Below are 230,686 nucleotides of genomic sequence, written 5' to 3' on the forward strand. Positions count from 1 at the left end.
ACCTCCGCCGGGCTCGAGGGCGTGAACTACGCCATGGAGTTCTTCACCGGCGCGGGCATCACGCTGTTCGTGGTGCTGTTCCTGCTGTACGACGGCGCCGGCGTGTGGCAGTGGTTCCTGCGGCTGGTGCCGCGGGCGGCGCGCGAGGGCGTGGCGGGCGCGGGCCCGCGGGCGTGGATCACGCTGACCGGCTACGTGCGCGGCACGGTGATCGTGGCGCTGATCGACGCGATCGGCATCGGCATCGGGCTGCTGGTCATCGACGTGCCGATGGCGGTGCCGCTGGCCGTGATCGTCTTCGTGTCCTCCTTCGTGCCGCTGGTGGGCGCGATCGTGTCCGGGGCGCTCGCGGTCGTGGTCGCGCTGGTCACCAACGGCGTGGTGCCCGCCCTGCTGGTACTGGGCGTGGTGCTGCTGGTGCAGCAGATCGAGGGCCACATCCTGCAGCCGTTCATCCTGGGCCGGATGGTGCGGGTGCACCCGCTGGCCGTGGTGCTCGGCGTGGCGGCGGGTTCGATGCTGGCCGGCATCCCCGGGGCGATCGTGGCGGTGCCGCTGATCGCGGTGACCAACACCGTGGTGAGCTACCTGCGCGCGTACCAGGAGGAGGCGGACCACCGCGCCGGTCGCGACGTGCAGGGCGGCGCGACCGTCGCGGAGCTGACGCCCACCGAGCCGCCGGGCAGCACGGAGCCCCCGCTCACGCCGGGCGCGACCGACCGCTGAGGCGCCGGGGCCCGCTCCCTTCCGCAGGGAGCGGGCCCTTCTCGTGCGCCCGGTGCGTGCGCCCTTCCCGGGCGCGGGGCCGCTTGCCTTCGCGCCGGGGGGATGGGCCTGGCGCGGGGGATGCCTCCCGCGCGCCGGGAGCGGGCCGCGCGCGCCGGTGGGACCGCCGTGGGGCGCGCCGCCCCGGGCGGGCGGCCGGCGTCCCGGGGCGGCCGTCGGCTGCGCCCCGGCGGGCCGGACCGTGGCCGGGCGGCCGGGGCCGGTCAGCCGGCCCAGCCGTGCTGCGGCGGGTGGCGGATTTCGAGCAGCCAGCTCAGCCGCTCGGTGTCCTCGTCGCTCCAGTCGGCGGGCGGGGCGATGGCGGCCCAGGCCGCGACCGGGTTCGCGCCGTAGCGGTGCCCGTGCGGGGCGGTGACGCCGTAGGAGACGGCCATGTCGACGGTGGTCTGCCAGAAGCTGACGAAGGGGAACCAGTCGACGGCCGAGGTGACGTCGGGGCCCAGCGGCTCGTTCAGCCACTCGGGCCGCTGGAACAGCAGGTCGGGCGACCACCACACCACGGGGTCCGAGGCGTTCTGCAGGTAGACCACGCGGGGCTCAAGCCAGGGGGCGCCCTCGGGCAGGCGCAGGTCCCGGTCGGGGAACTGGGCGAACCGCACGTGCTCCCCGTCCTCGTACACCGGCCGCCAGATCGGGCTGTCCGGGTCGCGCCGCTCGGTCAGCTCGCTGTGGATGGGGCTGAAGTCGGGCGGCCCGATCAGCAGGGCGCCGTCGGTGCGCGCCAGCATGTCGTCCAGGTCGTCGAACGCCGACTCCACCGCGGAGACCGACAGGCTCTCGCCCAGTACGAGCAGCTTGGGCCGGTGGCCGGCCGGCTCCTGCTGCCAGCGCGCGTACACCGCGTCGAACAGGGCCTTGGTGGCCTCGCCCGCCTCGTCCCTGTCCACCATGAAGGAGGCCCAGCTCGGCAGGTAGGAGTACTGCATGGTGACGACGGCCGTGTCCCCGCCGTGCATGTACTCCAGCGCCTCCACGGGGGTGGGGTCGACCCAGCCGGTGCCCGTGGTGCCGGTCACGGCGAGGACCGCGCGGTCGAAGGCGCCGGTGCGCTCCAGCTCGCGGACGGCCAGTTCGGCGCCGTCCGCGAAGTCGTCGTAGGCCGCGCGGCCCACGTAGGCCCGTATCGGGTCCAGGGCGGGCCGGCCGGTGAAGTCGGATATCTCCTCGCCGGAGAGCGCGGTGCCGGTGAAGGTGCGGCCCTTGTTGCCCAGGTCGTCCCAGGCGATCAGCGAGTCGGGGCTGCCGGAGAGCAGCGGGGAGTAGGGCCTGACCACGCCGGGGTCGGTGCTGTGGTCCTTGGCGGCGGCGATCCGGTCGGCTATCTCCAGCACCCCGCGGTCCCACACCACGTCCCTGGTGCCGATGACCACGAAGGTGGTGCTGAGCACGAGGCCGAGCGCGACCGCGACCGGCCAGGGCACGAAGCGGTTGAGCAGCCGGGTCAGGGTCCTGGTGCCCAGGCGGATGGCGCGGGCCACCAGCAGCAGCAGCGCGAGCACCGCCAGGGAGATCAGCGCGATCATCAGCGAGTGCCAGGTGAGGGTCGGCGGCAGCTCCTGGAGGCGGCGCAGCTCGCGCTGCATGTCGGCGCTGCGGCCGAGCATGAAGGCCACGGCGAACGGCAGGGCCACCAGGTAGGCCAGCCAGCAGCGGGCCCGCGCCCGCTCGCTCGGCTGCCAGGGCGACAGCAGCCGGTACAGCCAGCTGAGCAGCGCGCCGATGCCGTAGCCGATGGCGGCGGTGATCCCGCCCACCGCGCCCTGGTAGTACCAGGGGCGGGGGACCAGCGAGGGGGTCAGCGAGAGCCAGAAGAAGAAGGTGGCCACGAGGGAGGCGGTCAGGTCGGGCCAGCGCCTGATCAGCCACTCGGAGTCGGGGCGTTCCCAGTACGGCTTGCGGGCGAGCGCCACGGCCCGCCGTCCGGCCCTCCGGCCCGCCGACCTGAGCCGTCCCCCGGGGGCGTCCCCGGCCGGGCTCTCGCCGGTGGGCGATGCGGTGGTGTCCCGGTCGGTGTCGTCCACGAAGACTCCCGTCCACCTCAGCCCTTGGCTTGCGCGCGCCGTATTCACTTCCGGTGTGCTCCCACGCTAAATGATCAGACGCGGGGGCGGTATGCCGCGTTGCCTGTCCGCCGCCTATCCGTGCCGTGGAGGTGATCCGGCGGCCTGCCCCGCGGGGCGCGCCCTCCACCGTACAAGAACGCGCAGCTCAGCGGCCTATGCACGCCGACTATGCACGCGGTGTATACGCGGCGTGTATAGTCCTCGCCATGTCCATCAGCCACACGCTCCTCGGCCTTCTCCAGGCGGGACCGAGACACGGGTACGACCTCAAACGCGCCTTCGACGCACACTTCGGCCAGGACCGCCCGCTGCACTACGGCCAGGTCTACTCGACGATGTCGAGGCTGCTGAAGAACGGCCTGGTCGAGGTCGAGGGCAGAGAGCCGGGGGGCGGCCCCGAGCGCAAGCGGTACGCCATCACCGACGCCGGGGTCACGGACCTGGACGACTGGCTCGGCCGGCCGGAGAAGCCCGAGCCCTACCTGCAGAGCGTCCTGTACGCCAAGGTCGTCATCTCGCTGCTCACCGGCCGCGACGCCAGCGCCCTCCTCGACACCCAGCGGGCCGAGCACCTGCGGCTGATGCGCGAGCTGACCCGCCGCAAGATCGGCGGCGACCTCGCCGACCAGCTCGTCTGCGACCACGCCCTCTTCCACCTCGAGGCAGACCTGCGCTGGCTCGAACTCACCACCGCCCGCCTGGACCGGCTCGCATCGGAGATCCACACATGAACGAGGAACCCGGCGCGGACGCGCCCGCCCTGCTCGCCGCCACGGAACTGCACAAGAGCTACGGCGCCACGCCCGCCCTGGCCGGCGCCGACTTCGCCATCCGGGCCGGCGAGGTGGTCGCGGTCATGGGCCCCTCGGGCTCGGGCAAGTCGACCCTGCTGCACTGCCTGGCCGGCATCGTCCCGCCCGACTCGGGCTCCGTCCGCTACCAGGGCCGCGAGCTGTCCTCGCTCCCGGACGCGGAGCGCAGCGCCCTGCGGCGGGCCGACTTCGGCTTCGTCTTCCAGTTCGGGCAGCTGGTGCCCGAGCTGACCTGCGTGGAGAACGTCGCCCTGCCGCTGCGGCTGACCGGCATCGCGCGCCGCGCCGCCGAGGCCAGGGCCGCCGAGTGGCTGGAACGCCTCGAGGTGGCCGACGTGCGCCACCACCGCCCCGGGCAGATCTCCGGCGGGCAGGGGCAGCGCGTCGCCGTCGCCCGCGCCCTGGTCAACAACCCGCGGGTGCTGTTCGCCGACGAGCCCACCGGGGCGCTTGACTCCCTCAACGGCGAACGCGTCATGCAACTGCTGGTCGCCGCCGCCCGCGACACCGGGGCCGCGGTCGTGCTCGTCACCCACGAGTCCCGCGTCGCCGCGTACTCCGACCGGGAGGTCGTCGTCCGCGACGGGCGGGCCAGGGACATGGCGGGGGTCGCATGAGCGCGCTCGGCGCCTGGCGGCGCGAGCTGGCGATGGGCGTCCGCTTCGCCTGCGCGGGCCGCGCGGGCTGGACCCGCACCGCCCTGACCGCCCTCGGCGTCGGCCTCGGCGTCGTCGTGCTGCTGCTGGCCGCCTCCGTGCCGCACCTGCTGGCGGCCAGGGACACACGGGAAGCCGCGCGCGCCGTCATGATGAGCGAGGACGGGCAGGTGCGGATCGGCTTCGCCCCGACCGAGTACCACGGCAGGCCGATCGGGGGCCTGCTGCTGCAGCCCGAGGCCGGTGCGGACACCGCCGTGCCCCCGCCGGCCGGCCTGGACTCCTACCCCGGCCCGGGCGAGATGGTCGTCTCCCCGGCGCTCGGCAGGCTGCTCGACTCGCCCGAAGGCGCCCTCCTGGCCGAGCGGCTGGACGCGGAGCAGGTCGGCACCATCGGCGAGGAGGGACTGGTCGGCTCGGGGGAGCTCTACTACTACGCCGGGACGGACCGGCTGGGCGAGGATGCCAATCGGGCCGTCGGCTTCGGCACCGACCCCTGGGGCGGCGACGCGATGGACGCGGCCCTCGTCCTCCTCGTGCTGGTCGTGTGCGTGGTGCTGCTGATGCCCGTGGCGGTGTTCATCGCCACCGCCGTCAGGCTGGGCGGAGAGCGGCGCGACCGCCGCCTGGCCGCGCTGCGCCTGGTCGGCGCCGACGTCAGGATGACCAGGCGGGTCGCGGCGGGCGAGGCCCTGGCCGGGGCGCTGCTGGGGCTGCTGGTCGGCGGCGCGGGCTTCCTCGCGCTGCGGCAGTACCTCGGCAGGATCACCGTCTGGGGCGCGAGCACCTTCCCCTCCGACATCGTCCCGAGCGCGCCGCTCGCCGTGCTCGTCCTGCTCGCGGTGCCGGTATCCGCGGTGTGCGTGACGCTGTTCGCGCTGCGCGGCGTCGCGATCGAGCCGCTGGGCGTGGTCCGCCAGGCGCGGATCAGGCGGCGGCGCCTGGCCTGGCGCCTCACCCCCATCCTGACCGGGCTCGTGCTGCTGCTGCCCCTCGCCCGCTCCTTCCGCGACGCGGACGACGGCACGCTCATCCTCGCCGGCATCGGCATCGTCCTGCTGCTCGCCGGGACCACCGTCGTCCTGCCCTGGCTGGTCGAGCGGGTGGTCGGGGCGATGCGCGGCGGGCCGGTGTCCTGGCAGCTGGCCACCAGGCGGCTCCAGCTCAGCAGCGGGCCGGCGGCCCGCGCGGTCAGCGGCATCACCGTCGCGGTCGCCGGCGCCACCGCCCTGTACATGCTGTTCGCCGGGGTGAACAGCCAGGAGACCGAGGAGACCGGGCAGGACCCGGACCGGGCCCAGGTCGAGGTCGACGCCTACGAGCTGGACGGCACGGAGGCCCAGGGCCTGTTCGGGAAGATCGACGCCCAGCAGGGCGTCGCCGCCACCTTCGGCCTCGTCTCCGGCTACGCGGCCCCCGTCGGGGCCGACCCCGGCGCCGCGGACCTGGCGGAGTCGAGCGCCGTGGTCGTCGTCGCGGACTGCGCGACGCTGCGCGAGCTGGCCCGCGTCGGCACGTGCGCCGACGGCGACGTGTTCCTCTCCCGGTCGGCCGCCGGCGGCGAGGTGACCCCGCAGCCGGGCGACCGGCTGAACCTGGCCCTGGACTACACGGGCGTCCCCAGGCCCGGGGCCGAGGACCTGTGGACGGTGCCGGCCGCGGCCCGCGAGGTGACCGCACGGCCCGACCCCTCGGGCATGGAGTACGGGGGCGTCCTCGCCACCCCCGCCGCCCTCGACCCCGCCCGCCTCCCCGAGCCCAGCACGCGGGCGTTGCTCCGCCTCGACCCCGGCGACCCCGACGCCCTCGAACGGGTCCGCAACGCCGTCTGGGACGGGCCGGCGGAGGGCACCGACGCCTCCGTGTGGGAGCTGACCACGGAGCAGGCCTCCGACGACATCCGGAAGGTCAGGCGCGGCCTGCTGATCGGCGCCACCGGCGTGATGCTGCTGATCGGGGCCAGCATGATCGTCACCACGCTGGAGCAACTGCGGGAGCGCAGGCGGCTGTTGTCGGTGCTGGTGGCCTTCGGCACCCGCCGCGCCACCCTGGGCGTCTCCGTGCTCTGGCAGACGGCCGTGCCCGTCGTCCTCGGGCTCGCCGTCGCCGCCGCGGTGGGCACCGGCCTGGGCGCCCTGCTGATGGCCATGGTGGACTTGCCGGTGGGCAACTGGCTGGCCTGCTGGCCCGTGGTGGCCGTGGGCGGGGGGCTGATCGCCCTGGTCACCCTCGTCAGCCTGCCCCCGCTGTGGTACCTGATGCGGCCGGACGGGCTGCGCACCGAGTGAGGCCGGGCCCCGCGCGCGGGCTCCCCGCCCCGGCCGGGGCGGGGAGCCCGCCGCCCGGGCCCCGGCCCCGGCCCGGCCCGGGCCGCCGGGCCGCGCAGGGCCGCTCCCGCCCGGCCGGAATGCCGCTCACCGCCCGGGGGAGGGCCGCAACGCTGGGATAGATTCGACCCCATGAGTGGTACGAACGAGGCAGCCAACGAAGACGCCAGGGCCTACCGCGTCGAGCACGACTCGATGGGCGAGGTGCGGGTTCCCGCGAAGGCGAAGTGGCGGGCGCAGACCCAGCGCGCCGTGGAGAACTTCCCGATCTCCGGCCGGGGCCTGGAACGGGCGCACATCGCCGCCCTCGCCAGGATCAAGGCCGCGGCGGCCACGGTCAACGCCGAGCTCGGCGTCATCGACAAGGACATGGCGGAGGCCATCGCGCAGGCCGCCGAGGAGGTGGCGGAGGGACGCTGGGACGCGGAGTTCCCCATCGACGTCTTCCAGACCGGCTCGGGCACCTCATCGAACATGAACACCAACGAGGTCCTCGCCACCCTGGCGAGCGAGCGCCTCGGCCGCCCGGTGCACCCCAACGACCACGTCAACGCGAGCCAGTCCTCCAACGACGTCTTCCCCTCCTCCATCCACATCGCCGCCACCGGCGCCGTCACCGGGGAGCTGATCCCGGCGCTCACGCACCTGGCCGGCGCACTGGAGCGCAAGGGCGCGGAGTTCGCCGACGTGGTGAAGTCCGGGCGCACGCACCTGATGGACGCCACCCCGGTCACCCTCGGCCAGGAGTTCAACGGCTACGCGGCGCAGATCCGTTACGGCGTGGAGCGCCTCACCGCCTCGCTGCCGCGGCTGGCCGAGCTGCCGCTCGGCGGCACCGCCGTCGGCACCGGGATCAACACCCCGCCCGGCTTCTCGGCGGCCGTCATCGCCGAGGTGGCCCGCGTCACCGGCCTGCCGCTGACCGAGGCCCGCGACCACTTCGAGGCCCAGGGCGCCCGCGACGGCCTGGTGGAGACCTCGGGGCAGCTGCGGACCATCGCCGTCTCGCTCACCAAGATCTGCAACGACCTGCGCTGGATGTCCTCCGGGCCGCGCACCGGGCTGGCCGAGATCGCCCTGCCCGACCTCCAGCCCGGCTCCTCGATCATGCCGGGCAAGGTCAACCCGGTGATCCCCGAGGCCGTCCTGATGGTCGCCGCCCAGGTCGTCGGCAACGACGCGACGGTCGCCACCGCCGGGGCCGCGGGCAACTTCGAGCTGAACGTCATGCTCCCGGTGATCGCCAAGAACCTGCTGGAGTCCATCCGGCTGCTCGCCAACGTCTCGCGCCTGCTCGCCGACCGCACCGTGGACGGCATCACCGCGAACGTGGAACGCGCCCGCGAGTACGCCGAGTCCTCCCCCTCCGTCGTCACCCCGCTCAACCGCTACCTCGGCTACGAGGAGGCCGCGAAGATCGCCAAGCGGGCGCTCGCGGAGCGGAAGACGATCCGCGAGGCGGTGCTCGACGGCGGGTACGTCGACCGGGGCGAACTGACCCTGGAGCAGCTGGACGAGGCCCTGGACGTGCTGCGCATGACCCATCCTTGACCGGGGACTGGCCCGGATGCGCCCCGCCGCCCGCGGCGTCCCCCATACCATGTGTAGATGACAACGGGCACGGATCGGACCGGCGGCGCGCATCCCTGGCAGCCGGGTGACCAGGTTTTATGGCGCTACCGGGCCAATCGGCCCGCTCGGCCGGGCGGCCCCGGGGGCCGGGCCTCCACCGGCCCCGAGTTCCACATCTGCCGCCCGGTCACCGTCGTCGCCGACACCGAGGAGCTGCTCGCCGTCTGGCTCGCTCCCGGCACCGAGTGCGTGAAGCCCGCGTTCGCCGACGGCAGCGCCGTCCACGCCGAGCCGCTCGCCACCCGCTACACCAGGCCGCGGGTCGCCGTCCGCACCAGGTGGTTCGGCGCCGGCGTGCTCAAGCTGGCCCGCCCCGGCGCGCCGTGGTCGGTGTGGCTTTTCTGGGATCGGGGCTGGCGCTTCAAGAACTGGTACGTCAATCTTGAAGAGCCCCGGAGCCGGTGGGCGGGCGGGGTCGATTCCGAGGATCACTTTCTCGACATCGCGGTCTATCCGGACCGCAGCTGGGAGTGGCTGGACGAGGACGAGTTCGCCCAAGCACAGCGATCCGGCCTGCTGGACGAGGGGCAGGCGCGGCGGATTCGCGAGGCCGGGCGGGAGGCGGCCGGGCTGGTCCGCGCGTGGGGCCCGCCCTTCTCGGAGAACTGGGCCTCCTGGCGGCCGGACCCGCGCTGGCGGACCCCGCAGCTGCCGGAGGACTGGGACCGGGCGGCAGCCGCTCCGGCCCACCACAGGGAGGCATTTCGCGTGTCCGATCAGCCGAGAGCCTCTTGATACGCCGGGGGGCGTCAAACGTAGGATCGCCAGCAGCCCCACAACCGCACACTGCAAAGCCCCCGCACATCCGTTCAACAAGCCCCGCATACGTGCCAGTTCCCCGCAGTTCCCGCCTGGATGGACACCCCTCGTGACGGACCCGACCCCACCACAGCCCGTGGCTCGTACGGCGGACGTGCCCTCGTTCGCCGAGGGTCAGGCGCTGCCGCACGCCCGTTCCGCGCCGAGCGCCCCCGAGCACCCGCCCGTGCGCCCGGACGCGGGCGAGGGCCTGGGCGGCGGCATGCGGGAGACCGACCGGCTGCGGTTCGTGGGCTCGGCCACCCGCAGGATCGCCAGGGGCCTCGACCTGGACGAGATCGTGCTCGGCCTGTGCCGGGCCTCGGTGCCCACCTTCTCCGACGCGATCCTCGTCTATCTCAGGCACCCGCTGCCGATCGGCGACGAGCAGCCGGTCAACCCCTGGGTGCTGAAGCTGCGCCGCACCGACCGCATCCCCGAGGAACTCGCCTTCGGCAACGCCAGGGGAGCCGTCGACCACTCGGGGCCCGTGCTCCCGCTGCTCGCCAGCGCCGTCCCCCTGGTCGAGGTGCGGGGCAACGGGCCGCTGGCCGAGGTGCTGCGCGGGGTGCGGCCGATATTCGCCGAGTCCCAGGTGTCCAAGGCCGCCCTGCGCGAGCTGACCAGCGCCGCCGCCCTGCCCGAGGGCAGGCGCGCCATCCTCGCCCCGCTGCGCGGGCGGCGGCGGGTGATCGGCGCGGCCGTCTTCCTGCGCCGCCCGGACCGGGCCTCCTTCGACCAGGAGGACCTCCAGGTCGCCGCCCAGCTGGCCACGCACTCGGCGCTCGGGGTGGACAAGGCGGTGCTGTACGGCCGCGAGGCCTCCATCGCCGACGAGCTCCAGCGCACCATGCTCCCCGACGACCTGCCGCAGCCCACGGGCGTGCGGCTGGCCAGCCGCTACCTCCCGGCGGCCCAGTCGGCGCGCGTCGGCGGCGACTGGTACGACGCGATCCCGCTGCCGGGCAGCCGGGTGGCGCTCGTGGTGGGCGACGTGATGGGCCACTCCACCACCTCGGCGGCGATCATGGGCCAGCTGCGGACGACGGTGCAGACCCTGGCCGGACTCGACCTGCCGCCGCAGGAGGTGCTGCACCACCTCGACGAGCAGGCGCAGCGGCTGGGCACCGACCGGATGGCGACCTGCGTGTACGCGGTCTACGACCCGGTGGCGCACCGGATCACGGCGGCCAACGCGGGTCACCCGCCGCCGGTCCTGCTGCACTCGGACGGCTCCACGGAGCTGGTCGACCTGCCGCCGAACGCGCCGATCGGCGTGGGCGGGGTCGACTTCGAGACGGTGGAGCTGGACGCGCCGGCCGGGGCCACCCTCGTGCTGTACACGGACGGGCTGGTCGAGTCCCGCAGCCGGGACGTGTGGACGGGCGTGGAGCACCTGCGCGAGAAGCTGGCCACCATCTCGCAGCTGACGCGGCCGGACGCCGCGCTGCCGCTTGAGCCGATGTGTGACGAGATCCTCGACATCGTCGGCCCGGGCGACCGCGACGACGACATCGCGCTGCTCGCGGCCAGGTTCGAGGGGATCGCGCCCGAGGCGGTGGCGTTCCGGCGCCTCGACCCGCGGGCGGAGTCGGTCCGCGAGGCGCGGCGCATGGTCCGCGAGAGCCTGGAGCGCTGGGAGCTCGAAGAGATCGAGGACGCGGTCGAGTTGCTGATCAGCGAGGTGGTGACCAACGCCGTCAGGTACGCGGAACGGCCGGTCACCGTCCGGCTGTTGCGCACCGACGTGCTGCGCTGCGAGGTCGGCGACGACGTGCCGCAGCTGCCGCGGCTGCGGCAGGCGGGCCCGGCCGACGAGGGCGGTCGCGGGCTCTACCTGGTGCAGCGGCTGGCCAGGCAGTGGGGCGCCACCCGGCTGAGCACCGGCAAGCTCGTCTGGTTCGAGGTGGCCCCGGGGCTGCCGGAGAAGGCGTAGCGCCTGCCGGGGAGGGCGCGGCGGGGGCCGGCGGGCACCGCGCGGCCCTCCGCCTCCAGGCGGGCCCCGCACCCCCCGGGCGGGCCCTCTCACTTCAGGCGGCCTGCCGGGTCAGGCCCCGGCGAGCAGCGCCGCGGCGTCCAGGGTCTCCTCGCCTGGCGACCAGTTGCAGGGGCACAGCTCGTCGGTCCTGGCCGCGTCGAGGACGCGCAGCACCTCGCGCGGGTTCCGGCCGACGTTGCCCGGGGTGACCATGGCGAACTGGATCTCGTTGCGCGGGTCCACCAGGAAGGCGGCCCGCATCGCGAGGCCGTCCTCGCCCAGGATGCCGAGCGCGGCGGACAGTTCGCGCCTGACGTCCGCCATCATCGGGAAGGGCAGCTCCCGCAGGTGCGGGTGCGAGCGGCGCCAGGCGTGGTGAACGTACTCGGAGTCCACCGAGAAGCCCAGGACCCGGGCCTCCCGCTCGGCGAACTCGGGCTGCATCCGCCCGAACTCGGCGATCTCCGTGGGACAGACGAAGGTGAAGTCCGCGGGCCAGGCGAAGTACACCTTCCAGACGCCCTCGTAGGACTTGTGGTTGATCTTCCGGAACTCCTGCCCGCTCTCCAGCGAGACGCAGGCGGTGAGTTCGAACTCGGGGAAGGGGTCGCCGACGGTCAGCACGGTGTTCTCCTCGGAGGATTCTGGCGGGTCGAAGGTCGAATGGCGGACGCCGAATGTCGCTTACCGTGCCACAGTGATCACGGTACGTGGAAATCGACAGTCCGGTGCGCCGGAAAGCCGCGGACCCGGCCGCGAGGGCGCGCGGGGGACTGGTCGCGATGTATCGCGTGTCGGTAGTCTGAAGGGGTGACTGCCGAGAACCCGCCCGCCGTGCCGCTGGACAAGCAGCCGGCGCCGCCCGTGCGCGCCTCCGACGCCGACCGCGACCGGATAGCCGACATCCTGCGCGAGGCCCTCGCCCAGGGCAGGATCGACGCGGACGAGCACTCCGAGCGGGTGGAGGCGGTCTACCGCGCGAAGACCCTCGGCGAGCTGGAGCCGCTCATCGGCGACCTGCCCGAGGGGCAGCGGCGCGCGGCGGCCCCGGCCCCCGGCGCGCCGGAGGCCGTCCACGCGCCGCAGCCGGCCGGCCGCGGCCACGGGCTGCAGGTGGCCAATGCCAAGAACGTCGTCGCGGTCCTCAGCGGCGCCAGCCGCCAGGGCAGGTGGCGCGTCGGCCCGAAGGTCAACGCGGTGGCCGTCTGCGGCGGCGTCGAACTGGACTTCACCGAGGCGATCTTCGAGTACCAGCAGGTGGTCGTCAACGCCACCGCGATCTGCGGGGGCATCGAGATCAAGGTGCCGGAGAACGTGAGCCTGCGCAGCGCGGGCAGCGGCATCATGGGCGGCTTCGAGGTCAAGGAGCAGGAGTCGACGCAGCCGGACGCGCCCGTCGTGGTCGTCCAGGGCGTGGCCGTCTGGGGCGGCGTCGACGCCAAGCCCGTGGCGGGCAAGCGGGTGCGGGACCTCTCCGACGACTGAACCACGGGCGCCGTGGCGCCCGTTCCGGCCGGCGGCCCGTGGGCGGAAGGCCGGTGACGGGGGGATTTTGCGGTACTCCAGGGTTCCCGGGGGCGGAAGTGGGGGACTGATCCGGGTGGCGACGTTGTCGCTCCGTGCATAAGCGTGCGCACAGCGGGTAGGGCTCGGGGGACCGTCACTCGTATGGCCGCATGGTGGGAAAGGCGAGGCGAACCGCGGCGTCCGCCGGGACGAGTGAGGGTCCATCAGCCAGGAGCGACCCCCGTAGCCGTCGTCAGGAGTTGACCGTGCTGCAATCGTCACCGCCACAAGAGCCACAGTGGTCCCCAGCCGTCACTGCACAGCGGAGTCCGAGAGACCTGGCGGGTCCCTGGCACTCCGAGGCCGCCTGCCGGCGCGACGAGGCAGGGCTGTTCTTCGCGCCCTCCCAGGAGCCCACCGCGGCACGGCTCTCCAGGGAGCAGGCGGCCAAGTCGGTGTGCGCCCGTTGCCCGGTGCTGCTCGAATGCCGTGAGCACGCGCTGGTGCAGCCCGAGCCGTACGGCGTCTGGGGTGGGCTGACGGCGGCCGAGCGCCGGGTGGTGCTCAGCCGCCGGCGTCGCCGCGAGGCCGCGGCCTCGGGCGGCCGCAGCCCCGACATCAGCCGGATCGCCTGACCCGCCGCCTCCCCGAGCCTCCTCCGCAGCGCCGGCCCCGCCGCGCCGAACCCCGCCGCATCGGCTCCCCCCACCGGCCCGTGTCCGCCGCCCCAGGGGCGCACCCACCACGCCCGGGCGGCCCGGGCCGTGCCGTATCCGGGGTCACCTGCCGCGGTCGAAGTCGATCGCGCTGTAGGCGCGCAGCTTGGAGAGGCGGTGGGTCGACTCGATCTGCCGGATCGTGCCGGAGCGCGAGCGCATCACCAGCGACTGCGTGGTCGCCGTCTCCGCCCGGTACCGCACCCCGCGCAGCAGTTCGCCGTCGGTGATGCCGGTGGCCACGAAGAAGACGTTCTCGCCGCGGACCAGGTCGTCCGTGTGCAGGACCCGGTCGAGGTCGTGGCCGGCGTCGAGCGCGGCCCGCCGCTCCGCCTCGTCCTTCGGCCAGAGCTTGCCCTGGATCGTCCCGCCGAGGCACTTGATCGCGCAGGCCGCGATGATCCCCTCCGGAGTGCCTCCCACCCCCAGGAGCAGGTCGGCGCCGGTGCCCTCGCGGACGCTCATGATCGCGCCGGCCACGTCCCCGTCCTGGATGAACTTGATCCGGGCCCCGCACTCCCGCACGTCGCGCACCAGCTCCCCGTGGCGCGGCCGGTCCAGGATGACCACGGTCATGTCCTCGACCGCGGCGCCCTTGGCCTTCGCCACGCGGCGGACGTTGACCGCGGGGGGCGCGTCGATGTCGACGTACTCGGCGGCCTCGGGGCCGGTGGCCAGCTTGTTCATGTAGAAGACGGCGCTCGGGTCGAACATCGTGCCGCGCTCGGCCACCGCGAGCACGGAGACGGCGTTGCCCATGCCCTTGGCGGTCAGCGTCGTCCCGTCCACCGGGTCGACCGCCACGTCGCACTCGGGGCCGTGGCCGTCGCCCACCCGCTCGCCGTTGAACAGCATCGGCGCCTCGTCCTTCTCGCCCTCGCCGATGACGACCACGCCGTTCATCGAGACGGTGGAGACCAGGGTGCGCATGGCGCGCACGGCGGCGCCGTCCGCGCCGTTCTTGTCGCCCCGGCCGACCCAGCGGCCGGAGGCCATCGCCCCCGCCTCGGTCACCCTGACCAATTCGAGGGCCAGGTTGCGGTCGGGGGCCTGGGGGGCGACGTCCAGCGGGGGAGGGAGGTGGTCGGGCATCGGGAACACACCTTTCTGCTCCGGCTTTTCCGCACCGGGTTTCCGCGCCGGTGCGCCGGGCCGGGGCGGGCCGAGGGCACCTACGACTGTATCTCGCGGCGGCACACATGAGCAGACCGAGGTTCGGATGAGCGAAGGTGGGGGGTGCTTTCCCCGCCCGCCGCGGCGTGCGCGACGATGGCAGGGTGCCAACCGACGTGCCCCAGGACTCCGCCCCCGCGCCCGCCGCGGCCGACGACCGCGCCCTCGCCGAGGGGGAGCCCGCCGCTCCCCCCGCGGACCAGGCCACGGGCGGCCCCGCCACGGCCGGATCGGCGCACGGGGCGGCGGAGGACGCCCCCCGGGCCGGGACACGGGAGCCGGCGGAGCCCCAGGGTGCCGGGGCGGGCGAACCGGAGCGGCCCGAGGCCGGGCGGCCGGAGGCGGGCGCGGCCACGGCGGCCCGCAGGCGCGGCTTCGAGAGCGTGTGGAACATGGTGATCTCCACGGCCCTCATCTGCGCCGCGGCCTTCGTCCTCTACTTCGTCGTCGTCCCGCACGACGACTCCGACGCCCAGGTGCAGACCGTCGACTTCCAGGTGCCCGCCCTCACCGCGGCCCGCGTCGCCCCCTACCCGCTGCTGGTCCCCGAGGGACTCGACGAGGGCTGGAACGCCACCTCGGTCAGCTACGACCCGCAGGGCGAGTACGGGGCCACCTGGCGCGTGGGCTTCCTCGCCCCCGACGAGGAGTACGTCGCGCTGGCCCAGGCCCCCACCGGCACCGACCCCGCCGCGTTCATCTCCTCGATCACCCACGATGCGCAGGACGCCGGCGCCGCCGAGACCGTCCGCGGCCAGGACTGGGCGCGCTACGAGGGCCCCAAGTACGACGCGCTGGTGCTGCGGCAGGACGAGGCCACCACCATCGTCTTCGGCACCGCAGGATTCGGCGAGCTGGCCGGCTTCGCCGAAACCCTCGCCCCCGGCGAGGGCTGAGCCCGCCTACTCGCCCGGCGCGGCCTCCTCCGCCCCCGCCGCGTCCTCGCCCGCCTCGCCTGCCTCCGAGGCAAGCACCGCGTCCAGCCTGGCCCGCGCCCCCTCCAGCCAGCGGGAACAGATGCGAGCCAGCTCCTCGCCGCGCTCCCACAGCGCGAGCGACTCCTCAAGCGTCGCCCCGCCGGCCTCCAACCGCCGCACGACGTCGATCAGTTCGTCCCGCGCCGCCTCGTAGCCGAGGGACGCGCCCGGCTCCGCGCCCGTTTCCGCGCCCGCTTCGTTCATGACCGCCACCCTATGCCCGCCTCGGCGGGCCCCTCGCCGACCGTGACCTTGAAGGCGCCGTCCGCCACCCTGGCGTGCAGCGCCTCGCCCTCCGCGACCTCGTCCGCCGCCCGCACCGCCGTGCCGTCCGCCCGCTGGAGCACCGCGTACCCGCGGCGCAGCGTGGCGGCGGGGGAGAGGGCCACCACCCGCGCCCTGGTGTGCTCCAGCTCGGAGGCGGCGCGGTCGAGCAGGTGGCCGAGCGTGCGCCGGGAGCGCTCCGTGAGCGCCGCGAGCTCGGCCGCGCGCTCGTCCACCATCCGGTAGGGATTGGCCAGGGAGGGCCGGCTGCGCGCCGCGGCAAGGCCGCGCTCCTCCCGGTCGAGGCGCACCTGGAGCGTGCGCCTGGCCCGGTCCCGCAACTGCCCCACCCGGTCGAGCTCCTCGCGCACGTCGGGCACCGTGCGCTTGGCCGCGTCCGTCGGCGTCGAGGCCCGGAGGTCGGCGACCAGGTCGAGCAGCGGGGAGTCGGGCTCGTGGCCGATCGCGGAGACCACCGGCGTGCGGCAGTCGGCCACCGCCCGCACCAGGCGCTCGTCGGAGAACGGCAGCAGGTCCTCCACGCTGCCCCCGCCCCTGGCCACGATGATGACGTCCACCTCGGGATCGGCGTCCAGCTCCCGCACCGCGTCGATCACCTGCGTCACCGCGTGCACGCCCTGGACCGCCACGTTCCGCACCGCGAACCGCACCGCGGGCCAGCGCAGCCGCGCATTCTCCAGCACGTCGCGCTCGGCGGCCGAGGCGCGGCCGGTCACCAGGCCGACGCAGCCGGGCAGGAACGGCAGCCTGCGCTTGCGCGCGTCGGCGAAGAGGCCCTCGGCGGTCAGCGTCCGCTTCAGCCGCTCCAGCCGCAGCAGCAGCTCGCCCACCCCCACGGCGCGGATCTCGGCGGCGCGCAGGGACAGCTCGCCGCGCGGCGCGTACCACTCCGGCTTGCCCAGCACCACCACCCGGGCGCCCTCGTGTATCACGTCGGCCACCTTGTCGAACACCGCGCGATAGCAGGTGACTTTGAGCGAGACGTCCTGCGAGGGGTCCCGCAGGGTGAGGAAGACCACCCCGAAGCCGGGGCGGCGGGAGAGCTGCGTGATCTGCCCCTCCACCCAGACCGAGCCGAGCCGGTCGATCCACCCGCCGATGAGCCGGGAGACCTCGCCGACCGGGATCGGCTCCTGCGGGGACGCGTGAGCTGCCATGCCCCACACGCTAGCGCCGGGGTCTGACAGCGAACCCCGGCCGCGGGCAGGGGAGCCGGGCAACCGGCGGCCGCGACCGGCCGTCCTGCGGGCACCCGTACGATGGTGCGCATGGCCGACTCGTCCGACACCAGCCGCCGGGTCCTGCTCGCCGCCCCCAGGGGGTACTGCGCGGGGGTGGACCGGGCCGTCATCGCCGTGGAGCGCGCGCTCGAGCAGTACGGGCCCCCGGTCTACGTCCGGCACGAGATCGTGCACAACAAGTACGTCGTGGCGACCCTGGAGCGGAAGGGCGCCGTCTTCGTCGACGAGACGGCCGAGGTCCCGCCCGGCCAGATCGTCGTCTTCTCCGCCCACGGCGTGGCCCCCGAGGTGCACCGCGAGGCCGAGCGCGGCAGGCTGGCCACCATCGACGCCACCTGCCCGCTGGTCACCAAGGTCCACAAGGAGGCGGCCCGCTTCGCCGGGGAGGACTACGACATCCTCCTGATCGGCCACGAGGGCCACGAGGAGGTCATCGGCACCAGCGGCGAGGCCCCCGAGCACATCACGCTCGTCGACGGCCCGGAGGACGCGGACCGGGTCGAGGTCCGCGACCCCTCGAAGGTCGTGTGGCTTTCCCAGACCACGCTGTCCGTCGACGAGACGATGGAGACCGTCGGCGCCCTCAGGCGCCGGTTCCCGCTGCTCGTCGACCCCCCGAGCGACGACATCTGCTACGCCACCCAAAACCGCCAGTCGGCCATCAAACAGGTCGCCGCGCAGGCCGAGTTGGTGCTGGTCGTGGGGTCGAAGAACTCCTCGAACTCGGCCCGCATGGTCGAGGTCGCCCGCGGCGCGGGCGCCGCGGCCGCCCACCTCGTGGACGACGCCTCGGAGATCGACGAGACCTGGCTGGAGGGCGTGCGGACCGTGGGCCTGTCCTCGGGGGCCTCGGTGCCCGAGGTGCTGGTGGACGGCGTCCTCGCCTGGCTGGCCGACCGCGGCTTCGGCGAGGTGGAGGTCGTGCAGCCGATGCGGGAGCACATCCAGTTCTCGCTGCCGAAGGAGCTGCGCCGCGACCTGCGGGCCGAGGCGGCGGCCAGGCTCGCCGGGAAGCCGGACGAGGCCGAGGGGGCCGGCGAGGCCGTGGCCGGGGTCGCGCCGGGGCGCGCGGACTGAACGGCGCCGCGGCTCAGCGGGCCCCGAGGTCGCCGCGGGTCTGCCGCAGCCGGTCGCCGAGCAGCAGCAGCGCCTTGCGCGCCAGCGTCACCGCCCCCGCCACGAACGTGCCCGCGAACACCCAGGGCGCCCGAAGCGCCAGCTCCGTCACGGTCGCCAGCGGGCCCGCGGTGGTCATCAGCCCCGCGGCGAACGCCAGGGGCGCGGCCACCGGGGCGCAGATCAGGTCGGCGGGCCTGACCCACACCGCCGCGGCCGTGGAGGCCAGCACGAACAGCACCCCGTAGAGGGTGGGCACGCCGCCGAGGAGTTCGCAGAACCACGCCGCGGCCACCATCGCCACCAGGGCGAGCACGCCGCAGCCCAGACCGGTCAGCCGGGGCCTCGGCAGCCGCCGCCGCGGGCGTGGCCGCCCGGCGGGCACCCGCACACGCCCGGCGGGCCTTGGCACCGTCGCCCGCACCGCCGCAGGCGCATGGTGCCGGGGGTACTGAGGGGTACGCATGCGCGTTGTGTGTTCCACGTCACCAAGGTAAGCCGCATATGGTGAGGAAAAGGGCAATGGACACGCGTGCTGTCGATATGACTGTCCGCTGACCGCTGCGGCCGGCTCACTCCACGGGCGGAACGACGCGGCGGCCGCGCCCGTAGACTGGTGCTTCGGCCCACCGTTCACGCACCTTCGCCCGGGAAGTCTCACGTGTCGCTCACGATCGGAATCGTCGGCCTGCCGAACGTCGGCAAGTCCACGTTGTTCAACGCCCTGACAAAGAACGACGTCCTGGCGGCCAATTACCCCTTCGCCACGATCGAGCCGAACATCGGGGTCGTCGGCGTGCCCGACCCGCGGCTGGCCAGGCTGGCCGAGCTCTTCGACTCGCAGCGGGTCGTGCCGGCCACCGTGGACTTCGTGGACATCGCGGGCATCGTCCGCGGCGCGAGCGAGGGCGAGGGCCTCGGCAACAAGTTCCTCCACCACATCCGGGAGTCGGACGCCATCTGCCAGGTGATCCGCGCCTTCCGCGACGAGAACGTCGTGCACGTGGACGGCAAGGTCTCGCCCAAGAGCGACATCGAGACGATCGACACCGAGCTGATCCTCGCCGACCTGCAGACCATCGAGAAGGTGCTGCCCCGCCTCCAGAAGGAGGCCAGGGTGAAGAAGGACCGGCAGCCGACCGTGCGGGCCATCGAGGAGGCCAAGGCGATCCTCGAGGAGGGCCGCACCCTCTTCTCCGCCGGCATCGCCCAGGGCACCGAGCGCGCCGAGCCGCTGCACGAGCTGCACCTGCTGACGGTGAAGCCCTTCCTCTACGTCTTCAACGTGGACGAGGAGGAGCTGACCGACGAGACCTTCCGCGCGGAGCAGGCGGCCCTCGTCGCCCCCGCCGAGGCGATCTTCCTGAACGCCAAGCTCGAGTCCGACCTCGCCGAGCTGGACGAGGCCGAGGCCCTGGAGCTGCTGGAGACGGTCGGCCAGCACGAGCCCGGGCTCGCCACCCTCGCCAGGGTGGGCTTCCAGACCCTCGGCCTGCAGACGTACCTCACGGCCGGCCCCAAGGAGGCCCGCGCCTGGACCATCAAGCGCGGCGCCACCGCCCCCGAGGCGGCGGGCGTCATCCACACCGACTTCCAGCGCGGCTTCATCAAGGCCGAGATCGTCTCCTACGAGGACCTGCTCGAGGCCGGCTCCGTCGCCGAGGCCCGCGCCCGCGGCAAGGCCCGCGTGGAGGGCAAGGAGTACGTCATGCAGGACGGCGACGTGGTGGAGTTCCGGTTCAACGTGTGACCGTTCAAGCACCTTGAGCCGGATTGATCTGTCACATGCGCAGGTCGAACGGGGCTCGCCTCTCCTGAGGCGAGCCCCGTTCTCCTTTCCGTGCTGACCTGGTGCTGACTTTTCGCCCCGCGCGCCTCTACTCGGTGGTACGTTATGTGGTACCACTCCTGGAGGGGGCTCTGTCGATGTCGATCACTGCCAGCGAGGCGCGCAAGGCACTCTTCCCGTTGATCAAGAAGGTCAACGACGATCACGAGGCCATCGAGATCGTCTCCAAGCACGGGAACGCCGTACTCGTCTCGGCTGAGGACTACGCCGCCCTGCGGGAAGGCTCCTACCTGCTGCGCTCGCCGGCCAACGCCCGCCGGTTGCTCAAGGCGTACGAGAACGCGCTTGGTGACACAGGGCTCTCCGAGCGGGAGCTCATCGACCCTGATGCGTCGGGTGCCGATAAGGGCACCGCGTGAGGCTCGTCTTCGAAGAGGGCGGCTGGGAGGACTACACATCCTGGGTCAAGAACGACCGCAAGATGCTCGCCCGGATCAACAAGCTCATCGAGGACGTCCTGCGGGACCCGTTTACCGGGATCGGCAAGCCCGAGCCGCTGAAATACCACCTGCCCGGGGCCTGGTCGCGGCGGATCGATGACGAACATCGCCTCGTCTATCTCGTCATGGACCGGGGGATCATCATCCTGGCGGCCCGCTACCACTACTGATTCCGGTTGGGTGCGTGCTCGTGCTGGTTCTGTGTGACTTCATTCGCCGAGTAGAACGCTTTTTGTAGGTCGCAGCCGTGTGGAGGCAACCCAGCTCCAATGCCTAGCGGGTGGCCTGTCGCCACAGCGTCAATTTTGCGGACATGCAGCCTTGGGCGGCGGCGCCGATCAGGCCTCCGGCCCGAAGACGCGGGCCGAGGCGCTGCGGCGTCTGCGGTGGGCGGACCGCAACGGCCGCTGAGCGACCCGCTGGCGCTGCGGGCCCGGATGATGCTCATCTTCGTGCGCGCTCCCTGGCCCTGCCCCGTGCCGACGGCACTCCCACCGCCCTCCTCGACGCGCTGCTTCTCGCCGGCGACGAACGGGTGCTGACCGAGTCGACGCGCTGCGACCTCGGGGAGACGCCGGCCGGCTCACCGTCGCCGGCATTCTCGACGCCGCCGGTCACCCTCCGGCGGACCGCCCGGGCCCGCTCGTCGTGCTCAGCGCCTGCGAGACCGACCTGAGCACCCGCGACCACGACGAGGCGCTGACCCTGGCCACCGCGCTGGTCGGGGGCGGCGCGGCCGACGTGGTGGGCTCCCGTTGGGCGGTCCAGGACGGCACCGCGGCGGTCATGATGGTCGTCTTCCACCACTACCTCGCGTCGGGCGGTCTCGCTCCGCCCGACGCGTTGCGGGCCGCCCAGCTGTGGATGCTCGATCCGCACCGCGAGGCCATGCCCGCGCTGAGCGGCCCGCTCCGCATCGAGGCCACCCGCCCCGACCTCCACCACATCCGGCACTGGGCCGCCTTCACCCACCAGGGCAACCCGACGGCCACGGCCGCTCACTGACGGGCCCGCGGCGCACGGGAGTCACTGCCGTGGCAAGAGGCCGGCGGGGTGGTCCGGGGACGATGCCGCGGAGGCGCCGTGCTCGGAGCCGCGCGGTGATCGCTGCGGAGGATCGAGGGGTCAGGCTCGGTGCGGGTGTCTCGTACGGCGAAAGGGCCAGCGGGGACGAGTGGTTCGAGCCGCACGCCGTGGTCGCGCCGGGCGGGGCGGACTGCACTGTGTTGCTCACGGCCTGAGCCCGGGCTCGCTCTTCCCCGCGGAGTGGCAAGCGGGGTGCTCGCCGGCGGCCGATCCGCCGTGGTCGAGGGATGCGTGCAGGCTTCGGGCGGGTTCGCTGGTGAGTGCAGGCGCGAGGCCGGGCTCTTTAGTACGTGCTTGGGAACTCACCGCTCCACCGAATTGGCGCGCTCAGTGTGGGGTGCGCCCACGCTTGGCAAGTCTGGAGGGCTGGTTCGGGAGACCGCTGCAAGCTGAGTGGACGACGTACGAGCGCGCCCCCCGCCCAGGTACCTGCCGGTGCCGGGCCAACGGAGCCGGCAGAGCGTCGGGCGATCGACTTTCCTGGGCAGGGGGCAGATTGGAGAGAATCAGGACGCCATCGAGGGCTGCTCAGCGTCTTGATCCTGGGGGCGGCTGGCGGCGACGGTAGCCGAGGGCTTGCGCCCGCCCATCAGGATGCCGACGGCGAGGGCTCCGAACAGGGAGAGGGCCGCGACGGCCCACAGGGCGACGTGCAGGGCGTCGGTGTATCCGGCCCCGGCGATCTCCGTGAAGCCCGCGCGGTCGGCGCCCGGGACGAGGGAGGTCGCGGCGCCCATGTCGCCCTGCAGCAGGCGGGCGGTGGCTCCGGCGGCCGTTTCGGTGTCGACGCCGTCGCTCAGCCGGGACTCGGTGACGCCCGCGAGGATGGCGCTCAGCACGGCGATGGATATCGTCTCTCCGGCCAGGCGCATGGTGTTGAACATGCCCGCGGCCATACCGGCACGGGACGGCTCGACCGAGTTGACCGCGGCGCCGTCCAGGATCGCCAGCGAGATGCCGAAGCCGATGCCGATGCACAGCAGCGGCCCGGCGAGCGAGAGCGTGGCCGAGCCCGGGTGGACGACGGTAAGCCAGGCGCTGCCGCCGGCGACGAACAACATGGTCAGGACCAGCAGGAGCCGGTGGGAGACATTGCGGGCCAGCGAGCTCACCAGGGCGGGCATGACCAGGGTGGGGCCGGTCAACAGGACCAGCAGCAGGCCCGCGGACTGAGCGCTGATGCCGTCCACGGCCATGAAGTAGGGCGGCAGCACGATCAGCAGGGCGACGAAGCCGAAGGCCAGGAGGATCGGCATGGCGCACAGGGCCACGAACCGCGGCTGCGTGAACAGAGAGATGTCGAACATCGGGTGTTCCCTGCGGCGCTCGACCGCGGCGAAGACGCCCATCAGGACCACGAAGGCAACCAGGGAGGCGAGCACGACCGGGTGCGTCCAGCCCAGGTCGGGGCCCTCGACCAGGCCGAGGACAAACAGGATCAGACCAACGGTGAAGGTGACGGCGCCGGCCCAGTCCACGTCGGCCGCGCTCGTGTCACGCGACTCCTGCAGAAGCGGGCTCAGCAGCAGCACCGGGAGCACCACGACGGCCGCCACCAGGTAGAACATGCGCCAGCCGCCCAGCGAGGTGACCAGAAAGCCGGCCACCAGCGGGCCGACGGCGAGCCCCAGCCCGATGGCGGTTCCGAACGCGCCGAAGGCCTTGGCCCTGGCCGGGCCCTCAAAGGTCTGGGCGAGTACCGCACTGCCGCCGGTGGTTGCGGCCGCGGCGCCGATGCCGGCCGCGGCGCGTGCGGCGATCAGGATCCCGATGTTCGGGGCGAGGCAGGCCACCACCATGGCTGCGCAGAACAGCGCGACGCCCCCGACGAACATCCGCCGCCGCCCGGTGAGGTCCGCGAGGGACCCCGTAATCGCCATGAACCCGCCGAAGGTCAGGAAGAACGCGTTCACGACCCACTGGGCGGCGGCCAGGCCGGTGCTGAGGTCCTGGCTGATGCCCGGAAGGGCGACGGAGGAGCCGGTGGCCGTGACCGGGACAAGAACGATCGCGGCGCCGAACTGGCCCAGTTGCGCGAACTCCTCGAGCGCGGCGCCCAAGCCCTTGAAGGATCCTGAGCCTGTTCCTCAGCGAGTATTCGAGGGCCGAGGTCGACGCTCTTTCAGAGCGCCTTCGACCAGTTGGTGTGGGTGGTGTTGCTGCGGGTGAACCTGTGCGTCATCAGTGTGGTGAGTGCCCACGTATGCGGGGATGGTCCGTGTTTGTGTTTGACCGCAGGCCCGGATCACAGTTGGCCCCCACTGCGGGGATGAGCCCCACCGCTGCGCGGTGGGGCTTTCGCTTTGTCAGACCGCGGTGGCGGGCGCCGGTTTTCTCGGCCGGCTGGGGGTGGCGCCGTTGCGGGCGAGGCGTCTGGTCATGAGGGTGATGGCCGCCCAGGTGATCAGGGTTTCGGAGTGCTGGATGAGCCGTTCGTAGTCTCTTGCGTGGCGGCGGGCGTGCATCATCCACGCGAGCGACCTCTCGACGACCCAACGACGCGGCAGCACGATGAAGCCGGTCGCGTCCTGGGGGCGGCTGACCGGCTTGATCGTGAGGTTGAGGTGTTGTTTCGCCCAGGTCACGAGCTTGCCGGCGTATGCGGAGTCGGCCCACACGATCGTGATCTCCGGGTGCATGAGGCGCAGGCGGAAGAGGACTTCCTTCGCGGCTGCGGAGTCGTGCAGGTCGGCGGGGGTGACCATGACCATGAGCGGCAGGCCGCGGGTGTCGACGACGAGGTGCCGCTTGCGGCCGTTGGTCTTCTTGCCCGCGTCGTAGCCGCGAGTGGCTCTGGAGACGGTCTCGGCGGCCTTCACGCTCTGGGAGTCGATCACGGTGGCCACCGCCCGGGGGCCCTTGCCCATGTCGCGGCGGATCCGTCCGGCCAGGTGGTCACGGATCTGACCAACGATCCCGGCCGCGGCCCAACGCGCCATGAAACCCCAGACCGTGCGCCAGGGCGGGAAATCCGCAGGCAAGGCCCGCCATTTGCAGCCCGTATCGACGACGTGGCGGATCGCGTCGACGATCTCGCGGCGAGGATGCTTCTCCGGCCGGCCGCCGCGGCGGGTCTCGCAGGCCGGGGTGGGAAGCAACGGTTCGATCAGAGCCCGTTCAGCGTCGGTGGTGTCCGAGGGGTAGCGGCGACGGCGCATGGTGGCAGGTCTTCGGGAAGGCGGCGGGGCCGCCGAGGAGGCGGTCCCGCCGCGGGTCAGGGGCTGGCGATGAGGTGCACCAGTAGTGCGGGATGCCGGCCTCCGCGTGCGTGCGCAGCGCGACCGTGTGGTTGCGGTGTGCGGACTCGGGGGAGACGACCTCGACGACGAGCCGGACGTCCTCGGGTGCGAACGGTCCGGGTCGTAGGGCGCGGTCGTCACCAGGAGGTCCGGTTCCGGCCGGTTGCGTTCGTCGAGGCGGATGGTCATGTCCCGCTCGACTTCGAAGCCGGTCGGCGCGGCGGCCATGAGTGAGGTGGTCAGGCCGGTGACGAGGCGGCCGTGCCAGGGCCGCTGCGGCGACCTCATGAAGACGAGGGCTTCCGCCGATCAGTTCGGTGTGGCGGGGCGCATCCGAGAGGCGAACCAGCCTTCCGCGCGCGGCGGGCGCATCCAGCCGGGCAGTGCCGTCATGGGTCAACCGTAGGGAGTGCGGGAGGGGTGGGCGACGAGAGCGCCGGTGTGCCTCGGCGGGCCGTGCGGAGCCCGTCGACGGGCAGGCGGGGTGGCGCCCGGCTGCGGTTCAGGGGAGGAGGCGGGGCGAAGAGGGTGTCGGGGTGAGGAGGGGGACGGTATGCTCGCCGGGATGATGAATCACCCTCTTGGCAGAGGGGAGGTCCCGTTCGGGAAGGGTGAGCGCTGATGCTCACTCAGGCCGCGTACGGGAATTCCCGCCTTCTTCTGTGGCTGCGCGTGCGCGAGTTCGCCGTGCCGCCTTCCATGATCGAGACCGCGACCGCTCGTCGCCTGGCCGGGGACTGGGCCGGGGCGTGTGCCGCCGCGGGTTTCGACGTCGATCTCGATGTGCGTTTCCTGGCGCGGGTGCGCGGCCGGGAGTTCGCCGGCCGGGTCCGGGATGATCTCCGGTACCTGGCACCCGACTTGCTGCGCTGGCACCTGCCGCGGATCGCTCCGGACGGGCTGCTGCGGCCCGGGCTCACCGTCGGCCTGGCCCGGTACGAGGACCCCGGGGGCGAGGGCGGAAGCCCGGTGCACCTCGTCGCGCGGACGCCACCCGCCTGGGCCGATGCCGGACAGCGGGTCAGCCTCGCGCTCTGGGACGGCCGGTCCGGGGCCGGGGCGCGCCGCCATCCCCATCCGCGTCCCAGCCGGCGGTTCCGGCTGGACCTGCACCGTCACCTGTGGGATGCGCGCCGGGCCGGGGAGCTGCGGGCCAGGGCGGGGGCAGAGGAGCCGCCCGCGGTGGCGGAAGAGCTGCTCAACGCCCTTCCACAGCCGGGCCGTTGTGCCGTGTGGCGGTGGGCGGACGAGGCCGGCATGGTGCTCGGGGCCGAGGGGCGGACCGCGGGAGCGGTAGCCGTGCGGCTCGGGCGGCGCAGGCGGCTCGTCCTGGAACGGCGCCCGGACGGGGACGGCAACGGGCCGCCGCCGCTGCGGCTGTCGGCCGCCTCCGCCGAGCGGGACGTCGCCGCGCTGCCGGTCCTGCCCGATGCGGCGACCTGGGTGCTGCCCGATCTGGCGCTGCTCCGGGCCGGGCTGATCGAGCCGGAGCGGCTGCACCCGCTGGTGGCCGCCGCGCTGGCGCCGGATCGCCCGCCGTCCGCCGCGCCCGGGGACCCGGACCCGGCCGGGCTGCCGCGCCTCGTCGAGTGCCGGGGCGCCAGGCACCGGATCGGCCTGGTCAACGGCGTACTCGCGCCGCTCGACCACTCTCCGGCCGAGATCAGGCGGGAGGAGCTGCTGGCCGAGCTGACCGGCACGCCCCTGCCCTGCCTGCAGGTGATCGACCAGGCCCACCGTGATCCCGGCTGCCTCCCCGCCGTTCGGGAACGTCTCGGCCACGGCGACATCGCCGGCGCCCTGGCCGTCGTCGAGGGTCTCCTCGGCCCCGAGGCCGTGTTGCGCGGTGGGGCGTTGCGGGACGAGCTGGCGGCGGCCGCGCGGCGCCGGATCGACCACGGACTGTTCCGGGCCGGCCTGGCCGGGCCCGCGCCCGGCCGCGGCGAGCCGGGGCGGCAACGGCCCCGCGACCACCGCGCGCGCCCGCGGCACGCCTTCGCGCGCTGACCCGCGCCCCGGTTCCCCGCGCACGCCCAGCACAGCCAGGACATCCAGCTCGGCCCAGCACGGCCCGGCCCAGTACGACCCACCACGTTCCGCACAGCCCGGTACGGCCAGCACGGCCCAGCACGTCCAAGTCGTCCTGCACGACCCACCACGCCTGCCACCTACACCCATGAGGTCATCACACATGCCTGTAGACACCCAGCCGCCCGCCACCGACGGCCCCGCGCCCGCCGCCGACGGCCCCGCGCCCGCTGCCGCACTCGACGTCGCCGGCGAGTTGCTGGCCCTGCTGCGCGAGTCGCGGACGGAGCCGCGGCCCGACACCCAGCTGGCGGCCCTGGCCCTGGCCGTCGCCGCCGACCTGCCCGTTCTGCTGTGGGGCGAGCCGGGGATCGGCAAGACCGCGGCCCTGACCCAGCTCGCCGCGGCGCTCGACCTGCCGCTGACCACGGTGATCGCCAGCGTTCACGAGCCCTCCGACTTCTCGGGCCTGCCCATCGTCGGGGACGATCCCGCCGAACGGGGCGTCCCGATGGCCCCGCCCGACTGGGCGGTCCGCCTCGCCCGGGCCGGCCGGGGGCTGCTCTTCCTCGACGAGCTGTCCACCGCGCCCCCGGCCGTGCAGGCCGCCCTGCTCCGCCTCGTGCTCGAACGGCGGGTCGGCGCCCTGCGGTTGCCGCCGGGCATCCGGATCGTCGCCGCCGCCAACCCGCGGGCCTCCGCGGCCGACGGCTGGGAGCTGAGCCCGCCGCTGGCCAACCGGTTCGTGCACCTGACGTGGACCCACGACAACGAGGTGGTGGTCCGCGGCCTCGGCGGGACCTGGCCGGTGGCGACCCTGCCGCGCCTGGAGCGTCAACGGCTGCCGCAGGCCGTGGACTTCGCGCGCCGCGCGGTGTGCGGCTTCCTCGCCGCCCGCCCCGGACTCGTGCACCGGCTGCCCGGCAACGAGGCCCGCAGGGGCGGCCCCTGGCCCTCGCCGCGCAGCTGGGAGATGACGCTGCGCCTCCTCGCCTTCGCGACCGCGGCCGACACCTCGCGCGAGGTGCTTTCCCTGCTGGTCAGAGGCGCCGTCGGGGATGGGCCAGGGCTGGAGCTGCTGGCCGCGCTCGACCGGATGGACCTCCCCGACCCCGAGGTGCTGCTGGCCGATCCGGCGGGGGCCCAGCTGCCGGAACGCGGGGATCTGCGGCAGGCCGTGCTGGACGCCGTGGTGGCGGCGGTCCGCAGGCGCCCCGACAGGTCCCGTTGGGACGCGGCCTGGGCGCTGCTGGTGCGGGCGGTGGAGACGGGGGCCCCCGACCTGGTGGTGGTGCCCGCCACCACGCTGGCCTCGCTGCGCCGCGAGGACTGGGACGTGCCGGCCTCCATCGAGCGGCTGGCCGGGGTGGTGTCCCTGTCCCGGCGGGCGGACCGCGCGGCGGCCCGGGCCGCCGCGCGGTCCGCGGGGGTGGCCGGACGATGAGCGGCGGGGCGCCGGGGGCGCTCGACCTGGACAAGCTGTTCACCGCCCGGCTGCACGCCGCCCGGGTCCGGCCCTACCTGGCGACGGCGCTGTTCGCCCTGCACGTCGTGGAGTCGCGGCGGGTGCCGACGATGGCCGTGGACCGGCACTGGCGCTGCTACGTGTCCCCGGCCTTCGTGGACCGCATGCCGGTGGAGGAACTGGCCGGGGTGTGGGTGCACGAGGTCGCGCACCTGCTGCGCGACCACCACGGCCGCAGCGACCGGTACGCGCGCCGGCACGGGCTGAGCGGCCCGGCGGAACGGCTGCGCATGAACATCGCCGCCGACTGCGAAATCAACGACGACGTGTACGGCGAGGGGCTCCTCCGGCCGGAGGACGCGGTGCGGCCACAGGCCCTGGCGTTGCGCGAGGGCGAGCTGATGGAGGACTACCTGCGCCAGTTCCGGCTCGGGCCGCTCACCCAGGCCATGGCCTGGCTGGACTGCGGCAGCGGCGCCGACGGCCTGGAACGGGAGTGGGACCTGGGGCCCGAGGGGGCGCACGGGCTCACCGCGCAGGAACGGGACGCGGTGCGTTTCCGGGTCGCGCAGGGCATCACCGGCCGACCGGGGACCGTGCCCGCGGGCTGGCGGCGGTGGGCGGAAGAGGCGTTCCAGCCGCCGCAGCGCTGGCGGGAGTTGCTGGGCGCGGCGGTCCGCGCGGCCGTCTCGGGTTCCGGCGCGGGTGAGGACTACAGCCACGGGCGGCCCGCGCGGCGCGCGGCCGGGGTGCCGGGCGCCGTGCTGCCGAGTCTGCGGCGCAGGCCGCCCCGGGTCTCCGTCGTCATCGACACCTCGCGGTCGGTGAGCGACGCCGAGCTGGGCAGCGCGCTGCGCGAGGTGGCCGCCCTCTCCCGCGACCTGGGCGGCCGCCGGGACCTGGTCAGCGTGCTGCCCTGCGACGCCGCGGCGCGGGTCGTGCATCCGCTGTGCCGCGCCGAGGGGATACCGCTGGTGGGCGGCGGGGGAACGGACCTGCGCGCGGGATTCGAGCGGGCGCTGCGGGCGCGGCCCGGTCCCGACGTCATCGTGGCCCTGACCGACGGGCAGACCCCGTGGCCGTCCGCCCGGCCGTCCTGCCGCACGGTGGTGGGCCTGTTCGCCCGGGAGCGCCGGGCCGGCAGCTGGCACGAGGACCATCCGTACGCCGTGGCGGGCGCCCCACCCGAGTGGGCCCGGGTGGTCACCATCGGCGCGGGCGGCGGGGCCCGGTGAGACGGGTGGGGGCGGGGACACCCCCACCCCCCACCGGCCGCGGGAGCCGGGGCGGTTCCCGCGGGGAGGGCCGACCGGCCGTCACGCCGGTGCGGCCGCCGCGGTGAGCGCGGCGAACCGGCGCCGCCCGGGCGTGGCGGCGGGCACGTTCACGCCGGCGGCGGGCAGGTTCACGCCGGCGGCGGGCTCGCTTACGCCGACGGCCGGCACGCTCATGCCGGCGCCAGGACGCTCACGCCGGGGTCAGGACGCTCCAGCGGACGCCGTGCGGCTCCAGGGCCGTGAGGAAGTCCGCGGGGTCGAAGGCCTGGGCGGGGGCCAGCACGCCGGGCGGCACCTCGCCGGTCACCAGCCGAAGGGCCCCTTCCACGGCGATGACCGCGGTCAGTCCGTACCCGTCGGTGCCCGTCACCGAGCCCTGCGCGCGCCGCCCGTCCGCGGCGGTCGCGTAGGCGGCCATGAGCCAGCGGGCCGCCGCCCGCGTCCCGGCGTCCGGCCCCTCGGGCAGGGCGGCGACGACCTCCTCGGTCAGGGCGCCGAACAGCGGGGCGACCTCTGCCCGCATCACGGCCTCCACCCGCCGTGCCCGGACGTGGCGCGGCACGGTGACGATGCCGGGCAGGGCGAACGCCGTCACCTTCAGCTCGCCCGCCTCCGGCTCGGCCCCGGCCCCGGGCGCCGGAACGGTCTCCGTCCGCGCCACCGTGCCCGCGCGCCAGGCGCCGTCCGCCCAGTGCAGGCCGCCGTCCCCGCCCCACAGGCGCCGGTTGGCCAGCGCCGTGCGCGCCGTCCCCCGCGAGACCCCGCCGGGCCGCCGCAGGTCGGCGACGGTCAGCACCGCCAGGTCCGCGCCGGGGCCCAGCGCCTCGGCGGTGAGGTGCGCGATCAGGTCCCCCGGCCCGCCGTCGTCGGCAAGCGCCGGGACGACCGTGACCCCGCGGCGGCGGGCCGGCTCCCCGAAGGTGTCGAACACCCGCTTCAGGTAGGTCTGTTCGCCGGTGGTGTCGACATAGTGACATCCGACCGAGACGGCCGCCCGCAGCACCGGCTCGCCGAACTCCTCGAACGGCGCGACGCAGTTGATCACCGCGGCGCAGCCGTCGAACGCCGCCGCAAGCGCCGCCGGGTCCCCGGCCCCGGCCACCCGCACCTCCGCGCCGGGACGGCCACCCGCCGCCTGCCGCAGCCGTTCCCCGTCACGCCCGGCCGCCACCAGGGGCACGCCCCGGCGCAGCAACTCGGCGACCACCAGCCGCCCCGTGAACCCACTCGCCCCATACACCGCGATCTTGTCCATGGCGCTCACGCTAGGGACCGGGCGCGGGACGCTGAATGCCCGAGCGTCCCGCTTCCCTGTCCCCTCGTCTCCTCGTTCTCCGCCCCTTTGCCCCTCCGTGTCCTGAGGGCAGGGCCGGGGGAGGCGGTGATCGATGCGGGGACCATGGCGGCGCCACGCCGCGGGTCAGGTGGCCTTCGGGGCGTGGCGCAGGAAGGGGGCGGCGGCCAGGGTGCCGAGCAGCATCAGCGCGCCCGCCGCGGTGATCGCGTGCCCGGGGGTTCCGGTGCCGGCCAGGACGCCGCCCAGGAGCGCGCCCAACGGGACGGAGCCGAGGCTGAGCAGGCGGTAGATCGCGGTGGTGCGGCCGGCGTACCGCGCGGGCGTGATCGACTGCCGGAACGACCTGGCCACCACCGAGAACAGGACCCCGCAGCACGCGGCCACCGCCTGCGCCGCGAACACGGCCGCGAAGTCCCGCGCCACGCCGAGGGCGAGCGTGCACAGGGAGGCGAGCGAGGAGGTCGTGACCATCAGCACGCTCCGTGGCGCCACCCGGGAGACCGCCCCGGCCACCGCCGCGCCCAGCACGCCGCCGATGCCGCCGGCGGTCAGGAGCAGGCCGTAGGCCGCGCCGCCCAGGTGCAGTTCCTCCAGCGCGAAGAGCACGAAGACCGCGGAGACCATGCCGTTCCCGGCGTTCATCACGCTCGTCCACAGCGCCTGGGCCAGCAGCGGCCGGCTGCGCACCACGACGGCCAGCCCCCGTCCGGCCTCGCCCGCGATGCCGGAGAGGATGCCCCGCCGGCTCCCGCCGCCCGCCGTGCCCTCCGCCCCACCCTCCGCGGTGCCGCCCGCCGTGCCCTCCGCCCCGCCCTCCACGGTGCCGCCCGCGTGTGCCGTGGCCGGGCCGGCGGCCGTTTCGGTGGCCGTGCCGGTGCCGGGGGGCGTCGCGCCGGCCGTGGCCGCGGGCTGCGGGGCGGGCTCCGGGGTGCCGCGGTCCGCGCCGCCCGCCCCGGCCCGGGTCCGCCCGCCGAGGAGCAGCGAGGAGAGGGCGTAGGTCAGGCTCGCGCCGACGAAGGCAGGCCACCGGCCGAGGCCGAACAGCCAGCCGCCGGCCGGCGGCCCGAGGAACTCCTCGCCCAGCATCTGCCCCGCCACCACCCGGGCGTTGGTGTGCTCCAGCCGCTCGTCGGCGATCAGCAGTTGCACGGCGACCTGGGCGGCGACGTCGCCGAACGCCTCCACCGAGGCCAGCAGCGCGGCCAGCACGTACACGGCGGCCAGCGCCGGACGGCCGGAGGCCGCGGGCCCGAGGGAGGCCACCGCGCCCGCGAGGAGCAGCATGAGGGCCACCCGCAGCCGCTGGCACACCACGAGCGTCCGGTAGGCGTCCACCCGGTCGAGGACCACCCCGGCAGGCAGGGCGAGCAGCAGGGCGGGCACGCGCTGGGCCACGGTCAGGCCGGCGACCTGCAGCGGGTCCCGGGTGAGTGCGGCGACCGCCAGCGGCAGGGCGGCCAGCCGCAGGCCGTCGCCCACACTGGCGCTGCCCGCCGAGAGCCAGATCCTGGCCTCGGGCGAGAGCCGCGGGCGCCGGCCCGCGCGGGCGCCGGGGCCGCCCGTCACCCGAGGCTTCCCGGCGCCTGCCACCACACCGGGGAGGGCGCGTACCCGCTGCGCGGGTTGATGTTCACGGTGCCGCCCGGGTGCACCGCGTAACGCCGCAGCACCGCCGTGGGCCGCGAGTCGAGGACGAACACGCCGTCCACGCTCCTGGTGGTCACCGAGGTGACCACGCCGTCCGCGTCGGAGAACCGGACCGGTGAGGTGTCGGGCTCGTGGACCTCCTGCACCACCGCCAGCGCCTGCTCGGAGCCGGCGGCGAGTGCGGCCTTGAGCGCGGCGGCCCACTCCTCCTCCCCGACCTCCGCGCCCACGGTGATGCCGAGACCCGCGTGCCCGCGTACCGGCTTGATCAGCAGCCGCCTCCGGTGCGCCAGGGCGAAGTCAGGCAGGGAGATCCGCTCCCCGAAGTACGTGGTGCCGCCCGGCTCGACCACCCGCGTCCAGGGCACGTGCGCGCGCAGCCGGCCGGCCAGATCCGGCGGCAGCTCGGCCAGCAGCGCGTCGTCGGACAGCAGGGCCAGCGAGAGCTTGGAGGCGAGGATCTCGCCGCAGTAGCCGGTGACCACCCGGACAAGGCCCTCGCGTGCCCGGTCGAACACCGTGCGCAGCAACCGGAGTTCGTCCTCGCGGCCCTCGTCGGGCGACTCGAAGTACCGGTAGACCACGGTGACCGGGTCGCCGTGGTGGTGCAGTCCGCGGCGGTCGATGTCCAGGTCTTCCAGGGGGCAGTGGAAGGCGTCGATCCCGTGCTCGTTGAGGGCCTTGACGAAGGAGCCGTAGGACCAGGCGGGCGGGGCGTCGAGGATCTCGTGCCGCCAGTAGCACACGGCGACCCGGTCCACGCCCGGGGTCAGCGGCAGCGTCTCGATCAGCGCCCGCATCGCCCGGGGCGGTTCGGCCTCCACGTGGATGCCCAGCTCGGCCAGCAGGTCGGCCTGGGTGGCGGCCAGCGCGTCGTGCAGGCTGAAGAGGCCGGCCGGCGAGTCGCCGTTGATCTCCACCACGACCGGCCTGCCGCCGCTGGTCACCACGTCGGGGCGCGCGATGGTCGACCAGTCCTGCCAGGGCTGGAGGGCGACGAGGTCGTACTCGCTCGGCGCGGCCCGGCACAGCCGGGACATCTCCCGGAGGTCGCCGCCGCAGATGCGGTCGCGGAGGGCGTTCAGCCCCTCCATCGCGGCGCTGGTCGCCGCGCCCAGCCGGTCCAGCGTTTCGGCCGGCTCCAGCGGCGGGGTGATCACGAACCGTTCGCGGATCTTGGCGGGCGCGGAGGGGCCGAGCCGGTCCAGCGCGCGCAGCACCTGCTCGGGCGTGGGGGACATGCGCAGTGACAGTGCGGTCATCGGCCAATCCTTCGGTGCGGAAGGGGCGGGGGAGGGGAGGGGGTTCGGCGGGCGGGGACGAGGGCGGTCGGCGGAAACGGGGGCGTGGGCGGTCGGCGAAGCGGGGCGTCGGCGGGGCGGGGCGTGGTCGGACGTGGGCGGGGCGGGGCGTGGGGCGCCGGGTCACCCGGGGTGGGCGGGCAGGCCCAGGGAACGCGCGAAGGCACGCAGCAGCCCATCCGCCTCCTCGGGCCGGTCCCACAGGACCTGGTGGCTGGCCCCCTCGACCAGGTGGAAGGTCACCGCGGCGCCGGAGTGCCGGCCGATCTCGGCGGCCACCCCGGGCGGGGTCAGCGGGTCCCTGGCTCCGGCCAGCACCAGGATCGGCTCGCGGACGGCGGCCAGGTCGGCGCGCAGGTCCAGGTCGTCGAAGGTGGCCATGAAGTGCGCGTTGACCTCCGGGGTTTCGACCCGTTCCCGCACGATGCGGCCCAGCGCCTCGTCGGGCGGGCGCAGCCGGGAGAACGGCGCGCAGACCCGCGCCCACTCCGCCTCGTTCCGCGGCGAGGGGTCGGACAGCACGCGCGCCATGACGCGGGCCGGCTCCTCGCCGCCGAGGTCGCGATAGCGCGCGACGATCTCCCCGGGGGTGGCCCGCCGCGGCGAGGAGCCGACGACGACGCCGCCGCGCACCACGCCGGGATGGTCGGCCAGGAAGCGCTGGACCACGAACCCGCCGAACGAGGTGCCCAGCAGGATGACGTCCTCCAGGCCGAGGGCGTCGACGAACTCCCGGACGTCCTCGGCCCACCGGGTCAGCGTCCAGTGGGCGGGGGTGGAGCGGCTGCTGCGGCCGTGGCCGCGCTGGTCGGGGACGATCACGGTGGCCCACTCCTGCTGCGGGGCGAGGAAGTGGCGCAACTGCCCGCCGTCGATGCCGGGACCGCCGTGCAGGCCCAGGAGGACGGGGCGGGGTTGCTCCCACGGCCGCCGGGTGGCGGCGGTGAAGTGGATGTCGGCATCGGCGAGTCTGACGCGCACGATCCGCCCCCTTCAGGCCCGGGACAGCCGGTCGGCGAACCCCAGCCGCAGGTCGGCGGGGAAGAGCGTGCTCGTCGTCGAGACCGAGCGGGGGAAGGAGCCGGTCAGCCGGGTGCCCTCGCGGGTGACCTGGCGCACCAGTTCCGTGAGGCGCCGCAGCGCCGGCTCGGCCGCCACGCAGCGCCTGGCCCCGGCCCCGAAGGGGAAGTACTCCGCGAAGCCCGGCTGCCCGCCCGCCCAGCGTTCGGGGCGGAACTCCCCGGGATCGGGGAAGACGTTCGGGTCGCGGTGGCTGACGTAGGGGGAGATGACCAGCTCGTCGCCGGCCCGCAGCCGCCAGCCGGCCCAGACGCCGTCCCTGGCCACGGTCCGGCTGATCAGCCAGGTCGGCGGGTAGAGGCGGAGCGCCTCGTTGACCACCCAGGCCGTCGCGCCGGCATCGCCGCGCACCCGGTCCTGCCAGTCCGGGTGCGCCGCCAGCAGGGCGAGCACCCAGGAACCCGCCGCGGCCGGCACCAGCGTGCCGGCCAGCAGCAGGGCCACCGCCAGGTTCGCGATCGTGGCCCGGTCGAGTCCCGCCCCGGCGAGTTCGCCGAGGACGCCCCGGGGGCCGGACTCCGGCGCCGCGGCCATCATGGCCTCCAGCCGGCGCAGCAGCGCGTCGTCGAGGCGGCGCGCCCGCCGGTGCCGCCGGGACAGCAGCGCCAGCGGCCCGGGCAGCCGGGTGCCCTTGTCGACGACCGCCACCAGGCTGGGCAGCAACGCCCGGGTGCCGGCCTCAAGACCGGCGTCGGACCGCCCGGCCACCAGGCGGACCGAGGCGCGCAGGTTCAGCCGGGTCAGGTCCTCGACCACGCCGGTGGCCTCCCCTGCCGCCGCCCAGCCGCGGACCTGCTCGCGTAACTCGGCCTCCTCCGCGGGGTCGCCGCCTTCGGCCGCGGTGCGGCGCAGCGAGGTGGCCGCCCGGCGGCGGGCGTTCATCCACGCTTCGAGCGCGGCCTCGCCCCGGCCGGCGTCGACGGGTTCGAGCCGGCGGTTGAGGGGCAGCAGAAAGTCGGTGTTCGTCGCCCGGAACACCGTCTCGATCAGCGCGGGATCGGACACGAAGACCAGGTTGGCGGTCATCCGCACCACGGGCCCCGTGGCCGGCAGGGCGCTCAGGAAGCCCACGCGGTCGGCGTTGTAGGCCCGGGTGAACGCGTGCCAGCCGTAGCCGGCGTCGATCGGCGTCCGTTCGGCGTTCATCGGCTCTCTCCTTCGCCCGTCGACCACCTGTCGCCCGGCTGTCGCGCAGCTGTCGACCACCTGCCGCCCGGCTGTGGCGTACCTGCCGCCCGGCTGTGTCCCCGCGTCCCCGCGTCCCCGCGTCCGGGCGTGCCCTTGTCCCTGTGCTCCCGTGTCCCGGCCGCCGCCGCGTCCCCGGGCGGCGGCCGGGAGCAGGCGGGGCCGCCGCGTGGCGGCCCCGCCTTCCTCGTGCACTTCTCAGTGCCAGGGGTACCGTCCCGGCATCGACTTGCGCGTCAGGCGCGAGAAGAACTTCATGTGGTCCACCTCCTTCACGTTGGCATGGGTGGTGCCGCCCACCTGCCGGCTTCGGCCGGCAGGAGGTCCTCGGCGCGGCCTTGCGACCGCAGCAGGCCGGGGGTGAGGGCCGCCAGGTCGGGCACCCCCAGCAGGGCAAGCATCTGTTCCAGTTCGCCGCGAAGCGCCGCCAGCAGGCCGAGCACGGCGTCCTCGCCGCCGGCCGCGAGCGCCCACAGCACGGGCCGTCCGATCAGCACCATCGAGGCGCCCAGGGCCAGGGCGGCGGCGGCGTCCACCCCGCTGCGTATCCCGCCGTCCACCAGCACCGGCGCCCGGCCGCCGACCGCGGCCGCCACGGCGGGCAGCGCCTCGGCCGTGGACACCGCCCGGCCGCACTGGCGGCCCCCGTGGTTGGAGACGATCACCCCGGCCGCGCCCGCGTCCAGGACGCGCAGCGCGTCGTCGGGCCGCAGCACGCCCTTGACCAGCACCGGCAGCCCACAGGCGGCGCGCAGCCTGCGGATGTACGCGACGGTGGCGGCCGGGCTCTCCTCCAGGGGCGGGAAGTCCCGCTGGTCCGCGCCGGGGCCCGCCGGCACGTTCGAGAAGAACTGCTCGTCCGGCACCCGGATGCGGCGGCCGGCCACCCGGTACTTCGGCCCGACGACGGGGGTGTCACCGGTCAGCACCACCGCCGTCGCCCCCAGGTCGCGGGCCTGGGCCACGAGGTCGAGCGCCGGTCCCGGGTCGCGCATGGCGAAGGTCTGGTACCACCAGTCGCCCGCGCCGGCCTCCGCTATCCGGGCCAGCGGCAGGGAGCTGCGCACGGAGGCGATGAACAGCGACCCGTCCTTGCCGAACGCCGCCCGGGACGCCGCCTCGCCCCGCGGGTGCGCCAGCGCGTGGAAGGCGGAAGGTGCGGCCGCGATCGGCGAGGCGAACGTCGAACCCAGCAGGCGCACCGAGGTGTCGACGCGCCTGACGTCCCGTAACGCGTGCGGCAGGAACCGGTACCGCGCCCAGGCGCCGGCGGCCTCGCGGGCCGACTCCTCGCCGAACGAGCCGGACTCGATGTAGGCGAAGACCTCCGCGGGCAGAGTCTCCCTGGCCCGGCGCAACTGATCGGACACAACCGGATTTCCGGTGCCGTTCATGGGGCCGCCTCCGTGAACCGCGCCCGTTCCCGGGCGAGTGCCGCCTGTTCCCGGCGAATGTCGCCTGTTGCCCGGCGCATGCCGGTCGTTCCTCCTTCTCTTCGCCGAACCGCCTGTCTTCGCCGAACCGCCTGGCTTTGCGGAACCGCCTGGCTTTGCGGAACGCTGCCCGTCCGCCCCCCGTCCGCCGCGCGCCGTGGCGCGGACCCGGGCGAAGGAGCCGCGGCCGCCGGTGGGGAGCGGCGCCGTGTCGGCAGGCCGCTCCGCTCCGGGCCCGGCCGGCCTCGCCGTTCCGCGTCCGGCGCGGGCCGGCCCGGGAGCGGCCCGGCGAACCGGGCGTGGATTGCGGGCGCAGGCGCAGGCGCAGGCGCAGGCGCGGGCGCCGGGCCGGCCCCGGCGCACGCATGCGGGAGCGTCCGGCCCGGGCCTCATGCGCGGGCCGCGGAATGCCTCCGGAAACCGGTGCGGGAGGTCACCGTTCGCCCGCGGAAATCCAATAGCGGGTCAGATGGCGGCGGCCGTCGGCATAGGGGGTTCGGGCGTGCGCCATGCGCTGGTTGTCCCATACCAGCACGGCATTCTCGGGAATGCGGATTTTCTCGGCCGATTGCCGGAAGTACTCGTGCACCCGATGGGCGAGGTCGCGTCCGAACCGGCCCCAGGGCAGCCGTTCCTCGGGTACCTCGCCGTCCAGTGGCGGGTCGTAGTCGCCGCTGGTGAGCAAGTTGTAGCTGAAGCGGAGAATTTCCCCGCCGGATTCGGTGCGGGCGAGAATGGGGGCGAGGGTGCCGGCGCTGCCGGTGCCGCTGGTATTGGTGCCGCTCCACTGAATGTCCCGGGAGCGCAGCCTTTCGACCAGGGACGGGTCGAGGTTCGTCACATACCGCTTGACGTCGGCCAGGCAGGTCTCCCCGCCGGCGCCGCGCGCCTGGGTGTGGCACCACAGCGCCAGGTAGCTCGGTGGGGGCTGCCAGCCGGGGGCCTCGGTGTGGGCCCGGATCTCGTTCTGGCTCTTCGAGTAGGCGCGTCCCTCGAAGCCGGGCTCGGCCCGCACCTCGTAGGCCAGGCTGCCGTCGTACTGGGGAATCGCGTGGCCGAAGGCTGCGATTACCGAGTCGAGATCCTCCTGGTCCTCGACTCCCTCGATCACGGTGAATCCGGTCTTACGGACCTCGTCGACCGCGGCGCCGCGGTCATTGCGTAACCGCTCTGTGATGCCGGTGTGCGTCATCCCGGTGGTCATTCCACTTTGTTCCCGCATGGGAGCCCTTCGGCGCAGTGATAATGCCGTGATATCGCAAATTCATCGTCGTCCGGCGTTCGCGGCGTGTCAACCCCCGGGTCACGCGCCCGGGATTTTTCCCGAATGCCCGGCTTCCCGTTGCCTGATTCGCGTTGCTTTCGTTTATGGTTTCCCTTCACGTCATGGATCGCGGCTGTTGTTGTACTTCGCGGGTCCGGACGGAGCTGCGCCCGTGAATCCCGATGCCTCTCGTGAATCCCGTGAGCCTCGTGAGCCCCGTGAATGCTGCGCGTGCCGTGCGTTTTCGTGTCTCGTGCGGCCGTGGGGGCGGTGGGTGCGGGTGATTCGGCGGCGGGGGGAAGGGGCTCGTGCCGTGGCCGGGGCCCGGAGGGGAGCGAAGCCGCCGCGCTGCCCCCGCCCGCCGCACCCGCCCCCGGCCCGTGGTGGGGCTGAGGGCGTGGGTTTGGTGACCGTTTTCCGGGTGGGGTGCCGGGCGGCGGGGCGGGGCGGCCGGGGGCCCGGGATTCGAGTGATTCCCCGAGCGCCGTCGGCCCGTGGCCGTGCTCTACTGGTCGCGCTCGCCCCGCCGTGCCCGCCGCGTCACGCCCGCCCCGCCTGCCCCGCGACGCCCGTCTCTCCCTCCCCACCGGTCCGCCGGGCGACCGGCGTTGACCGTTCTCTTACGGGAGTGACCGAATTTAGGTCGAAGGGGGCGTCGTGATGACGGATCAATGGCCCCGCGGTGGACAAACCCTTCACTCTGGAAAAGACATCACCGCTCGGGCCGGCGGCCCGGCGGGAGAGGGGCGCAGGCGAACAACCTCCGTGTGACCGGGTCGCGGAAGGAGGAAACGGGGGAGAACGGCCCGCAGGGACCGGGTGCGGGCCGCGAAGAGGCAGGGACGTCGGATCGGGTGGCGGCGTGTGCCACCGCGGACGGGCCAGGGGCGCCGTTCGCTCCTGCCTTTCCAGGTCCCGGGGGTCGGCCTGCGCGGTTGCGGCCGGCGAGCAGCGTCCACGAACCCCCCGCGGGGAGGTGTTCGGGGCATGCGGGAGGCGCGACGCGGCGTGGTGAGCGCCGTGACGCGCGCCGTGGGGCGCGTGCCGGCGGCCGGATACCGGCGCACCCGCGCCGGCGAGGTCCGCGCGATGGCGGGCGGACGATTCGCCGCCGGGACGGGACGGTTCCGGGAGGAAACGGTTCGGTGAGCGCCGCCGCCCGCGCGGAGCCGTCCGGGGCCGCCCGGACCTGCCCCGGGCCGGCGGCCCCGCCCGGCCGCGGGCGGCGCCCCTCGTCCCCGGCCCGCCGGCGGCCCTCGGCGGTCCGCCCCGGCGCAGCCCCTGCCCGCCGCGCCGCGGCGGGCACGCGAAACGACCATTCACCCTTCGACGAAGCACGGCGTCGCATGCGCACCGCGGCCACCCGTTGGCGTCCGCGCGCCCTCGCCGTTTCCCAGCCCATGCGCCCGCCCACGCGGGGCGCCTGAACGGCAGACAACCGAAAGGCGATTGGCAATGACTCGGTCTGTGCACCTCGACGTGCAAAAACCCCGCCCCACCCCCGCCCAGGGGGACCGGCTCGGCTCCCACCAGCCGATGCGGCTGTGCCTGCTCGACGGCTTCAGCATCGACGCCTGGGCCCCCTACCCCTCGCCCGCAAGCCCCTGGCGCATCGTCGCCTACCTCGCCCTCCACGGCCCCACGGCCCGCCAGCGGCTGGCCGGCATCCTCTGGCCCGAGGCCACCCAGGAGAACGCCCAGGGCTCGCTGCGCAGCGGCCTGTGGCGGCTCCAGCTCAAGCGGCCCGGCATCATCGACGCCCAGCGCGGCACCCTCGCGCTGCCCAGGAACGTCACCACCGACGTGGGCGACCTGAGCCGGACGGCCCACGGGGTGCTGGAGACCGGCTCCTTCGGAAACGAGGACCTGGCGCGGCTGCTGCGCACCAACCTGCTGCTGCCCGAGTGGCAGGACGAGTGGATCACCCCCGAGCGGGAACGGCTGCGCCAGCTGCACCTGCACGCACTGGAGAGCCTCGCCGACCGCCTCGTCGACGCCGGCGAACTCGCCCTGGCCCACCAGGTCAGCCTGGCCGAACTCAGCGCCGACCCGCTGTGCGAGGCGCCGCACCGCCACCTCATCCGGCTGCACCTGCTGCAGGGCAACCTCGCCGCGGCCAGGCAGCAGTACCGCAGCTACGCCGAACTGCTCACGCGCGAACTCGGCGTCGCCCCGAACCCGTCCGTCCGCGCGCTGTTCGGCGCCGCGGGCAGCGACCACACCCAGTCCACACCCAGAGGGAAAGCCCGGTAACACGCATGGATGGCATACGAGGAACGCAGACCGCCGCCCCCGGACGCGGCACCTCCCCGGCCGGGGGCCGGGACCCGGGCGCGCAGGGGGACCAGGCGCCGACGGTGGGCCAGGAGGACCCGAGGTACTGGTATCTGAACACCAGGGGGCTCAACCGCAGGCTGAGCGGCGCCCCCGCCACGATCGCCCAGCCCTACAGCACGGAACAGCTGCGCCGGGCCGTCCAGGACGCCGTGACGGCCGGCCGGCGGATCGCCGTGCGCAGCGGCGGCCACTGCCTGGCGGCGCTGGTCGACAACCCCGAGGTGCAGGCGCTGATCGACGTCTCGCAGCTCAACGCGGTGGCCTACGACCCCGCGCACCGGGCGTTCTCGGTGGAGTCGGGGGCGATGCTCGGCGAGGTGTACAAGCGGCTCTACGGCCGCTACGGCGTCGTCGTTCCCGGCGGGACCTGCCCGACGGTCGGGATCGGCGGCTACGTCCTCGGCGGCGGCTTCGGCGCGATGTGCCGCAGGCACGGCCTGGTCGTGGACCACCTGTACGGCGTGGAGACCGTGGTGGTGGACGCCTCGGGGCAGGCGCGGACCGTGCTCGCCACCAGGGACCCCGAAGACCCCCACCACGACCTGTGGTGGGCGCACACCGGCGCGGGCGGCGGGAACTTCGGGGTGGTGGCGCGGTTCCTGTTCCGCTCGCCCGGGGCGGAGGGCGCCGATCCGGCCCGGCTGCTCCCGGCGCCGCCCGCGGCCTGCCGGATCGCCCAGGTGGACTGGTCCTGGGAGGAGGTGACCGAGCGGGACTTCGCCCGGCTGCTCGGCAACCACGGCCGCTGGCACGCCGAGAACAGCGGGGTGGACACCGAGCACGACACCCTCTACAGCAGCCTCACCCTCACGTCGAGGGCGGGCGGGCGGCTGTCCCTCGCGGCCCAGCTGGACGGCTCGCTGCCCGATGCCGAGGAGCGGATGCGGTCCTACCTGGCGGCGCTCACCGCGGGGATGCGCGCCGCCGGGAAGGTCACCGAACGCACCACGCCGTGGATGGCCGGCGTCCTCGCCTCCCTCTACGCGGCGCTCCCGGCCGGGGCGAACCGTTACACCGGCACCGGCGCCTACCTGCGCCGCCCCTTCACGCCCGAGCAGGTCGCCACCCTCTACCGCCACCTGTCCGACCCGGACTACGACGGGATCGGGACCGTGGACATCCTCTCCTGCGGCGGCCGGGTCAACGCCGTCGATCCGGCCGCCACCGTCTGCGCCCAGCGCGACTCGATCCTCAAGGTGTTCCTCGGCTGCGCCTGGGGCGACGCCGCCGCCGACGCGCGCCACGCCCGGTGGGTGCGGGAGTTCTACCGGGACCTGTACGCGCACACCGGCGGGGTGCCGGTGCCGGACGGCGCCACCGACGGCTCGTACATCAACTACCCGGACGCCGGCCTCGCCGACCCGGAGTGGAACACCTCGGGGGTGCCCTGGCACACGCTGTACTTCAAGGGCAACTACGCCAGGCTCCAGCAGGTCAAGCGGCGTTACGACCCGGGTGACCGCTTCCGGCACGCCCTGTCGGTGCGGCTGCCCGACTGAGCGGACCGCGCCCGCAGCGCACGGCGGCCGGCCTCGCAACCGAGGCCGGCCGCCGTGTGCCACCCGCAGGATTCCCCGCCCACCCGTCAGCGGGGGGCGGCGGGCCGCACCGCGTGGCGCCGCCGCTGCCAGGGGTAGTGCGGGAGGCCCAGGACCCGCCGCGGCAGCGTCACCTCGACGCCGGGGGCGCCCTCGAAGGGGACGACGTCGGGCGAGGCGGCGCCCTCGGCGAGCAGCCGCAGCGCCGCGCGGGCCCGGGCAGGACCCGGGGCCGCGACGTAGGCGCCGATCTTGTGCCGGGTGCGGCCCTGGGAGGCGGTGTAGGCGAAGGCCGGATAGTCGGCCTCGGGCAGATCGTCGAGGAACTCCCCGTAACGCGCCGCGAGTTGCCGCAACGCCTCGGGGGTGCGCGCGGTGAGGACGAAGCCGGTGGCGCCCTCGGGGCCGCCGGGCGCCTCCTGCCCGGGCGCCTCCTGCCCGGGCTCCGCGGCAGGCGGCGGGCCGACGATGACGTGGGCGTTGGTGCCGCTGAGCCCGAAGGAGCTGACCCCGGCGAACGCCCCGCTGCGCTCGGTCACCCACGGCTCGGCCCGCGTCGGCAGCACGATCGGCGCCCCGGCGAGGTCGATCCGCGGGTTCAGGGTGCGGAAGTTGACCAGCGGCGGCACCACCCGGTGCTTCACGCAGAGCACCGCCTTCAGCAGCCCCGCGATGCCGGCCGCCGCCTCCATGTGCCCGAGGTTCGACTTCACCGAGCCCAGGTACAGCGTGCGGTTCGCCGGGCGCCGGCCGAGGGAGGCCAGGACGGCCTCCATCTCGATCGGGTCGCCCAGGGCGGTGCCCGTGCCGTGCGCCTCCAGCAGCCCGATGTCCTCCGCGGTCAGCCCGGCGTCCGCCAGCGCCGCCTTGATGAGGGCGATCTGGGCGAGCACGCTGGGGGCGCTGATGCTGGTGGAGCGGCCGTCCTGGTTGACGGCCGAGCCCTGGATCACCGCGTGCACCCGGTCGTTGTCGCGCAGCGCGTCCCGGTACCGCTTCAGGACGACGATGCCGCTGCCCTCGGCCCTGGCGTAGCCGTTGGCCCGCGCGTCGAAGGACTTGCAGAGCCCGTCGGGGGCCAGCAGCCCGGAACGGGTCATCACCCGCATCATCCGGGCCGAGGCGATGACGTTGGCGCCGCCGGCGAGCGCGAGGTCGCACTCGCCGCGCAGCAGGGCCTGGCGGGCCAGGTGCACCGTCACCAGCGAGGAGGAGCAGGCGGTGTCCACGGTCATGGCCGGGCCGGTGAGGCCCAGGGTGTAGGCCAGGCGGCCGGCCGCGAAGGACATCGCGTTGCCCATCGCCCAGGAGAACTCCGGCTCCTCGGTCTGCCACTCCTTGTAGTCGAGGTGGGACAGGCCGACGTAGGCGCCCACGCGGGCGTCCTGGAGCCGCTCGGGGACCAGCGCGGCGTCCTCCAGGGCCTCCCAGGCGACTTCGAGGAGCAGCCGGTGCTGGGGGTCGAGGTTGCGGGCCTCGCGGGCGCTGATGCCGAAGAAGTCGGCGTCGAAGTCCATCACCTCGTCGAGGAAGCCGCCGCGGGCCGGCACCTCGGCCCACTCCTCCTCGAAGGGCGTCTTGCGGGCCTCGGGCAGCGGCCTGATGAGGTCGCGCCCGGCTTCGAGGGCCGCCCGGAACCCGGCCTCGTCCTCGATGCCGCCGGGGATGCGCATGCCGAGGCCGATGACGGCGATGGGCTCCTGGCCGCGCTGCGCGGCCAGTTCGGCCCGCAGCCGTTTGATGGTGTCGAGGGCGCGGCTCAGCGGGGTGGCCGTCCCTCCGGTCGTGCGGGTGTCTTGCACGGCAGCTCAGTCCTTCCCCTGGGCGGCGGACGGTTCTTCGAAGAGGCGGTCGAGCAGGACGCCGGCCAGCGCCCGGACGTTGCCGTAGGTCCACAGCAGGGTCGGGGACAGCTTCAGGCCGAAGGCGGATTCGAGCCGGTTGCGGAATTCCAGGCTGAGCAGCGAGTCGAGCCCGACCTCCTTGAAGGGCCGCTCCGGCTCGATCATCGCCGCGTCCAGGCGCAGCACCCGCCCGGCGAGCTCCCGCACCTGCTCCTGCAGCAGCGCCGGCCGTTCCGCCGCCGCGGCGGACCGCAGCCGGTTCAGGGCCTGGCCGGCGCCGGCCGCGCGGGACGGGCCCTGTGCCGCGGCCTCGCGCAGCTCGCTCCAGGAGGGCAGGGCGGCGGTCTCCGGGTAGGACTCCATCCACTGCCGGACGTCGAGCCGCATGTAGGAGACGACCTCCCCGGCCTCGCCGCCGAGGTAGCGGTCGAGCGCCGGCCAGGCCTCCGCCGTGGTGAGGGCGCCCATGCCGCGTTCGGCGAGCCTGGCGCCGCGGTTGGCGTCCACGGCGGCCAGGCCCACGTCGGTGAAGGGGCCCCACTGGACGCTCAGCGCGGGCAGGCCGCGCCGCCTGCGGGCCAGGGCGAGGGCGTCCATGGCGGCGTTGCCCGCCGCGTAGGCCGCCTGCCCCGCGGTGCCGACCAGGCCGGCCGCCGAGGAGAACAGCACGAAGAAGTCCAGCGGATCGCCGGCCGTGGCCGCGTCCAGGTGCAGCGCGCCGTGCAGCTTCGGGGCGAGCACCCGGCGCAGCGCGCCGGGGCCGAGGTTGGCGATCATGGCGTCGTCGAGCACGCCGGCGGAGTGCACGACCCCGCGCAGCGGCGGCATCGTCTCCCGCAGCCGGCCGAGGGCCGCCGCAAGCGCCGCCGGGTCCGAGACGTCGGCCCGGAAGGTCTCCACGGTCACGCCCTTGGCGCGCAGCGCGGCGAGGCGCCGCGCGGTGTCCTCGCCGGGCGCGGACCGGCCGAGGAGGGCCAGGGCGCCGGCGCCCGCGGCGGCGAAGTGCTCGGCCACCGAGAGGCCGAGGCCGGTGAGGCCGCCGGTCACCAGGTAGGTGGCGTCCTCCCTGAGCCGCCCGCCGGGCAGCGGCTCGGGCGCCACCGGCGGCGCCTGCCGGGCCGGGTCGCCCTCGGGCGCCGCGAGCAGCACGAACTTGCCGATGTGCGCGCCGCGGGACATCTCCCGCATCGCCTCGGCGGCCTGCGCCACGGGGTGGCAGGAGGTGGGCAGCGGGGTGAACTCGCCGGCGGCCACCAGGTCCCACACCTCGGCGAAGACCTCAGCGAAGTGGTCCGGCCTGCGGTCCATGAGGGCGGCGACGTCCACGGAGGCCAGCGCGATGCCCTTCCTGAAGGCGGTGAGGCCGATGGCGCGGTCGCCGTAGATGTCCTTCTTGCCGACCTCGACGAACCGGCCGCCGTCGGCCAGCGCGTCCAGGCCGACCGGGATGGCGGCGCCGGCCAGGGAGTTGAGGATGACGTCCACGCCGCGGCCGCCGGTCGCCTCCCGCACCCGCTCGGCCCAGGACAGGTCGCGGGAGTCGAAGACGTGGGCGATGCCGAGGCCGCGCAGGTGGCGGCGTTTCTCCTCGGTGCCCGCGGTGGCGATGATCTCCGCGCCAAGCCGCCTGGCCACCTGGACGGCGGCGAGGCCGAGGCCGCCGGCCGCCGAGTGGATGAGCACCGTCTCGCCCGCGGCGAGGCGGGCGGTGGCCTGAAGGGCGTACCAGGCGGTGACCAGGGCCACCGGCAGCGAGACCGCCTCGGTGTCGCTCATCCCGGCGGGCACCGGCCTGGCGTGGCCGGCCCGCAGCGTGACGTGGGAGGCGATGCTCGGCAGGGCGAGGCCCACCACCCGGTCGCCCACGGCGTGTTCGGTGACGCCGGCGCCGACGCGGACCACCCGGCCGGCGCACTCGATGCCGAGCAGGTGGGCGTGGCCGGGGTCGGGGAAGGTGCCGAGGGCCTTCATCAGGTCGAGGAAGTTCAGCGCGGAGGCGGTGACCTCGATCTCGATCTCGCCCGCGGCCGGCTCCCGCCGCCGCAGCGGCCGGAACTCCAGGCCCTCCCACAGGCCCGGCCGGTGAGGCACCAGGCGATAGGCCCGCTCGGGGCGCCGCCAGGGCGGGGCGGGCCGCTCGGGCCCGGCCTCGCCGCGGGCCAGGCGGCCGGCGTACCTGCGGCCGCCGCGCAGCGCCAGCTGCTCCTCCGCCTCGTCGGCGGCGAGCAGTTCGGCGGCGCAGGCGGCGGGCCAGTCCGCGTCGGCGGCCGGGAGGTCGAGCAGCAGCGACCGCAGCTCGGGGTGCTCGTGGCGCAGCACCCGGCCGAAGCCCCAGTAGGCGGCGCCCGCCGGGTCCGGCACGTCCTCCGCGGCGACGGCCTGGGCGCCTGCGGTGACGACGCAAAGACGCGGCGGCACCGGCAGGCTCAGGCAGCCGCGCACCAGGCGGGCGAGGCTCAGCAGGCCCTCGGCCGGGTCGGCGGCCTCGCCCGGCGGCGGGGCGAGGAAGACCACCTGGGCCCCTTCCGGCGCGGACCGCAGCCGCTCGGCCGGGTCGGCGGCGTCGAGTTCGAGGACGGTGGCGGTGCCGCCGCCCCGCAGCACGGCCTCGGCGAGCGCCTTGGGGCGGTGCCCGCCGTCGGCCGTGCCGCAGATCAGCAGCGGCCCGGGCGCGGCGGCTTCCGCGCCGCGCGGCTGCTCGTGGAACAGCAGCCGGTAGCTGTGGCGCTCCACGGCCTCCGCGGTGGCGTCGGGCCCGTCGATGGCCTGGAGCAGCAGGCCCTCGACGGCCGCGAGCGGGCGGCGTTCGGCGTCGAAGAGGAAGACGTCGTACCGGTCCTGGGCCCCGGCGCCGCACGGGGTGGCGTAGGACCACACCTCGGTGACCGGCTCCCCGGGGTCCCGCAGCAGGTGCAGCCGGCGCACGGCCCTGGGCACGACCGTCACCCCGGGCGGGGCGAGCGCCAGGGACACCTGAAGGGCGCTGTCGAGCAGCACCGGGTGCAGGCCGTGCGGGCGGGCCTGGGCGTGGCACCGCTGGGGGAGCAGCACGTGGCCGAGGGCGCCGGCCTCGTCCCGGTGCAGGGCCACGACGCCCTGCAGCAGGGGGCCGTAGGCGATGCCGGTGGCGGCGCGGGCGGCGTAGAACTCGCCGGCGTCCTGGGGTTTCCCGTCGAGCAGCGGGCCGGGGAAGGCGGGGAAGCCGTCGGGGGCCTTTGCCCGCGGGCTCGACCAGGGGACGCGGACGGTGGCGTGCACGGCCCAGTCCGCCGCGCCCTCGGGCAGGGAGGACAGCGAGAAGGCGCCGCCGTCCTGGACGTCCTCGCGCCAGCGCACGGCCAGCGGCAGGGCGGCCTCGCCGAGGGTGACGTCGCTGGTGAACTCGACGTCGGCGAGCGTGGCCGGCAGGGAGCCCGTTCTGGCGCGCGCCGTGTCCAGGGCGATGGTCAGCATCGCGGCCCCCGGCAGGACGACGGCCTCGCCGACCCGGTGGTCCCCGAGCCACAGGGCGTCGTCCCGGCCGAGGTCGAGCCTGCCCTCCCAGGCGCCGCGTTCGGCGAGCGAGGGGCCGAGCGCGAAGGCGAGTTCGCCCTGCCTGGCGTGGCGCCTGCGCCCCGGGTCGATCCAGTACGGGCGCCGCTGCCAGGGGTAGGGCGGCAGGGGCGCGTGGGCGTGGCGCGGCAGGTGGCCGAAGGGCGCGAGGCCGCCGGTGTACGCCCGCGCGAACGCCAGGGCCAGGTCGCGGAGGCCGCCGTGGCCGCGGCGCAGGGTGTGCAGCACCCGGGCCGGTTCGGCGCCCCGGGCGGCCAGCTCCTCCATGGCGGTGGACAGGATGGGGTGCGCGCTGATCTCGATCAGGTGGGTGACGCCCTCGTCGAGGAGCCGGGAGACGGCGTCGGCGAACAGCACCGGCTGCCTGAGGTTGTCCATCCAGTACGCGGGGCCGAGGGCGGTGCCTGGCACCACCTCGGTGCGCACGGTGGACATCAGCGGCACCGAGCCCTCCCGCGGCCGGATGCCGGCGAGCGCGGACAGCACCTCGGGGCGCAGCTCCTCCATCTGCGGGCTGTGCGAGGCGTAGGCGGCGTCCAGGAGCCGGCAGTAGACGCCGTCGGCCTCAAGCAGCTCCTTCAGCACCAGCACGGCGTCGGCGTCGCCGGAGAACACGCAGGAGCGCGGCCCGTTGTTCACCGCCACGGAGACGGACTCCTCGAATCCGGCGAGGGCGGCCGTGGCGGCCTGCAGGTCCAGGTCGACGGCCAGCATGCGGCCCCGGCCCAGGGTCCTGCCGCCGAGCCTGCTGCGTTCGACGACGGTCAGCGCGGCGTCCTCGTAGGAGAGGATGCCGGCCACCGTGGCGGCGGAGACCTCGCCCTGGCTGTGGCCGATGACGACGTCGGGCTCGACGCCGGCGGAGCGCCAGACCTCGGCGAGGCCGACGCACACCGCCCACAGCACGGGCTGGAGCACCTCCACCTGCGACAGCCACGCCTCGCCCGCCTCCCCGGCGAGCACGGCCTCCAGGTCCCAGTCGACCAGGGGGGCGAGCGCCTTGGCGCAGCGGCGGATGGTGGCGGCGAACCGCGGCTCGCCGGCGAGGAGTTCGCGGCCCATCTCCAGCCACTGGGAGCCCTGCCCCGGGAAGACGAAGGCGATGCGGCCCACCTCGGCCGGCGTTCCGGTGACCACCTCGGCCTGCTCGTCCTCGGGGTCGTCGAGGAACCTCGCCAGCCGCTCGGCGGCCTCGGCGGGCCCGGCCGCCACCAGGGCGGCCCTGGCGGCGAAGTGGTCCCGCTGCCAGGCCAGGGTGCCGGCGGCGTGCGGCAGGGACACCCCGCCCGCGGCGAAGAGCGCGCCGAGGTCCCTGGCACGCTGCCGCAGCGCCTCCTGGTTCTGCGCGGAGAACGGCACCGGCACCGGCGGCGCGCCCGCCCCGGCCGCCGCTTCCGCCCCGGTGCCGCTGCCGGTCCCGGTGCCGCTGCCGATCCCGGTGCCGGTCCTGGTGCCGGTGACGCTCCCGGCGCCGGGCGCGGCCGTGGCCGTGGCGGGCGGCGGGCTGGTGACCACGGCGTGGCCGTTGGTGCCGCCCCAGCCGAAGGAGTTGACGCCCATCACGAGGCGGCCCTCGCCTGGCAGTTCCACGGGCTCGCGCACCACCCGGACGTTGAGCTCCTCGAAGGGGATGGCCGGGTTCAGCTCCTCGGCGTGCAGGCTGGGCGGGATGACGCGGTGCCGCAGCGAGAGCAGCACCTTGAACAGGCCCGCCATGCCGGCGGCCGGCTCCAGGTGCCCGATGTTGCTCTTGACCGAGCCGATGAGCAGGGGGCCGCTGTCCTTGCCGCGGCGCTGCCCGAGGGCCCGGCCGATCGCGCCGGCCTCGATGGGGTCGCCGCGGCCGGTGCCGGTGCCGTGTGCCTCCACGTAGGCCAGCTCGTCCAGCGGGATGCCCGACTGGTCGTAGACCAGCCGCAGCAGGTCCTCCTGCCCCTCGGGGCTCGGCGTGACCAGGCTCTCGCCGCCGCCGTCGTTGTTGACCGCGGTGCGGGCGATGACGCCGTGGATGCGGTCGCCGTCCCGCAGGGCGCGCTCCAGGGTCTTGACGAAGACGGCGGCCACGCCCTCGCTGCGGACGAAGCCGTCGGCGGCGGCCGAGAACGGCCGGCACGTGCCGGTGGCGGACAGGCCGCCGAAGTGCTGGAGGCCGATGGACAGGTCGGGGGCGAGGATGAGGTTGACGCCGCCGACGAGCGCCGCGTCCACCTCCCCGCCGATCAGCGCCCGCGCGGCCTGGTGCAGGGCGACCAGGGAGGAGGAGCACCCGGTCTCCACCGTCATGCTGGGGCCCTTGAGCTTCAGGAAGTAGGAGACGCGGGCCGCGGTCATGTCCAGCGCGTTGCCGAAGGTGCTGTGCTGGGTGGCGCGCGCGCCGCGTTCCTTGCGGAGCGTCTCGTAGTCGTGCCAGGCGGCGCCGACCCAGACGCCGGTGCGGGTGCCGGCCAGGGTGGCGGCGGGGACGCCCGCGTCCTCCAGGGCGGTCCAGCAGGTCTCCAGCATCAGCCGGTGCTGCGGGTCCACGTCGGCGGCCTCGCGGGGGGAGATGCCGAAGAACGTGGCGTCGAACTCCCGCACGTCGTCGAGGAATCCGCCCACCGCCTGGATGGGCAGCTCCGGGTCGAGGAAGGCGGTGGCGTCCCAGCGGTCCTTGGGGACGGGGCGGATCGGGTCGCCGCGGTCGACGAGCAGCTGCCAGAACCGCTCGGTGTCGGCCGCGCCGGGAAAGCGCCCGGCCATGCCCACCACGGCCAGCTGCTGGGCGGGATCAGGACTCACTTCGATCTCCTACCAGGTGTTGAGGGAACGCGTCGGCGCTCGGGGCGGTTGCGGAGGCGGTGGCGGGTGGGGCGGCGTGGCCGGTTTCCCCGGTGCCCGGGGCCGAAGAGGCGGGGCCGGCCGGGGCCTGGAGGATGCGGCGCAGCATGCCGGTGAGGGTGGTGCCCGGGCCCAGCTCGGTGAAGTCCAGCTCGCCCTGCGCCCGCAGCCCGTTGATGCTGTCGACCCACCGCACGGGGCTGGTCAGCTGCGCGACCAGGTCCCGGGCGATCCGGCCGGGCCGGTGCGGGCGCGCGGTGGCGTTGGCGATGACCGGGACCCGGGGCGAGCCGAAGGTGACGGTGCGCAGGAAGCCGGCGTACCGCTCGGCGGCCTGGCGCAGGTAGCGGGAGTGGAACGGGCCGCTGACGTTGAGCCGGACGCAGCGCACGCCTTCCTCCGCGGTCACCGCGAGCAGCCGCTCCACCTCGGGCTCGGGGCCGGCGAGGGCGACCTGGCCCGGCGCGTTGTGCAGCGCGAGGTCGAGCCCCGTCAGCCCGGCGCGCGACAGCAGCTCGCGGACCCCGGGGGGTTCGAGCCCGAGCACGGCGGCCATCGTGCCCGCCGTGGCGCGGCTCATCAGCTCGCCGCGGCGCTTGACCAGCCGCAGCCCGGTGACGAAGTCGAAGACGCCGGCGGCGAACAGGGCGGCGTACTCGCCCACGCTGTGGCCGAGCAGCCGGTCGGCCTCCCCGGGCCGCAGCGAGCAGTGCCGCAGGTAGGCCAGGGCCTCGACGACGTACAGCGCGGGCTGGGCGAACTCGGTGCGCCGCAGCGCCCCGTCCGGGTCCTCCACGCACAGCTGCTCGACCGAGTAGCCGAGCACCTCCTCGGCGCGGGCGGTGAGCTGGGGAAAGAGGGCGAAGAGGTCCTCGCCCATGCCCTTCTTCTGGGCGCCCTGCCCGGGGAAGCCGAGCACCCGCAGCGGGCGTGCGGGGGCCGTCATCGGTCGACCGTCGCCTGCATCGGGGCGTGGAACCGGTCGCCCACGAAGGAACCGGCCGGCGCGAGGGACTCCAGCTCGGCGAGCGCGGCCGCGTCCAGGCGGACCGCGGCGGCCCCGGCGTTCTCGGCGAACTGCGCGCGGTTCATCGCGCCCTGGACGGGCACCACGCCGTGGGCCATCAGCCAGGCCAGGCTGAGCTGGGCCGTGGTGCAGCCGAGCCGGGCCGCGAACTCGCCGATGCGGCCGACGACTTCCAGATTGGCCCGCAGGGCCTCCGCGGAGAAGCGGGGCAGGATGCTGCGCATGTCGTCCTTGCCGAAGGCCGCGCCCGCGAGCGTGCCGGTGAGCAGGCCGCGGCCCAGGGGACCCCAGGCGACGAAGCCGATGCCGAGCTCCCGGCACACCGGCAGCACCGTCTCCTCGGGGCCGCGGGTGCACAGCGAGTACTCGGACTGCAGGGCCGCCATCGGGTGGGTGGCGTGGGCCCGGCGGAGGGTGTCGGCCGCCGCCTCCGAGATCCCGAGGTGGCGCACCTTGCCGGCCTTGACGTGCTCGGCCATCGCCCCGATGGACTCCTCGACGGGCACCTCGGGGTCGACGCGGTGCAGGTAGTAGAGGTCGATGTGGTCGGTGCCGAGGCGGGCGAGGCTCTCGTCGACGGCTTTGCGGATGTGCTCGGGGCGCCCGTCGATCCGCACCCCGGTCGCGGTGCGGAGCAGCCCGCACTTGGTGGCCAGGACGAGCCGGTCCCGCTCGGCCGGGCTCAGCCCGGCCAGGGCCTCGCCGACCAGCTCCTCGCTGCGCCCGCCGCCGTACATGTAGGCGGTGTCGACGAAGTCCACCCCGCTGCGCACCGCCTGCCTGATGGTGGCCACGGCCTCGCGGGCGTCGGCGGGCCCGTAGCCCTCGGCCATGCCCATGCAGCCCAGGCCGAGCGCGGAAACCTCCAGGCCCTGCCCGAGCGTGACCCGGCCCGGCGTGCCCTGCGGGCCGGTGGTCCTTGCGGTCGTCGTGCCGGTCATGGCGTCTCGTCCTCCCACGCGTCGTTGTTCGCCGAAGTCCCGGAGGCCGCCGCCGGTGCGGCGGTGCGGGTGCCGCGCACCCGGGCGAGCGCGGCGTTCACGGCCCGTACGCCGGCCGGGTCGCCGAGCGCGGCCGCGGCGGCGATCACCGTGTCCGGCCGGACCAGGCAGACCGTTCCCTGGCGGGCGCCCAGGGCGCGCCGCAGCCGGCCGCCCGGGTCGTCGAGGGCGGTGCCTGCGGCGCCGTGGCCCGCCGGTCCCCGGCCGACGCGCACCACGTGCAGCAGAGAAGGGTCGGCGGGCGAGGGCAGGTCGAGGGCGGCCGTTCCCGGGCCGCTGTGCGGGCCGAACGCGAGCAGCAGGTGGCCGCCAGGGGCCAGCAGGTCGTGCAGCCGCCGCCCGTCGCCGAGCGGGACGTCGGCGATCCGCAGCCCGGGGCGCAGCCCGCGCCGCGCCGGGCCCTGGACCGGGAGCCGCAGGTCAAGCTGGGCGATGCGGCGCGGCAGTACGCGTTCCAGCAGGCCGGTGCGCAGGCCGAGGTCGATCAGCACGTCCCGCCTGACCCGCCGCCAGCCCTTGAGCATCCACATCCGGGTCTGCTGGTCGGTCTCGGCGATGACCTGCCCGGCGACGAAGAGCCGCTCGGCCTCCCACTGGTCGAGCACCGTCTCCGGCACGCCGCGGCGCAGCACGCCTGCCAGCCGCCAGGACAGCGAACCCGCGTCCTGCACACCGGTGTTGAGGCCGAGGCCCCCGGCGGGGCTGTGGATGTGCGCGGCGTCGCCCGCGAGCAGGACCCGGCCGATCCGCATCCTGGCCGCCTGCTTGCGGTGGATCTGGAAGCTGCCGCTGCCGGACGCCTGCCCCGGCGTGATGGGCAGCGGCGAGTTCTTCTCCAGCAGCCGGCCGACCAGCCCCACCGGGTCCTCGGGGCTCTCGCCGGGGGGCACGCTGGCGAAGACCCGGTAGAGCCCGCCGGGGAGGCCGACCACGACGATGACGCCGGTGGGGCCCATCAGGTAGTAGGACTCGTCGTGCGCGTACTCGGTGTCGTAGTGCCCGTCGACGATGACGAACGTCTGCGGGTAGGTGGCGCCCTCGAAGGCGACGCCGCTGTGCTCGCGGACCGTGCTGTAGGCGCCGTCGCAGCCCACCACCCAGGGGACCCGCAGCGTGGAGCCGTCGGAGAGGCGGGCCAGGGCGTGGCCCTCCTCCTGGCTCAGCGACTCCAGGGCGAGGCCGAACTCGATGCTGCCGCCGGCCTTGACGACCGCCTCCCGCAGCAGTTCCTCGGTCGTGGTCTGCGGCAGGGAGATCGGCACCTGGAACCTGGTGCCGGCCAGCGGCCGCATGCGGATGCGGCCGATGCGCCGGTTCCCGGTGTAGTAGCTGGTGGCCACCAGCTTCACGCCCCGGTCGTACATCTCCTGGCCGATGCCCATGGTCTCGAAGATCTCCAGGGCGCGCGGCCAGAGGGTGATGGCCTTGGAGTGCGGGCTCGCCCGTTCCGCCCGGTCGATGACGCGCACCCGCACGCCGCGCCGCAGCAGCCCGGCGGCCAGGGTGAGGCCGGTGGGGCCCGCGCCGACGACGAGTACCTCGGTGTCCGCCTCCGGGGCGTCCGCGGTGTCCGCGGTGTCTGCGTCCTGTGCCATCTCGTGTGCTCCTCGCTGTTCGTGGATTGCTGCGGTGCCGTGGGGCCGGCCGGGGCGCGGCCGGCCGGGGATGCGGTGGGGCGGCGTGCGGTGGGGCGGCGTGCGGTGGGGCGGGTGGTGCGGGGTGGTGCCGGCGGGGGGGCTCAGGCGCCCATGCCGAAGCCGCCGCTGACCGGGAGCACGGCGCCGGTGATGTAGTGGGCCTCCTCGCCGGTCAGGAAGCGCACGGCGGAGGCGACGTCCCCGGGGCGGCCCATGCGGCCCAGCGGGGTGGTCTGCATCGCCCAGTCGCGGCGTGCCTCGCTCACCGCGGCGCTCATGTCCGTCTCGATCGGCCCGGGGGCCACGACGTTGGCCGTGATGCCGCGGCGGCCGAGCTCCCAGGCCAGCGACCTGGCGAAGCCGGTGAGCGCCGCCTTGGAGGCCGCGTAACTCGCCTGCCCGGGGCCGCCGACCGCCGCGATGGCGGAGGAGACGAACACCAGGCGTCCCCAGCGGGCGCGCAGCATGCCGGGCAGGGCGCGGCGGGCCATGCGGAAGGCGCCCACCAGATTGGTCTCCAGGACCTCGTGGAAGTCCTTGTCCTCCATTTCGAGGACGAGCATGTCCCGGGTGATCCCGGCGTTGGAGACGAGGATCTCCACCGGGCCGAACTCCCTCTCCACCTCGGCGAACGCGGACTCCACGGTGGCGGGTTCCGTGACGTCGCAGCGGACCGCGAGGAGGCCCTCGGGGGGCGGGCCGCCGCGGTGGGTGACCGCCACCCGGTGGCCCTCGTCGGCCAGGGCGCGGGCGATGGCGAGCCCGATGCCGCGGTTCCCGCCCGTGACCATGACTGAACGCTGCACGTGGGCCTCCTTGTGCTGGCTTGTCCGTGGAATCTGCCGGTATCGGTGGGGAGTTCGGCTTCAGGGCCGTACGAAGGCGAGGACCGCGTTCTGGCCGCCGAAGCCGAAGGAGTGGGTGGTGGCGGCCCGGATCGCGGCCTCGCGCGGCTTGCCCGCCACGACGTCGACGGTGATCCGCGGGTCCTGCCGGCTCAGGTTGGCCGTCGGCGGGACCAGGCCGTGCTCCAGGGCCAGGACGGTGTAGACCGCTTCGAGCGCCCCGGCCGCGCCCAGGGCGTGCCCGACGACGCCCTTGGTCGAGGTGACCGCGGGCGCGGCGTAGAGCCGTTCGATGACGGCGGCCTCGGTGACGTCGTTCAGCGGGGTCGAGGAGCCGTGGGCGTTGACGTGGTCGATGTCCGCGCCGGTCAGGCCGGCCTCCGCCAGGGCCTGCCGGATGGCGCGTTCCGCGCCCAGGCCCTCGGGGTCGGGGGCCGACAGGTGGTAGCCGTCGGCCGAGGCGCCGTAGCCGGCGACCAGGGCCCGCCGCCTGGCGCCCCGGGCGGCGGCGTCGCGGGCGCGTTCCAGCACCAGCACGCCGGCGCCCTCGGCGGCCACCATGCCGTCGCGGTCCGCGTCGAAGGGGCGGCTGGCGCCGGCCGGGTCGTGCACCCGGCGGGACACCGCGCCCATCTGGACCAGGCTGCTCATCAGCATCCCGGTCAGCGGGGCCTCGGCGCCCCCGGCCAGGACGACGTCGCACATGTCGGCCTGGAGGAGGTGCCGCGCGGTGCCGATCGCCGTGGGCCCGGCGGCGCAGGCCGTGGTCACCACCATGTTCGGGCCGAACGCCCGCAGGGCGATGGCGAGGAAGCCGGCCAGCAGGTTCATCGGGCCGGTGATCCCGAACAACGGCGAGACCCACTCCGGGCCCTCCTCGACGTACCGCACGTACTCGGTCTCGTAGGAGGTGGCCGCCCCGCCCGAGGTGCCCATGACGATGCCCACCCGGGCGCCGTCCCAGGTGCCGGGGGACAGGCCGGCGTCCGCGATGGCCTCGCGGGCGGCCAGCAGGCCAAGCTGCGTGGTGCGGTCGCTGCGCTTCCTGCCCTGGGAGCCGACGAGCGCGGTGACGTCGAACGCGGGGACCCGGCAGGAGATGTTGGCCCCGAACCGGTCGAGCGCGGGGTCGAGGGCCGCGGCCGAGACCCCCTCGCACACCCGCTGCCAGTTGGCCTCCACGCCGATCCCGGCCGCGGAGACGGCGCCGAGGCCGGTGACCGCGACCTCGGGCCCGGGGCGCCCCACCCGCGTCATGAGCCCACCGCTCCCAGCTCGCGCTGCTTGCTGCGGACGAGCTCCGCGATGTCGGTGACGCTGAAGTCGACCTGTATCTCGCCGGCGACGAAGGAGACGCCGTACTCCTTCTTGAGGGCGAGGCTGAGTTCCACGCCGCCGAGGGAGTCGATGGACAGCTGGCGGAGGGTGGTGTCCACGCCGAGGCCGTCCTCCTCGGCGTCGAAGGCGTCCACCAGCACGCGGGTGATGAACTGCTCGATTTCTCCGGCATCTGCGCTCATGACTGCCGCCTTTCCAGGGGAGTTGCCGTGGGACTTCGGGATACGAAAGGACGAAGGGGACGAAAGGGGTGGTGAGGGAGCGGGAGAGGGAGGGTGGGTGAGGGTGACCGGGGGCGAGTCGGGGCACCTCGGGGGAAAATCAGGGAGAAATCAGGGGAATTCAGTAGGGGTCGGTGGGGGTCGGGGCGGGGATCGGTGGGGGTGGGGGCGGGGGTTCCGGGGGGTGGGCCGGGGGCGTGGCTCAGCGGGGGGCGGCCCGGGTGACCCCGGTCCAGGCCGCGAGCCGGGCGATGGCCTCTTCGGTGTCGGTGAAGTGGACGGCGCGCCAGCCCGCCTCGCGCGCCCCGGCGCAGTTGGCGGGCAGGTCGTCGACCAGGACGCAGGACCCGGCGGGCACGCCGGCCACGGCCGCCGCGTGCCGGAAGATCTCCGGCATCGGCTTGCGCAGGCCGACCCGGTAGGACAGCACCTCGGCGTCGAAGGCGTCCCTGGGGCCGAGCATCGCCCGCCAGCGGGCGTCCCAGGTGGGCACCATGTTGGAGAGCAGCCCGACGAAGACGCCCTCCGCGCGCAGCGCCCGCAGCCAGGACAGCCAGGGCGCGTTCGCCGGGCGGTCGTCGAACCAGATGCCGCCCGGGTCGCCCAGGTCCGCCCGCACGGAGAACTCCTCCGCCAGCACCCGCTCGACCTGCCTGGCCCACGCCTCCTCGGTGACCAGCGGCGTGTCCAGGGGCGCCATCGGGTCGCTCACCCCGTAGGAGGCGGTGACCCGCCCGATCGCGGCGCGCAGGGTGCGCTCCTCGACCCCGACCCGCTCGCAGAAGGCGCGGGTGGTGCCCGCGAGCGGCATCGTGACCACGCCGCCGAAGTCCGTCCACACCGCGCGGACGGGCGTCTGCCCGCTCATCGGACGGCCACCTCCTCCGCCTCCCGCCCGCCGGCCGGGCCCCGGGGCGCGTCCTCCTCGGCGAGCGCCGCCTGCAGGGTGAGGCCGGCGAGTTCCCGGCCGTCCTGCTCGGCGGTCACCAGGGCCGTGACCGTCCCGGCCGGGCCCGGCCGGCCGCGCCCGGTGAGGCGGGCGGTGAGGGTGACGTCGGAGTCCAGCTCGGCGAAGCTGCCGAAGGCGGCGCGCAGCGTGCGCACCCGCAGGGCCGTGGCGCCGCCGCGGTCGAGGCCGACGGCGAGCGTCGCGGTCTGCACGGCGGCGTCCAGCAGGGCCATCCCGGGGTGGTGGTCCAGGGGGTGCTCGAAGATGGTGGGGTGCCGGCCCGGGACCGCGAGCGTGACCCGCACGCCGTCCTCGGTGCGGCTGCGGTCCGCGACGAGGACGTTGCGCGGGTCGCGGCGCCCGGCCCAGGCGGCGGGCACCCGCTGCCGCGCGGCGGCCCCTGGCAGGGTGTCAAGAACGGGGGACAGCGGGGCGGGCGAGGTCCGCGAACCCTTTCTGAGCAGCTCGTACTCCTCGCGGCTGAGGTAGCGGCCCTCGCTTGAGGTCCCGCCGACGCGGGCCCCGCCGAGGTGGAGATCGACGGTCATCCGGGCCGCGCGCAGCCGGCCGCTGCGGCGTTCCGGCTCGGTGCGGACGCTCATCGTCAGCTCCGCGGGCCCCTCCCCGAGCCGCAGTTCGGGAACGTCGAGGAGGTCGAGGGAGGTGCCGGCGGAGAGGCTGACCCAGTCCCGGGGGAGGCCGTAGGCGGTGTGGGCGACGTAGGTGCAGGCCTGGCGGCAGCACTCGGTCAGCAACAGGGCGCCGTAGTGCGGCAGCGGGTCCGTGGTGTCCAGGAAGTAGGCGTGCGACCGCGGCAGTTGGGCGGCCACCAGGACGGTGTCCCCGGCCGTGCGGAGCGAGTCGGTGAGGAAGACCTCGCTCACGGCGCGGCGGTGGACGAGCTCGCGGTCGAGCGTACGGCTGAAGCTGAGCTGGGGCGCAGGCACCGCGTTCGACTCCTCGGGTGGTGCGACCACGGCGCGCGCGGGCGGCGGTGCCGCCGGCCCCCGGGCCCGGGCCGCGGGCGGCGGCCGTCGGCCCGCGCGGCCCTTCGCGCAGTGGTGCGTGACGGGACGGGCGTTGACGGGCCTCAGTGTGTCCCGGCGGGCGTTACGCCGCCGTCACCGCACCGTCACCCCCCGCGGCCCCGCCGGGCCCCGGGCGCTCAGCCCCGCTCGACGAGCTCGGCGAGCTGGCGGGCCAGCTCGGAGCCCTTGGGGGCGAGGTAGGCGACGAGGGTCTGCTCGTTGTCCGCGGCGTGCATCTTGATGTACTCGAAGGTCACCCGGCCCAGCTTCGGGTGGTGCATCTTGCGGCTCTCCGAGGTGAAGGCGGCCAGGTCCTTCAGGTGCCACAGCCGCTTGAAGTCCTCGCTCTCCGCTTCGAGTTCGGCGATCAGCGCGGCGATGTCCGGGTGCAGCACGCCCTCGCCGATCTGCGCGCGGAAGAGGGCCACCGACTGGGCGGCGTCCCGCTCCCAGTCGTCGGAGGTGCTGCGGACCTCCTCGGAGGCGAAGGCGAGCCACAGGATGTTGCGCCTGGCGGGCGGGAAGCGGGTGAGGTCGCTGTAGAGCAACTCGCAGCCCCGGTTCCAGGCGATGACGTCGAAGCGGCGGTTCAGGATGAACGCCGGGTTCGGGTCGAGCTGGTCGAGCAGCACCTGGTAGTGGGCGGACACCTCGGCCGAGGCGGTGGTGGTCTCGCTCGGCGGCACCTCGCCGGCCAGCCGGAACAGGTGCGCGGTCTCCACCGCGTCCAGGCCGAGCACGTCGACCAGACTGCGCAGCACCTGCCTGGAGCCGCGGATCTCCCGGCCCTGTTCGAGCCACGTGTACCAGGTGACGCTGAGCCCGGCCAGGGCGGCGACCTCCTCGCGGCGCAGTCCCGGGGTGCGGCGCCGGCCCCCCGGGGCGAGCCCGACGTCCTCGGGCCTGCGTCGTTCCCGGCGGCTGCGGAGGAACTCCGCAAGCTCCCGGCGCCGATTCGTGGAGGACCCCACCTTGCACCCCGATCACTACTCGCGTGTCCGCTCCCGCCCCAGGGGCGGCCACGTTTCCCGTTGCACCGATCAGTGTGCCCGGCCCACCGGCCGGGAGGCGACGAGCCATCGGGAACGCCGGGCCGTCGCCTGCCGCGGCTGCCCCCTGCCCGCCGAACCTGGTGGTTTTCGTAACAGTACAAAGCCCATCTGGAAGCCCACAAGGCCGGTTGACACGATCGACGTGCCTGCTGAGCGGCGCCGTCAGGCCGCGCGGGCCGGCCTGCCCCGCCCCGCGCGCGAGTCGGAGGACACCGGCCCGGAGGAGCGCACGGGAACCCGGGGGCTCGGAACGGTTCGGAAAGTCCGGGAAAGTCCCGGGAAGTCCTGGGAAGTTCCGGCAAGTTCGACGGAGTCCGGGGACGTTCGGCAAGTTCAGGCAAGACCAGGCAAGACCAGGCAAGACCAGGCAAGACCAGGGAAATCCAGGGAAGTTCGCGAAAGAGGAGAGTGGGATGCGCGTCGTCGTCATGGGTGGCACGTCCGGCATCGGCCTGGAGACCGCGAGGCGGCAGGCGGCCGCGGGGGCCGAGGTGATCGTCACCGGGCGGGACCCCGAGCGGCTCGCCGCGGCGAAAGACGTGGTCGCCGCCGCGGAGCAGGTGGACGGCACCGTCGAGGCCGAGGTGAGCGCCTTCTTCGAGCGGGTCGGCGAGTTCGACCACCTCGTGCTCGCGTTCAGCCCGGGAGCGCTGGGCCTCGGCCCGGTCAAGAGCGTGGAACTGGCCCAGATCAGGGCGGCCTTCGAGGGCAAGCTCTTCCCCTACCTCCAGGCCGTCCAGCAGGCCAGGGTCACCGGGTCGATCACCATGGTCTCCGCCGCGAGCGCCCGGGCCAACGTGCCGGGCACCGTGACCTTCGCCGCGGTGAACGGCGCCATCGACCGCATCGTCTCCCCGCTGGCCGCCGAGCTTGCGCCGGTGCGGGTGAACGCGGTGGCCCCCGGAGCGGTGGACACCAACTGGTGGTCCTTCCTGCCCGAGGAGCAGCGCACGGCGCAGTTCGCGGCGGCCGCGGAGACCGTGCCGGCCAAGCGGATCGGGCACGCCGAGGACATCGCGGAGGCCATCGGCTACCTGATCGGCGCGACCTACGTGACCGGCAAGGTCCTCGTCGTCGACGGCGGGTTCACCGCCGCCTGAGCGGCGGCGGGCAGCGCGTCCTTTGCCCATCCATTGCCGGGGCGCTCCGCGCCGTCGGCCTCGGATATGGCCCCTGCGGGTAAGATGACCCCTTGTGTCTGCGCCGGGTCACCTGCGTGACCTGGTGCCTTTCCGCCCGCCGCCGCCACCGCGGCGGGCGAGTCGTGGACGCGGGGACGGGGGTCCGGGCGTGCGGGTGAGGGGGTTTGCCGAGTCGGCCGGCGCCCGGCTGCCCGGCCATCGCCCCGGCGCCCTGCGCCGCGCGGGCGCCGCGCGCCGTTCCCGGGGGTCCCGCGCCGCACGCGCCGGGGCCCGGCCGAGGGCCGCCCCGTCGACACGGCCTTGTGATGCTTCGGACCCATGACTTCCCGGGAGGATTCCATGCGTTTCTCCGTGCTCGGTCCGCTGGAGATCACAGAGGGGTCGAAGGCCGTCGACGTGGTCGGCCTGCGCCAGCAGCACATCCTCGCCACGCTGCTCCTCAACGCCGGGCACACCGTCTCCATCGGCCGCCTCACCGAGGCCACCTGGGACTCGGCGCCCCCCGCGACGGCCAAGGAGCAGGTGCAGAACTGCCTGTCGATGCTGCGGCGGGCGCTGACCGCGGCGGGCGGCCCGCCGGGCCTGATCGTGAAGCGCCCCTCCGGCTACCTGCTCGACGTCCGCGACCGCGACCTGGACCTGAAGTGCTTTCAGGACCGGGTGACGGCGGCCAGGCAGGCGGCCGCCCAGGGGAAGACGGAACAGGCCGGCCGCGGCCTGCGCACGGCCCTGGCGATGTGGCGCGGGCCCGCACTGGAGAACCTGACGAGCCGGCTGGTCCGGGCGGGCGCCGCCCGGCTGAACGAGCAGCGGCAGACGGTGCTCGAGGAGTGCATCTCCCTTGAGCTCGCCCTCGGCCGGCACCGCGAACTCGTCGGCGAGCTCTCGGCGTTGATCACCGAGTACCCGCTGCGGGAGGAGCTGGCGGCGCTGCTGATGCTCGCCCTGTACCGCTCGGGCAGGCAGGCCGAGGCGCTCGACGTCTACCGCCGCACCCGGCGGGCGATGATCGAGGACCTCGGGCTCGAACCCGGCCTGCCCTTACGCCAGGTCGAGCAGTCCATCCTCACCGGCGACGCCGACCTGGGCGTGCCCGCGGAGGCCGTCGGACTGCTCGACCCGCCGGAGGCGCCGCGCCGCACGATCCCCAGGCAACTGCCGCCGCCCCGCGGGGACCTGGTCGGCGTGGAGGAGGCGATGTGCCGGGTGCCCGAGCAGCGGGAGCCCACCGCGCGGCCCCTCCCCGAGGCGTACCTTTTCACCGGCGGGATCGGGGTGGGCAAGACGACGCTGGCCGTGCAGCTCGCCCACCGCCTCAAGGAGCGCTACCGGGACGGGCAGCTGTTCGCCGACCTGCGCGGCAGCCGGGCGGAGCCCACGCCGCTCGGCGCGGTGGTCGCGATGTTCCTGCAGGCGATGGGCATTCCGGTGCCCGACCGGGTGGACGAGCGCATCGCCGAGTACCGCAGCGCCCTGGCCGAGCGGCAGATGCTGGTGGTGCTCGACGACGTGCCAAGGGAGGACGTGCTGCGGGAGCTGATGCCGCCCACCCCGGGCTCCGCGCTGATCGCCACCAGCCGCGCCCGGGTGTTCGGCAAGGACCTGGGGCACACGGTGCAGCTGGGCACGCTCGGCGACCGGGCCGCGCTCGACCTGCTGGCCGCCACGGTCGGCGACGGCAGGGTCGAGCGGAACATCCCCGGGGCCATGCGGGTGGCGGCGCTGTGCGGGAACCTGCCGATCGCCCTGCGCGGGGCCGCGATCCGGCTGGCGGGCAAGCCGCACTGGAGCGTGGACCAGTTCGCCGAGCTGCTCGACTCGGACGAGCGCCGCTTCGCCGAGCTGGAACGCGGCGGCCCCCGCATCCGCGCCCTGTTCGAGGTCCCCTACGGCAGGCTCAGCGCGCAGGCACGCCTGGTGTTCCGCGGCATGAGCGAGCCGGACAGCTGCCCGGTCACGGCGGCCCAGGCCGCGGCGCTCCTCGGACTGCCGCTCGACCTCGCCGAGGAGGCTCTCGAAGAGGCCGTGGACGCCAGGCTGATCGAGGCCGCCCGCTTCCCCGGCGGCGAGGTCGCCTACTGGCTGGCCGAGCTCCAGCGGGTGTTCGCCCGCCAGTGCGCCGCCGAGGCGGGCGGCGGCGACGCCGGCGCCGCCCGCCTTTCCCCCGTCCCTTCCCTGAGCGCGAAGTACCTGGCCGGCTAGGCACACCGCGCCGGCCGCCATGGAAATGCCATACGCCCCGCGGGAGTTCGCCGCGCCCGCGGGGCCGGGACGCGGCACCCTCCCGAGCCGCCGGCCCTCGCCGGCCCGGTGCGGGCGTCCCACGCAACGCCCCGCGCGGCGCCTCGCCGGCGCGGCCACCCGGCCGCGCGGCGAGTTCCCGGGAGACGCCCGGGAGATCCCCGGGGGGTTCCCGGGAGACGCCCGGGATTCCCGGGAGAACGGCCGCCGGGCCCCGGCAGGGTGCCGCGGCGGCCGCGAGCCGGAGCCCGCCCCGGCGGGCTCCTCGTCAAGGAGGGCTGTGCACCATGGAACACACGACGCCGACCTCGGGCACCGCGACCCACGTGCCGACCGTGCGCGGTCCGGTGGACGCCGAGGACCTCGGCCCGGTGCTCACACACGAGCACGTCTTCGTCCGCGATCTCGAATTCGGCCTGAACTACCCCCGGTTGTGGGACGGCAACACAGGCGTCACCGAGGCCGCCCGGCGCCTGGAGAACGCCTGGGAGCACGGGGTGCGCACCCTCGTCGACATGACGGTGATCGGCCAGGGCCGGGACCTCGGCCTGATCCGCCGGGTCGCCGAGCTGACCCGGGTGAACATCGTCCTGGCCACCGGCCTGTACGCGCTGGACGGCCTGCCGCAGCTGCTGCGGCTGCGCGGCCCTGGCACCCCGCTCGGCGGCCCCGACCCGCTGGTGGACCTGCTGGAGGCCGACGTCCGCACCGGCATCGCCGGCTCCGGCGTCAGGGCGGCGCTGGTGAAGTTCGTCTGCGAGAAGACCGAGGACGACGCCACGGTCCGCAGGCTGGCCGCCGCGGCGGCCGAGGTGCACCGGCGCACCGGCGTGCCCGTCGTGGTGCACACCGAGCCGGCCAACACCAGCGCCATGAAGGCCCTGACCCTGCTGGGCGACCTCGGCGTGGACCCGCACGACGTCGTCCTCGCCCACGCCGGCGACATCGCCGACCCCGGCTACCTGCGGGAGCTGGCCGCCAGCGGCGCCTACCTGGGCTGCGACCGCTTCGGCATGGCCGCGCTCGGGCCCGACGACCAGCGGATCGCCACGGTGGCGGCCCTGCTGGTGGAGGGCCACATCGACCAGGTGCTGCTCTCCCAGGACTGCCCGGCGTTCATCGACCACGTCACCGAGGAGCAGCGCGCCCAGCTCAACCCGGACTGGGACTACGCGCACCTGCACAGCCGCGTGGTGCCCCGGCTGCTGGCCGAGGGCGTCAGCGAGAAGGAGATCGACGCCCTGTTCGTCGCCAACCCGCGCCGCCTGCTGACCGCCGCTGCCCGCCGCGCCGGGGCCGCGTGATGGCCGGCGCCGAGCCCAGGCCGGTGGTGGAGAGCGACCCGGAACTTCCGCCCTGGGAGGCGCTGCGGGCGCCGCTGCTCGTCGACCGGCCCGGCATCAGGTGCTGGGTCGAGACCGTCGAGCCGGGCGAGACCAGGCCCCTGCACACCCACCGCCATCCCTGGGTGACCGTCGTCGTCCAGGGCGCCCACGGCGAGAACCTCTCGCCCCAGGGCGAGGTGCTCGCGGCCGGCGAGCTGGTCACCGGGCACGTCGGCTACAACGGCCCCGAGCGGCTGCCGTTGCGGCACTGCGTCCGGAACACCTCCGACCGGACGCTCGTCATGGTCGCCATCGAGCTGCGCGCCGAGGAAGGCCCGCAGGCCCCGCACACTCCCTGAGAAAGGCGCGCCCTCATGGTTCCCCCGAAGATCGCCCTCGTCACGGGCGCCACCTCCGGCCTCGGCCGGGTCCTCGCCAGGGCCCTGGCCGAACGCGGCTTCCACCTGCTGATCCACGGCCGCGACGCCGCCCGCGCCGCCGCCGCGGCCAAGGACGTGGAGGCGGCGGGCGGCACCGCGGAGGTCTTCCTCGCCGACCTCGCGGACCTGGCCGAGGTCCGCCGGCTGGCCGGGCTGGTCGCCGCGGCGCACCCCCGGCTCGACGTCCTGGTCAACAACGCGGGCCTGGGCGGCGGGCCGCCCCCGCACCTGACCCGGGAGGCCAGCGCCGACGGCTTCGAACTCCGGCTGGCCGTCAACTACCTGGCCCCGGTGCTGCTGACCCGGCTGCTGCTGCCGGCGCTGCGGGCCGCCGCCCCGGCCAGGATCGTCAACGTGGGCTCGGTCGGCCAGTCCGCGCCCGACTTCGACGACCTGCACCTGGAACGTGGCTACGACGGCGCGACGGCCTACTGCCAGAGCAAATTCGCCCTGGCCGCCTTCACCTTCGACCTGGCCGGGGAACTCGAAGGGAGCGGGGTGAGCGTCAACTGCGTGCACCCGGCGAACTTCATGGACACCTTCCAGGTGCGCGAGGCGGGCGTGCGGCCCTGGACCACGGCCGCCGCGGGCGTGCCGCCGGTGCTGAACCTGGCCGTCGGGAAGGCGGGCGAGCACAGCGGCCAGTACTTCAACGGCCTCTCCCGCTCCCGCGCGCACGGCGAGACGTACGACCCGGCCGTGCGGCAGCGGCTGCGCGAGGTCACCGGCCGGCTGCTCGCCCCCTTCCTCGCCGGCCCCCGCCCCGAGGAGGGCTGACCGTGCCGGGGCAGCCGTCCGCGGCGCGGCCGGGGCCCGCGGCGCGGCCCGCGGCGCGGCCCGCCCCGGGGGCGTGGTGGTCGCCGCTGTACGCCCCCGCGCGGCCGCGCGGGCGCGTGCTGCTCTTCCCACACTCGGGCGGCGGCCCCCACGCCCTGCTGCCGCTTGCGGCGGCGCTCGGCGAGGAGGCCGAGGTCCTGGGCCTGACCCTGCCGGGCCGCGACCACCGTTTCGCCGAGCCACCCGCAAGCCGGGTGGCCGGGGTGCTCGGCTCGGTGGAGCGCGAGGTGCTGCCGCTGCCGCCGCTGCCGACGGCGTTCTTCGGGTGCAGCCTTGGCGCGTTGCTCGCCGTGCACGTGGCGGCGCGCTTCCCCGGGCTGCCGGCCGGTCTTGTGCTCGCCGCCCAGTCGCCGGGAAGCCGCCGCAGGTGGGTGGACGAGGCGGAGACCGAGGAGGAGCTGCTGCGGGTCTTCGACCTGGCGGGCGGGCTGCCGCCGGCGGTCCTCGGCGACCCGGAGACCCGGGCGGGGCTGCTGGCCCGCCTGCGCGCCGACCTGCGGCTGGGGGCCGAGGCCGGGCGGGACTTCGGCCGGCTGCGCGCCGCCTGCCCGCTGACCGTCTTCGGCGGCCGCCTCGACCCGCTGGTGCCCGTGGACTGCCTGCCTGGCTGGGCCGCGCAGACCGGCGCCGAGTGCCGCGTCGTCCCGCTGGAAGGCGGCCACTTCGCCTTCCTCGCTCCGGAGAACCGCCCGCGGGTGGCGGCCGCCCTCCTGGCGGCGCTGCGCGCGGGCGATTGAGCCGGGCGACCCCCGCGCCCGGCCGGACGTGCCGTGACAGCTCCCGGTCGCGGCACGTCCACCTTTTCGCCGCCGCGGTGCCCCTTCGCGCCGCGTGCGGGCGCCTCCGCTTCGGCCCTTCCCGGGGTCACCCCCGGTTCCGCCCGCGCCTCCCCGGCGTTTTCGGGGCGCCGCCCTCCCCGCTTCCCGCGCCGCGCCGGCGTGTGCCGGGCGCCCTCGCGCGCTCCCTGCCGCCGCCACGGCGCCGCCTGCTGCCTCCCGCGCGCCACCCCGGCGCCCCCCGTCGTGCTCCCCGTCGTGCTCCCGGTGCCCCGGTGCTCCCGGTGCCCCCGGTGCGCCGGTGCGCGGGCGCGCGGGCGCCCGCGCGCGGTGTGCCACGGTGCCGCCGCAGCGCGTGACGGCAGGGTGACGCCGGTGTAACGGCCTCCGGGACACACTGACCGCGCGATGTGCGGCCGGGCCGAAGGACGTCCGCCGCCGGGCGCTCCGCCGCAGGACCGCCCCCATCGCGCCGGCCGCCGGGCCGGCTCTCGCAGCCACGCACGGCAAGGGGCCAGGGAGGCCGCATGGATGCTCTTGGTGAAGCAGTGCTCAGCGGAGAGGCGCCCGAGCGGTGGCAGAGTCTGCCGCCGCCCACGGAGTACCTGGCCGCCCACACCCTGGCGGAGGAGGTGGACGCCTTCCGCGGCGTCGCCGACAAGGACGTGCGCAAGACCCTGCACGTGGGCCTGGTCCCGATGCCCGAGATCGCGCCCGACGAGGTGCTGCTCGCCGTGATGGCCAGCTCCATCAACTACAACACGGTCTGGTCGGCGACGTTCGAGCCGGTGCCCACCTTCGCGTTCCTGGAACGGCTCGGCAGGCAGGGCGGCTGGGCGGCCCGCCACGCCAGGCCGCACCACGTCCTCGGCTCGGACGCCTCCGGCGTCGTCGTGCGGGTGGGCGCGGGCGTGCGGCGCTGGAAGGCCGGGGACCGGGTGGTGGTCAGCTGCGTGCAGGCCGACGACCAGGAGCCCGCCACCCACGCCGACGGCATGCTCGGCGGCGAGCAGCGGATCTGGGGCTACGAGACCAACTTCGGCGGGCTCGCCCACTACACGGTGGTCAGGGCCAGCCAGCTGCTCCCCAAGCCGGCCCACCTGACCTGGGAGGAGGCGGCCAGCATCCCGCTGACGGCCGCCACCGCCTACCGGATGCTGATCAGCGACCGCGGCGCCCGGATCAAGCAGGGCGACATCGTCCTGATCTGGGGCGCGACCGGCGGCCTCGGCGGCTACGCCGTCCAGCTCGTCAAGAACGCCGGCGGCATCCCGGTCGGCGTGGTCTCCTCCCACGCCAAGGCGGAGTTGCTGCGCGGCCTCGGCTGCGACGTCGTCATCCACCGTGGGGAGATCGGCATCGGCGCCGCCCCCGAGTCGCCCGCGCAGACCATCGAGTACGGCAAGCGGCTCGGCCGGGCCATCCGCAAGGCCGTCGGCGAGGACCCGCACGTCGTCTTCGACTTCATCGGCCGGGCCACCTTCGGCATCTCCGTGTTCGTGGTCCGGCGCGGCGGCGCGGTGGTGACCTGCGGTTCCAGCACCGGCTACGTGCACCAGTTCGACAACAGGTACCTGTGGATGAACCTGAAGCGGATCATCGGCAGCCACGCGGCCAACCTCCAGGAGCAGGCGGAGTGCATCCGCCTGGTGAGCCTCGGCATGCTCTCCCCGATCCTCTCCGAGGTCCACCCGCTGGAGGACGTGGGGGAGGCCGCCCGCCGCGTCCAGCGGAACCTGCACGTCGGCAAGGTCGGAGTGCTCGCCATGGCCCCGGCGCCAGGTCTCGGCGTCACCGACCCGGAGCTTCGGGCCCGCATCGGCGAACAACGGCTCAATCCGCTGCGCCCCGCCGCCACGCGGGAAACCGCGGCCGCCTGACCTCCGCCAGCCCAAGGGAGCAGTCACATGTCCAAGCACGCAATCGGCATCCTCGGCACCGGCTCCTACCTGCCCAAGGAACTGGTCGGCAACGAGGAGGTCGCCCGGCAGGCGGGCGTGACCGCCGAGTGGATCGAGCGCAAGACCCACATCAGCACCCGCAGACACGCCGCCCCCGACGAGGCCAGCTCCGACCTCGCGGTCAAGGCGGCGGAGCGGGCGCTGAGTTCGGCCGGCCTTTCCGTGGCGGAGATCGACTACCTGATCCTGGCCACCTCCACCCCCGACTTCCCGCAGCCGCCCACCTCCTACCTGGTCCAGCACCGGCTCGGCGCGGAGAACGCGGCCTGCCTCGACGTGAACGTCGTGTGCAGCGGCTTCGTCTACGCGCTGGAGCTGGCGCGCGGCCTGGTGACGCTGCACCCCGGCGCCCGCGCCCTGGTGGTGGCGGCCGACGTGTACTCGCGGATCGTCGACGTCACCGACCGCCGCACCGCCGTCCTCTTCGCCGACGGGGCCGGGGCGGCCGTGGTGGGCGCGGTGCCCGAGGGCTACGGCTTCCTCGACACCGAACTCACCAGCCGCGGCGACGCCCACGCGCTGATCCGGATCGAGGCCGGCGGCAGCCGCACCCCCGCCTCGCACGAGACGGTGGCGCAGGGCGGGCACTTCTTCCGGATGAACGGGCGCGCCGTCCGGGAGTTCGTCGCCGGGAACGTGCCCGCGGCGCTGCGGCGCCTCCTGGCCAGGGCGGGCCTGCGCACCGAGGACGTCGACCACTTCGTGCCGCACCAGGCGAACGGCGTCATGATCGCCGACCTGGTGGAGAGCAGCGGCCTGACCAAGGCGCACACCCACCGCACGCTGGAGCGTTACGGCAACGTCGGGGCCGCCTCCATCCCGGTGACCCTGGACGAGGCCAACCACGACGGGTACCTGAAGAAGGGCGACCTGGTCCTGCTCGCCGGCTTCGGCGGCGGCATGGCCCTGGGCACCTCGCTGCTGCGCTGGGGGGCGGCCGCATGACGGAGCAACAGACGGCAAACGCACGGCACGAGTTCACCCGGCTCGGCCTCATCGGCTGCGGCACCATGGGCGCCGGGGTCGCCGAGCTGGCGGCCCGCGCGGGCTGCGAGGTCCTGGTCCGGGTCGGCTCGGCGGCCTCCGAGGCGGCCGGCCGGGGCCGGATCACGGCCTCGATGGACCGGGCCGTGGCCAAGGGGAAGATCACCAAGCCGGAGCGGGACGAACAGCTCGAACGGATCTCGTTCACCACCAGGATCGAGGACCTGGCCGACCGCCCGCTGGTCATCGAGGCGGTCAGGGAGGAGGAGCCGCTCAAGGCCGAGGTGCTCTCCCGGGTGGCCGAGGTCCTGGCGGACGAGCGGGCGGTGCTTGCCACCAACACCTCCTCGCTGCCCATCTCCCGGCTGGCCGGGTGCACCCGGCGCCCCGAGCAGGTGATCGGCATCCACTTCTTCAACCCCGCTCACGTGATGCCGCTGGTGGAACTCGTCCCCTCGCTCCTCACCGGCGCGGACACCGTCGCCCGCGCCGAGTCCTTCGTGCGGGACGTGCTGGGCAAGACCGTGATCCAGGCGCAGGACCGGGCCGGCTTCCTCGTCAACTCCCTGCTCTTTCCCTACCTGTTGTCGGCGATCCGGCTGGTGGAGGCGGGCACCGCGGCCGAGACGGTCGACGCCGGAATGACGCTGGGCTGCTCCCACCCCCTGGGCCCGTTGCGCCTGGCGGACCTCATCGGCCTCGACGTGACGGCCTCGATCGCCCGCGCCATGCACGAGGAGACCGGCGAGCCGCTGCACGCGCCGCCCCCGCTGCTGCTGCGCATGGTCGACTGCGGCCTGCTCGGCAGGAAGTCGGGCCGCGGCTTCTACAGCTACGCCTGAGCCGGGAGGGAGCCGCCGGGCGGGGCGCACGCCGGGCCGCCGCCCCGCCCGGCGTGCGCCCCGGCTCGGCGAGCGCCCCCGCCCGGCGCCCCTCGCCCGGCTCCCCTGCCGGTGCCCGGCGCCCGGGGCTCCGGCGGCGGGGAACGGTGAACTCCCGGGCGCCTGGCGCCAGTCGCCGCGACATCCCCGGCCGGTGCGGCCGGCCGACCGACCGGTCCCGCGTCATTCGGGGTAGGTAAGGTGCGTGGGGGCCCGAAAGGGCTGAGCTGGCGTCAAGTCTCAGGGGTGGGAGGCTGCATGTCCGGAACCGGAGCCGACGGCACGACCGGGTACGGCGGGGGATTCGGGGGCGTGCTTCCGCCGTCCCCGCCGCTTCCCCCCGGCGCCCCGCTGCCACCGGACCGGCCGCCGACGGCGGGGCTGCCGCGGGACCCGATCACCGCGGCGACCGCGGCCCTGGGGAACCTCACCGGCCTGGGCGCCGGCTACCTGTTCCTGCGGCGGTGGCCGCGCGCCGCCCTCGCCTGGCTGGTGACGGCCGCCTTCCTGTTCGCCGTGCTGCCGGTGACCGCCGAGGGCGTGGCCGGGGGCTGGGTGGCGGCCTACCTGCTGTGCCTGGCCGCCCTCGCCGCCGATGCCTGGCGGCTGGCGCGGCCGCCCGCCCCCCGGCGGCCCGGCGTATGGGTCCCGGCCGCCGCCGTGGTGGCCGTGGCCGCCCTGGCGGCCGGCAGCGTCGTGTGGTGCGGCGACGCACAGGAACGTGCGCTGGAACGCGACCTGCGGCAGGAGCTCGCCGCCGCGGACGCGCAGGTCGCCGCGGTCCGTTCCGACCCCTTCGACCAGGCCCGTGACGGGTACGACAGCGCGCTCGCCACCTACCTCGGCGTGCGGGCTCACCACCCGTCCACCGACGCGGCGGCCGAGGTGCCGGCCCGTATCGACGCCCTGTACGAGGCGGCGACGGCGCCCCGCGGCGGGCAGGACGGGTGCGCCGGACTCGAGCCGCTGCGCTACCTCGCTGACCTGCCGGAGGACTGGGACGACGCCGAGGCGGAGCGCCTGGCCGAGCGGGCCGTGGCCGAACTGCCCGAGCCGCTGCACGCCTGTGGCATGCAGCACCTCGACACGGACCCCGTGGCGGCGGCGGAGCCGTTCACCGAGTTGCTGTCCGAGCACGGCGACAGCGAGTACGCCACCGGTCTCGCGGAGGAGCTCGGGGCCCGCCAGGGACAGGCCGTCGGCGCCCTCGAAGGCGACACCGCCTGCGAGGCCCTCGACGAGATCCGCGGGCTGGCCGGGCTGTTCGGCCGGCTGCCGGGAGCCGACTTCTCCCGGCTGGCCGAGGAGGGTGCCGCGGCCGAGCCCGACGGGCTCTACGAGTGCGGCGTCAGCCGCTTCCTGGCCGGCGCGTTCGAGGACGCGAGGAGCACCCTGGAGGAGCTGATCCAGGACCACCCGGAGGACGGGCGGGTGGACCGGGCGCGCGACATCGTGATCGCCGCCAGGATCGCGGCCGAGGTGCCGGCCGCCGGGGAGGAGCTGCCCCCCGAGTCGGGCGGCGGCGGGGCCACCGTGCGGGTCGAGGTCTACAACGACTCGCCCTACGAGCTCGAAGTGCTCTACACCGGGCCCCGCACCGGCCGCGACACGGTCGAGCCCTGCGGCGACTGTTCCGTCTACCCGGCCGGCACCGGCGAGGACGAGTTCTGCCCGCGCGGCACCGACTACCCCCACACCGTGCTGAACCTGCCCGCGGGCGAGTACCAGCTGCTGTTCGGGACCGCCGACGAGGAGATCCGCCCGAACGGCGCGTCCGACTCCTTCGACTCCGCGTACATCTACACGTACTGCAACTACGTCACCGAGGACAGCCTGCTGCCGGGCACCGACGTCTGACCGCGGGGCCGGGGGGACCGGTCAGGCCCCGGGCGGGGTCACAGGCGGTCGGGCTGCGGGGTGCCCGCGCCGCGGAGCAGGGTGTCCACGACGAGCGTCGCGAGGGCGCCGGTGTCCAGCTCCTCCCTGCGCTGCGCGGCCTGGTGGATGAGGGCGTAGTAGACGCGGCGCGTCCACGGGATGTCGACGTCGGCGCGCAGGACGCCGGCGTCCCTGGCGCGGCGGAACAGCCGTTCGCAGGTCTCCCGGACCTCGGCGTGGATGCGGGCCACCTCCGGATCGACCGAGGACGCCTGGCTCATCGCGAACCCCCAGCCGACCTTGACGTCGAGGACGTTCGCGGTGGTCTGGTAGAGGGCGACCAGCGGCGGGGCCGTGTCCGGACGGGCGGCATCGACCGCCGCGGCGAACCGCCGGGTGGCCCACTCCGCCAGGGCGTCGACGAGCGCCTCCCGGGTGGCGAACCGCCGGTGCACGGTGGTGCGGGCGACGCCCGCGGCCTCGGCAATCTGCTCCATCGTGGCCGCGGGATCGCGGCTGAGCGTGCGTTCCGCCGCCTCCAGGATCGCCGTCATCGTCCGCTCGGCGTCCGCGCGCAGCGGCCGGCCGCCGCCCGCCTTCGGCCGCCTCTCCGTCTTCATGGACGAAAGCATACGGCAGCGTCGCCGCTCCTCGGCAACTTGCATCATTGATGTTGCAAGTCGTAGCTTGTCCGCGTCCCGCTTGACGCGAGTGGGGATTCCTTCCCGAAAGGTTGGCGCAGTGGAGTACACCCGCCTCGGCCGCAGCGGCCTCACGGTGTCCCGGCTCGTCCTCGGCACCATGAACTTCGGATCGCGCACGCCGGAAGAGGACAGTCACGCGATCATGGACCGGGCCCACGAGCACGGCATCACCTTCTTCGACACCGCCGACTCGTACGGCGGGCCGCCGGGAGAGGGCCGCACCGAGCGGATCATCGGCCGGTGGCTGGCCCGGGGTGGCGGCCGTCGCGAGCGGACCGTCCTGGCCACCAAGGTCTACCAGCCGACGGGGGAGTGGCCCCACGAGCGCGGGCTGTCCGCGCTGCACATCCGGCGCGCGGTGGAGGCCTCGCTGACGCGCCTGCAGACCGACTACCTCGACCTGTACCAGATGCACCACGTCGACCGGGACACGCCCTGGGAGGAGATCTGGGAGGCGTTCGACGTCCTCCGCCGGCAGGGCAAGGTGCTGTACTTCGGCTCCTCCAACTTCGCCGGCTGGCACCTCGCGCTGGCCCAGGAGGCCGCGCGTGCGCGGCACTTCCTCGGGCTGGTCAGCGAGCAGTCGATCTACAACCTCATGAGCCGCTGGGCCGAGCTTGAGGTGCTGCCCGCCGCGCGGCACTACGGCCTGGGCGTGATCCCCTGGTCGCCGCTGCACGGCGGCGTGCTCAGCGGCGTGCTCCGCAAGCAGCGGGAGGGGCTGGCCGAACGCAGCGGCTCGGGCCTGTGGGCGGCCGCACTGGCCGAGCGCCGGGAGGCGGTCGAGGACTACGAGACGCTGTGCGCCGAACTCGGCGAGGACCCGGCCCATGTCGGGCTGGCGTGGCTGCTGGCGCAGGAGGGAGTGACCGGGCCGGTCGTCGGGCCGCGCACGGCCGGGCAACTCGACGGCGCCCTGCGCGCGTTGGAGATCACCCTCGACCCGGACACCCTCGGCAGGCTGAACGCGCTCTTCCCGCCCCCGGCACCCAACGGGGCCAAGCCCGCGCCCGAGGCGTACGCCTGGTGAACCCACCGCCCCACCCCCCGAGCCCGGCCCGCCGGCGGGAACCCGGCCCGAGCCCGGCCCGCCGGCGGGAACCCCGCCCGCGAACGGCCGCCGGCGGGAACCCGGCCGCGAACGGCCCGCCCGGCCGGCGTATGGAGGGCATATGGACCGGCCATCGGCCGCCGAGCGCGCTCCCCGGATAGAAGTGCGGGGGCAGTGCACCAGCGAGAGACAGGTGAGGTCCATGACGACGACTCGGCGAACGATGCTCGGCCTCCTGGGAGCGTCCGCCGCCTCCGGGGCCGCCCTGGCCGCCGCGGCGGCCCCGGCCTCGGCGGCCACCGCGGGGGCCGCGGGGGCCACGGCCCGGCACGGCGCCCGCGGGGGAGCCGACGGCGGGATACCGGAAGAGCTGCGCCCCGGGGGCGAGTTCGACCGGTTCGTACGGGAGCAGGCGGAGGCGGGGGAGTTCTCCGGCAGCGTGCTGCTGACGTATCACGGGCGGCCGGTGCTCGCCCGCTCCTACGGCATGGCGGATCAGGCCCGCGGCATCGAGAACGGCCCTGGCACCCGCTTCGCGCTCGCCTCGGTGACGAAGCTCTTCACGGCCGTGGCCATCGCGCAGCTCGCCGAGGCGGGCGAGATCGACTACGCCCGCACCGTGGGCACGTACCTCGACGGCTTCCCGGAGGAGGTCGCGGGGAAGGTGACGGTGCACCACCTCCTCACCCACACCTCGGGGCTCGGCGACCTGTTCCAGATCCCGGGCTTCGAGCAGACGGCCGCGGGGTGGACGACCCTCCAGCAGGCGATGGACGGGGCAACGGACCTGATCCGCGGCACCGGAACGGACTTCACGCCGGGAGCCGGCTGGCAGTACAGCAACTCCGGCTACCACGTGCTGGGCGCGATCGTCCAGGAGGTGTCGGGCCGGTCCTACTTCGACTACATCCGCGAGCACGTCTTCCGCGCGGCCGGAATGACCGACTCGGACTTCTTCACCGCGGAGCAGTGGCGCACCGACCCGAGCCTCGCCCACCCGTACGCCCTCCAGCCCTCGGGAGAGCGGGAGGACGTCGTCGACCGCAAGAACTTCGTGGGCAGCCCCTCCGGGGACGCGTTCGCCACCAGCGGGGACATGGCCCGCTTCGCGGACGCGCTGCTGGGGGAGCGACTGGCGGGCCCGGCGTTCACCGAGATCACGCTCGGCGGGAAACTCCCGAACGTCGGCTCGATGCAGGGCCCGGGACAACCCGCCCCCGCCGCCGCCTCGAACGGCGCGGCACCCGCGGCGGCCGGCCCCGCGCGCGCCATGTTCCAGTGCTACGGGCCGATGCGGGTGCTGCTGAACGGGCAGTGGGGCATCGGGCACAGCGGCGGGTCCCAGGGCGAGTCGACCGACGTGCAGATGTACCCGGCCGGCGGCTGGGTGTCCGTGGTCCTCTCCAACATCGACTACCCGCAGGGGACCTTCCCGCCCGTGGTCGAGAAGGCCCGCGTGCTCATCACCGGCACCGGGGAGTGACCCCGGCACCGGCCCTGAGGCACCGACCCCGGTGACCGGCCCGGGCCCGAGCCGCCGGACCAGGGCGGCCCGTGGCCCCGGCTCCCGAGCCGCCGCCGCCCCGGGCTCTGGCCGCCGCCGGATTGGGCCGCCCGCGGCCCCGGGAGAGGGAGCGCCCGGGGCCGCCTCAGGAGTCCAGGTAGCGCAGGACGGCCAGCACCCGGCGGCTGTAGCCGGTGGCGTGCGCGAGGCCGAGCTTGTCGAAGATCGCGTTGGCGTTCTTCTCCACCGCGCTGACGGACACGTGCAGCTTCTCCGCGATGGCCGCGTTGGTGTGGCCCTGGGCCATCTCGGCGAGCACGGTCCGCTCCCGCGGGGTGAGGCGGCTGAGCGGGTCGGCGTGCGTGGTGCGGGCGAGCAGCTTGCGGACCACCTCGGAGTCGATCGCGGCCCCGCCCGCCCGCACGCGCTCCAGCGAGTCGAGGAACTCCTCCACCTGCGCGACGCGGTCCTTCAGCAGATAGCCCACCCCGGCCGCGTCCGAGGACAGCAACTGGGCGGCGTAGTGCCGCTCGATGTGCTGGGAGAGCACGAGCACCCCGAGGCCGGGCCACCGCTCGCGGATCGCCAGGGCCGCGCGCAGGCCCTCGTCGGTGTGCGTGGGCGGCATCCGGACGTCGACGACGATGACGTCGGGCGGCTCGCGTTCGACCGCGGCGACCAGCGACTCCCCGTCCCCGACCGCGGCGAGCACCTCGTGGCCCTCCTCCACCAGCAGCCGGACGAGGCCCTCGCGCAGCAGGGTCGAGTCCTCGGCGAGAATCAGGCGCACGGCAACTCCGCGGTGATCGTGGTGGGCCCGCCGGGCGGGCTGCTGACGGTCAGCCGGCCCTCCAGGCCGGCGACCCGGTCGCGCAGGCCGGCCAGGCCGCCCCCCGCCGGGTCGGCGCCACCCACGCCGTCGTCGGTGACCCCGACGAGGACGGCGCCGCCCACCCGCTCGACCCGCACCCGTATGCCGCGGGCCCCGGAGTGCTTGGCGGCATTGGTGACGCACTCGGAGACGACGAAGTAGGCCGCGGTCTCCACGGGCTCGGGCAGCCGTCCGGTGAGGCGGTAGTCGAGGCTGACCGGGAGGGCGCACCGGTCGGCCGCGCCCGCGAGCGCCTCCTCGAGCCCGAGGCTGTCCAGCGCCGTCGGATAGGCCCGCCACGCCACCTCCCGCAGCTCGCCGATCACCTCCTGGGCCTCGGCGTGCGCCTGGGTGAGCAGGGCCAGCGTCCGCTCCGGCGTGTGGTGGCGCCGGGCGCGGCCGAGCAGCATCGCCAGCGCCACCAGCCGCTGCTGGAGCCCGTCGTGCAGATCGCGCTCGATGCGCCTGCGTTCGGCGTCGACGGCCCTGATGACGGCGGCGCGGCTCGCGGCCAGCTCGGAGATGCGGCGTTCCAGCAGCTCCCGCTCCGAGGGGCCGAAGCACTCCTGGGCCAGCCGGCGCTCCAGCGTGGCCAGGCTGACCAGGCCCTGCAGGTCGAGAAAGAGCAGGGCGCCGCCCAGGAGGGCCTGGCCGAGCAGCTCGGCCCAGCCGATGTCGCCGCGGGCGACCGCGAGCACCACGAGCACGGCCAGCAGGGCGCCGAAGCCGAGCAGGCCGGCGACGATGCCCGTCAGCACGCCCGCGTACATCCGCCCCGCCAGGTAGTGCAGCGCCTTGCGCTCGTCCCAGCCGGCCGGGTACCGGTCGCGGAAGAACCGGCGCCGGCGCCTCCGCTCCAGCTCGGCCAGCACGCGGGCGCCCGCGGTCAGCACCCTTCGCGCCCGCGGCCGGGTGCGCGGCCACAGCAGGAGCGGGCCCAGGGCGGCGCCGACGAGGAGGAAGTAGGCCAGGTCGATCAGCGCGGTGCCCAGGCCGAGCAGCGCGCCGAGGACACGGCGGACCGCCGGGGCCCGCGCCTCCCCGGGGACGGGAGGCGCCTCGCGGCCGGGGCCGGCCGCGTCCGGGGCGAGGGGAAAGGCGGCGGGCGGACCGCCGCGGACGACGTTCGGCCGCACGCGGGCCGAGCCTAGCGAGCCGGCCACGGGCGGACAAGGCCGTCCGGATGCGCCGGTATCGGGCACGGGCGCTCCTTTCGCTGGTGGGCCGCCGCACGCAGGGCGGCGACAGGAACGGACGACAGGGAACGGACGACAGGGAACGGGCGACAGGAAACGGACGGCAGGGAACGGACGACAGGAAACGGTGACGGTGCAGGGCGGCAGGGAACGGGCGGACGGGGTGCGCGGGCGGGACGGGAGGGAGCCGGGAGGGGGCCGGGGAGGGGACCGGCCGCGGGGCAGGGCGCGGCGTGCGGGTGGGGGCCCGGAGGGGGATTGGGGGTCAGGGGCGGCGGTGGGCGCCGGTGGGCCCGCGTCCGCGCAGTCTGACGACGACGAAGGCGGCCACCGCGAGCGCGGCCAGGACGAGCACCGCCTTGGTGAGCAGGCCGACGTACGACTCGACGCGGTCCCACTGGTCGCCCAGCCAGTAACCGGCGAGCACCAGCACGGTGTTCCACAGCAGGCTGCCCAGCGTGGTCAGGGCGAGGAAGCGGGGCAGCGGCATCCGCTCCACGCCCGCGGGAACGGATATCAGGCTGCGGAAGACGGGCACCATCCGGCCCAGCAGGACCGCCTTCGTCCCGTGCCGCGCGAACCACTCCTCGGTGCGCCGCAGGTCGGCGACCTTGACCAGCGGCAGCCTGGCCCATATCGCGTACATCCGCTGCCTGCCGAGCAGGGCGCCGAGGCCGTAGAGCGCGAGGGCGCCGACCGCGGAGCCGAGCGTCGTCCACCACAGGGCGGAGACCAGGCTGAGCACGCCGCGCGCCGCCGCGAAGCCCGTCAGGGGCAGGATCACCTCGCTCGGGATGGGCGGGAACAGATTCTCCAGGGCGATCGCGAGGCCGGCGCCCGGGCCGCCCAGCGTGTCGACGAGGTCAGCGGCCCAGCCCGCGAAGCCGCCGGTGGGCTGGTCGGGGAGGGACTGATTCACGAGCGGCATGGGGCACCTCGAAATCCGGGAAGCGCAAGGGGCGAACGAGACAAGCGGGAGACAAGCGGGGGACGAGCGAGAGACGGCGAGGGGCGGGAGAGGGACGAGAAGAGGGACGGGAAGAGGGGCGGAAGAGGGACGGGCAAAGGACGAACGACGGATACACGAAAAGCACGTCAGAAATTCACGAGAAGAACACGCGGGTGGCTCGGGATCGACTCGGGGCCGATGCGGGAAGGGGCTCCGAGAGCCGACGCGGCTCGCCGGCCCCCGTCTGGGAAGAAGCCTAGGAATCCCAGCTCACCGCCGGTATGAGGGTGGCCGCCGACCTTTTCTCCGCTACTCCGCAGTGCCGTACTGCGGTTTTCCGCAGGGTGCGCCCCGGAGGCAGGAAGGCGCGGTCCGCCGCGCGGAAGCGGCGGCTTGGCGGCGGGGGAATGTCCCACCGTGACCGCTGTGCTTCACCGACATGTCGTTCATGTGACTCGCCGGTAGCGACTCTTGTCAATTCCTGGACGGGCTTGGAAGATTCGAGAGGTGATCGCGTGACCATGGATTGTCATGTGCACGTCCATCACACATCAGCGCACCACCGATGAGGAGGAGAACCCTCGATGGCAGTGATGCGAACGCCGGGTCGAGTCGGGACCGGTGCGGCCGTGGCGGCCGCCACCCTGCTCGGCCTGGGACTCGGCGCGGCGGTTCCCGCCGTCGCCCAGGCGGACGACGGCGCACGCGGCGTGATCGCCGGGGCCGGCTCCGCCGACGCGATCGACGGCAGCTACATCGTCATTCTCAAGGACAGCGCCTTTTCCGCGACGTCCCAGCGCGCCGAGACACTGGCCGACAGCCACGACGCGAAGGTGACCACCGTCTACCGCCACGCGCTCAACGGCTTCGCGGCCGAGATGAGCGAGGCGGACGCCCTGGAACTCGCCGCCGACCCGGCGGTCCAGGAGGTCGTGCAGAACGAGACGGTGCACGTGGCCGAGACCCAGACCGACCCGCCCTCGTGGGGTGAGGACCGGATCGATCAGCCGGACCTGCCGCTCGACGACAGCTTCACCTACCCCGACTCGGCGGGCGCCGGCGTGACCGCGTACGTCGTGGACACCGGAGTCCGTTACACCCACGAGGAGTTCGGCGGCCGGGCCGTCTTCGGCTTCGACGCGTTCGGCGGCGACGGCAGCGACGGCTACGGCCACGGCACGCACGTCGCCGCCACCCTCGCCGGCGAGACCTACGGCCTGGCCAAGGAAGCCGACATCGTCTCCGTCCGCGTGCTCGACGAGACCGGCTCGGGCACCATCGACGAGGTCGTCGCCGGCGTGGACTTCGTCGCCGGCGACGTACACGGCCCGGCCGTGGCGAACCTGAGCCTGGGCGGCGGCGCCAACGACGCGCTCGACGAGGCGGTGCGCAACGCCATCGACGCGGGGGTCGTGTTCGCGGTCGCCGCGGGCAACGACTACGGCGACGACGCGGCCGGTACCTCGCCCGCCCGCGTCGAGGAGGCCATCACCGTCGGGGCGAGCGACGAGACCGACGCCAGGTCCTACTTCTCCAACGTCGGCTCCGTCGTCGACCTCTTCGCGCCCGGCAGCGAGATCACCTCCGCCTGGAACACCAGCGACACCGCGAGCGACACCATCTCGGGCACCTCGATGGCCACCCCGCACGTCGCCGGCGCCGCCGCCCTCTACCTGGCCGACCACCCCGACGCCACCCCGGCCGAGGTGCAGGACCACCTGGTGGACTCCGCGGTGTACTACCGGCTCACCGACATCCCGGCCGACACCGTCAACGCGCTGCTGCACATCGGCGGCGAGGGCGGCGCGCCCGAACTCCCCGACGGGCCGCGTTTCACCAGCTCGGGCACGGTGCCGATCAACGACTACGAGACCTCGGAGTCCACGATCGACGTCAGCGACGTGGGCGTCCTCGACGGGCTGTTCCAGGTCGAGGTCGACATCACCCACACCTACATCGGCGACCTGACCGTCGAGCTCCGGGCGCCCGACGGCACCACCCGGGTCCTCCAGGACCAGAGCGGCGGCTCCACCGACGACCTGAACGCGGTCTACACGCTGAACGGCTCCGGACTGGACGCGGATGGCACCTGGACGCTCTCGGTGACGGACAACGCCGGGGCGGACGAGGGCCGTCTCAACTCCTGGGCGCTGCAGTTCTGATCGGGAACGAGCGGATTCGGGCGGTATGCCGAACGATGCGAACGATGCCGAACTATGCCGAACGAGGCCGAACGAGGCCGAACGGCGCGGGCGGGCCGGCCGGGCCCGCCCGCGCCACGGCCGGCGGCCTTCGGGAGGGCGCGCCGGGGGCCCCGGCTGATCCCCGCGGTGCCCCGCCGGCAGCCGCCGCTCGTCTTCCGCCGGCCGTCCGATCGTTTCCCGGCCGTCCGGGCCCGTTCCTTCGGCCGCAGGTGACAGGAAGCGACCGGAAGTGACCGTCCCGGCCCCCGAGGCGGCCGGAGGCGCACACGAAGGGGCCGGTGCCCCGCGGCGCGACGCGCGCCGTGGGGCACCGGCCCCGCCGCCTTCGCGGGGCGGGCCCGGCGCTACGCCTTCCCCGGGTCGGCCTCGGCCGCGGCCGGCGCGGCGGAGTCCCGGTAGATGTCGGGCTCCAGATAGATGACGCGGGCGATGGGCACCGCCTCGCGGATGCGGCTCTCCGCCGCGTCGATCGCGCGCGCCACCTCGCCCGCGTCGTCTCCGCTCTGCACGCCGATCTTCGCCGCGACCAGCAGCTCCTCGGGGCCGAGGTGCAGGGTGCGCATGTGAATGACGCGGGTGACCCGCTCGCCGTCGACGATCGCCCGCCGGATCGCCGCCACCGACTCGGGGCCTGCCGCCTCGCCGATCAGCAGCGACTTGGTCTCCACCGCAAGCACCAGCGCGATGATCACCAGCAGCGCGCCGATGCACATCGTGCCCACGCCGTCCCAGACGCCGTCGCCGGTGATCAGCGCGACGACCACGCCGACCAGCGCGAGCGCGAGGCCGAGCAGCGCGCCGAAGTCCTCCAGCAGCACCACCGGCAGCTCCGGGGCCTTGGCGGTGCGGACGAACTGCCGCCAGGACTGCCGCCCGCGCAGCTCGTTCGACTCCTTTATCGCGGTGCGGAAGGAGAAGCCCTCGGCGCAGATCGCGAAGATCAGCACGCCCACCGGCCAGTACCAGTGCTCGACCTCGTGGGGGTGCCTGATCTTCTCGACCCCCTCGTAGAGGGCGAAGACGCCGCCGACCGAGAACAGCACGATGGAGACCAGGAAGGCGTAGACGTAGCGCTCCCTGCCGTAGCCGAAGGGGTGCTCCTCGCTCTCCGCCCGCTTCGCCCGCTTCCCGCCGACGAGCAGCAGGGCCTGGTTGCCCGAGTCGGCGACCGAGTGCACGCCCTCGGCCAGCATCGACGAGGAACCGCTGAATCCTGCCGCCACGAACTTGGCCGTCGCGATGGCCAGGTTGGCCCCCAACGCGGCGACGATCGCCCTGGTTCCGCCTGACGCGCTCATTGCTGCGGGTCCCCCTTCGAGTCTTCCGTGCCTTCGGCCGCACATTCTTGCAGGGGCACCGGGCGTCACATGGAGCGGCGCATGCAGACGCGCGGCCAGCGCCCGAGTCCGGCCGCGCGCTCCCGGCGCACGATGGCGCGCAATCCGGGGGTGAGCTCCTCCTCGGCGAGCGCCGTGAAGCCGCAACGCGCGTAGTAGGGGGCGTTCCACGGCACGTCGGCGAACGTCGTCAGCGTCAGCGCGGCGTACCCGCCGGCGGCGGCGTGCCCGGCGAGGTGCTCGATCAGCGAGCGGCCGAGGCCGCGGCGGGCGCGGGAGGGGTGGACCGAGACCTGCTCGATGTGGAGGCCGCCGTCCACGGGCGCCGCCACCAGGTAGGCCACCGGGCGATCCCGGTCGTCGGCCGCGACCCACGCGAGCCCGGCGCGCTGGTGGACGGCGAGCTCCGCCAGGGTGGGCGGCTCGTCCTCGGCGATCTCCGTCATGCCCAGCTCGCGGAACGGCGCGCCCGCGGCCCGCTCTATCTCCTGCAGCAGCGGCAGTTCCCTCAGGCGCGCGGTTCTGGTGTGCACGGGGTCATTGTGGCGGCCGCGGCGGGAGGGGCCGACGCCGCCCCGGCGGGTGCGGCGGGCGCCCGGCCGGCCGACGGGAAGCCGGGAGGGGGCCGCGGGAAGCCGGGAGAGGCCGCGGGGAGGCCCATGGGGAGGCTCATGGGGAGGCCGCGGGGGCCGTGGGGCAGGGCGGCGGAGGGGCGGGGCGGCGCGGCGGCGGAGGCGCGCGGAGCCCCGGGTCATCACTTCGGGTGAATCTTTGGCCGCCCCTTGCGGGCGGACACGTTCTGTTGTCACTCTGTTGCTGGTTGTCAACGAATCCCCATGTCGTCGACGCCCGAGCCGGCTTCCGGGCCGGTCCCGCCGCTTCCGTCCCTCCGGTCCCCGTCCCCCTCGTCTCTCTTCCTTCCCCTTCGTCACCCTTCATCCCCCTTCGTCCCTCTTTCGTCCGTCTTCGTTCCCCTTCATCTCTCCTCGTCCCTCCTCATCCACCCCGTCCTCTGAAACCCGACCCGTCCCCCACGCAGCTTCTCGCCACCTGTGGGAGCACCCCTGGGAGGGCCACGTGCCGTTCGGTGAACAGCCCGCATATCTCCGAGTAGCGGAAGACCTTCGACAGCAGATCGCCGACGGGAGCCTGCCGCCGCACACCAGACTCCCCTCGCAGGCCAGCATCCGCGCCAAGTACGGCGTGTCCGACACCGTGGCCCTGGAGGCCAGGAAGGTCCTCATGGCCGAGGGCCTGGTGGAGGGCAGGTCGGGCTCCGGCACCTACGTCCGGGAGCGCCCCGTGCCCCGCACGATCTGCCGCAGCGGGTACCGCACGCTCGGCGAGTGCTCGCCCTTCCGCCAGGAGCAGACCGACGAGCGGGTGCGCGGCACCTGGGAGGGCCGCAGCGAGCAGGCCGAGGCCGGGCCCGCCGTGGCCGAGCGGCTGCGGATCGAGCCGGGCGACCCGGTGATGTGCACCCGGTACGTCTTCCGCGCCGAGGGGGAGCCGGTGATGCTGTCGACCTCCTGGGAGCCGCTGCGGCTCACCGGCCGCACGCCCGTGATGCTGCCCGAGCAGGGGCCGCTGGCCGGGCGGGGCGTGGTGGAGCGGATGGCCGCGATCGACGTGGTCGTGGACAACGTCGCCGAGGGCGTGGGCGCGCGTCCCGCGCTCGCCGACGAGGCCAGGCTGCTCGGCGGGCTGCCGGGCCACGTGGTGCTGGTCATCGAGCGGACCTACCAGGCAGGTGGCCTGCCCGTGGAGACCGCGGACGTGGTGATCCCCGCCGACCGCTTCCGCGTCGCCTACCACCTGCCGGTCCGATGAGCGCCCCGCCGCCCCTCCCGCGGGCGCTCAGGGCAGGTCGAGTTCGCACCACACGGTCTTGCCGACCGGGCGGTTCCGCGTGCCCCAGCGCCGGGACTGCCGGGCGACCAGGTGCAGCCCGCGCCCGCCCTCGTCCTCCGCCGTGACCCGCCGCTCCCGGGGCGGTTCCGGCACGGGGTCGGTCACCTCGACGAGCAGCGAGCGGCCGCGCACCAGCCGCACCTCGATGGGGCCGCGGGCGTGCCGCACCGCGTTGGTGACCAGCTCGCTCACCAGCAGTTCGGCGCGGTCCACGAGCTCCGGCAGGTCCCAGGCGCGCAGCGTCTCGCGCACCCCGCGCCTGGCCCGGCGCACGATCTGCCGCTCCGCCGTGAAGGTCCAGCTCGCGACCCGGTCGCCCGGCAGGCCGCCGAGCCGGGCCACCAGCAGGGCCAGGTCGTCCGAAAGCCGCTCCTCGGTGCGCGGGCGCACCTCCCCGACCACCCGGTCGCAGACCTCCTCCAGCGGGGCGCCCGAGCCGACGGCCCGCGGCAGCAGTGCGCACAGCCGGTCCAGGCCCTCGGTGATGTCCTCGCCCCGGGTCTCGATCAGCCCGTCCGTGAAGAGGACGAGCAGCGAGCCCTCCGCGAGTTCGATCCGCAGCTCCTCGAAGGGGGCGTCGTCCACCCCGAGGGGCGCGCCCTGGGGGAGTTCGAGCGGCGCGGCGCGCCACGCGTCCCCCTCCCGGGTGACGAGCACCGGCGGCACGTGCCCGGCCTTGGCGAAGGTGCAGACGCCGCCGGCCGGGTCGTAGACGGCGTAGATGCAGGTGGCGAGCAGGGGGTCGTCGGAGTGCTGGGCGATGTCCCGGCCGATGCTGTTGAGCCGCCGCAGCAGCTCGGCGGGCGCGAGGTCGAGCCCGGCCAGGGTGCGGACCGCCGTCCGCAGCTGGCCCATGGTGGCGGCGGCCCGCAGCCCGTGCCCCGTCGCGTCGCCGATCACGAAGGCCACCCGGCCCCCGGCCAGCGCGATGACGTCGAACCAGTCCCCGCCGACCTCGGCCCCGCTGCTGCTCGGCACGTAGCGGTGGCCGGTCTCGACGCCGGGCAGCCGCGGCAGCGACTGGGGGAGCATGCTGCGCTGGAGCATCAGCGCGCCCTCCCGCTCGCGGGCGTACAGCCTGGCGTTGTCCAGGAGGATGCCGGCCCGGGTGGCCACCTCCATGGCCAGCGCCAGGTCCTCGCGGTCGAAGGGGACCCGCCCGCCGGTCCTGCCGATCACCAGCAGGCCGAGCACGGTGCCGCGGGCGCGCAGCGGCAGGGCCATCAGCGACTGGACCCCGAGGTCCTCGTAGATGACGGACCTGGGGTCGGGGCCGACGGCCGCCATCAGCTCCTCCCTGGTCTCCGACAGGTGCGGGGTGCCGGTGGCGAGGATGGCGCCGAAGAGCGGCCCCGGCTGGAAGGCGCATCGCTGGTTGGGCCGCAGGCGGTGCCGGGCCGCCGCGTTCCCCTCCTGGGTGCCGATGCCGAGCTGGACCAGCCACTCCGAGCGCCGCTCGGCGGCGCTCGGCGGGTCCCCGCCCCCGGCGACCCGTTCCAGGAGCGCGACGGTGACGTAGTCGCCCAGCCGGGGCGCGAGGGCGCCGGCGAGCGCCCCGCAGATGCGCCGCATGTCGAGCAGGTCGCCCAGGGCGCTGCCGACGTCGTCGAGCAGGGCGAGGCGCTGCCGGGCGCGTTCGATCTTCTCCAGCGCCTCGCGCCGCTCGGAGACGTCCATCACGGTGCACCCGACGCCGATGACCTCGCCCCCCAGGTCGGTGAGGCGGCCGAGCGAGAGGGAGTGGGCCCCGGTCCCGTCGGGGGAGGGGACGATCAGGTCGGTCACGGACTCGCCGGTGCGCATCACCTCCCGCTGGATGCGGGAGATCTCCCGGGACATCGGGGCGGGCAGCACGTCGGGCACGGCCTTGCCGACCAGCTCGGTGCCGTGCCTGCCGTACAGCCGGGCGAGGGCCTCGTTGACCCGGGTGGCGCGCAGCTCGGTGTCGAAGACGGCGATGCCCAGGGGGGAGGAGGTGAACAGCCCGTCGAGGGTGGCCAGGTCCTGCTCCACGGCGGTCGCCTTGCCGCGCTCGATGACGCTGGCGAGCACGGCCGGCTTGCCCTCGGCGTCCCGCAGCAGCCAGGCCCTGGCCGCCAGCTCGACGACATGGCCGTCCCGGTGGCGCAGCGGGACGGGGACCGCGCTGCGCCAGTGGCCTTCCCGGAGCAGGGTGCGGTGGGCGTGGCGGGCGCGCTCCGCGTACACGAAGGGGTGCGCCACGGCGACGAAGTCGGTGAGCGGCCTGCCGACGGCCTGCCGCTCGCTCCAGCCGAGGATCGCCGCGGTGGCCGGCGCCCACAGCCGCACCCGGCCGCGGGTGTCGAGGATGGCGGTGCCGATCCGCAGCAGGTCGAGCAGCGAGCGCCGCGCCCGGCCGCCGGTGGAGGCGTCTTCCGGGCCTCGCGGATCGGAAGGTTCTGTCGTCACGCCATGCCCCCGTCGGGTCTGGGATAAATGTCCCTTTTACCCGATTGTGCATGGTGTGCCGAGGGTCAGCGCTGTGCGGGTGTCACCGGTTCCACCCGCTCCACGACGTAGTGGGCGGCGCGGGACGCGCCCACCCGGCCGTCGGTGCTCAGCTGCAGCCGCTGAATCAGCCGCTGGGCCTCGGCGCGCGTGGCGCACTGCCCGATCCGGTAGCGGCCGCCGTCCTCCTCCTGACGGATCACCTGCCAGGGCCGCAGGTTGGTGCCCTTCATTCATCACCCCCCATCTGCATATGCCAGACCTTACGCCAGTGCCTTACTCCCCGAACAGGGCGTCAGGAACTCCCCGAACAGGGCATTTTCGTACGCCTTTGCCCCGCGCCAAGGGGGAGCAGGCCCGGCTCCCCGTCCCCCTGGCCGAGGGCGCGGCCCCGCGCTGAGCCGAAGGACACGCCCTACCCGCCCGCCCCGGCGTCCCCGGCCGCCGCCGCCCGCCCCTCGCGGGCCAGCGCGTCCGCCCGCCAGGCCATCGGGAGGGCGAGCGCCGCGTCCTCCTCCCCGGCCTGGCGCGCCCGCCACAGGTGGTGGGCGGCCTCGGCCAGCCGGGCGCGGGCCGCCGTGCCGATCCGGTCCCGGTGGGCGGCCAGGAAGTCCTGGGCCGCGGCCAGCTCGCTGCCCGCGACGAGCAGGGCGTGGCCGAGCAGGGTGCGCGCCCGGCCCGCCCGCTCGCTCCCCTCGCGCTCCGGCCCCACCGCCTCGGCCAGCCGCCCGTCCACCTCCGCCAGGTCCCGCAGCGCGCCGAACGGGTCCTGCCTGGCCTCCCAGGCCCGGGCGAGCACCGGCTCCGCCCTGGCCACCAGGCCGTGTAGCGCGTGCTCCTCGCGCGCCTTGGCCAGGTCCGCCTCGGCCAGGGGCAGCTCCTCGGCCAGCCGGGCGCGGGCCTCGTCCAATTCGCGCGCCCGCCTGGGCACGCCCTCGGCGAGCGCCTCCGCCTGGACGACCGCCACCTGGGCGGCCCGCACCGCCCTGCGGCTCTCCTCGTCGGCGCGGCCCAGCTCCTCGACGACCCGGGCCAGCCGTTCCCTGGCGGCCTGCGGGTGCGCGCGGACCGGGTCGTCCGGCGGGAGCAGCCCGGCCGCCTGCTCCGCCCTGGCGATGTGCCCGGGGAGTGCGTCGGCCCTGGGGCGCAGGGCCCGCAGCGCCTCGCCGGGCTCCTGGGCCGGGCGCACGGCCTCCAGCCGGTGCCCTGCCGTCTCGCACCTGGCCAGGATCTCCTCGAGCAGCCGCCGCCGCTCCTGCCCGTCCCGCCGCACCGCGGGGTCGTCGAGGTGGTGGCGGGTACGCAGCGCCGCCGCCGTCTCCTCGGCCGCCGCGCCGAGTTCGCGCGGCGGGTCGCCCGTCGCGAAGGACAGCTCGGCGGCACGGTCGCGCACCGCGTCGTCCAGGTCGATCAGCCGGCCGCGCGCCCTGCTGTTCAGCCGTTCGAGTGAGTCCTCCCCGGTCCCGCCCGGCGGCTCGGCGGCCTCGGAGGACCAGCGCCGCGGCACCAGCCGGCGCCGGCTGGGCACGCCGTGCCTGGCGAGGTACCAGATCAGCAGCGCGGCCACCACCAGCCCCGCGAGCGGCAGCACCAGGGACACGACGTGCTTGCCCCCGTTGCCGGGAGCGGTGTCGCGGGCGAGCCGGCCGGTGGACGGCGTGCCGACCGAGCCGACGGGGCCGGCGGAGTAGCCGTGGGCGGCGCCGAGCGCGGCGCCCGCCCAGTCGTGCGCCCGCAGCGCGGGGGAGATCTCGTGCCGGTCGACCTCCCTGAGCCGGGCCGCCGTCAGGCCGGAGGCGACGTCGGCGGAGACGGCGTGGCGGCCCTCGCCGGTGGCCACGGCCAGCAGCAGATCCCGGGAGCCGAGGCGATTGCGCACCGCGGCGAAGTCGGCCCAGGACTGTGGCTCGTGGCCGGAGAAGTCGTGCACGTACGCGACGAACAGCTGCAGGCCGGCGTCCGCCTCCAGCCGCCACAGGGCCCGTTGCACCTCGCCCTCCCGCCTGCCCAGCGCCCCGGCGCGGTCGGTGACCTGCCCGGCGGGGTCGAGGCGCACGGTGTCCGCGGCGGGGGAGGGGGCGGCCGGGGCGAGGGCCGCCGCCGGGGCGGGGGTGGGGCCCAGGACGGGGCCGAGGGCGCACGCCGCGACGGCCGCGGCCCGCGCGGCCGCGCGTGCTGCTCGCATTGGCCCAGCCCACCTCTCACCCCGAGTGACCCCGAGCCGCCTCACCCACGACGGTAGGCCCGCGCCGCGCCGCCCGCGACCGCGCCGCCCACCATCACGGCGCCCACGATCACGCCGCCCGCCCGCGGCCGGTCCGGTCCCGCGGCCGGGCACCCGCCCGGGCCCGCCGCCTCGCCTCGCGCCGCCGCGACCGCGGGCAGGGGTGCCCGGCCCGGGGGCTCAGTCGGAACGGCGGCGGCGGATCTTGCTGCCCAGCCACACCAGGGGGTCGTACTTGCGATCCACCGCGCGCTCCTTCATCGGGATCAGCGCGTTGTCCGTGATCTTGATCGACTCCGGGCAGACCTCGGTGCAGCACTTGGTGATGTTGCAGAAGCCGAGCCCGTGCTCCTCCTGGACGGCCCGCTGCCGGTCCAGGCCCTCGCGGGACGCCTCGTCGAGGGGGTGCATGTCGAGCTCGGCCATCCGCATCAGGAAACGCGGCCCGGCGAACGCCTGCTTGTTCTCCTCGTGGTCGCGCACCACGTGGCACACGTCCTGGCACAGGAAGCACTCGATGCACTTGCGGAACTCCTGCGAGCGCCCCACGTCCTCCTGCCGCATCCGGTACTCGCCGGGGGCGAGGCCGGCCGGCGGGACGAAGGCCGGGATCTCCCGCGCCTTCCGGTAGTTGAACTCGACGTCCGTGACCAGGTCCCTGATCACCGGGAACGTCCGCAGGGGCGTGACGGTGATCGTGTCCTCCGGCGCGAAGAGCGACATGCGGGTCATGCACATCAGCCGGGGCCTGCCGTTGATCTCCGCGCTGCACGAGCCGCACTTGCCCGCCTTGCAGTTCCACCTGACCGCGAGATCCGGGGCCTGGGTGGCCTGCAGGCGGTGGATGATGTCGAGGACCACCTCGCCCTCGTTGACCTCGATCGTGAAGTCCCTGAGCTCGCCGGAGTCGGCGTCGCCGCGCCACACCCGGAACTTCGCCTCGTAGCTGGTGCTGGTGCTCACCGGGCAGTCAGCTCCTCGTCCGTCAGGTATTTGGCCAGCTCTTCCTTCTCGAAGAGGCCGAGCAGGTCGCCGCGCATCGGCGGCAGTTCGCGGCGGGTCAGCCCGACCCTGCCGCCCCCGGGACGCAGCGAGCACAGCAGGTTGACCCGCCGCCACTCGCGGTCCATCCGCGGGAAGTCGTCCCTGGTGTGCCCGCCCCTGGACTCGGTGCGTTCCTTCGCGGCCAGCGCCACGCACTCGCTGACCAGCAGCATGTTGCGCAGGTCCATCGCCAGGTGCCAGCCGGGGTTGTACTGCCGGTGCCCCTCGACGGCCACCCGCAAGGCCCGGTCGCGCAGCTCGGCCAGCCGCCGCAGGGCCTCGGCCATCTCGGACTCGCGCCTGATGATGCCCACCAGGTCGTTCATCGTCTGCTGCAGGGCCTGGTGCACCGCGTAGGGGTTCTCGCTCCCCCCGGTGTCCTCGCCGCCCCCGCCGCCCTCGCGCGCGGCGGCCTCGAAGGGGGCGAGCGCCTCGGCCACCGCCGCCTCGACCTGCGCCTCGGGCGCGGCCGGCCGCGCCGCGGTGGCCCCCACCCCCTCCCCGCCGGTGAAGGCGGCGGCGTAACGGGCCGCGTACAGCCCGGCGCGCCGGCCGAACACCAGCAGGTCGGACAGGGAGTTGCCGCCGAGCCGGTTGGAGCCGTGCATGCCGCCCGCCACCTCGCCGGCCGCGAAGAGCCCGGCGACGCCGGTGGCCGCCGCCGTGTCGGGGTCGACGTCGACCCCGCCCATCACGTAGTGGCAGGTGGGTCCCACCTCCATCGGCTCCCGGGTGATGTCCACGTCCGCCAGCTGCTTGAACTGGTGGTGCATGGAGGGCAGCCTGCGGGTGATCTCCTCGGCCGGCAGCCTGCTCGACACGTCGAGGAAGACCCCGCCGTGCGGGGAGCCGCGGCCCGCCTTCACCTCCGCGTTGATGGCGCGGGCCACCTCGTCGCGCGGCAGCAGCTCGGGCGGGCGGCGGTTGTGGTCCGGGTCCTGGTACCAGCGGTCGCCCTCGGCCTCGTCCTGCGCGTACTGGCTCCGGAACACGTCGGGGATGTAGTCGAACATGAACCGGCGGCCCTCGCTGTTGCGCAGCACGCCGCCGTCCCCGCGCACCGACTCGGTGACCAGGATGCCCTTCACCGAGGGCGGCCAGACCATGCCCGTCGGGTGGAACTGGACGAACTCCATGTTGACCAGCGAGGCGCCCGCGAGCAGGGCGAGGGCGTGCCCGTCGCCGGTGTACTCCCAGGAGTTGGAGGTCACCTTGAAGGACTTGCCGATGCCGCCGGTGGCCAGCACGACGGCGGGGGCCTCGACGACGAAGAACGTCCCCGACTCGCGCGCGTAGCCGAAGACCCCGGCCACCCGCGGCTCCCCCGCCCCGTCGCCCGGCGGCTCCTCCGTCAGAATCCGGGTGACGGTGCACTCCTGGAAGACCTTCAGGCGCGCCTCGTAGTCGCCGGTCTCACGGAAGTCCTGCTGCTGGAGGGCCACCACCCGCTGCTGGAGGGTGCGGATCAGCTCCAGGCCGGTGCGGTCCCCGACGTGCGCCAGCCTGGGGTACTCGTGGCCGCCGAAGTTGCGCTGCGAGATCCGCCCGTCGGGCGTCCGGTCGAACAGGGCGCCCCAGGTCTCCAGCTCCCACACCCGGTCGGGCGCCTCCTTGGCGTGCAACTCGGCCATGCGCCAGTGGTTGAGGAACTTCCCGCCGCGCATCGTGTCGCGGAAGTGGACCTGCCAGTTGTCCCCGGCGTTGACGTTGCCCATGCTGGCGGCGATGCCGCCCTCGGCCATCACCGTGTGGGCCTTGCCGAAGAGGGACTTGCAGATCACCGCCGTCCGCAGGCCCTGCTCGCGGGCCTCGATGGCCGCCCGCAGCCCGGCCCCGCCGGCGCCGACGACCACCACGTCCCACGACTGCCGTTCCACTGTGCTCACTTCGTCTTCTTCCTTCTCCGGCTTCCTATGGACGGTGCTTCCCGCTCCGCGGCGCCCTCGTCCGCCGCCGGCCGCGCCGCGCGGCCACCCGCGGCTAGAACAGCCGGGGGTCGGAGAACACGTCGGTGGCGAGCAGGTACACGTACAGGTCCGTCAGCGCCAGGCTGGTCAGCGAGGCCCAGGCGAGCGCCATGTGACGGCCGTTCAGCCGGCTGACGAAGGTCCACATGCGGTAGCGCACCGGGTGGGTGGAGAAGCTCTTGAGGCGCCCGCCCATGATGTGGCGGCAGGAGTGGCAGGAGAGGGTGTAGGCCCACACCAGCGCGATGTTGACCAGCTGGATCAGGGTGCCGAGTCCGGCGTGGCCCCAGGAGTAGTCCTCGTCGCGGAAGCCGAGCACCGCATCCCAGGTGAGGATCAGGGCGATCGCGGCCGAGGCGTAGAAGAAGTACCGGTGGCTGTTGTTGAGGATCAGCGGGAAGCGGCGCTCGCCCGAGTAGGAGGAGTGCGGCTCGGCGACGGCGCAGGCGGGCGGGGAGGCCCAGAAGCTGCGGTAGTACGCCTTGCGGTAGTAGTAGCAGGTCAGGCGGAAGCCCAGGGGCAGCCCGAGGAAGATCAGCGCGGGCGAGAGGCCCCACCAGTCGCCGAACAGCGCCCAGTTGGCGCCGCCGCGCATCTCCTCGCAGTTGTCGGCGAGGCAGGGGGAGTAGAACGGCGAGACGTAGGGGGCCGCGTAGTAGTCGGCGTTGGCGAACGCCCGCCAGGTCGCGTACACGACGAAGGCGAGCAGCGCCACCACGGTGATCGCCGGGGAGAGCCACCAGCGGTCGACCCGCAGGTGGCGCTCTGCGATGGCGGCTCGCCTGCCGGCCTGACTGGTGCGCGAGGGGGTCTGGGTGGCCACGACGGGTCCTTAGGGGAGACGGAACGGGCGGGCTCTGGCGCGGTCAGGCCGGCCCCGGCCCGTGCCGCGCGCCCAGCCCCTCGTCGTCCGCGTCGGCCCACAGGCGCGGGTCGTAGGGCGCGTCGGGGACCGCGATCATCTCGCCCGCCGCGAGGTCGGCCGCCGTCACCGGCCGCGCCGTCGGCGGCTGCCCGGCGCGGCCGCCGGTGGGGTCTGGCCCCGCGGCGGCGAGCGCGGCGAGCAGGTCGAGGCTCTCGCGCAGGTGGTCCGTGCCGCTGCGCAGTCTGCGGATGTCGAGGCCGGTGCCGAGCTCCTGTTCGAGGCGGGAGACGCAGCGGGTGAGGTCGTCCAGGCACCGCCTGGCGGACCGCAGCTCCTCGGACACGGACATCCCTTGCCACCTCCGTTGGTGGGGCATCGCCGGACGATGCGAGTGTGACGCGAAGCACACCCTGTTGGGAAGAGGGCCGTCAGTCGCCGGACGTCAGTGCGGCGAGCAACTCCCCGACGAGGTCTTCGTCGAGCGGCCCGCCCGTGATGAGGACCCGGTACCACAGGACGCCGAAGACGAGGTCGAGCACGGTGCCCGGGGCCGGGCGCGGGGGCAGGTCGCCGCGCTCGCGGGCCCGCAGGACCACGGTGCTCAGCGCCTCGCGCCTGGTGGCGAGGAAGGTCTCGCGGAAGCGCCCGGCGAACTCCGGGTCGGCCAGCGCCTGGGCCACCATCGCCCGCAGCACCTCGGTCACCTGCGGGAGGCGCCCGAGGCGGAAGCTGTCGGCGAGGAACGCGCGCAGGTCGGCCGCGTACGAGCCGTGGTCGGCGATCGTCACGTGCGTCTCGGCCTTGAGGGCCAGCGCGTCGAGGAGCACGTCGCCCTTCGTGGGCCACCAGCGGTAGATCGTCTGCTTGCCGCAGCCCGCCCTGGCGGCGATGCCCTCGATCGTCAGCCCGGCGTAGCCGACCTCGGAGAGGAGGGCGAGGGCCGCGGTCAGGATCGCCAGGCGGGTCTCCTCGCTGCGCTTGCGGCCCCGCCTGCGGGGGGCAGCGGCGGGCGTCTCGGCTCGGCGTTCCTGGTTCGTGGGCACCCGCCAAGCTTAATAGCGAGACGTTCCGGCTCGAATATCCCCGCGCCCGGCGCGGGGGAGGGAAGGCGGGCAGGGCCCGGCTGCTCCGCGCGGGTGGCCTGGGGCGCGGGGCCCGCCGTGTCGCCGCCGCACCCGGCAGGCGCTCACCTTCAGTGGGCGCATACGTGTGATCAACGCACCGGTGGAGCCGGAGGTAACAGCATGGCAGGCGGGCCAGCGAGATCGGCGAAACGGCCAGGGGGCGCGGCCCTCGGCCACCTGGCGGCGCTCGTCGCGGGAGCACTCCTCGTGCCCGCGCTGGCCGGGTGCGGCGGGGACGAGGACCGGGACGAGGCGACGACGAAGGCGGCCCAGTCCGTGAGCACCTCGGAGCGCAGCGAGCTCCGCAAGGGCGGCACGGTCCGCTGGGCGATCGACGCGCTGCCGGCCACCCTCAACGCCTTCCAGTTCGACGCGGACCCGGTCACCGACCGGGTGGCAGGGGCCGTGCTGCCCTCGCTCTTCACCGTGGACGGCGAGGGCCGCCCCCAGCTGAACCCCGACTATCTGCGCTCCGCCGAGATCACCGACCGGGAGCCGAAGCAGAAGGTCGTCTACACCCTCAACCCCAAGGCGAAGTGGAGCGACGGCCGGGCCATCGGCGCCGCGGACTTCACCGCGCAGTGGAAGGCGCTCAACGGCGAGGACCACGCGTTCTGGTCCGCGCGCAACGCCGGCTACGAACGCATCCACTCCATCCGCAAGGGGCCGGGCGCCCACCAGGTGGAGGTCACCTTCGACCGGCCCTACGCCGACTGGAAGTCCCTGTTCACCCCGCTCTACCCGCGCTCGGTCACCGGGGACGCCGACCGCTTCAACGACGGCACCCGCACCGAACTCCCCGCCGCCGCCGGCCCCTTCGAGGTCGAGGAGGTGGACGAGGAGGGCCAGACGGTCACCCTGCGGCGCAACGATGCCTGGTGGGGCGACGAGGCCCTGCTGGACGAGCTGGTCTTCACCGTGGTCCCGGCGGACGAGCGGCGGGCCGCGCTGAGCGCGGGGGAACTCGACGTCGCCGAGGTGCAGCCCGCCGTCGCCGACCGCATCACCGCCGCCCAGGGGCCGCAGCGCCGCGGCGGGAAGGCCGGGGCGGAAGGCCGGCGGGGCGAGGACCCGGAGGGCACCGGGGCGGGCAAGGGCTCGGGGGCCGGGGCGGACGCCTCAGGGACGGCGGAGGACCCGGAGGCGTCCGGGCCGGGAGAGCAGGGGGAGCAGGGGTCGCAGGGAGAGCAGGGGGCTCAGGAGGGGAGTGAAGGGCGCGAGGAGCACGGCGGGGGCGCGCAGGCGGGCGAGGGTTCGGGCGAGGGCAGGGGCGCGCCCGGCCGGCCGGGGCCCGACGCGAGCCTGCGCGGCTACACCGTGCACCGCGCCTACGCCGCCTCCGCCACCCAGCTTGCGCTGAACGGCGCCTCCGACGAGCTCAGCGACGAGCGCGTGCGCTGGGCGATCGCCCGCGCCCTCGACCGCGAGCGGCTCGCCGCCGCGGCACACGACCCCGCCGGGCTCCCGGCCAAGCCGCTCGGCAGCCACCTGCGTCTGCTGGGGCAGGCCGGCTACCGGGACAACAGCGACGCGCTCGGCTCCCCGGGCGCCGAGGCCGCGGAGGACCTGCTGGAGAAGGCGGGCTGGCACCGGCAGGCGGGCGGGCCGCCCAGGGACGGCAAGCCGGGGGCGGGCTCGCCGGTCCGCGCCAAGGAGGGCAAGCCGCTCCAGCTGGACTTCGTCCTCCCCGAGGGGCCGGGCACCGCCCCGCTGCGCCGGGTCGGCGAGCGGATCGTCTCGATGCTCGCGCAGATCGGGATCGCCGCGAAGATCAAGCAGGTCGACGAGGAGACCTACTTCTCGGAGCACATCGCCGCGGGCAACTACGACCTGGCGCTCTTCGCCTGGCCCGCCACGGCCTACCCGGCCACGGACTTCCTGCCGCTCTTCGCCAAGCCGCAGGCCATCCCGGGCGGCGAGATGCTCATCCAGCAGAACTACAGCCGGGTCGGCACCGACTACATCGACCAGCTCCTCGGGCAGGCCGCGGGCGAACTCGACGAGAAGGCGCACAACGAGCTGCTGAACAAGGCGGACGCCCGGATCTGGGCCGCGGCCGGCTCCATCCCGCTCTACCAGCGGCCCCAGCTGGTCGCGGCCAGGGCGCAGCTGTCCGGGGTCGGCGCGTTCGGGATGCAGACCCCGCGCTACCAGGACATCGGCTACCGGCGCTGAACCCGCGCCACCCCCGGCTCCCGGCGCCCGGGCGGCCCCCTTCCCGCAGGGCCCCCGGGCGCCGGGCCGCGCGGACCCGCCCGCCCCGCCGCCGTGCCCGCGCCCCGCTCCGCCTCGGCCGCGGGCCCGCGGGGCAACGTACGATGGCGGGTGCGGCCGGTGCCGCGGCCTTTCGCGGGCGCACCCACGGTGCCCCAGGCGGACAGGCGCTTTCTGCCGAGCCGTCTCCGTCACGATCTCGGGAGAAGCGCCCAGCCATGCCTACGCGCCAGGACATCCGCAACGTCGCCATCGTCGCCCACGTCGACCACGGCAAGACCACGCTGGTCGACGCCATGCTCAAGCAGGCCGGCGCCTTCGCCGCCCACCAGCACGTCGACGACCGCGTCATGGATTCCAACGACCTGGAGCGCGAGAAGGGCATCACCATCCTCGCGAAGAACACCGCGGTCAGGTACCACCCCAAGGGGGGCGGCGCCCCGGTCGTCATCAACATCATCGACACCCCGGGGCACGCCGACTTCGGCGGCGAGGTGGAGCGCGGCCTGTCCATGGTGGACGCGGTCGTCCTGCTGGTGGACGCCTCCGAGGGCCCCCTGCCGCAGACCCGTTTCGTGCTGCGCAAGGCGCTTCAGGCCCGGCTGCCGGTCATCCTGTGCGTGAACAAGACCGACCGGGCGGACGCCAGGATCTCCGCGGTGCTGAACGAGACCTACGACCTCTTCCTCGACCTGGACGCCGACGAGGAGCAGATCGAGTTCCCCATCGTCTACGCCTGCGCCAGGGACGGCATCGCCTCGCTCACCCAGCCCGCCGACGGCACGGTCCCGGCCGACAGCGACAGCCTGGAGCCCTTCTTCACCACCCTGCTGGAGACCGTCCCCGCCCCGGTCTACGAGGAGGACGCCCCGCTGCAGGCGCACGTGACCAACCTCGACGCGGACAACTTCCTCGGCCGGATCGCGCTGTGCCGCATCCGGCAGGGCAGCCTGCGCAAGGGCCAGACCGTCGCCTGGCTGCGCCGCGACGGCAGCGCCCGCAACGTGCGGATCACCGAGCTGCTGATGACCGAGGCGCTCACCCGCAAGCCGGCCGAGGTGGCGGGCCCGGGCGACATCTGCGCGGTGGCCGGCATCCCGGAGATCATGATCGGCGAGACCCTGGCCGACCCGGACAACCCGGTGGCGCTGCCGCTGATCACGGTCGACGAGCCGGCGATCTCCATGACCATCGGCACCAACACCTCGCCGCTGGTCGGCCGCGGCGGCAAGAACCACAAGGTGACCGCCCGCCTGGTCAAGGACCGGCTGGACCGCGAGCTGGTGGGCAACGTCTCGCTGCGGGTGCTGCCCACCGAGCGGCCCGACGCCTGGGAGGTGCAGGGCCGTGGCGAGCTGGCGCTGGCCATCCTGGTCGAGACGATGCGCCGCGAGGGCTTCGAGCTGACCGTCGGCAAGCCCGAGGTGGTCACCAGGGAGATCGACGGCGCGGTGCACGAGCCCGTGGAGCGGATGACCATCGACGCGCCCGAGGAGTACCTGGGGGCCATCACCCAGCTGCTCGCCTCCCGCAAGGGCCGGATGGAGACGATGACGAACCACGGCTCCGGCTGGGTGCGGATGGAGTTCCTGGTGCCCTCCCGCGGGCTCATCGGCTTCCGCACCGAGTTCCTCACCGAGACCCGCGGCACCGGCATCGCGCACAGCATCTTCGAGCGCCACGAGCCGTGGGCCGGCGAGCTGCGCACCCGCAAGAGCGGCTCGCTGGTCGCCGACAGGACCGGGGTCGCCACCCCGTATGCGATGCTCAACCTCCAGGAGCGGGGCACGATCTTCGTCGAGCCTGGCACCGAGGTGTACGAGGGCATGATCGTCGGCGAGAACTCCCGCTCGGACGACATGGATGTGAACATCACCAAGGAGAAGAAGCTCACCAACATGCGGGCCGCCGCCGCGGACACCACGGAGAACCTGGTGCCGCCGCGCAAGCTCTCGCTGGAGCAGTCGCTGGAGTTCTGCCGCGAGGACGAGTGCGTGGAGGTGACCCCGACGGAGGTGCGCCTGCGCAAGGTCGTGCTCGACCAGCGGGAGCGCGCCCGGGCGGCCGCGCGGGCCAAGCGCCAGTGACCGCCGACTTGACAACACCGGCCCGGCCGCGGAGATGATGGCGACGCGCACCCCAACGGCGTGTGTCGCTTCGATGTCGCGGCCGTGGCGGGGCCGGTATCTACGCGCGTCGCCTTGCCGTCGCCGCGTGGGCGCCCCGGCCTGGGTGGCGCCCCTCGGCGTTCCGCCGGATGTCAAGTGATTTTCCCGGCACGCCCCCCTCGACTGTCCGATATCCGGTGCTCACGGGTGCATGTATGCCCTTTGAGTCCGGATACCGGTGAGTCCAGGCGTGCGCAATGTCCGGTTTTGGGGGTTTGTGTCTTGGCATCTTCACCAAAATGAAATGGGCGACTGGTGGTTAGCCCGGAAATTGTGCGCAACAGTTGTGGGCATTGCGAACCGGACGCGGGTAGATCCCCGCGGTCCGGGGTTCTCTATGCAGTGAATGGACTCCGAGGAGGCAACCCATGCGTGGTGCGCGCAGCGCCAAATGGGTCGTGGGCGCTTTGGTCGTGGCGATGGCCGCGAGCGCCTGCGGTAGCGACGATGACGATGGCAGCGGCAGCGCGTCCGGTGGGGGAAACCCGGATGGCATAGTCAAGGTCGACGGCGGCGAGCCGCAGAACCCGCTGCTCCCGACGAACACCAACGAGCAGTACGGCGCGCTGGTGATTCAGAATGTCTGGTCGAAGCTGCTCGACTTCGACGACGACGGCAAGATCTTCATGGTGCAGGCCGAATCGGTGGAGCCCAACGAGGACAACTCGGTCTGGACGGTCACGCTGAAGGACGGCTGGACCTTCCACGACGGCACCCCGGTGACCGCCGAGAGCTACGTCAACGCGTGGAACTGGGCCGCGAACATCGACAACAACCAGAACAACAGCTTCTGGTTCCAGGACATCCAGGGCTACGAGGACGTCCACCCCGAGGAGGGCGAGCCCACCGCGGACGCGATGTCGGGCTTGGAGGTCGTCGACGACCTGACCTTCACGATCACGCTGACCACCCCGCTGTCGTACTACGACTACAAGCTGGGCTACGACGCGTTCACCCCGCTGCCGGAGAGCTTCTTCGACGACCCCGAGGCCTTCGGCGAGCACCCGATCGGCGACGGCCCCTACGAGTTCACCTCCTGGGAGCACAACTCGTCGATCGAGCTGACCCGCTACGACGACTACGCGGGTGAGGACAAGGCCCAGAACGGCGGCATCGAGATCGTGGCCTACACCGGCCTCGACGCGGCCTACCAGGACCTGCTCTCCGACAACCTGGACGTCATCCGGCAGATCGACCCCAAGGACCTGCCGAACTACCACGACGACCTCGGCGGCCGGGCCATCCAGCAGCCCTACAACGGCATCCAGACGATCGTTCCCGTCTGGTACAACTGGGGCGAGACCGACCCGAAGGTCCTCCAGGGCGTCTCGATGGCGATCGACCGCGAGACCATCACGCAGACGGTGCTCGACGGCGCCTACAGCCCCGCCGACAGCTTCGTGGCCCCCGGCGTCTACGGCTACCAGGAGGGCGCCAGCCACGGGATCACCGACTACGACCCGGACCGCGCCCGCCAGCTGGTCGAGGAGGGCGGCGGCGTCCCCGGCAACAAGATCACCATCCAGTACAACGCGGACGGCGGTCACCGGGAGTGGGTCGAGGCGGTCTGCAACAACCTCATCGAGAACCTCGGCGTCGAGTGCGTCGGCGACGCGAAGCCGGACTTCGACACCGACCTTGAGGCCCGCGAGGCCAACGAGGTGCAGAGCATGTACCGCGGCGGCTGGTTCCAGGACTACCCGCTGAACGTGAACTTCCTCAAGGAGCTGTACGCCTCCTACGCCCAGAGCAACTACGGCCGCTTCGACAACGAGCAGGTCGACCAGCTCTTCGAGCAGGGGGACACGGCGGCGACGCTGGACGAGACGGTGCAGGCCTACCAGGAGGCCGAGCAGGTCCTCTGGGACGAGATGCCCGCCATCCCGCTCTGGTACCAGAACGTCAACGGCGGCTGGTCGAACAACGTCAGCAACGTCCGCTTCGACATGGCGGGCCAGCCGGTGCTGACCGAGATCACGGTCAACTGACGCCGCCTGGCGAGCCAAGATCAGGGTAAGGGGGGCCGGTGCGCGGTTCCGGGACACCGGACGGCGCACCGGCCCCGCCGAATGACATGGAGGAAACGTGGGGCGTTATGTCGTACGACGACTGCTCCAGATGATCCCGGTGTTCATCGGGGCCACGTTCATCGTCTTCATGATGATGTACGCGCTGCCCGGCGACCCGGTTCGGGCCCTGTGGGGCGAACGCGCCCCCGACGAGGCCCAGATGGCGGCCCTGAAGGCGGACCTCGGGCTGGACGACCCGATTCTGCTGCAGTACTGGCACTACCTGACCGGGCTGCTCCAGGGTGACTTCGGCACCCAGATCTCCAGCAGACGCGAGGTCATCGACGTGATCGGCGACGCGCTGCCGGCCACGATCAGGCTCACCGTCCTGGCCTTCACCATCACCGTCGTCGTCGGCATCGGCCTGGGCCTGATCGCCGGGCTGCGGGCGGGCGGCAAGACGGACGGCCTGATCCTCTTCGTGACGCTGCTGCTGATCTCCGTCCCGGTGTTCGTGATCGGCTACCTGTACCAGACCTACCTGGGCGTCAAGTGGGACCTGATCAAACCCACGGTCCAGGACTCGGAGGACTGGGGGCAATTGCTCTTGCCTGCCCTGGTGCTCGCCTCGCTCTCCCTGGCCTACGTGGCCCGCCTGACCCGCACCTCGATCGTGGAGAACCGCCGCGCCGACTACATGCGCACGGCCAAGGCCAAGGGCCTCAGCGCGCGCCGTGCCGTCACGGTGCACCTGCTGCGCAACTCGCTGATCCCGGTGGTGACCTTCCTCGGGGTCGACCTGGGCAACCTGGCCACCGGCGCCATCGTGACGGAGGGCATCTTCAACATCCACGGGATCGGCAACACCGTCTTCCACGCGCTGAACAGCCGTGAGGGCTCCACCGTCGTCGGAATCGTCACCTTCATCATTCTCGTGTACCTCGTCGTCACCCTCATCGTCGACCTGCTCTACGCGGTCCTGGACCCGAGGATCCGCTATGCCTGAACCACAAGAGCCGCAGGCCGCGGCCACCGCACCGAACTCGCCGGACGCCGGCCCGGCCGCCGGGGCCGCCGTGCCCTCCCAGGGGGCGCCCGTCGCGGTGGCGGTCGCCGAGGCGGGCCCTGCCCCCGGCCGGCCGCGCAGCCTGTGGTCGGACGCCTGGCACGACCTGCGGCGCCGGCCGAGCTTCGTGATACCCGCGCTGATCATCCTGCTGCTGCTGGTGATCGCCGTGTTCCCCGGCTGGTTCACCTCGGCCAGCCCGCGGGCGGCCGACCTGACCAACCACTACCTGCAGAAGCCGCAGCTGACGCACTTCTTCTCGCCCGAGTGGCTGGGCTACAACCAGCAGGGGCAGAGCGTCTACGCCCGCATCATCTACGGCACCCGCGCCTCGATCGTCATCGGCCTCTCGGTGACGGTGCTGGTGATGATCTTCGGCTCGCTGGTGGGCATGCTGGCCGGGTACTTCGGCGGCTGGGTGGACACCGTCCTCTCCCGGCTCACCGACATCTTCCTCGGCATTCCCTTCCTGCTGGGCACGATGGTCATCCTGGTCTCCTTCGACACCAGGTCCGAGTGGACGGTGACGCTCGCACTCGCCTTCCTCGGCTGGACCACCATCGCCCGCGTGATGCGCGGCTCGGTGATCGCCGTCAAGCAGGCGGACTACGTGGCCGCGGCCCGCTCACTGGGGGCCGGCACCTGGCGCATCCTCATGCGGCACATCCTGCCCAACGCGGTGGCGCCGGTGATCGTGGTCGGCATGGTCGCGCTGGGCGGCTACATCACGGCCGAGGCGGTGCTCTCCTTCCTCGGCATCGGGCTCTCGGACCCGGCGATCTCCTGGGGGGCGGACATCAACCGCGCCCAGGAGCGGATCAGGAACGCGCCACACATCCTGCTCTACCCGTCGATCCTGCTGAGCATCACCATCCTGTCCTTCCTGATGCTGGGTGACGCCGTGCGTGACGCCCTCGACCCCAAGCTGCGCTGAGGGAGAACCGCAGTGTCGATAGAAATGACCAAGGCGGAGGTCCCCGGAGTGCCGCTCCTCGAAGTGCGGGACCTGCATGTCGAGTTCCACACCAGGGACGGCGCGGCCAAGGCCGTCAACGGCGTCAGCTACACCGTGGACGCCGGGGAGACCCTTGCGGTGCTCGGCGAGTCGGGCTCGGGCAAGTCGGTGACCGCCCAGACCATCATGGGCATCCTCGACACCCCGCCCGGCAAGGTGACCGGCGGCCAGGTGCTGTTCCGCGGCGAGGACCTGCTGACGATGTCGGAGCAGGAGCGACGCCGGGTGCGCGGCGACAAGATCGCCATGATCTTCCAGGATGCGCTGTCGGCGTTGAATCCGGTGTTGTCGGTGGGGTATCAGCTGGGTGAGCTGTTCCGGGTGCATCGGGGGATGTCGCGTCGTGAGGCGCGGGCGAAGGCCGTCGAGTTGATGGATCGGGTGCGTATTCCGGCGGCGAAGGAGCGGGTGAACGATTATCCGCATCAGTTTTCCGGTGGTATGCGTCAGCGGATCATGATTGCGATGGCGCTGGCCTTGGAGCCGGATGTGATCATCGCGGACGAGCCGACGACGGCGCTGGATGTGACGGTGCAGGCGCAGGTGATGGATCTGCTTGCGGAGTTGCAGCGTGACTTTCACATGGGGCTGATTCTGATCACGCACGATCTGGGTGTGGTGGCGGATGTGGCGGACAAGATCGCGGTGATGTATGCGGGGCGGATCGTGGAGAACGCCCCGGTGCACGAGTTGTACAAGCGGCCGGCGCATCCTTACACCCGCGGGCTGCTGGACTCCATCCCCCGCCTCGACCACAAGGGCAAGGAGCTCTACGCGATCAAGGGCCTGCCGCCCAGCCTGACCGCGATCCCCAGCGGCTGCGCGTTCAACCCGCGCTGCACGCAGGCCCGCGACGTCTGCCGGAGCGAGATCCCGCCGCTGCTGGACGTCACCGAGCCCGACGGCACGCCGATCGGCGGCCGGACGAGCGCCTGCCACTTCTGGAAGGAGACGATCCATGGCTGAGGCGAGCGGCGCCGCCAAGCGGGGCGAGCCGATCCTCGAAGTCCGCGACCTGGTCAAGCACTTCCCGCTGACCCAGGGCGTCCTGTTCAAGCGGCAGGTCGGCGCGGTCAAGGCCGTGGACGGCATCTCCTTCGAGCTGCGGCAGGGCGAGACCCTCGGCATCGTGGGCGAGTCCGGCTGCGGCAAGTCGACGGTGGCGAAGCTGCTGATGCGGCTGGAGCAGCCGACCTCGGGGCAGATCCTCTACAAGGGCGAGGACATCGCGAGGCTGTCGGGCCGGGCGCTGAAGGCGGTCAGGCGCAACATCCAGATGGTGTTCCAGGACCCGTACACCTCGCTGAACCCGCGGATGACGGTCGGCGACATCGTCGGCGAGCCCTTCGACATCCACCCCGAGGTGGCGCCGAAGGGCGACCGGCGCAAGAGGGTGCGCGAACTGCTCGACGTGGTCGGGCTCAACCCCGAGTACATCAACCGGTACCCGCACCAGTTCTCCGGCGGCCAGCGGCAGCGCATCGGCATCGCCCGGGGCCTTGCCCTGCACCCGGAGATCATCATCTGCGACGAGCCGGTCTCCGCGCTGGACGTCTCGGTGCAGGCGCAGGTGATCAACCTGATGGAGCGGCTGCAGGACGAGTTCGACCTCTCGTACCTGTTCATCGCCCACGACCTGTCCATCGTGCGGCACATCTCCGACCGGGTCGGCGTGATGTACCTGGGCAGGCTGGCCGAGGTCGGCACCGACGCGCAGATCTACGACCACCCCACCCACCCGTACACCCAGGCCCTGCTGTCGGCGGTGCCGCAGCCGGACCCGGACGGCCGGGAGAGCAGGGAGCGCATCATCCTGACCGGGGACGTGCCCTCGCCGGCGAACCCGCCCTCGGGCTGCCGGTTCCGCACCCGGTGCTGGAAGGCGCAGGAGAAGTGCGCGCAGGAGGTGCCGCTGCTGGCGGTGCCCGAGCGGTTCAAGGACGGCTCCACCCCCGCGAGCCACCCCTCGGCCTGCCACTTCGCGGACGAGAAGGACGTGGTGCACGCCTGAGGCGTGCGCCGGGGCGCGCGGTCCCCGCGAGGGCCGCGCGCCGGTGCTCACGAGGGCCGCGCGCCGGTGCCCGTGCCGGCGTGTCCCGGGCGCGGGCCGTCCCGGGCGCGGGCCGTCGCCGGGGCTGCCTCAGCGCTGGTTGCTGCCCAGGACGACGGTGCGCCAGGTGAAGCCGTCGGCGGAGATCCGGTAGTGGCCCGGGTGGCCCAGGTCGGTCAGCAGGTAGCCGGCCGGGGTGAGCGAGGGCAGCTCGGGCGGCGGGCCCTCGCGCTCCACCGCGAAGGTGAGGCCGCCGTCGGCACTGGCGTAGATGGCGTCGTCCGCGTAGACGATGAGCCTGCCCTCCGCGGTGACGAAGGGCTCGCCCACCAGCGAGCCCGGGCTGCCCTCCGCCCCGCTCGACCACATCAGCCGCCAGGTCGCGCCCTCGTCCGTGCTCCGGTACAGGTGCAGCAGCGGGCTGCCGACGCTGCCGTCGAGGGGATCGGCGGTCAGCCCCCCGCACTCGAAGACGTACAGCGCGCCGGGCCCGGCCACCAGGCGGGCCTCGCCGGCCCCCCACGCCACCGCGCCGCCGCTCCCGCCGTCCGCGGCCCCGCCGCCCCCGCCGCCCCCGCCGCCCCCGTCGCCACCATCGCCCCCGTCGCCCCCGTCGTCTTCGTCGCCGTCCGCTGTCCCCGGCATCCGGGGCAGCAGCCGCCAGCTGTGGCCCAGGTCCCGGCTGACGGCGATGCGCCGCGCCCCGGTGCCGGGGACCAGGCCCTGCACCCAGGGCGTGCCGTCGGGCAGCAGTTCGGGCGGGGCGAGGTGGTCGAGCGGCGGCTGGGCTTCCAGCTCCCGGTACGCGCCGCTGTCGGGCATCAGCACCATGACGTGGTCGTCGGCCACCGTCAGCGAGGCGCCCTCGGGGATCTCCGGCGCCGTGCCGCCGTCGAGCCCTTCGGTGACCTGCTGCCAGCTGCGTGCGGCGTCGGTGGTCACCCAGGCGAGGTCCGTGCCGTCGGGCAGCACGGCGGACAGCCGGGCCACGCCGGGGCCGGCCGCGGCCACGGAGCGTCCGCCGGCGTCCGCCGGCATCCGGGGCGCCGCCCGCAGCTGCCAGTCCGCGCCGTCGAGGAGCACCGCGACCCGGTAGGCGCAGGCGCCTGAGCCGCTTCCGCAGTCGGTGAGCAGGGCGAATCCGTTGCGTTCGTCGCTGAACCCGAGGGAGAAGTCCTCGCCGGGCAGCCAGGTCCCGGAGGGAATCTCGGGCGGGGAGGCGGAGGGGGCGGGCCGGGAGACGGTCGGCGGAGCGGCCGGGGCCTCGTCCGGGTGTTCCACCGAGGAGGTGCACGCGGCCAGGGCGGCCACGGCGAGGAGGGCTATCGGAAGGAGGGGCGACCCGCTTCGCATGCAGGGAAGATACCCAGCGCCGACCTCCGCGAATACGGACCGGAGCGCTGCTGCGAACGGGTGCATGCGGGCGGCAAGCCACCCGGCGGGCCCCGTTGTCCCGCGCATCTCGGGCAGATCCATGGCTATCGTATCTAAATGTGACTTTCCGTACGCCGGGCAGGCCCCGTGATGCCGAAGCTCAGCGGCGCGGACGCGCTCCCCGCCGGCTTACGGCCGCGGCCGGCGCCGCCGTCCTCGCCCTGGCCACCACGGCCTGTGCCGGGGGCAACGGCGGCTACCTCGGAGGCGGCGGGGACGGCGGCCTGATCCGCGCCTCCTGGGGCGACCCGCAGCACCCGCTGGAACCCGCGAACACCAACGAGGTGCAGGGCGGCAAGGTCCTCGACATGATTTTCCGGGGGCTCGTGCACTACAACCCCGAGACCGGCCGGGCGGAGAACGCCGTGGCCCAGTCGATCGACACCGAGGACCAGCGGAACTTCACCATCAGGCTGAAGGACGGCTGGACGTTCAGCGACGGCACCCCGGTCACCGCGAAGTCCTTCACCGACGCCTGGAACTACGGCGCGGCCGGCGAGAACGCCCAGGTCGCCAGCTACTTCTTCCAGTTCATCGAGGGATACGACGAGGTCCACCCCGCCGAGAGCGGCGCCAGGCCGACCGCCCGCACCCTCCGCGGCCTGCACGTGGTGGACGACCACACCTTCACCGTGCGGCTCACCCGGCCCTTCTCGCTGTGGCCGCAGACCCTCGGCTACACCGCCTACGCTCCCCTGCCCCGGTCCTTCTTCGAGGACCACGACGCCTGGCTCGCCAAGCCCGTCGGCAACGGCCCCTACCGGATCGACTCCTACCAGCCGGGCCAGCGGATGACCCTGGTCGCCAACGAGGACTACGCGGGGGAGGACAAGCCGCGGAACGACGGCGTCGAACTCCGCGTCTACACCGACAACAACACCGCGTACACCGACCTCCAGGCCGGCAACCTCGACCTCATCGACGACGTGCCCGCCGCCCGGCTCGGGAACGTCGAGAACGACCTCGGCGACCGCTACGTCAACCAGCCGGCCGGCATCCTGCAGACCGTCTCCTTCCCGCTCTACGACCGGGACTGGAGCGGCCGGAGCGCGGCCAAGGTGCGCCAGGGCCTATCCATGGCGATCAACCGGGAGGAGATCACCTCCCGGCTCTACCACGGCACCCGCACCCCGGCCGGCGACTTCACCTCCCCCGTGCTCGGCGACGCGGGCGGCTACCGGGCGGACCTGTGCGGCGACGTGTGCGCGTACCGCCCCCGGCGCGCCAGGGAGCTGATCGAGGAGGGCGGCGGCCTGCCCGGCGGCCACGTCACCCTCACCTCCAACGTGGACACGGGCTCGCACCGGCAGTGGATGGACGCCGTCTGCCACAGCATCAACAACGTCCTGGACGACTCGGACGCCTGCACCGTCAACCCGGTGCCCACCTTCGCCGACTTCCGCAACCGGATCTCCCAGCGCCGGATGACCGGCATGTTCCGCACCGGCTGGCAGATGGACTACCCGCTGATCCAGAACTTCCTCCAGCCGCTCTATTACACGAACGGCTCCTCCAACGACTCCGGCTACCACAACGAGGAGTTCGACCAGCGCATCGACCAGGCCAACGCCAGGCCGACGCAACGCGAAGCGGTACGCGACTTCCAGGAGGCGGAACGCATGCTCGTCGACGACCTGCCGGCCATCCCCCTGTGGTACCAGAACGGAACCGCGGGCTACTCGGAGCGGCTGAGCAATGTGCGGCTCAACCCCTTCTCCGTGCCCGTCTTCACCGACATCGAGGTGAGCTGAGCCGGTGGGCCGCTACCTCCTCAGGCGTCTGGTGCAGATGGTGCCGGTCTTCACCGGCGCCACCTTCCTCATCTTCCTCATGGTCTACGCGCTCGGCGACCCGGTGACCGCCCTCTTCGGCGACCGCGGCCCCGACCCGGCCACCGCCCGGGCGCTGCGCGCGGAGTTCAACCTCGACAAGCCCCTGTGGGAGCAGTACCTGCGGTACATGGGCAAGATCTTCACCGGCGACTTCGGCACCGCGTTCAACGGCCGCCCCGTCACCGAGCTGATGGCCAACGCCTTCCCGATCAGTTTCCGGCTGATGCTGGTCGCGCTCGGCCTGGAAATGGTCCTCGGCGTCGCCCTCGGCGTCCTCACCGGGCTGCGCCGCGGCCGGGCCCTCGACACCTCCGTGCTGCTGGCCACCCTCGTGGTGATCGCCGTGCCGACCTTCGTCCTCGGCACCACGGCCCAGTACCTGCTCGGCGTCGAACTCGGCTGGATCCAGCCCGCGGTGAGCCCGGACGCCCGCCTCGACGAACTGCTGCTGCCCGGCCTGATCCTCTGCCTGGTGTCCCTGGCCTACGTCACCAGACTCACCAGGACCTCCGTGGCGGAGAACGCCCGGGCCGACTACGTGCGCACCGCCGTCGCCAAGGGCCTGCCGGCGCGCCGGGTCACCGTCCGGCACCTGCTGCGCAACTCGCTGATCCCGGTGGTCACCTACCTCGGCGCCGACATCGGCACGCTGATGGCGGGCGCGATCGTCACCGAGCGGATCTTCAACATCCAGGGCGTCGGCTACCAGCTCTTCCAGGGGATCGTGCGGCAGAACTCGCCCACCGTCGTCGGCTTCGTCGTCGTCCTCGTACTGATCTTCCTGCTCGCCAACCTGTTCGTCGACCTCCTCTACGCCGTGCTCGACCCGAGGATTCGCTATGCCTGACCAGGGACGGCTCCCGCTCCCCGCCGAGGACGACCCGGTGGGCGGCGGGAGCGGGCCGCCGGAGCCGGCCGGCGCGCCCACCCCCACCCTCGCCCCCGCGCCCGGGCGGCCCGCCGGGCCGGGCGCCTCCCCGGAGCCGGACGAGGCCCGCGGGCTGTGGCGCGACGCCTGGCTCGACCTGCGCCGCAACCCGGTGTTCCTCGTCTCGGCGCTGCTGATCTGCTTCCTCGTCCTCATCGCGCTGTGGCCCGGCCTGATCGCCACCGGCGACCCGCTGCGGTGCAGCCTCGGCCGCTCCCTCGAAGGCCCCTCGCCCGGCCACTGGTTCGGCTTCGACACCCAGGGCTGCGACGTCTACACCCGCACCGTCTACGGCGCCCGCGCCTCCATCGCCGTCGGGGTCTGCGCGGCGCTCGGGGTCGCCGTGCTCGGCGCGGCCGTCGGCGGGCTCGCCGGCTACTTCGGCGGCCCGTGGGACACCGCGCTCTCCCGGCTCACCGACGTGTTCTTCGGCATCCCGATGGTGCTGGGCGCGATCGTGTTCCTCAGCATGATCACGCTGTCCGGGATCTGGCCCGTGGTCCTCATCATCTCGGCGCTCGGCTGGCCGCAGATCGCCCGCATCGCCCGTGGCGCGGTCATCACGGCCAAGCAGCACGACTACGTCCAGGCGGCGCGGGCCCTCGGCGCCGGGCACACCAGGCTGCTGCTGCGCCACATCCTGCCCAACGCCGTCGCCCCGGTCATCGTGATGGCGACCGTCATGCTGGGGACGTTCATCGCCCTGGAGGCCACCCTCAGCTACCTGGGGGTGGGCCTGCGCCCGCCGACCGTCTCCTGGGGCGTGGACATCTCGGCGGCCTCCGACGGCATGCAGTTCCGCAACGCCCCCCACATCCTGCTCTACCCGGCCGCCGCGCTCAGTCTCACGGTGCTGGCCTTCATCATGCTCGGCGACGCCGTGCGCGACGCCCTCGACCCCAAGCTCAGGTGAGCCCGGCGCCCGGGCCCGGCCGCCGCGCCACCGGGCGCCCGGCCGGCCGGGGGAGGGCCGGGACCCGGCGCGAAACGGAGGAAGGACCGCGGATGCTGCTGGAGGTACGGGACCTGCGGGTGGAGTTCCACACCAGGGACGGGGTGGTCAGGGCGGTCGACGGCGTCAGCTATGCCGTGGACGCCGGGGAGACCCTGGCGGTGCTCGGCGAGTCGGGCTCGGGCAAGTCGGTGGCCGCCCAGGCGGTGATGGGCATCCTGGAGTGCCCGCCCGCCAGGGTGACCGGCGGCCGGGTGCTCTTCCAGGGCCGCGACCTGCTGACCCTCGGCCGCGAGGAGCGGCGCCGGGTGCGGGGGGAGCGCATGGCGATGATCTTTCAGGATGCGCTGTCGGCGTTGAATCCGGTGTTGTCGGTGGGGTATCAGCTGGGTGAGCTGTTCCGGGTGCATCGGGGGATGTCGCGTCGTGAGGCGCGGGCGAAGGCCGTCGAGTTGATGGATCGGGTGCGTATTCCGGCGGCGAAGGAGCGGGTGAACGATTATCCGCATCAGTTTTCCGGTGGTATGCGTCAGCGGATCATGATTGCGATGGCGCTGGCCTTGGAGCCGGATGTGATCATCGCGGACGAGCCGACGACGGCGCTGGATGTGACGGTGCAGGCGCAGGTGATGGATCTGCTTGCGGAGTTGCAGCGTGACTTCCACATGGGGCTGATTCTGATCACGCACGATCTGGGTGTGGTGGCGGATGTGGCGGACAAGATCGCGGTGATGTATGCGGGGCGGATCGTGGAGAACGCCCCGGTGCACGAGTTGTACAAGCGGCCGGCGCATCCCTACACCCGCGGGCTGCTGGACTCCATCCCCCGCCTCGACCACAAGGGCGGGGAACTGCGCGCCATCCGGGGCCTGCCGCCCAACCTGCTGCGCGTGCCGGCGGGATGCCCCTTCCACCCGCGCTGCCCGCTGGCCCGCGAGGACTGCCGCACCGGCGCCCACCCCCCGTTGTTCGAGGTCGCGAGCCGGCGGGCGAGCGCCTGCCACCACTGGAGGGAGACGGTCAGTGAGTGAGACGGTGGCAGGGCCGGCGGACGCGGCGGCGCAGCAGGGGGGCGAGGCCCTCCTCGAAGTCCGCGACCTGATCAAGCACTTCCCGCAGGGCGGCGGCCCCCTCGGCGGGCGGCGGCGCGGGGCGGTGCGCGCGGTGGACGGGGTCTCCTTCACGCTGCGGCGCGGGGAGACCCTGGGCGTCGTGGGGGAGTCGGGCTGCGGGAAATCCACCCTGGCGAAGCTGCTGATGAGCCTGGAGCGGCCCACCTCGGGGCGCATCCTGTACCGCGGGGAGGACGTCACCCGGCTCGGCGGGCGGGCGCTGAAGGCGGTGCGGCGCAATATCCAGATGGTGTTCCAGGACCCCTATACCTCGCTGAACCCGCGGATGACGGTCGGCGACATCGTCGGCGAGCCCTTCGAGATCCACCCCCAGGTCGCGCCAAGGGGGGACCGGCGCCGCCGGGTGCGGGAACTGCTCGACGTGGTCGGCCTGAACCCGGAATACGTGAACCGATATCCCCACCAGTTCTCCGGGGGACAGCGGCAGCGCATCGGCATCGCCCGGGGCCTTGCCCTGAACCCGGAGATCATCATCTGCGACGAGCCGGTCTCCGCCCTCGACGTGTCCATCCAGGCGCAGGTGGTGAACCTGCTGCGGCGGCTGCAGCGGGAGTTCGGCCTTTCCTACCTGTTCATCGCGCACGACCTTTCCGTCGTGCGGCACATCTCCGACCGCATCGCGGTGATGTACCTGGGGAAATTCGTGGAGACCGGCTCGGAGCGCGAGATCTACGAGCACCCCACGCACCCCTATACGCAGGCCCTGCTGTCGGCGGTGCCGGTGCCCGACCCGGGGCTGCGCGACCGCCGCCGGCGCATCATTCTCTCCGGGGACGTGCCCTCGCCCACCGCCCCGCCGGCCGGCTGCCGGTTCCGCGGGCGGTGCTGGAAGGCGGCGGAGACCTGCGCGCGAAGCGAGCCCGTCCTCGGCATTCCGGCCCGCCTCGCCGAACTCCCCGGTCCCGGGCGGCACCCCAGCGCCTGCCATTTCGCCGAGGAGCGGCAGCGGGCCGCGGACTGAGCCGCACCGGGGCGGGGGGCTCGCGCCGCCCCGCCCCGGCCTACGGCACCCGCACGGCCGTACCCCCGCAGTCTGGGCGGTTCGGATATCGGTGTAGCGTCAGGGATGTTGCCTCCCGGTTAACGCCCTCCGGTCCCGGCTTGTCGCCACATTTCCGAAATCCCCGGCCGACGTCAAGCACGTTTCGGTGTCAATCCGCATAACCTTGGCTCACCAATTGGGTGCCATAGGTTTACACCATTGCTATCCCTTGACGCCAAAGAGTGGGCCTTGCCACAGTCGCGATCAACTCGCTACACAGGCACGACCATGTCGGGGGCGACATCGTGGCAAGCGCAACCCAGGCCGTCGAGGCCGAAGTCGGGGCGGAACTGGTCGGCCGCTCTCCCGGGCAGCTGATGTGGCGGCGTTTCCGCCGCGACCGGGTCGGCGTCATATCCGGCTGCGTCGTGCTCCTCTTCTTCCTCCTCGGCCTGTTCGCCCCGCTGATAGCGAAGCTGTACGGGAAGGACCCGTATACCCGTTACGGTCAGGTCCGCCCGGGGCTGCTCAACGAGTTCGGCTATCCCATCAAGCCCAACGGGGGAATCGACGGCGAGTTCTGGTTCGGGCTCGAACCCGGCACCGGACGCGACGTTTTCACCGAACTTCTCTACGGAATACGCACCTCCCTCCTCATCGCCCTCGCGGTCACCGTGCTGGCCACCCTCACCGCGATCGTGCTCGGCGTCGCCGCCGGTTTTCTCGGCGGCCGGTGGGACTTCTTCATCAGCCGCCTCATCGACCTGCTGATGGCGTTTCCGCAGCAGCTGTTCTTCGTGGCGTTCCTGCCGATCATCGCCACCCTCTTCGTCGACCCGCGCGAGGAGACGCCGACCTGGGTGAAGGTGGTCTCCATCGTGGTCGTGCTGTGGGCGCTCGGCTGGATGACGCTGGGGCGCATCCTGCGCGGCACCGCACTCTCGCTGCGGGAACGGGAGTTCGTCGAGGCCGCCCGGGTCAGCGGCGCCTCCTCCTGGCGGATCATCCGCAAGGAACTGCTGCCGAACGTCGTCTCCCCGATGCTGGTGCAGTCCACGTACATGCTGCCCAACTTCGTGACCACCGCGGCGGCCCTGTCGTTCCTCGGCGTCGGCATCACGGAACCCACCCCCGACTGGGGCCGGATGTTCTCCACCGCGGCCGAGGTCTACCACAGCGACATCACCTACATGTTCTTCCCCGGCGTCTCGATGGTGATCTTCGTGGTCGCCTTCAACCTCCTCGGGGATGCGGTCAGGGACGCCTTCGACCCGAAGACCGTCGGCTGACCCCGCCGGGCGGCCCCTTGCCTGGCCGCCCCCGGCACTTCCGGATCTCCCCGCTCCTTCCCGGTTCCCCGGGCGGAACGGCGGCCTCCCCGCACGACCCGCACGACCCCACGACCCTTCCGGCTCCACGGGATTCACCGACTGCACGACCTGCGCGACCGAGCAGACCGAACACGACCGAACACGACCGACACGACCGACACGACCGATGACGGGCAGGTGCCAAGGAACCAATGAGCATCAGGACACTGCGCGGGGGACGCACCACCTTGGCGTCCCTCGCCCTCGCGGGGGCGCTGGTTCTCAGCGCCTGTAGCAGCGGAGGCGGCGGCGGGGACGGCGGCGCCTCCGGCGGCTCGGGCTCGGGCGACTCAGGCGGCCCCGAGACCGTCGAGGCCTTCACCTTCGGCGACGCCGCGGCCTCCACCGGGCCGGCCGAGGCCGTCCCCGACGCCCAGCAGGGCGGCACCGTCCGCGTCTTCCAGCAGACCGCGCCCGACCACCTGGACCCGGCCCAGATCTACGTCGCCCACGAGTCGAACATCGCCCGCCTGATCCACCGCGGCCTCACCGCCACCCGCCAGGACAACGACGGGCACTACTCGGTGCTCGGCGACCTGGCGACGGACTCGGGCACGCCCTCGGACGGCGGGAAGACCTGGACGTACACGCTGAAGGACGACATCTTCTTCAACGACGGCACGCCCATCACCTCGGCCGACGTCCGCCACACCTTCGAGCGGCAGTTCGCGCCGTTCATCACCCAGGGCCCCACCTACATCCAGCAGTGGCTGGCGGGCACCAACGGCGCCGACTACCGCGACCTGCTCCCCGAGGGCCCCTACAACGGGGACCACCTGCCGGACTCCGTCCTGGAGACCCCCGACGAGAAGACGATCGTCTTCCACTTCAGCGAGCCGCAGAACGACCTGCCGTACGCCCTGTCGATACCGGGCTACGCCATCGTCTCCGAGGCAGGCGACACCCAGGAGGACTACGACCACGACCCGCTGACCTCGGGCCCGTACCAGATCGAGGAGTTCCGCCCCGGACGCTCCATGACGCTGGTGCGCAACGAGTACTGGAAGCCGGAGACCGACCCGGCGCGCAACGCCTACCCGGACAGCTTCGAGATCACCTTCGGGCACACCCTGGAGGACTCCACCTCGCGGCTGATGGCGGACAACGGCGAGAACCAGTACGCCACCAGCTTCGACAACGGCCTCGACCCGGGCAACGGCCCCACCGTGATGCAGGACCCGCAGTATCAGGACCGGCTCGTGGACGGCTACCAGACCTACGTCTGGGCCCTGATGATCAACACCGACCGGGTCACCGACATCAGGGTCAGGCAGGCCATCGCCTACGCCCTGCCCCTCAACGGCATCCTCAACGCCTACGGCGGCTCCATCGGCGGCACGTACGCGGGCGGCATCATCAGCCCCCTGGTCCCCGGCTACGACCCGGACTACGACCCCTTCGGCAAGCTCGCGCACCCCGAGGGCGACATCGAGAAGGCCCGTGAGCTCCTGGAGGAGGCGGACGCGGTCGGCTACGAGCTGAACTACGTCAACCACACCGCCCCCGAGGACGAGGACGCCTCCATCGCGGTGGAGAACGCCCTGGAGGACGCGGGCTTCGAGGTCAACCGCAGCGAGGTCCCGCCGGAGACCTGGTACGACACCATCGGCGTGGTGGACAGCGGCTACGACATCTACCGCAGCAGCTGGGGCCACGACTGGCCCTCGGCCTCCACCGTGATCCCGCCGCAGTTCGACGGCCGCCAGATCGCGGACGGCGCCTCCAACTACAGCCACCTCAGGGACGACCACGTCGACCAGGAGATCGACCGCATCCGGCAGATCGAGGACCCGGCCGAGGCGGCCGCGGCCTGGACCGAGCTGAGCCACTACATCTACGAGGAGGACGTGCCCTTCGTCCCGGCGTTCTACTACCGGCAGACGGTCCTGCACGGCTCCCACATCGGCGGCGCGGTCTTCAACGACGACTACGGAACCATCGACATGAACCGGCTCTTCGTCATCCAGGACGACGCAGGCTGAGTCCCGCGGCGGGTCCAGGCCGACCATCCCCCGAAGGCTGCTACCGATGCTCAGATTCCTCCTCAGGCGTTCGCTCGGCGCCGTCGTCATCCTGCTGGTCATCAGCGCCGTCACGTTCTTCCTCTTCTACGCGATCCCGCGCAACCCCGCGCTGCTCGCCTGCGGCAAGGGCGTCTGCACCGACGATCAACTCGCCGTCGTCGAGCACAATCTGGGCATCGACGAGCCGATTCCCGTCCAGTACTGGCACTACATGGTCGGCATCTTCGCCGGCCGCGACTTCCCCGCGGGCCACTGCCCCGCCCCCTGCCTGGGCTTCTCCTTCCGGGACAACCGGCCGGTGCTCGACACCATCCTCGACCGGCTGCCCACCACCGTCTCCCTGACCATCGGCGGCGCCCTGGTCTTCCTGGTCCTCGGGCTCGGCTTCGGCATGCTCGCCGCCTGGCGCCGGGGCTCCCTGCTCGACCGCGTGGTGAGCTCCGCCTCGCTGGTGCTCAGCTCGATGCAGATCTACTTCCTCGGCCCGCTCGCCCTCGCGGTCCTCGTCTACGGCGACCACCAGATCTTCCCGCAGCCGGAGTACGTGCCCTTCACCGAGCAGCCCCTGGACTGGCTCAAGGGGCTGCTGCTGCCCTGGCTGGTGCTCGCCACGATCTTCACCGCCAACTACACGAGGATGGCCAGGGCCACGCTCATCGAGCAGCTCCACGAGGACCACGTCCGCACCGCACGCGCCAAGGGCATGTCCCGGGCCACGGTCTTCTTCCGCTACGCCTGGCGCGGCTCGCTGATCCCCATCGTCACCATCTTCGGCGTGGACCTGGGCTCCCTGTTCGGCGGCGCGATGATCACCGAGTTCACCTTCACCCTGCCCGGCCTCGGCCGGCTCGCGGTGGAGTCGGTGACCCAGTCCAACCTCCCCATGCTGATGGGCGTGATGCTCTTCGCCGCGCTCATGATCGTCCTGTTCAACATCATCGTCGACGCCTGCTACGCGCTGATCGACCCGCGCGTGCGGCTGGCCTAGGAGCGGATCGACGTGACCAGCAAAGACGGCGCCGCGACCGGCGGCGCCTCCACGGACGCCGCCCCGGCGGACGGGGCCCGGGCGACCGAGGACTCCGCGACCGGGGCCCGGGCGACCGGGGCCCCGGCGGACGGGGCCGCGGCGGACGGGGCCCCCTTCCTCTCCGTGCGGGACCTGCGGGTCCGCTTCCGGACCGAGGACGGGATCGTGAAGGCCGTCGACGGGCTGTCCTTCGACGTCCGCCGCGGCAGCACGCTCGGCATCGTCGGCGAGTCGGGCTCGGGCAAGTCGGTCGCCAACCAGGCGATCCTCGGCCTGCACAACCCGGCGGTCACCGACATCTCCGGCGAGATCCTGCTGGAGGGCGAGGACCTGACGACCGCGGGCGAGCGCCGGATGCAGTGGCTGCGCGGCAACAAGGTGGCGATGATCTTCCAGGACCCGCTCACCGCCCTCTCGCCCTACCACACCGTCGGCCGGCAGATCGGCGAGCCGTTCCGCAAGCACCGCGGCGCCTCGCGCCGCGAGGCCAGGGACCGCGCCATCGAGATGCTCGGCAAGGTGGGCATTCCGAACCCCAGGCTGCGCGTGGACGACTACCCGCACCAGTTCTCCGGCGGCATGCGGCAGCGGGCCATGATCGCGATGGCCCTGGTCTGCGACCCCGACCTGCTGATCGCGGACGAGCCGACCACCGCCCTCGACGTCACCGTGCAGGCCCAGATCCTCGACCTGCTCAAGGAGCTCCAGCAGGAGTTCGGCTCCGCCATCATCATGATCACCCACGACCTCGGGGTGGTCTCCCGGGTCTCCGACGAGGTCCTGGTGATGTACGCGGGGCGCGCGGTGGAGCGCGGCAGCGTCCGCGAGGTGCTCAGCCGGCCCCAGCACCCCTACACCTGGGGGCTGCTGTCCTCCATGCCGCGCATCACCGGGGACGTCGGGCGGCCGCTGGTGCCCATCGCCGGCACCCCGCCCAGCCTGCTGAACCCGCCGCCCGGCTGCCCCTTCGCGCCGCGCTGCGCCTTCCGCGAGGAGGTGGCGGGACCCGAGTCCTGCGACACCGACCGGCCCGCCCTGCCGCAGGGACGCGGCTGCGCCTGCCACCTGACCGCGGCGCAGCAGCAGACCCTCTTCCTCGAACGCGTCCTTCCCCGACTCGCCTGAGGCGCCCGGCCCAAAGGAATGTGATGAGCTGTGACGAGCACCGTGCCCACTGAGACCCCGGACGGCGGCGCCGAGGCGCCCGCGCAGGGCCCCGCCCTGATGACCGTCTCCGGCCTCGTCAAACACTTCCCCGTCAGGGGCGGCTTCCCCGTCAAGCGCACCGTCGGCGCCGTGAAGGCGGTGGACGGCATCGACCTCACGGTGCACGCCGGGGAGAGCTTCGGCCTGGTCGGCGAGTCGGGCTGCGGCAAGTCCACCACGGGCCGGCTCCTCGCGAGGCTCCTGGAGCCGACCGCGGGCACCGTGACGTACCGGGACCGGGACATCACCCACGCCGGGCGCCGCCAACTGGCGCCCATCCGCTCCGAGATCCAGATGATCTTCCAGGACCCCTACTCCTCGCTGAACCCGCGGCAGACGGTGGGCGCGATCATCAGGGGGCCGATGGAGATCAACCACATCGACCCGCCCGGCGGCCGGGAGGCGCGGGTGCGCGAGCTGCTGGAGACGGTGGGGCTCAACCCGGAGCACTACAACCGCTTTCCGCACGAGTTCTCCGGCGGGCAGCGCCAGCGGATCGGGGTGGCCAGGGCGCTGGCCCTCGAACCGAAGCTGATCATCGCGGACGAGCCGGTGTCCGCGCTGGACGTCTCCATCCAGGCCCAGGTCGTCAACCTGCTCCAGCGGGTGCAGCGCGAGCGGGGCATCGCCTTCCTCTTCATCGCCCACGACCTGGCCGTGGTGAGGCATTTCTCACAGCGGATCGCCGTGATGTACCTCGGCAAGATCGTCGAGGTCGGGGACCGGGAGGCGATCTACACCCGCCCGCGGCACCCGTACACGCACGCGCTGCTCTCGGCCGTGCCCGAGGTGGAGCACGCCGCCGCCCCCGGCGAGGCGCCCGCCGCGCCGCGCGAGCGGATCAGGCTCCAGGGGGACGTGCCCTCGCCGACCGACCCGCCCTCCGGCTGCCGCTTCCGCACCCGCTGCTGGAAGGCGCAGGAGAAGTGCGCCGCCGAGGAACCGCCGCTGATCCGGATCGAGGGCAACGCCCCGGGGCACCTGAGCGCCTGCCACTTCCCCGAGGAGGGCAGCACCCTGGCGCGGTGACGCGGGGCGCCGGACGGACATGTCCCGTTGCGCGTGTGGTGGCGCGAACCCGGGCATGCACCTTCGCGCCGGGCGTGCGCCCCTTTTCTGCTCCCGTGCACCGAGCCATGCCTACGCCCTTGATCGTTATGATCCCGTGCGCGTCATGGGTATGACTTCCCCTAGCAGGGAACGGAAGCGATCGTCGGCCTGCCCTCAGCCGGGCAAGACTTCATGGAGGTGATCCTGGGTGGCGCTCTCCGTCTCCGCGGTGCTGATGCTCGCGGTCATTGTCGTTCTGCTCGTCCGGAGGTCCGGGCTGAACGTCATGCACGCCATCGTCTGTATGCTCTTCGGCTTCTATCTGGCCGGCTCGAACATGGCGCCGACGATCGACAACTTCTCGGAGAGCGTGGCGGAGATGATCAGCGATCTGAGCTTCTGAGCGGCTTGGCGCCGCCCCGGTAGGCTCGCCGCATGAGCTCAGGGCAGGCCGGGGCGCTCTTCGTACACGCCCATCCCGACGACGAGTCGATCACCAACGGCGTGACCATGGCGGCGTGCGCCGAGGCGGGCGTACCGGTGACGCTCGTCACCTGCACGCTGGGCGAGGAGGGCGAGGTCATCCCGCCCGCCCTGCGCCACCTCGCCGCCGACCGTCAGGACGCCCTCGGGCCCCACCGCGCGGGCGAGCTGGCCGCGGCGATGCGGGCCCTCGGCGTCGGCGACCACCGCCTGCTCGGCGGCCCTGGCCGCTGGCGCGACTCCGGCATGCTCGGCTCCCCGCCCAACGACCGGCCCGCGGCGTTCCTGCGGGCCGGCCTCGACGAGGCGGGCGGCCTGCTCGCCGAGGTGATCGCCGAGACCAGGCCGAGCGTGCTGATCACCTACGACCCGAACGGGGGCTACGGCCACCCCGACCACGTCCAGGCCCACCGGGTGGCGATGCGCGGCGCGGAACTCGCCGCCGCACGGCACGGGTGGCGGGTGCCGCGCATCCTGTGGAACTGCGTCCCGAAGTCCGAGGCGAACCGGCGCCTGGCGCGGCTGCGGGCCCGGGGCCCCGAGCCCTTCGCCGCCGTCGCGGCCCTGGACGACATCCCCGGCGTGACGGCCGACGAGGAGGTGGCCCTCGCCGTGCGCGGCAGCGCCGCCCAGGTGGCCGCGAAGGCCGCCGCGATGGCCGCGCACGCCACCCAGATCGAGGTCGCGGGCGAGGGGGCGGACGCCCGGGTCTTCGCCCTGTCCAACGGCCTGGCCCAGCCGCTGTGGGAGACCGAGTACTACCGGACGGCACCGGGGGCGGCGCCCTTCCCGCCCGGCGCCCGCGATATCTTCGCGGGACTGAGGCGGGAGGTGTGATGAGGATCGCGGCGTACTGCGCGCTCGGGCTGCTGGGCCTGCTGGCAGGGACCGCGGGCTCGCTGGTGCAGGGCGGCTGGTTCCCGCTGGGCCTGCTGCTCGGGCTCGGCGGCGCGGTGGGGCTCTTCTGGGGCGGCGCGCTGCTCACCAGGACCAGGCTCGGGGCGGCGGCCCCGGCGGGCGGCTGGGCGCTGGCGGTGCTGCTGCTGACCGCCACCAGGCCGCAGGGGGACTTCATCTTCGCCGCGGGGGCGGGCAGTTACCTCTTCCTGCTCGGCGGCATGGGGCTGGCCGTGGCCTGCGCCGCGCTGGCCCCGGCCGAGCGCCCGCTGTTCGCGGTGCCGGAGCCCCGCGCCCGGCGTTAGGCGCCGCCCCCGCCCCCGCCCCCGCCTCCCGGGGCTCGTGCGTCCGACGCGCGTCCGGTTTGCGGCAGTTCGGTCCCGGGCGCGTTGCACGGATGTGCCAATCCTGTGGGGGCGACGTTCCACCCCGCGGTCACCAGTATCGTGGGGCACGCCGCCCGGCGCCGGGGTGTCCCGGGCCGGCCGGCGAAGGCCAACCGGGAGATCCTGCCTTGAGTCGTGACAATGACAGCCCGCCCCCCAATCCGCTTGAGGGTTGGGGGGACCCCAAGCGCGGCGAAGCGGATGGTGACGCCCGCCCGGCGGCTGGGAAGCCGGCGGAGAAGAAGACCGAGACCACGATGACGACCAGGGCCCGGATCAACATTCCAGGCTCCAGGCCGATTCCGCCCATCGTGGTGCGGGAGACGGTGAACGAGCCGGAGCCGCGCGAGGCGCCCGCGCCCCGCGGCCAGGCCCCCACGACGGAGGCGGCGGCCGCCCCCTCGGGCAACGGCCCGGGCAAGAAGACCAGTTCGTGGTTCGAGCCGCGCAAGCCGCCCGCCCCGCGCGCCGAGGCGCCGCGGGAGCAGCGGCCGAAGCCCGCGGCCCCCCAGGCCGAGCGGCCCGCCTTCGGCTCCTCGTCCGACACCGCCCCGTTCGGCACCTCCTCCTTCGAGGCGCCCCCCGCGGAACGGCACTTCGGCGCCGGAGCCCCCGGCGGCGAGGCGCGTTTCGACGCTTTCACGGGGGCGGCGGGCGAGGCCGGGTTCGGCGCGGCCGGGACCGGGTTCGGTGAGGCGCGGCCGGCCGCAACTCCGCCTGGCCCCGCGCGCACCGACACGCCCCCCGGCGGCCACCCCGCGGTCACCGAGACCCCCGCCGGGGGCGTGCCCGCCGCCGGCTCCCCGCTCTCCGGGCCGGGAAGCGGGCCGGGGACCGGGCCCATCCCGGGAATCCCCGGGCCGATGACCACGCCCGACGCCCCGGGCGCGGACGCGGTGCCGCGGTCCGCCGACTGGTTCTCCCAGCACCCCGAGGGCACTCCCTCGCAGGGCCTGCCGCACCTGCCGCGGCGCCCGGTGGGTCCCACCGCGGGCCCCGCCACCGGCGAGATGGCGTTGCCGGTGCGCGAGCCTTCGGCCGAGCCGGCCGGTGCCGGGCGACCCGGACCCGTCCCGGGGATGACCCCCGAAGAGGCGTTCGGCTCCACCATGGACCTGGGCGGCCCGTTCCCGCCCGCGCCGCCGGCGGACGTGACCGCCACCGGGCCGATGCCCGCGCTCGCCGACCCGCCCTCCGGGGGCTTCCGCGCCGCGACGGCCCCGGGCCCGGGCGCCGCGGAGGTGCCGCCGCCCGGGCCGCGGCCCCCGGCGCCCGAGCCGGAGGAGGCCGGGCCGCCGCCGGCCGCGCCCAAGAAGCAGGCGCCCGCCAAGGGCGGGGGACGCTCCCGGCTGCGTCTTGCGGCCCTGGCCGTGGTGGGCCTGGCCGTGGTCGCGTACGGGGCCGGCCTCTACCTGAGCCCGGAGGACGTGCCCACCGGCACCACCGTGCTCGGCGTGGACATCGGCGGCCTCAGCTCCCAGGAGGCGGTCAACCGGCTGGACAGCGAGTTCGAGCAGGCCAACAACGCGCCGCTGACGCTCAGGATCGGGGAGCAGGAGGTCGAGCTCAAGCCCAGCGTGGCCGGCCTCTCCGTGGACACCGAGGCGACGGTGCGTTCCCTGTCGGGGCAGGACTACAACCCCGTCTCCGTCTACGGCTCCCTGATCGGCGCGGAGCACGCGCGGCAGGCCACGTTCGTGGTGGACCGGGACAAGCTGACCGTCGCCCTCGAGGACGCCGCGGAGGGGATGGGCAGCGGCCCGGTGGAGGGCAGCGTGACCTTCGAGCCGACGGGCGCGATCGCCCACGTCGGCGAGCCGGGCATGGCCGTCGACGTGGACGCGGCGGCGGACGCGGTGGAGGCCGCGTTCCGCGAGCGCGCCGCCACCGGGCGCAACGAGCCGATAGAGATTCCGCTGACCGAGCAGGAGCCGGAGATCGACGAGGCCGAAGTCCGGCGCGCCATGGAGGAGTTCGCGGAGCCCGCGATGTCGGCCAGCGTCTTCGTGCAGGCGGGGGGCGTGCAGATCGAGTTCAGCCCGCAGAACTCGCTGTGGCAGTTCCTCGGCATGGAGGCGGTCGACGGCAAGCTCGTGGACACCTACGACCTCGACACGCTCCAGGAGTTGTACGGCCACACCTTCGACGGGGTGCTGGTCACCAGGGGGGACGGCAGCTCCACGCCGGTCACCCCGGAGGACGTCGTGGGCGCCCTGCGCCCGGCGCTGCGGGAGACCGACCCGGCGCAGCGGGTCGGGGTCATCGACCTCGACCCGAGCTGAGCCCGCGCGCCCTCAGCGCGCGCGCCGGTAGTGATAGCGGTGGTGTTCGTGGAAGCCCAGGCGCTCGTAGAGGGCGCGCGCCGGGGCGTTCTCCCGCTCGACGTGCAGGCAGGCGGCGCTCGCTCCCTCGGCGAGCGCCGCCCGGGCCAGCTCCGCCATGACCGCCGTGGCCAGGCCGCGCCTGCGGTGGGCGGGGTCCACCTCTATCGCGGAGAAGACGGCCCAGCGCCCGTCCACCACGCACCGCCCGATCGCCGCGGGCCCCGCCTCCGCCGCCTCCGCCTCCGGCACAGCCCCCGCCTCCGCCGCCTCCGCCGCCGGGGCGTCCTCCCGGCCGCCGTCCCCTCCCGGCACGGTGGCCAGCCAGACCGAGGGCCCGCCGCCGAGCACCAGGCGGGCCGTCTCGGGCGCCGCCGCGGCCCGGCGGTAGCGGCGCAGCCAGTCCGCGGTGAGCGTGCGCCCGAGCCGCACCCGCGGGTCGGCCGGGCGGTCGGCCAGCGGCGCCAGCTCCCCGGCCAGGGTGAGCGTGTGCCCGCCGGCCTCCCAGCCGAGCCGGTCGAGCTCGGCGGCCAGCGGGCCGCCCGAGGCCGAGCCGTCCTCCACGACGTGCAGCACGAGGGGCAGCCCGCGCGCCGCGTACCAGGCGCCGAGCCGCTCCAGGTCGGGCCGCCCCTCGCCCACGGGCAGCGCCGAGTTGGCCCGGCGGGTCCAGCCGCCGGCCGCCCTGGCCCGCCAGTCCCCGATCCGCTCCGACTCGGCGGCCGGCCACGTCCTGGCGCCGACTTGGACCAGCTCCGCGACGGTGGCGGCCGGGAGCCCGCGGCGCCGCGGCGGGGCCTGCGGCACCACCTTGCCCGCGACGAGGGAGGACTCGGCGAGGCGGACCAGCCGGCCGTCCCGGCGGGTGACGCTGAGGGTGCCGCCCTGCCAGGCGGTCAACGTGCCGACGGTGTCGGTGAACCTCGCCTCCTGCTCGCCGGCCCCGGTCAACGTCCGTACCGAGACCCGTTTACCCACGTCAGCGGGGGTGATGCGGACGGTAAGGTAAGCGCTCATGGGGGACTCCCTCGTCTTGCCAGGCCCCTCTTGGTCAGCCTTTAGGCCCGACCGGAGATACTAGGGCCGAGCACCGACGACGCCGCGCTCCCGCGCGCCATCACGGCGGACCCGCCGCCCCAACGAGGAGGACTGACAGCGTGACCTATGTCATCGCGGAGCCTTGTGTCGACCTGAAGGACAAGGCATGCATCGAGGAGTGCCCCGTCGACTGCATCTACGAGGGGCAGCGTGCGCTCTACATCCACCCCGACGAGTGCGTGGACTGCGGTGCTTGTGAACCGGTGTGCCCGGTGGAGGCGATCTTCTACGAGGACGACACCCCCGAGGAGTGGAAGGACTACTACAAGGCGAACGTGGAGTTCTTCGACGAGCTCGGCTCGCCCGGCGGCGCGAGCAAGCTCGGGCTGATCGAGCGCGACCACCCGATGATCGCCGCGCTGCCGCCGCAGAGCCACGACGAGTGACGAGTGACGCCGGGACGGCCGTGAACGCGCGCCGGCCGCCCGGCGAGTCGCCGGTCCCGTGCGGCACCTGCCGTACGGGATCTTCTCTTTGAACCGCAGGAAAGTGAGCCACCCCGTGCCGTCCGTCTCCTCCCGCCTGCCCGTCTTCCCCTGGGACCGTCTCGAACCGTACAAGGCCACCGCCCAGGCGCACGGCGGCGGCATCGTGGACCTGTCCGTCGGCACCCCCGTCGACCCGGTCCCCCCGGTGGTGCGCGCGGCGCTCGCCGCGGCGAGCGACAGCCCCGGCTATCCGACGGTGTGGGGGACGGCCGCGTTGCGCGCCTCGATCCTCGGCTGGCTGGCGCGCCGCACCGGGGCCCGCGGCCTCGACGAGCACGGGGTGCTTCCGGTGATCGGCTCCAAGGAGCTGGTGGCCGCGCTGCCCGCGCAGCTGGGCCTCGGCCCGGGCGACCGGGTGGCCTTCCCCGAACCCGCCTACCCGACCTACGAGGTCGGGGCGCGGCTCGCGGGCGCCGAGCCGGCGCCGTACCGGGGCCGGGCCACGGAGCTGGACCCGGCGGGCCTGCGCCTGCTGTGGCTGAACTCGCCCGCCAACCCGACCGGCCGGGTGCTGGGCGCGGCCGAGCTGCGCGAGGTGGTGACCTGGGCCAGGGAGCACGGGGTGCTGGTCTTCAGCGACGAGTGCTACCTGGAGCTCGGCTGGGAGGCCGAGCCGGTCTCGGTGCTGCACCCGGAGGTCTGCGGGGGCAGCCACGAGGGCCTGGTCGCCGTGCACTCGCTCTCCAAGCGCTCCAACCTCGCGGGCTACCGGGCGGCGTTCCTCGCGGGGGACGCGGCCCTGCTCGGCGAGCTGCTGAGCATCCGCAAGCACGCCGGGATGATGGTGCCCGCGCCCGTGCAGGCGGCCATGGCGGCGGCGCTGGACGACGAGGGGCACGTCGCGGAGCAGCGCGCCAGGTACGCGCGGCGGCGCGCGGCGCTGCGGGAGGCGCTGACCGCGCGCGGCTTCCGGATCGCACACAGCGAGGCCTCGCTTTACCTGTGGGCCACCCGGGACGAGCCGTGCTGGGAGACGGTCGCGGAGCTGAGCAAGCTGGGCATCCTGGTGGCCCCCGGGGAGTTCTACGGGCCGGCGGGCGAGCGTTTCGTCCGGGTCGCGTTCACGGCCACCGACGAGCGGGTGGCGGAGGCGGTCGCGCGTCTCACGGCGTGAGGCGGCCCCCGCAGGGGGCGCGCGGACCGGCGTGCGAAGGCCCCGGGGAGCGGGCTCGCGCGCCGCTCCCCGGGGCCTGTGCCGCGCCTGCGGCCCGCCCTGGGGCCGGTTGCGGGCCGTCGCGCGCGGCGTTCGGCGGACGGCCGGGGGGTCAGCCGAGGGTCAGGCCGGCCATGTCGGGGTTGTCCAGGGAGGGCGCCGAGGCGGCGAGTTCCTGCGGGGTGGGGGCGCTCTCCGCGAGGGTCCGGCCGGCGTCGGTCAGCAGGTGGACGGTGTCCCGGCCCGCCGGGTGCACGATGCGCTCGGCGGCCGGTTCGAGGAGGGGCGAGACGTCCCGCAGGGCGTCGCCGCCCGTCTGCTCCAGCACGCCCCCTGCGGCCTGCACCGTGTCCTGCGTGGTGTCCCCGGTCAGGGCGTTGTCGGGGGCGGTCAGCCCGCCGAGCCCGGGGGCCAGGGCCGGGCCGGCCGCCGCGGCCTCGCCCGCCGCGCCGACGACGGGCGCGGCGCCCGCGGCGAAGAGGAGGGCGACCCTGGCGATGCTGCGCCCGAGCGGGCCGGACGAACGCGGCGCGGCGTGCGACGGCCGACGCGACGGCGAGTGCGACATGGGGCTCCTTTTCCGGTTTCCCTGGGTGTATCCGGGGCGTGCCCGGGTTCCTGCTTTCCGGTGTCGGGCAGCCGGCCGTCCGGTTTCCCGGTTTCCCGGTCCGGCCGGTCGGCTTTGGCGGCTTCGGGCCCGCGCTTCCCGGCGTTTTCCGGTGCGTTGCGGGCCTTTCCCGCCGCGGGCGTTCCCGGCGGATGGGCACCCGCCGGGTGGGTGGTGCCCGGCCCTTGGCGCCCGCTCGGCTCTCCGCGGCTTTCCGCGGTCATTCCGTGCGGGGGGCCACCCTTCGGGATGACGCCTGCCGACGCCGTGCCTATCGCTTGCGGGCGCGCCGAGGTTGCGGTTCTCCCGGGTAAAGAAATGGCAATGTGTCGCATTATCGAGCCCGCCGAAATCGGGCAATCCTCCTGGCGGTTCAGCTGCTTGACGTCTCGTCATGCCGCAGGAGGCGCGGCCTTTCTTCGATGCGCCGCGGCCGTTCCGTTCCCGCCTGCCGGGCGCATTGCCGCACGCCTGTGCCCGAACGTGCCGCGGCCCCGCGCCGCCCTGCCGCCTCGCCCGTGCGCCCCGCCGCCCGCCGTCCCCGGAACCCGGGATCTCCCGGCCGGCGGGGGCCCGGCCACGGGCGGGGGCCGGGCTACTCGCCCGCCGCGAGGGAGAGTTGCACCGCGTCCGCCGCCCCGGCGACGGTCTCCTCGCCCGAGCCGTCCCCGCCCCCGTCCCCGGCCGTCAGCTCGCGCCAGCCGTCGGAGGAGCGCGCCGCCTCCCAGACGCGGTCGCCGTAGGTGATCCGCTCGATGCCCAGCTCGGCGGAGTGCGCGACGGACCAGTGCGCCAGCTCCCAGCCCTGCCTGGCGTCGGCCTCCGTGGGGACGGGAACGGTGAGCCGCGCGCCCTCGCCGCTCGGCTGCACCCCGTCCCCGAACTCCCGCACCATCCGCGCGTGCACCTCGTCGGGCGTGCTGGTCACCGGGGTCCGGCCGTCCCCCGAACCCGGGGCGGGCAGCGCGCAGCTGAGCGCGGCCGGGGCCCGGCCGGTGAGCGCGGCGGCCAGCAGGGCGGCCTCCGGCTCGTGCTTGGCGTACTCGTCGGGGAACGCGCTGCGCTGCACCGCCTGCGCGGCCTCGGTCAGCGGCATCGTCAGGTAGTCGGGGAGTTCGACCAGCCGGTCGTAGAACGCGCCCGCGGCGTAGACCGGATCGAGGATCTCCTCCTTGCTGCCCCAGCCCTGGGAGGGGCGCTGCTGGAAGAGGCCGAGCGAGTCGCGGTCGCCGTAGTCGATGTTGCGCAGTTCCGACTCCTGCATGGCGGTGGCGATCGCGATCGTCACCGCGCGCTCCGGCAGGCCGCGGGCCGAGGCGACGGCCTCGATGGTGGAGGCGTTGGCGGCCTGCTCGGGCTCCAGCGTGAGGGAGGTGCCGTCCTCCCCGGACACCGTGCAGCGCGGCGGCTCCTCACCGCCCAGATAGTGCACGTACGCGTAACAGCCGAACCCCAGCACGACGAGCGTGGCCGTCGCGCCACTCGCCGCCCTGAGGCGGCGCTTCGCGGTTGTCCGTTCGGGCATTGGACGAGGGTAGCCGGAAAATCGGCCCCGGAGCCGTCGCGGGTACCGTGACTCCATGGAACCACCCCTCCTCGACCTCGACCTCGGCCTCGACGCAGCCGAACTCACCGCGCGCCTCGTCGACATCCCCTCCGTCAGCGGCTCGGAGAAGCCGCTCGCCGACGCCGTCGAGTCCGCACTGCGGGCGCTGCCCTGGCTGCGCGTGGACCGGCACGGCAACAACGTCGTCGCGCGCACCGCCCTCGGCAGGCCCGAGCGCGTGGTCCTGGCCGGGCACCTGGACACCGTGCCGATCGCGGGCAACGTGCCCTCGCGCCGTGACGCGGACGGCGTGCTGTGGGGCTGCGGGAGCGGGGACATGAAGGCGGGGGTCGCCGTGCAGCTGCGGATCGCCGCCACCGTGCACCGGCCCGACCGGGACGTGACCTTCGTCTTCTACGACAACGAGGAGGTCGAGGCGGAGCGCAACGGCCTCGGGCACCTGGCCGCCGCGCACCCGGACTGGCTGGCGGGGGACTTCGCGGTGCTGCTCGAACCCACCGGGGGCGAGGTGGAGGGCGGCTGCCAGGGGACGCTGCGGATGCTGCTGCGGCTGCCGGGGCAGCGGGCCCACTCGGCGCGTTCCTGGATGGGCGGCAACGCCATCCACGCCGCCGCGCCCGTCCTGGCCAGGCTGGCCGGGTACCGGCCGCGGCGCCCGGTGATCGACGGCCTGGAGTACCGGGAGGGGCTCAACGCCGTCCGGATCGAGGGCGGGGTGGCCGGGAACGTCATCCCCGACGAGTGCACCGTGACCGTCAACTACCGGTACGCGCCCGACCGGAGCGCCGAGGAGGCGGTGGCGCACGTCCGGGAGGTGTTCGACGGCTGCGGCGTCGCCGCGTTCGTGGTGGACGACCACTCGCCTGGCGCCCTGCCCGGCCTGTCTCACCCGGCCGCCCGCGCCTTCATGGCGGCGGTCGGCGGGCTGCCGCGGCCGAAGTTCGGCTGGACGGACGTCTCCCGCTTCAGCGCCCTCGGCGTGCCCGCGGTCAACTACGGCCCCGGTGACCCGGACCTGGCCCACCGGCGCGACGAGCGGGTGGACACCGCGGTGATCCTGCGCTGCGAGGAGCGGCTGCGTGGGTGGCTGACCGGGGCGGAGCCGCCGGAGGGGGCGGCCGGCTGAGGGCCCCGCCGGGGTCCGGCCGCCGGGTTCCGCGTCGGGGCGGCGGCGCCCCGCGGCGCGCGGTTTCCCGCCCGTTGGCGCAGTCGCTTCGCCGAGTTCGCCGAGTGCGGGGCGCGCGCGGCGTGGCCGGCGTTCACTGTTGATGACGCCGCACGAACGCCGAACGAACGCCGGACGGCGCGGAAGGGCGCTGATGGCGCCGAATGACTCTGAATGACGCCGAATGACATGGACGACGTCGATGACGTTGCCGACGTCGACGACGTGTATCGCTTGACGACCTTTTGCCGGTGAGTGACGAGGAGCAGAGCATGAGCGACAGCGCGGAGCTGACCGCGCCGGGCCCGGACGAGGGCAGCGGCGGGGCGCCGGAGGCGCACGCGGCCAAAGGCCGCAAGGAACAGCGCCTGGGGCCCGTGGTGCGGCGCGGCGGGCAGGTGGTGCCCGGCACGGCCGACCAGCGGCTGCTCGACACCAGGGGCCCGTCCGACTGGGTGCACGGCGACCCCTGGCGGGTGCTGCGCATCCAGTCCGAGTTCGTGGAGGGCTTCGGGGCCCTGGCCGAACTGGGCCCCGCCGTCAGCGTCTTCGGCTCGGCCCGCACGCCCGTCGGCTCCCCCGAGTACGAGATGGGCCGCCGCATCGGCCGCGGCCTGGCCCAGGCCGGCTTCGCCGTCATCACCGGCGGCGGCCCCGGCGCCATGGAGGCGGCGAACCGCGGCGCGAACGAGGCGGGCGGCGTCTCCGTCGGCCTCGGCATCGAGCTGCCCTTCGAGCAGGGGCTGAACGAGTTCGTCGACATCGGGGTCAACTTCCGCTACTTCTTCGTCCGCAAGACGATGTTCGTCAAGTACGCCCAGGGCTTCCTGGTGCTGCCGGGCGGACTCGGCACCCTCGACGAGCTGTTCGAGGCGCTGACCCTGGTCCAGACGCACAAGGTGACGCGATTCCCGATCGTGCTGGTGGGCGTCGACTACTGGCAGGGGCTGGTGCGCTGGCTGACCGACACCGTCATCGCCCAGGGCAAGGCGGCGGAGAAGGACCGCGGCCTGTTCCGGCTGACCGACGACGTGGAGGAGGCCATCGACCTGGTCACCAAGCCCTGAGGGCTCCCGCCTCCGCCCGCCGGCCTCAGGCCAGGCCCCTGCGGGCCACCGCCGGCGGGCGGTGGCCCGCGATGGAGGCCACCATGTCGAGGACCTGCCTGGTCTCCGCCACCTCGTGCACGCGGTAGACGCGGGCCCCGAGCCAGGCCGAGATCGCGGTGGTGGCCAGCGTGCCGAGCAGCCGCTGCCTGACCGGGAGATCGAGGGTCTCGCCGACGAAGTCCTTGTTGGACAGCGACACCAGGACCGGCCAGCCGGTCGCGGTCATCTCCCCGAGCCTGCGGGTCGCCTCCAGCGAGTGCCGGGTGGACTTGCCGAAGTCGTGGCCGGGGTCGATGAGCACGCCGTCGCGGCGCACGCCGAGGGACACGGCGCGTTCCGCCAGGCCCACCGTGACCCGGAGGATGTCCGCCATCACGTCCGCGTACGCGACCCGGTGCGGCCTGGTGCGGGGCCGGGCGCCGCCGGCGTGGGTGCACACCAGGCCCACGCCGTGCTTCGCGGCGACCTCGGCGAGCCGTGGATCGACCCCGCCCCAGGCGTCGTTGAGCAGGTCGGCGCCGGCCGCACAGACCTCCTCGGCGACCTCGTGCCGCCAGGTGTCCACGCTGATCACCACCGAGGGGTGGCGTTCGCGGACCCGGGCGACGAAGCCCGCGGTGCGCCGGATCTCCTCGGCCGCGTCCACCTCCTCGCCCGGGCCCGCCTTCACCCCGCCGACGTCGATGATCGCCGCCCCCTCCGCGACGGCCTGTTCCACCCGGTCGAGCGCCGCCTCCTCCCGGTAGGTGGCGCCCTGGTCGTAGAACGAGTCGGGCGTGCGGTTGACGATCGCCATGATCACCGGCTCGTCCGGCGCGAACTCCCGCGTGCCGAGGCGCAGCATCGGGTCGGCTCTCCCTTCTGGCCTTGCGGCCTGGCCCTTCCGGCTCCCGGTCCGCGACGGCCGGGGCCCACGCGCGGCCGGGCGTGCCCGGCCTGCGTCACCGCCCGGCGCCGCGGCCCGGCCGGCGGCCGGGCCCCGCGCGCCGGGAAACCTACCCGCGAACCTACCCGGCCGCCGCCGGGGCGGGACATGCGACCATCGGGCGGGCACCGGCACGGGCGGTGAGAGGCTGGGGGCGGCACACTGGGCGGTACCGAGCGGCGAACCCGGGGCGAAGTCCGGCGAAAACCAGTGGAAAGCCAGTGAAAAACCGGCGGAAGCAAGTGGAAGCAAGCGGAAGCCGGTGAAAAACGATGAAAAGCGGTGGAAACCGGCGAAACCCGCGGAAGCCGCGCCGTTCGTGCGGAACGCGGCGGAGTCCGGGAGAACCCGGGAGACGCCGCGGCAGGCCGTGCCGTACCGCGTCCGGCGCGGCGAGCAGGGACGAGCAGGGACGAGCAGGGAATCGAGTAGGCAGGGGAGACGGGCGTGTTCTGGTTCCTGATGGCCGCGATGGTCGTCGTGATCGCCGCCGTCACGATGGCGGTCCTCGGCAGCGGTGACGGCTCCGGCGGCCCGGTCACCGGCGGCCTCGCCGACGCCCAGCCCGACCGGCTGAGCGACCCGCTGCCGCGGGAGCGGCCGGTGGCCCCGGCCGACGTGGTGCGGGTGCGCCTGCCGCTGGCGCCGCGCGGCTACCGGATGGCGGAGGTGGACGACGTGCTGGACCGGCTGGCGGCCGAGCTCGCCGAGCGCGACGCCAGGATCGCCGACCTGGAGACGGCGCTGGCCGGGGCGAGGACCCTGGCCCTGCGCGCGGAGCCGCCGGAGGGGGAACCGGAGCGGAACCCGGAGTGGAACCCGGAGCGGACGGAGGAGCCCGAGGCCGGCTGAGGGGCCGCGGGCGCGGCCTACCTGCCCTCGAAGCGCGGCCGTTCCTTGCGCACGAACGCGGCCACCGCCGCCCGGTGGTCGGCGGAGGCCCCGGCCGCGGCCTGGAGCCTGCCCTCAAGCCGGAGGGTCTGTGCCAGCGAGTGCCCGGCCGCGTAGGCCAGCGACTCCTTGATCGCCGCATAGGCCGGCGTGGGCCCCTCGGCCAGCCGCCGGGCGATCTCGCGCGCGGCGCCCGGCAGCTCGGCGTCCGGCACCACCCGCTGCGCGATCCCGAGCCGCTCGGCCTCGGCCGCGTCCACCTTCCTGGGGAACATCAGCAGGTCGGCCGCCCGCCCCGCGCCCACCACCCGCGGCAGGGTCCAGGAGAGCCCGGAGTCCGCGGTGAGCGCGATGCCGGCGAAGGCCGTATTGAACGAGGCGCTCTCGGCCACCACGCGGTAGTCGGCGGCCAGCGCGAAGCCGAAACCGGCCCCGGCCGCCACCCCGTTGACGGCGGCGACCACCGGCTTGGGCATGGTCGCCAGCGTGTGCGCGATCGGGCTGTAGTGCACGTCGACCGTGCGCATCAGCCCGTCGTCTTCCCCCGTCCCCCCGGCGGCCCCCTCGCCTTCCGCGGCCGCCTCCAACGCCGCCACCCGCGCCAGGTGTTCCTTGAGGTCCTGCCCGACGCAGAACGCCCGGCCCGCCCCGGTCAGCAGAACCGCTCGCACGCGGGAATCCTCCGCCGCCCTCCGCAGCGTGTCCCGCAGCGCCTCCTTGGCCTCGTCATTGAGGGCATTCATCGCCTCCGGACGATTCAGCGTGACAGTGGCGAGACTCTCGGTCACTTCGTAGAGCACGGTGTCGGCCATGTCGCTCAGCATGGCGCAGCGCCGGGGGTATCGCGGGTCAATCGCCGAATTGAGTGGTTTTGCGCGTGCGCGTTGCCGAAGGGATACCGCCCGATGTTGGTCATCCGGACGCCCGATGCGGGATAATGGCCGGAAGCAATGTGTTCGACGCCGGTGGCTCCGGGATGTCGGGGGTCCCGGCGGAGACGAGCTGGTTCAGGAAGGGGAACGAGCATGGCGGCCATGAAGCCGCGGACGGGCGATGGTCCGCTTGAGGTGACCAAGGAGGGGCGGGGCATCATCATGCGCGTTCCGCTCGAAGGCGGTGGCCGACTCGTTGTCGAGCTGACTCCGGACGAAGCGGTCGCTCTCGACGAAGAGCTGAAAAAGGTGACCGGCTGAGCGGCCGCGCCACACGCCGCCTCTTTCCGGCGTTGCCTCTTTCCGGGTCTTCCGGTGTTTGGCGCCGCCTCGGGGAAGCCCCCGGGGCGGCGCCGACTTATGTGCGGCGCGCGCTAATCGCCCGCGCCGGCGCCATCCGCGTCATCCGGTTCGGCCCCGTCATCCGCCGCGTCATCGGGTGACGTTATCCCGTACGGGAATTCACTGAGCGCGCGCGGCGCACAGCAGTCCGTCGCCGACCGGCAGCAGCGCGGGCAGCAAATCCTTGCTCTCGCGCACCGCGCGCAGCAGTTCCCGCAGCCGCCTGACCTCGGTGGGCTGGGCCGCGGAGTCCACCGTGCGCCCCCCGGCGAACACCCCGGAGAAGCAGACGAGGCCGCCGGGCCGCAGCAGGCGCCGCGCCTCGTCCAGGCACTCCAGGCACTCCAGGCGGTCCCCGTCGCAGAAGACCAGGTCGTAGCCGCCGTCGGTCAGGCGGGGCAGCACGTCGAGCGCGTGCCCCGGGATGAACCTGGCGCGGTTGGCGGCGAAGCCCGCCATCCGGAAGGCCTGCCGGGCGAACTGCTGCCGCTCCGGCTCGGTGTCCACGGTGGTGAGCACCCCGTCGGGCCGCATCCCCTGGAGCAGGTGGAGCCCCGAGACGCCGGTGCCGGTGCCGATCTCGACCACGGCCCGGGCGCCCGAGGTCGCGGCGAGCAGCCGCAGCGCGTCGCCGGTGCCTGGCGACACCGGGCGCACCCCGGCCTCCCGCGCCCGGCCCCGGGCCCAGCGCAGCGCCGCCCCCACGGGGCTCTCGGCGTCCGGTGCGCCATACGCCTCGGCGAACGCCCAGCTCGTCAGCCGGTTGCCGGTAATGGCCCTCTCCTGTCCCCGTCTTTCACGCGCTTTGACTGTATCGACTCCCGCGGGGAACAGGACGCCGGGATCGTACGTTGGAACAACTGAACCGCCCCCGGACGGCGTCTTACCCGGCGAGGGTCCCCCCGGCCGCCAGGCCCGGTGGCGAATAACGGTAAAGATTGCTTATCCGGAGCTAACGGGCGAGGTGGCTATGGTAGGGACCCGACTGGACACCACCAGAGCCGACAGGGGAGGTGCGGCCGCGTCCACTGGCCGGGGGGTGTTGAAGCGCCTTCCGTGGTCTTCCGGCGCGCCGAATTCCGTGACAGACAACGCCGACGCCGACCAAGTGCAGGCAGCCCCCGACTCCGTCGACGGCCCCACCACGGCCGTCGCCTCCTTCAGCACGCGCGAGAGCCCCGGCTGGACTCCGCCCAGCTGGGAGGAGATCGTCAGCACCCACAGCGCCCGGGTCTACCGGCTCGCCTACCGGCTCACCGGGAACCAGCACGACGCCGAGGACCTCACCCAGGAGGTCTTCGTCCGCGTCTTCCGGTCGCTTTCCACGTACACCCCCGGCACGTTCGAGGGATGGCTGCACCGCATCACGACCAACCTCTTCCTGGACTCGGTGCGCCGCAAGCAGCGCATCAGGTTCGACGCCCTCGGCGAGGACGCGGCCGACCGGCTGCCGAGCCGGGAGCCCACCCCGCAGCAGGCGTTCCACGACATGCACTTCGACGCCGACGTCCAGCACGCGCTCGACACCCTGGCGCCCGACTTCCGGGCCGCGGTGGTGCTGTGCGACATCGAGGGCCTGAGCTACGAGGAGATCGCCACCACGCTCGGCGTGAAGCTGGGCACCGTCCGCAGCCGCATCCACCGCGGCCGCTCCCACCTGCGCAAGGCCCTGCGGCACCGCTCGCCGCGCGGCCGTGGCGCCGCGGCGCCCGCCCCGGCCGTCCTGGCCGCGGTCCCGGCGGCGCGCGCAGGGGAAAGCGGGGCGGTGTGACCAGTGCCGCGGAAGGTGGCCCGGCCGACCACCACCTCGGCGAGAACCTCGCCGCCCTCGTCGACGGCGAGCTGTCGCACGACTCGCGGGACCGGGTCCTGGCCCACCTCGCCACCTGTCCCAGCTGCAAGGCCGAGGCCGACGCCCAGCGCGAGCTGAAGAACGTCTTCGCGAGCAGCCCGCTCCCCGCCCTCTCCGAAGGGCTCCTGGCCAGGCTCCAGGCCCTCCCCGCCACCAACGGCCTGCCCACCTCGTCCCCCTCCTCGCCCGCTCCGCCGTCCCCGCCCCCCTCCCCGCCCGCCGCCCCCCCCGCCTCTGGGGCTTCCGCGGCGCTTCCGCGGCCGGGCCGCTCGGCCTCCTCCCCCCTTCCGTCCCCCGTGGCCCCCGCGGGGGACGAGTCCGGTGCGCTCGCGGTCGGCCTGCTCCCCGGTCGCTCCGGGCGCGGCTCGCTGCTCGGCCCGCCCGCCCTCGCCGGCGAGCGCGGCTTCCGCATCCACCAGGGGCAGGGCCGCGCCTCCCGGGGCCACCGGCTGGCCTTCGCCGCCGCCGGGGCCGTCTCCCTGGCGGCCTTCGCCATCGGCGGCGCCGTGACCAGCACCGGCGTCAGCGCCGCCCCCGCCCACTCGGGGAGCGCGGTCACCTCGGGCGGCCTCTCCGGCTTCGGCGGCTACGCCACGGCCAGGCCCGTCGGCTCCCGGGTGCAGGAGGAGGGCGCGCCGCCGGTCGTGCTCTCCGGGCGCATCGCCCCGCTCGCCGGCCAGGCCGGCGGCGGCGGGGACCTGCTGCCGCTGCTGGCCGCCGCCCCCACCGTGGGGCCCGTCCTGGCCACCGACGTCTCCACCACGCTGCTCGGCCCCTCGGGCGAGGCGCCCCTCGGCTCCCAGCGCCCCGGCACCACCGCGCCCGGCTGGCGGGGAGCCGTGAGCCCCCGCTGAATTCGACCGGGGCACCTGGTTGAATGCAGTGCCGGAAAATCACGGCGAGGACACGATGGGGACAGCTGCCATGGACAAGGGGAACAGCGTCGACCGGCCGGCCGCCTCCCATGCGGCGTGGGAGTCCCCGGCCGGGGCGGAGGGCGGCGAGGAGGAGCAGAAGGCCGGCCGGGCCGCGGGAGCCGGGGAGGCCGGCGAGCGGCCAGGCCACGACCCGTACGGCACCCCGCCCTACGGCCAGCCCGGCCCCTGGGCCCCGGCGCCGCCCGTGCAGCGGCCGAACCCGACCCCGCCCGCCGGCACGCACCTCCCGCCCCCGGCGGCCCCGCCCCAGGCGGCCCCCGCGGTCACGCCCCCGGCCGGCACCGCCCTGCCCCCCGAGCCGCCCCGGCGCTACGACCCCTGGCTGGCGAACGGCGCCGCGGCACCCGCCCCGGCCCCGGCGGACCGGGGCGGCCCGCGCGGGCTCAGGCTGGTGGCCGCCGCCGCCCTGCTCGCCCTGCTGGCCGGCGTGGTCGGCGGCGTGGTCGGGGTCTACCTGGAGCGGCACGGCGCGTTCAGCGAGGTCAGGCTCTCCCAGACCACGGGCGAGGAGACCCCGCCCGCCGAGGGCACCATCGCGGGCATCGCCCAGGCCGTCCTGCCCGGCGTCGTCACCCTGCACGTCACGAGCGGCTCGGGCGGCGCCACCGGCACCGGCTTCGTGCTCGACGACCGCGGCCACATCCTCACCAATGCGCACGTGGTGCGCCCGGCCGGGGACGGCGGCTCGATACAGGCCATCTTCGCCGGCGGGATCGCCGCCCCGGCCGAGGTGGTCGGCTACGACAGCGGGTACGACCTGGCCGTGGTCAAGGTCTCCGGGGTCTCCGGGCTCAGCCCGCTGGAGCTCGGCGACTCCGACCACGTGCACGTGGGCGACCCGGTGGTCGCCATCGGCGCCCCCTTCGACCTGGAGGGCACCGTCACCTCCGGCATCATCAGCGCCACCGAGCGGCCGATCACCGCGGGCGGCCAGGAGGCCGACGGCTCGGACATCAGCTATGTGAACGCCCTCCAGACCGACGCCCCGATCAACCCGGGCAACTCGGGGGGCCCGCTGGTGGACCAGAACGGCCGGGTCATCGGGGTCAACAGCTCGATCCGCACCGCGGAGAGCGCCGGCCTGTCCACCGGGGAGGCGGGCAGCGTCGGCCTCGGCTTCGCCATCCCGATCAACCAGGCCAAGGAGGTCGCCGAGCAGCTGATCAACACCGGGCACGCCACCCACCCGGTGATCGGCGTCACCCTGGACACCGGCTACCTGGGCGAGGGCGCCCGGGTCGCGGGCTCGCCTGGCCGGCCGGGCGTCGTGCCGGGCGGCCCCGCCGACGAGGCCGGGCTCAGGGAGGGCGACCTCATCACCGCGGTGGACGGGGAGCGGGTGCGCACCGGGGACGAGCTGATCGTCAAGATCCGCAGCCACCGCCCGGGCGACGAGCTGACGCTGACCGTCGAACGCGGCGACCAGGAGCTCTCGGTGCCGGTCACGCTCGGCGAGGCCACGGGTGACTGACGGCGGCCGGTGGCCCGGCGTTCACCGCCTCGTGGCCGCCGATGACTCCCGCCGGGGCGCCGGGCCGGGTACCGTTTTGTCTCTACCGTATGCGTGAGGGAGCTGCCAGGTGTTCTTCGATATAGGGTCCCTTGAGTTCATCACGCTCGTCGTCCTCGCCATTCTCGTCTTCGGCCCGGAGAAGCTGCCGAAGATGATCCAGGACGCCGCCCGCGTCCTGCGCAAGATCCGCGAGTTCTCCGACAGCGCCAAGCAGGACATTCGTGCCGAGCTGGGCCCCGAGTTCAAGGACTTCGAGTTCGAGGACCTGAACCCCAGGACGTTCGCCAGGAAGCACCTGCTGGACAACGACGACCTGGGTCTCAAGGAGCTCACCAGCAGCCTCGACATGCGCCAGGAGCTGTCCGAGGTGGCCGACGCGGTGAACGGCCGCCCGGCCACCCGCCCCAGCCTCGCCAAGGGCAACGGCGCCAGGAACGGCCGGGCGGCGGCGGCCGGCCTCGGCAAGACCGGCGGCAGCGGCGCGAACGGCTCGGGCCCGGCCGCGGGTTCCGCGGGAGCCGCCCGCGTGCGCCTGGAGAAGAGCGGGGACGCCGCTCCCGGCGCGGCCCCGGAGCCCCCGCCCTACGACCTCGACGCCACCTGAGTGGATTCGGGCGCATTCCGCGGCATATGACGCCCCCCGGTCTTTGGGCATGCCCGACACCCCGGATGCGGATGGCTATCCTCCCTATGTCCGGGGTGTGCCCAGGACACGGGCAATGAGGAGGCGTCGCATTAGATGGAGACGACGAGTCGGGCAGAGCCACAGGACGCCGCCGGCGGACCTGATGCGTCCGGGGGGCAGGGAGGGCCACAGGGGGTGCCCGGGGCACGCCGCGTGGTCGAGGGCTACCTGACGGCCGGGTTCCCCTGGTACGGCCTCGACGAGGCGTTCACGGGGCCGCGCTGGCTGATGCAGGTCGGCACGGCCGCGGACGGCGCCGTGGAGCACGGCTCGGTGGGCCACGGGGACGAGCCCACGCTGCGCGCGGAGCTCGGCGAGGAGGAGCAGCGCTTCGTCGTCGTGGTCACCGTGGCGAGCCGCCCGTTGCGGCGCAGCCCCGACGGCACCGGCGTCCTCGAGGCCACCTCGGTCTCCTCCGCGGCCTGGCTGGCCGGCTCCGGGCTCCTGTCCTGCACCTGGCCCGCGCAGCTGGAGCGGGCGCTGCGCCAGGACTGGCTCGAACAGCAGACGGCGATCGCCTGGGAACTGGCGGACGACCTGCACGGCGGCGGCTGGTCCGCCCTGTCCCTGCCGGTGGACGGCATTCCCACCGACTTCCACTACCGCGAGTCCGAGTACGGCTGGGTCCTGGCCGGGGCCGCGCAGGGCGACGTGCACATCGGCGCCTACGGCCGCGGGATGAGCGCCTACGGCCTGGGCTTCGCGGTGATCAAGGACATCGAGAGCTACGCCGACCGCTCCGCCGGCGTCTGAACGGGGCCCCGCGGCGGCCGGCGTTCCGGCCGGGCCCCGCGGAGGCACGGGCCGCGAGGCCACGCCCGCGCGGGGCACCGTCCGGCGCCCCGCGGGGACGGCTGCCCCCGGCGCCTCGCCGCGGCCGCCGAGCGCCCGGAAGCTCCCGGCGGCGCGCGATTGCGCTCGTGAGCCCCCTCAGAACTTCGCCCGCGGCGTCAGCCCGAGCGACATCCCGGACAGGCCGCGCTTGCGGGCGCCGAGCGCCGAGGCGATCTTCCGCAGCGCCGCGCCGGCCGGGGAGTCGGGGTCGGACAGCACCACGGGCTTCCCCTCGTCGCCGCCCTCCCGCAGCCGCACGTCGATCGGGATGCTGCCCAGCACGGGCACCTCGGCGCCGACCGCCCTGGTCAGGCCCTCGGCGACCCGCTGCCCGCCGCCCGAGCCGAACACGTCGACCAGCTCGCCGCAGTGCGGGCAGGGCAGCCCGGACATGTTCTCCACCACGCCGACGATCTTCTGGTGGGTCTGCACCGCGATGGAACCCGCCCGCTCGGCCACCTCGGCCGCCGCCTGCTGCGGGGTGGTCACCACCAGGATCTCCGCCCCCGGCACCAGCTGCGCCACCGAGATCGCGATGTCCCCGGTGCCCGGCGGCAGGTCGAGCAGCAGCACGTCCAGGTCGCCCCAGTAGACGTCGGCCAGGAACTGCTGGAGGGCGCGGTGCAGCATCGGGCCGCGCCACACCACCGGCGCGTTGCCCGGCGTGAACATGCCGATGGAGATCACCTGCACGCCGTACGCGGAGGGCGGCATGATCATGTTCTCGACCTGGGTGGGCCTGCCCTCGGTGCCCAGCATCCGCGGCACCGAGTGGCCGTAGATGTCCGCGTCCACCACGCCGACCTTGAGGCCGTCGGCCGCGAGGGCCGCCGCCAGGTTGACCGTCACCGAGGACTTGCCGACGCCGCCCTTGCCGGAGGCCACCGCGTAGACCCTGGTCAGCGAGCCGGGCTTGGCGAAGGGCACCTCCCGCTCGGCCTGCCCGCCGCGCAGCGCGGTGGCCAGCTCCTTGCGCTGCTCGTCGCTCATCACGTCCAGCTCGACCCTGACCTCCGGGACGCCGGGCAGGGCCAGGACCGCGTTCCTCACCTCGGTGGTGATCGAGTCGCGCATCGGACAGCCCTGGATCGTCAGGTACACCCCGACCGTCACGGTGCCGTCCGCGGCGATCTCGACCGACTTGACCATCCCGAGATCGGTGATCGGGCGGTGGATCTCGGGGTCGTTCACCCGCCCCAGCGCCTCGCGGACCGCGTCCTCGCCGACGACGGAAGTATCGGTAGCCATGCCCCGATGGTACGGCCGCCGGGCGGCGCGGCGGGAGGAGCCCGCGCGGGGGCGGCGGCGGGGCGGAGGACCGGGCCGGTACGCTGCCGCCCGACGGCCCCCACCTCGACGAGAGGCTGCAGACGTGACACCTTCCGTCCCGCCAAACCCCGGCCGACGGCGCGGAGTTGTGATGGGCGTGGCGTGTGCGGGGCTGCTGGCCGCCGCGCTCGCCGCCTGCGGCGACGACCCGGACAAGGGCACCAACGGGATCGGCAGGCTGTCGGCCGAGGAGATCGAGCAGCGGGCCAGACAGGCCGCGGAGGACGCCTCGTCGGTGCGGCTGACGGGGACGGTGATCAGCGACGGCGCCTCCTACGACCTGGACGTCAGGCTCGGCGAGGAGGGGGCCGTGGGGGAGGTGTCCTCGCAGGGGAGCGAGTTCCAGCTGCTGCGGATCGGCGAGGACCTCTACATCAAGGCGGACGCGGCGTTCTGGCAGAGCGACGCGGTGCCCGAGGAGCTGGACAGCGACCCGGCCCAGCAGCTCGAGGGCAAGTACCTGCGGGTGGCCAGGGAGGACCCGGCCTACGAGCAGCTGAGCACCTTCACCCGGATGGACGTGCTGGACGCGCTGCTGACCCTCGACGGGGAGCGGGAGACCGGCGACCGCGAGGAGGTCGGGGGCGTGCGGGCGATCCGCGTCGAGGCGGACGGCGGGCAGGGCGGGGCGCTCGACGTCTCGCTGATCGGCACGCCCTACCCGCTGCGCCTCGAACGCGGCGGGGACGCCGGGGTGCTGCGGCTGGACGACTGGGACCAGGAGCTGGCTCTGGAGCCGCCCGCCGAGGACGAGATCGTCGACTACGGCGAGGACATGGTGACCTCGGCCGGCGAGTGACCCGGCCGGCGGGTCGCCGGGCCGGCGGGTCGCCGGCCGCGGGCGCGGCGGGGGAGGCCGGTCCGCGGGCGGCGCGCGAACGGTCAGCCGCCGTGGGCGGGCCGCGTGGTGGCCGGGCTGGGCAGGGGCGGCGCCGCCCCGCCGTCCGCGGGCATGCGGCCCGGGGCCTGGCTCGGCGCCCCGGCGGGTTCGAGGCGCAGGACGCGGCAGTCGCGCCCCCACCGTGCGGCGAGCGCCTCCGGGCCGGCGTCGGCCGCGTTCAGCCGCCTGGCGGCGAGCTCGGCGACGGCGGCGGCCCAGCCCGCGCCGCCCGGGGCCAGTTCGCTCACGCGGGCGGGCCACACGACCAGCCGCCCGCCGTTGTCCTTGCTGCGGCAGGAGACGGTGGCCGCGCCCCCGTCGGCCAGCCCGAGCCCGTCGAGCGGCTGCTCGCCCGGCCCGCCGACGACGAGGACCGCGCCCTCGTGCCACACGTGCCACAGGGCCCTCGCCGGCCCGTCGGGGCCCCGCACCCACACCAGGGCGGACTTCCTGGCCGCCTCCTCGATCAGCGCCCGCTCGAACGCGGCGCCCGTCCCCGCCACGGGGCTAGGCGGACAGGCCGAGGGTGGCCATCCGCTTGGTGTGCGCCTCGGTGATCCGGGAGAACATCCGGCCGATCTCGGCCAGGTCGAAGCCGTCGGCCACCCCGCCCACCAGCATGGTGGACAGCGCGTCACGGTCGGCGACCACCCGCTGCGCCTGGGACAGCGCCTCGCCCATCAGCCGCCTGGCCCACAGCGCAAGACGCCCGCCGACGCGCGGGTCCCGCTCGATCGCCGAGCGCACCTTCTCCACGGCGAAGGAGGCGTAGCCGGTGTCGTCCAGCACCCGCAGCACCAGCGAGCGGGTGTCGGAGTCCAGCCTGGCGGCCACCTCGCGGTAGAAGTCGGCGGCGATGGAGTCCCCGACGTACGCCTTGACCAGGCCCTCAAGCCAGTCCGACGGGGCGGTCATGCGGTGGAACTCGTCCAGCGCGGCGGCGAACGGCTCCATCGCCGCCGTCGGCTCCTCGTCGATGTGCCGCAGCCGCTCGGTGAGCTGCTCGAAGTGGTGGAACTCGGCCGCCGCCATCCGGGCCAGGGCCGCCTTGTCGGCCAGGCTCGGCGCCAGCTTGGCGTCCTCGGCCAGCCGCTCGAAGGCGGCCAGCTCGCCGTAGGCGAGGGCGCCGAGCAGATCGACGACCGCGGCCCGGTACCTGGGGTCCGCCGACGCCGCCGCCCAGTCCTGGGAGGCGACCTGGACCGCCTCCTCGGACTCGGGAACCGGGGACTCGTCTGTCTCCATCGGGTCTCCTTTGCGAGGACCTCACGAGGGGGTGCGAGGGGTGGTGCGTGAGGGACGTGCGAGGTGGTCGTGCGCGTGGCGCGTGCCGGTCCCGCCGCAAGGAGGGGAGGCGTCCACGGCAGTGCACAATAGTCGCTGCCAGCGGCTTCGTGAGCCCGGAAGGCTGTTGATCCGCAACGCGCCCTGCCACATGCGCGTCGTTCCGCGGTACAGTGCTATAGAGGCCCGTCCGTACGCGGCGGGTCACATCCCCATGCTGGAGTTTCCTGGGCCCGGAAGGACCGCGCCCCGGATCCCCGAGGATGCCCGGTCGGTGGCCCGATCGGCTCCGACCTGACCAGCCCTCCGCGCGGTCCGTGCGCCCCGCACGAGCCGCGGCATGAGGGACCCGCTCGCGCGGTGCGTGCGCTTGAGCGAGACGACCGGGTCCCGCGCCGGCTGGCCGGCCCCACGGGCCCGCCATCCAACGGCACGGTAAGCCAGACCCGCCTCGCAGCCGTGTGCCGCGTCACACAAGAAGAGGCAACGACCCTGTCCGCTACCACCACCACCTTCCGGGATCTAGGAATCCTGGCCGAGACGGCCGAGGCCCTGGAGGCCGTCGGCATCACCGTCCCCTTTCCCATTCAGGAGATGACCCTCCCCGTCGCCCTGGCCGGCACCGACGTGATCGGCCAGGCGAAGACGGGCACCGGCAAGACGCTCGGCTTCGGCCTGCCCCTGCTGGAGACCGTCACGGTCCCCGCCGACGTCGAGGCGGGCCGCGCGCGGCCCGAGGAGCTGACCGAGACGCCGCAGGCCCTCGTCGTCGTGCCCACCCGCGAGCTGTGCCAGCAGGTGACCAACGACCTGCAGACCGCGGGCAAGGTCCGCAACGTCCGGGTGGTCTCGATCTACGGCGGGCGCGCCTACGAGCCCCAGGTCGAGGCGCTCGCCAGGGGCGTGGACGTCGTCGTCGGCACCCCAGGGCGGCTGCTCGACCTGGCCGGCCAGCGCAAGCTGCGGCTGTCCCAGGTCCGCTGCCTGGTGCTCGACGAGGCAGACGAGATGCTCGACCTCGGCTTCCTGCCCGACGTCGAGAAGATCATCGAGCTGCTGCCGGCCAAGCGCCAGACGATGCTGTTCTCGGCCACCATGCCGGGCCAGGTCATCGCGCTGGCCAGGCGTTACATGAACCAGCCCACCCACATCCGCGCCACCGAGCCCGACGACGAGGGCGCGACTGTGGCCAACATCACGCAGCACGTCTTCCGGGCCCACTCGCTGGACAAGCCGGAGATGGTCGCGCGCATCCTCCAGGCCGAGGGCCGGGGGCTCGCGATGGTCTTCTGCCGCACCAAGCGCACCGCCGCGGACGTCGCCGACCAGCTCTCCCGGCGCGGCTTCGCCGCCGCCGCGGTGCACGGGGACCTGGGGCAGGGCGCGCGCGAGCAGGCCCTGCGGGCGTTCCGCAAGGGCAAGGTCGACGTGCTCGTCTGCACCGACGTGGCCGCCCGCGGCATCGACGTGGACGGCGTGACGCACGTCATCAACTACCAGACGCCCGAGGACGAGAAGACCTACCTGCACCGGATCGGGCGCACCGGCCGCGCGGGCGCCAGCGGCACCGCCGTCACGCTCGTCGACTGGGACGACATCCCGCGCTGGCAGCTGATCAACAAGGCCCTCGGGCTCGACTTCCCGGACCCGCGGGAGACGTACTCCACCTCGCCGCACCTGTTCGAGGAGCTGCACATCCCGGAGGGCACCAAGGGCACGCTGCCGCGCGCGGAGCGGACCAGGGCCGGGCTCGACGCGGAGGAGGTCGAGGACCTCGGCGGCCCCGACAGCAGGCGCACCCGCCGCGGCGGGGCGCAGCAGCGCCCCCAGCGGACCAGGACCCCGCGGCAGCGGCGCCGCACGCGGGGCGGGGTCGCGGTCGCCCGCGAGGACGACGGGCCGGACGCCGCCGCGGCGGCCTCCTCCGCGGGCCGGACGCCGGGGCAGCCCGCCGCCTCCGCCGGGGCCGAGGCCGCGGCGGGGGAGCAGCAGGCCGCGCCGCGCAAGCCGCGCCGCAGGCGGCGCACCCGCAACGGCCGGCCCACCGAGGCCGGCGCGTAACCACGGGTCCCGGGCGCGGGGAGCACCTGTCTCCCCGCGCCCCTGCATTCCGGGCCGCCGGCCGCCCCCACCCGGGCGGCCGGGCGTTCGGGCGGGGCCGCCGGCTCAGAACACCGGCGTGCCCTCCCGGGTGAGGCGCCAGTCCACCGAGGCGAAGGCCGAGGGATCGATCTGGCCCGTCTGCTGCACCCAGGCGATGATCGTGTTCCGGATCTCCTCCGAGTTCGACCACACCTGCTCGGCGTCCGCGACGTGCGGGAAGTTCCCGCCGCCGCCGGCCCGGTAGTTGTTCACGGCGAGCACGAACTCCGCGTCGTCCGCGATCGGCTCGCCCTGGAACCGCAGTCCGGATATCCGCGAGCCCGGTGCCTTCGCGATGTCGATGTCGTACGTCACGCCGCCGACCACGTCGTAGTTGTAGTCGGGGATGCCGTCCGCGTTGGTGAGCGAGGCCGGGTCCACCGCGCCGCCCGCCGGGGTCTGCACGAAGTAGCGCGCCGAGAACTCCAGGTAGTCCCGCAGCTGGGCGCCGGTGATCAGCCGCGCCTCCAGCGTGTTCTCGTAGACGTAGAGGCCGGCCACGTCCCTGATCGTCACCTCGCCCGCCGGGATGGCCGCGGAGCGGGAGAAGCAGGCGGCCTGGGAGAGCACGGGCAGGTCCGCGTACTCGCCGCCGGCCAGCGCCTCGCGCACCGTCTCCGCCTGCACGTGGTTGATGAAGTCGACGATCGGCGCGTCCCGCCAGGCGGCCTCGGCCGCCGACATGGCCTCGGTGGCGGTGCCGATGACCTGGTTGACGTAGGCGACGACGCGGGCGTGCTGCTCGGCGAGCAGGCCGGTGATCCGCGGGTCCTCGGGCACGGTGTTGCTGTTCAGCACGCCGGCCGACACCGACTCCACGGTCCAGTGGCCGCGCTCCCACACCAGCTCGAAGTCGAAGGTCGTCAGCCGCTCGCCCCACAGCAGCGGCTGGGAGAGGACCACCTCGCGGCCCGTGGCCTCGTTCACGACCCTGGCCTCGGCGATCTCCACGTGCGAGTGGCCGACCAGGATGGCGTCGATGCCGGGCACCTGCCTGGCGACCAGGGCGGAGGCGTTCTCCACGTAGGGGACCTGGTCGCCGTAGGAGGACTCGCCGCTGGTGCCGGAGTGGGCCGAGACCAGGACGACGTCGGCGCCCATCGCCCGCAGCCGCGGCACCCAGTGGGCGGCCTGCTCGACGAGGCCGTCGAAGGTCATCCGCCCCTCGACGTTGTTCCGGTCCCAGATGGCGATGCCGGGGTTGGTCAGGCCGAGGACGGCGACCTTGACGTCGCGGCCGTGCGGGGTGCGCAGCCTGGTCGTCCAGTACGGCGCGAAGGCCGGCCGGTCGGTCCTGGCGTCGAGCGCGTTGGCGGCGAGCAGCGGGAAGTCGCACTGCCGCTCGAAGGCGCGCAGCAGCGGGATGCCGTAGTTGAACTCGTGGTTGCCCAGGGCGGCCGCGTCGTAGCCGATCGTGTTCATGGCCTGGGCCATCGGGTGCACCGGGCCGCCCTCGCCCGTGATCGGGTCGATCCGCGCGTAGTAGTAGGAGAGCTGCGTGCCCTGGATGGTGTCGCCCGCGTCGATGAGGAGCGTGTTCCCCCGGCCCTTGGCCTCGCGCACCTGGTTCACCAGGGTCGAGATCTTGGCGAGGCCGACGTCGTTGTGCGCGGCGTCGTCGTACTCGGCGTCGGTGAAGTAGTCCCAGTTGTAGACGTGGCCGTGCAGATCGGTGGTGCCCATGACGGTGAACGCGTAGCGCTTCTCCCGGCCCCGGCCCGCCGGGGCGGCGGCGCTCGCGGGGGCCGTGCCGACGGCGCCGGCGAGGGCGACCCCGGCGCCGGTGGCGGCGGTGCGGCCGAGGAAGGCTCTGCGGTCCAGGCGGGTGCGGCGGCCGGGGGTGTCGGACGACATCGGTGACTCCTCGTTCCTGGTGGTTCTGGTGGTTCGGGCGGTTCCGGCGGTTCCGGCAGTCCTGGCGGTTCCGGTGGAAGGGCTGGAAACGCGCGTAGATTCTGGCGGAGCGCGGGCCCGGGGAACACCCCCGGGACGTTGCGCGTATATGACGAGTCCATGTCCCGCCGGCCGGCCGCGTTAGAGTCGAACCCGTGAGCAGCAGGTGGGGCGCGAGGCGCGCGAGGACCCGGATCACCGGCCCGGACGCGGGGGTGGCCGGGCGATGAGCAGACCCCCGTTCTGCGCGCTTCCCCCCGGGACGCGAGCCGGCCGGCTGAAGACCAGGCGCGGCGAGTTCGCGATGCTCGACGCCGTCCCGGCCGGCCGCGAGGAGGCCCCCGCCGGCACGGTCCTGCTGGTGCCCGGCTTCACCGGCAGCAAGGAGGACTTCATCGCGCTGCTCGCACCGCTGACGGCGGCCGGGTACCGCGCGGTGGCGGTGGACGGCCGCGGCCAGTACGAGTCGGCGGTCACCGAGACGGGCGCGGTGGCGCGCTCGGCGTACGGGCTCGGCGCGCTGGCCGAGGACGTGCTCGCGCAGGCCGAGGCGCTGGGCCAGGAGCCGGTGCACCTGGTGGGGCACTCGCTGGGCGGCCTGATCGCCCGCGGGGCCGTGCTGCGGGCCGTGGCCGCGGGCCGGGCGCAGCCCTTCGCCTCCCTGACCCTGGTGGCCTCGGGCCCGGGCCGGGTGGCCTCCTGGCAGCGCTGGAAGGTGCGGGCGCTGAGCGCCTGCCTGCCGCTGCTGGGCCCGCGGCGCGTGTGGCGGCTGGTGACCCGCCGCCCCGAGCCGGGCGAGGTCGGGGACTTCATGCGGCGCCGCTGGCTGGCCAACGCCCCCGAGCAGCTGCTCGTCACCGGGCGCACGCTGCGCCACGAGCCGGACCGGGTGGCGCGGCTCGCGGCGGCCGGCCTGCCGGTCCACGTGGTCTCGGGGGAGCGGGACGGCGCCTGGCCGGTGCCCCTGCTCGACCGGATGTCCGACCGGCTGCGCGCGCACCGCACGGTGATCAGGGGCGCGGGGCACTCCCCGAACGCCGAGCGGCCGCTGGCCACGGCCGCGGCCCTGGTCGCCTTCTGGGCCGGGGTGCCGGCCGTCCCGCCCAGCCTGGCGGGCTCCGGCGCGGAACGCCTCAGCCGGTGACCGGCCGCGCGCCCTTGGCACGCGCCACGATCTCCTCGTACGCCCCGGGCGCGGTGGTGTGCTCCCCGAGCGCGCAGGTCTTCCGGCTGCCGTGGTAGTCGCTCGACCCGGTCGCCACCAGGCCGAGCCCCGCGGCCAGGTCGTGCAGCCTGCGCCTGGTGTCCTCGTCGTGGTCCATGTGGTCGGCCTCGACGCCGTCGAGCCCGGCCTCCGCCATCCTGACCAGGGTCTCCTCGGGCACCACGCGGCCGCGCCTGGAGGCGAGCGGGTGCGCGAAGACGGCGACGCCGCCCGCGTCGTGGATCAGCCGGATCGCGGTGAACGCGTCCAGCTCGTGCTTGGCCACGTGGGCCCGGCCGCCGTCCCCGATCCACTCGGCGGTGAAGGCCGCCGAGACGTCCTCGATCACGCCGGCCTCGACCATCGCGGCGGCGATGTGCGGGCGGCCCACCGAACCCTCGGCGAGTTCCCGCACCCGCTCCCAGGCGACCGGCACCCCCAGCTCCTGCAGCCGCGCCACGATGGCCTTCGCCCGCGGCACCCGGTCGTCGCGCAGCAGGTCGCGCTCCCTGGCCAGCGCGGGCTCCGCCGGGTCGAAGAGGTAGCCGAGCATGTGCAGGCTGATCCCGTCCAGGCGGCAGGAGATCTCCGCGCCGGTGACGAGGGTCAGCCCGGCGGGCAGCGCCTCCAGCGCGGCGGCGTGGCCGGCGACGGTGTCGTGGTCGGTCAGCGCGAGGACGTCGAGCCCGGCGGCGGCCGCGTTGCGGACCAGGGCGGCGGGCGAGTCCGTGCCGTCGGAGGCCGTGGAGTGGGCGTGCAGGTCGATGCGCACGCGGCTCAGGATAGCCGGGCCGCCCCCCGGCCCCCGGCGGACGGCAAACGGCCCCGGTGGGGAACGGGCCCCGTGGGAGACGGCCCCGGCGGGGGAAGGCCCCCGGCGGGGCTGGAGCAGGGGAGCGGCGGCCGGCCGCGCCGCGCGGGGCGCGGCGGCGGGCGTCAGGCCAGAATCCGGGGCGAGAGGGCGCCGCAGGGGACGAGTTCCAGCTCGGAGCCCGCGTCGCGCAGGTCGGTGAGGACCAGCTCGTCGTACATCAGCAGCCCCGACTCCTCCGGCCAGGTCACCGCCCACAGCCACAGGCCCATCGCCTCCCCGGCGAAGACGGCCCGGTCCGCCGGGGCGTCGCGGACCTGCCACAGCGGGGTGGGCCATCCGGCGGCCAGCACCTTGGCCGCCGGGGGCTCCTCCACCCGCAGGGAGCGGCCGGGGTCGGGGCCGTCGATGCCGGCGTAACGGGCGCCGAGGCCGACGCCGAGCTCCTCGGCGATCAGGACGAGTTCGCCCGGGCCGCCCAGCGGGCTCGGCCCCGAGCAGGCGACGGCGGTGGCCCGGCCGCCGCTGCGGTCGTCGCCGGCGCAGGCCACGCCCGTGAACACCCAGCCGACCGGGAGCGGCCAGGGCATCCACAGCGGCACCTGGGTGCGGCCCACCACGGCGCTGAGGGCGTTGACGCTCGGCGGGACGATCGGCTGCACCGGGTGCACCGCGCCGTGGGCGGCGCACTGCCAGGAGTCGGCGAAGAGGCCGGGCGCTCGCACGCGGGCGCCGCACCTCGGGCAGCTTGGTTCGCCCCTCATGAGGAACAACAGTTGTCGCGCGTCGCCGGTCCGTCAAGGCGTGTCACCCGGTCAGGGGTACCCCGGTGCGCAGCGGGTCACGCGGGTCGATTCCGTGCCGCCGCCAGCGCCCGCGCAGTTCGCCGGCGCCGCGGGCCCGCTTGACGGCCGCCTCGGCCGGCGTCATCGGCGACAGGGGCAGGAAACGCACCGCGTCCCCGGGCTCCGCCGACTCCGCGGCGTCGGGCAGCGGCGGCTCCGGCTCGCCGACGAGCACCGAGGTGAACGGGGCCCCGGGCCACAGCGGCTCGCCCAGGTCCAGCGAGGCATCCGGCGCCACGATCACGCCCTCCACCTGCGGGGACGAGGCGAGCACGGCCAGCGGGCGCAGCACCCCGTCGGTCGCCGCCCGGCCCGCGCGCAGCGTGAGCACCAGCTCGGCCCTGGGCCCGTGCTCCGGGTCGAGGACGGTGACCCCGGGCCCGGCGCCGAAAGGGGCCCCTGCGGCGCCCCCGGCGCCCAGCGCCTCCGGGGGCCCGGCCATCGGCTCGGCCGACATGCCGAGTGTGACGTAGCGCACCAGGGTGGGCCCGGATTCCTCCTCGCGGCCGAGGAAGCGGAGCACCTCGATCCGCCCGGCGCCGAGAAAGGTGACCGAGGCCCTGGCCTCCGGCTCGCCGAGCGCCGCGCGCAGCCGTTCCTCGACCCGTGCGAGCAGGTGGGTCATGACCGGTGTTCTCCCCTGATGACGAGGGCGAGGCCCAGCAGGACGACGGCGAGCGCGGGCCAGGCGGCGGCGGGTGGGAGCTGCCCGAGCCACAGCGCCGCGACGACCGCCGCGCCCGGCGTCTCCAGCAGCAGCGCCGTGGAGGTGATCGAGGGGCCGAGGGCCGGCACCACGCGGTTGAGCAGCGAGTGGCCGAGCAGCTGGGAGGCGCAGGTGAGGGCGAGCAGCTTCAGCCAGGTCTCCGCCGGGTATCCGCCGCCGAGTCCGCCGTTCCCTGCCACGCCGCCGGCCAGGCAGCAGCCGAGCAGCAGTACGGCGGTGGTGCCGTAGCAGAGAAAGGTGTAGCCGGTGGTGCTCACGCTGCGCCGCACCCGGTCCCCGGCCAGGACGTAGCCCGCCGCGGCCATCCCCCCGCCCAGGGCCAGCGCGTCCCCGGCCAGCGCGCCGGGCGAGACGCTCAGGTCGACCCCGGTGAGCAGCAGCACCCCGGCGAAGGCCACGGCGGAGCCCGCCCAGACCCCGCGCGGCGGGCGGTGGCCGAGCAGCCGCAGCAGCAGCGTGGTCCACAGGGGGGTGGTGGTCACCAGGGCGACGGACGAGGCGACCGAGGTGTAGCGCAGGCTCGGCAGCCACAGGCCGAAGTGCAGGGCGAGCAACGCGCCGGCGCCCACGGAGAGCAGCAGGGTCCTGCGTCCGGCGCGGGCGAGTTCGGCGCGCGCCCGGCGGCGGAGCAGGACCACGGGGGCGAGGCCCGCGGCGGCCAGGGCGTTGCGCCAGAAGGCGATGGCGAGGGCGGGCGCGGCGGTGGCGGCGATCAGCGGCCCGGAGAGCGAGATCCCGCCGACGGCGACGGCGAGCAGCAGCAGGTCGGCGGTGGGCAGCCCCATGGCCCGGCGGCCGGTGGGGCGGGTGCCGGCGCGGCCTGGCCGGCGGGCCCCGGCGGTGGTCACGGCTTCTCCCTGCGATGCGGCGCCGTCCCGCGCCGGCTCCGGGGCGGCGGAGGCGGGAAGGGGCGGGAAGGAACGGGGAAGGGGGGACATACGGCGCGGACGTGCGAACGGCGGCCGGAGAGCCGGCCGCCGGTTCCCTGGCCCGCCGGGCGGGCCGGTCGATCAGAGGGCGCCGAAGCCCACGCGCCGGACGGCCTGCTCGCCGATCTCGACGTAGGCGATGCGGTCGGCGGGGATCAGCACCTTGCGGCCCCGCTCATCGACCAGGGTCAGCAGATTGCCCGTGCCGGAGAGTGCCTCGGAGACGGCGCTCTCCACCTCCTCGGCAGACTGCCCGCTCTCGAGAACGATCTCGCGCGGCGTGTGCTGAACGCCGATCTTGATCTCCACGGCTTGTCCCTCCACTGGTCCGTTACTGGTCACAGGTTAGCCGCGGCCGGGTCCCGGCCTCGCGCGGGCGGGCACGCCCTGAGCGAACAGGGGACCGGAGGGGGAAGCCGCCGGGCGGCGGGCTCAGTGCTGCATCGGGAAGCCGGCGATGCCGCGCCAGGCGAGGGCGGCGGTGAGGTTCTTGGCGACGTCCCTGGGGATGCTGTCGCCCGCGCTGAGCCAGTGGCGCGCGGTGACCTGGGCGAGGCCGCACAGGCTCACGGCGAGCAGCATCGACTGCTCCTCCGGCAGGTCGGTGTCCTCCGCGATCAGCGGGCTGACCAGCTTGGCGCAGTCGAGGGAGACCTGGTCGACGCGCTCGCGCACCGAGGGCTCGTTCGTCAGGTCGGACTCGAAGACCAGCCGGAAGGCGCCGCCCTCGTGCTCGACGAAGGAGAAGTAGGCGTCCATCGTGGCCGCGATCCGCTGCTTGTTGTCCGTGGTCGAGGCCAGGGCCTGGCGCACCGCCTGGACCAGCGCCTCGCAGTGCTGGTCCAGGAGCGCGAGGTAGAGCTCGAGCTTGCCCGGGAAGTGCTGGTAGAGGACCGGCTTGCTGACGCCCGCGCGGTCGGCGATGTCGTCCATCGCCGCGGCGTGGTAGCCCTGGGCGACGAAGACCTCCTGGGCCGCGCCCAGGAGCTGGTTGCGCCGGGCCCGGCGCGGCAGGCGGGTGCCGCGGGGGCGCGCCTCGGTCTGCTCAGTGGCTGTCACGCCGCCTCCCGGTGTCATGTGCACGGAATAGCCGACTCCCGGCCATGCCGTCATCGTACGTTCGTGTCGTCGCACGTTGTGCATTCCGAGAGGAGCATTTCACTCCTCGGACACCCCGTCCCTCGCGCCTCCTGGCGCCCTGTGGCGCTCGGGGGCGGCAGGAGGCGCCCGGGAGGCGTGGCGCGGGGGCCCGCGGCCCCGGCGCCGGTCAGCGGTAGTCGTCGTCGCCGGGGTCGACCACCCTGGCCTGCTCCGCCGCGTCCGCCGGGTCCGCGTCGTCCCTGGCCCGTTCGGTGAGCGGCGTGTCACGCAGACGGAGGAGTTCGAGGCGCTGCTCGGCGGCGTCCCCCTCGGGGGCCTCGTCGGCCAGCTCCTCGGCCAGCTCGTCGTACTCGCCGAGCTCCCCCTCCTCGGCCAGCTCCCCGTACTCTCCGTACGCCCCGTACTCGGGGTGGGCGTCGGCATGGCCGCCCGCGCGGGGGGCCTCCCGGGCGCGCGCCTCCTGCAGAAACTCCCCCGTCGCGTTCCCTCGCTTCGAATCCCTGGATTCCCTCGGCATCGGGCTCCACCTCCGGACGACAGCGGGCAACTCCACCCTAGGGCGGGGCGGGAAACGGCGCGAACCGGCCGCGCCCATGCCCCGGTCCCCTCCGGTACCCGCCCGGGCGCGGTTCAGGCGTCTCTCCTGCCTTCCCGCGCGTTCCTCACGCGCTGCCCGCCGTTTTCCGGCGGCCCCCCGGCCCCGCAGACCCGGCCTTTCGCCTCCCCGCGCGCGAAAACCCCCCACGGCGCGCGGAGATGGTGTGACGAGCTCGTAATATTGCCGCATGCCAGGGACCGGGGAGCAGCGGGTCGAGTCGGCCCTCGCGGAGGCGGAGGGGTGGCCGGGCACGCGGGAGGGCGAGACGCTCAGGTCCGTGCGGCTGCCCGGGATGCGGGTCGCGGTGCGCCGCCGCCCGGGCAGGGCGGACGGCCTCCCACCCGCCTTCTTCGTGCACGGAGTCGGCGGCTCCTCGCGCAACTGGTCCTCGCTGATGGAGCTGCTGGCCGACGACGTCGAGTGCGAGGCGCTCGACCTGCCGGGCTTCGGGGCCTCGCCGCCGCCGGGAAGCCGGGACTACTCGGTGTTCGGGCACGCCAGGGCCGTCGTGCGCGCGCTGGAGGCCGCGGGCCGCGGCCCGGTGCACCTCTTCGGCAACTCGCTGGGCGGCGCCATCGCCGTCCGGGTGGCCGCGCTGCGCCCCGACCTGGTGCGCTCCCTCACCCTCATCTCGCCCGCGCTGCCCGAGATACCGCCGCAGCGGACCGCCCTGCCCACCGGCCTGCTCGGGGTGCCGGGCGTCACCGGCCTGCTGCGCCTGATGACGCGCGGCAGGCCGCCCTCGCAGCGCGCCAGGGAGTTGCTCAGCCTCTCCTACGGGGACCCCTCGCGGATCACCCCCCAGGAGTACGCGGCGGCCGAGGCTGAGCTCCAACGCCGCGAGGCGCTACCGTACTTCTGGGACTCGCTCGCCCGTACGGCGCGTGGCCTGGTCGGTGCCTACACGCTCGGTGGCCAGAACTCCCTGTGGCGGCAGGCCGAACGGGTGCTTGCGCCGACGCTGCTGGTGTACGGGGTGCGGGACCGGCTGGTGTCGTTCAAGATGGCGAGGCGGGCCAGCCGGACGTTCGGGAACTCGCGACTGGTCATGCTCCCCGGAGCCGGGCACGTGGCCATGATGGAGTACCCGGCCGTGGTGGCCGGCGCGTTCCGGGAGTTCCTCGCCGAGACGACGTCCGCAGTGGACGGGTGAGGGAGCCGCATGGATCGCACGGACCGGGCGCACCCCGGGCACGGGCCCGCATCGTCGACCCCGCCGCCCGGGTCAGCCTTGGGGACCGGCGGGTCAGGACCGCGCCAGGAGTATCTGGATGCCTTCAACGAGGAGAACTTCGGAGGCGGGCCGCGCCTCCCGCGGCCGCGCCAGGCCGAGCCGCCGCGCCAGGCGGGCCCGCGGCCGTCCGGCAGGCACGGGAAGCCGCGGAAGGGCGGCGGCGTGCCCGGGGATAGCCCGCGCCGTGGCCCGCGTTCGGGCCGGGGCCGCACCCTCGCCGGGGTGACCGCGGCGGCGCTGGTGACCGTGCTCGCCGTGGTCGTCGCGGGACAGGTGGCGGGCGGAGAGGACGGCGGGGACGAGGCGGACGAGGCCGCGGTGGGCGCCGGGGCGGGCGAGGAGACGGCCTCCCAGGAGCCGCCGGACGCGGAGACCCTCACCGGCGAGGCGCCACAGGCCCCGCCCGCTCCCAGCTACGGGGAGCTGATGCACATGACCTTCCCGCTGGCCCCGGACCTGACCGCCTCGGGCGACCTGGTGCCGGTCGGCGGCAGCGACCCGGCCCCGAACCCCGACGCGGACACGGTGCTGCACTACCGGGTGGACGTGGAGGCGGGCATGGACCTCGACCCCGAGTTCTTCGCCGAGGTCGCCCAGCGCACCCTCAACGACGACCGCAGCTGGAGCCACGGCGGGGAGCGCTCCTTCGCCCGGGTCTCCGGCGACGACTACGACTTCATCCTCACCCTGGCCAGCCCGGGGACGGCCGCCGACTGGTGCGCCCGCTCCGGGCTCGACATCACCGAGGACAACGTCTCCTGCGACTCGGCGAGCACCGACCGCGTGATCATCAACGCCTGGCGCTGGGCGCAGGGCGCGGAGACCTACGGGGACGACATCGCCGCCTACCGGCAGATGCTCATCAATCACGAGGTGGGCCACCGGCTCGGCTTCAACCACGCGGTGTGCCCGGCCGAGGGGGCCCTCGCGCCGGTGATGATGCAGCAGACGAAGTGGCTGACCCTCAACGGGCTCACCTGCCTGCCCAACCCCTGGCCCAACCCCGAGGACGGAACGCGGTAAACGAGCGCATCCCGGGACGCGTTACGGATTTTCACCCTTTTTGATGGTGTGACGGACAACCGTCCATCCTTCCCGGCACATGTAGACATACCGTCTTGCCGTCACGGGAGAGAGGGATGCAGGGGGTGAGCCGGTGCGGGGCACTTCGTTCGGGGCGCCGTTCGCGGCGCGGCCCCCGCGGGGCCGCGCGGGCCTGCGGGCCGGCCGGGCGGCGGGGCGGGGCACAGGAGGACCGTTTCGCCGGGCGCCGCGCCGCGGCGGGCGGACCGGCTCCCCGGCCGCGACCGCGGCGCCTTGCGGGGCGGCGTTATCCGCACTCCGGGCGGAGGGGATCGCATGCCGGCCGCCGGCCGGCCTCTGTCTCCGGACTGTTCTCCCGAAGGTTCGTACACACGCAAGGAGCACAGACCGATGAGAGTGCTGCTTCTCGGCGCCGGCGGCTATCTTGGCCGCTTCGTCGCAGACCGGCTGCTCGCCGACCCCGCCGTCCAGCTCACCGCCCTGGGGCGCGGCGACGACGCCGACGTCAGGTTCGACCTCTCCACCGGCAGCCCCGGGGCGCTCACCCGCTTCCTGGACGCCGTGCACCCCGGGGTCGTCATCAACTGCGCGGGCGCGATCCGCGGCACCGCCAGCGAGCTGGCCAGGCACAACACGGTGGCCACCGCCACCCTGTGCGAATCGCTGCGGCGCAGCGGCTGCCGGGCCAGGCTGGTGCAGATCGGCTGCGCGGCCGAGTACGGGCCCTCGCAGCACGGCTCCTCGATCGCCGAGGACGCGGTGGCCAGGCCCGGCGGCCCCTACGGCGTCAGCAAGCTGGCCGCCACCGAGCTGGTGCTCGGCTCGGGGCTCGACGCGATCGTCCTGCGGGTGTTCTCGCCCACCGGGCCAGGCACCCCGGCGGGCTCCCCGCTCGGGCGGCTGGCCGACTCGCTGCGCCGCGCGCTCCAGCACGGCGACGGCGAGTTGCGGCTCGGCGGGCTGAACGTGCAGCGCGACTTCGTGGACGTCAGGGACGTCGCCAGGGCGGTGCACGCGGCGACGCTCTCCGCGGCCCAGGGCGTGGTCAACATCGGGACCGGGCACGCGGTGCGGCTGCGCGAGGCGGCGAACGCGCTGGCCAGGATCTCGGGCTTCACCGGCACGCTGCACGAGGTGGAGGGCATGCCGGGGCCGCGGCACTCCCCGGAGGCGGGCGGCCACCCGGCGCCCGTGCCGCAGGTGAGCGCCTACCCCGACGGCTGCGGCGCCTGGCAGCAGGCGGACGTGCGCACGGCCAGGGACCGGCTCGGCTGGCGGGCCAGGATCAGCCTGGAGGAGTCGCTCGCCGACATCTGGATGGAGGCCGCCTGCCGCCTGTGACCGCGGCGGCGCCCGGCCGGCGGCCCGCCCGGCCAAAGCCGCCCGCGTGCCGTGCGGCCCGCCGGGCGCTGCCCGCACTGTGGAACCGGGGTCTCGGAATGAGACCGCGCGTGGCAGTGTTGTGGGGAAACGACGATTGTCCCTTTGACCAACGGAGTCCCCGTGTCGCTGCCACCGCTGGTAGAGCCGGCCGACGAGCTCACCGTAGACGAGGTCCGCAGGTACTCCCGCCACCTGATCATCCCGGACGTCGGGATGGACGGGCAGAAGCGGCTGAAGAACGCCAAGGTGCTGTGTGTGGGCGCGGGCGGTCTTGGCTCCCCCGCGCTGATGTACCTGGCCGCGGCCGGGGTCGGCACCCTCGGCATCGTGGAGTTCGACGAGGTGGACGAGTCGAACCTCCAGCGGCAGGTGATCCACAGCCAGGCGGACATCGGCAAGTCCAAGGCGCTCTCCGCGAAGGAGACCGTCCAGGGGATCAACCCGTACGTGCAGGTCAACCTGCACGAGGAGCGCCTCGACTCCTCGAACGTGAGGGAGATCTTCGCGCAGTACGACCTGATCGTGGACGGCACGGACAACTTCGCCACCCGCTACCTGGTGAACGACGCCTGCGTGCTGCTGAACAAGCCGTACGTGTGGGGCTCGATCTACCGCTTCGACGGGCAGGCCTCGGTCTTCTGGTCCGAGCACGGCCCGTGCTACCGCTGCCTGTACCCCGAGCCGCCGCCGCCCGGCATGGTGCCCTCCTGCGCCGAGGGCGGCGTGCTCGGCGTGCTGTGCGCCTCGATCGGCTCCGTCCAGGTCACCGAGGCGATCAAGGTGCTCACGGGGACCGGCGAGCCGCTGGTCGGGCGCCTGATGATCTACGACGCCCTGGAGATGACCTACCGCCAGGTCAAGGTCCGCAAGGACCCGAACTGCGCGGTCTGCGGCGAGAACCCGACGGTCACCGAGCTGATCGACTACGAGGCCTTCTGCGGGGTCGTCTCGGACGAGGCCCAGGAGGCGGCGAAGGACTCCACGATCACTCCGCGCCAGCTCAAGGAGTGGATCGACAACGACGAGAAGATCGAGATCATCGACGTCAGGGAGCCCAACGAGTACGAGATCGTCTCCATCCCGGGGGCGCGGCTCGTGCCGAAGGACGAGTTCCTGCTGGGCAACGCGCTGAGCGAGCTGCCGCAGGACAAGCGGATCGTGCTGCACTGCAAGACCGGGGTGCGTTCGGCCGAGGTGCTCGCGGTGCTGAAGAACGCCGGCTTCTCCGACGCGGTGCACGTCGGCGGCGGGGTCATCGGCTGGGTCAACCAGATCGAGCCCGACAAGCCGGTCTACTGACGGGCCGGGCCGAGGGGTTCGCGCGGAGGGCGGCCGGGGCGCGGAACACGCCCCGGCCGCCCTCGCGCGCGCCGGGCGCCGGGCCCCGGCTCAGTCGCAGGTCTTGCCGTCCTCGGGGACCTCTCCCTTGAGCAGGTAGGCGTTGGCCGTGTCGCGGACGCAGTCGTTGCCGCTGTTGTACGCGCCGTGCCCCTCGCCGTCGTAGACCAGCTCCACGCCCACGTCGTCGCCGAGCGCGTCCTTCATCCGCTCGGTGCCCTGGAAGGGGGTGGCCGGGTCGCCCTTCGTCCCGATCAGCAGGATGGGGGCCGAGCCCGCGGCGCCGACCTCGGGGTGGGCGCGCTGCCCCGCGAACGGCCAGTGGGTGCAGGACAGCAGCCCCCAGGCCATCGCCGGGCCGAAGACGGGCGAGGCGTCGGTGAACTCGTCCATCGACCGGCGCACGTCCCGCTCGGAGTAGCGCTCGCTGGAGTCGGCGCAGCTGATCGCGGTGAGCGAGGACTGCAGGGTGGTGTACGTGCCGTCCGGGTTGCGGCCGTTCATCGAGTCCGCCAGGGCGAGCAGCACGGTGCCGTCGGGGTCGTCCTCGTCCAGGGCGTCGTCCAGGCCCTGGGTCAGGTAGGGCCAGAAGTCCTGGGAGTACAGCGACTGGGCGATGCCGCTCCAGGCCAGGGACTGGGTCAGCTTCCTGCCGTCGGGGTCCCTGGTCGGGATCGGGTGGTCCTTCAGGCGGTCGAGGAAGCGGGTGAGCCGGTCCTCGGCCTCGTCCTCGTCCTGGCCGAGGGGGCAGTCCTCGCTCTGGGTGCACTGGTCGAGGTAGTTGCCGAGGGCGAGCTGGAAGCCCTTGGCCTGGCCGAGGGCGCCGTCCTTGGCGGTGCCCGTGGGGTCCACCACGGCGTCGAGGAGCGCGCGGCCGACGCGGTGCGGGAAGAGGTGGGCGTAGACGCCGCCGAGTTCGGTCCCGTAGGAGATGCCGAAGTAGTGCAGCTTGTCGTCGCCGAGGACCTCGCGCATCAGGTCCATGTCGCGGGCGGTGGCGGTGGTGGTCAGGTGCGGCAGCAGGCTGCCCGCCTGGTCCTGGCAGCCGCGGTCGAAGTCGGCGAGCCGGCCGGAGAGGGCGCGGCGCTCGCGGGCGCCGTCGGGGACGGTGTCGGCGGCGAAGAACTCGTCGAGCTGCCCGTCGTCCAGGCACCGCACGCCCTCGCTGTCGCCGACGCCGCGGGGGTCGAAGCTGACCAGGTCGTAGCGGCGGTTGAGGTCGTCGTAGTCCTGGCCGAAGGCGGGCAGCGTGACCACGCCGGAGCCGCCTGGCCCGCCGAAGTTGAAGAGCAGCGAGCCGATGCGCTGGTCCGCGTCGCCCTTGCTGCGGGCGCGGATCATGGCGATGTCGATGGTCTGGCCGCCCGGGTCGGTGTAGTCGCGCGGCGCGGTCATCGTCGCGCACTCCCACCGCTCGCCGTCGGGCAGCGGGCTCGGCGAGGTCTCGTCGTCGCCCTGGCTGGAGTCGGGCGGCGGGCAGGGCTGCCAGTCGAGGTCCTGCTCGGTGAACGAGGCGGGCAGGTCACGCGTGTCCGTGGCGTCCTCGTCGGCCGCCGGCCTGAGGCGTTCCGGCCGGGCGCCCTCTCCCTCCGCGGCGCAGCCGGCGGCGGCCAGCAGGAGGGTCGTGGTCACCAGGCACCGCGCGAACGGTCGGCCTCGGGTCATGGCGTGGCTCCCATCGGTTGCTCCGGCAGGCTCATCGTGTGCGGGGCGCGCGCGGCCCCGCACGCCGGAGGAGGGCAACCGAGTGAGCCCCCAGCGCGCCTTGAGCGCCGGGGGCGGGGGGATGGTGTGGGGGGCGGTGGTGGGCCGGGGGCGCGCCCTCAGGAAGCGCGCTCCCGCCGGGGGCGCGGCGCGCGGCCGGGGGCCGCGGCCCGGCGGGGGGCGGGGCGGGCGGTGCCGAGCCAGCGGCCCCTGAGGGCGAACAGGACGGCCACGGCCACGGCGACCAGCAGCAGGGAGACCGCGGTGGCCCCGGCCGGGTCCCGCTGCAGCAGCAGGTAGACGTGCAGGGGGAGGGTCTGCGTGGTGCCGGGCAGGTTGCCCGCGAAGGTGATCGTGGCGCCGAACTCGCCCAGCGCCCGCGCCCAGCACAGCGCCGCCCCCGCGGCGAGCGAGGGCATCGTCATCGGCAGGGTCACGCTCCACAGCGTGCGCAGCGGCCCGGCCCCCATGGTGGCCGCCGCCTCCTCGAAGACCGGGTCGAGTCCCGCCAGGGCGCCCTCCAGGCTGATCACCAGGAAGGGCATCGCGACGAACACCGCCGCCACCACGGCGCCCGCGGTGCTGAACGGCAGCGTGACGCCGAGGGATTCCAGGACCCCGCCGAGCAGGCCGCGCCGCCCCAGGCCCTGCAGCAGCGCGATGCCGGCCACCGTGGGCGGCAGCACCATCGGGAGCAGCACCAGCGAGCGCAGCACGGCCTTGCCGGGGAAGTCGACGCGGGCGAGCAGCCAGGCCAGCGGCACGCCGAACGCCAGCGACACCAGCAGGGCCAGGAAGGACACCCGGAGCGAGAGCCCCAGCGCCTGGCGGACCCCGGGGTCGGCGAGCCGTCCGGCGAGGTCCCCCCAGGGCGCGTCGGCGAGCACGCCCAGGAGCGGCACGAGCAGGAAGGCCGCGCCCGCCAGGGCGGGCAGCAGCAGGGTCAGCGGCGGTCGGCGGCGCACGGCGGGGCAGGGCTCAGGGGGCCTGGAAGCCGGCGTCCCGCAGCAGGCCCTGGGCCTCGTCCGAGAGCAGCCACGCGACGAACTCGGCGGCGGCGTCGTGGTGTTCGGAGCCGGTCAGGGCCGCGGCCGGGTAGGCGGCGGTGATGTTCTGGTCCTCGGGTATCGGCACGGCGCGCACGGAGTCCTCGCCCGCGGCGATGGCGTCGGTGGTGTAGACCAGCCCGGCGTCGGCCTCGCCGAGCTGCACCTTGCTGAGCACGGAGCGCACGTCGGTCTCCTCGGAGTCCGGGCTCACCTCCAGGTGCTGCCGGTCGAGGATCTCGCGCCCGTAGTGGCCCGCGGGGACGTCCTCCGCGGCCAGGACGAGCCGCAGGCCGGGGTCGGCCAGGTCGGCGAGGCTCGCCACCTGCCCGGGGTTGTCCGGCGGGGTGACGATGGTCAGGGCGTTGCGGGCGAAGGTCTCCGGCGCGTCCGTCTGGCCGGCCAGGCTCTCCATGGTCTCGGTGCTGGCGGTGGCGAGCACGTCGGCGGGCGCCCCCTGCCGGATCTGGGCGACCAGGTCCTGCGAGCCGCCGTAGGAGAAGCGCAGCGTGGTGCCCGGGTGTTCCTCCTCGTAGACCTCGCCGGCCGCGTCGAAGACGTCGGTGAGCGAGGCGGCGGCGAGCACGGTGAGGGTGACGTCCTCGCCGCCCCCGGACGCGCCGTTTTCGTCTGCGTCGGAGTCACCGCCGCAGGCGCTCAGCGCCAGGACGGCCGCGGCGGCCGCCGCGAGCAGGAGCCGGGAGCGCCGGGCGGGGGCCGCTCTCCCGGCGGGGGAGGCCGTGGCGGGGGTCGCCGAGGGGGTCATCGCGATCACGTCCTGTCGATGTGCACGCTGGTGGCCTTCACCCGGGCCACGGCCTCCATGCCGACGGCCAGGCCGAGTTCCTCCACGGCCTCCCTGGTGACCAGGGACACCAGGCGGTGCGGGCCCGCCTGGATCTCCACCTGGGCGGCGACGTCGCCGAGCCGGACGGCGGTGATGATGCCGGGGAAGGCGTTGCGGGCCGAGGTGTACGGCTCCTCCTCCTGCCCGCTCGCCCCCTCCGCGGTGAGCGCGACGGCGAACGCGGCCAGGTCCTCGCCGTCGATCTGCCGCTTCCCGCTCGCGTCGCGGCGGGTCGGCAGGCGGCCGGAGTCGGCCCAGCGCCGCACCGTGTCCGGGCTGACGCCGAGCAGCCGGGCGGCCCGGCCGATGCCGTAAGAACTCATGTGCGGCACGCTAGGCGAGAACGACTCGCATCCGCAAGGGAGTTCCGGATGAACACCTCGCATCTGCGAGGGGCAGGGGGCGCCGGGGGCCCCGGGTTCTTGCCCGGGGCCGCGGGGGCCTCAGATGTCGCCCCTTCTGGTGAGGTGGGTGAAGGCCAGCCAGCCGGGCAGCACCGGCAGCCACAGGGTCATCAGCCGGTACAGCAGGACGGCGCCGAGGGCGGCGTGGTCGGGGACCCCGAACGCGGCGAGGCCGGCGCTGAGCGTCAGCTCCACCGCGCCGATGCCGCCCGGGGTCGGCGCGGCCGAGCCGAGGGCGTTGCCCGCGAGGAAGACCACGGCGATGGTCGGGTAGCTCAGCTCCCAGCCGAAGGCGCGCAGCGAGGCGTCCAGGCACATGACGAACGCCAGGGTCATCAGCAGGACCCCGCCGATCCCCGACAGGAGCTGCCTCGGCTGCTGCACCACGTCCAGCATCCGCGGCACCACCCCGGCGAACAGCGTCCTTATCCGCTCGCCGACGGTCTTGCGCAGCCGCGGCACCGCGGTGACGATCAGCACCGCGACCGCCGCCGTCAGCAGGCCGCCGATGACCGTGCGGGAGGGGGAGAGGCTCGGGGTGTGCTCGGTGCCGGTGAGGTAGCCGAAGGAGAGCAGCAGCAGGATGGAGCTGCCGAAGTTCAGCAGCTGGCAGGCGCCGACGCTGGCGACGGCGTGCCCGGGGCGCAGGCCCTGGCGCTGGAGGTAGCGGGTGTTGAGGGCGACGCCGCCGATGGCGGAGGGGGCGACGATCTTGACGAAGGAGCCGGCGACCTGGGCCAGCACGGTCCGCCGGAAGGCGACCTTCTCCGGCACGAAGCCGAGCAGGCTCATCGCCGCCGCGACATAGGTGAGCGCGGAGAACCCGGCCGCGACGATCACCCAGCCCCAGTTCGCGCCCTCCCAGACCCGTTTGAACTCCGGGTTGATCAGCTGGATCGTCAGGAAGTAGCCGGCGAAGACCGCGGCGATGATGCTGATGAGGTTGCGCGGGCTGATCCGCTCGATCCTGGCCGGCTCTATCGGGGCCTGCGGCCTGATCAGCAGCACCTGCCGGCGGATCAGGGACAGCAGGTCGGGCTCCTTGGCCCGCTCGAGCGCCTCCTCCATCACCTGCTTCTCGGCCTGCCGCGCGGCCTTGACGGTCTTGCGGTCGGCGTTCTCCGGCAGGCTGCCGCGCGCCTCCCGGTAGGCGCGAGTGGCGTCCAGCACCGCCTGCCGCTCCCGCTGCGCGCGCTCGCGCGCCAGCTGGCGCAGGGTGGCCCTGGTCGCTCGGCTGAGCGCGATCGGCTGGAGCAGCGGCAGGCTGTCGGCGACCGCGTCCGGGCCCAGGACCGCCACCGCGGCGGCCACCGCGCGCTCGGCGCCGACCCGCAGGCCGAAGGTGACCACCAGCTGGGCGACGTCCATCCGCAGCGGCAGGTCGCCGGCGGCGATCTCCCCGCCGCGCAGGTCCGTCAGGTACACCTTCCCGAGCCGGTCCACGAGCAGCGAGTGGCCGTCGAGCCTGCGGTGCGCGATGCGCCGGGTCTGCAGGGCCCGCACCTGCCGCCAGGCGGTGCGCATCAGCTCGTCGCTGATCCGCTCGTCGGGCAGCGCGTCCAGGCTCCGCCCGCCGACGTGCTCGTAGGCCAGCATCACCGCGTCCGGGCCCAGCTCCGCGGTGGCCACGAGCCGGGGGACGTTGGCCCCTGCGGCGCTCGCCGCGTAGGCCAGCAGCGCCTCCTGCTCCAGGGCCTGCCGCAGCGAGGGCAGGCTGCGGCGCTGGGTGATGCCCCGCAGCGCCAGCTGCCGCCAGACCCGGTAGAAGAAGCCCTGGGCCTGCTGGGCGCGGTCCACGACGGTGACGTCGAGCGGCGGCCCGGCGTCCATCGTCACCAGGTAGCGGCGGGTGGGCTCGGTGTGGTCGTGCCGCTCGCGCCGCTCGGCCTCGGCCGGGTCCTCGGCGCGGCGGGCGCCCAGGGGGTGGAAGCCGGCGCGGCGCAGCCCGGCGAGGAGCTGGTTGCCGGTGGGCCTGACGTTGGGGGTGCCGACCGTGTACAGCGTGGCGTAGGCGATGGTCCAGCCGATGAGGGCGGTGACGACGATCGCGAAGGGCGTCGTGTAGCCGGCGAACAGGGCCGCGAAGCCGTCCACGAGCAGGACCGCCCACATGGCGAGCCGCCAGCGCGGCCGGTGGGTCATGCCGACGGCGGTGGCGTAGGCGATGACGGGCGCCAGGTAGCCGTGCACCGGGTCGGTCAGCTGCCCGCCGGGCGCCTGCCTGGTCAGGGCGTTCTGCACGGAGTCGGGGGAGAGGCGGGCGACCCACAGGCTGAAGGAGAGGGAGACGCCGTGCGCGAGCACGGCGGCCAGCACGCCGTCCGCGATCCGCAGTCCGTCCCGCTTGACCAGGCGCTCGATGGCGAACGCCACGGGCACCACGAGCACGGCCGCGCTGGAGACGAAGCCGGCGAAGCTGATCAGCAGCGAGGGGGCCTGCTCGGCGCCCTTGTCTACGTCTCGCTCGATGCCCTCGGTGGTGCCGATCGCCCAGGTGGCCAGGGCCAGCACCAGCGCGATGCCGAGCAGCCCGAGCAGCACCCGCAGCAGGTCGGCCGGGCGGTGTACCCGGGCGGCGAGGATCGGCTCGTCCACCTGGAGGTGACCCGGCGGCTCCCCGGGGCCGCGCTGCGGGCGTCCGCCGCGGGCGGAGCGCGGCAGCCGGGCCCGGGCGGGGGAGCGTGCGGCCCGGCCGCCTGCCGCGGCCAGACCCGCGTCGGCGCCGGGGGAGATCAGCGGCTCCTCCCGCGTCGCGGGCGCGTCGTCCGGAGCCTCCCGACTGCCGGGGGCGGCGGAGGCGGCGGGGCCGGCGGGCCGGGGCGGCTCTTCGTCCTGCTCCCGCCCCCGGGGCGGGCGTGACTCCCCGCTCTCCCGGCCGGTGGCCGCCGGGCGGTCAGGCGGCGCGCCCGGCTCGCCGGCGGCCGGTGGCTCCCGGTCCTCGCCGCGCGCGCCGGGGCGTGCGCCGGCCTGCGGCCGGGTCGGTCCCCCGGCCGCGTCTCGCGTCCGGCCGCCGGTCCGCTCGTCCGGTCGCTGTGCCCGCTCTTCCTCGCCCCGTATCACTGGCCGCTTCCCTGGGTTTCCTGGGACCTTTCCCCTCGTGCCGGAGCTGCCGGCCGGCCCTCCCCCGCAAGGCTCGCCGCAACCGCCCCACCGGGCGGCACGGGCGGGACCGCGCGCGCCGCGGCCCGAACGAATGTGCGCAGGGCGGGGCCGGTCCGACGGGCCCGGCTGGGACGATAGTGGCACGTGCGAAGCCCCCGCGGGGCAGGTCCGTGACATACGGCACCATGGCGTTCATGCCCGACGAGCCCGAGCGGACCGGCCAGGCCGGCCACCCGCTGCCCGAACTCCCGGATTACGCCGACCGCGTCCTCACCCTCACCGAGAGCATCCCTCCCGGGTGCGTGCTCACCTACGGTGACGTCGCCCGGCGGATCGGCGAGGGCGGGCCGCGGCAGGTGGGGCGGGTGATGGCGGTGTACGGCGGCGCGGTGCCCTGGTGGCGCGTGATCCGCGCCGACGGGGTCCTGCTGCCCGGGCACGAGAGGCAGGCGCTGGAGCACTACCGGGCGGAGGGAACTCCGTTGCGCGAGCCGGGAGGTGCGGATCGCGCCGCGCGCCCCCGCGTGGACCTGCGCCGGGCGCGCTGGGACGGCGGCTGGGAGGCCACCCCGCCCGGCGAGGCCGAGGCCCGCGACGCCCTGGACCCGGCCCTCCGCGAGGCGCCGGGCCGGGCGGGCTGAGCCCCCGAAGCGGGAGCGCGGGCCCCTCACCCGAGCCCACCGGGTACGCGCGAGAAGCGCTGCGCCCCACGTGCCGACTGGCGTACCGTCTTCTCATCCGTCCCAGAGAATCCGCGATGCACGTGAAGCTCTCCGTCTCGTCCGCCGTCCCGCCCGCGGTCACGTCCACTGACCGGCCGCCCTCCGCCCCGGGAGCGTATCGACTGGTGCGCGCCCCGGTGAGCGACGCGCGCACCCTTGCCATGGACGCGAGCCAGCGCGCCGTGGTTGACCATGCGGGCGGACCGCTTCTCGTGCTCGCGGGCCCCGGCACCGGAAAGACCACGACGCTCGTGGAGGCGGTGGCCGCGCGGGTGGAGCGCGGCACGGACCCCGAGCGCGTCCTCGTCCTCACCTTCAGCCGCAAGGCCGCCGCCGAGCTCAGGGACCGGATGGCCGCGCGGCTCGGCGGGCGCTCCCCGCAGGCCGCCACCTTCCACTCCTTCGCCTACGCCTTCGTGCGGGCGCACCGGGGACCCGAGGCGTACGCCGAGCCGCCGCGCCTGCTGACCGGCCCGGAACAGGACCTCTACCTGCGGGAGCTGCTGGCCGGCCACCGCGACCTCGAGTCCTCGGGCGGCGGGCCGCGCTGGCCGGACGAGCTGCGCGCCGCCCTCACCACCCGCGGCTTCGCCGACGAGCTGCGCGCCGTCCTCGCCAGGTCGCGGGAACTCGGCCTCGAACCGGGCACCCTGGCCGCGTTCGCCCGCCGCACCGGCCGCCCCGACTGGGCGGCGGCGGCCCGCTTCCTCGCCGAGTACCTCGACGTCACCCGCGCGCAAGGGGTCCTCGACTACACGGAACTGGTGCGCGAGGCGGTCCGCCTGGCCGAGCGGCCGGAGATCGCCGCCACCGCCAGGGCCAGGTACGACGCCGTGTTCGTGGACGAGTACCAGGACACCGACCCGGCGCAGGCCGCGCTGCTGCGGGCGCTGGCCGGGGACGGCCGCGACCTGGTGGTCTTCGGCGACCCCGACCAGTCGATCTACGCCTTCCGCGGCGCCGACGTGAACGGCATCCTCGGCTTCCCGCGCGCCTTCCGCACCAGGGAGGGCCGCGAGGCCCCGGTGGCCGCGCTGCGGGTCGGCCGCCGCAGCGGCGCGGCCCTGCTGGCCGCCACCCGGCTGCTCGCCGCCCGGCTGCCGCTCTCCCGGCTGCCGGCCGACGCCGTCCGCGGGCACCGGGAGCTGACCGCGGAGCGCCCGGGCGGCAGCGTGGAGGTCCGCACCTTCCCCACGCCGGGGGCCGAACTGGAGAACATCGCCGACCTGCTGCGCCGGGCCCACCTGGAGGAGGGCGTGCCGTGGGGCGAGATGGCCGTGCTGGTGCGCGCCGGCGCGCGGTCCATCCCCGGCGTGCGCCGGGCGCTCACCTCCGCCGGGGTGCCGCTCGACGTGGACGGCGACGACCTGCCGCTGCGCCAGGAGCCCGCCGTGGCGCCGCTGCTCACCGCCTTGCGCGTGGTCGCCGCCCCGGACACGGCCGAGGCGCTCGACCCCGCCACCGCCCAGGACCTGCTGACCTCGCCGCTCGGCGGGCTGGACGCCGCCGACCTGCGCCGCCTCGGCCGGGCCCTGCGCAACGAGGAGCGGGCCGCCGGCGTGGCCGTGCCGCCCCCCTCGGACCGGCTGATCGCCAGGGCGCTGGCCGAACCCGAGCGGCTGGTCGCCCACGACCCGGCGTACGCCGGGGGCGCCCAGCGCCTCGGCCTGCTGCTCCGCAAGGCCCACGAACTGCTCGAGGGCGGCGGCAGCGCCGAGGAGGCACTGTGGCTGCTGTGGGACGGCACCGCCTGGCCGCAGCGCCTGGAGCGGGCCGCCAGGCGCGGCGGCGCGGCCGGCCGCAACGCCGACCGCGATCTCGACGCCGTGTGCGCCCTCTTCGACACCGCCGCGCGCGCCGAGGAGCGCATCGGCGGGCGCGGGGCGCAGAACTTCCTGGCCGAGCTGGAGGCGCACGACATCGTCGCCGACACCCTCGCCGCCCGCCCCGTGCGCCCCGAGGCGGTGCGCCTGATGACCGCGCACAGGGCCAAGGGCCTGGAGTGGTCCCTCGTGGTGGTCGCCGGGGTGCAGGAGGGGCTGTGGCCCGACCTGCGCCGGCGCGGCTCCCTGCTGGAGGCCGACCGGATCGGGCGGGACGGGCTCGCCGAGCCCCTGCCGGCCTCCGCGCTGCTCGCCGAGGAACGGCGGCTGTTCTACGTCGCCGCCACCAGGGCCAGGGACCGGCTCGTGGTCACCGCGGTGCACGGCGCCGAGGACGGCGACCAGCCCTCGCGTTTCCTGCGCGAACTCGGCGTGGAGCCGCGGGAGGTGCACGGCCGCCCGCACCGCCCGCTGTCCCTCGCCGCGCTGGTCGCCGAGCTGCGCGCCACCACCGTCGACCCCGGCGCCTCCCCCGCGCTGCGCCGCGCGGCCGCCGACCGGCTGGCCGAACTCGCCGCGCTGCGCGACGAGGAGGGCCACCCGCTGGCCCCGGCCGCCCACCCCGAGCGCTGGTGGGGACTGCGCGAGCCGACGCGTTCGCCCGCCCCGGTGCGCGACCCCGCTGGGCCGGTGGCGCTCACCGGCAGCGCGCTCGGGCAGCTGGTGGACACCTGCGCCCTGCAGTGGTTCCTCGGCCGCGAGGTGCACGCCGACGCGCCGGCCACCGCGGCCCAGGGCTTCGGCAACGTGCTGCACGTGCTCGCCGACGAGGTCGCCTCGGGCACCACCCCCGCCGACCTCTCGGTGCTGATGGAACGCCTCGACACCGTCTGGGACGCCCTCGCCTTCGAGGCCCCCTGGCAGTCCCGCCGCGAACAGGCCGAGGCCAGGGCCGCGCTGGAGCGCTTCCTGCGCTGGCACGTGCTGCAACGCCAAAACGGCCGTGAACCCACCGCCAGCGAGGAGGAGTTCGACGTCACGCTGCCCGCCGGGCGGCACGAGGTCCGCATCCGCGGCGTCCTGGACCGCGTCGAGCGGGACGCCGAGGGCCGGGCGTACGTCGTCGACTTCAAGACCGGCAGGACCAAGCCGAGCCGCGCCGAGGTGGAGCGGCACCCCCAACTCGCCGTCTACCAGCTCGCCCTCAGGCACGGCGACGCGGCGGCGGGGCGGCCCGCCGAGCCGGGCGGCGCCGAACTCGTGCACCTGCGCCTCGGCGCGGCCAAGCGCGAGGGCGGGGACGCCCTGCCCGCGGTGCAGCGGCAGCAGCCGCTCGCCGCGGGCGAGGCGGACGGCGAGGGGAGATGGGTGGGCGAGCTGCTGGCCGAGGCCGCGGGCCGGGTGCTCGACGAGCGGTTCGGCCCCGCCCCGGGACAGCACTGCGGGCACTGCCACTTCAAGGGGGCGTGCAGCGCGCGCCCCGAGGGCAGACAGGTCGTGGACTGACCACACGCGCGCCCCGGGAACGCCGGACTGTCGGACCCGGCGGCTAGTCTCACCGGGTGCCCGCGCGACTCACCGACCCCGAACAGCTCAGGGAACTGCTCGGCGTTCCGTTCACCGAGGAGCAGCTGGCGTGCATCACCGCGCCCTGCGCCCCCCAGGCGATCGTGGCGGGCGCCGGCTCGGGAAAGACGACGGTGATGGCCGCCCGCGTGGTCTGGCTCACGGGCACGGGACAGGTCGCGCCGGAGCGGGTGCTGGGGCTCACCTTCACCAACAAGGCCGCGGGGGAGCTTGCCGAGCGGGTGCGCAAGGCGCTGACGGCCGCCCGGATCATCCCGCCCCCGGGCGAGGCGGGCCAGGCCCAGGGCGGCCCGGCCGGCGAGGCGGGCGAGGTGGGCGAGGCCGGCGAACCGACGGTGTCCACCTACCACGCCTTCGCCGGGCGGCTGCTGCGCGACCACGGGCTGCGCCTCGGCATCGAGCCCGCCGCCAGGCTGCTGGCCGACGCGGGCCGCTTCCAGCTGGCCGCCGAGGTGCTGCGCGCGGCGCCGGCCGAATTCGAGCCGCAGGGCGGCACGTTCACCAGCCTGGTCGCCGATCTCATCGCCCTGGACGCCGAGATGTCGGAGCACCTGGTGACGCCGGAGCGGCTGCGGGAGTTCGACGCCGCGCTGCTCGGCGAGCTGGAGCGGGCCGAGCTGACCAACGCCGACCTGCGCCTGGTGCCCCAGGCCGCCCGGGGCCGCGGCCAGTTGCTCACCCTCGTCGAGGCGTACCGGGCCCGCAAGCGCGCCGGGGACCTGCTCGACTTCGGGGACCAGATCGCCCTGGCCGCCACCCTCGCCAGGGACGTGCCCGAGGTGGGGGCCGCGCTGCGCGGGGAGTTCGGCGTCGTGCTCCTGGACGAGTACCAGGACACCTCCGTCGCCCAGCGGGTCATGCTGGCCGGGCTGTTCGGGGGCGGCACCGGCCACCCGGTCACCGCGGTCGGCGACCCCTGCCAGGCGATCTACGGCTGGCGCGGCGCCTCCGTCGCCAACCTCGACGACTTCCCCGCCCACTTCCCGCACCGGGACGGCACCGAGGCGCGCCGCGACACCCTCGGCGAGAACCGCCGCAGCGGCGGGCGCCTCCTCGCCCTGGCCAACGACCTGGCCGCGCCGCTGCGCGAACGGCACCCCTCCGTCGTCCCGCTGCGGCCGGCGCCGGGCGCGGACGGCGTGGGCCTGGTGCGCTGCGCGCTGCTGCGCACCCACGCCGAGGAGCTCGACTGGCTGGCGGATTCCGTGGCGCATCTCGTGCGCACCGGCACCCCGCCGGGCGAGATCGCGGTGCTGTGCCGCACCGCCGCCGACTTCGCCGACATCCAGCGGGCGCTGGTCGCCCGGCAGGTGCCGGTGGAGGTGGTGGGCCTGGCCGGGCTGCTGCACCTGCCCGAGGTCGCCGACCTCGTCGCGGTCTGCGAGGTGCTCGCCGACCCCACGGCCAACGCCCCCCTGGTCCGCCTGCTGACCGGGCCGCGCTGGCGGATCGGCCCGCGCGACCTGGCCCTGCTCGGCCGCCTGGCCAGGCGCCTGGTGCGGCGCGGCGACCAGCCGGAGGGCGCCGGCGAGGCCGAGGCGCTGGCCGCCGCCGTGGCGGGCACCGACCCGGCGGAGGTCACCTCGCTCGCGGACGCCCTCGACACCTTCGTGGCGGGCGGCGAGCGCGGGCGCGAAGGACCGCCCGAGCACGAGGGGCTGCCCTTCGACCCGGCGGCCCGGGTGCGTTTCGCCCACCTCGCCGCGGAGATTCGCGAGCTGCGCCGTTCGCTGGGCGACCCGCTGATGGATGTGCTGCACCGGGTGCTGGCCGTCACCGGGCTCGAGGTCGAGCTGTCCGCCTCGCCGCAGGCGCTGGCCGCCAGGCGCCGCGAGACGCTGGGCGCCTTCCTCGACCTGGCCGCGGGCTTCGCCTCGGGCCGCACCGGCGCCGCCGTGGACGGCTCCGCGACGCTGCCCGCCTTCCTCGCCTTCCTGCGCGCCGCCGTGCAGTACGACAAGGGCCTCGACGGCTCCCTGCCCGGCGGCGAGGACACGGTGAAGGTGCTCACCGCGCACAAGGCCAAGGGCCTGGAGTGGGACGTGGTGGCCGTGCCCGGGCTGTGCCGCGAGGTCTTCCCTGCCACGTCCTCGCGGGACTCCTGGCTCCGGCAGGCCAGGGCGCTGCCGCACCCGCTGCGCGGCGACGCCGCCACCCTGCCCGAGGTCGCCGAGTGGACCGCGCGCGCACACAAGGAGTACCAGGCCGAACTCGGCGCCCACCTGGCCCTGGAGGAGCTGCGGCTCGGGTACGTCACGTTCACCAGGCCGCGCACCCTGCTGCTCGGCTCCGGCCACTGGTGGGGGCCGAGCCAGAAGCGGCCGCGGGGCCCCTCCGGCTTCCTCGACGCGCTGCGCGCGCACTGCACGGCGAGCCCGGCGAACGGCGAGGTCGAGGCGTGGGCCGACCCGCCCGCCGAGGGCGAGGAGAACCCGGCGCTGACCGCCGCGGAGCAGGACCTGGCCTGGCCGCTGCCGCTGGATGCGGCCGCCCTGGCCCGCCGCCGGGCCGCGGCCGAGGCGGTGATCGACCGGCTGCGCGGCATCCCGCGCCCCCGGGGCGGCCGGGCGGCCGGGGCGGCGGGGGAGCCGGGCGCGGACGAGTACGGCGCCGAGGCCGGCGAGGAGGCGGTCGGCGAGGAGGGAGTCGGCGAGGAGGGAGCCGGCGAAGGGGGAGTCGGCGAGGAGGGAGCCGGCGGCGGGGAGGCCGCCGAGGGGGAGGCCGCGCTGACGCCGGAGGAGCGGCGCACCGTCGCCTCCTGGGACCGGGACCTGGCCGCCCTGGCGGCGGAGCTGCGGCAGGCCAGGGCCGCGGTGCGCGAGGTGCCGCTGCCCGCCTCGCTCTCCGCCTCCCAGGTGCAGCGCCTGGCCGCCGACCCCGAGGGCTTCGCCCGCGAGCTGGCCAGGCCGATGCCGCGGCCGCCGCAGCCCGCGGCCCGCCGCGGCACCCGATTCCACGCCTGGGTCGAGTCGCGTTTCGAGGAACTCGCGCTGCCCATGCTCGGTCCCGACGAGCCGCCGGGCGGCGAGTTCGCGGAATCCCTGGGCACATACGGGGAGTACGAGGACGCCGCCATCCGTGACGAACGCGACCTCGAAGCGCTGAAGGAGGCGTTCGCGAACACCCCCTACGCCACCCGGCGGCCCTACCGCGTCGAGGCGCCCTTCCAGCTGCACCTGGCCGGGCGGGTCATCCGGGGGCGGATCGACGCCGTCTACCGGACCCCGAACGGCGGCTTCGAGATCATCGACTGGAAGACGAACCGCCGCCAGGACGCGGACCCGCTGCAGCTGGCGATCTACCGGCTCGCCTGGGCCGAGCGCCACGAACTGCCGCTCTCCTCGGTCAGCGCGGCCTTCCTGTACGTCCGTAGCGGGGAGCTGGTGCGGCCGAGCGTGCTGCCGGGGCGGCGCGGTCTTGAGCGCCTGCTGCTGGGCGAGGACTCCTGGGAGCCCAACGACCCCGGCCAGGCGTGAGGAGCCCGGCCGGGGGCAAGGGGCCCGGCCGGGCGTGGGCAGCCGCGCCCGGCGGGGAGCCGTGGCCCCGGCGCCCGTGCCCCAACCCCGTGGCCCCGGCGCTTGCGGGGCCGGCGCCCGCGGGGCCGGGGGCCCGGAACCCGGGCACAGCCGATCCGTTGCCCACGGATTAGGCTTTCAGGTATGCGTACCACCCCGGACACCCCGGACAGCGCCGTCCAGAATGTCGTCCGCGCCGCCGCGCGGAGCGGTGTGCAACCGGTGGCCCTCACCGGCACCGGAGGCATCGACCGCGATGCCGGGCACCGCCTCGACGAGGCGTGGCTCGGGGCGGCGTGGAGCCACCCGACCACCAGGGTCTTCGTCGTGTCCGGGGGGCAGGCCCTCATCGAGGAGACCGCGGACGGCAGGACCGAGCTGGTGATGATGCCGTCCTTCGACGCGCCCCTGACCGAGGCGCACCGGTACTTCCTGGGCACCGACGCCGAGGGCGTGCGCTATTTCGCGCTCCAGAAGGACAGCCTCCCCGGGCGCATGGACGAGGTCGCGCGCCCCGCGGGGCTGCGCGAGGCGGCGGCGCTGCTGTCCGAGCGGGACAACGAACTGCTGGTGCACGCGGTCGCCCTGGAAAACTGGCAAAGGCTGCATCGTTTCTGCTCCCGCTGCGGCGAGCGCACGGTGATCGCCGCCGCCGGGCACATCAGGCGCTGCCCGGCCTGCGGGGCCGAGCACTACCCGCGCACGGACCCGGCGGTGATCATGCTGGTCGTCGACGAGGAGGACCGGGCGCTGCTCGGCCGGCAGGTGCACTGGCCCAAGGGACGGTTCTCCACGCTGGCGGGCTTCGTGGAGCCGGGCGAGTCCATCGAACAGGCCGTGATCAGGGAGGTCGCCGAGGAGGCGGGCGTCGCCGTCGCCGAGGTCGAGTACGTCGCCAGCCAGCCCTGGCCCTTCCCCTCCAGCCTCATGCTCGGCTTCTTCGCCAGGGCCGCCACCTCCGAGCCGCAGGTGGACGGCGAGGAGATCGAGGAGGCCCGCTGGTTCTCCCGGGAAGAGCTGCGGGAGGCGATGGAGTCCGGCGAGGTGCTGCCGCCGGCCGGGGTCTCCATCGCGGCCCGGCTGATCGAGATGTGGTACGGCAAGCCGCTGGCCGCGGCGTCCTGGTAGCCGCCGCGGCCGGTGCCCGCGGCTCAGGCGGCCAGGGCCTGCTTGACCGCGGCCAGCGAGGGGTTGGTCATGGTGACCTCGTCGCCGCCGCTCTCCGGCACGACGACGACCGTGGGCACCGTCCTGTTGCCGTCGTTGGCCTTCTCGACGAGGGCGACGGCCGAGGGGTCCTGCTCGATGTCGATCTCGGTGTAGGCGATGCCCTCGCGGTCGAGCTGGCTCTTCAGCCGGCGGCAGTAGCCGCACCAGGAGGTGCTGTACATCGTCACGCTGCCCTGCATGGTCCGCGCTCCTTCGTCTCGTGTGTTCTCCTGCGCCCCGTGCCACGCCGGCCCGGCCTCGCGGCCCGCCCGGTCGGGCGACCGCGCACCAGGAGAACACGCCGCCCGGTACCGCGCATTCCACGCCCCCGCTTCGCAGGGGCACAGGGAGGGGCACAGGGAGGGGCGCGGAGAGGGCACGCAGAGGGCCCGGCCGGGTGCCCCTGCGCACACCCGGGCCGGCACTCATCTCATGTGACCATTCGGTGCCCCTGTGGACAGCCCGTCCCACCCGGCTCACCGAACCTGGCAGCATGGCGGAGTGACACCAGCACCGCACGCGTCTTCCTCCCCACCGGGGCCGGCCGGCGCTCCGCACCCCTTCGCCGCGGGGGAGTTCGGCGCCGTGCCCGACTCGGCCGACGCCGTGCTGGAGGGACTCGACCCGGAGCAGCGGGCCGTCGCCACCACGCTGCACGGCCCGGTGTGCGTGCTGGCGGGGGCGGGCACCGGCAAGACCCGCGCCCTGACCCACCGCATCGCCTACGGGGTGCGCGCGGGGGTGTACCGGCCCTCGACGGTCCTCGCGGTGACCTTCACCCAGCGGGCCGCGGCGGAGATGCGCGGGCGGCTGCGCGGGCTCGGCGCGGGCGGCGTGCAGGCCAGGACCTTCCACGCCGCCGCCCTGCGGCAGCTGCAGTACTTCTGGCCCAAGGCGGTGGGCGGCGAGCCGCCCCGGCTGCTCGACGGCAAGTTCCCGCTCGTCGCCGAGGCCGCCGCGCGCAACCGGATGCGGCTGGAGCGGACCGAGCTGCGCGACGTCACCGGCGAGATCGAGTGGGCGAAGGTCACGCAGACCACCCCGGAGGACTACCCGGCGGCCCTCGCCAAGGCCGGTCGCGAGCCGCCCAGGGACCCGGCGGAGACCGGCCGGATCTACGCCACCTACGAGCAGCTGAAGCAGGACCGCGGCGTCATCGACTTCGAGGACGTGCTGCTGCTGACCGTCGGCATCCTCGCCGACCGGCCCGACATCGCCGAGACCGTCCGCGGCCAGTACCAGCACTTCCTCGTCGACGAGTACCAGGACGTCAGCCCCCTCCAGCAGCGGCTGCTCCAGCTGTGGCTCGGCGACCGGGACAGCCTGTGCGTGGTGGGGGACGCCGGGCAGACGATCTACTCGTTCACCGGCGCCACCCCCGACCACCTGCTGAACTTTCGCGCCCGGCATCCGCACGCGACGGTGGTCAGGCTGGTGCGTGACTACCGCTCCTCGCCACAGGTGGTGCACCTGGCGAACGGGCTGCTCGGCCAGGCCCGCGGCAAGGCCGCCGAGCACCGGCTCGAACTGGTCTCCCAGCGGCCCAGCGGACCGGAGCCGGTGTTCGCGGAGTACCCGGACGAGCCCGCGGAGGCCGAGGCGACGGCCCGCCGGATCGTGGAGCTGCTCACCCCGGTGGAGCGGGGCGGCCCCGGCGTCCCGGCCAGCGAGATAGCGGTGCTCTACCGGGTCAACGCCCAGTCGGAGATCTACGAGCAGGCCCTGGCGGACGCCGGGGTGCCCTACCGGATGCGGGGCGCGGAACGCTTCTTCGAGCGGCCGGAGATCCGGCAGGCCGGTCTTGCCCTGCGCGGCGCCGCCCGCGCGGGCGCCAACGACCGCGCCCTCGCCGACGCCGACGGGCTCGCCGGACAGGTGGGGGCGGTGCTGGCGGCCACCGGCTGGACGCCGCAGCCGCCCGCCGGCTCGGGGGCGGTGCGCGAGCGGTGGGAGTCGCTGCGCGCGCTGGTGCGGCTCGCGGAGGACTTCGAGCGGGCGAGGCCGGGGGCGACGCTCGGGGAGTTCGTCGCCGAGGTCGACGAGCGGGCCGCCGCGCAGCACGCCCCGACCGTCGAGGGCGTCACGCTGGCCTCGCTGCACACGGCCAAGGGCCTGGAGTGGGACGCGGTGTTCCTGGTCGGGCTGACCGACGGCATGCTGCCGATCAGCCACGCCAGGACTCCCGAGCACATCGAGGAGGAGCGCCGCCTGCTGTACGTGGGCGTCACCAGGGCCAGGTGGCACCTCACCCTGTCCTGGGCGCTGGCCCGTTCCCCCGGCGGGCGGGCCGGCCGCCGCCCGAGCCGTTTCCTGGACGGGCTGCGGCCCGCCGGGGCGGGCGGCGCCGTGCGGCCCGGCGTGACCGGGAGCGTGGAGCGGGGGCAGGGCGCCCGCGGGCGCAGGCCGCGCGGCCCGGTCAAGTGCCGGGTGTGCGGCCGGACCATGACCGACGCGGTCGAGATCAAGCTGCGGCGCTGCGCGGACTGCCCCTCGCAGATCGACGAGGAGCTGTACGAGCGGCTGCGCGAGTGGCGGGCAGGACGCGCGGCCGAGCTGGGCCGCCCGGCCTACGCGGTCTTCACGGACGCCACGCTCACCGCCATCGCCGAGGGGGCGCCGGGCAGCGAACGCGAACTGTCCCGCATCCCCGGCGTGGGGGCGTACAAGCTGCGGCAGTTCGGCGCCGAGGTGCTGGCCCTGTGCGCGGGCGAGGCCGCCGCGGCGCCCGGCGCGGAGCCGCCAGGAGCCGCGCCGGATACGACTTCCCGACCCGCAGGAAAATAGTTTGCGCGCGCCCGAGAGATGCGCATAGCGTGCTGCACGCGACGCCGGAAGAGGGTTCCCCTTCCTTCGGGGCCGTGTTCTACTGAGTTGTACCAAGTTCGACCGAAGTGCACGCGTGGGCGATCAGCCCCGCCCGAGACGCCCAGAAGGAGGCGAGTCCCGTGAGCATCAACACCATCGGCAAACTGCTCGATCGGCCGCTCGCCGCTTCGCGTCCGTTCGGTGGTGTGTCCCGCCTGCACGGCACCGGTGTGTCCGGTGCCGCGGCCGCACGCGCGTCCGTCCCCGCAGCACGCGAGGCGGCGGCCGGGCGACCGACCCAGGCGCCCGTGGCGGTAATGGCGATTGAGCGCAATGCCTATGCCTTCACGACCCATGTCACCGGCGCCGGACACCAGCTCTTCGGACAGCAGAAGACCCAGCTTCACACGATGTGGGCCCTCCGCGGGCTCGATCCCTGGAGTGATCCAGCCTGATCGGCGAGATCAGGTCGGCACCTTCCAGGGCCGCGGAACCCACACCGGGAACCGCGGCCCTTCTGTTTTGCCAGGCCCGGCCACCAGCCGGGGACGACCGACAACGACACGAGGAATCACCGTGCCACTCGCGCCGTACGCCCGACCCGACCTGAACTCCCCACCCGATCCGGAGACTTTCGTGACCCCCCTGTCCTCGGCCCAGCCGACCTCCCTGAACGGCCTCGACGAGGCCATCGACCGCCTCGACGACGGGGTGCCCTGTCGCTCCTACGACCCCGAGGTGTTCTTCGCCGAGACCCCCGAGGACGTCGAGTACGCCAAGTCCCTCTGCCGCGCCTGCCCGCTGCGTGAGGCCTGCCTCGCCGGGGCGAAGGAGCGCCGCGAGCCCTGGGGCGTCTGGGGCGGCGAACTCTTCGTCCAGGGCGTGGTCGTGCCGCGCAAGCGCCCGCGTGGGCGTCCCCGCAAGAATCCGGTCACGGCATGAACGTCACCGGCACCATCGGAAGGCCCGCTCCGCACGGGCCGCGGAGAGACACCCAGATGACCCCCATTCCCGCGTCCGCCCCCACGACCGGGGCGAACGACCTGACGGCGGCCGGGAGGCTGCGCCAGGAACAGAACAGGACCAGGAAGTTGCAACTCATCCCAGAAGCCATGGCTCGTTCCCATATGACCGACCTGAGCCTTGAGGCGGAGTCTCAACGCACCGCCCGCCGGGTCGCCCTCGCTGCCCGCATGCAGCGCAGGTCGCGCCGGCTCCAGCGGCGGGCGGAGCGCGCCTCGCGGCGCGCCCGCCGCGCCCTGGCGCAGGCGGTGATGTAAGAGGCCGCGACGCCGTGACAGGCGCCGCGGACGGGGGGAGGCGGCCGGCCTGAGACGGGGAGACCCGGCTCAGGCCGGCCGTTTCACGTGTGCGCCGGGAGCCTCGCCGGCCTCCTCCTCCGCCTCCTCGGCCTCTTCTGCCTTCTCGGCCTCTTCGTTCCCCTCGGCCCCGGCGTGCGCGAAGGCGGCGTCCTCGGCTGCCTCCTCGCCTTCGTCCTCGCCTTCCGCGGGCTCGGCGAACCCGGGCAGGCCGGCGAGCAGTTCCTCCCGCATCCGCACCGTGGCCCCGAGCTGGCACAGCACCCCGATGGTGCTCAACGTCACCCGGTGGATCAGCAGGTAGGACGGCGGGAGGTTCAGCTGGCGGCCCAACTGGTAGGCGGCGGACCTGGGATCGGCGATGCGCCCGGCCTGCTCCCGCATCCACTCCCGGCTGAAGCCGAACTCCTCCTCCCGGGCGGGCTCGATGATCGGCAGCAGATAGTCGAGGACCTCCGCCGGGTCGAGTTCGATGCTCGGCTTCACGAAGCCCTCGCCGCAGAGCAGGGCGTACACCTCCTCCGCCCGCCCGTCGAGCGTCATCCGCAGCGCCCTTCCTATGACGGGGGGCAGGCCGCCCGGCAGCCTGTTGACCGCGCCGAAGTCCATCACCCCGAGCTTCCAGGAACGCTCTCCGCCCTCCTCGTGCGGCACGAGGCGGAAGTTCCCCGGGTGGGCGTCGGCGTGCAGCATCCCCGTCCGCGCGGTGCCGGTGAAGAGGAAGCGCGCCAGCAGCTGTCCTGCCCGGTCGCGCTCCTCGCGGCTGCCGCCGCCGATCACCTCGGACAGCGGGCGCCCCGGCAGCCACTCGCTGATCAGCACCTGGTCCGCCTGGCAGACGACGTCCGGGACGATCACGTCCGGGTCGTCGCGGAACTCCCGCGCGTAGCGCCGCTGCGCCTCCGCCTCGAGACCGTAGTCCAGCTCCTCGGCCACCCGCTGCCGCAGCTCCTCCACCAGCGGCTTCAGGTCCATGCCGGGGATGAAGGGGCCGAGCAGCCTGACGAACCGGCCCAGCTGCGTCAGGTCGGAGAGCAGCGCCTCGCCCGCGCCCGGGTACTGGATCTTGACGGCCACCTCGCGGCCGTCCCGCCACACCGCGCGGTGCACCTGCCCGATCGACGCGGCCGCCGCCGGGCGCTCGTCGAACTCGCGGAACAGCTCGCGCCAGTCGGGGCCGAGCCGCTCGGCGAGCGCGGCCCGCACCGAGGAGGCGGGCAGCGGCGGCGCCGCCTCCTGGAGCTTGGTCAGCGCCGCCCGGTAGGGCCCGGCGACCGCCTCGGGGAGCGCCGACTCGAACACCGAGAGGGCCTGGCCGAGCTTCATGGCCCCGCCCTTGAGCTCGCCGAGCACGCTGAACAGCTGCTCCGCCGTCCGCTGCTGAAGCTCGCTGCCGACCAGCTCCGCCGAGCGCCCGCCGATCCGCTTGCCCAGGCTCCACGTCGCCCGGCCGGCGAAGCTCAGCGGCAGGGTGGCCAGCTTCGCCGTCCTGGTCACCGCCTTACGGGGTAGATCAGACATGCCGTCCCCTCCAACTCCCACCGGGCCGCCCGAGACCGGGGTCATCCGGGAAGCCGCCCGTATCCGAGGGCCGGGGCCCCGCTTCAGGCCGTGGGCACGACCGCGGCTCCACTCATCTTCCACCGCCATTGTGGACCCGTGGACGGACAACCCCGAGGGCCGCGGAGGGGATCGGCTCACGCCATGGGCCGCCCCCTCCCGCCCGGCCGCGGGCCCGCCGCCCCCGCTCGCCCGGCCGCTCCCGCCCGCCGCGCGGTCCCCGCCTGCCGGGGCCTCTCCGCCCGCCTGGCCTGCTCCGGCTGTCCGGCCTCGGCCGCCTCCCGGGCCTCCGCCGCCCGCTTGGCCTCCTCCGCCTCCCGGGCCGCCTCCGCCTCCCGGGCGGCGGCCTCGGCCCCGCAGGGGCACTCGGGGTGCGGAGGGATCGCGTGGCTGCTCACCGAGAGCCCTGGCAGGGCGATCTCGGTCCTCGTGCTCGGCCCCGGTGGCGCCGAGGCGTCCAGGAAGGCGAGCGCCGCGCACGCCGTCAGCCCGGCCACCGCCCCGGCGAGCGGGCCGTCGCAGGCGGGCACCCCGCGGTCCGCGGCGTTGCGCCACTGGCCCACCAGCAGGGGCCAGCTCGGCTCCCGCCGCGCCCGCTCCCGCAGCAGGCAGCCGGCGCAGCCGGTCCGCCCCGGCAACACCAGCGGGCCCACGAAGCCCGTCGCCTCCACCACCCCCGCGTACAGGTGCGGGGTGCCGGCGGCGAGCACCGGCTCGGCGAGGGCCGGGTCGGGGGCGTAGGACAGCAGGCCGTCCCGGGGCGCGAAGATCACCAGCCGCGCCCCCTCCCGCCGCTCCTCCCCCGTGCCGCGCGGCCAGGGCACGCCCTCCCGCACCAGGCCCTCCGCGGCCTGGGCCCGGCGGGTCCCGAGGTGCTCGGCGCGCAGCCCGCCCGGGCCCAGGTCGGCCGGCGCCACCCGCCCGCCGTCGACCACCTCGACCCGGCCCACGCCTGCCTGGGCCAGGGCCGCCGCGACCGCCGCCCCCACCCGGCCCGCTCCCCGCACCTGCACCCAGGCGCTGCGCCGGTCGACCAGCCGCCGCACCCCGGCCCCCGGCTCCCGGTGCAGCAGCGAGAGCGCGGCGAGGTCGGGCCGCAGCCGCTCGCCGACCCGGGCCACGGCCTCCCGCTCGGCGGTCGCGTCCTCCAGCACGCCGGCGGCCGCCAGCCGGGCCGCGAGCCGGTCGGCCGCGTCCCGGCCGAGCCCGAGCGCCGCCGCGGCGTCCCGGAGCGCCGGGAGCGCCCGGGTGCCGTCGAGGAGGGTGAGGAAGCTCTCGGTCGCGCTGTTCAGCGGCCCGAACAGCACTGAGTGCGCGGGTGTGACCCCGTAGCGCACCGTGTGCCGATCGCGCCATCCGCGGCGCAGTGAGGTCTTGATCATCGGATGCACGGTGGCCCCCCGTTCTGTCCTGCCTGTTACTGCCTGCCCTGTGCTGCTCTGTAGTGCCCTGTAGCGCCCTGTGCTGCTCTGTGCTGCTCTGTTTCGGTATCCGGCGATTCGTCGTGCTCTGTACTGCCCTGAACTGCCGTCGCCGTGCCGCCCGTTCCGCCGCCCCTCCCTGGGGTGGTGCGCCCACCGGGGGTCTGCCGCCGCCCCGGCAAGGGACTTTGGTGACCCCGAGTGCGTACCCGGTGACGCGCTGAGAACATCATGAGGCAGGGCAGAGCGCGCGTGTGTGACCTTTTCCACAGGAAGCCGAGATAGTCCTATAAAAAGGGCGTCTGGGGCGGAGGTTGAGGGCTTTCCCGGGACGCCCACAGGCCGCCAGGCGGGACATATCAGGCCGCCACCCGGTAACGTCGAAGTGTGCCCGCCGATCCGCTGAACAGCGCCGGCCCGCCGCAGCGCATCACCCCGGCGGGCAGGACGGCGCTGGACGAAGAGGGGAACGAGCGCGTCGAGGTCAGGCGCAGTTCCCGCCGCAGGCGCACCGTCTCCGCCTACCGCGAGGGCGACCGCACGATCGTCATGATCCCCGCCCGGATGACCGCGGACGAGGAACGCCGCTGGGTGTCCGTGATGCTCGACAAGCTGGCGGCCCAGGAGGACCGCCGCATCCTCGACGACGACGACCTCAGGCGCCGCGCGGCCGAGCTCTCCGACCGGTACCTCCAGGGCCGGGCGCGACCCGACAGCGTACGCTGGGTGACCAACCAGAACGCCAGGTGGGGCTCGTGCACCCCCGCCCTCGGCAGCATCCGCCTCTCCCACCGCCTCCAGGGCATGCCGGAGTACGTCGTCGACTACGTGCTGCTGCACGAGCTCGCGCACCTGCTGGTGCCGGGACACGGCCCCGGCTTCTGGCGGTTGCTCGACCGGTATCCCCGCACGGAGCGGGCCCGCGGCTTCCTCGAGGGCGTGGTGGCCGCCGAGCGGCTGCCGTATGCGCCCTGGCCGCGCCGGGCCGACTGAGCCGCCCGGCAGGCCCCCTCCCGGCCGCGGGGAACCGGTGGCCCGGGGCCCGCCGTCCTGGGGAGCGGATAGTCTGACCGCGGAGGTATGCCGCTTTCGGATGGGGGACGGTCGTTACGTATGGTGACGCAGTTCACGCGTGGCCAGAAGGCCAGGCTCAGCGACCTGACACGGGGGACGGATCTGTACGTCGGCGTGCAGATATCCGGCCCCGGCCTGGTCTTCGACATCAGCTGCTTCGGGCTCGACGCCGAGGAGCGGCTCTCGGACGACCGGTACTTCGTCTTCTACAACCAGCCCAAGTCCCCTGAGGAAGCCCTCCAGTTGCTCGGGGCGCAGGCCGGCGACACCGAGTCGTTCCGGGTCACGCTCGACAAGGTGCCCGCGGCCATCGACCGGCTGGCCTTCACCGCCACCATCGACGGCGAGGGCACCATGGCCCAGGCCGCGCCCGGCTACCTGCGGATCGTCGCGGGCGGCGAGGAGGTGGCGCGGTACTCCTTCGACGGCTCCGAGTTCAGCACCGAACGCGCGGTGATGCTCGGGGACTTCTACCGCAAGGACGGCTGGCGGTTCGCCGCCGTCGGGCAGGGCTTCGACGGCGGACTCGCCGCCTTGCTGCGGCACTTCGGCGGGGAGGTGGAGGACGAGGAGCCGGAGCCGGAACCCGCAGGGGCCGCCCCCGGGTTCGCGCCCCCTGGCGCCGCGCCCGGCTTCGCGCCGCCGGCCGCCCCCGGCTTCGCCCCGCCCGCGGCCGCCTCCGCGCCCCCTGCGGCGCCCCAACCGGCCCCGCCGCCGGCCGCGTTCCAGCCGCCGGCTCCCCAGCCCGCGGCCCCGCAGCCCGCCGCGTTCCAGCCGCCCCCGCCGCAGCCCGCCCCGGCCCCCCAGCCGCCCGTGGCCCCGCAGCCCCCCGTGGCGACGCAGCCCCCCGCGGCCCCGCAGCCCGCGCAGCCTGCCTACGGCCTGCCGCAGCCGGCCGGCACCGGCGCCTTCGCCGCTCCCCCCACCGCCCCCCAGCCCGGCTTCGCCCCGCAGCCGGGGCAGTCGCCCCAGCCCGGCTTCGCGCCGCAGCCGGGGCAGCCGCCGCAGCCCGGACAGCCCGCCGCGTACCCCCAGCCCGGCCTGCCGCAGGGCGGACCGGTGCAGGGCGGACCGGTGCAAGGCGGACCGGTGCAGGGCGGACCGGTGCAGGGCGGACTGCGCGGGACCCTCGACCAGTTCCGCGGCGGCACCGAGCAGGGCCGCTGGGCGCAGCCCAACGCCCAGCTGATCCGCGTGGACCTGGGCGAGGGCGGCCCGGTCCTGGCCCGCCAGGGCAGCATGGTGCTCTACCAGGGCGACGTCGACTTCGGCTACAAGGGCGCCGGGGTGCGCGGCCGCCTCAAGGCCAGGATGACCGGGGAGGGCTTCCCCTCGCTGATGCGCTGCACCGGCAGCGGCCGGGTCTTCCTCGCCGAGGAGGCCGCGCGGCTGCACCTGGTGGAGCTCCAGGGCGACGCGCTGTGCGTGACCTCCCAGCACGTCCTGGCCTTCGACGAGTCGCTCGACTGCGACGTGCGGCGCATCGACGGCCACGGCATCCCCGGCGGCTCGCTGTTCGCCCTCCAGTTCCAGGGGCACGGCACGCTCGTGCTCACCACCCGCGGCGAGCCGCTGGTGATGCCCGTCACGCCGATGACCTTCGCCGACGCCAACGCGATCGTCGCCTGGTCGGCCGCGGCCCAGGTCCTGGTGGCCAACCAGGTGCGGCTGCGCCGCCACGCCTATCCCGGGCACACCGGCGAGACCACGCAGCTGCAGTTCCGCGGCGCCCCGGGGAACTTCGCCATCGTCCAGCCCTACGAGATCTGACCGGAGCCCGTGATGGACCAGCGCATGATCGCGGGGCACGCGCCGACCCCGCCCGCGGCCAGGATGGAAAACCACGGCCCGACCATGGCCAGGGTCGCCATGACCACGGGCCAGGACGTCTTCGCCAGGGCGGGCTCCATGGTCGCCTACGAGGGCTACATCCAGTACGAGTCCAACCCGGCCTCCTGGGGCCGCGCCATCGCCGGGCGGCTGACCGGCGAGAGCGTCCCGCTGATGAAGTGCCAGGGGGACGGCCTGCTGTACCTCGCCGACTACGGGGCCAACGTGGTCTGCCTCCCCCTGGAGAACGACAACATCTCGGTGAACGCGACCAACGTCCTCGCCTTCGACGCGCACCTGGAGTGGGGCGTGCAACGGGTCAAGGGCATCGCCAAGTTCGCCGGGCAGGGCCTGTTCAACCTCGGCATCTCCGGCACCGGCTGGGTGGCCGTCACCAGCCGTGGCCTCCCGATCGTCGTGGACTGCGCGCAGTCCGGCGAGACCTACGTCGACCCGGACGCCCTCGTCGCCTGGTCCACCGGCCTCCAGGTGAACGGCAAGCGCAGCTTCAAGGCCGGCTCGCTGATCGGCCGCGGCAGCGGCGAGGCCTACCAACTGGGCTTCTCCGGCACCGGCTTCGTGATCGTGCAGCCGAGCGAGGACAGCACCGACCGGCTCGCCCAGCAGCAGTAGCCGCAGCCGAGACGCACCGAGACGGGGGATACCGACCGTGCAGAGCCCGATCTTCAACAACACCGTCAACCCGAGCCAGGAGCGCTTCGCCCCCCAGGGCGCGCACATGCTGCGGGTCAACCTCGCCCAGGGCGACGACGTGCTGGCCAGGACCGGCAGCATGGTCGCCTTCGAGGGGCTCGTGGAGTTCGACGGCGAGTACCAGTCGCCGCGGCAGCACCAGACCCAGTGGGCCACCGGGGAGGTGCTGCCCCTGATGCGCTGCTACGGCCAGGGCGCCGTCTACCTCGCCAACCTCGCCCAGCACGTGCACGTTCTTGAGATCGACCACGAGGGCCTGACCGTGGACAGCTCCTACGTCCTCGCCCTGGACGCCCACCTGCACTGGGACGTGGTCGCCGTCGAGAGCCAGTACGGCATCGCGGGCGCGGGCGCGTACAACACGATGATCTCGGGCCAGGGCAAGGTGGCCGTCACCACCTCGGGCCACCCGCTGGTCATGCGGGTCACGCCGCAGAGCTACTGCAGCGCCGACGCGGACGCCGTGGTGGCCTGGTCGACCTCGCTGCGGGTGCAGATGCAGGCGCAGACCAGCAGCAGGTCGGTGTTCCGGCGGCGTGGAAACACGGGCGAGGGCTGGGAGATGAACTTCATGGGCGACGGGTACGTCGTCGTCCAGCCGAGCGAACTGCTGCCCCCGCAGCACACCTCGTTCGGCGAGCGCCTCGCCGGCCAGTTCACGCAGGGCCAGCACCCGGGCCTCGGCCAGCACGGGGCCTGGGGGCGCTAGCCGGTCCGCCTCGCGAAGGCGAACGGTGCCGCCGCGGCGGGTTCCGGGCTTTGTGCCGGCCGCGGCTTTCGGCGTACCCGGTGATTTTGCGTTTTCATGACTTCCTTTACCTGCCGACCACCTGCTCGCCACCTGCGCACCGGCCGTTCGCCGTCTGCCCGTTGCCGCCCGCCGGGTGACCGTTCCCGTTCGGTTCCCGGCTGATTGACTCCCGTGCCTGCGGGGAGGCGATGATTTCCCGTCATTCCTGCGGCCCCTCCGCGGGTTTCCGCCGGCCGGGTTCGGGGGCCGGCGGAAAAGACTGGGGAAAATACGGGGTGAGCCGCGCGGTGGCGCCGCCTTCCCGGCGCGTTTCCCCGCGCGGTGCCCGCCCACATGGGCCCAGGGGCACGCATACCCGCCCGGATGCCGACGTGTGCGGGCACGTGGCGGAATGCCCTTCGATGTGCCGGTGCGGGAGCAGGGGAATTCCCTCGAAGCGGCGCCGGGAGCGCCGTGCGGACATCGCCCCCGCGGCGCACTCGTGGCACAATCGCCGACGGCGACCGGGGGCCTGTGTGCGAACGTCGTGCGTGCACGGGGAACTTCGCCGCCGTCATTTTCGGGAAGGAATCCGGCAGAGTCTCACGGAACGTTTTCCAGAACGTTCCCGGAACGGTTTCGAGGAACGTTTCGCAGAATGTTTCGCGGAACGTTTCCGCGGACGTTTTCGCGAAAGCACCCCACGGCGGAAAGCGCGCCCGCCGAACCGGTTGCCCGCGGGGCCCGCGGGCGGAAGCGGCACCCGGCGCGCACGGGGGAGAAGGCAGACCGGCGGCCCCTCGGCCGGCCGGCCCGCGTTGCGGGCGGGAACCGCCCGGGCGGGCCCGGCGGAACCGGGGGGAGCGCAGGGCCGCCGACGGCGGCCGGGCGCACGGTGGGCGGAGGCGCGCGGGACGCGCAGGGCAGGCAGGAAAGAGGTCCGATGACGAAACGGAACGTGCTTGTCACCGGGGGCTCCGCCGGGATCGGCCGGGCCTGTGTGGAACGGTTCGCCCGCGAGCCGGACTGGAACGTCTGGTTCACCTACCGCCAGGGCGCGGCGCGGGCGGCGGAGCTCGTGGCCCGGCTCGGGGAGCGGGAGCGGGAAGCCGAAGGCAAAGGCGAACGCCTCGGCGAGGTGCGGGCCTTCCCCTTCGCGCAGGGGGACTGGGAGTCCCACCAGCGGCTGTGCGCCGAACTGCCCGGGCCGGTGGACGTGCTGGTGAACAACGCGGCGGTCGGCTCGAAGACCGTCGAGCGGTACGCGACCGGCCCCGCCCACACCACAGCCTCGGCGTTCTTCCAGATCAACGCGGTGGGCCCGCTGTGGCTCATCGAGCAGCTGCTGCCCGGGATGCGGGAACGCGGCCGGGGAAAGATCGTCAACATCGCCAGCGTCGGTGGCGGAATCGGCCAGTTCCCCGGCTTCCACCCGGCCGACGGCATGAGCAAGGCCGCCCTCACCTACCTCACCCGGCACCTGGCCGCGGACCTCGCCCACTCCCCGGTGCACGTCTTCGCCCTCTGCCCTGGCGCGGTGGAGACCGGCATGTTCGAGGCCAGCACGCTGGCCGCCCTCTCGCCCGAGGGCCGGGCCGCGTTCACCGCCCGGCTGCCTCAGGGCCGGCTGATCGAGCCGGAGGAGATCGCCGAACTCGTGTGGTGGCTGGCCGGAGCGCACTCGGCGGCGCTGCACGGCGCGGTCATCGACGCCTCCATGGGCCTGGGCGTGCACCCCGGCCTGCTCACCGGCCGGCCCGCGGGGGAGGAGGAGCGATGACCTCCCGGCAGGCAGAGCGGCTCCTGGCGGACACGCCCGCCATCGCCGACGCCCACTTCAGGGCGGAGGCCGAGCCCTACGACCCGGTGTCCCGCCCCGGCGGCTACCTCAACCTGGGCACCGCGGAGAACCGGCTGCTGTGGGACCTCGTCGGGGAACGGCTGAAGGGGCTCGGCGAGTTCACCGAGGCGGCCGCCCGCTACGCGCCGCTGCACGGCACCGAGGTGCTGCGCGAGCGGATCGCGGCCCTGCTGTCGGCGACCTTCCGCGGCCCGCTCGCCGCCGGGGAGGTGGTGGTGATCAGCGGCGCCACCGGCGCGCTGGACGCCCTCGCCACCGTGCTGTGCGACCCGGGCGAGACGATCGTGGTGCCCGCCCCCTACTACGGCGCCTTCGACACCGACCTGGCCGGGCGCTCCGGCGCCCGCCTGTGGCCCGCCCCGCTGCCGGCCGCCGCGGGCTTCCGGCTGACGGCCGGGGCCGTGGACCGCGCGCTGACCGAGGCGAAGCGCGCGGGCGCCGTGGTGCGCGCCGTGGCGCTGTCCTCGCCGTCCAACCCGATGGGGGAGGTCACCGGGCCCGGGACGCTGGCCGAACTGCTCGACGTGGTGCGGGCCCACGACGTGGACCTGATCTCGGACGAGATCTACGCCCACGCCGTGTTCGGCCCGCGGGCATTCACCAGCGCCCTCGACCCGGCCGTGAACCGGGAATGGGCCGAGCGCACCCACGTCGTGTGGGGCTTCGCCAAGGACTTCGCCCTGCCCGGCTGGAAGGCGGGCGTCCTGTGCAGCCACGCCCCGCGGGTGCTGGCCGCCGCGCGGGCGCTGGCGTACTTCGCGCCCGTGTCCACCGTCACCCAGGACCTGCTTGCGGCGCTGCTTGCCGACCCCGACTGGGTGCGCGGCTTCCTCGCCGAGGGCAGGCGGAGGCTGGCCGAAGGCTGGGCGCACGCCGCCGGGCAGCTCGACGCGCACGGCATCCCCTACGTGCCCGCCGAGGCCGGCTTCTCCACCTGGGTGGACCTGAGGCGGTGGCTGCCGGACCCCGAGGCGGCCCACGGCCCGGCCGGGTTCGCCGCCGAGGAGCGCCTGTGGCGGGAACTCCTGGACGCCGCGCGGGTCAACATCCTGCCAGGCGCCGTCTTCCACTCACCGCAGCCGGGCTGGTTCCGGCTGTGCCACACGGTGGGCGCGCCGCTGGTGGCCGAGGCGGTACGGCGCCTCGCCGCCCTTCCGCACGCCGCCGCGGAACGAGAGCAGCCAACGACGAGGATCGGAGACCGCCCGTGACCGAACCGACGTCCCCCGGCCCGCTGGACCGCTGGTACGAGGCCGCGGGAGTGCGCGGCGGGGTGCGGAGAATCTTCCACGCGGAGGCCGAGCGCGGACACGTCTTCTTCCCCGAGCACCTGGTGCCGCACCTGGACCACCCCGAGGTGCGGGCGCTCGCACCCGAGCGCATCCGGGAGCTGACCATCCGGCACCTCTACCAGTTCCTGCACTCCACCACCCACCTGGAGACCCGGGTGGTGAACGGCGCCGCGGAGCCGGTCGCCAACGGCCGCTCCGGCATGGACTTTCCCTCGGCCCTGCGGATGGACGCCTTCAAGGTCTACTGCGACGAGGGCTATCACGCCCTCTACAGCCTCGACCTGGCCGACCAGATCGCCCGGGTCACCGGCATCCCCGTGCCGAAGGTCGACTACGGCGGGTTCGTCACCGCGCTGGAGGCCGCGGGGCGTGCCCTGCTGCCCGGCGACCCGGTGCTCGCCGGGCAGTTGCAGGCCGTGGTCTTCGAAACGCTCATCACCGCGGTGCTCAACGAGGTGCCCCAGGACCCCACCGTGGTCAGCACCGTGCGGGACCTGATGCGCGACCACGCCAAGGACGAGGGCCGCCACCACCGCTTCTTCTCCGCCTTCTTCCTTGAGCTGTGGGCGCGCCTCAACCGCTCGCGGCGGATCGCCGCGGGCCGCGCCCTGCCGGCCATGATCCGCGCCGCGCTGGAGTGGGACCTCGCCCCCGTGCACGGCTCGCTGCGGCTGGCGGGGCTCGGCGAGGAACAGGCCAGGGCGGTGCTTGCCGACTGCTACGCGGGGGAGGCCGTCACGGCGCGCATCCAGGCCGTCTCCAGGGCCACGGTGCGGCTGTGCGCCCAGGTCGGCGCCTTCGAACTGCCGGGCGTCGCCGAGGCGTTCGCCGCGCAGGGCATCGACGAGCCCGGGGAGCGGTGATGGCGGAGACCGAGCCGGCGGCGAGTCAGGGCAACGGCCGGGAGCCGGAGCTGACCTACACGCGCTACCTGCGGATTCCCGAACTGCTCGCGCTTCAGGTGCCCTCGGCGGCGCGGGTGCACGACGAGCGCCTCTTCATCACCGTGCACCAGGTGCAGGAGCTGTGGTTCGCCCAGCTGCTGAGCGAACTTGCCGACGCCCGCGACCTGATGTTCCGGGGCGCCGCCAGGGCGGCCAGGGCGCGGCTCGCCCGCTGCCTGGCCGTCGACCGCACCCTCGTGACCGGGTTGCAGCTGCTGCGCACGATGCCGCCGCGCGCCTTCCACGCCTTCCGCGGCCACCTCGGCACGGCGAGCGGCGCCCAGTCCGCGCAGTTCCGGGAGATCGAGGCGCTCTCCGGCGCGGACTGGGCCAGGTCGGGGCGCGTGCCCGAGGGCCTGGGCGCCGCGGAACGCGAGCGGCTGCGGCGGCGCCAGGAAGAACCGAGCCTGTGGGACGGCTTCCTGTTCCTGCTCCGCCGGGCGGGCTTCGACGTGACCACCGGCGAGGCGCGCGGCGCGGCCCTGGCACGGCTGGCCGCGGCCGTGGCCGACGTGACGGACGCGGCGGACCTGGCGGATGCGGCGGGCCTGCCGGAGGTGGCGGACGCGGCGGGCCTGGCCGAGATGGCCGGCGTGGCGGGCCTGGCGGCACCGGGGGAACCGGCCGCGGGCGACCGGGCGGCCCCAGGAAACCGGACGGGCCTCCCGGACGCGAGAGACGCGGGAGGACCGGGAGGCCCGCGGGAGCCGGCCGAACTCGGCGAGCTGGCGGAGGCGTTACTGGAGCACGACGCCGTCTGGGCCGAGTGGCGCGCCGCCCACGTCCTGCTCGTGGAGCGGCAGATCGGCGGCCTGCCGGGCACCGGCGGCAGTTCCGGCGTGTCCCACCTGCGCGGCGCGATGCACCGCCGGTTCTACCCGGAGCTGTGGGAGGTGGCCGGCGGCCGGGCCCCCGCCGCCGCGGTCAGCGGCGGGCGAGGCCGGCCAGGGCTTCCGTGACGACGGGCCAGACGGCGGTGAGCGGGTCGATCAGCTCGAAGTGACCCGCGCCGTCGACCGGCAGGAACCGGGTGGCGGGGTGGGCGGCGGCGTACGCCTCGCCGAGCGCCGCCGGGACCCGGACGTCCTCGGTGCCGTGCACGATCACCACCGGCGTCGAGGGCGCGGGCAGCCGCACCGGGTCGAGACCGGCGGCATCCGCGGGCGGGCCGCCGAGGAAGTCCCGCACCGCGCCCTCGTCCAGGTCGAGCGCGTGGGCGAGCCGCAGATCGGCGACCGGGGCCAGGGCCAGCGTCCCGGCGAGGCCGGGGGCCGGGGCGGTGGCGGCGGACAGCAGCGCCAGATGCCCGCCGGCCGAATGCCCCACCACCACCACGGTGCCGTCGAACGCCACGCCCCGGCGGGCCAGTTCGCCCGGGACGGCGGCCAGCGCCGCGCACACGTCGTCCACGGCCGCGCCCGGCAGGCCCGGCTCCCGCCGGTACTCCAGGGAGACGACGGACCAGCCGGCGGCGTGCAGCGCGGTGGCCATCGGGCGGCTGTGCACCCGGTCGTAGGCGGGCCGCCAGAAACCCCCGTGGATCAGCACCGCGAGCGGCCGGCCCGCGGCCCCGTCCTCGCCCGGCCACACGTCGGCGAGCTGATCCGGGCCCGCCCCGTACCGCACGCTCAGCGCCGGGGGCGGCGACTGCCGCGTCAGAACGGAACGGTTCTCAGCCATCGGGTCCCCTCCCTGCCGCCCGGCCCTCCGGGCTGTTCCGGCTGTCCGGTGCGGCCGCCGCAACCGGGCGCCCCGGCCGTGGCCGGCCTCCCGGCCGCCGTAGCGTACCCACCAGGACCGCGGCCGCAACCCCCGAAGCGTGGCCGCCATCCCCGGCGCGTGGCCGCAATCCCAGGACGCAACCCCCGGCGCGCGCCTCAGCGCCCGGGCAGCGGCCCGGCGCCCCCGGGGCCCGGCCGGGTCTCGCTCCCCTCCACCAGCGCCCTGGCGCGCGTGGCCAGCCGCAGCACGGAGTCGTCCGCGACTCCCGGCAACTCGTCGTAGCGGAACCAGCGCAGGTCCAGGGACTCCTCGCTGCGCACCGCCCGCGCCCCGGCCGGGGCCAGGGCGGCGTACTGCACGTCGAGGTGGACGGCGCAGGGCGTGCGGTGCCGGTCCAGGCCGACCGGCTCGGGCAGCAGCCGCAGCCCCTCGATGCCGGACTCCTCGGTGGCCTCGCGCAGCGCCGCGCCCGCGAGCGTCGCGTCCGTGGGCTCGCAGTGCCCGCCGGTCTGCAGCCAGGCCCGGAGCTTGCGGTGGAAGGTGAGCAGGACCCGGCCGTCCGCCGGGTCCACCACCAGCGCGCTCGCCGTGACGTGCCCGGCGGCGCAGGAGCGCCACATGCCGTCCGGGTGGGCGGACAGGTGCGCGGCGTAGGCCAGGCGCAGCTCCTCCTGGGCCCCGTCGGGCGCGGCCCACCCGCGCAGCACCCGGGAGGCGTCCCCGTGCAGACTCACGGGCGAGGGCCGTCCCCGCCCCGGCCGCCGTCCCCGTCCGCGGCCCCGCCGCCTTCCTCCCCGCCGTCCTTGCCGTCCTCGCCCGCCGCCTCGCCGTGCCCGCCGGGCGTGCCCTCCTCGCCGTCCTCGCCGTCCTTGCCGAGCCGGGGACCGCGCTCTCCGGCGGCGTCCCCGAGCAGCCGGTCGAGCTCGGAGAAGTCCAGCTGCTCGCGGTGCACGAAGCCGTCGGGGTCGTCCAGGTCGGCCGCGGTCGGCAGCATGTCCGGGTGCGCCCACAGCGCGTCCCGGCCCTGGGCGCCCCTGGCGTCGGTCAGCGAGGCCCACAGCCGGGCCGCGTCCCGCAGCCGCCGCGGCCGCAGTTCGAGGCCGATCAGCGTGGCGAAGGTCTGCTCGGCGGGACCGCCGGAGGCGCGGCGCCTGCGCAGCGTCTCGCGCAGCGCGGCCGCCGAGGGCAGGTGCGGCTCGGCCGCCGCGTGCACCACCGCGTCCACCCAGCCCTCGACCAGCGCGAGCGCCGTCTCCAGGCGGGCCAGCGCCGCCTTCTGCTGCGGGGTGTCCTCCGGCTGGAACAGGCCCTGCTGGAGCTTCTCCTGCAATTCCTCGGGCCGCGAGGGATCGAGCTGGCCGACCATGTCCTCCAGCTTGGCCGTGTCCACCTGAATCCCGCGGGCGTAGCCGTCCACGGCGCCGAACAGGTGCGAGCGCAGCCACGGCACGTGCGCGAAGAGCCGCTGGTGGGCGGCCTCGCGCAGCGCCAGGTACAGCCTGACCTCGCGCTCGTCCAGGCCGAGGCCCTCGCCGAGGGCCGCCACGTTCTGCGGGAGCAGCGCCGCCTTGCCCGCGGGGCCGAGCGGCAGCCCGATGTCCGTGGAGCCGACGACCTCGCCGGCGAGGACGCCGACCGCCTGCCCGATCTGGGTGCCGAACATGGCGCCGCCCATCGACCGCATCATCCCGAGCAGCGGGCCCGCCATGGCCTGCATCTCCTCGGGCAGCACGTTGCCCATCGCGGCGCCGACCCGCTCGGCCACCGGGTCGACCAGCTCCCGCCACACCGGGAGCGTGGCCTCCACCCACTCGGCCCGGCTCCAGGCCACCGCCGTGCCGGCGCCGGAGGGCAGGGAGGTCACCCCGTCCAGCCACAGGTCGGCCAGCCGCAGCGCCTCCGCCACGGCGGCCCGCTCCGCGGCGCCCACGCTGCGGTCCTTCGAGCCGTCCTGGGCGCCCTGGGCCACGGACTGCCTGGCCACGCTGCGCGCCAGCTCCCAGTTGACCGGGCCACCCTCGTAGGACAGCATCTGGCCGAGCTGCTGGAAGGCGGCGCCCAGGTCCTGCGGGTTCATCCGGCCGCCCATGGAGCCGAACAGCGCGGCCAGCGGGTTGTCGGCGGGGCCCTGCCCGCCGCCCCCCTTCTTGCCGGAGCTCCGGCCGGATTCGCCGTCGTCCGGCTCTTCCGGGAGGCCGAATCCGAAGGGAAAGTCACTCACGGGAATCCTCGGCTCTATGTGGTCGGACGGAACCAACGTGCCTGTAATTCGCTGGTCTGTGCCCCCAGCCTAGACACCTCTCAGGCAGGATGGGCGTGCGCACGTCGTACCAGAACCAACCGCTGGAGAGGTCTTGTGAGTTCCCCGGAGCAAGCCGTTCGCGCAGCGCGAAACGGCCCCGACGCCCCGCTGACCGTCGCGGTCACCGGCGCGGCAGGCGGGGTCGGCGCCCTGCTCACCGAGCGGCTGCTTGCCGTCCCTGACGTGAAACGGGTGCTCGCCCTCGACGAGCGCGTGGGAGACGTCAAGGGCGCCGACTGGCACACCCTGGACATCCGCGACCCGGCCATCGCCGACCTGCTGCGCACCTCGGGTGCCGCCCGCGCCGGCGCCTCGGGCGCCCCGCGCGAGTCCTCCGCAGGGGTGGACCCCGTGGACGTGGTCGTGCACCTCGCGCTCGACCTCGACCTGGAGTCCGACCCGGCCGCCCGCACCGCCTACAACGTCCGCGGCGCCCAGACCGTGCTGACCGCCGCCGCCGCGGCCGGGGTGCGGCGGGTCGTGCTGTGCACCTCGGCCATGGTGTACGGCGCCCTTCCCGACAACGACGTCCCGCTCGCCGAGGACGCCGAGCTGCGGGCCACGGCCGACGCCACCTGCGTCGGCGACCTGCTGGAGATCGAGCGCCTGGCCAGGCGGGCGCCGCGGGCCCACCCCGGGCTCAACGTCACCGTGCTGCGGCCCGCGGTCCTCGTCGGCGGCACGGACACCGCGCTCACCCGCTACTTCGAGTCGCCGCGGCTGCTCGTGGTGGCGGGCTCCCGGCCGCGCTGGCAGTTCTGCCACGTGGAGGACCTGGTCAGCGCCCTGGAGTTCGCCGCGCTCAACCGGGTCGAGGGCGAGCTGGCCGTCGGCTGCGACGGCTGGCTCGAACAGGAGGAGGTCGAGGAGCTGTCCGGCATCCGCCGGATGGAGCTGCCGCCCTCGGTGGCCCTGGGCGCCGCCGCCCGCCTGCACCGGCTCGGCCTCACGCCCTCGCCCGCGGGCGACCTGGCCTACACGATGCACCCGTGGGTGGTCAGCGGCAGCAAGCTGTACGAGGCGGGCTGGCGTCCGCGGTGGAGCAACGAGGAGGTGCTCGCCGAGCTGCTGCACGAGGTCGCGGGCCGGCACACCGTCGCGGGCCGCCGCCTCGGCCGCAAGGACGCGGCCACCACGCTGGGCGCCGCGGGCGCCACCGTCGCGCTGGTCGGCACCGCCGCCCTGGTGCGCCGCGCCAGGCGGGCCCGCCGCCGCTGAGCGGTGGCCATGGGGGACCATGGGGGCATGGAACGCGATCGCATCAGGCTGCTCGCCCTCCGCGACACCCCCCTGTCCGTGGACGAGGTGCTCGCCGCGGTCGGCGACCCGGCCGCCGGGGGCACCGCGCTGTTCGCCGGCACCGTCCGCGACCACGACGACGAGGGGCGGACCGAGGCCGCGGCCGTCACCTCACTGGCCTACACGGCGCACCCCACGGCCGAGGCCGAGCTGCGCCGGGTCGCCGAGCGGGTGGCCGCCGACTTCCCCGTGCGGGCGCTGGCCGCGGTGCACCGCGTCGGGGAGCTGGCCGTGGGGGAGCTCGCGGTGGTCGTCGCCGTCGCCTGCCCGCACCGGGCGGAGGCGTTCGCGGCCTGCCGGCGCCTGATCGACGACCTCAAGTCCCAGGTCCCCATCTGGAAGCACCAGACCTTCGCGGACGGCGGCCGCGAATGGGTCGGGGCCCACGCGTAACCTGGGAGAACCCCCGCACCCACCCCGTGGCCCGGCCTGGGGACCAGGCCCGTGGACCGGGGTGCGGGCCCGCGCCGGGTTGCGTAACCCGGCCCTGCGAACCAGCGTTGGAGAGACGGCGTGTTGATGGCCGGGTTGGGAGGTTGCTCGTGTCGGTCCTGGTCTGGTTGCTGATTCCCGTCGCCGGAGCCTTCGTGGCAGGGCTGTGGAGTGCCTGGGCCACCCGCCGCCGGGAGAACAAGCGCGGCGTCCGCGATCACGCCGGGGTGCGGGGCTACGAGGCGTTCCGCGCGGCGATGGAGAGGGCCCCCGCCGACAGCTGAGGGGGCGGTCCCGTACTGTCGGGGCATGCCACGCCGTACCGCGACCCTGCTGACGTCGACGCTCCTGCTGATAGGGCTCCTGTGTGCGGGCGTGCTCATCCACGTGCCCTACGCCGAGATGTCCCCCGGGCCCACGGTGAACACGCTGGGCGAGAACGACGGCGAGCCCGTGATCGACATCCACGGGCACGAGACCTACCCGGCCTCGGGGCACCTCAACATGACGACGGTGCGCGTCACCGGCGTCAACTACCGGATGAACCTGCTGGAGGCCGCCTACGGCTGGCTGGCCCACGACACCGCGGTGGTGCCCTACGACACCCTGTACCCCTCGGATGTCTCGGCCGACCAGGTCGAGGAGCAGAACGCCGAGGAGTTCACCGCCTCCCAGGAGAGCGCGAAGGTGGCCGCGCTGCGCCAGCTCCACTACGACGTGCCGGCGCAGACGATCGTCGGCTCGGTGGTCGAGGGCGGCCCGGCCGAGGGCGTGCTGCACGCGGGCGACGCGATCATCGCCGTGGACGGCACCGAGGTCTCCGCGCCGGCCGAGGTCGCCGAGCTGGTCACCCGGCACGACCCGGGCGAGGACACCGTCTTCACCATCGTGCCGGCGGAGCAGACGCGGGCCGCCCAGGAGGCCGGGGACCCGGTGCCGGCCGACGAGGCCACGGAGGTCACCGTCACCACGGCCGCGGCCCCCGAGGACCAGCGGGCCATCGTCGGCATCCAGGCGAGCGTCAGCCACAGCTTCCCGTTCGACATCGACATCCAGCTGGCCGACGTGGGCGGGCCGAGCGCCGGGACCATGTTCGCGCTGGGGATCATCGACCGGCTCACCGAGGGCGACCTGACCGGCGGGGCGTTCGTGGCGGGCACGGGCACGATCGACGACGACGGGAACGTCGGGCCGATCGGCGGGGTGACCATGAAGACGATCGCGGCCAGGGACGCGGGCGCCGAGTTCTTCCTCACCCCGGAGGACAACTGTGCGGCCGCCGCCGAGGACCCGCCGGACGGGCTGACCCTGGTGCGGATCGGCACGCTCCAGGATGCCCTCGACGCCCTGGCCGACATCCGCGGGCACCACACCGGCGACCTGCCGCTCTGCACGGCCGGCTGAGGCCGGCCCGCCGAGGACGGGCGGCCGGGCCGGGGGCGGGCCGGGGCGTCCCCGCCCGCCGGAGCCCGTACCTTCCTCGCGCGCCCCTTCCCGTGGGGCACGCGTCCCCGGAGGCTCGGTCTTCGCCGGTGCTCGAAGATCCTCGTCAGTCCCCGCCGGTTCTCGTCAGTCCCCGCCGGTTCTCGTCAGTCCCCGCCGGTCCGCGTCACTCCTCGAAGGTGGCGCTCAGCGCCGCGGCCAGCCCTGGCACCAGGTCCGGGCCGGTGAGCACCTCGGTGGGCGCGTCCTTCTCCCGCAGCCGCAGCGCCGACTCCCGGCGTCCGTCGCGCAGCACCCCGACCGTCATCCGCACCTCCTGCCGCTCGGGGTGGTCGGCGACCCAGCGGTTCAGCTCCGCCTCGCCGAGGCCCTCGGGCAGCTCCGCCTCCGCGCTCGGCGGCAGCATCAGCCGCTCCACGCTGAGCGCACAGCCGGCCACCGAATCGGGCCAGGCGATCGTGCCGAGGAACTCGTCGAGCGGAACCCCCTCGGGCAGTTCGTCCTGTTCGATGGGGGTAAGGGTGAATTGTGCCGTCGGCGCGCCCGCCGTCTCCTCCCCGCCCGCCGTCTCCGGCTCGTCCGGCGACTCGCCGAGCCCGAGCCGCTCGGCCAGGCCCGGCTCCTCCTCGCGCAGCCGCGCGGTGTCGACGAGGGCGAACAGCAGCGCGGGGCGATCCCAGCCAAGTCCGCCGACATATTCGTCGATTTCGAGAACGGCCCTGGTCAGTGGGTCGGCGGCGAGCGGAGTCGCCCCGGGAGCGCCGGTGGGAATGTTGTCCATGGGCCTATCGTGCCGTCTCATACCCCAAAAGCGGGAACCGAGTAAAGCGTGAGTAAGTTAGTCGAGTGGGCCGTTCCCATGTCCGGCCCTGCTTCGACCACTGCGAATCTTTGAGGTGCGCACCTTGGCTTTCCAGATGCCGGACCGGGGCAGCCGCGGGCCCAACGGGCCGAGCGGGCCCCGCGGTCCCAGAGGCCCTGGCGGGCCGCGGTTCAGCGTGGGCCGACCGTCCAGAGGCGCCAAGACCCTGCTGATCACCGCGGGGATACTGGCGGGACTCGCGATCGCCTTTGCGATCTTCGCCCAGTTCTGGACGGACTGGCTGTGGTATCGCTCGGTCGACTACACCAGCGTGTACCGGACGCAACTGCTCACCCGGACGCTGCTCTTCGCGGTGTTCGGCGTGATCATGGCCCTCGCGGTCGGATTCAACATCTGGCTCGCCCACCGGCTGCGTCCGCCGCTGAGCGCGATGTCGATGGAGCAGCAGAACCTCGACCGCTACCGCATGAGCATCGCCCCGTACAAGAGGTGGGTGGTGCTCGCGATCTCGGTCGTCATCGGCCTGATCGCGGGCGCCTCGGCCTCCAGCCATTGGCGCACCTGGCTGCAGTGGGTGAACGGCAGCTCGTTCGGGGTCAAGGACCCGCAGTTCCACAAGGACGTGTCGTTCTTCGCGTTCGACTACCCCTTCTACCGGTTCCTGCTCGGCTTCGCCTTCGCCGTGGTCGTGCTCTCGCTGATCTCGGCCGCGCTGACGCACTACCTCTACGGTGGCGTCCGCCTCACCACGCCGGGCAGCCGGATCACCCAGGCGGCCACCGGCCACCTGTCGGTGCTGCTCGGCCTCTTCGTGGCGCTGAAGGCGGTGGCCTACTGGTTCGACCGGTACGGCCTGGCCCTCAAGAGCGGTGACCTGCGCGACGCGAACGGCTGGACCGGCCTGCGCTACGTCGACGCCAACGCCTACCTGCCCGCCAAGACGATCCTGACGATCATCGCGGCGATCTGCGCCGTGCTGTTCTTCGCGGCGCTGTGGCGGCGCGGCTGGCAGCTGCCGGTGGTCGGCCTGGGCCTGATGGTGCTCTCCGCGGTGCTGATCGGCGGGGTCTACCCGGCGCTGGTGCAGCAGTTCCAGGTGCGGCCGAACGAGCAAGCCAAGGAGACGCCGTACATCCAGAAGCACATGGACGCCACCAAGGCGGCCTACGACATCTCCGACGCGCAGATCGAGGACTACTCGGGGGAGAGCGACGCCTCGCCCGAGGACCTGCGCGCGGCCGTCGACGACACGGCCAGCATCCGGCTGCTCGACCCGAGCGTGGTCTCCCCGGCCTTCCAGCAGATCCAGCAGGTCCGCGGCTACTACCAGTTCCCGAGCACCCTGGACGTGGACCGGTACTCCTTCGGGGAAGGCCAGGACGCCGGCTCCGACGAGCCGGCCTCCGCGCAGGACACCGAGCAGGACACGGTGATCGGCCTGCGCGAGATGAACGTCAACGAGATCCCCGAGCGGAACTGGATCAACGAGCACTTCCGGTACACGCACGGCTTCGGCGTGGTCTCCGCCAGCGGCACCGACGTGCAGGAGAACGGCCAGCCGACCTTCACCGAGCAGGACCTCCCGCCGGAGGGGCAGATGCAGGACTACGAGCCGCGCATCTACTTCGGCGAATACACGACGCAGTACTCGATCGTCGGGGGCCCGCAGCAGGAGATCGACTACGCGGGCGAGGACGGCGAGGTCGAGTACAGCTACGAGGGCGACGCCGGCGTCGAGCTGGACAACTACTTCAACCGCGCCGCCTACGCCCTGACGCTCGGCGATCCGCAGATCCTGTACTCGGGGGCGATCGGCGACGGCTCGCGCCTGCTGTACAACCGGACGCCGAAGGAGCGGGTGGAGGCCGTCGCGCCCTGGCTGACGATCGACGGGGACCCGTACCCGGCGGTGGTGGACGGCCGCATCCTGTGGATCGTGGACGCGTACACCACGACCAACGGCTATCCGTACTCGGCGCGCACCACCCTCGGCGACGCCACGGAGACCTCGCTCACCGAGAGCCAGGGCGACGTGATCACGCAGGAGAACCAGGTCAACTACATCCGCAACTCGGTGAAGGCGACGGTCGACGCCTACTCGGGCGACGTCGAGCTCTACCAGTGGGACACCCAGGACCCGGTGCTGCGGACGTGGATGAACGCCTTCCCCGGCACGGTGCACGACCGGGACGACATCAGCCCGCAGCTGCTGGACCACCTGCGGTACCCGCAGGACCTGTTCAAGGTGCAGCGCGACCTGCTTCAGCGCTACCACGTGGACGGCGCCGACCAGTTCTACAGCGGTTCGGAGCGCTGGGAGGTGCCCGACGACCCGACGCACACCGGGCAGTCGGTCCCGCCGTACTACCTGAGCATGCGGATGCCCGACCAGGACGACGAGGCGTTCTCGCTCACCACGACGTTCACGCCGCTGAACAGAGACACCCTCGCGTCGTACATGGCGGTGGACTCCGATCCCAGATCCGACGACTACGGCACGATGAGAATCCTGACCCTCCCGTCGAACACGACGGTGTGGGGTCCACAGCAGGTGCAGAGCAGATTCAACTCCGATCCCGACATCGCCCAGGAGATCAACATCCTCCAGCGGGGGGACTCCGAGGTCGAGTACGGCAACCTGCTGACCGTGCCCCTGGAGGGCGGCCTGCTCTACGTGGAGCCGGTCTACGTCCGCGGCGCGAGCACCAACTACCCGCTGCTGCGGAAGGTGCTGGTCACCTACGGGGAGCACACCGCCTTCGAGAACACCCTTGAGGACGCGCTGAACGTCGTCTTCGGTGTCACCGAATCCGGTGACGAACCGCCGGAGGAACCGCCGCCGGGCGACGAGGACCAGGACTCCTCCACCGACGCGACCCTCCAGGAGGCCATCGACGAGGCGACGCAGGCCTGGGAGGACAGCCAGCAGGCGCTGGCCGACCAGGACCTGGGCGCCTATGCGGAGGCCCAGGACCGCCTGGAGGACGCGCTGAACCGGATGGAGGAGCTGCGCGGCGAGTCGTCCGGCACGGGCGGACAGGGCTCCGCGGACGGTGGCGGCGGCGGTGGCGGCGACGGCGGTGAGGGCACCGCGGGCGACGCGGGCGGCGGCGGTGGCGACACCGGCGACGCCGGGGGAGGCGACGGCTAGCGCCTCCACCGCGCACGCGAGGGCCCGGAGCGGGTGGACACCGGCTCCGGGCCCTTCGCCTTTCGTGTGGATCTCGTGTGCGCCGTTCGTCAACCTTGCGCATCTGTTCTGCCGTTGGGGCCCGCGCACGCTGACCTGCTGTGACAGTGGGGGGCGTCATACTGCGTGTCGACCCCGGGCAAGTCCGCGGCCCAGCCGGTGTTTGCGGGTATCCATGTCGGGAAGTCGATAAACCGCTGAAGTGACTTCACTGGCTGCGGTATACCAGGTGTACGCAGGTTTCAGGTGGTGCGACTATGGACCTTATGGGGGACAACGCCAGGTTCGAGAGCAGTCGGGCCGCCGCGTCCGAGGGCGCGCGGCTGCTGAGCCTCGGTGACCTGGACGGCGCCGAGGCGCCGCTGCGTGCCGCCGCGGCCGACGGCGAGCGCTCCGCCGCGAACAACCTGGGCGTGCTGCTGCACCAGTCCGGCCGGGGCGAGGAGGCCGCCGAGTGGTGGCGGATCGCCGCCGTGGCCGGCTCCGCCCCGGCGGCCCACGCGCTCGGCCGCCACCACCGCGAGCGCGGGGACGAGACGGCGGCCGAGTACTGGCTGCGCCAGGCCGCCGAGTCGGGGCACGCCTCGGGCGCCTACGCCCTGGCCGACCTCCTCGACCACCGCGGCTCTGCCGAGGCCGCGCGCTGGTTCCGCGCCGCCGCGGAGCGCGGCCACCGCGAGGGCGCCTACCGCTACGCCCTGCTGGCCGCGCGGCAGGAGCCGGCGGCGGCCGAGCCCTGGCTGCGGCAGGCCGCGGCCCGCGGGCACCGCCGCGCCGCGCTGCGCCTCGGCTCGCTGCTCGAGGAGCGCGGCGAGGTCACCGAGGCCGGCCGCTGGTACCTGGAGGCCGCCGAGGCGGGCGAGGCGCGCGCGGCGAGCGCGCTCGGCTTCCTGCTGCGCGACGCGGGGGACGAGGAGCGCGCCGAGCGCTGGTGGCGCCGGGCCGCCAGGGAGGGCGACGGCCCCGCGGCCAACGCCCTGGGCGCGCTGCACGCCCAGCGCGGCGAGCGGCAGGAGGCCCAGCGCTGGTACCGGGCCGCCCTGGACGCCGGGGACATCAACGGCGCGTTCAACCTGGCGCTGCTCAGCGCGGCCCAGGGCCGTACCGCCCAGGCCGAGCAGTGGTACCGCCGCGCCGCCTACGCGGGGCACCGGGAGGCGGCCAACGCGCTGGCCGTGCTGCTGCTGCAGCGCGGGGACGCGGCCGGGGCCGAGCCCTGGTTCTCCAAGGCGGCCGAGGCCGGCAGCGTGGACGCGGCCTTCAACCTCGGCATTCTGCACGCCGGGCGCGAGGACGGCGAGCGGGCGCGGCACTGGTACGAGCAGGCCGCGCGCGCCGGGCACGCCGAGGCGGCCCTGCAGATCGCCGTCGAGCTGCTGCGGCCCGGCGCCACGGAGGCCGACCAGCGGCGCGCCGAGAAGTGGCTGCGGCAGGCCGCCGAGGGCGGCAGCGTCGAGGGGGCCTTCCGGCTGGCCGTGCTGCTGGAGCGGCAGGGCGAGACGGAGGAGCCCGAGCGCTGGTACGCCTGGGCCTCCGAGCGTGGGCACCGGCGGGCGCAGGTCAGGCTCGGCATGTGCGCGGCGGCCCGCGGGGACGTCGTGGAGGCGGCGCGCTGGTACCGGGCCGCGGCCGAGGCGGGCAGCCCCAACGGCGCGTTCAACCTGGGGCTGCTGCTGGCCCGCGAGGGCGGGGAGCCCGAGGCCGCCCTGTGGTGGCGGCGGGCCGCCGAGGCCGGGCACGGCCGGGCCGCGCTGCGGCTCGCGCTGCTCGCCTCGCGGCGCGGCGACCTGACCGAGGGCGGCAACTGGTGCACCCGGGCCATCGAGCTCGGCCCGCCTGAGGTGGCCGAGCGCGCGGCCCGGCTGCGCGACGCCCTCCACCAGGAGCTGACCGCCTAGCCGGCGCCACCGGGGCCCGCCCCCCTGCGGCCCGCCTCCGGCGGCGCCCCCGGGGCGGGGCGGGGGCCCGGCCGGCGCCTCCGGGGCGCGTCGGCCGGCGGGCGCCGGCGGCCGGTGTCCGGCCGCGGGTGCGGCGGCCGGTGAGGTCCACGGCGCCGACCGGGCACCGGCGCGAACGGCCCGATCCCGGGCCCCCTTCAACGGCCCGGGAAGGCGTCCCTGGCCCCGGTTCCCGGAGCGGGCCGGGGGAGCGGCCTGGATGCGCCCGGGCGTTGCGGCAGCGGTTGGGGAGTGGCCAGGGGAACGGCCCGGGGGCGCGCGCCGCGGGAACGGACCCGGAACGGGGGTCCGGCCGACGGTCCGGGGAGGCGTTTCGGGAAGGGCGGAGAGCGAGGCCCCGGCGCGCCGGGAAGGCACGTCAGGGGAGCGGCCCCGGAGCGGGCCCGGGCCGCGGGCCCGGCGGGCGTTCCGGGGGCGGGCGGTGCGGACGGCCCGGGCCGTCCGCGGCCACCTCAGGCGCCCGCGTTCGCGCCCGCGGCAGCGGCGAAGGCGCCGAGCGCCAGCCGCCGCAGCAGCGCCGCCATCTCCTCGCGGCCGAGGCGGCTGAGGTGCGGCGTCGAGTTCAGCAGGCCGAAGACGGCGTGCACCGCGGCGCGGGCCTCGTCCTCGGGCAGCTCCTGGTACACCTCGCGCACCACCTCGACCCACAGCTCCACGTACTGCCGCTGGAGCTGCCTGACCCGCCTGCGCTCCTGCTCGGGCAGCCGGTCGAGCTCCCGGTCGTGCAGCGTGATCAGCGCCCGGTCGCGCAGCGCGAAGTCGACGTGGCCGCTGATCAGCGAGTCGAGCACCGCCTCCGGCGCGAGCCCGGCCTCCGCCGCCTCGACCACGCGCCTGATGCCGCCGTCCCGCAGGCTGCTGCTGATCCCCACCAGCAGCTCGGCGAGCATGGCGTCCTTGCCGACGAAGTGCCGGTAGAGGGCGGGCCCGCTGATGCCGACCGCGGCGCCTATCTCGTCCACCCCGACCCCGTGGAAGCCGCGCTCGGCGAACAGCACCGAGGCCGCGCGCAGGATCTGCTGGCGGCGCGGCTCCGGCGCCCCCGAGGCGCCCCGGGCGGCCGGCGGGCCGCCCGCGGCCGGGGAACCCGCGGAGCGGGCCGGGCGCGCGGGGCGCGAAGCCCGCCCGGGCCGCGAGGGGGGCGGGGCAGGGGCGGGAGTCGGCTGTGTGTTCATCGGTACCTCATGAGTACCCATTGTAGACAGGGCCTGTTAGCGGGCGTTAACCTGTCCGGCATGCGGCAGGCACCCGTGCTGACCAGCACCGCAGACCCGGCCTCCGAGGCGTACCTGACCAACGAGGCGGCCCACCGCGAGCTCGCGGCCCGGCTGCGCGAGAAGCTGGCCGTGGCCAGGCTCGGCGGCGGCGAGCGCGCCCGGGCCAGGCACACGGCCCGCGGCAAGCTGCTGCCCCGCGACCGGGTGGACGCGCTCCTCGACCCCGGCTCCCCCTTCCTGGAGCTGGCGCCGCTGGCCGCCGACGGCATGTACGAGGGCGCCGCCCCGGCCGCCGGGGTGATCGCCGGCATCGGCCGGGTCAGCGGGCGCGAGGCGGTGGTCATCGCCAACGACGCGACCGTCAAGGGCGGCACGTACTACCCGATGACCGTCAAGAAGCACCTGCGCGCCCAGGAGGTCGCGCTGGAGAACCGCCTGCCCTGCCTGTACCTGGTCGACTCGGGCGGCGCGTTCCTGCCCCTGCAGGACGAGGTCTTCCCCGACCGCGAGCACTTCGGCCGCATCTTCTACAACCAGGCCAGGATGTCCGCCGCGGGCATCCCGCAGCTCGCGGCCGTCCTCGGCTCCTGCACCGCGGGCGGGGCGTACGTCCCCGCGATGAGCGACGAGGCCGTCATCGTGCGCGGCCAGGGCACGATCTTCCTGGGCGGGCCGCCGCTGGTGAAGGCCGCCACCGGCGAGGTGGTGACGGCGGAGGAGCTCGGCGGCGGGGAGGTCCACGCCAAGGTCTCCGGCGTGACCGACCACCTGGCCGAGGACGACGCCCACGCGCTGCGCATCCTGCGCACCATCGCCGCCACCCTGCCCGCCCGCGGCGAGGCGCCCTGGCCGCTCGCCGAGTCCGAGGAGCCCGCGGTCGACCCGGCCGGCCTCTACGGCGTGGTCCCGGCCGACCCGCGCACCCCCTACGACGTGCGCGAGGTGATCGCCAGGCTCGTGGACGGCTCCAGGTTCGCCGGGTTCAAGGCGGAGTTCGGCACCACCCTGGTCACCGGCTTCGCCCACCTGTGCGGGCACCCGGTGGGCATCGTGGCGAACAACGGCATCCTCTTCTCCGAATCCGCCCAGAAGGGCGCCCACTTCGTCGAGCTGTGCGACCAGCGCGGCATCCCCCTGCTCTTCCTGCAGAACATCTCGGGCTTCATGGTCGGCCGCGCCTACGAGGCCGGCGGCATCGCCAAGCACGGCGCCAAGATGGTCACGGCCGTCGCCTGCGCCAGGGTCCCCAAGCTGACCGTGGTGATCGGCGGCTCCTACGGCGCGGGCAACTACTCGATGTGCGGCCGGGCCTACTCGCCCCGCTTCCTGTGGATGTGGCCGAACGCCAAGATCTCCGTCATGGGCGGCGAGCAGGCAGCCGCCGTGCTGGCCACCGTGCGGCGCGACCGGCTGGCCGAGAGCGGCGAGGACTGGAGCCAGGAGGCGGAGGAGGCGTTCAAGGCGCCCATCCGCGAGAGCTACGAGGCCAAGGGCAACGCCTACTACGCGACGGCCAGGCTGTGGGACGACGGCGTGATCGACCCGCTCCAGACCCGTACCGTGCTCGGCCTGGCCCTCACCGCCTGCGCCAACGCGCCGCTGCCCGCCCCGGGCTTCGGCGTCTTCCGGATGTGACCACTCAGGGGGCGAGTTCGCCGATGTTCGAGTCCGTGCTGATCGCCAACCGGGGCGAGATCGCCGTCCGCGTCATCCGCACGCTGCGCCGCCTGGGCATCGCCGCCATCGCCGTCTACAGCGACGCCGACGCCGACGCCCCGCACGTGCGGGCCGCCGACGCCGCGGTGCGCCTCGGCCCGGCCCCCGCGGCCGAGAGCTACCTGTCGGCGGAACGGCTCCTTGAGGCCGCCGCCGCCACCGGCGCCGAGGCCGTCCACCCCGGCTACGGCTTCCTCTCCGAGAACGCCGCGTTCGCCCGCGCCGTCACCGCCGCCGGGCTGACCTTCGTCGGGCCACCCGCCGAGGCCATCGAGACCATGGGCGACAAGATCCGCGCCAAGCGGACGGTGGGGGCCGCCGGCGTTCCCGTCGTCCCGGACGCCACGGCCCCGCCCGGGGCGGACGACGCCGCACTCGCCGCCGCCGCCCGCGACCTGGGCCTGCCGGTGCTGCTGAAGCCCTCGGCCGGCGGCGGCGGCAAGGGCATGCGCCTGGTGCGCGACCCGGCGGCCCTGGAGGAGGAGATCGCCGCGGCGCGGCGCGCCGCGCTGGCCGCCTTCGGCGACGGCACCCTCCTCGCGGAGCGCTGGATCGACCGCCCCCGGCACATCGAGATCCAGGTCCTCGCCGACGGCCACGGCACCGTGCGCCACCTGGGTGAACGCGAGTGCTCCCTCCAGCGCCGCCACCAGAAGGTGATCGAGGAGGCCCCCAGCCCGCTGCTCGACGAGGCGACCCGCGCGGCCATGGGCGAGGCCGCCTGCGAGGCGGCCCGCTCCTGCGGCTACCTGGGCGCGGGCACCGTCGAGTTCATCGTCCCGGGCGACGACCCCGCCACCCACTACTTCATGGAGATGAACACCCGCCTGCAGGTCGAGCACCCCGTCACCGAGCTGGTGTGCGGCGTCGACCTGGTGGAGTGGCAGCTGCGGATCGCGGCGGGCGAGCCGCTCGCCCTCCCGCCGGGCCCCCTCCGCCCCCGCGGCCACGCCGTCGAGGCCCGCGTCTACGCCGAGAGCCCCCGCCTGGACTTCCTGCCCTCGGCGGGCACCGTCCGGCTGCTGCGCGAACCCACCGGGGAGGGCGTCAGGGTGGACTCCGGGCTCGCCCCCGGCGCCGTGGTGTCCACCGCCTACGACCCGATGCTGGCCAAGGTCGTCGCCCACGGCCCCGACCGGGCCACCGCGCTGCGCCGGCTGCGCGCCGCCCTGGCCCGCACCGCCGTCCTCGGCCTCGACACCAACACCGGCTTCCTGCGCCGCCTGCTCGCCCACCCCGACGTGGCCGCGGGCGCGCTCGACACCGGCCTGGTGGACCGGGAGGCGGGCGCGCTGCTGCCGGCCGGGGTCCCGGAGGAGGTGTACGCCGCCGCCGCCCTGCTGCGGCGGGCCGCCCTGGAGCCGCCGCCCCGGCCCGGCCGGTGGACCAGCCCCTTCGACGTGCCCTCCGGCTGGCGGCTGGGCGGGGAGGCCGCCTGGATGGTCAGCGAGCTGCGCGTTCCAGGCCACGATCCGGTCACCGTCCGCTCCCGGCCCGGCGAGGTGCGCATCGGCGAGTCGGAGCCGGTCGCGGCCCGGCTGCTGGGCAAGCCGGGGGACACCGTCCGCCTGGAGTACGCGGGCACCACCCACGTCTTCGACCACGCCGCCGCCGAGGACGGGCACTGGCTGGGGCGGGCGGGCGACGCCTGGCACGTCCACGAGCACGACCCCATCGCCGCGGCGGGCGGCGGGCCCGCGGCGGGCGCCGGCACCCTCACCGCCCCCATGCCCGGCACCGTCACCCTGGTCAAGGCCGCGGTCGGCGACGAGGTACTCGCCGGGCAGAGCCTCCTCGTGGTCGAGGCGATGAAGATGGAGCACGTGGTCGCCGCCCCCCACGACGGCACCGTCGCCTCGATCGAGGTGACCCAGGGCGCCACCGTGGCGATGGACCAGCCGCTGGCCGTCGTCACCCCGCACGAGGAGGAACGATGAGCGAGGACGCCCTTCCCGGCCGGGTCCGCATCCACGAGGTGGGCCCCCGCGACGGCCTCCAGAACGAGAAGGCCGTCATCCCCGTCGAGGTGAAGGCCGAGTTCATCCACCGCCTCGCCGCCGCGGGGCTCACCACCATCGAGGCCACCAGCTTCGTGCACCCGCGCTGGGTCCCCCAACTCGCGGACGCGGAAGAGCTGTTCCCCCGCCTCGCCGACCTCGGGGACGTCCGGCTGCCGGCCCTGGTGCCCAACGCGCGCGGCCTGGAGCGCGCGCTGGCCCTCGGCGTCCGCGAGGTCGCCGTCTTCGCCAGCGCCACCGAGTCCTTCGCCAAGGCCAACCTCAACCGCACCGTGGACGAGTCCCTCGCCATGTTCGAGCCCGTCGTGGCCCGCGCCACCGCCGCGGGCGTGCCGGTGCGCGGCTACGTCTCGATGTGCTTCGGCGACCCGTGGGAGGGCGCGGTGCCCCCCGAGCGCGTCGTCCGCGTCGCCCGCCGCCTGCTCGACCTCGGCTGCGCCGAGCTCAGCCTCGGCGACACCATCGGCGTCGCCACCCCGGGACAGGTCACCGCCCTCCTCGCCGCCCTCGGCGCGGCGGGCGTGCCCGCCGGCCGCCTCGCCGTCCACTTCCACGACACCTACGGCCAGGCCCTCGCCAACACCCTGACCGCCCTGCGGCACGGCGTCACCACCGTCGACGCCTCCGCCGGCGGCCTCGGCGGCTGCCCCTTCGCCAAGAGCGCGACGGGCAACCTGGCCACCGAGGACCTGCTGTGGATGCTGGAGGGACTCGGCATCCACACCGGCGTCGACCTGCGCCGGCTCACCGCGACCAGCCTCTGGCTCGCCGAGCGCCTCGGCAGGCCCAGCCCCTCGCGCACCGTGCGGGCCCTCGCCTCCCAGCTCGACCAGGAACCCACCGGCGCCACGGGCCCGTTCCGGCCCTCCCCGGCGCCCTCCCACAAGGAGCCATGACGATGTCCCTGGACCACCGCCTCAGCCCCGAACACGAAGAACTGCGGCGCACCGTGGAGGCGTTCGCCCACGACGTGGTCGCCCCGCGGATCGCCGAGCACTACGAGCGGCACACCTTCCCCTACGAGATCGTGCGCGAGATGGGGAAGATGGGACTGTTCGGGCTGCCCTTCCCCGAGGAGTACGGCGGCATGGGCGGCGACTACCTGGCGCTGTGCCTGGCCCTGGAGGAACTCGCCCGCGTGGACTCCTCGGTGGCCATCACCCTGGAGGCCGCGGTCTCGCTCGGGGCCATGCCGATCCACCGGTTCGGCACCGAGGAGCAGAAGCGCGAGTGGCTGCCCCGGCTGTGCGCGGGCGAGGCGCTGGGCGCCTTCGGCCTCACCGAGCCGGGCTTCGGCTCCGACGCCGGCGGCACCAGGACCACGGCCGTGCGCGAAGGGGACGAGTGGGTGATCAACGGCACCAAGGCGTTCATCACCAACTCGGGCACCGACCTCACCGGCCTGATCACCGTCACCGCCGTCACCGGCCGCAGGCCCGACGGCCGCCCGGAGATCTCCTCGATCATCGTCCCCACGCCCACGCCTGGCCTCACCGTCGCGCCCGGCTACTCCAAGGTCGGCTGGAACGCCTCGGACACCCACGAGCTGTCCTTCGCCGACGTCCGGGTCCCGGCCGCGAACCTGCTGGGCGTGGAGGGCCGCGGCTACGCCCAGTTCCTGCGCATCCTCGACGAGGGCCGCATCGCCATCTCCGCGCTGGCCACCGGCCTGGCCCAGGGCTGCGTCGACGAGTCCCTGGCCTACGCCCGCACCCGCGAGGCGTTCGGCCGCCCGATCGGCGCCAACCAGGCCATCCAGTTCAAGCTGGCCGACATGGAGGCCCGCGCCCACACCGCCCGCGTCGCCTGGCGCGACGCCGCCTCCCGGCTGCTGGCGGGCGAGCCGTTCAAGAAGCAGGCGGCGATCGCGAAGCTGCACTCCTCCGACATGGCGGTCGTCAACGCCCGCGAGGCCACCCAGATCCACGGCGGCTACGGCTTCATGAACGAGTACCCGGTGGCCAGGATGTGGCGGGACGCGAAGATCCTGGAGATCGGCGAGGGCACCAGCGAGGTCCAGCGCATGCTGATCGCCCGCGAACTCGGCCTCTCCTAGGGCCTCCCGCCCAGGGCCCCCGCCCGAAGCGGCGTGAAAGCGGGCTGGGAGCGGCGGCCAGGCAGCGGCGTGCGAGCGACGTGGGAGCGACGGCCCGGAAGCGGCGTGAGAGCCGCCTGCGAGCGGCCCCGGAAGCGCCTGCGAGCGGCCCGGGAAGCGGCTGGGAGCCGCCCGGGCGTGCCCCGCCCCCTCGCCCCCTGCGCCGCGGCCTCTCCCGCCCGCTGCGCCGCGGCCTCTCCCGCCCCCGGCGCAGTGGGCCGCCCGCCTCCGCCGCAGGGGGACGCCCGCCGCCCCCGCGCCCCGACCGGCCTTGTTGCGGACGGGCACGCCTTGTTACCGTGCGTGCGACGTCGAGAGGGGCACACACGAGCGGCGGGGGGCGCCATGTCCGGGGACGGTGCCGGGGGCGGCGAGGGGCAGGCGAGGGCCGATCTCTCGGTGCACTCGGGGGAGTTGATCCCGATCGCGCAGGATGCGGCGGCCCTCGCCCGGGTGGAGACGACGGGCCGTCAGGCGGGGGACACCAGCTACGCCGCGGCACGCGACCTGCGTGCGGCCGGCCTGCTGTCCGGGGACGCGCTGCACCACGCGATGTACCGCTTCGACCAGCAGTCGCTCCACCTGTCCCGCGACTGCACACACATCGCGGACGAACTGGGCACGACGCTCACCCGGAACGCCGCCCTCGACGGCGACCTCGCCGGCCGGCTCAGGCAGGCGCACGCCGCCGCCTACGCGAACGAACCCGAGCGCCTGGCCGCCTGGGGCCTCACCCCCGCCGACCTCCGCCGGGACGAGGACCGCTCCCCGTCCGGCGCCCCGGCCCTCAACCCCGGCATCGCGGAGGCCTGACCGCGGTGCCGACCTACGAGGAGCTGTCGCAGCTCACCTTCGCGAACCTCGACGCGGCGATCGGCGACTGGGAGCGGACCGTCCGGGACCTCGACGACCTGGCCGGCGAGGCCGGTGAGGGCATGCAGGCGAAGGCGGCCGAGGCGGACTGGGCCGGCGAAACGGCCGACGTCTCCCGGGAGTTCATCAACCTCACCAGCACGAGGTTCTCCTACGCCCACGACCAGGCCGTGGCGATCCACGGCGTCCTGCGCGACCTCGCCGAAGCCCTGCGCCGCTACCAGGGCGAACTCCAGGGCATCGAGGACGACGCCAGGGCGGCGGGCCTGCGGGTCCGCGCCGACGGCCGGCTGATCGTCGCCGAGCCGGCGGGCCCGTACAGCCCCGAGTACCTGGACGGGCTGAACGCGCCGGGCGAACCCCTGCTCGGCACCCCTGGCCAGCCGACCGGACAGCAACTGGAGGCCGTCGAAGCCCTCGCGGCGCGGATCGAGGAGGTGCTCGCCCGCGCCGCCGAGACCGACGAGACGGCGGGACGCGCGCTGCGCGACATCGTGGGCGGCCGGCACCGCGACCACTTCGCCCCGCCGGGCATCACCGGCCTCGACGACGCCGCACGCCGCCAGGGCGAGGCCGACGCCCGCGCCGCCCTCGCCCTGATCGAGTCCGGCGACTACGAAACGGAAGAGGGCCTGTCCGCCCTCAACGACCTCCTCGACGCGCAGAAGGACAACGAGTACTTCGGGGTCTACCTCGCCGATCACCTGGGCGCCGAGGGCACCCTCCGCTTCTGGGCCGGCCTGCGCGACCTCGAATCCGTCTACCAGCCGGGCGAGTCCTTCCAGGAGCTGCTGCTGTCCACCCGCGACAACCTGGGCGTCGCCCTCGGCACCGCCACCGGCACCGAGAACGACCGGCTGCGGCCGCGCATGGAGACGTGGATGGCGGACCTGATCGGCGACGTCGACCACCCCGAGGACGACATCGGTCTCGGCATGACCCGGTTCGTAGGCGACTCGGGCCTCGCCCTCTACGGCTTCCAGGTCATGGGCGACATCCTCAGCCACGGCGAGTACGACCCCGGCTTCCTCGCCCGGTACGGCCACCAACTGGTCTACGCGGACCGCGAGCTGGTCCCGGAAACCCGCCTCTGGAGCCCTGCGTCCGGCATGCACCACATCATCGGCACGGACTTCCACTTCGACCCGATGACGGGTTTTCTCACGGCCCTGAGCAACAGCCCCGACGGCGCGACGGAGTTCTTCAACGCCTCCGACGGCGCCAACGTCACCTACCTCCTCACCGGGCGCGAGCACCTGGACTACGACGCCGAGGTCTCCCCGGACGGCAGCCGCCTGTCGCTCGACGCCCTCGGTGACGCGCTGACGGCGGCGGCGACGGGGATGAACCCCCACGACCCGACGGCGGAGTTCGCCGAGCACGACGCCGAACACCTGGCCGTCGCCCGGAAAGTCCTCGAGGTCGAATCGGGCCTGGAAAACCGGCTCCCGGCGGAACTGCGCGACAGCGCGGCCACGATGCTCGGCAACTACCGGTCCGAGGTCTACGAGACGGCGGGCAACAGCTCGGACAACGCAACGCCGCTGGACCCTCGGCACTTGTCCACACTGTCGACTCAGATCGCGCGCAGCCCCGAGGCGTACCAGATCCTGCAACAATCCATGATGGTCGAGTACGCGGAGCAGATCCAGGCGGACACCTCAGGCAACCCCGACTTCACCCTCACCACCATCGGAAACAGCGTCGGCTTCCTGGAACACGGCAGGTTCGTCGCCCTGGACATCGACAAGAACAACCCCCAGTGGGTCGGACAGAACGTGTACAACACCGCCGGCTACCTCGCAGGCGAAATCCCCGTTGCCGGCCCGCACATCCAAAACCTCGTCGACCAGCTCAGCAACAGATGGCTGGCCCACGAGAACCAGGTGATCGAGCAGGGGTTGCAGGAGAGCCGCGTGGATTACTACGGCGAGGAAAACAATTACCTCAATGAGCTGGCGAACCAGTGGCTCAGGATGAATCCCGATCCGCCGGAATACATGACCGGCGTCAACGGTCATCAGTGGGGCGACAGGGTGCATGAGGCGCTGCGGTCCGGCACCAACGACGGGCAAATTGCCGCTGCGGGGCAGACCGGAGAGCAGGGAGCATTCTCGCAATGAGGACGATCAAATGGGTTGGGCCTGCAGTGGCGGTTGCGTTGATCCTGCTCGGCGGGTGGATGTTTTTCCGGGAAGATGCCGGAAGCTATGCGGTGCCCAGCGAACTCTGTGAGGTGCCGGTGGATTCCTCCACGCTTCAGCCGCTCCTGCCTGATGGTGAAGAATTGGAGGTTTACGAGCCTGACGTGGACCCACCGCCCGCCGCGGTCATCCTCATGTGCAGGGTGCACATTGACAGCGAAGGGGCCATGGCACTCAATGTGCGTGCATTCCCCGCACCGAGTGGGGATCTCATGGAGAAGTTCCGGGCGGCGCGCTCGGCCTACGGTATCGCCAACCCTCATGAGGACACCATTGGTGGTGAGTACGCCATTGTCGATGCCGGGGGCTCTTTGCTGGAGACCGCCTGCCCTGGGCAAGGTGAAGAGGCGATCCTGGAAATCAACATCAAGGACTTCTCGGTGCAGGGGGATTCCGATGAGGGACGGGAGCGCATGAAAAACTTCACCGAAGACTTCATGAACTCGGCCCGTGAGGTCTACTGCCGCTGACCTTGGTTGCGCTTTGGCGGTAGGGGGGATGCCGGTTGGGCAAGTGGAGGGGGTTGTGTGATGGGGGCTGCGAAGTGGGCTGTTCCCTTGTTGCTGCTGGCTGTTCTCCTGGCTGGCGGGTGGGTCCTCGTGCGCGGTGACTCGGAGGTGTATGCCGTCCCGCAGAAGTTGTGCGAGGTGCCGGTGACTCCCTCCGCGCTTCAGCCCCTCCTTCCTCCTGGGGAGAAGCTGGAGGTTGACGAGATCGATACGGAGAATCCGTTGGATGCTCCCATCCTCTTGTGCAGGGTTCACGTTGACGACGAAACCGTCATGGCCCTCAACGTACGTGCGTTCTCCTCGCCGAGTCCGGACCTGATGGAGAAGTTCCGGGCGGCGCGCTCGGCCTACGGTATCGCCAACCCCCACGAGGATTCCATCGACGGTGAGTACGCCATTGTCGATGCCGGGGGCTCTTTGGTGGAGACCGCGTGCCCTGGGCGAGGTGGTGAGGCGGTCTTGGAGATCAATGTCAAGGACTTCTCGGTGCAGGGGGATTCCGGTGAGGGGCGGGAGCGCATGAAGAACTTCACCGAGGATTTCATGAACTCGGCCCGTGAGGTCTACTGCTGAAGCGGGAGCGATCGGGGAGCGGGGTGTGCGCCGAGCACGAGCCGCGCCGCGCCGGAATGTGGGGGCGGGGGAGGAAAGAAGGGGTGGGCGGGTCAGCCTGAGGCGCCCTCGGGGTTGAGGGGGGCTCCGTCGCCCTCCGGGGGCAGGTCGCCGCGTTCCACCGGCTGGGACTGCTGCGGCTCGGGAAGGATCTCGGCCAGTTCGGTCGGCCCGGCCGGGTGGGCCGACTCGGCAGCCTCGCGCAGGACGTCGCGTGGCACGTCCGCGGGGTCGGCGTCCACGGTGACGGTGCGGCCCTCCTCGGTGCGGACGAAACCCCGCACGCCGTCGTCGTAGTGGAGATCCGCGTCCGGCCTGCCCAGGTCCTCCACCATGAGGTGGATCAGGCGCCCGTCCGCGTCGGAGACCCAGGTGGCCTGGAAGCCGTCGTCGCCGGCGGGCCCCACCGACTGCCGGGCCAGGGCGAAGCCGGGGACGTCGAGGGCGTACACGAGGTCGAGGGGGGTGCCCAGCGCCGTTGCGCGGGCTGCAAGCTCCGCGCGCTCCGGCACCCCGGCGGAGGACCCGGTCCCGGCGGAGGGCCCGGCGTCGGCGGAGGACCCGGCGGCGTCACCCGCGTCCGCGGACCCGGCCGAGGCGGCCCCTTCCGCCGGGGTGGCCGCCTCGCCCGCTGCCGTGGTGGCCGCCCCCGAGGTCTCGTCCCCGTGTTCCCCGCCGCAGCCCGCCAGCCACGGCAGCGCGAGGGCCAGTGCCGCGAGCGCAGACCGCGAGACTCCTCTTCTCATGCGCTCATCATCCTCCGCCCCGGTGCCCGCCCTCACCGTGCCCCCGGCGGCCCGCCCTCGCCACGCCCTAGGCGGCCCCGGGAGGCGCGGGGCCCGAGGTGGGCCCGTTCCGACACGCCTGTGCCCGATATCGGGCAGGAATGTTGCGAAAAGCATCGTGGCTCCGCAGTATCAAGGGGTGCTCGAACGCCGTATACCGCCGCACGAGGACCTGGTGGACTACCTGGTCCGCAGCACACCCCTGGGCCGCGGTGAGGCTGCCCGGGTGGTTCTCGACGTTCTGGCGTACTTCGGCGAGACCGTCGAGGAATTCGTACGGAGACGCCACCGCGAGTTGCGTTCCGCGGGGCTGGGCAACGAGGCGATCTTCGAGCTGATCGCACAGGAGCTGCCGCGCCGCGCGGTGGCGCCGCCGACGCTGTCCCTGCGGCAGCTGCGGCGGATCGTATACGGCTGATGCCCGGGGGCCGCCCGCGGCGAAGGCGGGACGGCATGGCGGCCGAGGGACACCACAGGACCAGCAGGAGGAAAAGCCTATGTGCGGAATCGTCGGATATATCGGAAAACGTGATGTCACGCCGCTCCTGCTGGAGGGCCTCCAGCGGCTGGAGTACCGCGGCTACGACTCCGCAGGCATCGCCATCCACAGCAGCGGCAAGGGCGGCGGCCTCAAGGTGGTCAAGAACGCGGGCCGGGTCAGGGACCTGGAGGCGAGAGTACCCGCCCGCTTCGCCGGCACGAGCGGGATTGCGCACACCCGATGGGCCACGCACGGTGCCCCCAACGACGCCAACGCCCACCCGCACCTGGACGCCGCGGGCCGGGTCGCCGTCGTGCACAACGGCATCATCGACAACTCCGCCGAGCTGCGGGCGAAGCTGTCCGCCGACGGCGTCGAGCTGGCCTCCGACACCGACACCGAGGTCCTGGCCCACCTCGTCGCCCGCGCCCAGGCCGAGACCCTGGAGGAGAAGGTGCGCGAGGCGCTGCGCTACGTCGAGGGCACCTACGGCATCGCGGTCCTGCACGCGGACCACCCCGACCGGATCGTCGTCGCCCGCAACGGCTCGCCCGTGGTCCTCGGCATCGGCGAGAAGGAGATGTTCGTCGCCTCCGACGTCGCCGCCCTCATCAGCCACACCCGCCAGGTGATCACGCTCGACGACGGCGAGATGGCCACCATCAAGGCCGACGACTACCGCACCTACACCACCGACGGCAGCCGCACCGCCGCCGCCCCGACCACCGTGGAGTGGGAGGCGGAGAGCTATGACATGGGCGGCCACGACACCTACATGCACAAGGAGATCGCCGAGCAGCCGGACGCGGTGGACCGGGTGCTGCGCGGCCGGATCGACGACAGGTTCGCGACGGTCAGGCTCGGCGGGCTCAACCTCGACGCGCGTGCGGCGCGCGGCGTGCGGCGGGTCAAGATCCTCGGCTGCGGCTCCGCGTACCACGCGGGCCTCATCGGCGCCCAGATGATCGAGGAGCTGGCGCGGATTCCGGCGGACGCCGAGCCGGCCAGCGAGTTCCGCTACCGCAACGCCGTGGTCGACCCGGACACCCTCTACATCGCGGTCAGCCAGTCCGGCGAGACCTACGACACGCTGGCCGCCGTCCAGGAGCTCAAGCGCAAGGGCGCGATGGTGCTCGGCGTGGTCAACGTGGTCGGCTCGGCCATCGCGCGGGAGACCGACGGCGGCATCTACGTGCATGCGGGCCCCGAGGTGTGCGTGGTGTCCACCAAGTGCTTCACCAACACGGCGGTGGCCTTCGCGCTGCTCGCCCTCCACCTCGGCCGGATCAGGGACCTGTCGGTGGCCGACGGGCGCCGGATCATCGAAGGGCTGCGCAAGCTCCCCGAGCAGATCGGCGAGGTCCTCAAGGAGGAGCAGCGCATCGCCGAACTCGCGACCGCGGTCGCCGCCTCCAAGAGCATGATGTTCGTCGGCCGGGTGCGGGGCTTCCCGGTCGCCAAGGAGGCCGCGCTGAAGCTGAAGGAGGTCTCCTACATCCACGCCGAGGCCTATCCAGCCTCCGAACTGAAGCACGGGCCGCTGGCGCTGGTCGAGCCCGCCGTCCCGACCGTGGCGATCATGCCGGACGACGAGCTGCTGGAGAAGAACCGCGCCACCCTGGAGGAGATCAAGGCCCGCAGCGGGCGGATTCTCGCGGTGGCCCACGAGGAGCAGCAGAAGGCCGACGACACCATCGTCGTGCCGCGCAACGAGCCCGAGCTCGACCCGGTGCTGATGGGCATCCCGCTCCAGCTGCTGGCGTACCACACCGCGCTCGCCCTGGGCCGGGACATCGACAAGCCGCGGAACCTCGCCAAGTCCGTGACCGTGGAGTAGGACCGGCCCGGCGGTCCGCCCGGAAACGGCGGTCCCCCGGCCCGGCGGGTCCGCCGGGGGTGGCGGGGCGTCCGGGGAGGCGGGGCGTCCGCGAGCCGCCGCGGGTCCGAGGCCGCCGCCGCGGCGGGCCTGGCAGCGGTGGCCGAGGGGGGCCGGGGCCGGCCTGGCAGCGGTGGCCGAGGGGGCCGGGGCGCGGGAGGTGGCGCGGGGCCCCGGGAACCGCGGAGGGCGTGCGCGGAGGCGTTGGTTGCGCGGTGGGGGCGCTCGCCGTCCCGCCGGCACCGGCTCGCCCCGGATCGGGAGCGCCCCGGCGGGCGCGGGCCCGGGGCGGAGCGAGGCTGCACCGGCATACGGCGGCCCCCGGGGGTGCGTGCCACCAAACGCACCCGACCGGGGGCCGCCCAATGCGCCGGCGTCGCCCATTACGCCGGCGGGGAGAAGCCGCGGCCGGGTCCGTCACCTCCCGGCCGGCGGCCGAAGTTCTGTCGAGCCGATGTCCCCTTTATGCCCATCACAAACGCACAATCCACGTCCGGTGGGCGACGAATTTGGTGAATGCTCGGTGAGCGGCCGTGCGGAGGCGGCGCGCGGGGACGGGCCGCGCGAGGGGCCGCGAGGGAGGGGGCGCCGGGGAAGGCAGGGGGAGCAGGGACGGCGGTGGCGAGCGGCGGAGCCGCGGGAGGGGGCGGCCGGGGCCGGGCGGCGGGGCGGGCGAGCCGGGGCGAAGAACAGCGGGAGGGAGCGCGAGGAGTCACGCGGGGGCGCGAGGAATCGTGCGGGCTCCAGGGAGGGCCCCAGACGGGGCGCGAGGAGGCGCGGCGGGTCGTTCGGCACCGCGGGCGCGCCGCGATCCGGGCGGGCGAGCCGGCGAGGGCGAGGCGCGCCGGGCCCGTGGCCGGGGCGGACGGACGGCGGGCCGGGAAGCGATCGGTGGCACGAGGGGGCGCGTCGAGGGACGAGGGGGCGTGCGGGCAGCGCGAGCGGTGCCCATGGCGGCGGGCGTGCGGATTCGGGCCCGGCGCCACGGAGGCGGCGCCGGGAGCGGGCTCGGGGCGTGAGGTCAGGGAATGACGACCACGGGCCGCTGCGCGCGCCGGGCCAGCCGGCCCGAGACCGAGCCGAAGATCCGGCCGATCAGGCCGTGGGTCGTGCCGACCACGATCGCGTCGGCCTGGTACTCCTGGCCGACCTCCTCCAGCTCGTGGCAGATGTCGCCGCCGCGCTCGAGGAGCACCCAGGGCACCTCGGAGAGGTTCTCCGCGCAGGCGAGCTCCAGGCCCAGGATCTCGGTGCGGTGGTCGGGCACGTCGACGAGTGCCGGGGGCTCGCAGCCCGCCCACACGGTGGTCGGCAGCCGGTTGGCCACGTGGACGATGATCAGGCCGCAGTTGCTCCTGACGGCCATGCCCACGGCATAGGCCAGGGCACGCTCGCTGGACGTGGAGCCGTCGAAGCCCACGACCACACCGTGCAGGAAGGCCGGATCTCGCGAGGTGCAGGCCGCCTCCTCCGCCGGGTCCGTCGTGGAGGACGGATCGACGACGCGCTTGCGCTCGGGGAACTCGTATCCAGCCATCGGAGCCTCAGCGGTGGGTCAGTGAGTAAACCTCGGGGTCGAGCCGGGGATGGACGTGGGACGGGGCGAAACGGGGAGCGATACGCCTCCGCTCTACCGGTTTCACTGGTTCCACCTCCAGAGTACGGCGTTAGATACCTAGTGCCCAGAGACGGTGCGTACAACCCCTGAAACCAGCCCGGAACTGTGACCGAGCAGCATGCCCCACGCGGGCCGGACAACGCAATCCTTTCGGACACCCCGCGGCGCCTCCGCCTGCGGAGCGTGACCGTCTCACGCCGGGGGCGCCTTCTCCTTTTGACATGTCCGCCCTGCCTGCGACGACGCGCCTCGCGTGCGCCCCGGGGGCAAGGTTGCGCGGCGGGTTGCGCGGGGCCTGCCGGCAGTGTGAAAGTCGTGCCCGCTACTTTTATTTTCGGCCAACTTCCCCACGGACGCCTCACGTTGCCCACCAGCCTCGGCAACACCTCCGGTATACCGAGGGGGAGAGCCGCACCGCGCCGTCTGCGCCATCGGTGACGTGCGCCGGGGGGAGGCGCACTTCCCCCAACTGCTCCTACGTGTAACGCTTCCTGATCGAATGCTTCGCGCCACGCTGTCATGTCGATTTAGCGCCGAGTGATGAACTTGTCCCGCCAGCCTCACCTGACACAGTAGATTCGATCTTGGCGATCACGTCGGGGGAGCATGTGCAGGACCGAGAGGATGCGACGACCGAGGGAACTGAGGAGCATGAGCCAGGACCCAACGCACGGCCCCGAGCCCGCCGTCAAGCTGGCTGCCCGACGCCGCCGCGAAGTCGTCGCGGTGCTGCTGTTCAGCGGCAGTCCGATGTTCGAAAGCTCCATCCCGCTGTCCGTTTTCGGCGTCGATCGCCAGGATGCCGGAGTGCCGCGGTACCGGCTGCTCGCCTGTGCCGGGGAAGAGGGGCCGCTGCGCACCACCGGCGGCCTCGAACTGCGCGCCCCCTACGGCCTGGGTGCGGTGGCCAGGGCGGGCACCGTCATCGTGCCCGCCTGGCGGTCGATCACCGGGCCCCCGCCCGCCGCCGCGCTCGCGGCCCTGCGCCGGGCGCACAGCGAGGGGGCCAGGATCGTCGGCCTGTGCACGGGGGCCTTCGCGCTGGGCGCCGCGGGACTCCTCGACGGCCGCCCGGCCACCACGCACTGGATGTACGCTCCCACGCTCGCCAAGCGGTACCCGTCGGTCCACGTCGACCCGAGGGAGCTGTTCGTCGACGACGGGGACATCCTGACCTCGGCCGGAACGGCGGCCGGGATCGACCTGTGCCTGCACATCGTCCGCCAGGACCACGGCCCGGAGGCCGCGGCCGCGCTGGCCCGCCGCCTGGTGCTCCCGCCCCGCAGGGGGAACGGCGCGGAGGCCGCCCTCGCGCACCGGCACCTCGACCGCTCTTTACCAGAGGACATCGGGGCCGACCCGCTGGCCGAGGTGGTGGCCTGGGCGCTGGAGCACCTGCACGAGCAGTTCGACGTGGAGACGCTGGCGGCCCGGGCCTATATGAGCAGGCGCACCTTCGACCGGCGCTTCCGTGCCCTCACTGGGAGCGCTCCCCTGCAGTGGCTGATCACGCAGCGCGTCCTCCAGGCGCAGCGGCTGCTCGAGGTCTCCGACTACTCCGTGGACGAGGTGGCCGGCCGCTGCGGCTTCCGTTCCCCGGTGGCGCTGCGCGGCCACTTCAGGCGGCAGCTCGGCGCCTCGCCCGCCGCGTACCGGGCCGCCTACCGGGCCAGGCAGCAGGACGCCCCGGGCCGCGGCAAGCCGGCGGGCGACGGCTTCACGCCCCGGGTCCCGGGGCAGCGGAGCCGCCCCTCGGTGTGAGCGCGGCGGGCGGGACGGGGCGCGGACCACGGCGTTCGCGCCTGCCGGTCGCGGCGCGCGACGTAAGGTTGTTCGCATGAACGATCGGATGGTGTGGATCGACTGCGAGATGACCGGCCTCTCGCTGGCCGACGACGCGCTCATCGAGGTGGCCGCCCTCGTGACCGACTCCGAGCTGAACGTGCTCGGGGAAGGGGTGGACGTGGTCATCCGCCCGCCGGACGCCGCGCTTGCGTCCATGCCGGAGGTGGTCCGCGCGATGCACACCGCCTCCGGCCTGCTCGACGAGCTCGCGGGGGGCACCACCCTGGCCGAGGCGGAGGAGCGCGTGCTCGCCTACGTCCGCGAGCACGCCCCCGAGGCCGGCAAGACCCCGCTGTGCGGCAACTCGATCGGCACCGACCGCGGCTTCCTCGCCCGGGACATGCCCCGCCTCGAGTCGCACCTGCACTACCGCGTGATCGACGTCTCCTCGGTGAAGGAGCTGGCCAGGCGCTGGTACCCCAGGGCGTACTTCAACAGCCCGGAGAAGAGCGGCAACCACCGGGCGCTCGCCGACATCAGGGAGTCCATCGCCGAACTGCGCTACTACCGCGAGGCGATCTTCGTGCCGCAGCCCGGCCCGGACTCCGAGTCGGCCCGCCGCATCGCGGCCCAGCACGTGATCTCCTGACCCGGGAGCCGGGCAACCCCGCCCCGGCGTCCGCGATATCACCGCCGCCCGCCGCGGGAGCCGCGGTCGCCCTTCCGTGGGTCTTTCCCGCCGCCCGGCCGGCCGGTCCCCGGGCGATATGCGGGCGCGAGCACCGCCGGGGACCCTGTACACTCGGAGACCGGTCGATGCGGGGAGTTCCTCAGGTCCCTCGCGAAGGCCGTCGGGGTCCGCCGCAGGCGGCGGGCAGCATGGTGGGTGTAGCTCAGCTGGTAGAGCACCTGGTTGTGGTCCAGGTGGTCGCGGGTTCGAGTCCCGTCACTCACCCCAGTCGGTGAAGGCCCGGCTCGCGGAAGCGCGGCCGGGCCTTACGCGTGTCCGCCCCTCAGCCGCGGCCCGTGACCGGCCGCTGGCGGGGGAACGCGTGCCGTGGCGGGCTGATCAGGGTGATCTGCCGGACGATCTGGTGGAAGGCGACCAGCGCGGAGACCGGCGGCAGTCCCGCGACCGCGATGTCCGTCACGGTGGCCGGCGCCTGGGCGACGCAGAGGGCGACCGCGAGCCCGGAGAAGAAGATCACCACGGCCCAGGAGTGCGTGACCCGCTTCTGGTGCAGGGCCGCGCGCAGGATGGACATCGAGGCGACCAGCCAGGGGCCGTAGATCAGCAGTGGCCACCACGCGGTGAGCGAGGGGGGCGCCCCGGTGGCCGCCGCCGCGCGCAGCGGCTCGTAGGAGATCAGGCCGCCGAGCACGCTCAGCATCGCGACCAGGGCCGAGGCGACCGCCGACAGCAGCAGGCTGGCCCAGCGCAGCCAGCGCACCCGCAGCGAGGGCCCGGCCGCCGACTGGCGCGGGCGGGCCCTGCGGTGCCCCGGGTGCGGGGCGGGGGCGCCGTGGGGGGCGAGGGGAACGTGCGGGGAGAGGTCCTGCCCGGCGAGTTCCTGCTCGGCCCCGAGCGTGGCGTAGGCCGCGTACCCTCCGGGGGGCACCGGGCCGGCGTGCGCGGTGTGCCGCCCCGAGGGAGGGGTGACCGGGCGCAGGGTGTCGGCGAGCGGCGCGGTGTCCTCGGCATCTCCGAAGCCCCCGGCGATGCCCCAGCCGGCGCGGGTGGCGCGCAGTTCCGGAGGGATCAGCAGATGCGTTTCTTCATCGTGGAGCATCGGGGTCAGGTCCTAGGGTCGTTGGTGTCATAACCCGACAACGAACGGCCCGAGGCGGAGATGTTGGGGCATTGGGGTGAAGCGCGGCGCAAGCGGGACGGCCGGGGGCGAAAGCGCCGCCCTGTCCACGCGGGTCGTCAACTCGCCCCCGGGTCACGCGTGTCACGGGCCGTGGGCGGGGAATGTCGTGGGGAAAAACCGCAGGGGGCCGCATGGCAGAGGTGGGGGACGACGCGCTTCTCGCGCGCGCCCGGTCGGGAGAGGACGCCGCCTTCGCGGAGCTGTATCGCCGGCACGCGGCGGCGGTGCGCAGTCACGCCCGGCTGTGCTGCCGGGATCCGCACACGGCCGAGGACCTGGCAGCCGAGGTCTTCGCGCGGACGCTGCGTGCCCTCAGAGCGGGTGCGGGGCCGCGTGACTCGGCCCGCGCCTACCTGCTGACGACCGTGCGGCGGCTCGCCGCGCAGTGGTCCACGGGCCGCGGGGCGGCCGAGCAGCCGGTGGCGGACGTCGGGGAGCGGGCCGAGCAGTGCGCCTCGGAGGCGCAGGCCCTCTCCCGGGCCGACCAGTCCATGGCGGCCCGGGCCTTCCACCGCCTGCCCGACCGCTGGCAGGAGGTGCTGTGGCACACGGCGGTCGAGGAGGAGCCGCTGAGCGAGGTCGCCCCGCTGCTCGGGCTGAGCGCGAACGCCGCCGCGGTCCTGGCGTTCCGGGCCAGGGAGGGCCTGCGGGAGGCGTACCTGCAGGAGCATGTGAACGCCTCCCTCGCCGGCGAGGCCAACTGCCGGGAGCACGCGGGGCTTTTGGGGGCGTACGCGCGCAAGCCTTCGCGCCGGCGCGGATTCCAGCGCCTGCGCAGGCATCTCGACTCGTGCGACCGGTGCCGGTCGGCCTATGTCGAACTGCTCGACCTCAACTCCACGATGCGCGGGCTGCTTCCGGCCACTCTCCCGGTGGCGGCGGTGGGCTGGTTCACCGCGGCGAGGCTGGCCGACAGCGCGCCCCTTGCCGTGCCCGGGGTGGGCCTCGGGGCGGGGGCGGGCGCCGGGGCGGGCGCGGGGATCGGGGTGGGCGCCGGGGCCGGCGGGGCGCTGGGCAAGCTCGCGGTCGGCGCCACGCTGGCGCTGGCCACCGGGGCGGTGGTGACGGGTTCCGCGCCGCTCACCCTGCACCAAGCCCCGGAGGCGCCGCCCGCCGTCTCCGGGGCGCCGCAGCCGCCGGCCGGCGGGGCCGAGGGCGGCGGGAATCTCGTGGACCCGGTGGCCTCGCCCTCCAGGGGGCCGGGGCGGCCGGCGACGACCGCCGCGGCGGAGGGGCAGGAGTCCGTGGAGGGCGGCGGCACGGATGCGGCGGGCGCGGGGACCGGGCAGCCGGAGGGCGAGTCGGGGGGCGGCTCCGGCGGGGGGAACGGCCGCGGCGCCCAGGCGGCCGAGGAGGCGCAGGGCCAGGGCGGGCAGGGCCAGGGCGGGCAGGGGCAGAGCGAGACGGCACAGACGGAGGCGGCCGAGGGCGCCGCGGCGCAGGGCAACCAGGGCGCGGAGAACGGGAACCAGGGCGCGGAGAACGGCAACCAGGGCGCGGAGAACGGGAACCAGGGCGCGGGGCAGGGGGACCCGGGCGTGGGCAACCAGGGGCAGGGCCAGGGGAACGGCGGGGGAAACGGCGCCGGAACCGGCAACCAGGACCGGGGCAACGGCAACCAGGGCAACGGCAACCAGGGCAACGGGAACCAGGAGCGGGGCAACGGCAATCAGGGCGCCGGGAGCCAGGGGCGGCAGCCCGCGCACGGCATCGCCGCGAACCCGGAAGAGGCCGCCCCCGCCCCCGTCCCCGCCGCGGACGCCGGGGGAGCCGCCGACGCCGGGGCCGGTCCCGGCGCGCGCGAGGGCGCCGGGGAGGGCGCCGGGGAGGAGGGGCCGGGCTGAGGCGAGCGCGGGGGGCCGGGCGGGCCCACGGGTTCCGGCCCTAGGATCGCCTTCCGGCAGCCGGCGCGGCACCGCCGCGGCCCGGCCGGAGGAACCCAGGACGAGCCCTGCGAGTCATACGAGCCATGGACATAGCCGATCTCAACGAACTCTGGGACCGCGTGACCGGAACCCAGCCGCGGCCGGAGACGTGGCTGGTCCTCGCGACCGCGGCCCTCGCCCTCGCCGCCGTGCTGCCGTTCGGCGTCTGGCGCTGGACGCGGAACACCATCACCATCGCCCACGAGGGCGGGCACGGCCTGATCGCCCTGCTCGCCGGCCGGCAGCTCAGCGGCATCAGGCTGCACTCCGACACCTCGGGCCTGACCGTCTCCCGCGGCAAGCCCACCGGCCCGGGCATGGTTCTCACCGCGGTGGCCGGGTACCCCGCGCCCTCCCTGCTCGGCCTGGCCGGGGCGGCGTTGCTGTCCGCCGGGCGCACGACGGCGCTGCTGTGGGGCGCGACCGGCCTGCTGCTCGCGCTGCTGGTGATGGTGCGCAACGCCTACGGGGTGCTCACCGTCGTCCTGACCTGCGCCTCCTTCGTCCTGGTCTCCTGGCTGACCGAGCCCGACGTGCAGGCGGCCTTCGCCTACCTGGTCGTGTGGTTCCTGCTGCTCGGCGGGGTCAGGCCCGTCTTCGAGCTGCACGGCAGGCGCCGCAGGCGCCACCGCGGCGGGCAGGGCGCCGGCTCGGACGCCGACCAGCTGGCCGGGCTGACCGGGGTCCCGGCCTGGGTCTGGCTGATACTTTTCCACGTCGTGACCCTCGCCTCGCTCAGCGGCGGCGCCCGCTGGCTGCTCGACGGCTGAGGAGGCCGCCCGCCGGCCGCGGGAGAGCCGCCGCGCGGCCCCTGACTCGGTCCGAGAAGGGCGGGGTCACCCAGCGTTACGCACTAGAGTGAGTCGTATGACCGACCACCACGACAGCCAGACCACCGCTCTGTGGCCCGCGCCGTTCGCCTCCGACGCGGTCGACGCGACCGTTACGGTGCCCGGATCGAAGTCGGTCACCAACCGCGCCCTCATCCTCTCCGCCCTGGCCGCCGACCCCGGCTGGCTGCGCAGGCCGCTGCGCTCGCGCGACACCCTGCTGATGGCCGACGCGCTGCGCTCGCTGGGCATCGGCATCGAGGAGACCGTCTCCTCCAGCTCCGAGCTCGCCGGGCCGCACAGCGGCCGGGGCGAGTCCTGGCGCGTGATCCCCTCCGCCCCTCAGGCCCCCGCGAGCGTCGACGTGGGCAACGCGGGGACGGTGATGCGCTTCCTGCCGCCGCTGGCCGCGCTCGCCGAGGGCCCGGTCAGGTTCGACGGCGACCCCCGCTCCCACGAACGCCCGCTGCGCGCCCTGATCGGGGCGCTGACCGCGCTCGGCGCCCGGATCGAGGACGGCGGGCGGGGCGCGCTGCCGCTGACCGTGCACGGCGTCGGCTCGCTCGAGGGCGGCCAGGTCGAGGTGGACGCCTCGGCCTCCTCGCAGTTCATCAGCGCCCTGCTGCTGTCCGGGCCTCGCTTCAACCAGGGCGTCGAGGTCAGGCACACCGGCGACGTCCTGCCCTCCCTGCCGCACATCAGGATGACCGTCGACATGCTGCGCCGGGCCGGGGCGCAGGTGGACGCCCCGGACTCGGGCGGGGAGCCCAACGTCTGGCGGGTCACGCCGGGCGCGCTGCTCGGCCGCGACCTCGTCATCGAGCCCGACCTGTCGAACGCCCAGCCCTTCCTGGCCGCCGCGCTGGTCACCGGCGGCCGGGTCACCATTCCCGACTGGCCCGCGCGCACCACCCAGCCCGGGGACGCGCTGCGCGGCATCTTCACGGAGATGGGCGGGAGTTGCGTGCTGGACGAGCGCGGCCTGACGCTGACGGGCACCGGCCGGGTGCGGGGCATCGACGCCGACCTGAGCGAGGTCGGGGAGCTCACGCCCGGGATCGCGGCGGTGGCCGCCCTCGCGGAGGGCGAGTCCGTGCTGCGGGGCGTGGCGCACCTGCGGCTGCACGAGACGGACCGGCTGGCCGCGCTGACCAAGGAGATCAACTCGCTGGGCGGGGACGTCACCGAGACCGCCGACGGCCTGCGGATCAGGCCGCGCCCGCTGCACGGCGGCGTTTTCCACACCTACGAGGACCACCGCCTCGCCACCGCGGGGGCCGTGCTCGGCCTGCTGGTCAAGGACGTGGAGGTGGAGAACGTCGCCACCACCGCCAAGACGATGCCCGACTTCCCCGACCTGTGGCACCGGATGCTCGCCTCGGAGCCCGCGACCGCGAGAGCCTGAGGACCGCGGCCCGCGATGCGCCGGTACGGCAAGAACAGCGACGAGGACGACGTCCGGGTCCGGCCGAACCGCCGGGGCAGCAGGCCGCGCACGCACCGCCGCCCCAAGCACGAGGACGCGGCCGCGGGCTTCGTGCTGACCGTGGACCGCGGCCGCATCACGTGCCTGGTGGAGGACCGCACGGTCACCGCGATGAAGGCGAGGGAGCTGGGGCGCAAGAGCGTGGTGGTCGGCGACCGGGTGGCGGTGGTGGGCGACCTGTCGGGCCGCAAGGACACGCTGGCGCGGATCGTCCGCGTGGAGGAGCGCAGTTCGGCGCTGCGGCGGACCGCGGACGACGACGACCCGATGGAGCGGGTGGTGGTGGCCAACGCCGACCAGCTGGCCATCGTGACCGCGCTCGCCGACCCGGAGCCGCGGCCCAGGCTGATCGACCGCTGCCTGGTCGCCGCCTACGACGCGGGTCTCGACCCGCTGCTCATCCTCACCAAGGCGGACCTGGCGCCGGCCGGGCCGCTGCTCGACACCTACGCGCCGCTCGGCATCCGGCACGTGGTCACCAGCGCCGGTCGGTTCGCCCCCGGGGCGGGCCCGGCCCCCGACGAGGAGGGCGGCCCGGGAACCGGCGGCCCAGGGGAGGAGGACCCGGAGGTCCTGGCCGCGGTGGAGCGGGTGCGCGAGCTGCTGACCGGGCGCGTCACGGCCTTCGTCGGGCACAGCGGGGTGGGCAAGACGACGCTGGTCAACGCGCTGGTGCCGGAGCGGCAGCGGGCCACGGGGGACGTCAACGCGGTGACCGGCCGCGGCAGGCACACGACGGTCTCGGCGCTCGCGCTGCCGCTGCCCGGGGTGCCCGGCTGGGTGATCGACACGCCGGGCGTGCGGTCCTTCGGGCTGCACCACGTCGACCCCTCCCGGGTGATCCACGCCTTCCCCGACCTGGAGCCGGGCACCGCCGACTGCCCGCGGGCCTGCAGCCACGACGAGCCGGACTGCGCGCTGGACGCCTGGGTCGCCGCGGGCCACGCGGAGCCGGCCCGCCTGCACTCCCTGCGCCGCCTGCTGGCCACGCGCGAACGGCGCGAGGGCGACTAGACCGGCGACCGGGAGCCGAGGGCGGGTTCCGCCGGGGGCGGGGCGACCAGGAGGGAGAGGGCGAGGCGGACGGCCGTCTCGCACTCGGCGGCGGTGCGCCCGGTCAGGGCGCGCCGGGCGCGGTCGCGGAGCTCGGCGACCAGTTCGCCGGGCTGCCGGGTGGCCGGGGGGAGGCCGCGGCAGTGGCAGCCGGTCAGGGCCGCGTGGACCAGGGGGTCCTCCCGGGCCGCGGCACCCAGCCAGTCGCAGGCCGCCTCCAGGGTGCCGCCCTCGCGCAGGCGGGCGGCGAAGCCGTCGAGGAAGGCGGTGAGCTGGCGGGTGGCGAGGGCGGCCCCGAGCCCCGCCTTGTCCCCGAACTCGTTGTAGAGGGTCTGGCGCGACACCCCCGCGTCGGCGGCCACCTCGACCATCCTGACCAGCTGCCACGGGCGCCGTTCCACGGCACGTAAGGCGGCGTCCAGCAGGGAATCGCGCGCGGTGGGCATCGTTGCCTCCTCGCCTCGGGCAGCCCTCTTCGGCTGGTCGGTGCAGGCCGGCGCCGACCGGTTGGGGGTGGGGTGACCTGCCGGGGCGCCGCTCGGCTGCCGCACAGAATCGGCGCGGGTCGCGGGGGTGTCAAGACGCCGCGGAGCCGTGACCGCGAGCGGCGGGGCGGGGCCGGATACTGTGAGGCATGCCCGATTACCACGATGATCTGCGCCTGGCCCACGTGCTCGCCGACGCGGCGGACGCGGCGACGATGGAGCGGTTCAAGGCGCTGGATCTGAAGGTCGACACGAAGCCGGACATGACGCCGGTCAGCGACGCGGACCGCGCCGCCGAGGAGCTGATCAGGACCGCGCTCGGCCGGGCGCGGCCACGGGACGCGGTGCTGGGCGAGGAGTTCGGCAGCGAGGGGCAGGGGCCGCGGCGCTGGGTGATCGACCCGATCGACGGCACCAAGAACTACGTGCGGGGCGTGCCGGTGTGGGCCACGCTGATCGCGCTCGTCGAGCGGGTGGGGGAGGAGCTGCGGCCGGTGGTCGGCGTGGTGTCGGCCCCCGCGCTGAACCGGCGGTGGTGGGCGCAGCAGGGCGGCGGGGCCTACACGGGGCGCAGCCTGTCCTCGGCGACCCGGCTGCAGGTCTCACGGGTCTCGCGCCTCGCGGACGCCTCGTTCTCCTACTCCTCGCTCAGCGGCTGGGAGCAGCGCGGGCGGCTGAACGCCTTCCTCGACCTGACCAGGAGCTGCTGGCGGACGCGGGCCTACGGCGACTTCTGGTCGTACATGATGGTGGCCGAGGGGGCGGTGGACATGTGCGCGGAGCCCGAGCTCTCGCTGTGGGACATGGCGGCCCCCGCGGTGGTGGTGCAGGAGGCGGGCGGCACGTTCACCAGCCTCGACGGCGTGGCCGGGCCGCACGGCGGGGACGCGGCCGCCTCCAACGGCCTGCTCCACACGGAACTCCTGAGCTACCTCGGCTAGCGCCCCGCCCCGGGCGGCGGGGACCGCGTGGGCGCCGGGGCGCGAACGTGGGACGCACGCGCCCGGGGCGTGCACGAGGCCGGGGCGGCCGGACGCCAAGCGCATGGCATTCGGCCGCCCCGGTGGGTACGGCAAGCGATTCGCTGACTCGGGAGGTCAGCCGCGGAGGGCCTGGACCGCGGCCTGGAGCCGCTTGCCGTAGTCTTCGTCCGCCTTGCGGAAGTTCTCGATGGCGCGGTCGACGATGTCCTCCCGGGAGACCTGGGCGAGGGAGCCCGCCAGGTTGTCGATCAGGCGGTCGCGCTCCTCGTCGGACAGCAGCCGGTACAGGTTTCCTGCCTGCACGAAGTCGTTGTCCTCGGCGTGGCTCGGCGCCTCGTGGTCGCCGGTGTAGCCGGTGACGGCGATCGGCTCCCACAGCGGGCGGTTGGTCTGCGCCGGGCCGCCGAAGCTGTTCGGCTCGTAGTTCTTCGCGCGGCCGTGCCGGCCGTCGTAGGCGTAGCCGTCGCGGCCGTAGGTGCGGGCCTCGGTGGCGTGCGGGCGGTTGACCGGCAGGTGGTCGGCGTTGATGCCCACCCGGTAGCGGTGCGCGTCGCCGTAGGCGAACAGCCGGCCCTGGAGCATCTTGTCCGGCGAGGGGCCGATGCCGGGCACGAAGTGGTGCGGGGAGAAGATCGACTGCTCGACCTCGGCGAAGATGTTCTCCGGGTTGCGGTTCAGCTCCAGCTTGCCGATCTCGATCGGCGGGTAGTCCGCGTGCGGCCAGACCTTCGTCAGGTCGAAGGGGTTGAAGCGGTAGGTGGCCGCCTCCGCCACGGGCATGATCTGGACCTGCACCGTCCAGGAGGGGTACTCGCCGCGCTCGATGGCCTCGCGCAGGTCGCGCTGGTGGCTGTCGGGGTCCTTGCCCGCCAGCTCGGCGGCCTCGGCCGCGGTGAGGTTCTTGATGCCCTGGTCGGTCTTGAAGTGGTACTTGACCCAGAACGCCTCGCCGGCCTCGTTGGTCCACTGGAAGGTGTGGGAGCCGTAGCCGTTCATGTGGCGGTAGGTGGCGGGGATGCCGCGGTCGCCGAACAGCCAGGTCACCTGGTGGGTGGACTCGGGCGAAAGACCCCAGAAGTCCCAGACGTTGTCCGCCTCCTGGGAGCCGGTGTACGGGTCGCGCTTCTGGGTGTGGATGAAGTCGGGGAACTTGATGGCGTCCTTGATGAAGAAGACCGGAGTGTTATTGCCGACCAGGTCGTAATTGCCTTCTTCGGTGTAGAACTTGAGCGCAAAGCCGCGCGGGTCCCGGACGGCGTCCGCGGAGCCCAGGTTCCCCGCCACGGTCGAGAAGCGGAGGAAGACCTCGGTCTCCTTGCCGATCTCGGAGAGGAACTTCGCCCTCGTGTAGGGGGTCACGTCGGCGGTGACCCGGAAGGTGCCGTAGGCCGCCGCGCCGCGCGCGTGCACGATGCGCTCCGGGATGCGCTCGCGGTTGAAGTGCGCCAGCTTCTCGATCAGGAGCTGGTCCTGGATGAGGACCGGTCCGCCGGCGCCGGCGGACTGGCTGTTCTGATTGTCGGCGACCGGGGCTCCGGACTCGGTCGTGAGGGGTCCCGTGGGGTTCTGGTCGCTCATGTAGCTGTCACGCCCTTCAGCAGTGCAAGACCATACAAAGACGTTCACGATGGTGCGGCGCAGACCCTTGGCCGCCATCTGAACAGATACTATATTGGACGAAGTCTAAGTCAAGACGGCTCCTTGTTGCGTACTGGTTCCGGGACGAGAACGAGACGCAGGAGGGCTACGGCTAGGGTGGAACGCATGGATGACCTCCTTCAGCGGCTCAGGGACCGCGGCTGGCGACTCACCGCTCAGCGGCGGGTCATCGCCGAGGTGCTGGACGGTGAGCACATTCACTTCACCGCCGACGAGGTGCACGCGCGCGCCGTCGAGCGGCTCCCGGAGATCTCCCGCGCCTCCGTGTACAACACGCTGGGCGAGCTGGTCGCGCTCGGCGAGATCACCGAGGTGACCACCGACGGCCGGGCCAAGCGCTACGACCCCAACGCCCACCACCCGCACCAGCACCTGGTCTGCTCCGGCTGCGGCACGATGCGCGACGTCCAGATCACCGAGGACCCCATCCGGGCGCTGCCCGAGGGGGAGCGCTTCGGGTTCACCGTCTCCAACGCCGTCGTGACCTACTACGGCCGCTGCCCCGACTGCGCCGCGGCCGAGGCCGTGGCGGGCGGGGGGACCGGGAGCGGCCAGGCGCGGCGAACCGCGTGAGCCGCGGCCGGCGGCCCGGCGCCCCCGGGGGTTCCCCGGGCGTTTCCCCGGAGAAGGCCGCGCAGTCGATTTGCGGCCGCGTGGCGGGCGGTCTAGAGTGGTGACAACGCCGCGGGGTGGAGCAGCTCGGTAGCTCGCTGGGCTCATAACCCAGAGGTCGCAGGTTCAAATCCTGTCCCCGCTACGAGGGCGAGGGCCCGGGTCCTTCAAGGACCCGGGCCCTCGTTGCTGTACG

The 230,686-nt window shown here is 74.3% G+C and carries 189 protein-coding genes, 2 tRNA genes and 2 pseudogenes (1 of these 193 running past the window's edge); 115 read left to right on the top strand and 78 right to left on the bottom strand.

The window, feature by feature from the left end; all coding sequences use genetic code 11:
* Positions 1-726: the 3' portion of an AI-2E family transporter gene (locus D7294_RS02030; RefSeq protein ID WP_120674717.1), read on the top strand. It extends 816 nt beyond the left edge of the window; only the last 726 of its 1,542 coding nucleotides appear in the window; its start codon lies off the left edge, out of view; its stop codon occupies positions 724-726.
* Between the two features lie 263 nt (positions 727-989).
* Here D7294_RS02030 and D7294_RS02035 read toward each other — a convergent pair whose 3' ends face one another.
* Positions 990-2,807, bottom strand: a complete 1,818-nt coding sequence (locus tag D7294_RS02035) for an alpha/beta hydrolase (RefSeq protein WP_174248244.1) — start codon at positions 2,805-2,807, stop codon at positions 990-992.
* 248 nt (positions 2,808-3,055) lie between these two features.
* Between D7294_RS02035 and D7294_RS02040 the strand changes: the two genes are divergently transcribed.
* The 6 genes from D7294_RS02040 to D7294_RS02065 all read left to right on the top strand — a co-directional run bounded on the left by D7294_RS02040 (position 3,056) and on the right by D7294_RS02065 (position 11,010).
* Positions 3,056-3,580 carry a PadR family transcriptional regulator gene (locus D7294_RS02040; RefSeq protein ID WP_120674719.1) on the top strand — a complete coding sequence of 175 codons (525 nt, stop codon included), beginning with the start codon at positions 3,056-3,058 and terminating at the stop codon, positions 3,578-3,580.
* Positions 3,577-4,278 carry an ABC transporter ATP-binding protein gene (locus tag D7294_RS02045; RefSeq protein ID WP_120674720.1) on the top strand — a complete coding sequence of 234 codons (702 nt, stop codon included), beginning with the start codon at positions 3,577-3,579 and terminating at the stop codon, positions 4,276-4,278. Before D7294_RS02040 ends, D7294_RS02045 begins: the two co-directional genes overlap by 4 nt.
* Complete coding sequence (locus D7294_RS02050; protein WP_120674722.1) at positions 4,275-6,605, top strand: FtsX-like permease family protein; 2,331 nt, start codon at positions 4,275-4,277, stop codon at positions 6,603-6,605. Before D7294_RS02045 ends, D7294_RS02050 begins: the two co-directional genes overlap by 4 nt.
* 171 nt (positions 6,606-6,776) lie before the next feature.
* Entirely contained in the window at positions 6,777-8,195 is a 1,419-nt protein-coding gene (locus D7294_RS02055) for a class II fumarate hydratase (protein ID WP_120674725.1), read from the top strand.
* A gap of 57 nt (positions 8,196-8,252) precedes the next feature.
* Positions 8,253-9,011 carry a cytidylyl-2-hydroxypropylphosphonate hydrolase gene (gene fomD, locus D7294_RS02060; RefSeq protein ID WP_120674727.1) on the top strand — a complete coding sequence of 253 codons (759 nt, stop codon included), beginning with the start codon at positions 8,253-8,255 and terminating at the stop codon, positions 9,009-9,011.
* Positions 9,012-9,144: 133 nt separating this feature from the next.
* The gene (locus D7294_RS02065; protein WP_241562037.1) at positions 9,145-11,010 is read left to right on the top strand and encodes an ATP-binding SpoIIE family protein phosphatase; all 1,866 of its coding nucleotides are present in this window, start codon (positions 9,145-9,147) and stop codon (positions 11,008-11,010) included.
* A gap of 111 nt (positions 11,011-11,121) precedes the next feature.
* Here the strand turns inward: D7294_RS02065 and D7294_RS02070 are convergent, their stop codons facing one another.
* Positions 11,122-11,676, bottom strand: a complete 555-nt coding sequence (locus tag D7294_RS02070; protein ID WP_120674729.1) for a peroxiredoxin — start codon at positions 11,674-11,676, stop codon at positions 11,122-11,124.
* Positions 11,677-11,862: 186 nt separating this feature from the next.
* On the opposite strand from D7294_RS02070, the gene D7294_RS02075 reads away from it, so the two are divergent.
* Together D7294_RS02075 and D7294_RS02080 are read left to right on the top strand one after the other, a co-directional pair.
* Positions 11,863-12,537: a DUF1707 SHOCT-like domain-containing protein gene (locus tag D7294_RS02075; protein ID WP_120674732.1), complete on the top strand. Its 675-nt coding sequence runs from the start codon at positions 11,863-11,865 to the stop codon at positions 12,535-12,537.
* 290 nt (positions 12,538-12,827) lie between these two features.
* Positions 12,828-13,193, top strand: coding sequence for a WhiB family transcriptional regulator (locus D7294_RS02080; protein WP_120675291.1), 366 nt, complete (start codon positions 12,828-12,830; stop codon positions 13,191-13,193).
* 144 nt (positions 13,194-13,337) lie between these two features.
* Here D7294_RS02080 and glpX read toward each other — a convergent pair whose 3' ends face one another.
* Entirely contained in the window at positions 13,338-14,366 is a 1,029-nt protein-coding gene (glpX, locus tag D7294_RS02085) for a class II fructose-bisphosphatase (RefSeq protein WP_120675293.1), read from the bottom strand.
* A gap of 185 nt (positions 14,367-14,551) precedes the next feature.
* On the opposite strand from glpX, the gene D7294_RS32755 reads away from it, so the two are divergent.
* Positions 14,552-15,343 (top strand): DUF4245 domain-containing protein, encoded by a 792-nt coding sequence (locus tag D7294_RS32755; protein ID WP_241562038.1) that lies wholly within the window; start codon positions 14,552-14,554, stop codon positions 15,341-15,343.
* A 6-nt stretch (positions 15,344-15,349) separates the two neighbouring features.
* Here D7294_RS32755 and D7294_RS02095 read toward each other — a convergent pair whose 3' ends face one another.
* Both D7294_RS02095 and xseA read right to left on the bottom strand, forming a co-directional pair.
* On the bottom strand, positions 15,350-15,628 hold the full coding sequence (locus tag D7294_RS02095) for an exodeoxyribonuclease VII small subunit (RefSeq protein WP_120675295.1): 279 nt from the start codon (positions 15,626-15,628) through the stop codon (positions 15,350-15,352).
* Positions 15,625-16,866 (bottom strand): exodeoxyribonuclease VII large subunit, encoded by a 1,242-nt coding sequence (gene xseA / locus D7294_RS02100; RefSeq protein ID WP_120674734.1) that lies wholly within the window; start codon positions 16,864-16,866, stop codon positions 15,625-15,627. Before xseA ends, D7294_RS02095 begins: the two co-directional genes overlap by 4 nt.
* Positions 16,867-16,977: 111 nt before the next feature.
* Here xseA and D7294_RS02105 point away from each other — a divergent pair, with 111 nt between their 5' ends.
* On the top strand, positions 16,978-18,027 hold the full coding sequence (locus D7294_RS02105) for a 4-hydroxy-3-methylbut-2-enyl diphosphate reductase (RefSeq protein ID WP_120675299.1): 1,050 nt from the start codon (positions 16,978-16,980) through the stop codon (positions 18,025-18,027).
* Positions 18,028-18,040: 13 nt separating this feature from the next.
* Here D7294_RS02105 and D7294_RS02110 read toward each other — a convergent pair whose 3' ends face one another.
* The gene (locus D7294_RS02110) at positions 18,041-18,532 is read right to left on the bottom strand and encodes a DUF6542 domain-containing protein (protein WP_147450755.1); all 492 of its coding nucleotides are present in this window, start codon (positions 18,530-18,532) and stop codon (positions 18,041-18,043) included.
* Between the two features lie 195 nt (positions 18,533-18,727).
* On the opposite strand from D7294_RS02110, the gene ychF reads away from it, so the two are divergent.
* The 4 genes and pseudogenes from ychF to D7294_RS02130 form a co-directional block, all read left to right on the top strand.
* Positions 18,728-19,816, top strand: coding sequence for a redox-regulated ATPase YchF (gene ychF / locus D7294_RS02115; RefSeq protein ID WP_120674738.1), 1,089 nt, complete (start codon positions 18,728-18,730; stop codon positions 19,814-19,816).
* A 176-nt stretch (positions 19,817-19,992) separates the two neighbouring features.
* Positions 19,993-20,274 (top strand): type II toxin-antitoxin system Phd/YefM family antitoxin, encoded by a 282-nt coding sequence (locus D7294_RS02120; protein WP_120675301.1) that lies wholly within the window; start codon positions 19,993-19,995, stop codon positions 20,272-20,274.
* On the top strand, positions 20,271-20,525 hold the full coding sequence (locus D7294_RS02125; RefSeq protein WP_120674740.1) for a Txe/YoeB family addiction module toxin: 255 nt from the start codon (positions 20,271-20,273) through the stop codon (positions 20,523-20,525). Before D7294_RS02120 ends, D7294_RS02125 begins: the two co-directional genes overlap by 4 nt.
* A gap of 400 nt (positions 20,526-20,925) precedes the next feature.
* Positions 20,926-21,360: pseudogene (locus tag D7294_RS02130) on the top strand (CHAT domain-containing protein); the annotation flags it as partial.
* 587 nt (positions 21,361-21,947) lie between these two features.
* Here the strand turns inward: D7294_RS02130 and D7294_RS02135 are convergent.
* The 3 genes and pseudogenes from D7294_RS02135 to D7294_RS02145 all read right to left on the bottom strand — a co-directional run.
* A complete protein-coding gene (locus tag D7294_RS02135; protein ID WP_120674744.1) occupies positions 21,948-23,501 on the bottom strand; it encodes an MFS transporter in 1,554 nt (517 codons plus the stop codon).
* Positions 23,502-23,747: 246 nt separating this feature from the next.
* Complete coding sequence (locus tag D7294_RS02140) at positions 23,748-24,599, bottom strand: IS5 family transposase (protein ID WP_120674746.1); 852 nt, start codon at positions 24,597-24,599, stop codon at positions 23,748-23,750.
* Between the two features lie 76 nt (positions 24,600-24,675).
* Positions 24,676-25,073, bottom strand: a pseudogene (locus D7294_RS02145) (Uma2 family endonuclease); the annotation flags it as partial.
* 228 nt (positions 25,074-25,301) lie between these two features.
* Between D7294_RS02145 and D7294_RS02150 the strand changes: the two are divergent.
* The 3 genes from D7294_RS02150 to D7294_RS02160 all read left to right on the top strand — a co-directional run bounded on the left by D7294_RS02150 (position 25,302) and on the right by D7294_RS02160 (position 29,408).
* Positions 25,302-26,687, top strand: coding sequence for a hypothetical protein (locus tag D7294_RS02150; protein WP_120674748.1), 1,386 nt, complete (start codon positions 25,302-25,304; stop codon positions 26,685-26,687).
* A gap of 184 nt (positions 26,688-26,871) precedes the next feature.
* On the top strand, positions 26,872-28,152 hold the full coding sequence (locus D7294_RS02155) for an AAA family ATPase (RefSeq protein ID WP_120674750.1): 1,281 nt from the start codon (positions 26,872-26,874) through the stop codon (positions 28,150-28,152).
* Positions 28,149-29,408 carry a vWA domain-containing protein gene (locus D7294_RS02160; RefSeq protein ID WP_120674752.1) on the top strand — a complete coding sequence of 420 codons (1,260 nt, stop codon included), beginning with the start codon at positions 28,149-28,151 and terminating at the stop codon, positions 29,406-29,408. The genes D7294_RS02155 and D7294_RS02160 overlap by 4 nt, the downstream gene beginning before the upstream one ends.
* An 81-nt stretch (positions 29,409-29,489) precedes the next feature.
* Here D7294_RS02160 and D7294_RS33595 read toward each other — a convergent pair whose 3' ends face one another.
* From D7294_RS33595 to D7294_RS02195, 8 genes are all read right to left on the bottom strand, one after another.
* Positions 29,490-29,624, bottom strand: coding sequence for a hypothetical protein (locus D7294_RS33595; protein ID WP_277751061.1), 135 nt, complete (start codon positions 29,622-29,624; stop codon positions 29,490-29,492).
* Positions 29,625-29,640: 16 nt separating this feature from the next.
* Positions 29,641-30,705, bottom strand: coding sequence for a saccharopine dehydrogenase family protein (locus D7294_RS02165; RefSeq protein ID WP_120674754.1), 1,065 nt, complete (start codon positions 30,703-30,705; stop codon positions 29,641-29,643).
* Positions 30,706-30,870: 165 nt separating this feature from the next.
* Positions 30,871-32,313, bottom strand: a complete 1,443-nt coding sequence (locus D7294_RS02170; RefSeq protein WP_120674756.1) for an MFS transporter — start codon at positions 32,311-32,313, stop codon at positions 30,871-30,873.
* Positions 32,310-33,656, bottom strand: a complete 1,347-nt coding sequence (locus tag D7294_RS02175) for a hypothetical protein (RefSeq protein WP_120674758.1) — start codon at positions 33,654-33,656, stop codon at positions 32,310-32,312. Before D7294_RS02175 ends, D7294_RS02170 begins: the two co-directional genes overlap by 4 nt.
* A 162-nt stretch (positions 33,657-33,818) precedes the next feature.
* Positions 33,819-34,676, bottom strand: a complete 858-nt coding sequence (locus tag D7294_RS02180) for an alpha/beta fold hydrolase (protein ID WP_158674546.1) — start codon at positions 34,674-34,676, stop codon at positions 33,819-33,821.
* A 12-nt stretch (positions 34,677-34,688) separates the two neighbouring features.
* On the bottom strand, positions 34,689-35,921 hold the full coding sequence (locus D7294_RS02185) for a cytochrome P450 (RefSeq protein WP_120674762.1): 1,233 nt from the start codon (positions 35,919-35,921) through the stop codon (positions 34,689-34,691).
* Positions 35,922-36,232: 311 nt separating this feature from the next.
* Complete coding sequence (locus D7294_RS02190) at positions 36,233-37,354, bottom strand: alpha-hydroxy acid oxidase (RefSeq protein WP_120674764.1); 1,122 nt, start codon at positions 37,352-37,354, stop codon at positions 36,233-36,235.
* Between the two features lie 472 nt (positions 37,355-37,826).
* Positions 37,827-38,597, bottom strand: coding sequence for a TauD/TfdA family dioxygenase (locus tag D7294_RS02195; RefSeq protein WP_158674547.1), 771 nt, complete (start codon positions 38,595-38,597; stop codon positions 37,827-37,829).
* Positions 38,598-40,112: 1,515 nt separating this feature from the next.
* On the opposite strand from D7294_RS02195, the gene D7294_RS02200 reads away from it, so the two are divergent.
* Together D7294_RS02200 and D7294_RS02205 are read left to right on the top strand one after the other, a co-directional pair.
* The gene (locus D7294_RS02200) at positions 40,113-40,910 is read left to right on the top strand and encodes an AfsR/SARP family transcriptional regulator (RefSeq protein ID WP_120674768.1); all 798 of its coding nucleotides are present in this window, start codon (positions 40,113-40,115) and stop codon (positions 40,908-40,910) included.
* A 5-nt stretch (positions 40,911-40,915) separates the two neighbouring features.
* Entirely contained in the window at positions 40,916-42,493 is a 1,578-nt protein-coding gene (locus D7294_RS02205) for an FAD-binding oxidoreductase (protein ID WP_120674770.1), read from the top strand.
* 86 nt (positions 42,494-42,579) lie between these two features.
* Here D7294_RS02205 and D7294_RS02210 read toward each other — a convergent pair whose 3' ends face one another.
* The 11 genes from D7294_RS02210 to D7294_RS02260 all read right to left on the bottom strand — a co-directional run bounded on the left by D7294_RS02210 (position 42,580) and on the right by D7294_RS02260 (position 59,762).
* Positions 42,580-44,334: a beta-ketoacyl synthase N-terminal-like domain-containing protein gene (locus tag D7294_RS02210; RefSeq protein WP_241562039.1), complete on the bottom strand. Its 1,755-nt coding sequence runs from the start codon at positions 44,332-44,334 to the stop codon at positions 42,580-42,582.
* Between the two features lie 6 nt (positions 44,335-44,340).
* Entirely contained in the window at positions 44,341-50,706 is a 6,366-nt protein-coding gene (locus tag D7294_RS02215) for a type I polyketide synthase (RefSeq protein WP_120674772.1), read from the bottom strand.
* The gene (fabD, locus tag D7294_RS02220) at positions 50,696-51,691 is read right to left on the bottom strand and encodes an ACP S-malonyltransferase (protein ID WP_206619448.1); all 996 of its coding nucleotides are present in this window, start codon (positions 51,689-51,691) and stop codon (positions 50,696-50,698) included. Before fabD ends, D7294_RS02215 begins: the two co-directional genes overlap by 11 nt.
* Entirely contained in the window at positions 51,688-52,713 is a 1,026-nt protein-coding gene (locus D7294_RS02225) for an aldo/keto reductase (RefSeq protein WP_120674774.1), read from the bottom strand. Before D7294_RS02225 ends, fabD begins: the two co-directional genes overlap by 4 nt.
* Positions 52,710-54,368 carry an FAD-dependent monooxygenase gene (locus tag D7294_RS02230; protein WP_120674776.1) on the bottom strand — a complete coding sequence of 553 codons (1,659 nt, stop codon included), beginning with the start codon at positions 54,366-54,368 and terminating at the stop codon, positions 52,710-52,712. The genes D7294_RS02225 and D7294_RS02230 overlap by 4 nt, the downstream gene beginning before the upstream one ends.
* 143 nt (positions 54,369-54,511) lie before the next feature.
* Positions 54,512-55,216, bottom strand: coding sequence for a 3-oxoacyl-ACP reductase FabG (gene fabG / locus D7294_RS02235; protein ID WP_206619449.1), 705 nt, complete (start codon positions 55,214-55,216; stop codon positions 54,512-54,514).
* A 60-nt stretch (positions 55,217-55,276) separates the two neighbouring features.
* Positions 55,277-56,512: a beta-ketoacyl-[acyl-carrier-protein] synthase family protein gene (locus tag D7294_RS02240; RefSeq protein WP_120674780.1), complete on the bottom strand. Its 1,236-nt coding sequence runs from the start codon at positions 56,510-56,512 to the stop codon at positions 55,277-55,279.
* Entirely contained in the window at positions 56,509-56,775 is a 267-nt protein-coding gene (locus D7294_RS02245; protein ID WP_120674782.1) for an acyl carrier protein, read from the bottom strand. Before D7294_RS02245 ends, D7294_RS02240 begins: the two co-directional genes overlap by 4 nt.
* A 241-nt stretch (positions 56,776-57,016) precedes the next feature.
* A complete protein-coding gene (locus tag D7294_RS02250; protein ID WP_120674784.1) occupies positions 57,017-57,682 on the bottom strand; it encodes an HAD-IA family hydrolase in 666 nt (221 codons plus the stop codon).
* A complete protein-coding gene (locus D7294_RS02255; RefSeq protein ID WP_147450756.1) occupies positions 57,679-58,710 on the bottom strand; it encodes an AfsA-related hotdog domain-containing protein in 1,032 nt (343 codons plus the stop codon). The genes D7294_RS02250 and D7294_RS02255 overlap by 4 nt, the downstream gene beginning before the upstream one ends.
* 218 nt (positions 58,711-58,928) lie before the next feature.
* Entirely contained in the window at positions 58,929-59,762 is an 834-nt protein-coding gene (locus tag D7294_RS02260) for a helix-turn-helix transcriptional regulator (RefSeq protein ID WP_120674788.1), read from the bottom strand.
* Positions 59,763-60,256: 494 nt separating this feature from the next.
* Here D7294_RS02260 and D7294_RS02265 point away from each other — a divergent pair, with 494 nt between their 5' ends.
* The 10 genes from D7294_RS02265 to D7294_RS02310 all read left to right on the top strand — a co-directional run bounded on the left by D7294_RS02265 (position 60,257) and on the right by D7294_RS02310 (position 72,287).
* Positions 60,257-60,943, top strand: a complete 687-nt coding sequence (locus D7294_RS02265; protein ID WP_120674790.1) for an SDR family oxidoreductase — start codon at positions 60,257-60,259, stop codon at positions 60,941-60,943.
* Positions 60,944-61,324: 381 nt separating this feature from the next.
* Positions 61,325-63,187: an AfsR/SARP family transcriptional regulator gene (locus D7294_RS02270; RefSeq protein ID WP_158674548.1), complete on the top strand. Its 1,863-nt coding sequence runs from the start codon at positions 61,325-61,327 to the stop codon at positions 63,185-63,187.
* 326 nt (positions 63,188-63,513) lie between these two features.
* Entirely contained in the window at positions 63,514-64,530 is a 1,017-nt protein-coding gene (locus D7294_RS02275; protein WP_120674794.1) for a phosphotriesterase family protein, read from the top strand.
* A complete protein-coding gene (locus D7294_RS02280) occupies positions 64,530-64,910 on the top strand; it encodes a hypothetical protein (RefSeq protein WP_120674796.1) in 381 nt (126 codons plus the stop codon). The genes D7294_RS02275 and D7294_RS02280 overlap by 1 nt, the downstream gene beginning before the upstream one ends.
* Positions 64,911-64,925: 15 nt before the next feature.
* The gene (locus tag D7294_RS02285; protein ID WP_120674798.1) at positions 64,926-65,768 is read left to right on the top strand and encodes an SDR family NAD(P)-dependent oxidoreductase; all 843 of its coding nucleotides are present in this window, start codon (positions 64,926-64,928) and stop codon (positions 65,766-65,768) included.
* Between the two features lie 2 nt (positions 65,769-65,770).
* The gene (locus D7294_RS02290) at positions 65,771-66,565 is read left to right on the top strand and encodes a thioesterase II family protein (protein ID WP_158674549.1); all 795 of its coding nucleotides are present in this window, start codon (positions 65,771-65,773) and stop codon (positions 66,563-66,565) included.
* Positions 66,566-67,131: 566 nt separating this feature from the next.
* Complete coding sequence (gene ccrA, locus D7294_RS02295) at positions 67,132-68,484, top strand: crotonyl-CoA carboxylase/reductase (RefSeq protein WP_120674800.1); 1,353 nt, start codon at positions 67,132-67,134, stop codon at positions 68,482-68,484.
* Between the two features lie 27 nt (positions 68,485-68,511).
* Positions 68,512-69,510: a 3-oxoacyl-ACP synthase III family protein gene (locus tag D7294_RS02300; RefSeq protein WP_120674802.1), complete on the top strand. Its 999-nt coding sequence runs from the start codon at positions 68,512-68,514 to the stop codon at positions 69,508-69,510.
* The gene (locus tag D7294_RS02305) at positions 69,507-70,391 is read left to right on the top strand and encodes a 3-hydroxybutyryl-CoA dehydrogenase (protein ID WP_120674804.1); all 885 of its coding nucleotides are present in this window, start codon (positions 69,507-69,509) and stop codon (positions 70,389-70,391) included. Before D7294_RS02300 ends, D7294_RS02305 begins: the two co-directional genes overlap by 4 nt.
* Before the next feature lie 297 nt (positions 70,392-70,688).
* Positions 70,689-72,287 (top strand): hypothetical protein, encoded by a 1,599-nt coding sequence (locus tag D7294_RS02310; protein WP_120674806.1) that lies wholly within the window; start codon positions 70,689-70,691, stop codon positions 72,285-72,287.
* A gap of 38 nt (positions 72,288-72,325) precedes the next feature.
* Here the strand turns inward: D7294_RS02310 and D7294_RS02315 are convergent, their stop codons facing one another.
* On the bottom strand, positions 72,326-72,928 hold the full coding sequence (locus tag D7294_RS02315) for a TetR/AcrR family transcriptional regulator (protein WP_120674808.1): 603 nt from the start codon (positions 72,926-72,928) through the stop codon (positions 72,326-72,328).
* A gap of 121 nt (positions 72,929-73,049) precedes the next feature.
* Between D7294_RS02315 and D7294_RS02320 the strand changes: the two genes are divergently transcribed.
* Both D7294_RS02320 and D7294_RS02325 read left to right on the top strand, forming a co-directional pair.
* Positions 73,050-74,042, top strand: coding sequence for an aldo/keto reductase (locus D7294_RS02320; RefSeq protein ID WP_120674810.1), 993 nt, complete (start codon positions 73,050-73,052; stop codon positions 74,040-74,042).
* Between the two features lie 223 nt (positions 74,043-74,265).
* Positions 74,266-75,546 carry a serine hydrolase domain-containing protein gene (locus D7294_RS02325; RefSeq protein WP_120674812.1) on the top strand — a complete coding sequence of 427 codons (1,281 nt, stop codon included), beginning with the start codon at positions 74,266-74,268 and terminating at the stop codon, positions 75,544-75,546.
* Positions 75,547-75,712: 166 nt separating this feature from the next.
* Here the strand turns inward: D7294_RS02325 and D7294_RS02330 are convergent, their stop codons facing one another.
* From D7294_RS02330 to D7294_RS02340, 3 genes are all read right to left on the bottom strand, one after another.
* Positions 75,713-76,357: a response regulator transcription factor gene (locus D7294_RS02330; RefSeq protein WP_120674814.1), complete on the bottom strand. Its 645-nt coding sequence runs from the start codon at positions 76,355-76,357 to the stop codon at positions 75,713-75,715.
* Positions 76,348-77,574, bottom strand: a complete 1,227-nt coding sequence (locus D7294_RS02335) for a sensor histidine kinase (RefSeq protein ID WP_120675309.1) — start codon at positions 77,572-77,574, stop codon at positions 76,348-76,350. Before D7294_RS02335 ends, D7294_RS02330 begins: the two co-directional genes overlap by 10 nt.
* A gap of 325 nt (positions 77,575-77,899) precedes the next feature.
* Positions 77,900-78,562 carry a DedA family protein gene (locus tag D7294_RS02340; protein ID WP_120674816.1) on the bottom strand — a complete coding sequence of 221 codons (663 nt, stop codon included), beginning with the start codon at positions 78,560-78,562 and terminating at the stop codon, positions 77,900-77,902.
* A gap of 605 nt (positions 78,563-79,167) precedes the next feature.
* Between D7294_RS02340 and D7294_RS02345 the strand changes: the two genes are divergently transcribed.
* Complete coding sequence (locus D7294_RS02345; protein ID WP_120674818.1) at positions 79,168-80,745, top strand: S8 family peptidase; 1,578 nt, start codon at positions 79,168-79,170, stop codon at positions 80,743-80,745.
* A gap of 386 nt (positions 80,746-81,131) precedes the next feature.
* Here the strand turns inward: D7294_RS02345 and D7294_RS02350 are convergent, their stop codons facing one another.
* Both D7294_RS02350 and D7294_RS02355 read right to left on the bottom strand, forming a co-directional pair.
* The gene (locus tag D7294_RS02350; RefSeq protein ID WP_120674820.1) at positions 81,132-82,085 is read right to left on the bottom strand and encodes a cation diffusion facilitator family transporter; all 954 of its coding nucleotides are present in this window, start codon (positions 82,083-82,085) and stop codon (positions 81,132-81,134) included.
* A gap of 65 nt (positions 82,086-82,150) precedes the next feature.
* Positions 82,151-82,657, bottom strand: a complete 507-nt coding sequence (locus D7294_RS02355) for a GNAT family N-acetyltransferase (RefSeq protein ID WP_241562040.1) — start codon at positions 82,655-82,657, stop codon at positions 82,151-82,153.
* Positions 82,658-83,201: 544 nt separating this feature from the next.
* Here D7294_RS02355 and D7294_RS02360 point away from each other — a divergent pair.
* Complete coding sequence (locus D7294_RS02360) at positions 83,202-83,954, top strand: GntR family transcriptional regulator (RefSeq protein WP_120674822.1); 753 nt, start codon at positions 83,202-83,204, stop codon at positions 83,952-83,954.
* A gap of 27 nt (positions 83,955-83,981) precedes the next feature.
* On the opposite strand, the gene D7294_RS02365 is transcribed toward D7294_RS02360, so the two are convergent.
* The 8 genes from D7294_RS02365 to D7294_RS02400 all read right to left on the bottom strand — a co-directional run bounded on the left by D7294_RS02365 (position 83,982) and on the right by D7294_RS02400 (position 93,647).
* Positions 83,982-86,465: a SpoIIE family protein phosphatase gene (locus D7294_RS02365; RefSeq protein WP_120674824.1), complete on the bottom strand. Its 2,484-nt coding sequence runs from the start codon at positions 86,463-86,465 to the stop codon at positions 83,982-83,984.
* A gap of 65 nt (positions 86,466-86,530) precedes the next feature.
* The gene (locus D7294_RS32760) at positions 86,531-86,737 is read right to left on the bottom strand and encodes an SPOR domain-containing protein (RefSeq protein ID WP_241562041.1); all 207 of its coding nucleotides are present in this window, start codon (positions 86,735-86,737) and stop codon (positions 86,531-86,533) included.
* 182 nt (positions 86,738-86,919) lie between these two features.
* Positions 86,920-88,689 (bottom strand): TPM domain-containing protein, encoded by a 1,770-nt coding sequence (locus tag D7294_RS32765; protein ID WP_120674825.1) that lies wholly within the window; start codon positions 88,687-88,689, stop codon positions 86,920-86,922.
* A gap of 219 nt (positions 88,690-88,908) precedes the next feature.
* Positions 88,909-89,691, bottom strand: a complete 783-nt coding sequence (locus D7294_RS02380; RefSeq protein WP_120674827.1) for a succinate dehydrogenase/fumarate reductase iron-sulfur subunit — start codon at positions 89,689-89,691, stop codon at positions 88,909-88,911.
* Complete coding sequence (locus tag D7294_RS02385; RefSeq protein ID WP_120674829.1) at positions 89,688-91,658, bottom strand: fumarate reductase/succinate dehydrogenase flavoprotein subunit; 1,971 nt, start codon at positions 91,656-91,658, stop codon at positions 89,688-89,690. The genes D7294_RS02380 and D7294_RS02385 overlap by 4 nt, the downstream gene beginning before the upstream one ends.
* Positions 91,659-91,752: 94 nt before the next feature.
* Positions 91,753-92,562, bottom strand: a complete 810-nt coding sequence (locus tag D7294_RS02390; protein ID WP_120674831.1) for a hypothetical protein — start codon at positions 92,560-92,562, stop codon at positions 91,753-91,755.
* A 43-nt stretch (positions 92,563-92,605) separates the two neighbouring features.
* Positions 92,606-92,953 (bottom strand): hypothetical protein, encoded by a 348-nt coding sequence (locus D7294_RS02395; RefSeq protein WP_120674833.1) that lies wholly within the window; start codon positions 92,951-92,953, stop codon positions 92,606-92,608.
* 79 nt (positions 92,954-93,032) lie between these two features.
* On the bottom strand, positions 93,033-93,647 hold the full coding sequence (locus D7294_RS02400) for a TetR/AcrR family transcriptional regulator (RefSeq protein ID WP_120674835.1): 615 nt from the start codon (positions 93,645-93,647) through the stop codon (positions 93,033-93,035).
* Between the two features lie 201 nt (positions 93,648-93,848).
* Here D7294_RS02400 and D7294_RS02405 point away from each other — a divergent pair, with 201 nt between their 5' ends.
* From D7294_RS02405 to D7294_RS02435, 7 genes are all read left to right on the top strand, one after another.
* A complete protein-coding gene (locus tag D7294_RS02405; protein ID WP_120674837.1) occupies positions 93,849-95,903 on the top strand; it encodes an ABC transporter family substrate-binding protein in 2,055 nt (684 codons plus the stop codon).
* Positions 95,904-96,160: 257 nt separating this feature from the next.
* Entirely contained in the window at positions 96,161-98,029 is a 1,869-nt protein-coding gene (gene typA, locus D7294_RS02410; RefSeq protein WP_120674839.1) for a translational GTPase TypA, read from the top strand.
* Between the two features lie 449 nt (positions 98,030-98,478).
* Entirely contained in the window at positions 98,479-100,098 is a 1,620-nt protein-coding gene (locus D7294_RS02415; protein ID WP_120674841.1) for a peptide ABC transporter substrate-binding protein, read from the top strand.
* A gap of 97 nt (positions 100,099-100,195) precedes the next feature.
* On the top strand, positions 100,196-101,125 hold the full coding sequence (locus D7294_RS02420) for an ABC transporter permease (protein ID WP_120674843.1): 930 nt from the start codon (positions 100,196-100,198) through the stop codon (positions 101,123-101,125).
* On the top strand, positions 101,118-102,119 hold the full coding sequence (locus D7294_RS02425; protein ID WP_120674845.1) for an ABC transporter permease: 1,002 nt from the start codon (positions 101,118-101,120) through the stop codon (positions 102,117-102,119). Before D7294_RS02420 ends, D7294_RS02425 begins: the two co-directional genes overlap by 8 nt.
* 24 nt (positions 102,120-102,143) lie before the next feature.
* Positions 102,144-103,166 (top strand): ABC transporter ATP-binding protein, encoded by a 1,023-nt coding sequence (locus D7294_RS02430; protein WP_120675313.1) that lies wholly within the window; start codon positions 102,144-102,146, stop codon positions 103,164-103,166.
* Positions 103,159-104,211, top strand: a complete 1,053-nt coding sequence (locus D7294_RS02435; RefSeq protein ID WP_120674847.1) for an ABC transporter ATP-binding protein — start codon at positions 103,159-103,161, stop codon at positions 104,209-104,211. Before D7294_RS02430 ends, D7294_RS02435 begins: the two co-directional genes overlap by 8 nt.
* Before the next feature lie 129 nt (positions 104,212-104,340).
* Here the strand turns inward: D7294_RS02435 and D7294_RS02440 are convergent, their stop codons facing one another.
* Positions 104,341-105,603 carry a WD40/YVTN/BNR-like repeat-containing protein gene (locus D7294_RS02440; RefSeq protein ID WP_158674550.1) on the bottom strand — a complete coding sequence of 421 codons (1,263 nt, stop codon included), beginning with the start codon at positions 105,601-105,603 and terminating at the stop codon, positions 104,341-104,343.
* Between the two features lie 140 nt (positions 105,604-105,743).
* Here D7294_RS02440 and D7294_RS02445 point away from each other — a divergent pair, with 140 nt between their 5' ends.
* The 14 genes from D7294_RS02445 to D7294_RS02510 all read left to right on the top strand — a co-directional run bounded on the left by D7294_RS02445 (position 105,744) and on the right by D7294_RS02510 (position 122,239).
* A complete protein-coding gene (locus D7294_RS02445) occupies positions 105,744-107,435 on the top strand; it encodes a peptide ABC transporter substrate-binding protein (protein ID WP_120674851.1) in 1,692 nt (563 codons plus the stop codon).
* A gap of 4 nt (positions 107,436-107,439) precedes the next feature.
* Entirely contained in the window at positions 107,440-108,363 is a 924-nt protein-coding gene (locus tag D7294_RS02450; protein ID WP_120674853.1) for an ABC transporter permease, read from the top strand.
* Entirely contained in the window at positions 108,356-109,357 is a 1,002-nt protein-coding gene (locus D7294_RS02455) for an ABC transporter permease (protein WP_120674856.1), read from the top strand. Before D7294_RS02450 ends, D7294_RS02455 begins: the two co-directional genes overlap by 8 nt.
* A gap of 92 nt (positions 109,358-109,449) precedes the next feature.
* Positions 109,450-110,427 carry an ABC transporter ATP-binding protein gene (locus tag D7294_RS32770; protein WP_120674858.1) on the top strand — a complete coding sequence of 326 codons (978 nt, stop codon included), beginning with the start codon at positions 109,450-109,452 and terminating at the stop codon, positions 110,425-110,427.
* On the top strand, positions 110,420-111,490 hold the full coding sequence (locus D7294_RS02465; protein WP_277751062.1) for an ABC transporter ATP-binding protein: 1,071 nt from the start codon (positions 110,420-110,422) through the stop codon (positions 111,488-111,490). Before D7294_RS32770 ends, D7294_RS02465 begins: the two co-directional genes overlap by 8 nt.
* 326 nt (positions 111,491-111,816) lie before the next feature.
* Positions 111,817-112,800 carry an ABC transporter permease gene (locus D7294_RS02470; protein ID WP_241562042.1) on the top strand — a complete coding sequence of 328 codons (984 nt, stop codon included), beginning with the start codon at positions 111,817-111,819 and terminating at the stop codon, positions 112,798-112,800.
* Positions 112,801-113,033: 233 nt separating this feature from the next.
* Entirely contained in the window at positions 113,034-114,863 is a 1,830-nt protein-coding gene (locus D7294_RS02475; RefSeq protein ID WP_120674864.1) for an ABC transporter substrate-binding protein, read from the top strand.
* A gap of 46 nt (positions 114,864-114,909) precedes the next feature.
* Positions 114,910-115,893, top strand: coding sequence for an ABC transporter permease (locus tag D7294_RS02480; RefSeq protein ID WP_120674866.1), 984 nt, complete (start codon positions 114,910-114,912; stop codon positions 115,891-115,893).
* Positions 115,894-116,058: 165 nt separating this feature from the next.
* Positions 116,059-117,060 (top strand): ABC transporter ATP-binding protein, encoded by a 1,002-nt coding sequence (locus tag D7294_RS02485; RefSeq protein ID WP_241562066.1) that lies wholly within the window; start codon positions 116,059-116,061, stop codon positions 117,058-117,060.
* Between the two features lie 99 nt (positions 117,061-117,159).
* Positions 117,160-118,170, top strand: coding sequence for an ABC transporter ATP-binding protein (locus tag D7294_RS02490; RefSeq protein WP_120675315.1), 1,011 nt, complete (start codon positions 117,160-117,162; stop codon positions 118,168-118,170).
* Positions 118,171-118,399: 229 nt separating this feature from the next.
* Positions 118,400-118,594, top strand: coding sequence for a hypothetical protein (locus D7294_RS02495; RefSeq protein ID WP_120674870.1), 195 nt, complete (start codon positions 118,400-118,402; stop codon positions 118,592-118,594).
* Between the two features lie 32 nt (positions 118,595-118,626).
* Entirely contained in the window at positions 118,627-119,511 is an 885-nt protein-coding gene (gene mshB / locus D7294_RS02500) for an N-acetyl-1-D-myo-inositol-2-amino-2-deoxy-alpha-D-glucopyranoside deacetylase (RefSeq protein ID WP_120674872.1), read from the top strand.
* Positions 119,511-119,876, top strand: coding sequence for a DUF6113 family protein (locus D7294_RS02505; protein ID WP_120674874.1), 366 nt, complete (start codon positions 119,511-119,513; stop codon positions 119,874-119,876). The genes mshB and D7294_RS02505 overlap by 1 nt, the downstream gene beginning before the upstream one ends.
* Positions 119,877-120,214: 338 nt before the next feature.
* On the top strand, positions 120,215-122,239 hold the full coding sequence (locus tag D7294_RS02510; protein WP_120674876.1) for a hypothetical protein: 2,025 nt from the start codon (positions 120,215-120,217) through the stop codon (positions 122,237-122,239).
* Between the two features lie 12 nt (positions 122,240-122,251).
* Here the strand turns inward: D7294_RS02510 and D7294_RS02515 are convergent, their stop codons facing one another.
* Positions 122,252-123,295: a GNAT family N-acetyltransferase gene (locus D7294_RS02515; protein WP_120674878.1), complete on the bottom strand. Its 1,044-nt coding sequence runs from the start codon at positions 123,293-123,295 to the stop codon at positions 122,252-122,254.
* A gap of 140 nt (positions 123,296-123,435) precedes the next feature.
* Here D7294_RS02515 and fdxA point away from each other — a divergent pair, with 140 nt between their 5' ends.
* Complete coding sequence (gene fdxA / locus D7294_RS02520) at positions 123,436-123,762, top strand: ferredoxin (protein WP_120674880.1); 327 nt, start codon at positions 123,436-123,438, stop codon at positions 123,760-123,762.
* Positions 123,763-123,877: 115 nt separating this feature from the next.
* On the top strand, positions 123,878-124,978 hold the full coding sequence (dapC, locus tag D7294_RS02525; RefSeq protein ID WP_120674882.1) for a succinyldiaminopimelate transaminase: 1,101 nt from the start codon (positions 123,878-123,880) through the stop codon (positions 124,976-124,978).
* A gap of 151 nt (positions 124,979-125,129) precedes the next feature.
* Here the strand turns inward: dapC and D7294_RS32425 are convergent, their stop codons facing one another.
* Complete coding sequence (locus D7294_RS32425; protein WP_194117719.1) at positions 125,130-125,585, bottom strand: ATP-binding protein; 456 nt, start codon at positions 125,583-125,585, stop codon at positions 125,130-125,132.
* A gap of 634 nt (positions 125,586-126,219) precedes the next feature.
* Positions 126,220-127,149, bottom strand: a complete 930-nt coding sequence (locus tag D7294_RS02535) for a VldE C-terminal domain-containing protein (protein ID WP_194117720.1) — start codon at positions 127,147-127,149, stop codon at positions 126,220-126,222.
* Positions 127,150-127,204: 55 nt separating this feature from the next.
* Between D7294_RS02535 and dapE the strand changes: the two genes are divergently transcribed.
* Together dapE and D7294_RS02545 are read left to right on the top strand one after the other, a co-directional pair.
* Positions 127,205-128,317 (top strand): succinyl-diaminopimelate desuccinylase, encoded by a 1,113-nt coding sequence (dapE, locus tag D7294_RS02540; protein ID WP_120674884.1) that lies wholly within the window; start codon positions 127,205-127,207, stop codon positions 128,315-128,317.
* Positions 128,318-128,628: 311 nt separating this feature from the next.
* Complete coding sequence (locus D7294_RS02545; RefSeq protein WP_120674886.1) at positions 128,629-129,423, top strand: LOG family protein; 795 nt, start codon at positions 128,629-128,631, stop codon at positions 129,421-129,423.
* 25 nt (positions 129,424-129,448) lie between these two features.
* On the opposite strand, the gene folP is transcribed toward D7294_RS02545, so the two are convergent.
* Positions 129,449-130,309 (bottom strand): dihydropteroate synthase, encoded by an 861-nt coding sequence (gene folP, locus D7294_RS02550; RefSeq protein WP_120674888.1) that lies wholly within the window; start codon positions 130,307-130,309, stop codon positions 129,449-129,451.
* Between the two features lie 528 nt (positions 130,310-130,837).
* Here folP and D7294_RS02555 point away from each other — a divergent pair.
* Entirely contained in the window at positions 130,838-131,242 is a 405-nt protein-coding gene (locus D7294_RS02555; protein ID WP_174248245.1) for a DivIVA domain-containing protein, read from the top strand.
* A 17-nt stretch (positions 131,243-131,259) separates the two neighbouring features.
* Here D7294_RS02555 and D7294_RS02560 read toward each other — a convergent pair whose 3' ends face one another.
* Positions 131,260-132,093 (bottom strand): enoyl-CoA hydratase-related protein, encoded by an 834-nt coding sequence (locus D7294_RS02560; RefSeq protein WP_120675319.1) that lies wholly within the window; start codon positions 132,091-132,093, stop codon positions 131,260-131,262.
* A gap of 213 nt (positions 132,094-132,306) precedes the next feature.
* Between D7294_RS02560 and D7294_RS02565 the strand changes: the two genes are divergently transcribed.
* Positions 132,307-132,474, top strand: a complete 168-nt coding sequence (locus D7294_RS02565; RefSeq protein ID WP_019434894.1) for a DUF3117 domain-containing protein — start codon at positions 132,307-132,309, stop codon at positions 132,472-132,474.
* A gap of 201 nt (positions 132,475-132,675) precedes the next feature.
* Here D7294_RS02565 and D7294_RS02570 read toward each other — a convergent pair whose 3' ends face one another.
* The gene (locus tag D7294_RS02570; RefSeq protein ID WP_120674892.1) at positions 132,676-133,389 is read right to left on the bottom strand and encodes an O-methyltransferase; all 714 of its coding nucleotides are present in this window, start codon (positions 133,387-133,389) and stop codon (positions 132,676-132,678) included.
* Between the two features lie 136 nt (positions 133,390-133,525).
* On the opposite strand from D7294_RS02570, the gene sigE reads away from it, so the two are divergent.
* The 5 genes from sigE to D7294_RS02595 all read left to right on the top strand — a co-directional run bounded on the left by sigE (position 133,526) and on the right by D7294_RS02595 (position 138,296).
* Entirely contained in the window at positions 133,526-134,326 is an 801-nt protein-coding gene (gene sigE, locus D7294_RS02575) for an RNA polymerase sigma factor SigE (protein ID WP_120674894.1), read from the top strand.
* On the top strand, positions 134,323-135,261 hold the full coding sequence (locus D7294_RS02580; RefSeq protein ID WP_120674896.1) for an anti-sigma factor family protein: 939 nt from the start codon (positions 134,323-134,325) through the stop codon (positions 135,259-135,261). Before sigE ends, D7294_RS02580 begins: the two co-directional genes overlap by 4 nt.
* A gap of 70 nt (positions 135,262-135,331) precedes the next feature.
* Complete coding sequence (locus D7294_RS02585) at positions 135,332-136,816, top strand: S1C family serine protease (RefSeq protein ID WP_338325604.1); 1,485 nt, start codon at positions 135,332-135,334, stop codon at positions 136,814-136,816.
* 109 nt (positions 136,817-136,925) lie between these two features.
* Positions 136,926-137,462 (top strand): sec-independent translocase, encoded by a 537-nt coding sequence (locus tag D7294_RS02590; RefSeq protein ID WP_120674900.1) that lies wholly within the window; start codon positions 136,926-136,928, stop codon positions 137,460-137,462.
* A 135-nt stretch (positions 137,463-137,597) separates the two neighbouring features.
* On the top strand, positions 137,598-138,296 hold the full coding sequence (locus D7294_RS02595; RefSeq protein ID WP_120674902.1) for a hypothetical protein: 699 nt from the start codon (positions 137,598-137,600) through the stop codon (positions 138,294-138,296).
* Positions 138,297-138,473: 177 nt separating this feature from the next.
* Here D7294_RS02595 and D7294_RS02600 read toward each other — a convergent pair whose 3' ends face one another.
* Positions 138,474-139,625: an Mrp/NBP35 family ATP-binding protein gene (locus tag D7294_RS02600; RefSeq protein WP_120674904.1), complete on the bottom strand. Its 1,152-nt coding sequence runs from the start codon at positions 139,623-139,625 to the stop codon at positions 138,474-138,476.
* Between the two features lie 172 nt (positions 139,626-139,797).
* On the opposite strand from D7294_RS02600, the gene D7294_RS02605 reads away from it, so the two are divergent.
* Complete coding sequence (locus tag D7294_RS02605) at positions 139,798-140,505, top strand: hypothetical protein (protein ID WP_120674906.1); 708 nt, start codon at positions 139,798-139,800, stop codon at positions 140,503-140,505.
* An 83-nt stretch (positions 140,506-140,588) separates the two neighbouring features.
* Here D7294_RS02605 and D7294_RS02610 read toward each other — a convergent pair whose 3' ends face one another.
* Positions 140,589-141,089, bottom strand: a complete 501-nt coding sequence (locus D7294_RS02610) for a hypothetical protein (protein WP_120674908.1) — start codon at positions 141,087-141,089, stop codon at positions 140,589-140,591.
* A 4-nt stretch (positions 141,090-141,093) separates the two neighbouring features.
* Positions 141,094-141,831: a ferritin-like fold-containing protein gene (locus tag D7294_RS02615; protein WP_120674910.1), complete on the bottom strand. Its 738-nt coding sequence runs from the start codon at positions 141,829-141,831 to the stop codon at positions 141,094-141,096.
* A gap of 633 nt (positions 141,832-142,464) precedes the next feature.
* Between D7294_RS02615 and D7294_RS02620 the strand changes: the two genes are divergently transcribed.
* Positions 142,465-143,931: a DEAD/DEAH box helicase gene (locus D7294_RS02620; protein WP_479681724.1), complete on the top strand. Its 1,467-nt coding sequence runs from the start codon at positions 142,465-142,467 to the stop codon at positions 143,929-143,931.
* Positions 143,932-144,036: 105 nt separating this feature from the next.
* Here D7294_RS02620 and D7294_RS02625 read toward each other — a convergent pair whose 3' ends face one another.
* The gene (locus tag D7294_RS02625) at positions 144,037-145,866 is read right to left on the bottom strand and encodes a bifunctional metallophosphatase/5'-nucleotidase (RefSeq protein WP_120674914.1); all 1,830 of its coding nucleotides are present in this window, start codon (positions 145,864-145,866) and stop codon (positions 144,037-144,039) included.
* 265 nt (positions 145,867-146,131) lie between these two features.
* Between D7294_RS02625 and D7294_RS02630 the strand changes: the two genes are divergently transcribed.
* On the top strand, positions 146,132-147,049 hold the full coding sequence (locus D7294_RS02630; RefSeq protein WP_120674915.1) for an alpha/beta fold hydrolase: 918 nt from the start codon (positions 146,132-146,134) through the stop codon (positions 147,047-147,049).
* On the opposite strand, the gene D7294_RS02635 is transcribed toward D7294_RS02630, so the two are convergent.
* The 7 genes from D7294_RS02635 to D7294_RS32775 form a co-directional block, all read right to left on the bottom strand.
* Positions 147,039-147,881, bottom strand: coding sequence for a PHP domain-containing protein (locus tag D7294_RS02635; protein WP_120674917.1), 843 nt, complete (start codon positions 147,879-147,881; stop codon positions 147,039-147,041). The two genes, D7294_RS02630 and D7294_RS02635, sit on opposite strands and share 11 nt — an antisense overlap.
* A gap of 164 nt (positions 147,882-148,045) precedes the next feature.
* A complete protein-coding gene (locus D7294_RS02640) occupies positions 148,046-148,684 on the bottom strand; it encodes a DUF6758 family protein (protein WP_120674919.1) in 639 nt (212 codons plus the stop codon).
* 43 nt (positions 148,685-148,727) lie between these two features.
* Positions 148,728-149,390, bottom strand: coding sequence for a suppressor of fused domain protein (locus tag D7294_RS02645; RefSeq protein ID WP_120674920.1), 663 nt, complete (start codon positions 149,388-149,390; stop codon positions 148,728-148,730).
* Entirely contained in the window at positions 149,387-150,340 is a 954-nt protein-coding gene (locus D7294_RS02650; RefSeq protein ID WP_422070639.1) for a DMT family transporter, read from the bottom strand. Before D7294_RS02650 ends, D7294_RS02645 begins: the two co-directional genes overlap by 4 nt.
* A gap of 162 nt (positions 150,341-150,502) precedes the next feature.
* Positions 150,503-150,730, bottom strand: coding sequence for a DUF3107 domain-containing protein (locus D7294_RS02655; RefSeq protein ID WP_120674922.1), 228 nt, complete (start codon positions 150,728-150,730; stop codon positions 150,503-150,505).
* A 123-nt stretch (positions 150,731-150,853) separates the two neighbouring features.
* Positions 150,854-151,480, bottom strand: coding sequence for a TetR/AcrR family transcriptional regulator (locus D7294_RS02660; protein ID WP_120674924.1), 627 nt, complete (start codon positions 151,478-151,480; stop codon positions 150,854-150,856).
* A 208-nt stretch (positions 151,481-151,688) separates the two neighbouring features.
* Positions 151,689-152,039: a hypothetical protein gene (locus D7294_RS32775; protein WP_241562043.1), complete on the bottom strand. Its 351-nt coding sequence runs from the start codon at positions 152,037-152,039 to the stop codon at positions 151,689-151,691.
* Between the two features lie 373 nt (positions 152,040-152,412).
* Here D7294_RS32775 and D7294_RS02670 point away from each other — a divergent pair, with 373 nt between their 5' ends.
* From D7294_RS02670 to moeZ, 4 genes are all read left to right on the top strand, one after another.
* Positions 152,413-153,273 (top strand): alpha/beta fold hydrolase, encoded by an 861-nt coding sequence (locus D7294_RS02670; RefSeq protein WP_241562067.1) that lies wholly within the window; start codon positions 152,413-152,415, stop codon positions 153,271-153,273.
* A 303-nt stretch (positions 153,274-153,576) separates the two neighbouring features.
* Complete coding sequence (locus tag D7294_RS02675; RefSeq protein ID WP_241562044.1) at positions 153,577-154,377, top strand: DUF3152 domain-containing protein; 801 nt, start codon at positions 153,577-153,579, stop codon at positions 154,375-154,377.
* A 411-nt stretch (positions 154,378-154,788) separates the two neighbouring features.
* The gene (locus tag D7294_RS02680) at positions 154,789-155,739 is read left to right on the top strand and encodes an NAD-dependent epimerase/dehydratase (protein ID WP_120674930.1); all 951 of its coding nucleotides are present in this window, start codon (positions 154,789-154,791) and stop codon (positions 155,737-155,739) included.
* Between the two features lie 162 nt (positions 155,740-155,901).
* Positions 155,902-157,080, top strand: coding sequence for an adenylyltransferase/sulfurtransferase MoeZ (gene moeZ, locus D7294_RS02685; protein ID WP_120674932.1), 1,179 nt, complete (start codon positions 155,902-155,904; stop codon positions 157,078-157,080).
* Positions 157,081-157,170: 90 nt separating this feature from the next.
* On the opposite strand, the gene D7294_RS02690 is transcribed toward moeZ, so the two are convergent.
* The 5 genes from D7294_RS02690 to D7294_RS02710 form a co-directional block, all read right to left on the bottom strand.
* A complete protein-coding gene (locus D7294_RS02690; RefSeq protein WP_120674934.1) occupies positions 157,171-158,784 on the bottom strand; it encodes an alpha/beta hydrolase in 1,614 nt (537 codons plus the stop codon).
* 158 nt (positions 158,785-158,942) lie between these two features.
* Complete coding sequence (locus D7294_RS02695; protein WP_120674936.1) at positions 158,943-159,788, bottom strand: ABC transporter permease; 846 nt, start codon at positions 159,786-159,788, stop codon at positions 158,943-158,945.
* A 13-nt stretch (positions 159,789-159,801) separates the two neighbouring features.
* A complete protein-coding gene (modA, locus tag D7294_RS02700; RefSeq protein WP_120674937.1) occupies positions 159,802-160,635 on the bottom strand; it encodes a molybdate ABC transporter substrate-binding protein in 834 nt (277 codons plus the stop codon).
* 5 nt (positions 160,636-160,640) lie between these two features.
* Entirely contained in the window at positions 160,641-161,039 is a 399-nt protein-coding gene (locus tag D7294_RS02705) for a TOBE domain-containing protein (protein ID WP_120675324.1), read from the bottom strand.
* Between the two features lie 120 nt (positions 161,040-161,159).
* The gene (locus D7294_RS02710; RefSeq protein ID WP_422070640.1) at positions 161,160-163,715 is read right to left on the bottom strand and encodes a lysylphosphatidylglycerol synthase domain-containing protein; all 2,556 of its coding nucleotides are present in this window, start codon (positions 163,713-163,715) and stop codon (positions 161,160-161,162) included.
* A gap of 701 nt (positions 163,716-164,416) precedes the next feature.
* Here D7294_RS02710 and D7294_RS02715 point away from each other — a divergent pair.
* The 4 genes from D7294_RS02715 (at position 164,417) to nudC (ending at position 172,997) form a co-directional block, all read left to right on the top strand.
* Positions 164,417-164,863, top strand: a complete 447-nt coding sequence (locus D7294_RS02715) for an MGMT family protein (protein ID WP_422070641.1) — start codon at positions 164,417-164,419, stop codon at positions 164,861-164,863.
* A 116-nt stretch (positions 164,864-164,979) separates the two neighbouring features.
* Positions 164,980-168,273 (top strand): ATP-dependent helicase, encoded by a 3,294-nt coding sequence (locus D7294_RS02720; RefSeq protein WP_174248246.1) that lies wholly within the window; start codon positions 164,980-164,982, stop codon positions 168,271-168,273.
* Between the two features lie 56 nt (positions 168,274-168,329).
* The gene (locus tag D7294_RS02725; RefSeq protein WP_120674943.1) at positions 168,330-171,830 is read left to right on the top strand and encodes an ATP-dependent helicase; all 3,501 of its coding nucleotides are present in this window, start codon (positions 168,330-168,332) and stop codon (positions 171,828-171,830) included.
* Between the two features lie 183 nt (positions 171,831-172,013).
* Positions 172,014-172,997 carry an NAD(+) diphosphatase gene (nudC, locus tag D7294_RS02730; RefSeq protein WP_120674945.1) on the top strand — a complete coding sequence of 328 codons (984 nt, stop codon included), beginning with the start codon at positions 172,014-172,016 and terminating at the stop codon, positions 172,995-172,997.
* Positions 172,998-173,020: 23 nt separating this feature from the next.
* On the opposite strand, the gene D7294_RS02735 is transcribed toward nudC, so the two are convergent.
* Positions 173,021-173,278 carry a mycoredoxin gene (locus D7294_RS02735; RefSeq protein ID WP_120674947.1) on the bottom strand — a complete coding sequence of 86 codons (258 nt, stop codon included), beginning with the start codon at positions 173,276-173,278 and terminating at the stop codon, positions 173,021-173,023.
* Between the two features lie 385 nt (positions 173,279-173,663).
* Here D7294_RS02735 and D7294_RS02740 point away from each other — a divergent pair, with 385 nt between their 5' ends.
* From D7294_RS02740 to D7294_RS02755, 4 genes are all read left to right on the top strand, one after another.
* Positions 173,664-175,862: an ATP-dependent DNA helicase UvrD2 gene (locus D7294_RS02740; protein WP_174248255.1), complete on the top strand. Its 2,199-nt coding sequence runs from the start codon at positions 173,664-173,666 to the stop codon at positions 175,860-175,862.
* 161 nt (positions 175,863-176,023) lie between these two features.
* Positions 176,024-176,338 (top strand): hypothetical protein, encoded by a 315-nt coding sequence (locus D7294_RS02745; RefSeq protein ID WP_338325605.1) that lies wholly within the window; start codon positions 176,024-176,026, stop codon positions 176,336-176,338.
* 115 nt (positions 176,339-176,453) lie between these two features.
* Positions 176,454-176,825, top strand: a complete 372-nt coding sequence (locus D7294_RS02750) for a WhiB family transcriptional regulator (protein WP_422070646.1) — start codon at positions 176,454-176,456, stop codon at positions 176,823-176,825.
* Positions 176,822-177,163, top strand: coding sequence for a hypothetical protein (locus D7294_RS02755; protein WP_120674955.1), 342 nt, complete (start codon positions 176,822-176,824; stop codon positions 177,161-177,163). Before D7294_RS02750 ends, D7294_RS02755 begins: the two co-directional genes overlap by 4 nt.
* A 69-nt stretch (positions 177,164-177,232) precedes the next feature.
* Here the strand turns inward: D7294_RS02755 and D7294_RS02760 are convergent, their stop codons facing one another.
* Positions 177,233-178,723 carry an ABC1 kinase family protein gene (locus tag D7294_RS02760; RefSeq protein WP_120674957.1) on the bottom strand — a complete coding sequence of 497 codons (1,491 nt, stop codon included), beginning with the start codon at positions 178,721-178,723 and terminating at the stop codon, positions 177,233-177,235.
* Between the two features lie 176 nt (positions 178,724-178,899).
* Complete coding sequence (locus D7294_RS02765) at positions 178,900-180,153, bottom strand: TOMM precursor leader peptide-binding protein (protein WP_120674959.1); 1,254 nt, start codon at positions 180,151-180,153, stop codon at positions 178,900-178,902.
* Positions 180,154-180,570: 417 nt separating this feature from the next.
* Between D7294_RS02765 and D7294_RS02770 the strand changes: the two genes are divergently transcribed.
* The 8 genes from D7294_RS02770 (at position 180,571) to D7294_RS32780 (ending at position 189,587) form a co-directional block, all read left to right on the top strand.
* Entirely contained in the window at positions 180,571-181,176 is a 606-nt protein-coding gene (locus tag D7294_RS02770; protein ID WP_120674961.1) for a M48 metallopeptidase family protein, read from the top strand.
* Positions 181,177-181,296: 120 nt separating this feature from the next.
* Positions 181,297-183,027 (top strand): TerD family protein, encoded by a 1,731-nt coding sequence (locus tag D7294_RS02775; RefSeq protein WP_120674963.1) that lies wholly within the window; start codon positions 181,297-181,299, stop codon positions 183,025-183,027.
* 12 nt (positions 183,028-183,039) lie between these two features.
* Positions 183,040-183,720 carry an AIM24 family protein gene (locus tag D7294_RS02780; RefSeq protein ID WP_120674965.1) on the top strand — a complete coding sequence of 227 codons (681 nt, stop codon included), beginning with the start codon at positions 183,040-183,042 and terminating at the stop codon, positions 183,718-183,720.
* A gap of 37 nt (positions 183,721-183,757) precedes the next feature.
* Positions 183,758-184,510 (top strand): AIM24 family protein, encoded by a 753-nt coding sequence (locus tag D7294_RS02785; RefSeq protein ID WP_120674967.1) that lies wholly within the window; start codon positions 183,758-183,760, stop codon positions 184,508-184,510.
* 964 nt (positions 184,511-185,474) lie between these two features.
* Positions 185,475-186,311 (top strand): SDR family NAD(P)-dependent oxidoreductase, encoded by an 837-nt coding sequence (locus tag D7294_RS02790; protein WP_120674968.1) that lies wholly within the window; start codon positions 185,475-185,477, stop codon positions 186,309-186,311.
* The gene (locus tag D7294_RS32575; protein ID WP_206619450.1) at positions 186,308-187,603 is read left to right on the top strand and encodes an aminotransferase class I/II-fold pyridoxal phosphate-dependent enzyme; all 1,296 of its coding nucleotides are present in this window, start codon (positions 186,308-186,310) and stop codon (positions 187,601-187,603) included. The genes D7294_RS02790 and D7294_RS32575 overlap by 4 nt, the downstream gene beginning before the upstream one ends.
* Positions 187,600-188,547: a diiron oxygenase gene (locus D7294_RS32580; protein ID WP_206619451.1), complete on the top strand. Its 948-nt coding sequence runs from the start codon at positions 187,600-187,602 to the stop codon at positions 188,545-188,547. Before D7294_RS32575 ends, D7294_RS32580 begins: the two co-directional genes overlap by 4 nt.
* On the top strand, positions 188,547-189,587 hold the full coding sequence (locus D7294_RS32780) for a tryptophan 2,3-dioxygenase family protein (protein WP_241562045.1): 1,041 nt from the start codon (positions 188,547-188,549) through the stop codon (positions 189,585-189,587). The genes D7294_RS32580 and D7294_RS32780 overlap by 1 nt, the downstream gene beginning before the upstream one ends.
* Here D7294_RS32780 and D7294_RS02810 read toward each other — a convergent pair.
* From D7294_RS02810 to D7294_RS02820, 3 genes are all read right to left on the bottom strand, one after another.
* Positions 189,553-190,308, bottom strand: coding sequence for an alpha/beta hydrolase family protein (locus D7294_RS02810; RefSeq protein WP_120674970.1), 756 nt, complete (start codon positions 190,306-190,308; stop codon positions 189,553-189,555). The genes D7294_RS32780 and D7294_RS02810 overlap by 35 nt on opposite strands.
* Before the next feature lie 197 nt (positions 190,309-190,505).
* Entirely contained in the window at positions 190,506-191,084 is a 579-nt protein-coding gene (locus tag D7294_RS02815) for an NUDIX hydrolase (RefSeq protein WP_120674972.1), read from the bottom strand.
* Positions 191,081-192,571 carry a zinc-dependent metalloprotease gene (locus D7294_RS02820; RefSeq protein ID WP_120674974.1) on the bottom strand — a complete coding sequence of 497 codons (1,491 nt, stop codon included), beginning with the start codon at positions 192,569-192,571 and terminating at the stop codon, positions 191,081-191,083. Before D7294_RS02820 ends, D7294_RS02815 begins: the two co-directional genes overlap by 4 nt.
* A gap of 135 nt (positions 192,572-192,706) precedes the next feature.
* Here D7294_RS02820 and D7294_RS02825 point away from each other — a divergent pair, with 135 nt between their 5' ends.
* From D7294_RS02825 to D7294_RS02835, 4 genes are all read left to right on the top strand, one after another.
* On the top strand, positions 192,707-193,870 hold the full coding sequence (locus tag D7294_RS02825) for an SDR family oxidoreductase (protein ID WP_120674976.1): 1,164 nt from the start codon (positions 192,707-192,709) through the stop codon (positions 193,868-193,870).
* Positions 193,871-193,879: 9 nt separating this feature from the next.
* Positions 193,880-194,344: a molybdenum cofactor biosynthesis protein MoaE gene (locus tag D7294_RS02830; RefSeq protein WP_120674978.1), complete on the top strand. Its 465-nt coding sequence runs from the start codon at positions 193,880-193,882 to the stop codon at positions 194,342-194,344.
* Between the two features lie 149 nt (positions 194,345-194,493).
* Complete coding sequence (locus D7294_RS32180; protein WP_174248247.1) at positions 194,494-194,667, top strand: hypothetical protein; 174 nt, start codon at positions 194,494-194,496, stop codon at positions 194,665-194,667.
* Between the two features lie 25 nt (positions 194,668-194,692).
* A complete protein-coding gene (locus D7294_RS02835; RefSeq protein WP_120674980.1) occupies positions 194,693-195,787 on the top strand; it encodes a YlbL family protein in 1,095 nt (364 codons plus the stop codon).
* A gap of 205 nt (positions 195,788-195,992) precedes the next feature.
* On the opposite strand, the gene D7294_RS02840 is transcribed toward D7294_RS02835, so the two are convergent.
* A complete protein-coding gene (locus tag D7294_RS02840; protein ID WP_120674982.1) occupies positions 195,993-196,607 on the bottom strand; it encodes a PPA1309 family protein in 615 nt (204 codons plus the stop codon).
* Positions 196,608-196,743: 136 nt separating this feature from the next.
* Between D7294_RS02840 and D7294_RS02845 the strand changes: the two genes are divergently transcribed.
* Together D7294_RS02845 and D7294_RS02850 are read left to right on the top strand one after the other, a co-directional pair.
* A complete protein-coding gene (locus D7294_RS02845) occupies positions 196,744-199,800 on the top strand; it encodes a UPF0182 family membrane protein (RefSeq protein ID WP_120674984.1) in 3,057 nt (1,018 codons plus the stop codon).
* A gap of 305 nt (positions 199,801-200,105) precedes the next feature.
* Positions 200,106-201,737 (top strand): tetratricopeptide repeat protein, encoded by a 1,632-nt coding sequence (locus tag D7294_RS02850; protein WP_120674986.1) that lies wholly within the window; start codon positions 200,106-200,108, stop codon positions 201,735-201,737.
* Between the two features lie 512 nt (positions 201,738-202,249).
* On the opposite strand, the gene D7294_RS02855 is transcribed toward D7294_RS02850, so the two are convergent.
* Positions 202,250-202,972: an SACE_7040 family transcriptional regulator gene (locus D7294_RS02855; RefSeq protein ID WP_120674988.1), complete on the bottom strand. Its 723-nt coding sequence runs from the start codon at positions 202,970-202,972 to the stop codon at positions 202,250-202,252.
* A 60-nt stretch (positions 202,973-203,032) separates the two neighbouring features.
* Here D7294_RS02855 and D7294_RS02860 point away from each other — a divergent pair, with 60 nt between their 5' ends.
* From D7294_RS02860 to D7294_RS02895, 8 genes are all read left to right on the top strand, one after another.
* Positions 203,033-204,649 carry a carboxyl transferase domain-containing protein gene (locus tag D7294_RS02860; RefSeq protein WP_120674990.1) on the top strand — a complete coding sequence of 539 codons (1,617 nt, stop codon included), beginning with the start codon at positions 203,033-203,035 and terminating at the stop codon, positions 204,647-204,649.
* 23 nt (positions 204,650-204,672) lie between these two features.
* Complete coding sequence (locus tag D7294_RS02865) at positions 204,673-206,667, top strand: acetyl/propionyl/methylcrotonyl-CoA carboxylase subunit alpha (protein ID WP_120674992.1); 1,995 nt, start codon at positions 204,673-204,675, stop codon at positions 206,665-206,667.
* Positions 206,664-207,644 carry a hydroxymethylglutaryl-CoA lyase gene (locus D7294_RS02870; RefSeq protein ID WP_120674994.1) on the top strand — a complete coding sequence of 327 codons (981 nt, stop codon included), beginning with the start codon at positions 206,664-206,666 and terminating at the stop codon, positions 207,642-207,644. Before D7294_RS02865 ends, D7294_RS02870 begins: the two co-directional genes overlap by 4 nt.
* A gap of 2 nt (positions 207,645-207,646) precedes the next feature.
* Positions 207,647-208,804: an acyl-CoA dehydrogenase family protein gene (locus tag D7294_RS02875; protein ID WP_120674996.1), complete on the top strand. Its 1,158-nt coding sequence runs from the start codon at positions 207,647-207,649 to the stop codon at positions 208,802-208,804.
* A 384-nt stretch (positions 208,805-209,188) separates the two neighbouring features.
* Positions 209,189-209,656 carry a hypothetical protein gene (locus D7294_RS02880; protein ID WP_120674998.1) on the top strand — a complete coding sequence of 156 codons (468 nt, stop codon included), beginning with the start codon at positions 209,189-209,191 and terminating at the stop codon, positions 209,654-209,656.
* 5 nt (positions 209,657-209,661) lie between these two features.
* On the top strand, positions 209,662-211,839 hold the full coding sequence (locus D7294_RS02885) for a DUF6571 family protein (RefSeq protein WP_120675000.1): 2,178 nt from the start codon (positions 209,662-209,664) through the stop codon (positions 211,837-211,839).
* Positions 211,836-212,390 carry a hypothetical protein gene (locus tag D7294_RS02890; RefSeq protein ID WP_147450759.1) on the top strand — a complete coding sequence of 185 codons (555 nt, stop codon included), beginning with the start codon at positions 211,836-211,838 and terminating at the stop codon, positions 212,388-212,390. Before D7294_RS02885 ends, D7294_RS02890 begins: the two co-directional genes overlap by 4 nt.
* Positions 212,391-212,450: 60 nt before the next feature.
* Positions 212,451-213,002, top strand: coding sequence for a hypothetical protein (locus D7294_RS02895; protein ID WP_120675004.1), 552 nt, complete (start codon positions 212,451-212,453; stop codon positions 213,000-213,002).
* Between the two features lie 92 nt (positions 213,003-213,094).
* Here the strand turns inward: D7294_RS02895 and D7294_RS02900 are convergent, their stop codons facing one another.
* The gene (locus tag D7294_RS02900; protein ID WP_120675006.1) at positions 213,095-213,787 is read right to left on the bottom strand and encodes a hypothetical protein; all 693 of its coding nucleotides are present in this window, start codon (positions 213,785-213,787) and stop codon (positions 213,095-213,097) included.
* A 178-nt stretch (positions 213,788-213,965) separates the two neighbouring features.
* On the opposite strand from D7294_RS02900, the gene D7294_RS02905 reads away from it, so the two are divergent.
* Both D7294_RS02905 and glmS read left to right on the top strand, forming a co-directional pair.
* Positions 213,966-214,244 carry a hypothetical protein gene (locus tag D7294_RS02905; protein WP_120675328.1) on the top strand — a complete coding sequence of 93 codons (279 nt, stop codon included), beginning with the start codon at positions 213,966-213,968 and terminating at the stop codon, positions 214,242-214,244.
* Between the two features lie 79 nt (positions 214,245-214,323).
* Positions 214,324-216,144, top strand: coding sequence for a glutamine--fructose-6-phosphate transaminase (isomerizing) (gene glmS / locus D7294_RS02910; protein ID WP_120675008.1), 1,821 nt, complete (start codon positions 214,324-214,326; stop codon positions 216,142-216,144).
* Positions 216,145-217,204: 1,060 nt separating this feature from the next.
* Here the strand turns inward: glmS and D7294_RS02915 are convergent.
* Positions 217,205-217,720, bottom strand: a complete 516-nt coding sequence (locus tag D7294_RS02915) for a universal stress protein (protein WP_120675010.1) — start codon at positions 217,718-217,720, stop codon at positions 217,205-217,207.
* Between the two features lie 732 nt (positions 217,721-218,452).
* Between D7294_RS02915 and D7294_RS02920 the strand changes: the two genes are divergently transcribed.
* The 3 genes from D7294_RS02920 to D7294_RS02930 all read left to right on the top strand — a co-directional run bounded on the left by D7294_RS02920 (position 218,453) and on the right by D7294_RS02930 (position 220,544).
* Positions 218,453-219,562, top strand: coding sequence for a GlxA family transcriptional regulator (locus tag D7294_RS02920; protein WP_120675012.1), 1,110 nt, complete (start codon positions 218,453-218,455; stop codon positions 219,560-219,562).
* Between the two features lie 76 nt (positions 219,563-219,638).
* The gene (gene orn, locus D7294_RS02925; RefSeq protein ID WP_120675014.1) at positions 219,639-220,235 is read left to right on the top strand and encodes an oligoribonuclease; all 597 of its coding nucleotides are present in this window, start codon (positions 219,639-219,641) and stop codon (positions 220,233-220,235) included.
* Between the two features lie 233 nt (positions 220,236-220,468).
* A tRNA-His gene (locus D7294_RS02930) sits at positions 220,469-220,544 on the top strand.
* A 55-nt stretch (positions 220,545-220,599) separates the two neighbouring features.
* On the opposite strand, the gene D7294_RS02935 is transcribed toward D7294_RS02930, so the two are convergent.
* A complete protein-coding gene (locus tag D7294_RS02935; RefSeq protein WP_120675016.1) occupies positions 220,600-221,376 on the bottom strand; it encodes a DUF2637 domain-containing protein in 777 nt (258 codons plus the stop codon).
* Positions 221,377-221,588: 212 nt separating this feature from the next.
* Here D7294_RS02935 and D7294_RS02940 point away from each other — a divergent pair, with 212 nt between their 5' ends.
* The 4 genes from D7294_RS02940 (at position 221,589) to rsgA (ending at position 226,712) form a co-directional block, all read left to right on the top strand.
* Positions 221,589-223,301 (top strand): RNA polymerase sigma factor, encoded by a 1,713-nt coding sequence (locus D7294_RS02940; protein WP_158674551.1) that lies wholly within the window; start codon positions 221,589-221,591, stop codon positions 223,299-223,301.
* 125 nt (positions 223,302-223,426) lie between these two features.
* A complete protein-coding gene (locus D7294_RS02945; RefSeq protein WP_120675020.1) occupies positions 223,427-224,152 on the top strand; it encodes a M50 family metallopeptidase in 726 nt (241 codons plus the stop codon).
* 97 nt (positions 224,153-224,249) lie between these two features.
* A complete protein-coding gene (aroA, locus tag D7294_RS02950; protein WP_120675022.1) occupies positions 224,250-225,617 on the top strand; it encodes a 3-phosphoshikimate 1-carboxyvinyltransferase in 1,368 nt (455 codons plus the stop codon).
* 15 nt (positions 225,618-225,632) lie between these two features.
* Positions 225,633-226,712: a ribosome small subunit-dependent GTPase A gene (rsgA, locus tag D7294_RS02955; protein WP_120675024.1), complete on the top strand. Its 1,080-nt coding sequence runs from the start codon at positions 225,633-225,635 to the stop codon at positions 226,710-226,712.
* Here the strand turns inward: rsgA and D7294_RS02960 are convergent.
* Positions 226,709-227,197 carry a TetR/AcrR family transcriptional regulator gene (locus tag D7294_RS02960; RefSeq protein ID WP_120675026.1) on the bottom strand — a complete coding sequence of 163 codons (489 nt, stop codon included), beginning with the start codon at positions 227,195-227,197 and terminating at the stop codon, positions 226,709-226,711. The genes rsgA and D7294_RS02960 overlap by 4 nt on opposite strands.
* 188 nt (positions 227,198-227,385) lie before the next feature.
* On the opposite strand from D7294_RS02960, the gene hisN reads away from it, so the two are divergent.
* Positions 227,386-228,177, top strand: coding sequence for a histidinol-phosphatase (gene hisN / locus D7294_RS02965; protein WP_120675028.1), 792 nt, complete (start codon positions 227,386-227,388; stop codon positions 228,175-228,177).
* Between the two features lie 156 nt (positions 228,178-228,333).
* Here hisN and D7294_RS02970 read toward each other — a convergent pair whose 3' ends face one another.
* The gene (locus tag D7294_RS02970; protein WP_120675030.1) at positions 228,334-229,797 is read right to left on the bottom strand and encodes a catalase; all 1,464 of its coding nucleotides are present in this window, start codon (positions 229,795-229,797) and stop codon (positions 228,334-228,336) included.
* A gap of 186 nt (positions 229,798-229,983) precedes the next feature.
* Here D7294_RS02970 and D7294_RS02975 point away from each other — a divergent pair, with 186 nt between their 5' ends.
* Positions 229,984-230,451, top strand: a complete 468-nt coding sequence (locus tag D7294_RS02975; RefSeq protein ID WP_120675032.1) for a Fur family transcriptional regulator — start codon at positions 229,984-229,986, stop codon at positions 230,449-230,451.
* A 110-nt stretch (positions 230,452-230,561) separates the two neighbouring features.
* A tRNA-Met gene (locus D7294_RS02980) sits at positions 230,562-230,635 on the top strand.
* Positions 230,636-230,686 lie beyond the last annotated feature (51 nt).

Origin of the sequence: Streptomyces hoynatensis (assembly GCF_003626535.1) — a bacterium.
In the GTDB taxonomy this organism is placed as follows: Bacteria; Actinomycetota; Actinomycetes; order Streptomycetales; family Streptomycetaceae; genus Streptomyces; species Streptomyces hoynatensis.

What these genes read in the sequence shown, in the direction of transcription:
- D7294_RS02040 (WP_120674719.1), top strand. Translation starts at nt 3,056, where the DNA reads ATGTCCATCAGCCACACGCTCCTCGGCCTTCTCCAGGCGGGACCGAGA.
- D7294_RS02045 (WP_120674720.1), top strand. Translation starts at nt 3,577, where the DNA reads ATGAACGAGGAACCCGGCGCGGACGCGCCCGCCCTGCTCGCCGCCACG.
- D7294_RS02050 (WP_120674722.1), top strand. Translation starts at nt 4,275, where the DNA reads ATGAGCGCGCTCGGCGCCTGGCGGCGCGAGCTGGCGATGGGCGTCCGC.
- D7294_RS02055 (WP_120674725.1), top strand. Translation starts at nt 6,777, where the DNA reads ATGAGTGGTACGAACGAGGCAGCCAACGAAGACGCCAGGGCCTACCGC.
- fomD (WP_120674727.1), top strand. Translation starts at nt 8,253, where the DNA reads ATGACAACGGGCACGGATCGGACCGGCGGCGCGCATCCCTGGCAGCCG.
- glpX (WP_120675293.1), bottom strand. Translation starts at nt 14,366, where the DNA reads ATGCCCGACCACCTCCCTCCCCCGCTGGACGTCGCCCCCCAGGCCCCC.
- D7294_RS02095 (WP_120675295.1), bottom strand. Translation starts at nt 15,628, where the DNA reads ATGAACGAAGCGGGCGCGGAAACGGGCGCGGAGCCGGGCGCGTCCCTC.
- xseA (WP_120674734.1), bottom strand. Translation starts at nt 16,866, where the DNA reads ATGGCAGCTCACGCGTCCCCGCAGGAGCCGATCCCGGTCGGCGAGGTC.
- D7294_RS02105 (WP_120675299.1), top strand. Translation starts at nt 16,978, where the DNA reads ATGGCCGACTCGTCCGACACCAGCCGCCGGGTCCTGCTCGCCGCCCCC.
- D7294_RS02110 (WP_147450755.1), bottom strand. Translation starts at nt 18,532, where the DNA reads ATGCGTACCCCTCAGTACCCCCGGCACCATGCGCCTGCGGCGGTGCGG.
- D7294_RS02120 (WP_120675301.1), top strand. Translation starts at nt 19,993, where the DNA reads ATGTCGATCACTGCCAGCGAGGCGCGCAAGGCACTCTTCCCGTTGATC.
- D7294_RS02140 (WP_120674746.1), bottom strand. Translation starts at nt 24,599, where the DNA reads ATGCGCCGTCGCCGCTACCCCTCGGACACCACCGACGCTGAACGGGCT.
- D7294_RS02150 (WP_120674748.1), top strand. Translation starts at nt 25,302, where the DNA reads ATGCTCACTCAGGCCGCGTACGGGAATTCCCGCCTTCTTCTGTGGCTG.
- D7294_RS02155 (WP_120674750.1), top strand. Translation starts at nt 26,872, where the DNA reads ATGCCTGTAGACACCCAGCCGCCCGCCACCGACGGCCCCGCGCCCGCC.
- D7294_RS02160 (WP_120674752.1), top strand. Translation starts at nt 28,149, where the DNA reads ATGAGCGGCGGGGCGCCGGGGGCGCTCGACCTGGACAAGCTGTTCACC.
- D7294_RS33595 (WP_277751061.1), bottom strand. Translation starts at nt 29,624, where the DNA reads ATGAGCGTGCCGGCCGTCGGCGTAAGCGAGCCCGCCGCCGGCGTGAAC.
- D7294_RS02165 (WP_120674754.1), bottom strand. Translation starts at nt 30,705, where the DNA reads ATGGACAAGATCGCGGTGTATGGGGCGAGTGGGTTCACGGGGCGGCTG.
- D7294_RS02175 (WP_120674758.1), bottom strand. Translation starts at nt 33,656, where the DNA reads ATGACCGCACTGTCACTGCGCATGTCCCCCACGCCCGAGCAGGTGCTG.
- D7294_RS02185 (WP_120674762.1), bottom strand. Translation starts at nt 35,921, where the DNA reads ATGAACGCCGAACGGACGCCGATCGACGCCGGCTACGGCTGGCACGCG.
- D7294_RS02190 (WP_120674764.1), bottom strand. Translation starts at nt 37,354, where the DNA reads ATGAACGGCACCGGAAATCCGGTTGTGTCCGATCAGTTGCGCCGGGCC.
- D7294_RS02195 (WP_158674547.1), bottom strand. Translation starts at nt 38,597, where the DNA reads ATGACCACCGGGATGACGCACACCGGCATCACAGAGCGGTTACGCAAT.
- D7294_RS02200 (WP_120674768.1), top strand. Translation starts at nt 40,113, where the DNA reads ATGACTCGGTCTGTGCACCTCGACGTGCAAAAACCCCGCCCCACCCCC.
- D7294_RS02205 (WP_120674770.1), top strand. Translation starts at nt 40,916, where the DNA reads ATGGATGGCATACGAGGAACGCAGACCGCCGCCCCCGGACGCGGCACC.
- fabD (WP_206619448.1), bottom strand. Translation starts at nt 51,691, where the DNA reads ATGACGGCCCCCGCACGCCCGCTGCGGGTGCTCGGCTTCCCCGGGCAG.
- D7294_RS02225 (WP_120674774.1), bottom strand. Translation starts at nt 52,713, where the DNA reads ATGACCGGCACGACGACCGCAAGGACCACCGGCCCGCAGGGCACGCCG.
- D7294_RS02230 (WP_120674776.1), bottom strand. Translation starts at nt 54,368, where the DNA reads ATGGCACAGGACGCAGACACCGCGGACACCGCGGACGCCCCGGAGGCG.
- D7294_RS02240 (WP_120674780.1), bottom strand. Translation starts at nt 56,512, where the DNA reads ATGACGCGGGTGGGGCGCCCCGGGCCCGAGGTCGCGGTCACCGGCCTC.
- D7294_RS02245 (WP_120674782.1), bottom strand. Translation starts at nt 56,775, where the DNA reads ATGAGCGCAGATGCCGGAGAAATCGAGCAGTTCATCACCCGCGTGCTG.
- D7294_RS02250 (WP_120674784.1), bottom strand. Translation starts at nt 57,682, where the DNA reads ATGAGCGGGCAGACGCCCGTCCGCGCGGTGTGGACGGACTTCGGCGGC.
- D7294_RS02265 (WP_120674790.1), top strand. Translation starts at nt 60,257, where the DNA reads ATGCGCGTCGTCGTCATGGGTGGCACGTCCGGCATCGGCCTGGAGACC.
- D7294_RS02270 (WP_158674548.1), top strand. Translation starts at nt 61,325, where the DNA reads ATGCGTTTCTCCGTGCTCGGTCCGCTGGAGATCACAGAGGGGTCGAAG.
- D7294_RS02275 (WP_120674794.1), top strand. Translation starts at nt 63,514, where the DNA reads ATGGAACACACGACGCCGACCTCGGGCACCGCGACCCACGTGCCGACC.
- D7294_RS02280 (WP_120674796.1), top strand. Translation starts at nt 64,530, where the DNA reads ATGGCCGGCGCCGAGCCCAGGCCGGTGGTGGAGAGCGACCCGGAACTT.
- D7294_RS02285 (WP_120674798.1), top strand. Translation starts at nt 64,926, where the DNA reads ATGGTTCCCCCGAAGATCGCCCTCGTCACGGGCGCCACCTCCGGCCTC.
- ccrA (WP_120674800.1), top strand. Translation starts at nt 67,132, where the DNA reads ATGGATGCTCTTGGTGAAGCAGTGCTCAGCGGAGAGGCGCCCGAGCGG.
- D7294_RS02300 (WP_120674802.1), top strand. Translation starts at nt 68,512, where the DNA reads ATGTCCAAGCACGCAATCGGCATCCTCGGCACCGGCTCCTACCTGCCC.
- D7294_RS02305 (WP_120674804.1), top strand. Translation starts at nt 69,507, where the DNA reads ATGACGGAGCAACAGACGGCAAACGCACGGCACGAGTTCACCCGGCTC.
- D7294_RS02310 (WP_120674806.1), top strand. Translation starts at nt 70,689, where the DNA reads ATGTCCGGAACCGGAGCCGACGGCACGACCGGGTACGGCGGGGGATTC.
- D7294_RS02315 (WP_120674808.1), bottom strand. Translation starts at nt 72,928, where the DNA reads ATGAAGACGGAGAGGCGGCCGAAGGCGGGCGGCGGCCGGCCGCTGCGC.
- D7294_RS02325 (WP_120674812.1), top strand. Translation starts at nt 74,266, where the DNA reads ATGACGACGACTCGGCGAACGATGCTCGGCCTCCTGGGAGCGTCCGCC.
- D7294_RS02340 (WP_120674816.1), bottom strand. Translation starts at nt 78,562, where the DNA reads ATGCCGCTCGTGAATCAGTCCCTCCCCGACCAGCCCACCGGCGGCTTC.
- D7294_RS02345 (WP_120674818.1), top strand. Translation starts at nt 79,168, where the DNA reads ATGGCAGTGATGCGAACGCCGGGTCGAGTCGGGACCGGTGCGGCCGTG.
- D7294_RS02350 (WP_120674820.1), bottom strand. Translation starts at nt 82,085, where the DNA reads ATGAGCGCGTCAGGCGGAACCAGGGCGATCGTCGCCGCGTTGGGGGCC.
- D7294_RS32760 (WP_241562041.1), bottom strand. Translation starts at nt 86,737, where the DNA reads ATGAAGGGCACCAACCTGCGGCCCTGGCAGGTGATCCGTCAGGAGGAG.
- D7294_RS32765 (WP_120674825.1), bottom strand. Translation starts at nt 88,689, where the DNA reads ATGCGAGCAGCACGCGCGGCCGCGCGGGCCGCGGCCGTCGCGGCGTGC.
- D7294_RS02395 (WP_120674833.1), bottom strand. Translation starts at nt 92,953, where the DNA reads ATGTCCGTGTCCGAGGAGCTGCGGTCCGCCAGGCGGTGCCTGGACGAC.
- D7294_RS02405 (WP_120674837.1), top strand. Translation starts at nt 93,849, where the DNA reads ATGGCAGGCGGGCCAGCGAGATCGGCGAAACGGCCAGGGGGCGCGGCC.
- typA (WP_120674839.1), top strand. Translation starts at nt 96,161, where the DNA reads ATGCCTACGCGCCAGGACATCCGCAACGTCGCCATCGTCGCCCACGTC.
- D7294_RS02415 (WP_120674841.1), top strand. Translation starts at nt 98,479, where the DNA reads ATGCGTGGTGCGCGCAGCGCCAAATGGGTCGTGGGCGCTTTGGTCGTG.
- D7294_RS02425 (WP_120674845.1), top strand. Translation starts at nt 101,118, where the DNA reads ATGCCTGAACCACAAGAGCCGCAGGCCGCGGCCACCGCACCGAACTCG.
- D7294_RS02430 (WP_120675313.1), top strand. Translation starts at nt 102,144, where the DNA reads ATGACCAAGGCGGAGGTCCCCGGAGTGCCGCTCCTCGAAGTGCGGGAC.
- D7294_RS02435 (WP_120674847.1), top strand. Translation starts at nt 103,159, where the DNA reads ATGGCTGAGGCGAGCGGCGCCGCCAAGCGGGGCGAGCCGATCCTCGAA.
- D7294_RS02440 (WP_158674550.1), bottom strand. Translation starts at nt 105,603, where the DNA reads ATGCGAAGCGGGTCGCCCCTCCTTCCGATAGCCCTCCTCGCCGTGGCC.
- D7294_RS02455 (WP_120674856.1), top strand. Translation starts at nt 108,356, where the DNA reads ATGCCTGACCAGGGACGGCTCCCGCTCCCCGCCGAGGACGACCCGGTG.
- D7294_RS32770 (WP_120674858.1), top strand. Translation starts at nt 109,450, where the DNA reads ATGCTGCTGGAGGTACGGGACCTGCGGGTGGAGTTCCACACCAGGGAC.
- D7294_RS02475 (WP_120674864.1), top strand. Translation starts at nt 113,034, where the DNA reads ATGAGCATCAGGACACTGCGCGGGGGACGCACCACCTTGGCGTCCCTC.
- D7294_RS02480 (WP_120674866.1), top strand. Translation starts at nt 114,910, where the DNA reads ATGCTCAGATTCCTCCTCAGGCGTTCGCTCGGCGCCGTCGTCATCCTG.
- D7294_RS02490 (WP_120675315.1), top strand. Translation starts at nt 117,160, where the DNA reads ATGACCGTCTCCGGCCTCGTCAAACACTTCCCCGTCAGGGGCGGCTTC.
- mshB (WP_120674872.1), top strand. Translation starts at nt 118,627, where the DNA reads ATGAGCTCAGGGCAGGCCGGGGCGCTCTTCGTACACGCCCATCCCGAC.
- D7294_RS02505 (WP_120674874.1), top strand. Translation starts at nt 119,511, where the DNA reads ATGAGGATCGCGGCGTACTGCGCGCTCGGGCTGCTGGGCCTGCTGGCA.
- D7294_RS02510 (WP_120674876.1), top strand. Translation starts at nt 120,215, where the DNA reads ATGACGACCAGGGCCCGGATCAACATTCCAGGCTCCAGGCCGATTCCG.
- D7294_RS02515 (WP_120674878.1), bottom strand. Translation starts at nt 123,295, where the DNA reads ATGAGCGCTTACCTTACCGTCCGCATCACCCCCGCTGACGTGGGTAAA.
- D7294_RS32425 (WP_194117719.1), bottom strand. Translation starts at nt 125,585, where the DNA reads ATGTCGCACTCGCCGTCGCGTCGGCCGTCGCACGCCGCGCCGCGTTCG.
- D7294_RS02535 (WP_194117720.1), bottom strand. Translation starts at nt 127,149, where the DNA reads ATGCCCGAACGGACAACCGCGAAGCGCCGCCTCAGGGCGGCGAGTGGC.
- dapE (WP_120674884.1), top strand. Translation starts at nt 127,205, where the DNA reads ATGGAACCACCCCTCCTCGACCTCGACCTCGGCCTCGACGCAGCCGAA.
- D7294_RS02545 (WP_120674886.1), top strand. Translation starts at nt 128,629, where the DNA reads ATGAGCGACAGCGCGGAGCTGACCGCGCCGGGCCCGGACGAGGGCAGC.
- folP (WP_120674888.1), bottom strand. Translation starts at nt 130,309, where the DNA reads ATGCTGCGCCTCGGCACGCGGGAGTTCGCGCCGGACGAGCCGGTGATC.
- D7294_RS02560 (WP_120675319.1), bottom strand. Translation starts at nt 132,093, where the DNA reads ATGGCCGACACCGTGCTCTACGAAGTGACCGAGAGTCTCGCCACTGTC.
- D7294_RS02565 (WP_019434894.1), top strand. Translation starts at nt 132,307, where the DNA reads ATGGCGGCCATGAAGCCGCGGACGGGCGATGGTCCGCTTGAGGTGACC.
- sigE (WP_120674894.1), top strand. Translation starts at nt 133,526, where the DNA reads ATGGTAGGGACCCGACTGGACACCACCAGAGCCGACAGGGGAGGTGCG.
- D7294_RS02585 (WP_338325604.1), top strand. Translation starts at nt 135,332, where the DNA reads ATGGACAAGGGGAACAGCGTCGACCGGCCGGCCGCCTCCCATGCGGCG.
- D7294_RS02595 (WP_120674902.1), top strand. Translation starts at nt 137,598, where the DNA reads ATGGAGACGACGAGTCGGGCAGAGCCACAGGACGCCGCCGGCGGACCT.
- D7294_RS02600 (WP_120674904.1), bottom strand. Translation starts at nt 139,625, where the DNA reads ATGGCTACCGATACTTCCGTCGTCGGCGAGGACGCGGTCCGCGAGGCG.
- D7294_RS02605 (WP_120674906.1), top strand. Translation starts at nt 139,798, where the DNA reads ATGGGCGTGGCGTGTGCGGGGCTGCTGGCCGCCGCGCTCGCCGCCTGC.
- D7294_RS02615 (WP_120674910.1), bottom strand. Translation starts at nt 141,831, where the DNA reads ATGGAGACAGACGAGTCCCCGGTTCCCGAGTCCGAGGAGGCGGTCCAG.
- D7294_RS02620 (WP_479681724.1), top strand. Translation starts at nt 142,465, where the DNA reads ATGACCCTCCCCGTCGCCCTGGCCGGCACCGACGTGATCGGCCAGGCG.
- D7294_RS02625 (WP_120674914.1), bottom strand. Translation starts at nt 145,866, where the DNA reads ATGTCGTCCGACACCCCCGGCCGCCGCACCCGCCTGGACCGCAGAGCC.
- D7294_RS02630 (WP_120674915.1), top strand. Translation starts at nt 146,132, where the DNA reads ATGAGCAGACCCCCGTTCTGCGCGCTTCCCCCCGGGACGCGAGCCGGC.
- D7294_RS02640 (WP_120674919.1), bottom strand. Translation starts at nt 148,684, where the DNA reads ATGAGGGGCGAACCAAGCTGCCCGAGGTGCGGCGCCCGCGTGCGAGCG.
- D7294_RS02645 (WP_120674920.1), bottom strand. Translation starts at nt 149,390, where the DNA reads ATGACCCACCTGCTCGCACGGGTCGAGGAACGGCTGCGCGCGGCGCTC.
- D7294_RS32775 (WP_241562043.1), bottom strand. Translation starts at nt 152,039, where the DNA reads ATGCCGAGGGAATCCAGGGATTCGAAGCGAGGGAACGCGACGGGGGAG.
- D7294_RS02670 (WP_241562067.1), top strand. Translation starts at nt 152,413, where the DNA reads ATGCGGGTCGCGGTGCGCCGCCGCCCGGGCAGGGCGGACGGCCTCCCA.
- D7294_RS02680 (WP_120674930.1), top strand. Translation starts at nt 154,789, where the DNA reads ATGAGAGTGCTGCTTCTCGGCGCCGGCGGCTATCTTGGCCGCTTCGTC.
- D7294_RS02690 (WP_120674934.1), bottom strand. Translation starts at nt 158,784, where the DNA reads ATGACCCGAGGCCGACCGTTCGCGCGGTGCCTGGTGACCACGACCCTC.
- modA (WP_120674937.1), bottom strand. Translation starts at nt 160,635, where the DNA reads ATGACCCCCTCGGCGACCCCCGCCACGGCCTCCCCCGCCGGGAGAGCG.
- D7294_RS02705 (WP_120675324.1), bottom strand. Translation starts at nt 161,039, where the DNA reads ATGAGTTCTTACGGCATCGGCCGGGCCGCCCGGCTGCTCGGCGTCAGC.
- D7294_RS02715 (WP_422070641.1), top strand. Translation starts at nt 164,417, where the DNA reads ATGCCCGACGAGCCCGAGCGGACCGGCCAGGCCGGCCACCCGCTGCCC.
- D7294_RS02720 (WP_174248246.1), top strand. Translation starts at nt 164,980, where the DNA reads ATGCACGTGAAGCTCTCCGTCTCGTCCGCCGTCCCGCCCGCGGTCACG.
- nudC (WP_120674945.1), top strand. Translation starts at nt 172,014, where the DNA reads ATGCGTACCACCCCGGACACCCCGGACAGCGCCGTCCAGAATGTCGTC.
- D7294_RS02735 (WP_120674947.1), bottom strand. Translation starts at nt 173,278, where the DNA reads ATGCAGGGCAGCGTGACGATGTACAGCACCTCCTGGTGCGGCTACTGC.
- D7294_RS02755 (WP_120674955.1), top strand. Translation starts at nt 176,822, where the DNA reads ATGAACGTCACCGGCACCATCGGAAGGCCCGCTCCGCACGGGCCGCGG.
- D7294_RS02760 (WP_120674957.1), bottom strand. Translation starts at nt 178,723, where the DNA reads ATGTCTGATCTACCCCGTAAGGCGGTGACCAGGACGGCGAAGCTGGCC.
- D7294_RS02775 (WP_120674963.1), top strand. Translation starts at nt 181,297, where the DNA reads ATGGTGACGCAGTTCACGCGTGGCCAGAAGGCCAGGCTCAGCGACCTG.
- D7294_RS02780 (WP_120674965.1), top strand. Translation starts at nt 183,040, where the DNA reads ATGGACCAGCGCATGATCGCGGGGCACGCGCCGACCCCGCCCGCGGCC.
- D7294_RS02790 (WP_120674968.1), top strand. Translation starts at nt 185,475, where the DNA reads ATGACGAAACGGAACGTGCTTGTCACCGGGGGCTCCGCCGGGATCGGC.
- D7294_RS32575 (WP_206619450.1), top strand. Translation starts at nt 186,308, where the DNA reads ATGACCTCCCGGCAGGCAGAGCGGCTCCTGGCGGACACGCCCGCCATC.
- D7294_RS32780 (WP_241562045.1), top strand. Translation starts at nt 188,547, where the DNA reads ATGGCGGAGACCGAGCCGGCGGCGAGTCAGGGCAACGGCCGGGAGCCG.
- D7294_RS02810 (WP_120674970.1), bottom strand. Translation starts at nt 190,308, where the DNA reads ATGGCTGAGAACCGTTCCGTTCTGACGCGGCAGTCGCCGCCCCCGGCG.
- D7294_RS02830 (WP_120674978.1), top strand. Translation starts at nt 193,880, where the DNA reads ATGGGGGACCATGGGGGCATGGAACGCGATCGCATCAGGCTGCTCGCC.
- D7294_RS02835 (WP_120674980.1), top strand. Translation starts at nt 194,693, where the DNA reads ATGCCACGCCGTACCGCGACCCTGCTGACGTCGACGCTCCTGCTGATA.
- D7294_RS02840 (WP_120674982.1), bottom strand. Translation starts at nt 196,607, where the DNA reads ATGGACAACATTCCCACCGGCGCTCCCGGGGCGACTCCGCTCGCCGCC.
- D7294_RS02845 (WP_120674984.1), top strand. Translation starts at nt 196,744, where the DNA reads ATGCCGGACCGGGGCAGCCGCGGGCCCAACGGGCCGAGCGGGCCCCGC.
- D7294_RS02850 (WP_120674986.1), top strand. Translation starts at nt 200,106, where the DNA reads ATGGGGGACAACGCCAGGTTCGAGAGCAGTCGGGCCGCCGCGTCCGAG.
- D7294_RS02855 (WP_120674988.1), bottom strand. Translation starts at nt 202,972, where the DNA reads ATGAACACACAGCCGACTCCCGCCCCTGCCCCGCCCCCCTCGCGGCCC.
- D7294_RS02860 (WP_120674990.1), top strand. Translation starts at nt 203,033, where the DNA reads ATGCGGCAGGCACCCGTGCTGACCAGCACCGCAGACCCGGCCTCCGAG.
- D7294_RS02865 (WP_120674992.1), top strand. Translation starts at nt 204,673, where the DNA reads ATGTTCGAGTCCGTGCTGATCGCCAACCGGGGCGAGATCGCCGTCCGC.
- D7294_RS02870 (WP_120674994.1), top strand. Translation starts at nt 206,664, where the DNA reads ATGAGCGAGGACGCCCTTCCCGGCCGGGTCCGCATCCACGAGGTGGGC.
- D7294_RS02875 (WP_120674996.1), top strand. Translation starts at nt 207,647, where the DNA reads ATGTCCCTGGACCACCGCCTCAGCCCCGAACACGAAGAACTGCGGCGC.
- D7294_RS02880 (WP_120674998.1), top strand. Translation starts at nt 209,189, where the DNA reads ATGTCCGGGGACGGTGCCGGGGGCGGCGAGGGGCAGGCGAGGGCCGAT.
- D7294_RS02890 (WP_147450759.1), top strand. Translation starts at nt 211,836, where the DNA reads ATGAGGACGATCAAATGGGTTGGGCCTGCAGTGGCGGTTGCGTTGATC.
- D7294_RS02895 (WP_120675004.1), top strand. Translation starts at nt 212,451, where the DNA reads ATGGGGGCTGCGAAGTGGGCTGTTCCCTTGTTGCTGCTGGCTGTTCTC.
- D7294_RS02900 (WP_120675006.1), bottom strand. Translation starts at nt 213,787, where the DNA reads ATGAGAAGAGGAGTCTCGCGGTCTGCGCTCGCGGCACTGGCCCTCGCG.
- glmS (WP_120675008.1), top strand. Translation starts at nt 214,324, where the DNA reads ATGTGCGGAATCGTCGGATATATCGGAAAACGTGATGTCACGCCGCTC.
- D7294_RS02915 (WP_120675010.1), bottom strand. Translation starts at nt 217,720, where the DNA reads ATGGCTGGATACGAGTTCCCCGAGCGCAAGCGCGTCGTCGATCCGTCC.
- D7294_RS02920 (WP_120675012.1), top strand. Translation starts at nt 218,453, where the DNA reads ATGAGCCAGGACCCAACGCACGGCCCCGAGCCCGCCGTCAAGCTGGCT.
- orn (WP_120675014.1), top strand. Translation starts at nt 219,639, where the DNA reads ATGAACGATCGGATGGTGTGGATCGACTGCGAGATGACCGGCCTCTCG.
- D7294_RS02935 (WP_120675016.1), bottom strand. Translation starts at nt 221,376, where the DNA reads ATGCTCCACGATGAAGAAACGCATCTGCTGATCCCTCCGGAACTGCGC.
- D7294_RS02940 (WP_158674551.1), top strand. Translation starts at nt 221,589, where the DNA reads ATGGCAGAGGTGGGGGACGACGCGCTTCTCGCGCGCGCCCGGTCGGGA.
- D7294_RS02945 (WP_120675020.1), top strand. Translation starts at nt 223,427, where the DNA reads ATGGACATAGCCGATCTCAACGAACTCTGGGACCGCGTGACCGGAACC.
- aroA (WP_120675022.1), top strand. Translation starts at nt 224,250, where the DNA reads ATGACCGACCACCACGACAGCCAGACCACCGCTCTGTGGCCCGCGCCG.
- rsgA (WP_120675024.1), top strand. Translation starts at nt 225,633, where the DNA reads ATGCGCCGGTACGGCAAGAACAGCGACGAGGACGACGTCCGGGTCCGG.
- D7294_RS02960 (WP_120675026.1), bottom strand. Translation starts at nt 227,197, where the DNA reads ATGCCCACCGCGCGCGATTCCCTGCTGGACGCCGCCTTACGTGCCGTG.
- hisN (WP_120675028.1), top strand. Translation starts at nt 227,386, where the DNA reads ATGCCCGATTACCACGATGATCTGCGCCTGGCCCACGTGCTCGCCGAC.
- D7294_RS02970 (WP_120675030.1), bottom strand. Translation starts at nt 229,797, where the DNA reads ATGAGCGACCAGAACCCCACGGGACCCCTCACGACCGAGTCCGGAGCC.
- D7294_RS02975 (WP_120675032.1), top strand. Translation starts at nt 229,984, where the DNA reads ATGGATGACCTCCTTCAGCGGCTCAGGGACCGCGGCTGGCGACTCACC.